Genomic DNA, 230,686 nt, shown 5'->3' with positions numbered 1-230,686 from the left:
ATTTCCATAACGGAGCTTTCAACACGCTGGAAGAAGTAATGGATTTTTACAATGAAGGTGGAGGAGAAGGTCTGGGGCTAAAGATGAAAAACCAAACCTTGCCACCGGACAAACTGGAATTGACAAAAACGGAGATCAAACAGGTTATCGCATTCCTGAATTCACTGACGGACATTAGCAAAGCGAAGTAAGAAGCGTTAAAGGTTTAGAGTTTTTGAATGTAAAAATAGTCTTTAAGATGACAAGTTCAAGGCAATGTTTTGCTGAAAAGATGAATCGTATAGTACGATCGATCTATCTATCTATCTATCTATCACTGATCGTATCATTCATCATTTAACAATTATTTAATTCCCTTAACATTAGGTTTCAGATTAATTAATATTCCCGGATCTATATTTAAAGTCCTATTAACAGAGGTTCAGCACCAAAAAAATAGTTTTGCAGGGTCTAATAAATCAATAAAAAATGAAGAAAAAATTACTTACAATTGCGGCGCTGGCAATGGCCGCTGGGTTTAGTGTGAAAGCGCAGACCTTTTTATTCAACAAAAACTCGTCGTGGAGATATAAAGACAACAATCAGGCCCTGGCAGATCCATGGAAAGGTCAGACATTTGATATTTCAACATGGGCAGTTGGAAACGGGCCTCTGGGATATGGAGACCCTGTCACCACTACCATCAGCTCAGGTCTTACCGCAGCATATTTTGCTAAAGATTTTACGGTAGACTTATCAACCCTTTCAGATAATATGGAACTGGGAGTGATGAGAGATGACGGAATTGTTGTTTACCTTAACGGAATTGAGGTGGTGAGAGATAATATGCCTGCGGGAACTATTGCTTTCAATACACCTTCCAGTACAACAATTGATGGTGCTGCGGAAAGTGTTTATAATATTTTCTCTATTCCCAAGTCTCAATTTGTAAACGGAACGAACAGGCTTTCTGTGGAACTTCACAACAGAACCGGAACCAGCTCAGACCTCAGAATCGATGCATATTTAAAGACAACAACTACTGTTACGCCTCCTGCAGCATGTACAGGAACGCACATCAGTTGTTTTACTTCCATTGTTCCTACTGCCCAAACCAATAAACTGATCATTCCGGCAGAGCATAAATATCAGCTTATTTTAAAAGAAGGCGACAACTATACCGAAGGAGGTGGAATGGTAGGAGGTCAGAATGATTTTACAGCCTATGTTCCCAAAACAGGTAGCAGTACCAACGGATATCTTTCGGTAAACCATGAAACCAATCCCGGAGGTGTTACAATGGCTGAGGTTACTTACAATTCTTCTACAAAACTATGGCAGCTGACAAGATCAAGAGCAGTAAGTTTCTCAGATCCAAGTTTGGTTCAGACGATCAGAAACTGTTCAGGTGGAGTTACGCCTTGGGGAACTGTTGTGACAGCGGAAGAATCTGTTACCTCCAATGATGTCAACAGTGATGGTTATAAAGATTACGGATGGCTGGTAGAGATTGATCCAGCGACTGCGCAGGTCGTTTCCAAAAATACAGACGGATCCAAAGGAAAGCTTTGGCAGATGGGAATCATGAATCACGAAAATGTGGTGGTAAATAATGCAGGAACCACAGCCTATTACGGAGAAGATGGTGGAACTCACATGGTATATAAATATGTAATGGATACACCGAACAACTTGGCTTCAGGAAATCTTTATGTGCTAAAACTTGATCAGGGATTAAGTACTTCCGGGGATCCTGTAGGAACCACCGCAACCTGGATTCAGGTTCCGAACAAAGTAAAGGCAGACCAGAATAATACAACCGCTCTTGCCCAGTCATTAGGAGGAACAAGATTTAATGGAGTAGAAGACGTAGACATCAGTCCTTTGGACGGAAAGATCTACTTTACCGCAAAAGGATTAGACAAAGTATACCGTCTTCAGGATAACGGAACAACAGCTTCTCAGGTAGAAACTTTTGTAGGAGGGGCTTCTACTTCTTATTCTTTCAATACCCCACAAGGAATGAAAACTGAAGCTTGGGGTGATGGAAATGACAACCTTACGTTTGATGAACTTGGAAACCTTTGGGTTCTTCAGGATGGTGGAAAAAATTACATCTGGGTAATTGCTCCGGATCATACGCAGGCTAATCCTAAAGTGAGACTTTTCGCTTCTATGCCGGCAGGATCAGAACCTACTGGATTGACATTTACTCCAGATCACAAATTTGGTTTCTTCTCTATTCAGCATCCTGATTCTACGATTTCTACGGATATTGATGCTACAGGAAACACAATCGACTACAGAGGAAAATCAGCCACGATTGTTATTGCTTTAAAGCAAAACTTAGGAACAGCCGGAGCCTTGGGAACTGTTGACAGCCACAATGCAGAAAATACCGTTGAGGTCGCTCCGAATCCTACTTCAGGAATGGTTAAAATCAATTCGCCAAAAGGATTGAAAGATATTTCAGTAACCGCCTACAGCATGGATGGAAAGATTGTTTATACGAAAAGATTCAGCGGTGTGAACAGATCATTGGATCTTGATTTCACTCACCAGCTGGAAACATCGCGTATTCTGGTTCTGAATATCGAAGCAGAAGGTGGTTTCCAGAAGACTGTGAAATTATTAAAAAAGTAAATTATTAATATCCAATTTCGGGCGGCGGCAAAGCCGCCGCCCGAAATTTATCACTATGAAAAAACTTGTCCTATTGATTTCTATTTTGTCGATCTGTCACGCGAAAGCACAGATCGATCCCGTAAAATATCCTACGTTTACCAATATAGACGAAGCATTGAGCAGTAAGAAGACTGTTTACAGCATGAGTTTCAGGGAAAAAGGGCTTTTTAATCTGCCACCACAAATCTCGAAACTGAATGCTCTGTTTTTTCTGAACATTATGGGAAATAAACTTGAAAAAATGGACCAGGAGATTTTTACCCTTACTGAACTGGAGATTTTAAATGTTAATGAAAACAGTATAAAATACATTCCTGATGAAATAGGAAATCTGAAAAAGCTGCACACATTTTCAATAAACCTTAACGGACTCACGAGCATCAATCCGAATGTTGCTCTGCTTCAACACTTAAAAGCAGTTCATTTGGATGCCAACAACCTGAATGTGTTTCCGGAAGCATTAATGGAAATTCCTGCTTTGGAAGAAATTAACCTTCAGGGAAACCAGATCAGCATCATTGCGGACCGGTTAGACAGAATCAAAAATTTAAAATTCCTCAATTTATCTGAAAATCAGATCAATGATCTGGGAAATCTATCTTTTCCTAAACAATTGAAATATCTGGAATTGCAGCAGAATGCTATTGTAAAACTTCCTGAAAACTTGTTTAAAGCTAAAAATCTTGAATTTTTAAACGCAAGCGACAATCACATTACAGAAATATCGTCCGGAATAAAAGGGCTCAAAAATATCGTCAGTATGAATCTTGCGAACAATGACCTAAAAGATCTTCCTGCAGAAATAGCACAGCTTAAAAACCTGAAAACCCTTATTCTTACAGGAAATCCAATTGAAAAAACTAAGATTGAACGATTAAAAAACCTGATGCCGGACACCCAGATCTATTTCTAGATTTATCCGCCGACTCTTTTGGTTTTATATCCCATTTCTTTAAGGATATTCATTATTTTATCACGATTATCGCCCTGAATAATGATCGTTCCATCTTTCTCTGAACCGCCTATTCCTAAGGTGGTTTTTATTTTTTTTGAAATTTTCTTTAAATCATCTTCACTTCCTTCCCAGCCTTCCACAATCGTTACAGGCTTTCCGTTTCTGCCCTTCTTTTCAAATTTGCACACCAATGGTTCCTGCTGCTTAAATTCTTCCTTAGGCATTTCAAAATCCTTTTCCTCATGTTCAGGAAAAAGGTTCTTTAACTGATCTCGTAAATCCATAAAGCAAAATTAAATGTTTAAACACAAATATCACAAATAATTTTTCACAAATAGCACCAATCATTCACATCAACAATCTAAATCATCCGTGAAAATCTCTGCAATCTGTGGCAAAAAAAACAAAACTTAGTTACAGCGTACAAATAATTTCCACCAATAACCAGAATCATTCGAACCGAATAAAATTTAAAAATCTGCCCCATCAGCGAAATCCGCGCGAGAACAGAAAAGCAAATCATTCGTAGATTCTATACTAATAATATGTACTATTTTTACCAGAATGTTTTTAAAATAAACCTTTCAAATTCTTCTATTCATCGGAAATTAGGTAAATTTGTGTAACAAAAAGTTATAGAAATGTCAAAAAAAGCAATATTAGCAATCCTTGACGGATGGGGACTGGGAACAAATCCAGAGGTATCTGCCCTGGAAAAAGCAAACACTCCATTTATAGACAGCTGTTATCAAAAATTTCCACATACAACACTTGAAGCCAGTGGTCTGGCTGTAGGACTTCCTGTAGGACAAATGGGGAATTCTGAAGTTGGACACATGAATTTAGGCGCAGGAAGAGTGGTCTATCAGAATCTTGTGAAACTGAATATGGCCGTTGAGAACGGAACTTTGGGACAGCAGCAGATCATCCAGGATGCCTTCGATTATGCTAAAAGAGAAAATAAAAAACTACACTTCATCGGATTGGTTTCCAATGGAGGAGTACACTCACATATCAATCATTTAAAAGGTTTATTAACTGCCGCTCAGGAGTTCGGACTTCATGAAAATGTTTTTGTTCATGCCTTTACAGACGGAAGAGACTGTGATCCGCATTCAGGACTTGGATTTATAGAAGAACTTCAGGGTCACATGGAAACTACAGTAGGTAAGCTTGCAACGGTAATTGGAAGATATTATGCAATGGACCGTGACAAAAGATGGGAGCGTGTAAAACTGGCATACGATGCCATGGTAGAAGGAGTAGGTCTGCAGACAACAGATGCTCTGGATGCTATTAAATCTTCCTATGATAATAACGTAACCGATGAGTTCTTAAAGCCCGTTATTCTGGTGAAGACCACTGAAACAGGAAATGTAGTACCGGTAGCCAAAATTATAGACGGTGATGTGGTCATTTGTTTCAACTTCCGTACCGACAGAGGACGTGAGATCACAGAAGTTCTTACCCAGAAAGATTTTCCTGAGTTCTTTATGCGTAAACTTAACCTTCACTACATCACGTTAACCAATTATGATAAGACCTATCAGAATGTACAGGTTGTATTTGATGAAGAAGTACTGAAGGAAACCATGGGAGAAATTCTTGAAAGAAATGGTAAGACGCAGATAAGAATTGCTGAAACAGAAAAATACCCTCACGTCACTTTCTTCTTTTCCGGAGGTAGAGAAGAGGAGTTCAATGGTGAACGAAGACTTCTTTGTCCAAGTCCGAAAGATGTTCCTACTTATGATCTTAAGCCCGAAATGTCTGCCTATGACATCACGAATGTCATCGTACCGGAACTGGAAAACGGAACGGCTGATTTTGTCTGTCTGAACTTTGCCAATACAGATATGGTAGGCCATACCGGCGTTTTTGAAGCCGCTGTAAAAGCCGCTGAAACAGTAGATCAGTGCATTGAAAAAGTTGCCACTGCCGCTTATGAGAACGGATATGCCGTATTCATTCTGGCAGACCATGGAAACTCAGATGTCATGATCAATCCGGATGGTACCCCAAATACACAGCATTCTACGAACCTTGTGCCATTTATTGTAATGGATAAGGACCATACATGGAATCTGAAACCTGGAAAACTGGGAGATGTAGCCCCAACTATTTTAAAAGTAATGGGAGTGGAAATTCCGGAAATAATGACAGGAGATATTTTAGTTAGCTAAAATTCAATAATAATGTCATAAAAATGCCGTTATAGTATAGATGGCGGCATTTTTGTATGATTTATGTCAGTCATGGTATGGGTTGCATATGTTATTATGCGACAAATAATAAATAAATCATATCTTTGTAAATTAAATCCATATAAGAAAATGTATCAAAAGCTTGTTAGAAAAGAAGTAATGGGAATATTGGAAAAGGAGGTAGGTTCTTTTCTGGATAAATTTTTAACGCCAATTGAAAAGATTTGGCAGCCTTCTGATTATCTTCCGGATCCATCAAGCTCTGATTTTAAATATGATCTTGAAGAAATTCAGACTTTTGCCCGTGAAATGCCTTATGACCTTTTTGTAACGCTGATCGGAGACTGTATCACAGAAGAAGCTCTCCCTTCATATGAGTCATGGTTGATGGGAGTAGACGGAATTGATCAGGAGAAGAATGAAGTGGGCTGGGCCAACTGGATAAGAGCATGGACCGGTGAAGAAAACAGACATGGAGATCTTTTAAGCAAATATCTTTATTTGTGTGGAAGAGTGAACATGAGAGAGCTGGAAGTTACCACTCAATATTTAATTAATGACGGTTTTGATCTGGGTACAAGTATGGATCCTTACAGAAACTTTATTTATACGAGTTTCCAGGAAACGGCTACCAACATTTCTCACCGTAGAGTAGGAACATTGGCAAAACAGTCCGGAAACGGAAAGCTGGCTAAAATGTGTGGGGTTATTGCCGCAGACGAAGCCAGACATGCCAAAGCTTATAAGCATTTCGTTGCTAAAATTTTAGAAATAGATCCATCAGAAATGATCCTTGCTTTTGAGGATATGATGCGTAAGAAGATCGTAATGCCTGCTCACATGATGAGACAGTCTGGTCAGAAGGCAGGTGAACTTTGGGGACATTTCTCAGATGCAGCCCAGAGATGTATGGTGTATACAGGAAATGATTATATCAATATTTTATCAGACCTGTTGGATGAATGGAAGATTGAACATGTAAAAGGACTTACTGAGAAAGCTGAAAAAGCGCAGGAATATTTAATGAAACTTCCTTCGAGACTTCAGAAAATTACAGACCGGATTTCTACACCGGATCTTCAGTTCGAGTTTAAATGGGTGAAGAGTTAATAACAGATTATCATTAAATTATAAAAACTTAAGAGTGCCATCGTTTTAGGCACTCTTTTTATTTCTTATCTTTGCAAAGCTAAAAAATGGTACACAATGTTAAATAATAAAAAAATTGCTGTGGATTTCGACGGAACGATCGTTGATGATGCCTATCCTGCAATTGGAAAAGCGAAAATTTTTGCTTTCGAAACATTAAGAAGACTTCAGGCAGAAGGGTACAGGTTGATCCTATGGACGTACAGACATGGAAAGACTTTAGATGAAGCAGTGGAATTCTGCAAGAAAAACGGCATTGAATTTTACGCCATCAATTCCAGCTTTGAAGGAGAAGTTTTCGATTCTGAAAATCAATCCAGAAAACTGGATGCAGACTGGTTCATCGATGACAGAAATTTAGGGGGATTTCCTGGATGGGGCGAAATTTACAATATTATCCAGGACAGAATAGAATTCCGTGTAGAAGGAAAAGAAGTTCTTGCCTACTCAAAACTTAAAAAAGAAAAGAAAAAAGGACTTTTCTGGTAAAATATATAATACAACAATTTAATAGTATAACAATGTAGCAATAAACCGTTAGTGAAATTGTTACACTGGTACATTAATACATTGGTAAATTAATACAATGATTCAATTAAAAACAATAGAGGAACTCCGCCTCATGAAGGAGAGTGCACATCTGGTGTCTAAAACACTGGGAATGCTTGCTAAAGAAATAAAACCGGGAATTAATACTTTATATCTTGATCAACTGGCCCATGATTTTATTAAAGATCACGGGGCTGAACCAGCTTTCTTAGGATATGGCGGTTTTCCGAATTCTTTATGTATTTCTCCAAATGATCAGGTAGTTCACGGTTTTCCCAATAATGATATTATACAGGAAGGAGACGTTCTGTCGGTAGACTGTGGCGTTATTCTGAACGGTTTTGTAGGAGATCATGCCTATACATTTGAGATCGGTGAAGTAAAACCTGAGGTTAAAAAACTGTTGCAGGTTACCAAAGAATCACTTTACAAGGGAATTGCACAGTGTATAAGAGGAAAAAGGATAGGGGATATTTCTCATGCCATCCAGACCCATTGTGAAAAAGAAGGATATGGCGTAGTAAAAGAGCTTGTGGGACACGGTCTTGGAAGAAAAATGCATGAAGATCCACAGGTTCCGAATTACGGAAAACAGGGAAGCGGAAAGGTCATCAAAGACGGTCTGGCGATCGCTATTGAACCAATGGTTAATATGGGGACTGAAAAAGTAAAATTCCATAATGACGGCTGGACAGTTACCACCCTTGATAATCTGCCTTCTGCTCACTTTGAGCATGATGTAGCCGTTATTAATGGTAAACCGGTATTGCTTTCCACCTTCAAATACGTTTACGAAGCTTTAGGCATTGTAAGCGATGAAGAGAAGCCATTCCAATTGGATTTTTAATGAAAAAAATAGCTAAACTTTTACTCAATACATTACCACGTCCGATGCTTATTAAAATGAGTATCTGGGCGAGACCACTGATTTACCAGTTATTCAAGGGAGACCAGTTTTATGACCCTATCGACGGAAAATCCTACCGGAAATTTCTTCCTTACGGGTATGGAAAGCAGCGTGAAAATGCTCTTTCTCCGGGAACATTGAGTTTGGAGAGACACCGCCAGATGTGGTTGTATCTTCAAAATGAAACCGATTTTTTCATTAAAAATGCTAAAGTCCTTCATATCGCTCCTGAACAGGAATTTCTGAGAAAGTTTAAAATGATGAAAAATCTGGATTATATTTCCGCAGATCTTTTTTCTCCCATCGTGGATGTGAAAGCGGATATTCTGGATTTACCTTTTGCGGATGAAAGTTTTGATATTGTTTTTTGTAACCATGTTCTGGAACATATAGAAGATGATGCAAAAGCCATAAGCGAACTTTACAGAGTCATGAGACCCGGAGGCTGGGGGATTTTTCAGGTTCCGATGAGAAATGCGCTGGAGAAAACGTATGAAGATTTTTCCATCAAAGATCCAAAAGAACGCCAGAAACACTTCGGCCAGTATGACCACGTTCGCTGGTACGGAATGGATTATTTTGACCGACTAAGGAAAGCTGGTTTTGAAACAGAACCTAACTTCTATTCCCAGAATTTTTCAGAAGAAGAAATCAGAAAATACGGTTTGAGACAAAATGAGATCTTGCCTGTAGTTTTCAAAAAATAAAAGCAACAACAAACCCGTCTGCAGATTCGAAGACGGGTTTGTTTTACTATAGATAGAAATTGTTGTTGATCTTAGTGAGAAACAGATTTCAGCCCAACTACTGAACCAATCAAAGTGGAGATGAAAAATATTCTCCAGAAGCTTACAGGATCTTTAAAAAAGAACATTCCCATCAGAGCAGTCCCTACAGCTCCTATTCCTGTCCATACTGCATAAGCCGTTCCGATAGGTAGGGTTTGCGTAGCTTTGATCAGCAGCAGCATACTGATCGTCATGGTCACCAGAAAGCCGGCATACCAGTAATACATCTCAGAACCGGACGTTTCTTTGGCTTTTCCTAAACACGAGGCAAAAGCCACCTCAAATAATCCGGCGATGATTAAAATAATCCAATTCATTTTTAATAATTTTCTCTTTTGCAAATTTCAGGATTTGAAAGGAGAAACGATTTTACATTTGTTAAAAAATGAATATTTATAAGGTTGGGAAATTTAAAGATTGGAAAGATAAATTACAGGGAACCACAAGCACAATGACAGTCAAAAATTATTTATTTAAAGAAACTATTAAAGTGAATGACCATTAGAAGCTTCCAGCCTTCTTATTTTATCTCTGCCCTGATCCTGCTCAAACTTACCTGTGTAATGCCCAGATAAGAAGCAATATGACCCAGCTGAACCCTTTTTAGCAGATCCGATTTATTGGTCATCAGATCTTTATATCGTTCCAAAGATGTTTTAAACTGCCTTGAAATAATAAGCTCTTCTGTTTTTACCAGTTCTTTTTCTGCAAATTTTCTTCCCCAGTTCGCGATGTGGATGTCCTCATTGAAGAGTTTTCTGAGACTTTCCGTTTCCAGAATGTAAAGATCACAGTCTTCCAGAAGTTCTATGCTTTCATAGCCTGGCCGATCTTCTACGTAACTCTTCATGGAAACAATAGTTTCCCCTTCGCTCCCGAACCAGAACGTAATATCATTATCGGCGGTAGAAGCATAAGCCCGTACAATCCCTTTTTTTATAAAATAAATATGGGGAATGATCTTATCCGATTCCATAAGACAGAAGTATTTGGGGTGGGATACTTCCGTGATATGTTTTTTCAATGAAGCTTTAGAGGCATCAGGAAGTACATCTATACGGTCAAGGATCTGATCTATATCCATAAGGTCAATTAATAAGGTCAAAAGTATTGGTTTTATGGGATGCAATACAACTGTATTTCGTTTAATTTTCAAAAGTAAGAAGATAAATAGACAGATCAATGATTGAATTAAAGAGGAGCATTCTATTTTTTTAAAGCAATTAAGCTTTTTTATTTTCTAAAAGTAGACTTAAACCTTGAAGACCAGTTTTGTTTTACTAACTTTGCAGTTCGTAATACTATTTATATGCATAAAGCTGGATTTGTAAACATAGTCGGAAAGCCCAATGCTGGAAAATCTACCTTATTAAATCAATTAATGGGAGAAAAACTAGCTATTGTAACGCAGAAGGCACAGACAACCCGCCACAGAATTTTTGGAATTTATAATGAGGAAGACCTACAGATCGTATTTTCAGATACTCCCGGAGTATTGGATGCGAAATATGGCCTTCAGGAGAAAATGATGGATTTTGTAAAGGATTCTTTACAGGATGCCGATGTATTTTTATTCATCGTAGACGTCACGGATAAAGCTGAACCTTCAGAATTTTTAATAGATAAACTGAACAAGATTCCGGTTCCGGTTTTACTTTTACTGAATAAAGTAGACCAGACCACTCAGGAAGGACTTGAAAAACAGGTAGAAGAATGGCACAACAGGATTCCAAAAGCGGAGATCCTTCCTATTTCTGCCTTGAATGCTTTCAATACAGATATCATTCTGCCCAAATTAAGATCTCTGTTGCCGGAGAGTCCTGCTTATTATGATAAGGAGCAGTACACAGATAAGCCTGAAAGATTTTTCGTGAACGAAGCGATCCGTGAAAAGATCCTCTTAAACTATGAGAAAGAAATTCCTTATTCCGTAGAGGTCGTTACCGAGCAGTTTAAAGAAAAAGAAGGGATCATTTTCATCGATTCTATTATTTATGTGGAAAGAGATACCCAGAAAGGAATTATCATTGGTCATAAAGGAGATGCCATCAAAAAAGTAGGAACAGAAGCCAGGATCGATCTGGAAAAATTCTTTTCCAAGAAAATTCATTTGAATCTTTTTGTGAAAGTGAAAAAAGACTGGCGTAAAAACGACAGAGATTTGAAAAATTTCGGGTACAGATAGACTAAAAACGCTCGTGATTCCGTTCTATTAAAAGATTTTTATTACCTTTAATTTAAATTTTTAGTAAATGAACTATTTCAATTCAAATTCAAGCTCAGTACCTAAAGATATTATTTTATTCGTTGTGAGAGTATTTATAGGTTTTGCTATGCTCTCTCACGGTTTTCCAAAACTTCAGATGCTTTTGGAGGGCGGTAAAATTGAGTTTTTTGACTTTATAGGATTAGGGCCTTTAGTATCTCTTGTTCTTACTGTTATTGCTGAATTTGTATGTTCAATACTTCTTATTTTAGGATTGTTTACCAGGATTTCGTTAGGTTTTCTGATCTTTACCATGATCATCGCTGCTTTTGTAGTTCACGGAGCAGATCCGTTTGAGAAAAGAGAAATGAGTCTCATCTATCTTTCAGTATATCTTCTCCTGATGGCTTTTGGCGCAGGTAAAGTATCTGTAGATCATATGATAGAAAAGCGAAAAAGAGCTTCAGACTGGTAAATCAGTCAAGAAAATATAAAAAAAGAGCATTAGACAACTAATGCTCTTTTTTGTTTTTTATTAAGGTTTACAAGGCAGCGAAGACCAAACACAGGTCCATGTAATGATATCGTTTTCATCTACTCCGGCCACGCATGGCTTGTATCCTGTAGGACATGAAGGTACCTGCCCTCCAATGATCGTTTTAAGATCTCTCTTGGATAATTTCTTTAAATTTTTCATAATGAATATTGAATTAATTTGATCTATACGAATATAGAATTTTTAATTTATATCACAGTAACGGGTATTAAAATTAACTGTTTTAGTTATATCACAAAAATCACTACTTTCGTAGAAAATGAATTTATATGAAGATAAAACTGACCATTTGCCTTTTGGCATTTCTCAATTTCTATGATGCACAGGAGAATATTACTTATCAGAAGCCATCTGCAGAAATCCTAAAACTGGCAGATTATGAAAGACCTCCAAGCGTTCTGATGAACAGCAAAAAAGACTGGGTGGTTTTTACTTACCGTCCTACATATAAAACACTGGAAGATCTTAATCAGCAGGAAATGAAACTGGCAGGATTAAGAATCAATCCGGTTACTAATATTTCAAGCAGCGTCACTTATTCCAATAATCTGAAGATCAGAAAGATCAATGATAAAAATGAGATACAGGTTAAAAATCTGCCTGCGAATGCTAAAATTACCTACATTTCATTTTCACCGGACGAAAAGAAACTGGTATTTACCAATACAACCAGCAAGGGAGTAGAACTTTGGTTGGTGGATATGGAAACGGCAACCGCCAAAAAAATTACTGAAGATAACCTGAATGCGAACCTGGGAACACCTTACGTATGGTACAACGATTCACAAAGCTTGTTGATCAGAAAACTTCCTCAGAACAGACCTGCGCTGATTGACGCCAGCAAAGACCTTCCAACGGGTCCTATTGTTTCTACAGCTGACGGTAAAGTTTCTCAAAACAGAACTTACCAGGATCTTTTAAAAAATCCTCAGGATGAAAAGAACTTTGAGGTTCTTACCGCTTCTGAAATTTATAATGTAGACCTGAACGGAACTCTTAAAAAAGTAAAAGATCAGGATATGTATTCCGGTCTTAGCTTTTCTCCGGACGGAAATTATTTAATGACTACAGTGATCAGGAAACCGTTCTCATATATCGTTCCGTTAAGCAGATTCCCGCTGACAGCTACTGTTTATGATATGAAAGGAAATGCGGTAAAAGTAGTGAACGATGTTCCTTTGAATGAAATCATGCCGAAAGGATTTTCATCGGTAAGAGAAGGAAAAAGAAGTATGGGCTGGAGAAGTGATGCACCGGCAACTTTGTTGTTTGCTGAAGCATTGGATGGAGGAGATCAGTCTAAAACCGCAGAATACAGAGATGAGATCTTTACGTGGGAAGCTCCTTTTACGGCCGCTCCAAAGTCATTCTTTAAAACAAAACAGAGATATGAAGGTGTAAGCTGGACCAATGATCATTATGCTGTAGTTTCTGAAGGTTGGTACGACACAAGGAATACAAAATCATATTTGGTGGATCTTAATAATGGGGATTCAAAAGTGATTGATGACAGAAATTATCAGGATGTATACAGTGATCCGGGGAATTTCAATACTGCTAAAAACCAGTATGGAAGATATGTTATCGATATGAAAGGAGGGAAGACTTACCTGATCGGAGACGGATTTACAAAAGATGGACAGCATCCTTTCATCGACGAAATGGATGTAAAGTCACTTAAAAAGAAAAGACTATACACTTCCAACGTTAAGAATGGTAAAGAAGAGATTATTGATATCTTAAATGCTTCGAAAGGTGAAATCTTAACGACTCAACAGTCTCCAAGCCTTTATCCGAACTATTTTAAAAAGAATATTAAATCTAATAAAGCAGAAGCCGTAACCCAATTTGCGAACCCTTTTGAAAGCATTAAAGATGTTTACAAAGAAGTAATTACGTATAAAAGAAATGACGGAGTTACTTTAACAGGAACGCTTTATCTGCCTGCCAACTACGACAGGAAAGCTAAAAAAGAAAAACTTCCTTTACTGATCTGGGCGTACCCTACAGAATATAAGGATAAAAATACAGCAGGACAAAATACTCAGAACCCGAATGACTTTACGTTCCCATACTACGGATCTTTCGTATACTGGACAACAAAAGGATATGCGGTACTGGATGACGCTGCATTCCCGATCATTGGAGAAGGAAAAACAGAGCCGAACGATACTTTTATTCCACAGTTGGTAGCAAATGCTGAAGCGGCGATCAATGCAGTTGACCAGTTAGGATATATTGACAAGAAGAAAGTAGCTGTAGGAGGACATTCTTACGGTGCTTTTATGACCGCTAATCTATTGACCCATTCTAATCTTTTCGCATGTGGTATCGCAAGAAGTGGGGCATACAACAGAACGCTGACTCCATTTGGGTTCCAGAGCGAGCAGAGAAATTACTGGGATATTCCGGAAATCTATAACAAGATGTCTCCATTTATGAATGCGGACAAAATGAAAACGCCAATGCTTTTGGTTCATGGTGATGCCGATAACAACCCGGGAACCTTCACTTTGCAGACCGAAAGATATTTCCAGGCTCTGAAAAACCTGGGAGCTCCTGTGAAAATGGTTCTTCTACCGAAAGAAGCGCATGGTTATGTCGCTAAAGAAAATATCTTACACCTTTTATGGGAACAGGATCAGTTCCTTGAGAAGTGTCTGAAGAAATAAAATAATTTGAGAGAAAGCCCGTTCATGATTGGAACGGGCTTTTTAATTCCTTTTCTATAATAACCATGATGAAAATAACCGGTCTATTATTTTTTATTCCTGCTTTTTGTTTTGGGCAATTATCTCCTGAAATCAACAAATTGTATGACGAATTATCAAAAAGTAAGCGGGTTGAATCGGCTGCCATTGGGTATGGAGGATCTGAAAGCGAAGTCTATAAATTGTTTGTTGAGATTGATAAAAAGGCCTCAGATAAAGAAGTGGAATATATTGCTTTTAATGGAAATCCTGTAGCTAAGACTTATGGTTCATATTCTGTTTTTAATAGAAAGCTTAAAATATTGGATCAACTGTTTGACTCTTATCTGAAAAATAATGAACCCATTAGTATCATTCAAGGTTGTGTAAGATCAAATTCACATTTAGCAGATGAACTTTATAAGATGGTTTTTTGGGAAAAAGATAATATAAAAGCGACAGAGGTTTACAGGAAGCATAAAGCCAGTATTAAAACTGAGCATGAGCTTTCAAATTTCATCCAGCTATTTGGTGCTAAGGAATCAAAATGGACGATGAAGGAAATTGATTCAGTTTTAATAAAATTTGACAGGATAGTACTTGATAATCCGTCTTCACCACAGAATTTGGTAGAACTGATTACTGAGTCATATTTTTTCATAAAAAGAAAACATCCGGAATATCATGATAAACTGGCTTACTTCGAAAAAAAGTATAATTCTGAAGAGATAAAGAAATACTTGAAGTTTAGCGGTCAATAGTCTGATGAAAATAATGCTATAATTTTTTAATTTCCCGCCAATAATTTTTATCATGCCAATAGTTAGACGTTTTGAACAAAAAAAGTTAACACTGGAAGAGTTTTACAAAGAACTTATCCCAAAACCTGAAGATCAAATAGGAGATGGCGGAACTCCAATGCTGGAAGTTCTGGAATCCATCAATACCATGTTTAAGGAAACTGTTTTATACGGGTTAACTTCTCATGCATCATTGCTTTTATTTAATAACGATCATGAGGATTCAGATTATTATATAGTTATCAATGCCTTTAAGGCTAGCTATTATGTGTGATTCCGGACAACGAGATTCCGTGGAAAGGAGCAACGGTAAATGGCGGTTCGCGAACATTAGCTGAATTTGAAAAAATGATTATTATCTCAATGTATAAATCCGGAGGATGGAAAAATAATATTGAAGTAGAAAACCTATACCAAAGAGTAAAACAAAACCCGCTCATTTGAGCAGGCATTTTTACAAGTACTTCAACACTTCATCAATACTCTTCAGTTCCATAAAATTTTCATGCTCCAAATTAGACTCATGCTGTTCATGGCTCCACGTCACATGGTAAGGAATATGTGCCGCAAAACCTCCGATTTCCAGTACAGGCAGAATATCTGATTTGATAGAATTTCCAAGCATCAGGAAGTGTTCAGGTCGACAATCCAGATGTTTCAACAGCTTTTGATAATCGTTTTCTTTCTTATCACTCATAATTTCTATATGGTGAAAATATTCCTGCAATCCTGAGTTTTTAAGCTTACGTTCCTGATCCAGCAGATCTCCTTTTGTGGCAACTACCAGTCGGTATTTTCCTTTTAAAGCATCCAGGGTTTCGGTAACTCCATCAAGCAATTCTATCGGTTTCTGAAGAAGTTCCTGGCCGATTTCAATAGTCCGGTTGATCAGCTGCATCGATGCTGTACCGCCTGAAACCCTGCTCACCGTTTCGATCATACATAGCATAAACCCTTTTACACCGTAACCGTACAGATGTAGGTTCTGCATTTCGGTTTTAAATAATTCCTGAGATACAGAATGCTGTGGCAGATAATCTTCCAGAAGCACACAGAATTCTTTCTCCGCTTCCTGAAAATAGGGCTCGTTGATCCAAAGCGTATCATCTGCATCAAAGGCGATCGTCGTTATGTGATTATTCATTTTACTTTTGTATTTTTCTCCCGACAAAATTCAGTATAAAAATTCAATCACCAAAGGACATTTGTCCCGGATAAGATATGTTACGGACCAATCAGTTGTTTTTAAACTATTTAGAAGATCTTTACGAAAAGAAGGAACGTAAAGAAGATATCATCATAAGATCATTTTCCAAAGGAGAAAGAATATTAACCCAGAATGCCACCCCATCTAAAGTAATGTTGATTAAAGAAGGCATTACCAAATGTTTTTTTGTTGAAGAAAATGATAAAGAATACATTGTTGAGTTTCTGGGGAAAGGGGAAATCATCGGAGAAATAGAACTGATCCGGAATATTTCCTGTCTTTGCAGTATTGAGGCAGTAACGGAAGTCACGGTTTATGCTGTGGCTATACCGTATTTCAAATCATTGATCAAAAATGATCTTTCATTGAATAATCATCTGCTGGAGGTCTTTGCTGAACGTATTGTCAATACCTCCAGAAGAGCCTCTTATCAGCAGTTGTATGCCGCAGAACATACTTTGACACAGCTTCTTGAACTGCAGGTACAGCAGGATATTCAGATGTCAAAAGAAGATATGGCGGCTTACCTGGGAATTACGGTGAGAAGTCTGAACAGAACACTGAAGAATCTGGGTAAATAAAGTAGGGAAGTTGGAGGATGGAAGAGGGGAGTCATTGAATGTGAAAAGATAGCTGCTACATTTTCAAACAAAAACAGTTGGACTACTTCTTTTTACCGTAAAAATTTCGAGTAATAGCCTTGTCAAGGTTCAAAACCTTGACAAGGCTATATAAAACCCGAATAGTAACTTCCATCCTCCCTCTTCCAGCTTCCATCCCGACAATAATTGCAATTATTGATTAAATCTCTATACTTAAAAGTTTTTTACTTCTTATTTTTGCAGAGAAATAAAACGAAATCTAAAAGATGGAAGAGCTGCAATTCAGGAATGCCGACCTGGAAGATTTAGAGAAAATAGTGGAGATTTATAATTCTACCATCCCATCAAGAATGGTAACAGCAGATACAGAAAATGTTTCTGTAGAAAGCAGAAAAGAATGGTTTGAAGATCATCATCCTGAAACCAGGCCTCTCTGGATCATTGAAAATAATGACCATGAAACGCTGGGATGGGTCAGTTTTTCTTCGTTTTATGGAAGACCAGCCTACAATGGAACTGTCGAAATGAGTATTTATATGGATGAATCCTGCAGAGGAAAAGGATATGGGAAGAAAGTAATGGAATACTGTATCGATCGTGCATCCGGCTTAGGAATTAAAACGCTTCTCGGATTTATCTTTTCTCATAATGAAGCCAGCTTAAAACTTTTCAGGAATTTCGGATTTGAAGAATGGGGGATGTTTCCTAATGTAGCGGTTCTGGATGGGATAGAAAGGAGCTTGACGATTTTAGGGAAAAGGGTTGGGTAGTTTTAATACGATGAAAAAATTATTTACAATTTTATCCATTATAATTTTTTCGGTTAAAGGAAATGCCCAAACAGAAAATATTTACAGCGGAAAATATCACCCTGTAAAAGAACATTTTGAGACTCAATATAAGAAACAGGAATATCCCAAATATTCAAAATTTCAGACTAAACTGGAAAAGGATAGAGTAGTTATTGATGTGGTTAAGGTTATCGAGTTTCCAAAATATTTGGATGAAAAATTTAAATTGATTTTTGAAAATGGATTATTGGATCCAATGAGAATTAATGGAAATCCGGTTTTAAAAATTGCAAGCATGGATGAATTACCTTTATTAAATATAAATCCCAAAACCAAGAGATTTATATTTTGGATTTTCCCTAAAAATAACAACGGTGAAAAGGATCGTGTAGAATATGTTCTTAGAGGTAAGGTGAATCCTGATGAATATTATTTTGAACTTCAAAATGAAAATGCAGATGAACATACAAGTTTTAAAGAATTTGTAGAAGGAGCAAAGCTTACTTATCTGGCGTATGGAGGAATTATAATTTAATTTACATTTAACATTAGATCGCTCGAATAGGAAGGTTCGCAACTACTTTTATCCTTGTCAAGATTTTAAATCTTGACAAGGATATTTCCCGGATACTTTGCCTCGGGGTAGTTTATTAGGGGAGCGAAAAATTAATAAAAACTGTCCTGCAGTTCTGCTTTCGGTATTAATTACTTTTAAAAGAAGGCTCCTTATCCTTTTCGATGTAGATATAACGGCTTTTTATCCCGTTCTGAAGCATTGATTTCTTTTTATTAAGCTCTTCAATAGTTTCTATACTTTCGTTCTTAAAAGATGTTTTCTGGCCGTTTTTTATACTTTCCGCCAACGTCCTTGTCGGGTTTTCGTAAAATTCTTCTATATACTTGTTGAATTTCTCATTGGAAATAGGAATAGCAGATTTTCCATAATGAGTTTCTACAAAATCTTTGGTGTCATATTCTGTGTCCAGCTTTTTATTATTGACCAGTTTATAGATGAAATTTTTATCCGTGTCTTCCAGAATAAAGATAAGGCCGGGAAGCCCTCTGAATTTATATGGACCTTCTTTAATATTTACGTCATTAGAAAACCATGCATTCCATGTTCTGCCCCCGAAATCGGTAGTCGCCTTCTGAAGCTTATAACCGTTGTATTGCTGCGTTTCCTGAAGTAGTTTCCATGTCATTTCGTCATTGGTATTCACTACAAAATACTCAAAAAAATCTCTGTACCATTTATTTTTAAATGAATTGGGTGCTCTTTCAATAACTTGATCTGTTTTTGTACTGTATCTGGAAACAGATCTGTTTGCGCTTTTATTGATAGAATCATATTCCGCAAATTTTCTATCATAAAACTTTATAGATTTTGGGCTGATGTCAAGATTCATAAGATCTTTTCTGTATTCATCCGACGCATCTTTCCGGTACTGAAGTTCATAGACAAATTGGTTGGTCTGAGATTGATAAAATGAACCTGCATACAAAGCGAGCAGGCATATAATTTTTTTCATGATTTTTTTTGTTCTGTTTAATAGCGGGACCAAAAATAAAAAAAAACTGCGCGAAGTCGAAGACTTCGCGCAGTTTTTTGCCAAATTTTTATTATTTAATTAAGGTTTCTGCGTAATTCTTTTCGCAGACATATTTAAAAACCGCTTCACCAGGAAAACAGCAGAGATGGTAAGTCCCAATCCCAGAGCAATCCACATTCCGAAAGCGCCCATTTCCATAGTGACACACAGGAAATACCCTAAAGGAATGGTAATCACCCAATAAGCGATAAAGGTATAGATCGATGGAATTTTTACATCCTGAAGACCTCTCAGCATTCCTAAAGCCGTTACCTGAACCCCATCTGAAAGCTGGAATAGAGCAGCAATGATCATTAATTTTGAAGCCAGCATAATCACTTCAACTTCCTCTTTTTTAGTAAAGAAAGTCGGGAGTATATTTCTTCCCAGAATAAAGACCAATCCACAGATACACATGAAAATAAAAGCTATTTTCAGATTATTGATTCCCACTTTTCTTAGTTCAACAAAGTTCTGTTCACCAAGCTTTCTTCCGATCATCACCGTTGAAGCCACACTGAATCCTACACACAGGTTGAAGGTAAACGAAGCCATGCTCAGGGCAATCTGGTGAGACGCAATATCATGAGCAGAGATCAGACCACAAATAAATGCTGCTCCAGCGAAAGCCGTTACTTCAAAGAACATCTGTAAAGCGGTAGGCAGTCCGAGTTTCACCATTTTATCGAACATATTTCTGGAGAATACCTGGATTTTTAAAGAAAAGTCTTTAATATAACGTCTTGTTTTTTTCTCTTTTACCAGTACCACATAAAGGAAGACCACCATGAATATTCTGGAGATCAGGGTTGCTAAAGCAGATCCTTTTACGCCCATCTCAGGGAAAATCCAAAGTCCTTTGATGAAAACGTAGTTCAGAACAATATTGATGATATTCGCAATGATTGTAGCTTTGGTAACGCCTATGGTATAGGAAAGACCTTCAGAAACCTCACGAAGCGTCTGAAAAGCCATAAACGGAATCATACTGATAGCCATAATACCCAGAAAATCTACCGTATTGGGAATGATTTTCGCCGGCTGTCCGGAATGATAGAGCAGAGGCATCCCTAAAAGCAAGAGCGCCATTAAAATAATACCTACAGACATATTGATGACAAATCCATGACTGAAAACAGAATTGATCGTTCCGTGATCCTGCTTGGAGTGAGCTTCAGAAACCAGCGGCGGAATCGCAAATGAAAATCCCAGCGCCAATACAAACACTGAGAAAAATACTGCATTTCCCAATGAGACGGAAGCAAGAGCATCCGCACCTAAAAGTTTTCCGACAATAATATTGTCGAAGAGATTCACCGAGACCTGCCCAACCTGCGTAAGCATTACAGGAAGAGCCAGCGTCAGGCATTCTTTCGTATAGTTTTTGTTTAAAAAGTTCATAATCGTTTATGATTCATATAGAGTTTAATATTTAAAAATAGAGCAAAAAAAAATTTGCAGTAAGGCTACTGCAAATTGTTATCATATATTTAATGTTCAATTAAATTATTTCCTTACAAAACTTGCAACATCCTCCTCGGAAACAGTATTTCCGCCAAGAATAATTAATCTTTCCACCACGTTTCTCAGTTCTCTGATATTTCCAGTCCATGAAAGAACTTTAAGCGCATCAATCGCTTTATCATCAAATTTTTTCACAGCAGTACCGTGCTCATCGGCAATCATACCGGAAAAATGATCCACTAATAATTTGATGTCATCTTTTCTGTCATCCAATGGCGGAACATAGATTTCAATCACAGAAAGCCTGTGGTAAAGGTCTTCCCTGAATTTTCCTTCCTCAATCTCCTTCTGCATGTTTTTATTGGTTGCTGCAATTACTCTTACATCAACTTTTATTTCTTTATCACTTCCCACAGGAGAAACTTTGCTTTCCTGCAACGCTCTCAAGACTTTAGCCTGAGCAATAAGACTCATATCTCCGATCTCATCCAAAAAGATAGTACCTCCGGTAGCCTGCTCAAATTTCCCCTGCTTATCCTTGATCGCTCCGGTGAAAGAACCCTTTACGTGTCCGAAAAGTTCAGATTCAATAAGTTCAGACGGAATAGCCGCACAGTTCACCTCAATCATCGGACCTCTTGCGCGCTCACTTTGGTTGTGAATCGCATGAGCTACCAATTCTTTTCCCGCCCCGTTCGGTCCTGTAATTAAAACCCGGGCGTCGGAAACGGCTACTTTTTCGATCATATCCTGAATTTTTTTCAAAGCAGGAGAATCACCGATCATCTGGTATTTTTTGTTGACCTTTCTTTTTAAGGTCTTATTTTCAGTTTGAAGATTTTTATTTTCCTTTTTCAGACTTTCTTTGGCTAAAGCATTTTTTACACTGGTGATCAGTCTGTTGATGTCGATAGGTTTGGAAATAAAGTCGTATGCACCTTCCTTTAAACAGGAAACAGCAGAATCAATATCCGCGTGACCTGAGATCATAATAAATGTGCTTTCAGGTTTCAACATCATGCTTTGCTTTAAAAGCTCTGTTCCTGAAAGCTTAGGCATCTTGATATCAGAGATCACCAATGCGAAATCTTCTTTTTCTATCTGTTTGTAGCCTTCAAGGCCATCTTCAGCGATAACAAATTCGTATTCGGTAAGTTCATCAGAAAGGATACTGTGTAATACTCCCGAGATTGCTTTTTCGTCTTCTACAATAAGGATTTTTTGCATAGTTGCAAATTTAGATTTTTTGATTCAATTATTAGCAAAAACTATACCTAAATATACTATTTTGAGTAATCTCTTCTGCCGAAAATAGCAGATCCAACCCTTACGGAATTGGCACCACATTCAATGGCAGCGGGGAAATCATCACTCATTCCCATCGATAAAGTTTCCAGTGTTTTTAATTGAGTCAATTCATCAAAAAGCCCTTTCAAAACGGAAAATTCTCCTCTTACCTGCTCTTCATCCTCCGTAAAAGTAGCCATTCCCATCAGTCCGGTAATTTCAATATTCGGAAATCCACCGTCAATGTATTTTTGGAATAACAGTTTTGCCTCATCAATCTCAAGCCCGAATTTACTTTCCTCCGCAGCAATTTTGACCTGAAGCAGTACTTTGATCGTTCTGCTGTTCTTGCCCGCTTCTTTACTGATCTCTGCAAGAAGTTTTTCAGAGTCCACACTTTGGATGGTGTCAATAAACGGCGCGATATATTTAACCTTATTCGTTTGTAAATGCCCGATCAGGTGCCATTCTATATCTTTGGGCAGGAGAGGGTATTTTTCCATAAGCTCCTGAACCTTGTTTTCACCAAAGACTTTTTGCCCCAGATCATAAACTTCCTGGACAGCTTCAACCGGATGTGTTTTTGAAACGGCCACCAGCTGAACGCCTGATGGAAGCTGATTTTTTATCGCTGTATAATTTTCTTTAAGATCCATGAATGCAAATTTCTGAATTATAAAAGGAAAAAACTAATGAATCTGTAAAATTCTTGTTGTGTGTCTGTAATTGCAGGTTGGTTTGTTGCTTGTTGTCAGTTTGCCACCAACGTAATTTATTCTATGCATCATTAAATGGCTACGCTGATAGATTCTTACACTGCTACATTAATCAATTGTTACCTTAATTCAGAATATCATTAATCTTCGGATACTGAGAAATCTTTCTGAACACAAACTTGTTGCTTTTCTGCAGTTTCTCAATAAACATGTCCAGCTCATTGATAGAATCTGCATCTCTCAGATATTGGTCATGGGTAAGGAAAACAAGGTGCCTCGATGTCTTTTCAAGATCATTCAGAAAAATACTGTCTACCTTTTTAATCATGGCTTCGTGGCTGCCTTTCAGGGTCATTTTTTGCGAAGGTCTCCATTCTAGATCCCATCCGATGACTTTGTAGCCTGCTTTTTTAAGACCATTGGCTGCGTCGGTGGAACTTTTAATGTCGGTGACGTTAATATTATTCAGTCTCCAGATATTTCTGCCTGGAGTTCTTGCGATCTTGTCATAAAGTTTAAGGCTGTCTTTGGCAATATCAAAATCACGGACTACGGCATCAGCACTTTTATAGAAATCTGTGTATTTATTATGTGCATGCGTAAAACTATGATTGGCCAGTTCGATCAGTGGGTTGCTTTTTAAAAGTTCCAGATCATCTTTCTGTCTTTTGCTCCCATAGGCGTGTTTTCCTACCAGGAATGCCGTGGCGCAAACGTTTCTTTTGTTTAAAATTTTAAGAAGATTTTCAGTTCCCTGATTAGGGCCGTCGTCAAAAGTAAGATAGATAATTCTTTTATCGGTTTCTACGCTCTCATCATCTATTTTGGGGACCATTTGTGTGGTGGGATGTTCCTGTGAGGTTATTTTTTCAAATTCTTTCACATCGGTTTTGCCATTACAGCTGTTGAATACAATTGAGGCCGCACTCATCAATGCAGTCATCCCAAGAAAAGTCATGTTTCTTGACTTTTCCCCAAATTTTTTTTTCATAAAGATAATGGAGATTTAAAGAGTTAAAAATCGTTAAAATATTGCTAAAATGTTAACAAATTATATGCCATGATTTGTTAAATTTTTACTTTTTAATTTTATTTTAAGGACTTTATTTTAAAGTATATTTTGAATAGAATGAAGGTCTGTAGATTATGTTTTCGTATTCTTTAATTTTAACATTTATTCATGTGGAATCTTTTTACTTTTCTTATTTGTATTGAAATTTCCTTATTCTTCCTATATTCGGGAATTATTTTAATTTGATGAATCTTAAATATCTATTTATTCTTCTCACTGCCGCCAATTTATCAGGACAACAGATTTCCGGAACCATTTTCTCTGAAAAACATCTGCCTGTTGCGGATGCGAGAATTGGAATCGAGAATGAAGACATTGGTAATATAACAGATAAGGAAGGGAAGTATCTCATTGATATTACGGGATTAGATAAAAACAGGATATTGAAAGTAGATGTAAACGGATATGAGTCATTTCAGATGAAGGTTGCAGATTTTGAAGCATTACATCAATATGATATTTCACTCAATAAAAAACTGATTGAAATTCAAAATGTAAATATTATTCCAAAGAAATATGTTTCAAAAAACTTTGGAACCAGAAATTCAAAAAGAGGGTATTGTGGATATGATTCTGAAGATCTGAAGAAAATATTCAGGGAATACGCAATTAAGATTAAAAACAGCAGGAAAGTAAAATTAAAAAAGATCAATCTTAATCTTTCCTTTTTCGCCATTGAGAAGCCTGTTACTCTGATTTTTGATATTCAGCAATCTGCAGGCGATTTTCCGGGAGAATCGGTTGTGAATGAAACCCTGAAACTTACGATAGCAAAAGAACATATCCGGGATAATACGATCTCTCTTGATGTGAATGATAAAAGTATCTGGCTGAATGGGGATTTCTTTGTTTCCGTGAGGGCTTCTGAAGATTTTAAAGGGAAACTTTTTTTAGGAGGAAATATTTTTGCGTTTTCTAAAAACACCTATTACAGAAATTATTTTGGAGAATGGAAAAAGTTCTCGGCAGGAGAACCTTCTATAAATGTGGATGTTTTAGTAGAGAAGTAAATCCTTAATCTAAAATTTTCTTGAGATACAGTGCATTCTCAATCGCCGCATTTCCCCAGGTGTTATTGAAAAATATAAAGGCTTTTCTTTCTGAATGTTTGATTTTTTCCGCTACAGTATCTATAAACTCTGAACTGTACTCAGATTTATAAAGAACAGGTTTTCCGTGGAGCCTGTAGTACAAAATATCAGGATGATTGATGATCACATCCTCAGGAAGATTTCCCGGAAAGCTTACTCCTGAAAACACAATGTTATTTTCTTTTAAAAGACTGAAAACTTCCTCTGTCCACCAGGATTCATGACGAAATTCAATGACGTTGGGATAAATAAAATTGAGGTTGGCCAAAATCAGATCTATATTTTCCTGTGATTTTTTGAAAGATGGTGGAAACTGATACAGGAACCCGGCAAGCTTTTCTTTTAAGTGAGTCTGAATATGCGTACAGAATTCTGAAATGTCTTCTTTAGATTCTTTCAGACGTTTTTCATGGGAAATGGCTTTCGGAATTTTAATAAAGAATTTAAAATCGTCAGGCGTTTCATCATGCCATTTTAAAAGCGTTTTGGCGGTAGGTTTTCTGTAAAAGGTAGAATTGATCTCGACTGTATTGAAAGCTAGGGAATATAAGGCAAGAAAGTCTTTATTTTGGGCATTTTCAGGATATAGTGACCCTTTCCAGTCGTTATTATAAAATCCCGAACATCCAATGTAAAGACTTCCTTTTTTCATGATTTTTATTTTATGTCTGCATCCAGATCTACAGAGTTTAAACGCAGTGAATTCAGAATGACAGACAGTGAACTGACACTCATTGCAGCGGCTGCGATCATGGGTGATAATAATATTCCAAAGAAAGGATACAATAATCCTGCCGCTACCGGAATACCCAAAACATTATAGATAAATGCAAAAAACAGGTTTTCTTTGATGTTCTTAAGCAGTTTTTCGCTCAGCAATTTGGCTTTTGCCACGCCTAAAATATCACCTTTCAATAAAGTAATTTCAGCACTTTCCATCGCGACATCAGTTCCGGTTCCCATTGCAATTCCCACATTAGACTGGGCGAGGGCAGGGGAGTCATTGATGCCGTCTCCCGTCATCGCGACAATCTTTCCTTGTTGCTGAAGTTTTTTAACCTCGTTCAATTTATCTTCAGGAAGACAGCTTGCTTTATAATGTTTGATTCCCAATTCATCAGCAACCGCTTTTGCGGTATGTTCATTGTCTCCGGTCATCATGATCACCTCAATTCCTTCCTTCATCAGACGCTGAACCGCTTTTTTGGAAGTCTCTTTAATTTTATCCGTAAAGCTGATGAAGCCTAATACGGTTTTATCCTGTGCTACATAAGAAATGGTATGGGCCTTGGATTGTACCTCAATAGCTTTATCTTTTAAGGCCTGTGGAACAGATAGGTTGTTCGAGATCAGAAGGCTTTCGTTCCCCAGGTAAACAGTTTTTCCATTGATATTTCCCTGAACTCCTTTTCCAGAAATATTTTCAAATTCATTCACTTTTTCTACCGTTAAATTCTTTTCCTTCGCTTTTTTGATCACCGCATTGGATAGCGGATGTTCCGAGTTTTGATTAAGGGAAAAAGCAAGTTTTAAAATTTTGTTTTTATCTCCGATTCCTGAAGTTTCAATGTATTCTACAGAGGGTTTCCCTTCCGTTAAAGTTCCTGTTTTGTCCGTGATCAGAACGTTCACTTTATGCATTTGTTCCAGTGCTTCTGCATTTTTGATCAGAATACCACTTTTAGCCCCTTTCCCGATTCCTACCATCAGAGACATTGGAGTAGCAAGACCCAATGCACATGGACAGGCAACAATTAAGACGGCAACTGCATTTACGAAAGCAAATAGACTTCTTTTTCCTTCCGGTCCGAAAAATTGCCATAAAACAAAAGTAAGAACAGCAATAAGAATCACCACCGGAACAAATACTTTGGCCACCTTGTCCGTCAGTTTCTGTATTGGTGCTCTGCTTCGGCTGGCTTCATTTACCATTTTAATGATCTGTGAAAGAAGAGTTTCATCACCTACTTTTTCAGCTTTCATGATGAAAACTTTATTCCCGTTGATCGTTCCTGAAGAAACCTTGTCATCAATACTTTTCTCTACTGGTACGGGTTCTCCTGTGATCATACTTTCATCCACCAAAGAAGTTCCTTCGGTGATCTTTCCGTCAACAGGGATTTTTTCGCCTGGTTTTACTTTCAGCAGATCTCCGATTTTCACCTGAGAAAGCAAGACTCTTTTTTCTACTCCATTCACGATAAGATTAGCTTCATCCGGAGAAAGATTCATCAGTTCCTTAATGGCATTTCCTGTTTTTTTATGAGCTGCTGCTTCCATCAGTTGTCCTAAGATGACAAGCGTCAAAATCACACAGACCGCTTCAAAATACAATGGAATCTCGTGATTGTGACCTCTGATTTCGTGAGGAATGATATCTGGAAAAGCCAAAGCTACAATGCTGAAAATAAAAGCAGCTGCAACGCCTAAAGCAATCAGACTGAACATATTTAAATTCCATGTTTTGAACGAAACCCAGCCTCTTTTGAGCAGGAACCACCCGGAATAAAACAGCACCGGAAGAGTAAGTGCGAGTTCAATAAATCCCTGTATTTTGTGAGAAAAAGGGAAATTAATCATCATCCCACCCATTGAAAGAATAAAAACCGGAATCGTGAAGGCAAGGGAAATAAAGAATTTCTTTTTCAGAATGTGATAGGTTTCATCTTCTTCATCCTCGTCACTATCTGGCATTCTTACCAGATCCATTCCGCATATCGGGCAGTCTCCGGGCTCATCACGAATAACTTCCGGATGCATCGGGCAGGTATATTTTGCCGTTTTCTTTTCGGGGTATTTTACCAGATCCATTCCGCATACAGGACATCCTACATTAGAGTCGTAGGTTTTATCTCCTTCGCAGTACATCGGGCAGTAATATTTTCCAGCCATATCATCGGTCACTTTCGGAGCTTCATGATGGCTGTGGTCATGAGTAGGGGAATGAGAATGCTGATGATTGTGAGAAGGTGCATTTTTGGCAAGATCTTCTGTAATTTCTTCCAGGTGCATATGGCAAACAGGGCAGTCACCTTTTTCATCATAGACTTTATCTCCTTCACAGAACATCGGACAGTAGTGTTTTCCTACACTGTCTTTGAAATTTGAAGGAAGATTGGAAGCGGAGTAGGTGGGTTTGTGATTGGGATCTTTAGCATGCTTTTCCTCAATAGGAACAAGATACATATTACAGTCCGGACATCTTTCACCCTGTTTGAAATAGACTTTGTCTCCTTCACATTCCATCGGGCAATAATAGACTGAAGAAGGGGAAACTCTGTCCTGAGGTTTTACAAATGCAGTATCAGGTTTTTTAGGGTCTTCCAGTTTATATTTCTCTCCCAATGCATTATTTAAAACCGAAAGTTCAATTTCCTGATCGGAAGTGATGGTTGCGGTATTGTTTTCCAGATTGACATCGGCTGTAACTCCCTCAACGCTGTTGAGTTTTTCAGAAATTTTCTTCTGACATCCGGAGCAGGTCATTCCGAGTATATTGTATTGTCTTTGCATGATCCTTGAATTTATACTGCAAATGTCCAAAATCAATTGGAAAGGCTGTTATAAATTTAGGGATAATAGTTACAGAATTTGGAATGTAGATGTTAGAGTTTTTTTTGTAGAAGTATGAGAGGATTGGAGAGTTGTAGAGTAGAAGTGGGTATATAAGGTGAAGATTTTAAGAATGGGGATTTTTGATTATCCTATTAACATATTTGAATAGTTTAGCACGCGTTTATACTCAAACTCTCCAACTCATAAGCTATCCAGTGTCTTCCTTTGATGGTCTTTCAGTTTCTTGAATTCTGTGGGGGTAAATCCGGTAATATTCCTGAATTGGGATGAGAGGTGCTGAACGCTTTTATAGCCAAGCTTTCCAGCAATTTCCGTAAGGGTGAATTCATTATAAAGCAGCAGTTCTTTTACCTTTTCAATTTTATGCAGGATAAAAAACTGTTCCAGTGTAATATTTTCGTTTTGAGAAAAGGTTTTGGAAAGAGAACTGTAGTCTTTGTGAATCTCTGAACTTAAAAACTCAGAAAGAAGAAAATTTTCATCAATGTCAAGTTCACTGATCTTAATGATGATCTTATTTTTAATCTTGTCAACAAGCTGATGGGTAGAATCCATAATTCTTTCAAAGCCTGTTTCTCGAAATTTTTTTTCTATCGCCAGCATTTTTTCAGCCGGAACATCAGTTTCAGTTACTACTTCGCCCAAAGAGACAGAATGTATCATTACACCCGCCTCATTGAATATTTTTTCCACTGCGGAAATGCAACGGTTACACACCATGTTTTTTACAAAAATTTTCATGGTTGGTTCAGTCTGTCTTTTACAAATTCAATTTGTGTTTTTCCGTGTGGTGCAGGATTTCCTTCACTGTCCAGATTGACCATTACAATTTTATCAACGGTGATAATGGTCTGGTGAGTCATCTTGTTTCGTACATTGCATTTCAAGGTAATGGATGATGATCCGAAATGTGATGCCTCAATCCCTATTTCTATAATATCACCCTGTTTGGCTGAGCTTACAAAATTAATTTCAGAAATAAATTTCGTCACCACTTTTGTGTTTTCAAGCTGAATGATGGCATAAAGAGCTGCCTCTTCATCGATCCACTGTAAAAGTCTTCCTCCAAAAAGAGAGTGGTTAGGATTCAGATCTTCGGGCTTTACCCATTTTCTCGTATGGTAGTTCATGTTTTAATAATTTGCTTCACAAATTTAGTGTTAAAAACTGGGTTTATCAAGGAAACGGTATTTACTGATCTGAAGGAAATGATTCATTTTCTCAATCACTTTTTCTTGGAGCGCATCGCTTTTACCTTTTTTATCGTGTCATCACTTAAAAAGTTTTGGAATTCTTTGCTGTCAACCGCGAAAATAGCCACTTTTCCTTCCTTATTATGATGGATCCCAAATCCGAGCGTTTGGCTAAAGGAGACGACCGGAGGAAGGGTTATCCTTTAGAAAAAAAACTGTGTTTTTTCCTGCTGCTTTTCACTTTCAGAAATATTATTTTTGATCGCATAACATTCAAATATAATGTCATCGGAAGGATAGCGGTAAGGATTTTTTTTAATCTGCTCATACTGAAGACTTGCCAGTGTTTTTGTTTTCTTTTCAGGTGGCGTCTCTGCATGTGAAATGGTGCAGTCATCGGCAATCTCAATAAAAGTGTTGATGTAATTGGTGGTGTGTATCATATATATATTACGTGAAGAATATTGAACATTTAAAGATAATCAGTGAATTTTTCATGTCTTATGATTCGCGGTACTCCAGAATATCTCCGGGCTGACATTCCAGTGCTTTGCACAGGGCATCAAGCGTACTGAACCGGATCGCTTTTGCTTTCCCCGTTTTCAGGTTGGATACATTGGATAATGTCAAATTTATCTTTTCTGAGAGCTCGTTCAAAGACATTTTCCTTTTGGCCATCATCACGTCAAGGTTTATTATAATAGGCATAGTGTTATAGTTGTCTTTTTGTCGCCTCTGTGCAGGCTTATTTGGGTGATTTTTTATGTTAACTAATTTTAACTTTAAGCGAATTTCAGTAAAAATTTTATAATAAACAATATTTATTTATTGTTAATCGATAATATATGACTCTGACATCTTACGACAGTGATAAATACTTTAAAAAAAGCTTTGATTTAAAATTTTAAATTGTATCTTGCATACGTTTATATTTGGAATCAATATTTGTTCATTAATTTATGTTGCTTTTCTTTTATATACCAAATTTTTATTAATTTTTAATTTTTATTTAAAATGAACATTTTTGTTTCAAACATCAATTACGCAACTAAAGAATATGAGTTGCACGATCTATTCGCAGAATTTGGTGATGTATCATCAGCTAAAATCGTTACAGACAGAGAAACTGGCCGTTCAAGAGGTTTCGGTTTTGTAGAAATGGGAGATGAAGAAGGAAAGCAAGCTATCGAAGCTCTTAATCAGAAAGAATTTAACGGAAAAGAGTTAAACGTATCTGAAGCTAAGCCAAGAGAAGAAAAGCCAAGAAGAAGCTTTGACAACAACAGAGGAGGTGGTTACGGAGGAAACAACAATAGAGGCGGCGGTAGCGGCTATGGTGGTGGAAACAACCGTGGTGGAAACGGCGGCGGAAATCGTTGGTAAAAATATAAGGCGGCTTTTTAGCCGCTTTTTTTATGCACTATATATCCCTTTTTAAACAGACTGAAGGTTTTTCAGTTTTTTAAAAAGGGATATTTTATTATAGAACAGCAGCTTATTACTGGATAAAACTGAGATTTGAGGAAATCAGAATACAATGGATAAGCGGTCAGGTTTACTTGTTAGATGATGTACAGATACTTTGGATAGAAGAGAATGATCCTTTATATATGACTTAATATAATACTCTATAGCTTTCCATCTACTTGAATGGATATGTTTAATCTTTTTTCTTCTTTTTCTTCTTGTCTTTATCTTTTTCCTTATCCTTTTCTTTTGTTTTGACTTTTTTAATTTTCTTAGGATTTAAGACTTCTTCTGCATATTCAAACTTCGGTTCTTCAATTTTCGAAGGAACAGTCTCGATTTTAAGATCAAAATAATTTTTCAGATCATCCTGAGATATTAATTTTTCGTTCAATAAAAAGTCCAGAATTTCCTTCCCTGAATCATTGAAAAAATTATGAGAAAGCTCTTTTAATAAAAATTTTCTGTACTCTTCAGAGGGAACAACTACAGTATATTTAAAGATTCTGCCTTCTTTTTGAGTCGTGATATAGCCTTTTTCCACTAATATTTTTAAATAGGTAGAAACGGTATTCTGATGCGGCTTCGGCTCAGGATGCTGCTCCATGATGTCTTTCAGATAAAAAGATTCAAGCTTCCAGAACAGCTTCATAAAATTTTCCTCAGCAGCGGTAAGATGATTTATTTTCATAGAATTCTTAATGTTGAAATTGTATATTGCAATAAAGATAAATAAAAGATACCATAAATGCTATTCCGGCACCCATAAATACTTCCTTTACCGTATGTCTTTTTAAAATAATTCTTGTAATTCCCACTAAAGCAGCAATTCCCAGCCAGATCAGCCCTGCTTTCCAGTTCAGGGTGAAAAATAAGGCTGCCACAAAAATATTAAAGGCTGTATGCATCGAACTTTTGATGAAAAAATTACTGATCTGCATCGTGAAAACCAAAATCAGAATAAAGAGCATCACCAGATCAATATATCCGTTCCTGACATAATTAAAAATCAGGTAAGTGATCACGCAGGCAGCAATAAAGAGATACAGACTTTTTCTCTGAACACGATCAGAAACATCCATATTGGTATATCTTCCGGTTTTTACATTCCATACCAGCCAGATCACTACCGGAGCAATAATTATCAATAATATAGGGGCAAAGTAAAGGATAGAGTTTTTATATGAGTATTCTCTTATACTCATGTAAACGAAAAAAATAAATAAAGAAACAAGTGGATTGAAAAAATCTGAGATGATTCTTGAAATTTTATGTACCATTGAAGGCTGTTTTTCTTCCATGTTCAAGTTTAAAATTCAAATATAACACTATAAGCAAAAAAACAATTAGTATGTATACGATAAAAACAAAGTTTTTTTTATAATTTTGCTCAAATATTCATCATAAAAAAGCAAGAGCTAGCACATGAAAGAATTTTCTAAAGAGGTATACCTGAAGTGGTATGAAGATATGACAATGTGGAGAAGGTTTGAAGACAAATGCCGTTCTCTTTATCTAAAACAAAAGATCAGAGGTTTTTTACATTTGTATAACGGTCAGGAGGCTATTCCTGCCGGCTTCACGCATGCAATGGATTTAACAAAAGACAGTATGATTACTGCTTACAGATGCCACATCCATCCAATGGCGATGGGAGTAGATCCTAAGAGAATCATGGCTGAACTTTGCGGTAAAGCTACCGGAACTTCCGGAGGTATGGGTGGATCTATGCACATTTTCAGCAAAGAACACCGTTTCTATGGTGGACACGGTATCGTAGGAGGACAGATTCCTTTGGGAGCTGGAATTGCTTTTGCAGATAAGTATTTTGACAGAAAAGCAGTAAACATCTGTTTCTTCGGAGACGGAGCTGCAAGACAGGGATCGCTTCATGAAACATTCAATATGGCGATGAACTGGAAACTTCCTGTCGTATTTGTGGTTGAAAACAACCAGTATGCCATGGGAACTTCTGTGAAAAGAACCGCTAACCACGAAGATATTTACAAATTAGGTTTGGGATATGAAATGCCTTGCCTTGCTGTAGATGCAATGGATCCTGAGAAAGTTGCTGAGGCAGCTTACGAAGCAATTGAAAGAGCAAGAAGAGGAGACGGACCAACCTTCATTGAAGCAAGAACATACCGTTACAGAGGGCACTCTATGTCTGACGCTGAACCTTACAGAAGCAAGGAAGAAGTAGCCATTCATAAGAATGATGACCCAATGGAACTGGTAAAACATAGAATCCTTGAAAACGGATGGGCTACCGAAACTGAATTGGAAGCTATCGACAACAAATCAAGAGATTTTGTAGATGAGTGTATTGAATTCATGGAAAACTCTCCATATCCGGATACAGACAAAATCTATGAATATGTTTATGCTCAGGAAAATTACCCGTTCTTAGATCAATTAGAAAACTAAAATAATTTGCTGATTCGATGATAGATGATGTGTTAACTCAATGTTCACTGTTCTTATCATCACATCATCACATTAACAAATTAATACAATAAATTATGGCAGAAGTAATTACGATGCCCCGCCTTTCCGACACTATGACGGAAGGTAAAGTGGCGAAATGGCATAAAAACGTAGGAGATAAAGTAAAAGAAGGAGATATTTTAGCCGAAATTGAAACAGATAAAGCTGTTCAGGATTTCGAATCTGAAATAAACGGAACTCTTTTATACATTGGTGTAGAAGAAGGATCTGCTGCTGCTGTAGACTCTGTTTTAGCGATTATCGGAAATGAAGGGGAAGATATTTCAGGATTAACCGGTGGGGCTGCTGCTCCTGCTACCGGAGGTTCTGAAGAAAAAAAATCTGAAGAAGAATCGAAAACAGAAAATAACGCTACCAGTGTTGAGCAGACTAGTGCAGAAGTTCCTGCAGGTGTAGAAATTATTACCATGCCAAGACTTTCTGATACAATGACAGAAGGTAAAGTGGCGAAATGGCATAAAAATGTTGGCGATACTGTAAAAGAAGGTGATCTTCTTGCTGAAATCGAAACAGATAAAGCAGTTCAGGATTTCGAATCTGAATTCAATGGAATCCTATTGAAGCAAGGGGTAGAAGAAGGTGGTGCGGCTCCTGTAGATTCAGTGTTGGCGATTATCGGTCCGGAAGGAACAGATGTTTCTGCGGTAGGTGCTCCAAAAGCAGCGGCTCAGTCTACTGAAAAGCCTGCAGAACAGAAAACCGAAGCTAAAGCAGAAGAAAAGGCAGCTCCTGCTGTAAGTTCTTCATCTTCAGACAGAGTAGCTATTTCTCCATTGGCTAAAAAAATGGCTCAGGACAAAGGTGTTGATATCAACAGCGTGAATGGATCAGGAGAAAACGGAAGAATCGTTAAAAAAGATATTGAAAACTATCAACCTTCTCAGGCACAGGCTCAGCCAGCAGCTTCTGCTCCGGCAGCAGCTCAGGTGGCATTGAGTTTTGTTCAGGGTGAAGATACAGAAACACCAAACTCTCAGGTAAGAAATATTATTGCAAAACGTCTTGCTGAAAGTAAATTCTCTGCTCCTCACTATTATCTGATGGTAGAGATCAATATGGATAAAGCGATTGAGGCCAGAAAAGAAATCAATTCTTTACCGGATACTAAAATCTCTTTCAATGATATGATCATTAAGGCGACTGCAGTGGCTTTAAGAAAACATCCACAGGTGAATTCAAGCTGGGCAGGAGATAAGGTGATCCACAGAGGAAATATTAATGTAGGTGTCGCAGTAGCTATTCCTGACGGATTAGTAGTTCCTGTACTTAAAAATACAGATCAGATGAACTACACTCAGATTTCTGCAGCGGTAAAAGATATGGCGACAAGAGCGAAAAATAAAGGTCTTAAAGCCAATGAAATGGAAGGTTCTACATTCTCGGTTTCAAACCTGGGTATGTTCGGAATCGAAACATTTACAAGTATCATCAACCAGCCGAACTCTGCGATCCTTTCAGTAGGAGCAATCATTGAAAAACCGATTGTTAAAGACGGTCAGATCGTAGTAGGAAATATTATGAAGCTTTCATTAGCATGCGACCACAGAGTGGTAGACGGTGCTACCGGAGCTCAGTTCTTACAGACTTTAAAAACATATCTGGAAAGTCCATTAACTTTGTTGCTGTAACAGTCTGGATTATACAAATAGTAAAACCTCTCATTTTGAGAGGTTTTTTTGTGTTGAAAAATATAATGATTATGATGGCTTAATGCCATTCGTCGGTTTCTTTCAATGTCATAATCCCAGGATTTATACATTTTAGGGCTTCCTGCTGAATACAGTTTTTAAATTGATTATTAAATACAGCAATGGCCACCGCAGGATTGCTGGTTATAACACCTAAAACAGCAGCTTCAAGGGCAGCTCTTGTTGCACAGACAGTCATTATTTTTAATAAAACCTGGGTGATATCATCAGGAACCGAATAATAGATGTAAAAAACAATCTGGGCATTTCTGATCCTTAGCACAGGCAGACTTATAATAATATCCGAACATCCGATTCTAATTCTATGGTCGACCATTTCAACTTTAAATTCAGGAAAATTAAAGAGAGTTAATAATTTTATGGTCTTAAAATTCATCACTCCACAATCTGAAGGAATCAGTGAACTTGAAATAGCAGAGAGTACGTCAGTAATTTTTTGCGCTTCAGGAATAGCAGTATTTACAGGGTATTCTTTTATGGCAGGATCTTGCTTAGGTTCAATAATACCTAATATTAATTCTTCATATTTTAATTTTTCAAGCCTTGTTTTAGATTCTTTTTGCCAGTGTGAAAGATCTCCGTCATCGATGATATGAACCTGACTTTTTACAGGTTTCTCCTTTTCAAGATCTTCATCAATGAGATGATATACCCGTAAAAATGCATAGCGCTGATCAGTATTAAACTCTATTCTTTCTCCTGTTTTTGTGATATTTAATGAGGTTTCTATATAGAACATATCCTCTGTTAATAAAATATTTAGCTTCGATTCTATCCATTCTTCAACGTCAATTCCGGTATCAAAACGATATTGACTGATAATGTTTTTGGCATAAGCAATGGATTCATCGCTCATTCCTTCTTTAAAATAGATCAGATATTCAGGATTAATATCTACTTCCTGCTCGTATACAATAGTGATCGGATTATTTTGTACCGATATATTATTTTGTATAACACACCAGAATTCCCGTACAGAATATTTTACTTTCTGTTTATAGGATGCATTAATCGTATGATCATTGGCAACCTTATCATTGGAATAAAAAAATCCGCTTTTAGCAGTTGGACTCATCTGGTAATTCTGTTGGTTTTTGTCAAAAAGAAACTCTTGAATTTTTCTTTCCGTAAAATCAATTTTTGTTTCGAAATTTGTTTTTAGCATTTTATTTTCTGTTTTTTAGTTGGAATGTAAAATTTTGTACTTCCGTTATAACGATATTCAAATCTATCTAAACATTACTCCTATTAAAATAACCCCTTTGTGTAGTTTAATGCTGCTTAAAAATATTGCCAACATATCAGTTTTATGACTGAATTTTAAAATCAAATTACTATTTTTGAATCATGATTAAAGCAAGTAATATCCATAAATCTTATGGAAATTTAGAAGTACTGAAGGGAGTTGATATTCACATTAAAACAGGTGAAGTGGTTTCTATTGTAGGCGAATCCGGAGCAGGAAAGTCTACATTGCTTCAGATTTTAGGAACTTTGGATCATCCAAGCAATTCCAGTAAGTATAATACGGAAATTAGCATTGCAGGAGAATCTTTCATTAATATGAATGATAAGGAGCTCTCAAAATTCAGAAACCACAATATTGGTTTCGTATTTCAGTTTCATCAGCTTCTTCCTGAGTTTACCGCTTTAGAAAATGTATTGCTTCCTACCAAAATAGGAGGAGCGAATGAAAAAGAGGCCTTAGAGAAAGCCTATGCTTTATTTGAAGACCTTAAAATAGAGCAGAGACTGAACCATAAACCCAACCAGTTATCAGGAGGGGAAGCGCAAAGGGTAGCAGTAGCAAGAGCTTTGATCAATTCTCCAAAAATTATTTTTGCGGATGAGCCTACGGGAAACTTAGACTCAAAGAATGCGGATGATCTTCACAGATTATTTTTTGATCTGAGAGATAAATATAACCAGACGTTTGTCATTGTAACACACAACCCGAACCTTGCAGAAATCACGGACAGAAAACTAGTGATGAAAGATGGAATGATCATCGAATAAATCCCTGTTAACCTTAATGAAAAAGTTTATTTTCCTGTTCCTTTTTATTATTTCCTGCTCTAAAGCTGAGTCCCAGGAAAACAGTTTGTCTGAGATTCTTCCGGCCGTAAAAGTTTTGGAACTTAAACATTTTTTAAAAGGTAAAAATTACAATCAGGATATCGCTGTTTTTATTAATTTTAAAATATATTCCGGAAAATACAGATACTTTGTGTATGATCTGAAAAATAATAAACTATTGCAAAAGGCAATTGTTTCTCATGGTTCAGGTTCGGTGATCAAGAATTCAGATGCTCTTCAGTTCAGTAATACAGAAGGTTCCTACCAGTCTTCATTGGGAAAGTATGAAATTCTGAATAGTTATAACGGGAAATTCGGAAAAGCTTACAGGCTCAGGGGGCTGGATACCGGGAACAGTAATGCTATGGAGCGTGCCATCGTGTTGCATTCATTAGGATGTGTTCCGGATCAGGAATCACGAAATCCTGCATGTTTGAGTTTAGGATGTCCTATGCTTTCTCATAATGCACTGATTCAAACGGCTCAATACTTGGACCATTCAAAACAACCTGTTATCATGTATGCATTTTATTAAATTTATCCAAATGATTTAAAATCTATATAATTTATAACTTAATCTCTAATCTCTAATCTCTAATCTCTAATCTCCAAAAGATGACCATAAAATTACTTGCTAAAGACGACAGACCCCGAGAGAAATTTTTACAGAAAGGTAAAAGTTCACTTTCTGATTCTGAACTTCTGGCAATTATTATGGGAAGCGGAAGCAGAGAGGAGAGTGCGTTGGAGCTGGCAAGAAAAATTCTATCATCAGTAAATAACAGTTGGCATCAGCTGAGCCTTCTTTCCAGTAAAGAACTGATGAAATTCAAAGGAATAGGAGAAGTAAAAGCTCTTTCTATTATTGCAGCATTAGAAATAGGAAAAAGGAGAGCTGTTCAGGAAATCCCTGAGAAACCCGTTATTTCCAACAGCAAGGATGTTTATTTTATCCTTAAAAATCAACTTTCAGACTTAAGGACCGAAGAGTTTTGGGCGATGTTTCTGAATCAGAGCAATAAAGTGATTCATGTCTCACAGTTGACACAAGGCGGGATCAGCCAGTCTGTAGTAGATGTGAGAGTTTTATTTAAAACTGCTCTGGATCATTTCTCTACTGGAATTATCATTGCCCACAATCATCCTTCAGGAAGTTTGAAACCCAGCAAAGAAGATATGGGAATTACCCAAAAAATAAAAGAAGCCGGAAAAACATTAAGCATCCAGCTTCTGGATCATGTGATTGTTACGCACGACACCTATTTTAGTTTCTCAGATGAAGGATTATTATGATTAGAAGATTGAAATATAAAGAGATCGATTTTAAGAAATATGCTGACTGTCTCGAAAATTCAGAACAAAGAAAATACTCAGCATCAAAAGATTTCTTAGATGTGACAGCCAATAAACAATGGGATGTTTTAGTATACAACGACTATGAAGCGGTAATGCCTGTTCCTTTTATCTCCAAAAAAAGGATCAAAATAGTCCACAATCCTCTGATGTGCCAGCAACTTGGGGTCTTTTCAGCAAAAGATGATCAGAAGATGAATGAGAGGTTCCTTCACTTTCTTCAAAAAAACTATCTCGTCAAAGTTTACTATTTTAACGAAACCAACAGCTTTGAATCCAAATTAGACACCAAAAAAAATTTTCTTTTATATCCTGGTAGTTATACTGAAGTCTTTGCTAAGTATTCGCCAAAAAGAAAAAGAAAATTACGCTTGGATGATGAAGTACTGGAAAATTCAGCAATAAAAGAGATAAGCTATCCGAAGGCAGAAAAGTTTATAAGGGAAAATGTAGTAGGACTGGATAAGGAACATGATTCAGTCGCTTTACTGAAAACGTTGGAGGCATTCTATTCATTAAAGTATCTGAAATTCTTTGCTTTTTATTATCACAATGAAATTACGAATATGATCGCCACCTATTCAGATTATGATACGATTGCTCTCTTAGGAACATTTAATGATAAAAAATATATTAAGATGGCAGGGGCATCTACACTGATAGACCATGTCATCAAAGAAAATATAGAAAACTATATTTTTGATTTTGAAGGAGGAAATCTTCCAAGTATTGAAGAGTTTTTTAGAGGTTTCAGACCAGAATTGAAGCCCTATGCGGTAATTGATAACTCAAAAAAGGCTCTTGTCAAAAATTTTGCATCACTTATGATGAGAGGAAAGTTTTTTTAGGATTATTATCATATGTAAACCGTTATTTAGAATGGTTTTAATTAAATAATATTTGTTACCTTTATCAAGTATTTAATACTAACATTTCAGCCATGCTAAAGCAGATCCGTCATTATAAACTGCCCTATATCATTTATAATTTTTTTAACAAGAAAAAGTTACAGCATAATATTCCTTTATACAAAAAATATGGAGTCAACAAAAAATACTTTTCCAGTATTTCCAGTTCTGACTTTGCGCATCTTCCGGCTTCCGAAAGAACCATTACTCATGAAAAAATGGTTAATACCGAATTTTTCAAAGGTTTAACTGCTGAAAATAAAGAAAGTGCCTTACACTACAATGATAACGGATATATGATCTTAAGGAATTTTATCAGTACAGATGATGCAGATAAGATCAATAATGAAATTGAAAAGCTTATGCAAAATGGGACGCTGAAATTTATTTATGGCGGAAAACTCATGTTTGCCATCCATCATTCTGAAATTATTAAAAATATAGGAAACAATAAAAACCTGCTGGACTTTCTTTCCGTACTATTGGATGGGCAGGCGAAGCTTTTTCAAAGTATTAATTTTATCAACGGAAGCCAGCAAAAAACACATTCAGACAGTATTCATATGACCACCTATCCGCTTGGCGGACTTCTGGGAGTATGGATTGCTTTGGAAGATGTGGATGAGACCAATGGTGCACTTCACTATATACCAGGAAGTCATAAACTTCCTTATTTTCTGAATTCTGATTATGAGAATGAAGGGGACGCATTGAGGATTGGAAAAAAGAGCTATCGGGCTTATGAAGAATTTTTAGATGGTAAGGTAAAGGAACTGGGTTTAAAAAAAGAAATTTTCAGAGCTAAAAAAGGAGATATGCTCATATGGCACGCCAATATCCTTCACGGTGGCGAGCCTCATACAGATAAAAACAAAACAAGGAAAAGTCTGGTATATCACTTTTTTGATGAAAACAGTGTATGTTATCATGAAGTGACCCAGCGACCTGCATTATTCCAGTTATAATGCCTGTCTTTTTCTCGCAAAATAATAAGTTGAATAATAATAACGGCTGAACAAATAGTTTTTTTACTTTTGCATTCTTACAGAATAAAACAAAAATGCAAATGAAAAACAGAAATATTCTTGTTTTTATTTTTTCAATCTATTTATGTCTGATGTCGTGGTATTTGTATACCCATCAGTATTACAATGTAGATCTTGAGGCTTATGCAGGTCTAATCTATAAAGCAGAATATCCCGATATGAAAATAGAGGATATCCACAAAAAGGTATATAATGAACTGAAAGGAACCAATCCCAAACTTTTCGGCATCACTCCTCAGGATGAAGAAATTGCAAAAGGGGAGAATACCTATTATAAAGTTCTTTCAGAAAATCCAAAAGCTTACGGAGAAGAACTGCAGCTGTTTTCTGTAAAACCTTTTTATAATTTTGTTAATCTGATGTTCTTTAAATTAGGTTTTAAAATTACAACTTCCGTATTTTTAACCTCAATTGTTTCTTATGTTCTGATCCTGATTTTAGTATTCTGTTACCTGATTAAAACGATAAAAAATTATCCTTTAGCGTTCATCATAACGATCTTAATTTCCCTGTTCAAACCTCTTCTGGAAGCCAGCAGGCATGCTTCGGCAGACAGTTTATCCTGTTTATTATTGTTACTAAGCTTATATGTGTTTATGGTCAGGAAGAATCATCTTGCTGCTACGGTTTTTGCCATGCTGTGTATTTTAACAAGACCTGAATATTTCATTTTATACTCATTTTTTTATATCCTGGCTTATTTTTTTAAAAACAGCCTTCAGATTACAACGGTAAAACTATTTCTATCTTATGGTTATGTTTTTCTTTCCTTCTTTCTGATCCAGTATTTCAACCAGATTTCCTGGTCCACTTTATTTATGAATCAGTTTACAAAAGTTCAGATTTATCCAATATCGAATCCCGATCCATTTTATTTTCCGGACTATTTCAATTTTATCAAGAAGACTATAATGCTTGACTTCAATGGTTCCTATTTTCCGTTACTGCTATTATTCATTGTCGTTATTTTAGCTAATAAATTTTCAGTGAGCAGTAAAAAAAGCTGGGCGCAATGTCTGTTTTTCGGTGCCATTTATGCCTCTGTATTTCTAAGATTCCTTGTTTTTCCCAGTTTGGCGAACAGGATGATGATTGGTTTTTATCTCATCATTATACTGTCTCTCATCTACATTCAGAATTCTAAGACCGATATATTTAAAAACTCTTTAGAAGCCGGAAAATAATTAGTAATTTTGCGGTCTAAAATTATGACTAGTTTTTCAGGATATTTACCGTATGCTTTTGCATTGATTATCGCAATACCTTTTCTGGTTTTGCTGAGACAATTTGTACATTCTTACATTACCCTTAAAAATCAGGAGATCAAGCTTCTTTCTGTAAAATCCAATGCTGAAAATAAGGCCCATTCCTATGAAAGGATGACGCTCTTTTTAGAAAGAATAAAACCGTCAAATATTATTCAGAAGTTTGATAAAGATCTTGCAGCTCATGAATTCATCTTTCTGACCGAAAAGACTATCAATGATGAGTTTGAATACAATTCTTCACAACAGCTGTATATTACAAAAACGTCATGGAAAAACATTGTGGATTCTAAGAATGCTTTAATAGACCTACTTCACAAAACTTATGACGGACTGAATGGAAATGCCGATCTTGAAGAATTCAAAACCATTTTCATCATGAATTATATGGAAAGCGATGACTATATTGCTGCCACAATAGAAGACCTTAGAAGAGAAATTTTAATTATAACTTAAAAAATAACAGATAAATAATGATTCCAAATTTTAAAGCACATCCATGGCATGGGGTTTCTGCAGGAGAAGATGCGCCAAATGTTGTCAACGTATTCGTGGAAATCGTTCCTTCAGATACCATTAAATATGAAGTAGATAAAGAAACAGGATTTTTAAAGGTAGACAGACCTCAGAAATTTTCCAATATCATCCCCGCTTTATATGGATTTGTTCCAAGAACCTATTGCCACAATGAAGTAATGAAACTGGCTGTTGAAGCTGGAGCTGATGATGTAACGGAAGGAGATCATGATCCACTTGATATTTGTGTATTAAGCTCTCACAATATCCATTCCGGAGGATTATTAATGGAAGCGATTCCAATCGGTGGATTCAAAATGATTGATGGTGGGGAAGCTGATGATAAAATCGTTGCAGTAATGATCGGTGACCACGCATTCGGACATTTCAGAGATATCGCTGAGCTTCCTGAAGCAGAGGTTAAAAGATTAATGCACTACTTCCTAACTTATAAAAATTTACCGGATGAGCCTGCAAAATGCAGAATTCACGAGGTATACGGAGCTGAGCACGCCAGAAAAGTGATTGTAGCTTCTCAAAAAGATTACGCAGAAAAATTCGGAGGCTAAGAAACAGCATTCCTAAATAATTATAAAAGGCAGATGAATTTTCATCTGCTTTTTTTTATTGGCCAATGATTAAGATATAGACGGTACAACGATCATTTTCAGTTATGAAAGCATAAGAGTCATCCTAAAAACAGAAAATAATTTTATTTCCTTTGATAAACAGAAACTCCTTCTTTGATAGTTTCTAATACCTTGATACTTCGGATTTGTTCCGGATTAATAGTCAGCGGATTTTGATCAAGGATGACAAGATCCGCGAGTTTCCCTGCTTTAATGGAGCCTTTTGTTTCCTCTTCCTGAAGCTGATAAGCTGCATTGATGGTGATTGCTTTTAATGCCTTAAGAGGGGTGATTCTTTCATCTGGTCCCAGAATTCTTCCGGAGCGTGTTCTCCTGTTAACTGCCGAATACATGGCTGTAATCAGATCAGGAGGAGTTACCGGAGCATCATGATGCATCGTGAAAATAATTCCTGCCTTCAATGCAGAATTGGCGGGGCTGATAAATGAAGCCCTTTCCGGTCCGAAAACACTGGAGTAATGCCAGTCACCCCATAAATAAACATGAGTAGAAAAATAAGATGGGATGAGACCGATATCTTTAATCTTTTGAATATGATCCGGACGGCTGTTCTGAACATGAATAAGAGTAGCCCTCAGTTCAGGTTTGTAAATGTTTTCTTCTTTTAGTTTTCCAATCACCCGTAATGCCTGATCAATCGCAGCATCACCATTCACATGAAGCTGTGCCGTAATATGATTCTGAAACAAAGTCTTCAGATCATCATATAAAACCTGATCAGAAAAAATAGGAAAGCCTTTGTAATCTGCAGACTGACCCTCAGGTGGTACAAGATAAGGTTTTGTGAGCCATGCGGTTTTACCCTGAGGAGAGCCGTCATCCGAAAATTTGAAGCCCCCAAGTTTTAGATGATTGTTGTACTTCATATACTTGGGCTTAAAAATATTCAGATCCTTTTTGAAGTATTCATAATCCGGGAAATAGACAATGTCGGCTTTGAAAAGGTGTTCAGAAGCAGCTTTTTCCAGCAGACCTACACTTTCTCCCATTGTCCTACCGTCACAGATTGTAGTCTGGCCGTAACTCAACCATTCGTCCTGAGCTTTCATGAGATTCTTAATGGCTTGATCCTGCGAATTACCTGCCTCTTTACTCATCTTTTCTGTGAGCGCAAGAAGGGCTTTAAAACTGGCATTTTCTTCTAATTTACCATTAAGTTTCCCTGTTTTTTTATCTCTTCCGTAATGTCCGCCTTCAGGATCCTTTGAAGAGTCAGATATTCCCAAAAGCTTTAGCATGGCGGTATTTGCTACACTGGCATGTCCGGAAGTATGAATAACTATAATTGGATTAGTCATACTTATCGCATCCAGCTCATCTTTGGTAGGATGCCGATGTTCCGTCATAATCGCATCATCATAGCCATTCCCTATAATCGGCTGGGTTTTCGGGGTTGAATGATCTTTAATGTATTTTTTAATGGTCATCTGAAGGTCCTGAATGGAATTGACGGTCCCGTAAGGTTCCGGAAACAGGTCTATAGCCTGCATCATTCCTGCTCGTGAAGTCAAGTGTCCATGAACATCAATAAAACCGGGAAGTAAAACTTTACCTTTAAGATCAAAGACCTTTGTTTGATCGCCTTTATAACGATCTGCTTCTGCCTGAGTTCCTGCAAAAAGTATTTTGCCATTTTTTAAAGCAATAGCCTCTACTTCAGGTGTTGCATCTTCCATGGTTAAAATAGTTCCTCCGAAATAAAGAACATCTGCTTTTTCTTTAGGCATTCTGTTTTGACAGTTGACCATAAGAAATGCTGAAAAGACTAAATAAATTAATACTCTCATACTATATTCTGTTTTGTGGTGTTCTTTAAATTTACGAAAAAAGATATTATAACACAAGGCTTAATAAAACCATGGAATTTTTATTATATTTATAAAACTAATTACTATTTATTAATATAAAAATAATAAACTATGGATTTGTTCTATTTAATTCCGGTTTTTGGCGTCATCGCCTTAGTATATACTTTCCTGCAGAGTAACTGGGTAAGTAAGCAGAATGCCGGAAATGAGAAAATGAAAATAATCAGCGGACATATCGCTGACGGTGCCATGGCCTTTCTCAAGGCTGAGTACAAGATTTTAACCTATTTTGTGGTCGTAGTGTCTATCCTGCTTGCAGTGATGGGATCCAGTAATTCCAATTCTCACTGGAGCATCGGTCTTGCTTTTGCCGTGGGAGCCGTATTTTCAGCTCTGGCAGGTTTTATAGGAATGAAAATCGCGACAAAAGCCAATGTGAGAACCGCAGAAGCTGCAAGAACTTCATTGTCCAGGGCTTTGAAAGTTTCCTTTACCGGAGGTTCCGTGATGGGAATGGGGGTTGCCGGACTGGCCGTTCTTGGTTTGGGATCTCTCTTTCTGATCATTAAACAGATCTTTGCTCCCGACGCAACAGTAGATTCCCATGAAATGGAAAAAACGATTGAAATTCTCACCGGGTTCTCTTTGGGTGCCGAATCCATTGCCCTTTTTGCAAGAGTAGGTGGAGGGATCTATACCAAAGCGGCCGATGTTGGCGCTGACCTGGTTGGAAAAGTGGAAGCAGGAATTCCTGAAGATGATCCTAGAAACCCTGCTACAATTGCCGATAACGTAGGCGATAATGTAGGAGATGTGGCAGGTATGGGAGCCGATTTGTTTGGTTCATATGTTGCCACGGTGTTGGCCACAATGGTTTTAGGCAGAGAAACGATGTCTGATGATTCTTTCGGAGGATTTGCTCCTATTCTCCTTCCGATGCTTATCGCCGGGACAGGGATTATTTTCTCTATGATAGGAACTTTATTTGTAAGAATTAATGATAATGAAGGCTCATCTACTTCCAGCGTACAGAACGCCCTGAATCTGGGGAACTGGGGAAGTATCGTGATTACAGCCATATCTTCATATTTCCTGGTCAACTATCTTCTTCCGGAGAAAATGACACTCAGAGGACATGAATTTACTAAAATGGGTGTTTTCGGAGCGATAATGGTAGGATTGGTGGTAGGAACCTTGATGAGCATCATCACGGAATATTATACAGCCATGGGTAAAAGACCTGTTTCCAGCATTGTAAGACAGTCATCTACAGGACATGCAACGAATATTATTGGGGGTCTTGCGGTAGGAATGGAATCTACATTGCTTCCGATCCTCGTATTAGCAGGGGGTATCTATGGATCTTATTTATGTGCCGGACTTTACGGAGTGGCCATTGCCGCAGCCGGAATGATGGCTACCACTGCCATGCAGCTCGCGATTGATGCTTTCGGACCTATTGCAGATAATGCCGGAGGAATTGCTGAAATGAGTGAGCTTCCAAAAGAAGTCCGTGAAAAAACAGATATCCTGGATGCCGTTGGAAATACTACAGCAGCCAGTGGAAAAGGATTTGCCATCGCTTCTGCTGCGTTGACAGCATTGGCTTTATTTGCTGCTTTTGTAGGCATTGCAGGGATTGACGGTATTGATATTTACAGAGCAGATGTTCTGGCAGGATTGTTTGTAGGCGGAATGATTCCATTCATATTCTCGTCACTGGCCATTACAGCAGTAGGACAGGCAGCGATGGCGATGGTAGAAGAAGTAAGAAGGCAGTTCCGCGAAATTCCGGGGATCTTGGAAGGAAAAGCACAGCCTGAATATGAAAAGTGCGTTGCCATATCCACCGATGCTTCCATCAGAAAAATGATGCTTCCCGGAGCGATCACCATTATTTCCCCAATTTTAGTCGGTTTTATTTTTGGACCTGAAGTTTTGGGAGGATTTCTGGCAGGAGCAACCGTATGTGGCGTTCTGATGGGAATGTTTCAGAATAATGCCGGAGGTGCCTGGGATAATGCTAAAAAGTCATTTGAAAAAGGCGTTGACATCAATGGTCAGACGTATTACAAAGGGTCTGAGCCTCATAAAGCTTCCGTAACGGGAGATACAGTGGGAGATCCGTTTAAAGATACTTCAGGACCGTCAATGAATATTTTGATCAAACTAATGTCTATTGTTTCATTAGTCATTGCACCCACATTGGCAGTGATCCATAAAGATAAAATTGAAGCCAATAGAAAGGCTAAACTGGAAAGCCTCACAAAAGCTTATAATGCCAGTTCATCTACAGCGTATGCAGGAGTTCAGGCAACTCCCGTTTCTACAAAAGAGATTAAAGGACAGCTCAATGAAAACGGAGATTTTGTCTATGAGACCGGGGCTATTCAGGAAATAAAACTGAAAGGAGGAAAAACCATCACATTGGGTGAAGGAAGCAGATTGTTTCAATTTTACAATGCGGTGAATCAAAAAGATAAAAGCATAATTGATCCGAATAACTGGTATACGCTGGAAAACCTTTATTTTCAGACAGGATCAAGTGATCTGAAAGCAGGTTCTGAATTACAGCTGAATAATCTTGCCGAAATTTTAAATGCGTATCCTGATTTAAAAATAAAATTAGGTGGTTATACCGATAATACCGGTAATGAAGAAAGCAATCAGAAATTATCAAACCTAAGAGCTCAGACCGCCAAACTGAAACTTCTTGAATTAGGAATTTCATCAGACCGGGTAGAAGCCGAAGGCTACGGCTCGCAGCATCCGGTGTGTGAAGCCAATGATACCGATGAGTGTAAAGCAAAAAACAGAAGAATTGATGTAAGAGTCCTGACTCTTTAAAACCAAATCAGTTTGTAAGATATTCAAAGCACCGCCTCAGGCGGTGCTTTTTTATAAATATCAACTTTTTTCGGTTTAATAAATTAGAATTAATAGGGATTATCTTTAAAATTTGTAGGATGAATAGATTGTTTTTCACGCCTACAGATTTTTTTGCAGATGTTCAAGAGCATGGATGATCAGATCATCTTTTTTAGCAAAGCTGAAACGGATATAATCAGAATTTTGCCGGGAGTTATAGAATGCAGAAAGGGGAAGGCAAGCCGTTTTTTTCTCTACTGTAAGCCATTTTGAAAACTCTACATCGGTCATTGTTTTAGAAACATTTCTGAAATTAACGATTTGAAATACACTTCCTTCTGCTTTTTTTGTTGCTTCCAGTGGCGTGAAGGCAATCATTTCATTAAATAGATCTCTTTTCCGCTCCATGATATCCCTGTTTTCAAAGGGATCAAAAACTTCCAGATATCTGGCCAGAGCATATTGGGCAGGTGCATTCGCACTGTAAGAAATATACTGCTGATGACATCTGAATTTTGCAGTCAGAGTTTCTGAAGCAAGAAGATAGCTGACTTTCCAGCCGGATGTATGGAACATTTTTCCAAAAGAGAAAATACAGAAAGTTCTGTTTTTCAGTTCAGGATGTAGAAAAGAACTGTAATGTTCAAGTCCGTCATAGCAATACGTATCATAGATCTCCTCAGAAATCAGATAAATTTCCTGATGTTGTATCAATTCATACAGCTGTTGCCAGTCACTTCGCGTAAGAATCGTTCCGGTAGGATTTTGGGGTGAATTGACGATAACGGCTTTTGTTTTTTCAGAGATACAATTTTGAAACTTTTCCCAGTTGATGGTGAAATCATGTTCAAGGTCATAATATACAGGAGTGCCCCCATTTAAAACAACAGAAGGCCCATAAGTGTAGTAGGAAGGTTGAATAATAATAACTTCATCTCCTTGATTTAAAATAGATTTAAGGGCCGTATATAAAGCAAAAGTTGCACATGGAATAATGGTGACTTCATTTTCCTGGAGCTTTATACCATTAACTCTTTTGGCATTGTATCCCATGATATTTTTGATCAGCAAAGGATTTCCTGCAAGTGGTTCATATTGATGACATGGATGATCTGCAGCTTCTTTTAAAAATGAAGTAAGACGCCTGTCGATATCAAAATCTGGAAGTCCCAGCGAAAGATCGAAGCTATGATGTTTTGTGGCAAGTTCAGACATTTCCGTGAAAAAGGAATAATGTGTAAATCCGAAAATTTTTTCCATCTATTTTGCAATTATATCAAATATAATAAAATTAGACATTCATTGAATTATTATCTAAAAATATATTATTTCGTTTAACGAATCCTGATTTCAATACGTTTTTACTTTGTTAAATATTGAAATTTTTTATCTTTACCAATGATTTAAATGCTATACAAACGATCATACAAATGAAAAAAAACATTCTTTTATTTTCTTTCGGTTTTTGCACCTTAATAAATGCACAGACTTCCCCTCCAACAATTAAAAATCCGTTAACCACAACCAATGGCTTGAAAATCAATTCAAGAAGAGGAACACTCATTGAAAAGCGAATTTTTGATCTGGCTAAATTCAAAAATTTGAATATTCAAAAAATCGTAACAAAGGATATGTCCGATAGTTCTGCAGAAAGTGTTCTTGGAATAATGTATGAATACGAAACATTTGATACGGTTTCAAAAAAAACATTAACCATCGAAAAGTCTGAATTATCCAAATTAATCCAATCTCTTCAAACTTTAGAACAAAAGGAAAATGAAACTAAATTGGGTCAGGAAACAAAATATAAATTTCTGACAATGAGTAATATTGAGTTTGGAGGTATTTACAGTGAAAAGCAAAAAAGCTGGATCAATTATATAAAAATACCTTCCGCTCCATATAATCAGAGTTTAAATGAATTTAGTAAAGATGAAATGAAAGAACTGATAAAAATTTTGAAAAACGCAGAACAAAATCTTTGAGACAACTTGAAATCAAAACAGTATAATTTAAGCTGATTATTTAAAAGTCTACAATTTTATAATCCTGACTGGATAGAGTTAGGATTTTTTTATTTTCAGACTAGGCTTTGAAAAACCATCAATTGCAATGAGCCAGTGTAATATTGCATGTCGAATTCAATAAAATTTGTTATTTTTAAGCAAATTATTATCATATGAAAAAAATACTGATCCCGTTGTTTGGCCTGACTGTACTGGTCAGTTGCGGAACAGCGAAAACTTCCGAAGGAGCTTCAGCCCAGTCATCATCCGTAGCAAAAGCTGATAAAGCTTTTCTGTCTGCCTATAAGACGATTAAGGCAGATGAGTTAAAGAAAAACTTATATGTCATTGCTGCTGATGATATGGAAGGAAGAGATACAGGAAGCCCGGGACAGAAGAGAGCGGGTGAGTATATGATTAATTATTATAAAAGCCTGGGAATTACTCCACCAAATGCATTAGGATCCTATTACCAGAAGGTTCCCGCTGAATTTATGAAAAAAAGAGGGGGTGGAAACCTTCCTGATTCTGAAAATATACTGGCTTTTATCGAAGGAAGCGAAAAACCTGAAGAAATAGTAGTAGTTTCTGCCCATTACGATCATGTGGGAACCAAAAATGGAGTAGTGTACAATGGAGCTGATGATGATGGAAGTGGAACTGTGGCGGTTATGCAGATCGCAAAAGCTTTTCAGGAAGCTAAAAAGGCAGGAAAAGGACCGAAAAGATCAATTTTATTCCTCCATGTAACAGGAGAAGAACATGGCCTGTTTGGCTCTGAATACTATACCAGTAATCCTGTATTTCCACTTGCGAACACCGTGGTTGATCTGAATATTGACATGATTGGCCGTGATGATGCCGAAAACAGAGGAAAGCAGTACGTCTATGTCATCGGTTCCGAAATGTTGAGCTCACAGCTTAAAGTCATCAATGAGGCAGCCAATAAGAAAACGAACAATCTGGAATTAAACTACAAATATGATGATCCGGCAGATCCCGAGCAGCTTTATTACCGTTCAGATCATTATAATTTTGCGAAAAATAATGTTCCGGTAGCCTTTTTCTTCGATGGGATCCATGAAGATTACCACAAGCCGACAGATGATCCTGAGAAAATAGATTATCCGTTATTAGAGAAAAGGACACAGCTTGTTTTTGCGACGGCATGGGAAATTGCCAACAGAGCAGAGAGAATTGTGGTAGACAAGAAATAATGTATGGTGTTGGTTAATGCAAAGGTGTAGAGAAAATTACTTTAAATAATAAGTTATAATAATTTTAAAATCAATTGATTGTTTTTTTTACTTGATTTTTTTTCAGAGATAAAATCCGTCTTTGCATTCACCAACCTATATATTCAGAATAAACAAACTTTAGCCCATTGTATAAAAAAACAACCAAAAACATACGGTTCTAATCCAAGACATCAATGAAAATTATCATCCGTGAAGCCAGAAAGGAAGATATTCCGCAAATTCAGGTAGTCAGAAATTCCGTGAAAGAAAATACACTTTCTGATCCTGCACTGGTAACTGATGCAGATTGTGAAGAATTCCTTTTTAAAAGAGGAAAAGGGTGGGTATGCGAAATAGAATCACGGATGGTAGGTTTCTCTATTGCAGACCTTAAAGAACATAACATCTGGGCCCTTTTTTTACATCCTGATTTTGAAAAACTCGGAATAGGAAGAAAGCTTCATGATATCATGCTGGATTGGTACTTTGAACAGACTACAGAAAAGGTGTGGCTGGGAACTGCGCCGGGAACAAGAGCCGCAATCTTCTATCAAAAATCCGGCTGGGAGGAAACGGGGAAGCATGGAAAAGAGATCAGGTTTGAAATGACTTTTAATCACTGGAAACATATCAAATCATGCAACAAAACGTAAAATCGATCAGACCGTTTATCGGAGCTGAAAATTTCGGAGTAAGCAGAAGTTTTTACAAAGATTTGGGATTTGAGGAAGTTATTCTTGAACCTAAATTGTCATTATTTAGAAGACAGGAAACAGGGTTTTATCTTCAGGATTACTATGCTAAAGATTGGATTGACAATACGATGATCTTTATGGAAGTAGACAATACGGATGATTTCTGGAACGAACTTCAGACGTTACAGCTTCCTGAAAAATATAAAGGGGTAAGGTTGACCCCTGTAAGGACAATGGAGTGGGGAAAGGAATGTTTTGTCCATGATCCGTCCGGAATTTTATGGCATTTCGGAGAATTTTTTTAATGACAAGTAGAGATGATTTACGCTTTTGACACCTATTATTACGAGGATTATGCGAATACCGCGTGTATCGCATTTCAGGACTGGAGTTCCGAAAAAGAATCTGAAATTTTTATTGAAAAAACAGACATCACCTCTGACTATGAGAGTGGTACATTCTATAAAAGGGAATTACCCTGCATTTTAAGCCTGCTGAAGAAGATCGAACTAAAAGAAGAAGATCTTATTATAGTAGATGGCTATGTTACTCTTGACAACGACGGGAAAATGGGACTTGGAGGCTATTTGTATGAAGCTTTGGATCAGAAATATCCGATAATAGGGATTGCCAAGAACCAATTTGCATCACCGGATTCCCAAAGAAGAAGTATTTTGAGGGGCGAAAGCAAAACACCGCTGTTTCTTACGGCAAAAGGCGCAGAGGTTGATGAAATACTCCCTAAAGTAGAACAAATGGCTGGTTTGTACCGCATACCAAACCTTCTGAAAAAACTCGATCAGCTTTCCAGAGCATAATTTTTTTTATACATCCGGTATAACAATCTCAATACTGTAGGTAATTTCATTTTGATATCGCGGATTTAATTGGCATATTATCAGTAGATTATCCCATATTGATTATTTTATTTTTGTGTTATTCTTCAAAAAGTGACAAATATCATTCGTTTCTTATTTTTATTAATTCTAAATAAATATAAATTTGTCTCAAGAAAATAAGGAATAAATGAAGAAATTATCTACTCTATCTGCTGTTGTATTCTACATGATGATGAATGGGCAGTATTGTACTCCGGCATTTCAATATGGAGCCGACAGCAATATGATCACTAATGTCAGTTTAGGAACGATCAATAATACATCATCTTCTCAGTCCGGAAGCACCCAGATATACGAAAATTTCACGTCGATGTCTACAGATCTTCAGGCTGGTAACAGTTATCAGATTTCTGTAAAAGGTCCATCCAGTACTTTTCCAAGTGATGTTGTTGTTTTTATTGATTTTAATAAAAACGGGAATTTTGATGATGCGGGAGAACGTTTCAATATAGGAAGGCTGGGAGCCGCTAATCCTTTCAATGCAATGACGATTACCGGAATGATAGCAATTCCTGCCAATGCAGCATCCGGTGCCACCAGAATGAGAGTACTCAAAAATACCAATACCGCTGCTTATTCTGATCCAAATGCCGCCAATTCTATCAATACAGCTTGTGATACTGGTTTAAGAGCAGGACAGGCAGAAGATTATACGGTTAATATTACGGGTAATAATGTAGTTTTTCCGTCGCCCTATTGTGGACCTGAAAATGTGACCACCCTTACTGTCAGTGAAATAACAAAGGTAGAGTTTGCAGGAATTTTCAGAGAAAGTGTTATCGACGGAAACTCAGACGCGATCGAGAATTTTACAGGTACTGTTTTCAATGTGAACAGAGGAAATTCTTATCCGATAACTATTACAGGAGGAACTCAGGGGCAAACCACCGTCTCTGCTTATGCTTACATAGATCTTAATCACAATAATGTTTTTGATGCGAATGAAGTATTTAATTTAGGCTATCTGGATAATTCTGACCCTATTCCTGGCAGACAGTCCGGAGTAACGTCCGAAACGATTGAAATTCCTGCCGATGCTATGCTTGGAGAGACCCGCTTCAGAATTGTCAAAGCCTATGAATCCAGTTCATGGATGGGAACTCTCGAAAATCGTCCATGCCCTTCAGGATGGTTCATTGGACAGGTGGAGGATTATACTTTACATGTGAAGGCGTCAAATCTGGCAACATCAGAAGTGGTTAAAAAATCTTTTTCCGGAATATATCCTAATCCTACATCAGGTTCTGTATATGTGAAGACGGAGGCTGGATTGGAAAAATATGAGATTTATAATTTGGCAGGACAAAAACTTGCAGAAGGAACGTCGGATGTTATTAATATGGAAAGTCTGGCGTCCGGAACTTACCTGATTAAGCTTCACACCAGAGATCAAAAAATCACCACCGAAAAGATCATTAAAAAATAAGAACACTTATCTAATCATATCCATATCAATTTTTGTTTTTTTTGACCGGCAGATTCCATCTGTCGGTTTTCTTTTTTTGAAAGGAATAGACTTTTATGATGGTTTGGATTCCAATAAGCCCAGTAAATCATTTTTTGAAAGCTTCTGAATACCTGTTCCGTCGGTCTGGAGCAGATTTTGAGCCAATTCGTTTTTCCTTTTCTGAAGACTTAAAATCTTTTCTTCCACAGTATTCGAACAGATCAGCCGGACAGCAATCACATTTTTAGTTTGTCCGATCCGGTAGCTTCGGTCGATAGCCTGATTTTCGGCAGCAGGATTCCACCATGGATCTACAAGATAAATATAGTCAGCCTGCGTAAGGTTGAGCCCCACACCGCCGGCTTTTAAACTGATCAGAAATACACGGACGTCCTCATTTTCCTGAAAATTTTTGACGGTTCTGCCTCTGTTTTTGGTTTGTCCGGTAAGGTATTCAAAAGGAATCTTTTTACGTTCAAATTCAGCTTTAAGTAAGTCCAGCATCTCTACAAATTGCGAGAAGACCAGGATTTTATGATCTTTAGCTTTACTTTGAATCTGTTCCATCAGTATCTCTATTTTCACGGCATGCTCATTGGAATATCCCTCTTTTAAAAGGACCGGAGAATTGCAGATCTGTCTGAGTCGGGTAAGACCCGTGAGGACGTGCATACTGTTTTTATTCAGGTCATCGTCATCATTGGCGGCTATAAATTCACGGAGTTCCTTTTCATAAGCATCATAAATTTTACGTTGTTCCGCATCCATTTCGCAGTAGATCACCATCTCTGTTTTGTCAGGCAGCTCTTTGGCCACCTGTTTCTTGGTTCTGCGGAGAATAAAAGGCTTTATTTTCTGCTGGAGTTCCTGAGCCCGTTTACCATATTCAAATTTATCAATAGGAACCGCATAAATGTCTTTAAAATACTGTTTGCTCCCCAAAAGCCCGGGACACGCAAAAGAAAGCTGGCTGTAAAGATCAAACGTATTATTTTCAATAGGAGTTCCGGTAAGAACGATCCTGTTTCTCGACTGTAAAAGGCGAGCGGCTTTATACCTTTCCGAATTAGGATTTTTTATTGTTTGCGACTCATCCAGGAAGACATAATTGAAACGGAAGTTTTTTAGAAAACGAATATCCGAAAGAAGCATTCCATAGCTGGTAAGCACCACTTCATACGCAGACATATGCGCTGAATCCTTCAACCGGTCTGCTCCATAATGTGTCATCACCTTTAGAGAAGGCGCAAATTTGGCAATTTCTTCCTGCCAGTTGAAGAGAAGGGAAGTCGGAACTACCACAAGATTGGTCGCAGGTCCCCGTTTTTCCCTTTGAGACAGAATAAAAGCAATAACCTGAAGCGTTTTTCCAAGTCCCATATCATCGGCAAGACATCCCCCGAAATTGAAATCATCTAAAAAGTCAAGCCAGTTCAGTCCGTCATGCTGATAATCCCTCAATACTGCATTTAATCCGGTGGGAATATTGATTTGAGGAATATCTTTAACAGATGAAAACTGAACAGAGTAGGAAGAAAGCTCTTCCTGCATTTCCTCACTTAAAATTTCTTTTTCAAATAAAGTGGAGACTTCAGTAAAATTGATCTTCGGAATTTTAAGATCTTCTGCATCAATTTCGCCGATCCGGAAAAACTCATTCATTCTGTCGATCCATTCTTCCGGAAGAACACCAAGGGTACCATCGTCCAGCTGTACAAATTTACTCCTGTTACGGATAGCCCGGTGAAGCTGTTTCAAAGCAGCATCTTTCTGTCCGAAACTCACCTTCAGTTTAGCATTGAACCAGTCGAGGCCGCTGGTAATCTGTATATTGATCTTAGCCCGGTGCCCATTGAGTTTATTATTTTTAAGTTCATTGAATCCCAGAATGATAACGCCTTCATTTCTCCACATTTCAAAAGCGTGAAGAAACCAGTCTTCGTCCAGAAATTTATCTTTGTGAAGATAAAAATAATCATAGCCGTCCATCTGTGCTTCAAAGTCGGGATGCTGCTTCATTATAAGAGACGTAAAACGCGCTTCCTCAGCATCACTTCTGTCAATTTTAAATACATTTCCATTGTGATCTGTACCAAAAAGCTGCTTTCGGGAATAGACAGGAACCTCCGCCTGCCCATACTTCATAACCGGAGTTACGGCAATATAATTTCCCTGCTGCCGCAGGTAAATGATTCTCTCATTTCTGTGTGTTTCTTCTTCAAGCTGTACTGGAGTTGCATTTTGTATATAGCTGTAATTGATTTGGATATGATGTTCAAGTGAAGTTAAAATATTCTGCATAAATGCTTCATATTTTGAGGAATGCACAAGCAGAATTTCGTTATTGGCTTTGAAAAATTTAATGACCCGCAGCATATCAGGATCATCTGCAAAACTGAAGGTATTCCGGCTGTAGATAAAGTACTCATTCCTGATGACCACATTTTTAAAAGGAACAGATATATCATTGAATTCAAGTTCGCCCGTTATTTCGTAAAATGGATCTTTTTTAAATACAGAAAGCCGTATTTCAGCCTGTAAAATTTCAAGGTTTACGGGGACAAGAGATTTCGCCGAAACGGTTTCTGATAATTCCCGGTCATGGTAGTATGTTTTGAGACCGAGAGGGTTTTGCACAATCAGCTTCATGGCCTCAAGTTCTGCTGTATTGTATTCTTCATTATAATTATTCTGAAAAGCAGAAACGGCCGTGTAGAATTTAATATGCTGTGGTTCTTCCGCTTTCCAGATCAGCTGCATGGCATCAACTGGAGTGACCGGATTCTTGATCTTTCCGGCTTGGGTGGCATCAGCTTCCATCAGCGAAAAGTTCAGGTGACTGTAATACCGGTGCCTTCCGATAACCAGTATTTTTCTTTTTCCGGTTTCCAGTAGCGCCAGTTCTTCAATCACTGAAGAGCGCTGGGGAAGAAGCTGCTGTTTTAAAACTTCCTCATCTATCGGTAGCATTTCCTTGATCTTAGAACGTACTTCAACTTTACCGTCAGCATATTCGAGTTCGAAATACATGTCAAGATCCGGCTCATTTTCTAAGCCATAACTTTTGGCTTTAGCCATCAACAGCTTTTTGCGAAGAAACGGATCAAAAAAAGTCCTGAAATTTTTATTTTCCAGAATACAATGGATAATTTCTGTCTGATGATCACAAAGTTGGTCTTTGGCGCTGTTGCAGCTGCAGGTACTTACTATAGAACTGCCGATCTGGCTTACCGAAACATCTGGAAAATCCTTTAACGGAGAGCTTTTTGTGAAAATCGCATTATTTTTTTCAATGGCAGTAGGATAAATTTCATGAAAATCTCTGATCTCCAGAAATGCACTCCCTGAGGTGTGTTTTAAAAGATCATAAACAGAAAGCGTCGTGATGCTTTTATTTTCAAGAATATATGCTGCCATAAGCAGGCGAATTTACGAAAAACCATGACAAAAATCAAAGGTATTGAGGATGAACTGGAAAACCAATGGTAGAGCTCGTTTCAATAGATGTTAAAGGCTTATTGTATGCTCTGAATACCAATATAAATATTCAATTCTATTTTATCATACGATTAATAGATATTTTATCGTTATTATTGTAGAATATTTGAATTCACGAAAAAATACAAAATGAATTTAAGAAGATTATAATTTTTTTTTAATGACAAGCAAGATTATAGGAGTCGGCAATTATATTCCGCCGGAGACAATTACAAATTTATTTTTTGACCAGCATCATTTTATTAATAAAAACGGAGAGTCATTAAAGGAACCGAATGATATTATTGCCAGAAAGCTCAAAGAAATTACCGGCATCGAAGAAAGAAGGTACGCGTCTGAAAATCAGGTGACTTCAGATCTGGGACTGATTGCAGCACAGAGAGCGATAGAAAATTCTAAAATAGATCCTGAAACACTGGATTATATTATATTTGCCCACAATTTTGGGGACGTACGCTCCGGAACTGTTCAGTCGGACAGCGTTCCAAGTCTTGCCTCAAGGGTAAAACATCTGTTGAAGATCAAAAATAATTTCTGTGTGGCCTATGATGTTCTGTTTGGATGTCCCGGATGGATTGAAGGAGTGATCCAGGCCAATGCATTCATCAGATCAGGTATTGCAAAGCGTTGTCTTGTGATTGGAGCAGAGACACTTTCAAGAGTTGTGGATATCCACGACAGAGACAGTATGATCTATGCCGATGGAGCAGGAGCTGCCATTCTGGAAGCCAGTGATGACGACAGTGGAATACAGTCCCATTTATCAGCCTCTTATACTTTAAACGAAAAAGACTTTCTGTTTTTTGGAAAGTCATACAATAACGAAAGCTGTCCTGATACCAAATACATCAAGATGGATGGCCGTAAGATCTATGAATTTGCGCTGGTGAATGTAGCCGATGCAATGAAGAAATGTATGGATGCGAGCGGATATACTATTGATCAGCTTGACAAAATTATTATCCACCAGGCTAATGAAAAGATGGATGAGGCGATCGTAAAACGTTTTTATCAGCTGTACGATCTTCCAATGCCGGAAAATATTATGCCGATGGTCATTTCTAAATTGGGAAACAGCAGTGTAGCGACAATTCCTACTTTGCTTACGATGATTTTAGATGGCGAACTGCCTTCCCACGAAATAAAAAAAGGAGATGTTGTTTTATTTGCCTCTGTAGGGGCAGGGATGAATATCAATTCATTTGTTTATAAATTTTAACTCATAAATAAGAAACGAGGATGGTGCTCTCAGTGTTCACCTTAACTTCTCTTCTATAGAAAAAGGCTCAGATTGTTATCATCTGAGCCTTTTTTATTTACATATTTATAGATTCAAATCCGTTTTGGCTACACGATAGTCCAATTTGGCAACTCCAGCTTTTTTTCTAATGCTCACCTTTGTCCTGTTAATTTAATACAGAACAAAATGAAAACAATTTTTATAACAGGCGCTTCAACAGGACTAGGAAAAGCGACTGCCCAATTATTTCAAAGCAGAGGATGGAAAGTTATTGCGACCATGAGAAACCCGGAAGCAGATACAGAACTCAACGGTTTAGATAACGTTACCCTTCTTCCATTGGATGTAACCAATCTCGAACAGATCAAATCAACAGTCAGCAAAGCCCTTGAATTAGGGAGTATTGATGTCGTTTTTAATAATGCAGGATACGGTCTTATCGGACCTTTGGAAGCTTTGGCAGATGAGCAGATCCTAAAACAGCTGGATACAAACCTTTTAGGAGTGATTCGGGTCACAAAGGCATTTATCCCGTATTTCAGAGAGCGAAAAAGCGGAATGTTTATTTCTACCACATCCATTGGAGGATTAATTGCATTTCCTTTGGGCTCTACTTACCATGCGACCAAGTGGGCACTGGAAGGCTGGAGTGAAAGCCTGGCTTATGAGTTGAACCCATTCGGAATTGACGTTAAAACAGTGTCTCCGGGAGGCATTAAAACAGATTTTGTAAGCCGTTCCTTAGATGCTGCCACAAGCCCCGCTTATGAAGAAATGACCAATTCTTTGTTCTCCAAAATGGAAGGAATGATGGAAGCAGCTTCAGAACCGGTACAGATTGCTGAAGTAGTCTATGAAGCTGCTACCGATGGTAAAAAGCAATTAAGATATGTAGCGGGAGAAGATGCCAGAGCATTGTATGCACAGCGTCTTGAGTTAGGCGATGAACTTTTCAGAGAACAGTTTGGAAAACAGTTTATCTAAGCTATTGAAATATAAAGGCAGCATAAGTAGATTATATTGGTGCTGTCTTTAATCTAATTATTCAATACATTTATAGTATGGAAAAGAAAGATACCACCCCTATGAAAATTTCGTCCATATCGGAACTTCACAATCTGCTGAAGCTCCCTAAACCGCTTCATCCTCTGGTGAGCCTGGTGGATAATACCAAAATGATTGTTAATAAAGAGCTGCTGAACAGAAGTTTTCATCTCAATTTTTATAAGATCTCCTATAAATTTTCTGAGCATGGAAAAATGGGCTACGGGCAGGGCTATTATGACTTTAATGAAGGTGGAATGATGTTTACCTCTCCGGGGCAGATTCTTTCTACAGACGCGGATGCAGAATACTGCGGATATTCACTGCTGGTACATCCCGATTTTATACGTAGTTATCCTTTAGCAAAAAATATTAAGAAATTTGGGTTCTTTTCCTATGATACCAATGAAGCGCTGCATTTGTCTGATCACGAGAAAACGGTCATCACGGGACTGTTGGACAATATCAAAAATGAACTGAATACAGCCATCGATGAGGTGAGTCAGGATGTTATTGTTTCTTATATCGACGTTTTGCTGAACTATAGCAATCGTTTTTATAAAAGACAGTTTATCACAAGAAAAGCGGTCAACAGTGATCTGCTGTCTAAAATGGATACTGTACTTGAAGACTATTTTAATCAGGAGCAGACTTTAAAAAGTGGTATTCCCACAGTGGAGTTTCTGGCTTCTCAACTTCATCTGTCCCCTCATTATCTAAGTGATATGCTCCGGAATCTTACCGGACAGAATGCACAGCAGCACATTCATGAGAAACTCATTGAAAAGGCTAAAGAATATCTTACGGCTACCAATTTTTCGGTATCAGAAGTGGCTTATGCTTTAGGTTTTGAGCATCCACAGTCTTTTAATAAATTGTTTAAAAAGAAAACGGATGAAACGCCTTTAAGCTACAGACAGTTATTTAATTAATCCTTTGAAAATGAAAGGGTAGTATAATGAGACCATTTTTTTTAAAATTTTAATAATGATCCAAGATCAATTGTGACCTCACCAGGGATCGAACCTGGATCTAAAGTTTAGGAAACTTCTATTCTATCCATTGAACTATGAGGCCTTAAAAGGAATAAAAATACTAATTTATTGAAATAAAAAAAAGACTTTGCTGCTGCAAAGTCTTTTCATTTTATAAACCAATGTGACATTTCCGGTTTAGTCTTTCATTATTTTTACTTTTTCAAAACTGCCATCTTCAAAATGAATTCTTATCACATAAGTTCCTTTGATGTAAGCTGAAAAATCAATGGTTGTATCATAGGTTGACAAATTGGATAAGGTCTGAATTTTTCGGCCGTCAACAGTATAAATTTCAAGTTCTTTAAATTGTTTTCCTGTTTTTAGAAAACCTTGATGCGAAATAGGATTGGGGTAAAACTGAAAACTTTTCACAACATTTTCGGATACGGAAAGCTGGCTGGTATTTACTGTTTTTGTGAAGGTTTCGGAGCAGGAATTCCTGGTTACGGTAAGACTTACGGTGTAAGTTCCTGATGTAGCATAAAAGTGAACAGGATCCACCGAAGTCGAAGTCGTTCCGTCTCCGAATGTCCATAAAACCATATCATAATTTGTTGATAAATTGGAAAAAGAAATGTTCTGGCCGTTCCCTGTTACAGAAAAGCCGGAGTGGATATGAAAAACATTCGAGTTCCACTGTGCGGGATTATTAAAAAAGGTTCCGTCTGCCAGCTGCTGATAATATTCGGCTTTATTCTGTGTCATACCGCTGTAGAATGAAGACGGAAAAATCCTGTCCTGAAAAAGAGCTGCATACACTGAAGCTGCGACAAGATAACTGCCCTGAGGCCCCGGATGAATATCGTTATACGTACTGTGCAAGGCAAGATCCGGTGTTGCTGTATAATGAGCTCTTGCAGATTCTCCCGCTGGAATCATTTCAGTCTGCATCAGAGTTGACATCTTTGTGATAGAATCTTTAATGGTCTTCTGTAAATTGAAATAGGTTGCATACTCATTTTGAGAAGGAACTCCATAGGGAATTTCGTACAGGAAAATCTTTGCGCACGGACTGTATTTTCTGATAGAATCTCTGAGCTTTTTACCTCTTTCAGCGGTTACGGAAACCGGGAATGAGTATCCTGCAGATTCGGCAGTTCCCGGCTGCATTACCACATATTTGTAGTTTTTTGATCTTATGATCTGATAGAGAACATTATCATTGGCATGATTTACAAATCCCGCACCCCCTACAGTGTAGGAAGTCACTTCAACATTCTTTCCTTTGGAAGCGGCCAGGTCCTTAAAAAGAACAGGCATATCATTGAAATAGGTCATGCTGTTACCAATAAACAAAACAGGATCAGACTGTGCGAAAAGCAGAGTAGAAAGGGTAATCAGGATCAGAGTCAGTATACTTTTAATCATAGTATTCATTAAAATTAATTTTTAAATCAGTTAAAAACCATGGACTGCAAAAAAGCAGATCCATGGAACTGTAATAACTAGTATGAATGTTTCGTTTTGGCTATTCCGATTGAGAATACATTTTCATATTCTGAATAAATCAACAGGGCAGATGCCTGTAATAATAAAAGGTAGTTTTTCTCCATAAAAAAATATTTAATTGATAAAATTTATATCTGTGTGGAAAGTTATATAAAAAGTAGTGAAATATTGTTAATATTGCAAAGAATATATTAATGGTGTGATCATGTTGTTTTTTGTAAAGATTTTCGAAATTAGCAATTATTTTGCTTCCGTAACCGATTAAAAATACCGTCAGGCAAAGAGTAGTATCTAATACGTAGCTTTTATTCTGTAGATGTCAAACATAGTAACCCGATCAAGGTTTTAGAATACCCAAAGAATATTATGATTACAAAATTCCTTTCTTGTTTGTTTTTCTTTTCTCTGTTTTTTTATTCATTTTCTCAGCGACCCACAGAGCAAAGCCTTAAAAATATCATTTTTGATATCGGTTTTTCTACAGCCGGCAGCAATGAAATTAAAAAGATAGACCGTATTATTTCCATATGCCATAGAGAAAATTACAAAGATTGTGAAGTATTCGGATATCTTAAAATTGCCAATATTTACAATAAGAACAATGATATAAAAAAAGCTTTTTATTATACTGATCTTGTTGAAAAGAAAAAGCTGATCACTTCAGATACCGATTTTGAAGCTGTTTTTTATTTTCACACCATCCGCTCTCTTTTGCATCAGAAATTGGGAGAGCGAATCAAGGCTCTCAAACTGCTGGATGAAGTTGCGGTCCGGGCCAAAGGTAAGCCCTATTTTGAATATTTGCTTGAATGGCAGTATGCAGGGATTTACAACGAAATGAATGAAAAAGATAAAGCACTAGAGGCCTATAAAAAAGCCTACCTGGAATCAAAAAAATATCGAGAAAATTACCATAGTGAATCTGAAAAGAGCAAAAATAAATTAGCCAACAGTTATAAACCCACAGCTTATCTCTCCGGAATGTATCTGGAAATGGGAAAGATGGATTCTGCCAGGATCTATATAGAAGAGGCGTTGCGCAATGGCAAAAAGATAGACGAAAAAGGAATTCAGTATATTACCTCTATCTATGCGGCCAAATATTATTTCAAAGCCAACGACCTGATAAAAGCACAGCATCACCTGTGGATCTGTAAAAGTATAGCAGTTCATTATTATAAAAGTGAAAATTATCAGAAAGCAGTGATCGGTGACTTGATCAATCTGTATGAGAAAATGGGAGAGAAAGACAGTGCAGACTATTATTCCAGACAGTTACTTACGGTGCAAAGTATCAATGATGCTCAAAATAAAGTTCAGAGAGATCTGTTAGATGAAAAACAGGCGGCGGAAGAACGTGGGAAAACAGAGGAAAAGAATAAGTTGATTTATCTCTGTGTTGCTCTGCTGCTGAGTATGGCTTTCATTGTTCTCTACTTTTTTTATTTCAAGAAAAGAAAATCTATCAATGTTGTACCAACAGAAATTGTTCCCGTACGGAACAACGATCTCTTTGAACAGGTTACTACGCTGGCCAAAGAAAACAGTCCTGAGTTTTTAACCCGTTTTAATGATTATTGTCCAGGTTTCTCAGAAAAACTGGTGAAGGCGGCCGACCTTAAAAATTCGGAAATTGCATTTTGTGCCTTTCTGTATCTTAATTTCTCTACGAAAGATATTGCAGCCTACACCTATACATCGGTACGGACGGTCCAAACCAAAAAGTATCGTCTCCGAAAGAAACTTAACATTCCAAATGAGACCGATACTTATATCTGGTTCCGGGATCTGATGAAGTAGAAGAAACTATTCCTTGATCCATTGGATAGCCGCAGCCAATTCAGCGTCAATACTAGTGTTTTCGGAAGGTGTCACAGAAATATCAGTCTGGATTTTTTCTTTATATTCTTTTCCTGTTCTGTCCATTTCATAAGAAACGGCTAAAAGCAGATTTCTTGCTGAAGGAAGATTATTTTTAGTTTGTTCAAATCAGGATTTTGTAATTAGGCCTGGGTAAAGTTCCGGCTGCCAGAAAGACCGTGCTTACTATAGTTTTTTCTTGGATTAATTTGTGATTAAAATATAGAAGGCAAAGTAAACAGAGAAACAAGATATTGAACTGTGTGGAGTGGTGCATAAAAGAATCCGCTCTTTAGGAGCGGATCCAGTAGATAAAAACATCTCATTTTTTTAATTAGACAACAATAAAAAGCACAGCCGACAATGCTGTGCTTAAATTTTTATTTCAAATTTAATTGCAATTTCAAAGCTGAAAAAAGCAAAAAATGATTTCATTTCAGTTGTATTACATAGTAAATGTAGTACTATTTTTAATACGAAACATGAATTTAATGTTAAAATTCACAAGTTATCCACAATTTAATGTGGATAAGTTTGTAAGCTATTGTTTATCAATGTATTTAAGTATGTAATTTTTCAGAATTTTATGTTCGTCATCATTTCCTTTGTTATCCATATGTCCGTGATTGATAGAAGTAGACTGTACAGTAATATGGTATTTTTTCTGCTCTTCAAACGACGGAAGTACCCCTTCATCAGCCGGATAATCATTGGAACGTAGGGTATATATTTTAGGCATTGAGGTTCTGGAAAGATACATTCTCCGGTTATCCAGGGTAATAATCTTATAGACAAGATCAGGATATTTGGCAGCAAACAAAGCGGTCATATCTCCACCGTTGGAATGTCCGATCAGTGTCAGATGGTTATAGTCTAAATCTGGTCTGCTCTTTTTAAGTTCATTCAAAACAAATAAAATGTTTTCTGTACCCCGTTCCCAGAACGGCATTCTTACAATTTGCGGCTTTCCTTCCATAGGAATCAGTTCATCAGTCGGAAGTTCGTGCTGGATGCTTACGGTGAAATATCCTCTTGAAGCCAGCATTTCGGTGAGATAAGAATACACTAAATAATCACCTCCTTTATTGGCTCCGTAGCCATGACTGAAGATAACGACCTGTTGCCCTGACACTTTTTGATTGGTTTTCGGACTGTAGAAAGCCACCGGAATTTTACGATTTCTACTTTGATCAAACAGGGTAAGAGTATCAAGTTTAACGTCGAATGTTTTTTCTGAACTTGTGATCTTTCTGGATGTGCAGTTACAGAGTAATACAATAGTAAAGGAAGTGAATAGAATTTTACAGTTCATGATTTTAGATGTTAAAAAGATAGAGTGGTACGAAGGTGATGGGAATGATTGTTTTTCGAAGATAAAAAAAAGAGTTTAAAGATGCGGTTGAGTTATCTACTTTTGTTTAAATATATTGATTACCTTTTAAACCTACAGTAAGCAGAGTCCGTTTTTATATAATGCCCGGATTTATTTTTTTTAATAAAAAAACAGAGAGCCATTGGGCTCTCTATTGGTATCTAGTTTTCAAGTTTTTCCTTGATGTATTTTGCGGTATGCGATTTTTTGTTTTTCGCCAGGTCTTCCGGTGTTCCGGCAAAAACCACTTCTCCACCATATTTTCCGGCTTCAGGGCCAATGTCTATAATGTAGTCCGCACTTTTAATAATATCCGGCTGATGTTCAATAACAATTACCGAATGTCCGAGATCAATCAAAGCCTGCAATGATTTCAGTAATTTCTGAATGTCATGGAAATGAAGTCCTGTAGAGGGTTCATCAAAGATAAACAGCGTTTTGTCTGTCGTAACTCCTTTAACAAGGAATGAAGCCAGTTTCACACGCTGTGCCTCACCTCCGGAAAGGGTAGAAGAGCTTTGTCCCAGCTGTAAGTATCCTAGTCCAACCTCCTGAAGCGGTCTGAGTTTGGTAACTATTTTTTCTTCGTTATTGTCTCTAAAGAATTCTAAAGACTCATCAACTGTCATATGAAGGATGTCGGAAATGCTTTTCTCATCGAATTTTACTTCCAGAATCTCACTTTTGAAACGGGTACCTTTGCACACTTCGCATTCCAGCTCGATATCTGCCATAAACTGCATAGAAACATTGATCACTCCTTCACCTTTGCATTCGTCACATCTTCCGCCATCTACGTTGAAAGAAAAATGTTTCGGCTTATAGCCCATCATTTTTGATACTTTCTGTTTGGCAAAAAGATCCCTGATATCATCATATGCTTTCAGATAAGTAACCGGATTGGATCGGGAGGACTTTCCAATCGGATTCTGGTCGATCAGCTCGATATTTTTAATGAGTTTTTTGGGAAATTCTACAGAGTCGTAATCGCCTTTTTTACCACCCATTCCAAGCTGGATCTGGATATCATTGGTTAAAATTTCCTTCATTAGCGTCGACTTTCCGCTTCCGGAAACTCCAGAAATTACCGTCAGGCTTTCCAAAGGTACATCTACGTCTATATTTTTAAGATTATTTTGCCTTGCTCCTTTAATATGGATCCATTCCTTCGCTTTTCTTCGCTTTTTAGGAACTTCAATTTCCATTCTTCCGGTCAAATATTTTGAGGTCAGCGTATCTGCATTTTTAAGATCATGATAATCCCCTGCAAATACCAGTTCACCACCCAGATAACCGGCTTCAGGACCGATATCAATAATATAATCCGCAGCTTTCATCACATCTTCGTCGTGCTCAACGACAATGACTGTATTTCCGAGATCACGGAGATTCTTTAAAACTCCGATCAGGTTTTCCGTATCTCTTGAGTGAAGACCAATAGAAGGTTCATCCAGAATATAAATAGATCCTACCAGTGAACTTCCCAAACTTGTCGCAAGGTTGATTCTCTGACTTTCACCACCTGAAAGGGTGTTGGAGGTTCTGTTGATGGTTAAATAGCCTAAACCTACTTTCAATAAAAATTGAATTCGGGTTTTGATCTCGTATAACAATCTTTTGGCAATATCCTGATCATGTTCAGAAAGTTTCAGTCCCTCTATTAAAGGATATAATTCATCCAGAGGAAGTTCGATCATGGACTGTATATTATGCCCGTCTATCTTTACCCAGGTTGTTTCTTCACGAAGCCTCAGGCCTTCACAGGTGGAACAGAGTGTTTTTCCTCTGTATCTGGAAAGCATAACGCGGTACTGAATTTTGTATAGGTTTTCTTCAAGCATTTTGAAGAAATTATTGATCGAAGGGAAGCTGCTTTTTCCGTCTCCTTTCCAGAGGAAATTTTTCTGTTCTTTGGTCAGCTGATGATAAGGCTTGTGGATAGGGAAGTCTTCTGCTTTTTTGATGAATGATTTTTTCCATTCACTCATGGTTTCTCCTCTCCAGGAAACAATGGCATCTTCGTAAACAGATAAGGTCTTATTGGGAACAACAAGATCTTCATCGATGCCGATTACTTTTCCATAACCTTCACAGGCAGGACATGCTCCATAAGGATTGTTGAAGCTGAAAAAATGAACATTCGGTTCAAGAAACTCCATGCCGTCCAGTTCAAATTTATTGGAGAATTCTTTTACTTTTCCGGTATCCGCATTCTTCAAGGCACAGTATCCGTGACCTTCATAAAATGCCATCTGAATAGAGTCTGCCAATCTCTGAAGGAAACTTTCATCTTCTTCATAAGAGAAACGGTCGATGACAAGATTGATGATCATTCCTTTTTCAGGAGTAAAACCGAAGCTTTCCAGGTCTTCAATGCCTGCTACATTACTGTTTATTTCAAGTCTCGTGAAACCAGCCAGTTTTAAAACGTTCAGTGCTTCCTTGAAATTATCTGCATCATATTCCAGTGGAGCCGTCAGTAAAAATGAAGTATCCTTTTTGGAAGCTTTGATAAAATCAATTACATCGGAAACAGAATCTTTCTTCACTTCTTCGCCAGAAACCGGAGAATAGGTTTTCCCGATTCTTGCAAAAAGAAGTTTCATATAATCATAGATCTCTGTAGAAGTTCCTACAGTAGAACGTGGATTGGAAGAAATTACTTTCTGCTGAATAGCAATAGAGGGTGCAAGTCCTTTGATATCGTCTACCTTTGGTTTTTCTAATTTACCCAAAAACTGACGGGCATAGGAACTCAAACTCTCTACATATCTTCGCTGTCCTTCTGCATAAATAGTATCGAATGCCAGAGAAGATTTTCCGCTTCCGGAAACTCCCGTGATCACGATTAGTTTATTTTTTGGGATCAGAACGTCTATATGCTTCAGATTGTTAAGATGTGCATTCTTAACGAAGATCTGTTTTTTTATATCTATTTCTATTGTTTTAGCCATGTTTTATCTTTGAAAAAGATTGTTCGCATCTTAAAAAATTAAGACCCACAAAATTACGAATTTTTGGTGAAAATAATGCGTTTAATATATTTACTCACGACAAATATATTCTCACGGATCACACTCAAAAAAGAAGACTTATAGATCTGAACTCAGTCATCAATGGGAAGTAGATGATTGCTAACTATAAGATTATATTAGTGTGAGATCAGTATTGTTTTTTTAATCAATTTATGATTTTTATTATATTTTTAATTTTTCCACTTGTTTTGTATTTTAAAATTATTTAAAATTGTATTCATAAATAGGTAATAAAGAAATGAGAAAGTTATTCAGAGATCTTGTTACACATTTAATGAGAAAAAGATAAAAGGTTACTTCCCATGAGAGATGCAGTATAGTTCAATACTGCATCTTTTTTTTATGATAACTATCATTTGCCTGTGTTCAGGAACTCCCTTACTTTTGGGTCCATTATTAAAGAAACTGATTTAGAACAAAACTCGGACTACTATGATCAAGAAGATTGGAAGCATATTTTTATTGGGATCCATGCTCTGCGCCTATGCCCAGGAAAAGACAACGGATATTGAAAGTATTGAATTTCAGGGTAAATTTATCTCCACGCCTTATAAAAATGCCAATCAGAATATTACAGTGATTACCAAGGAAGATATTGCCCATTCTCCTGCAAAAAGCATTGATGAGGTTCTTCAGCAGGTTCCCGGGATGGATATCAGAAGGAGAGGAGCCAATGGGGTGCAGAGTGATATCGGTTTCAGAGGAAGTTCTTTTGAACAGGTATTGTTGCTGCTGAACGGAATCAGAATGAATGATTCGCAAACAGGACACAATTCTATGAATATACCTGTAGATATGGATGATGTGGAAAGGATCGAGATCATCAAAGGTCCTGCTGCCAGAAGGTTTGGGCAGAATGCCTATGCCGGGGTCATTAATATTATTACAAAAACAACACCAGGAAAACGGGTAAAAATAAGTGCCGACGGCGGAGATTTTGAAACCTACGGATTCGGTTTCAATGCGCAGCTGGGAAATGAAAAATTCTCTAATGCTCTTCAGGCTAATTCTGCTTCGTCACAAGGGTATATGTACAATACAGACTATGAGATCCGAAATGTTTTCTACCAGAGCAAACTGAATATTAAAAACGGGGATCTTAAACTGCAGGCCGGTTTTTCTGAAAAGAAATTCGGAGCCAACGGTTTTTATGCTTCTAAAAGTGCAACAGAACAGTATGAGGAAACGCAGGCTTCTATTGTAAGTTTAGCACATCAGCAGACCTTCGGGGCTCTAAAACTGAGTTCTAATGTATACTGGAGAAGAGGACAGGATATGTATCTGTATGACAGAAACAAACCTGATGTTTACAGAAATATGCATATCGGAAACAATGTGGGCGGTGAAGTGAATTCCAGCTATCAATGGGGATTGGGAACCACGGGTATTGGAGTGGAGCTGAGAAAAGAGTTTCTGGCGAGTAATAATTTAGGAGAGCGAAACCGTTTTGTTTCGCAGGTTTTCTTTGAACATCATTTTTCATTACTGGATAAAAAACTGAACATCAGTCCGGGCATTTCATGGGCCAATTATTCCAAGGAGGGGAACTTTTTCTATCCGGGTCTAGATGTTGGATATAATTTCAATCAGAATAATAAGATCTACGGAAATATTGCCAGAGTTCACAGGGTTCCGACATTTACAGATCTTTATTATGTAAGCAAAACGGAACAGGGAAATCCGGATCTGCTTCCTGAAAATGCAGTTTCTTCAGAAGTGGGTTATCAGTACCAGAACAGCAGAATTCTGGCAAAAGTGAGTGGGTTTATGAGAAATTCAAAAAATTCTATAGACTGGGTTAAAAAAAGCCTGACTGATCCGGTGTGGTATGCCCAGAATGTAGGTAAAATCGACACAAAAGGAATTGAAGTAGAGCTGAGCCACAGAGTCTTTGACTGGCTGAAATATACCGCAGGATACACGTATCTGGACAGTAAAATAAAAGAATCTGATGATTTTGTTTCAAGGTATATCCTGGACAATCTGAAGCATCAGGTTGTGGCCAAACTTGAAACCAGATTCCTGAAATATTTCACGAATGAATTGGTATACAGGTATAATGAAAGGATGAATCTGGGGACGTATAATTTACTGGATGAGAAACTGAGTTTTGCCAAAAAAGATTTCTCTGTATATGTCCTGATTAACAATGTGACCAATACAAAATATACCGAAGCTTTTGGGGTTGAAATGCCTCAGCGATGGTTCCATTTAGGCTTCTCGTATACGATCAATATTAAGTAAATGTTAATTCGAAATGAATGAAAGTTAATATTAACAAATTGTTAAATAATTTATTTTTGCAAAAATTTTTTATGAAACTTTTTTTAAGTCTGAGTTTACTTTTGAGTATAACCTTTTTAAAAGCACAGGAACACATTTCCAGCTTCAATGCAGTGACTCTAACCTATAAGTTTCATCCGAAATTTTTTCTTTATGCTGAAGGACAGCTCAGAGGTAACGAAGATTATACTTACCCTGATTATTACGAGATCAAAGGAGGAGTAGGTTACAATCTGACCAAAAATCACAAACCTTTCGTGGGTCTAGGAAGGTATGTGAACTATAAAGAACACAGCCTGAGCAGAGAAGAATTCAGGGTGTGGCTACAGGACGTGATCGATCTGAAAAAAGGAATCGTGAAGTTTGAAAACCGTTTCCGTGCAGAGAAAAGCTGGTTCTATGAACCTGCAACCGATAAAGCTTCCCAGAGAATGCGTTACAGATACCGTCTGAACATCAGCGTTCCCCTGAATGCAAAAACAGTCAAAAAAGGAACGGTCTTCGCCAATGCTTATGACGAGATCTTTTTGGTAAGTCCGATGAAGCCTACTTTCGCAAGAAACAGGGTATACGGAGGTTTCGGATATCAGATCGATGACCATTTCGGAATCCTGACGGGTTATCTGTGGCAGCGTGAATTTGAAGCTAAAGGAAATAAAAACCTTCACTTCATTTATCTGGCCCTGAACATCAATATCGACGGTACGGACCATCCTACAAAAACCTATGATTTCCCGGGAGCGGATTAAGATGCTTTGTCTAAGTCTGCCTGAAAACCTAATACATCCTTTTTTAGTTCAAGATAATATTCATTGAGGGTTCTCTGAAATTGATTGACCATTGCGAATACAGATTCAACTTCATTCTCGAGGTATTTGTCATGATTAAAGTAAATGTACGAAGCGTCTGCATATGATTTCAGGATAGATCTGCTTTCTTCTGTCAATGATTCTTTATAACTTGAGTTTTCTATAAAATCATTCAGATTTTTTTTGAAAGTGGCTTCCGCTTTTAAAAGTTTGGCTCTGTGCTTACGGATTTCTTCAAAAGGCAAAGTAACAGTCATAAACTGAAGGTATCCAACAAACTCAGTAAGTGCTTCCTGAAATCTGTCGAACTCTTTGTCTATAACTCCAAATTTTTTATATTTCCCCAATAAGATCGATTGATTGTATTGATCAGCCTTGCTGAAATAATAGCGGAAGATGTCTTCATCATTTTTCATAAGCTCTGTTTTTACTTTTAAAAGCTCACTTTCAAGCTCAGGAATCAGTTTGGTGGCATCTTTAGCCTTGTACAGATTTTCTCCGTACCTGAATGTTTTAATTTCTTTAGGGTTAGCTTTTAAATAAGCAAGGGTTTGCAGATCACTTTCAATTCCTGCTTTTTCATAAATTAAAGAAACTTTGGTGTCACTGAACAGATCTTCATCGTCTATAACGGTATCGGAACCTGCTATAATAGTTTCGATATTCTCTAATAATGGATTGTGAGCTTCATAGTATCCGTTAAAATTTGAACTTAAATACTGATAGGGATATTTTTCGATATAAAGTTCGATGAATTTTTCATCGTCTATAACTTCACCCACATTTTTTACCTGATGCAGAGTCAGATATTTTCGGGTCATCACCTCACAGATCTCATCATATCCTCTGATGATATTTTTTGCCAGTTCGTGATTTTCCGGAATGTTTCTGGTCTGGTTATTTCTGATTCTTTCAATTCTTTTTGCCGTGTCAGGATGAGAAGCCCACTGGTCCTAGATTTCAATTTTTGTTTTATTATAACGGGTCAGATCCCCTTCATCTACTTTTGGAAGACCATTACTATAAAGATGGTTATTTCTTTCGCTGAAAATTTTCAGTAAGGAGGTCTGATTTTTATAAATATTCTTTGGAAGGTATTTCTGCTCACTTTGGGTATAAAAATTAAAGGAATAATAAAAAGCTGAATCACTTAATTCTATCCTTAACAAGGAAGAGATCTGCTCCTGAGGATTGGTGAGAAAAGTCGAAACAGCATCAGCATGGTATTCCATCTCACGGCTCAGGGAAGCATGTTTTTGGAACAGGAAAGAAGAGACTTTTTTCAGTATAAATTGAAATATATTGATAAAGCCTACTGAAATCGCTCCAAATAAAGTAAGAAATGAATTTCCCGAAAAATTCAGGATCATATCTTCATATTCCTTGTTATTGTAAACCGTTTCGTAAACAATTTTTTGTGCATGGTGTACGTATCCGCCCACTTTCATACTTCTTTGGGAAAAATGCCCGAATTCATGAGCGAGAATGGTTTTTAATTCGCCGATACTGGTGGAATTGATTAATCCTAATCCTATGGTGAGATTTTTTCTCACCGGAAAAAACATACTCCAGAAAACAGAATTATAACTTACACTGGCATTAACATCAGGAGAAAGGAATACCTTTTTAGGAGCTTTTACCTGAGTGTCTGTGACAATTTCATCGATGATGCTAAAAAGTTCGGGCTGCTGGGATCTTGTAATTTCTACCAGATGCCGGGTAGTAGAGGTACTTCTTTTAAAAATGAATTTGATCATAAAATAAAAGACAAAAATACCTATGCTGGCAAGCCCTGCGGCAGCTATCAGGGTATAATAGCTTACTTTGAATGCAAGAATAGAATAGGCTCCATATCCTAAGAGTACAATCAGAAAGAGGGAAATGGCGATGAGGATAAGATATACCGTAAAAAATATTGAAATGGATACAATAGCAGAAGTCAGCTTAGACCTGTAAGCTGGTGAAATTTTAGGAAGGTTATTCATTTTTGTGTTTTTATGCTTTTAATATTTCTCGATCAGATAACGGTACGCTTTCAGATATTTGTTAAACCGTTTAATATCTTTAGGTGTCAGTTCTCTGTTCACTCTCCGAAGATCCATATTATCCCGCAGGTCATTCAGCTTTACGGCTACTGAAAGAGGTGATCTTTCAGTTCTCTTGATAAACTCATCATAATCTTCTTCAGGATCGTATTTGGTAAGGCAGCTTACGGCAAAAATTATATATTCTGGGAAACCTTCAGCTCTTAAATACTCGAGACTGAATTCTGCCGGATGATCTTCCACCACGTCGTGCAGTACACCTACGATCTTTTCATCCAGTGTTTTTCCATATTCCATCACTCTCAAAACGTGAGCAATGTAGGGTGCATGGTATTTGTCGGTTTGTCCTTTGTGTGCCTTATCGGCTATTTTTATGGCTCTGTTGAGCATTTCTTCTTTTGTCATTTCAAATAGAAAATAGAATACAAAAATAAAAAATGCCTTAAAAAATAAGACATTTTTATTGAGTTTATTTTAGATATTGTTAAAGAATGGTTTCATCCTCTACAGAGGAACCTGGTGCATTGTTTTTTACGGACTCTATCCCGTTTTCCATTCCGTTTTCAGACTCATACATCTGGCTGGTTCCTATAACCTGACCATTTCCTGCTTTTAAATTGAAATAGCAGCGCCCGTCTTTTGCTCCGTTTCTTTCAAATTTCGAATCGTCTTGCGAGTGGGTGCGTACAGATTCTATTCCGTTTTCGCATGATGATTTTGAGCCATATCCCTGACTTTTTAAGATCACTTGACCGTTTCCTGCTTTCAGATTGAATTTAAAGTCACCGTCTGTTCTCTTCGAGATAATAAATTTTCCCATAGTAATTGGTTTTTGTGGTTTGATTAGTTTGTTTTTAATTATTTTGAAGGTGTTTCTTTTTTGGCAGGATCTGTTGCTGTTTTTTCAGGAACCGTAGTGTTGAGTATCCTGTATTTTGAATAATCTTTTTTTGCCTCTTTTAAAGCCATGTAAGCGGAGGTGTCCTTGGGCTTTACGGTAAGCATTTTATAGAGTTCCTTATGATCTGTATTACGGTCTGCCGGCATTCCTTTTTTACGATCTTTAAAGTAACTCACCTTTGCGGTGTCCGTTTTTGGCAGAACCTTTACTGTATCTTCCTTCTGCTGTGCGAAAATGGTTGTACAAAATACTATCAATGTACACGATAATAATGATTTCATTCCTTTACGTTTTTTAATAATGGTTATGATGGAGTAAAATTCCATTCTGGATTTTTAAACACTTTGTATTTTTTGGTTATTTCCTTCTTTTTATCTGGCCATAAAAATTGGATCAGAACATCTTCTGTATCTTCATTTTTTTTATTAATGGTAATGGAAACAGAGACCGGAATTTTTTTCTTTTTTAGTTTCCAGTTTTTATATTTAATTTCATTTTTCCTGATCTCAACAGGATCGTCGTTCAGACTTACAGGGTCGTTCTGGATCCATAGGATATTGGAGTCACCTAATGTTAAGATTTCACTTTCTATGCTTTTCAATTCTTTTATAACAAAAGGGTATTTTTTGAGAATAGATTCAGCATTCATGCATGAAATTTCCTCTGCGTACTCCATTGCTGCGGTACCGCATCCAAAATTAATCTTGGGTTCTTTAGGTCGGTTTATTCTGTTGCTGAAAGCATATTCTATCTTACTCAACGTAATGTCTTGTAATATACCATTGCATTTTGGTCTTATACTGTCTCGAAGGGCATATTGGGAAAAAGAGAGACAGAATACAAATACGGTAATAAAAGCGGATAATTTTTTTATCATAGTGTGAAAAAATGATTGCTGATCATATTTATTAATTAAAAATAGAAAAAAAATAGAAAGACAACAAAAAAAAGCATGGCAAACTCAAAAATGTTGGGATATTTATAAAAAAGTTCAAGCTTTAAAAATAATAAACATTTGAGTTTCTTTAGAAATAAAGTACTTTTATAGCGCCTGTTTGATCAGGTTTTACAAATGATTTTTATAATTTTTTTAACTGAAAATAGAGGTTGCCGAATATGAAAATTAAAAATTTAGAAGGGATAACGACAGAAGAGCTTGTTGATGTTTTTAATCTGTCATTCTCCGATTATATTGTGCCTTTTCAATTGACTATGGAACAATTGGAATCTAAAATTGAGGCCGAGGATATCAGACTTGATTTATCTTTGGGTGTTTTTGATTCCGATAGGATAGTAGGATTTATGCTTCATGGCTTAAGAATGGAGGAATCAGAATTGGCTGTATACAATGCCGGTACCGGAGTAATACCGGACTACAGAGGAAAAGGTCTGGTCGGGAAAATGTACGAAGAACTGATTCCTCAATTAAAAGCACTCAATGTAAAGAAAATGGTTCTTGAAGTCATCCAGGAGAACTGGCCCGCCATTAGAGCCTATGAGAAAATGGGATATGTTGTTTCCAGAAAACTGGACTGTTTCTCAGGTAAATTGGATATTTTAAATTACAATAAAGAGGTTACGATCCTGGAGGTTTCGGAATTTAAATGGAATGAATTTGTTTCTTTGTGGGAAATAAAACCTACCTGGCAAAATGCCGTTCATACATTAGAAAAAATCAAAGAACTTTGCCACATTGGTATGGCTTACAAGGACAATGTATTCGTGGGATATGTGATATTCAATGCAATGTCAGGAAAGATCCATCAGTTTGCCGTGTCTCCTGATTACCAAGGTATGGAAATTGGCAGCAGTTTATTTTCTTACGTTAATGAGGCGGTTAAAGGGCATGATGTGTATGTTTATAATGTGGATGATAGCTCAGCCTCTGCTTCCTGTTTTCTGAAAAAAATCGGGCTTTCAAAAAAGGTTGCCCAATTTGAAATGATAAGAGAAGTTTAATATTGACCGAACATTGTAATAATTATATCAAAAAAAGCGTCTCAAAATTGAGACGCTTTACAATCAAATTTATTTATAAAAAAGACTAATAAGCTCCTTTAGCAATATAATGAGCAGCTACTTTTTCAGTTAAGGCTACTACATTTGGATGGTTCGTATATTTCGTGAACCTTCTTAATCCTGAAAGCATCATTCTCTGCTCATCCCCTTCAGCGAAAGAAATAATACCTTCTTTAGCTGCTACGATGATTTTTTCAACAGCTTTGTAAAGGTTAAGCTGTGCCATCGCTGCTTCTACAGACTCAGGAGAGAAGTGTTTCTCTGCTCTCAAAATAGCAGATTCAGCCATATAGATCTGGTTAAGGATTTCAGAAGCATTCAATAATAAGTGCTGCTGTTTTTCAATATCCATCATGTATTTTTGAAGGGCAGCTCCTGAAACCATTAAGAATACTTTCTTAAGGTTGGCAATGATCGCTTTTTCTTCAGCCATGAATGCCGAGTAATCAGGAACGTCAAATGAAGAAATTCCCATTAGTTCTTTGCTGATTGCCATGGCAGGAGAAAGCAGATCCAGTTCTCCTTTCATTGCTTTTTTAATCAACATTCCAACCGCTAAAAGACGGTTAATCTCGTTGGTTCCTTCATAGATTCTTGCAATTCTTGAATCTCTCCATGCTGCTTCCATAGGCATATCTTCAGAGAAGCCCATACCACCGTACACCTGAATTCCTTCATCAGCCGTATGTTGAGTCAAATCTGAAACGAAAACCTTCAAAATAGAAGCTTCCACCGCAAATTCTTCAACCCCTTTTAACTCAGCTTGCTGGTGATTCATTCCACCGGCAACCAATTCGTTGATTTTATCTTCAACATCTTTTGCTGCTCTGTAAGAACCTGCTTCAGCAACGAAAATTCCGGTTGCCATTTCTGCCAGTTTCTTTCTGATCGCTCCAAAAGTTGAAATAGAAACGCCAAACTGCTTTCTTTCATTAGAATATTGAAGAGAATGGTTGAGGATTCTTCTTTGTCCGTCAAGGTTGGCTGCTGCCAATTTGATTCTTCCAACGTTCAAAGCATTCAAAGCGATTTTGAAACCGTTGTTTCTCTCCCCTAAAAGATTTTCAGCAGGAACTTTCATGTCATTAAAGAAAACCTGTCTTGTAGAAGACGAACGGATTCCTAATTTATGTTCTTCCTCACCGAAAGTAAGACCTTCAGTTCCTTCTTTTTCTACGATGAAACCTGTAATGTTTTTATCATCATCAATTTTGGCGAACACGATGAAGATTTCTGCAAAACCTGCATTGGAAATCCACATTTTTTGTCCGTTGATGATATAATGTTTTCCGTCTTCGGAAAGTTTTGCTCTTGTTTTTCCAGAGTTTGCATCAGAACCAGCATCCGGCTCTGTCAGACAATAAGCTCCGAATTTTGTACCCGTTGCCAAATCCGGAAGATATTTTTTCTTTTGTTCCTCTGTACCATATAATAGAATAGGAAGGGTCCCGATTCCGGTATGAGCTCCATAAGCCGTTGCCAGAGAACCATTGGCTCCTGAACAGTAATCACACGCTAACATGGTATTCACAAAGCCCATTCCAAGGCCGCCGTACTCCTCAGGAACAGCAACACCCAAAAGACCCATTTCACCCAACTGACGCATTTTTTCTTCAGTTAATGCATAGTCTTTTTTCTCAAATCTTTCTTTTTGAGGAATGACTTCTCTGTCGATAAATTCTTTTGCAGAATCACGAAGCATTTTTTGCTCTTCACTCAGTTCTTCAAGAGTGAAAATATCATTTGCAGGAATTTCCTTGATGAGGAATTCACCTCCCTTAACTATATTACTCATTTGTTATGATTTTAAATTTTAGATTTTTTTTAAGATTATTAGATGATAGACTGATAGATAATAGATTGTATTACTGATTTAAAGTATTTTGAAAGACCATTGTTGCTTTTTGAAATTCCTCAATTTTAATCTCAAAAGCTTCACTTTTTTCATCAGATAAATATTTTCTGTTATTTGCCAATACAATTTGAGTTTGTAATTCAAATGAAGAACCTAAGGAAATGTCTAAAAAGTGACTGAAAGACTTATTTGTTCTGCTTGAACCTTCGGCTATATTAGAAGGAATGGAGATTGCACATCTATCCATCTGGCTTTTCAGACCATATTTTTCATATGCTGGAAAAGTATCAGTTAGGTCTAAAGTAAATTTTGCTAATTCTAAACCCATCTGCCAAATTTTAAGTTTTTTAAAATTATGCCTTTTAAAATTGCTCATAATTTTTTTTGTGCTTGTAAAGTCTATTATCTATTGGTCCATTATCTCATTATCTATAATAATTCAAAGATTGAAGCCGCTCCCTGTCCGGTACCCACACACATGGAGACCATTCCGTACTTGTTGCCGCGTCTTCTCATTTCGTCAAGAAGCTGAACAGTCAATTTTGTTCCGGTACATCCAAGCGGGTGACCAAGAGCGATCGCACCTCCATTGACATTAAGAATATCAGGATTTAGACCTAATTCTTTTTTGATCGCAACAGACTGTGATGCAAATGCTTCATTCAGCTCGATAAGTTCAATATCTTTTAATTCAAGACCTGCTTGTTTTAGAGCTTTTGGAATAGCATAAATAGGACCCATTCCCATAATTCTCGGTTCAAGACCTGCTGCAGCATACGCTACTAATCTTGCTTCTGGCTCAAGCCCTAACTCTTTCACCATTTCTTCGCTCATCACCATGACGAAAGCGGCTCCGTCACTCATCTGAGAAGAGTTTCCGGCCGTTACGCTTCCTCCGTTAGCAAATACAGGTCTCAATTTAGCCAGACCTTCCAAAGAAGTATCTTTTCTGGGACCTTCATCTACAGAAAAATCAAACTTTTTAGTCTGCATTTTTTGATTTTCGTCCAGGAAATTATATTCCACAGGAATTGAAACGATCTGGCTGGCAAATTTACCTTCAGCATTAGCTTTTAAAGCTTTCATGTGAGATTCAAAAGCGAACTGATCCTGTTCTTCTCTTGTAATATTATATTGTTTGGCCACTTCTTCAGCGGTGTAACCCATTCCCCAATAATAATCAGGGTTTGTTTTTGCGATATCTGTTTCCGGAACCGGCTTGTAACCACCCATTGGGATATAAGACATAGATTCTGTACCTCCTGCGATGATACAATCTGCCATTCCGGCCTGGATTTTTGCTGAAGCAATAGCAATCGCTTCACTTCCTGATGCACAATACCTGTTGACAGTTACTCCGGGAACTTTATCTGTATTCAGTCCCATCAGAGAAATCAAACGGGCTACGTTTAAGCCTTGTTCAGCTTCCGGCATTGCATTCCCTACAATAAGGTCATCAATTCTGTTTTTGTCTAATTGTGGAAGCTCAGCCATCAATTTTTCAATCACGGTAGCTGCCATTACATCAGGTCTTGTAAATCTTAAACTTCCCTTTGGAGCTTTTCCAACGGCAGTTCTAAAACCCTTTACTATATATGCTTGTTTCATTAGATTAGAGATTTTGAGACAAGAGATTTGAGACTCTTGTCACTTAAATTATTCTTTTATTAATATTTTCTTTAAAAACATAAATCATTTTTTGAACATCATTAAGCTTATCTAGCAATGGTTTATTTACCTCTGAAGAGATAAATTCTAGCTTTTCGCATAAAATAAGTTGAGTTTGAAGTTCATAAGAAGAGCCATATGCAATATTTAAAAAACAGTAAAATTCTTTTTCTCTTTCTCTTCCAGCACCTTCTGCTATATTGGAAGAAATTGAAACAGAAGATCTTTTAATTTGTGAAGAAAGTCCATACTTTTCATCATTTGGCATATTTGCTAATGCTTTATAGACGTCAACACATAAATCAATTGAAACATTCCAGATTTTCAATTTTTTTATATTATGCATAATTTTACCCTTAATTTAGTTCTTTACTAGTCTCTTAGTCTCGAGTCTTTATATCTCAAGTCTAATTCCTAAGTGGTTTTCCGTTCTGCAACATGTATTGAATTCTCTCTAAGGTCTTTCTTTCGCCGCAAAGCTGAAGGAAAGTTTCTCTTTCAAGATTCAGTAAGTATTGTTCGGTAACGACTGTTGGTTCAGAAAGATTTCCTCCCACCATTACGTTGGCTAGTTTGTCTGCAATTTTCTTGTCGTGTGCAGAAATGAAATTTCCGGTCAGCATCTGGTCTGTTCCTACGTAGAACATCCCTAGTGCATCTTTACCCAAAACTTTCACCTTCTGCTCGATAGGCTGAGTATAACCGTGTTCTGCTAAACTTTTTGCCAGCATTTTTGCCGTCATGATCTGTGTTCTTTTATCAACGGCAACGATATCTTTTCCTTTTTCAAGAATTCCCATATCGTACGCTTCATAAGCGGAAGTGGCGACTTTACCCATGGCAATGTTCATGAAGGCTTCGCGAAGTCTGTTATTTTTAACATCATCACTGTGGAATTCTCTTGAAGTTCTCAAGGTTAATTCTTTCGTTCCACCACCACCAGGAATAACTCCAACTCCTGTTTCTACCAATCCGATATACGTTTCTGCTGCTGCCACCACCCGGTCTGCGTGCATGGTCATTTCGCAACCACCGCCAAGGGTCATTCCGTGAGGAGCAACGACCACAGGAATAGAAGAGTAACGAACTCTCATCATGGATTTTTGGAAATAGGCAATGGCCATATTTAAATCATCCCAGTCCTGTTCGATAGCCATCATCAGGATCATCGCAAGGTTGGCTCCTACAGAGAAATTCGTTCCCTGGTTTCCAACGACTAATCCGTCATATTCTTTTTCAGCTAAATCAATGGCTCTGTTTAATCCATCAAGAACTTCGCCTCCAAGAGAGTTCATTTTAGAACGGATCTCGAAGTTGATAATTCCGTCACCCAGATATTCAATAGCAGACCCTGAATTGCTCCAAAGTGTTTTATTTTTTCTGATATTATCTAAAATAATAAAGGCATCCTGACCCGGAATTTTGTTGTATTCTCCTGAATTTTTATCAACGAAAATATTCTGACCTTCTTCATTTACTTTATAGAACGTTTCTACATTTTTAACCCAGTCAGAAACTTCATAACCAGCATCTTTAGCTAATTCAATACCTTTTTGAACGCCTACTGCATCCCAAATTTCAAACGGACCGTTTTCCCACCCGAAACCTGCTCTCATAGCGTCGTCTATTTTATAAACTTCGTCAGAGATTTCAGGAACTTTATGAGAAACATAAGCGAATAACGCCCCTAAGGATTTTCTGTATAATTCTCCTGCTTTATCTTTTCCACCAATTAACACTTTGAATCTGTCAATTGGTTTGTCAATGGTTTTAGTTAATTCTAGGGTAGGGAATGAAGATTTTCCCTGAAGCTCGTATTCTAAGGTATCGAGATTTAAAGCGTGAATTTCAGATTTTCCTTCTGCATTTTTCACTTTTTTATAGAACCCTTGTTCTGTTTTAGAACCCAGCCACTTATTATCCATCATTGTCTGGATATAATTGGGAAGAGCAAAAACATCATTGAAATTATTGGCTTCAGCACCACTTTGACGAACGCCATTGGCAACCATTACCAAAGTATCTAAACCTACAACATCAGCAGTTCTGAAAGTTGCGGATTTTGGACGTCCGATGACAGGACCGGTTAATTTATCAACTTCAGAAACAGTTAACCCTAATTTCTGTACGTTATGAAGCAAATCCATCATGGAGAATACTCCGATTCTGTTGGCAATAAATGCCGGAGTATCTTTGGCTAAAACGGTGGTTTTTCCCAGGAATTTAGCTCCATAGCTCATATAGAAGTCAACCACTTCCGGAAGAGTATCCGGGGTAGGGATAATCTCTAAAAGAGGAAGATATCTTACCGGATTGAAGAAGTGCGTTCCCGCAAAGTATTGTTTGAAATCATCGCTTCTTCCTTCAATTAGAAAATGAATAGGAATTCCTGATGTATTAGAAGAAATTAATGTTCCCGGCTTTCTGAACTGTTCAATTTTTTCATAAACAGATTTCTTAATGTCAAGTTTTTCAACAACAACCTCAATGATCCAGTCTGTGTTTTTGATCTTTTGAAGATCATCATCAAAGTTTCCTACTTTAATTCTATCTGCAAATTTTGGAGAATAGAGAAGGGCAGGACTTGCTTTTTTCAGTTTTTCAAAGTTTTCAGAAGCAATTCTGTTTCTTACTGCTTTGTCATCTTTGGTCAAACCTTTTTTCTGTTCAGCTTCCGTCAGTTCAAAAGGAACGATATCCAACAGAGACACTTCCACACCAATGTTGGCGAAATGTGCCGCTATACCGCTACCCATAATTCCTGAACCAAGAACCGTTACATGTTTGATTCTTCTTTTCATATGTAAATTTTTATTATTTCTAAAATCATATGCAACCCTGAGGTTTCATTATCATTTATTTTCTGTTATTAAGTAATTCGTTTGCGATTTTCATGATTTCAGACATCACTTCCTTGAAGGTTTCAATTTTTTCAGGAGCAATCTTTTCCATCACCTTTTTATTGAAATTCACAACCACTTCTTTTGACATATTCCTTGAATTAAGGCCTTTATCAGTAAGTTTGATGATCACTTCCCTTTTGTCGGCGGTGGTCTTTTCCTTATAGATATATCCATTGTCCTCCAGAAGCTTGATGATTCTGGTCAATGAGGTCGGTTCAATCGCCATTTTAGGGCCTAAGTTTGTACTTCGAGTACCTTCTTTGGGATCAATTTTAAGGAGAGTGAGGGCTTGTACAGCGGTTGAATCATGCTCTTGCGCAAGTTCTGTGTACATTTTTGAGACAGCCAACCAGGTCTGTTTCAAAACTAAATCTACGTTTTCTATTTTTTCTCTATTATTATCCATCATTTTTGTACGAATGGTGTTACCCAAATTTAGTAAATATTATGCATGCATAGTATTTATTAACGTTAAATTTTGTTAATAACCTGAAATATAGTGGGTTAAATTGTATGATTAGCATAATACTATGCATGCATAGTATGTGAATTATTTAATAAAAAAGCTGTATTAATGAATGTTTTTAACGAAATTAACTATTTTTTCGAAAGATTCATATTGTTGCCTGGAAGTGTTAGTAAGGATTTCCCAAAAACCATCTTTATACTCAAAATGAAGTGATGAAAGGTCTTTTTCGGAGTTTTTCTGTAACAGGGAATACAGCATTTCTTTATGAACCTGGGGTGCGGTAATGGAAGGGGGAACGAAGTTTTCATTCACCTGAAATAACGATGCATTCGTCAGCTCATCATGCTGAAGAAGGAGGTCTTCTACCAGCCCTGAGAAAAGCTGATTGTCTTTTACATACCATATTTTATCTGCAAACTCTTTGGCAAGTCTCCAGTCGTGGGACGAGAATAATATGATCTTATGCTGTTCTTTAGCCAGTCTGCGAAGTGTTTTTAAGATGATAAGCTTGTTTTTTTCATCCAGATGCGTTGTTGGTTCATCAAGAATTATAACAGGAGAATTTTGGGTAATGGCCCGTCCAATGAATGCTTTCTGCAGATTTCCGTCCGAAAGGTTTTTAAGAAGCGTGTGGCGGTATTGTCCCAATTCCAGTTCGTCTATAATATATGAAACTTCTTCTCGGTCCTGTTTTTTCAGTTCAAAATAAAAAGGGTAGTAGATGTATTTTCCCAAAGAAATAAGATCTTCAACCGTATAATGCTGCGGAATACTGGATTTTGAAAAAACGATCGCTATATTTTCTGCAATTTCTTTAACAGAAAGGGTTTTTATGTTTTTTTGATTAATTAAAATTTCTCCGCTCAGCAGGGAAAGCTGGTGTAAAATAGACTTAATGAGTGTTGTTTTTCCTACACCGTTATTTCCAATCAGAAGGCATACGTCGCCCAGTTTCAGATCTGCATTAGCATTTGAAATTAAGGTAGTGTCGTAGCCTACGTGGGCTTGTTTGATTTCCAGGTGCATATTAAGTTGCGAAAAAAATAATTATTAAAAATAGTAATAAAGGAAAAAGGCTGAAAAATAAATAGAGAATTTTATTTCTCTTAACTTTCCAGATCGTGTAACCTCCTAAAATTAGAGATTCCCAAAAAAAGAAAGGTAAAGCCGACATCAGATACCAGGAATGTCCAAATGAGTAAATCCAGTGGAGATCCTTATTCATCCGGAATATGTTGGAAAATCTCATGAATAATAAACCTAATACAAACTGAAGTGTATTTGCAATAATTAATTGTTTCTGTGTTATTGTAATATTCATCAGATTCATTCAATCACAAATTTATAGCGTTCATTTGATCAAATATATAAATTATAAATTTCCTCAACAGAATTCATCAGGAAAATAAGCGATCAAATAAAAAAATGAGTTCACCCAGGTTTCTCAGATTATACGGAGCATATTTTACGGGTTAAAAAATTCACCATTCACAGTTCACTTATTTACCCTTAAACCTTATTTTGTTTCAAAAGCATCAATAAAATCACCGGTATTCCAAATACTGAACTGATCACATTCAGAGGAATCTGTGTTTTTTCTGCTATTACGGAGAAAAGCATCATCATCAGCATGCCAAGAAACATATTAAGAATCCACTGTTGCCACAATTTGGAAGGATTATAGATCAGTCTGCAGAAATGCGGAACAATGATTCCAATAAACAAGATAGGACCCAAAAATGCAGTAATAGATGCTGAAAGTAGAGACGAAGCCGCAATGATAAGGATCTTTAGCTGATGGAGATTAACTCCTAAACTCTGTGCGTAAGAAGTTCCCAATGAATTCCCAATCAACGGTTTTATCGTTTTAAAACAGAAAAACAGGCCAGTGAAAACTAGAACAGCCAATACGTAGATCTGGTTTCTGGTCACCATATTATTAGCCCCGAAAGACCATAAAATATAGTTTTTCAGACTCTGATCTTCTGCATAGAACTGCAGTAGCGAGACCACAGCACCCGCAAAAGCAGAAACAAGGAATCCAAATATGATAAGATAAGATTTATCCTGAAATTTATTCGATATGGAAAGCAAAATCAGCATTAATACAAGACTTCCTGCGATCGCTGAAAGGCTGAGAAAACTGTTTTGCAGAAATTCCGGAATCAGAAAATCGTGGGAAAAGAAAATATAAAAGGCAACAGATAAGCTGGCTACAGATGTTATTCCCAATATATCAGGACCTGCCAGTGGATTCTGAAAGTATTCCTGCATCAAAAATCCTGACGTGGGAATGGAAATGCCTGCCAAAAGCATCACAAAGACCCGGTTGATACGGATTTCAGCAATCTGACTTTGGGCAGAATCCTGGAAAAAGTCCTGTAGGTTCAAACTTAAAAATCCTGTGTTCAGGTTGATCATCGCAGTAAACATAATGGCGATGATCAGCAGTAAACACAGGATCTTGAATTTTTTTGACATTATTCAGAAAGAATCTGGATCGTTTATTTTAAAAGAGCTTCAACTTTAGAATTCAATGTTTCTTCGGTCATCATACCCAAATATTCATCGGTTTTATCCCCTTTTCTTAAATAAGTAAAAGGAATTGAGCCACCGTCCCACTGCTTGAAATTAGCTTTAAAAAAAGTTGGATCTAATTTCTGTCCGTCTAAAAGAATAATATTGGAGGCAAGATTGTTTTCGTCTGCAAATTTTTTCACAGAACGGTTCCATTCAGATTTATCGTCAAGGTTGATAAACGTAAATTTCACCGGTTTACCCTTCAGTTCTTCCATTTTTTTCTTAAAATGAGGGATCTCTCTCATACAAGGTCCACACCAGGTCGCGAAAAAATTGGTTACATATAAAGTGTCATTTTTTTGTGCTAAATATTTCCCAAGGTCTTCAGGAGAAAATTCTTTTGAAATAGAAGTGCTTTTTGCAGAAACTGTATTTTTCGTTACTGAAGCCGAGTCTGCCACAGAAGTATTTTCCACTTTCTGGCCTTCTTTTTTACAACTGTAAAGAGCGGTAAGAATAAGGGTTGATAAAATTATCTTCTTCATAAATTATTTTTTGACTATTTTTGAATTGAAGTATGGAACAACAAATCTATAAAGGGAAACTGATACAGTTTCATCCGTTAAAAGTAACGAAAAAGGAACAACTGACCAAAAATACTTTTTCTCTGGAATTCGATATTCCCGGGAATTTGCAGGAGAATTTCAAGTTTGAAGCAGGGCAGTACGTAAGTATAAAATTTATCGCCAACGGACAGGAAGTCATTAATGATTATTCAATGACATCTGCGCCGTATGAAAAGAAGATAAGCCTTGGAATTAAGGTCAACTCATCCAAAGGAGCTACCTCAGAATTGTTCAGGAATTACAATGTTGGAGACGAGCTGATGGTTGGAGAGCCTTCCGGAAGATTTACCCTGGTTTCCAAACCCAGCGAGTTCAGAACCATCGTTGCTTTTGCGGCAGGAATAGGAATTACGCCGATCTTAAGTCATTTCAAAAATATTCTTCATACAGAACCCCGCACCAGACTTTTTTTATTCTTTGGAAATAAAAGTTCTGAGGAGCTTATCTATAGACAACAATTAGATCATCTTGCTAAAATCTGGGGCGAAAGGCTGCAAATCTTTTACTTTTTTTCACAGGAAAAAACAAAGGACCAGTTTTTTTTCGGAAGGCTGGATGAAAAGAAACTCAATCTGATCATCAATCAAATTCTGCATCTGGATGATACTGACGAGGAATCTACCATCTGGGATGCCGTAGATGAAGTGCTGATCTGTGGGAAGGGAGAAATGATAAAATCGCTGGCCAATGCGTGCTATCACCATGGAATTCCGAAAAAGAATATCCATTTTGAGCTTTTTGAAGAATATAATGACGATATTTATCCTGTAGAAAAAGAATTTCCCCTGATTGAGAATGTAGAAGTCGTGTTTAAGATGCTTGGTAAAGCATATGAAACCCATCTTCCCGATAATAAAGAGAAAATCCTGCAACAGCTTTTGATTCAGAAATTTCCGGTTCCTTATTCATGTAAATCCGGAATCTGTGGAAGCTGCGAATGTTATCTTGAAGAAGGAGAAGTAGAACTTCTGGAAAATGAATATCTGACGGAAAAGGAAGAGGCACAGGGAAAAATATTAGCGTGTATGTCCATTGTAAAAAGTAAGAAAATAAAACTTAACTTTGACCTTAGTTGAGAATTATCAGGAACATATTTAACTTAACTTTTATATCAGCAGAAATAGGAATTCTGGTGATATGTTTGTGTAATGCCTGGGTTTTCGGGCTTACAAACGGACGTACCTATACCAAGATCTCAAAAATCCCTCCGCGTGAAGTAGCACTGGTTCTGGGAACTTCTCCCAAGATGAGATCGGGCTTATCCAATCCCTATTTTACCAAGAGAATGGATGCTGCCGCCCTTTTGTATCATCATGGAAAAATTAAAAAAATCATTGTAAGCGGAGAGAAAAGTCAGGGATATAATGAGCCTGCTGCGATGAAAAATTACCTTGTGAATCAGGAAGGGGTTCCCGGTGACATCATTGTAGAAGATCCTAAAGGATTTAACACCTATAAAAGTATTCTCCGCTGTAAAGATATCTATAAAAAGAAGGATGTGATCATTGTTTCACAGGGCTTTCACAATCTCCGGGCGCTGTTTTTTGCAAGAAACAACAATATGAATGCCCTTGGATTTGACGCTCAGGATGTCACAAAACCTGAAAGCTACTACAGGAATCAAGCCAGAGAAGTGCTCGCCAGAGTGATTGCTGTAGTCTATTTCATATTGGGAATTTCTCCGGATTAGAAAGGATATCCGAATGCGATATTCAGAGTGGGTTTGAAGGGCTGGAAATTCTTAAATCTCCATCGGTCTCCATCAGGTTTATTTGGATCATATATCTTATACGCTAAGTCAAGTCTGAAGGTAATATAAGCCACATTGACTCTTAATCCGAATCCACTTCCGATTCCCATCTGTCCCAAGAATTTATTGAATTTAAATTCATCTCCATAGCTGCCGCCATCGCCAGCTTTTCTAATGCTCCAGGTGTTTCCGATATCGGTAAATAGGGCACCTTCATACATTTCATTAAATGGAATTCTGTATTCTATATTGGTCGTTAGTTTTACGTTGTTTGTCATATAGGTACGAACTCTTTCATCGACCTGAGAGTCTGAAGGACCAAGTCCGCCAAATGCTACCCATGCTCTGATGTCATTGGATCCACCGTTGAAATAAGACTTGATAACAGGCATATCTTGAGAATTCCCGTAAGGAATACCCACTCCAATGAACTGACGCAAAACTAATGTCTGATTGCCATTAAATTTAAAATATTTTCGGGTATCAATATCAAACTTTACAAACTGGGCATAAGGGATTCCGAAGATCGTCCTTTGTGGGCTTGCTACAACACCTCCGGCATCTCTTTTTTGATTGAATATGCTTAAAATATTCCCTGCAAGCTCTACTTTTCCATTAAAATAGAAAGCGTTCGGATAATCTTTTTTACCAATCTCGTTATAAACGAAATTATAGATCATTGAAGAGATAATAATATCCTGGGTTTGTCTGTCTTTGTTTACCAGTGATCCCATAAATGCTAAAATAAGATCCTGCCCTTTCTTATCCAGTGTAGTGATGTAGTTGAGGTCTTTCAGAATCATCTCGGAAACAGCATCAATAGAAAGCTGTCCGGACGTAAACTGTTGTTCAAGCTCTGGTGGTTTAGTGGCGAAGTAGCTGGCAAACATATCTCTTCTGATAAGCTCATCATTGGCAAAATAGTCGTAATAGGCATCTTTATTTTTCGTAAGACTGATCTGGGTATTGAAAAGGGTAAGCCTGTGCGATACCTGATCATTAACATTGGCCTGGTAATTCAATCCAGTATTAAAGTTAATTCTTCCCAAACCGATGTTATTCTGTAATGATGCTCCCAAAAGAATGGATGAAGTGGGAGTGTACCTTTTCGGAAGTAATTTATAGTAATCAAATGGAAGTAATAGTCTAGGGAAATTAAGGGATGCCTGAGCTGAAATTTCGTAGGCTACTTCTCTTTTATCTATATTTTTTGTACTTCTGATGGATCCGAATGTTCCTGAAAGACTTGTAGAAAGGTTTTCTGCTCCTTTAAAAAGGTTTCTTGTGGTAAGATCTACAGAAGGGGATACTCCAAGATTCAGAAGCTGGGAATAATTGATATCTGTTCCAAGTTTAAGCTCGTATTTTGGAAGAGGTTTCAATACATAAAGAATATCAACGATGCTGTCATTAGGTGCAGTCATCCCGCCTCTTCTCAGAGAGTCTCTTGCTTTCAGGATACTGAAATTATTCATCGCGATGAAATTCCTCTTGGTAAGATCCAGATTCTTTTGATCGTATACTTTTTTACTGTCCACAATTACAGCTCTCCATAAAGAAGAAGTTTTGTAACTGTTGTCCATTTTGTGGAATCTTATTCTTCTTAAGCTGTCTTTGATGGTGTTTTTAGGAAAATCGCCAGCCTCGTTGACGATGGCCACATCTATATTGCCTATAGTGGCTACTTTATAAGGGTGGTCTGCAGAATCTTTATGGATCTCCAGGGTAAGGGGAACCTTTTTTTTACTTTTCAGAGAATCTGCTACGAAATAAATCTCTTCATTGGAACTGTTAAATCTATAGTATCCGTTTTCACGCATCAAATCGGTAATCCTCATGACTTCTTTTTCAAGAACGGTCTGATCAAGCCTTTGTCCGGATCTTATAAGACTTTTGTCGAGTTTCTGCCAGTAAAGACCTTTGATCGTAGGGTCTGTAATATTATAGTAATAATCTTTTATATAAGTGGGATCATTATGCTTAATGATATAATCAACAGTGGCCTTCTTGGATGCAGAATCAAGATCATGTTTTACTTTTACATCGGCATCCCAAAAACCTCTGTAAATAAGTCTTTTTTCAATAGATTCCGTGCTTTTTTCACTTCTGGTCTGGTCCAGAATTACGGGCGGAGTTCCCCAACTGTGAAGTAAACGGTCTAAAAACAATGTTTTTCCGACACTGTTTTTCATATTGTATTTAAGGAAAAGTGAATCTCGCAGCTTCTGATTTCTCATTTCGCTGGGGTAGGTCATGTACTCATTGAGTAAAGTATCATATTTAGGATTGGCCATATTGTAAAATCCTAAACTTAGTGGGGCGAACAGAAGTTGCTTTTTATTAGGTTTTTGCTGAACGTAATCTTTCAGTTCTTCATCAACAGATTCTTTCCTGTCTTCAAACTCAAAGTTGTTCTTAGTAAGCAGATATTCACCGTCCGGAACTTTTTTTGTTGTACTGCAGGCATAAAGGAGACCAACAAATGTTGCAAATGAGATAATTTTATAATATTTTTGAGGAGAATTCATATAATGCTTACAGCTCATACAATAAAAATTTTACAGTCTTTAGATAAAAAGAAGTTCAGACAAAAATACAATTTGTTTTTGGTTGAAGGTAATAAAATCATCAGTGAACTTCCTCAATCTAATTTTAAAGTTAAAGAAATATTTTCTACCGATCCGCAAAAACTGGACCGTACCAATATTCCTGTTATTGGGATTACTGAAAATGAACTGAAAAAAATCAGCTTTCTTAAAACACCTAAAGATTCAGTGGCAGTATGTTATCTTCCGAAAGAAGCCAGAAATGATGATAAAGATGTACAGCTTGTTTTAGATGGCCTTCAGGATCCAGGAAATCTGGGAACGATTATCCGTTTGGCAGACTGGTTCGGAATAGAACAGATTATTTGCAGTGAGGATACGGTAGACGTTTATAATCCTAAAGTAATTCAGGCTACGATGGGCTCTTTCACCCGGGTTAATGTGGTGTATACTAATCTGGTTGACTATCTTTCAAAAACAGAGAATATCAATGTAGGAACAGATATGGAAGGGGAAAATATTTATACTTTTGAAAGACCTGAAAAAATAAATCTGATTCTCGGTAATGAAGGAAATGGTATGCGGCCTGAAACGGAGAAGCTTCTTCAAAAGTGCATTACTATTCCGAGATTTGGAAAATCCCAGTCGACAGAAAGCCTGAATGTTTCTATGGCAGCGGGTATTATTTTGGGTCAGTTATTTTCCAGATGTAAATAGGAATTAGAGATGAGAAGCTAGAGTTTAAAGGTTTTTATTGAATAAAAACATTCTCATTATTGAAATTAGATTACTCTTAAAAACCAATAATGGCAATTCGACTTTCATCAACTAATTTCTAACCTCTAGCTTCTAATTTCTATATTAACTGTTCCAGACTCGAAACACTTTTATTCTTCTGATAAACTTCCAGTTTCTTTCTCACATATTTCAATGCAATAGGAGCGAGGTAGATCATGGCTACCCCCAGAAGTTTTTTCTTCCAATTTGAGCTTTTCATATTGTTTTTGGCATAATTGCCAACTACAGCGGTGATGCCCAGTTTGATCAGGCTGTCCGCCACATTACCTCCCAATGCGGTACTTGCAATTCCTACAGCAGTTTGTTTATTGATGAACATATCCTTTACTTCAGAAGTAAGATGTCGGGCAATAACATCCTTACGCAGAACTACTTTTTCATCGCCGTCATCATCTACTTTTTCCTGCAGATACTGGTCTGTAAGGCCATTGGTGAATGCACTAAGACTCTCTTTTGTGTTTTTAAAGGTCAATAAGTTTTCAAGATCGTTGATCTCTCCTTGAAGCAGTTTTTTCTTTCTTCTCAGTTCTTCGATGCTTTCGTATTTTCTGCCCATAGCTTAATGATTTAAAAATTTAATAACCTGATCTGCTACCATATTGACAAGTTTATTTTTAAAAGCAACAATCAGCGCCATGATGATAACGTAAAATCCGGCGACAATAAGAAACCCGTAAGAAGTATTATCAAGGGCCTTGCCGATAAGAAATGCGATTCCAAAATTAAAAAGGATAATAAAAAAAGTAAAAGCAACTAGCAGCACTACAAAGTAGGTAATGAGCCCCGCAGAAAGAGAGGATTTTTCAGTAGCTTCGATTTTCAGAAGATCTATTCTCTTTGATGCATATTCTTTAATAGTCTCTATCATTGTTTTTTTTTAAAGTTACAAAAAAAGGAACTTTCGTGCAAAAAGTTCCTTCCCATAATTTACTCAAAAAATAAACTATTTATTTTTTAAGATCATTCAGTTCCGCTTCTACATCCTTTACTACGTCTGCAGTTTTAGAAACGATCTGATCTTTGTATTTATCATATCCATCTTTTACCGTATGGGCTACACTATTGGCTGTTTCTTTGAAAGTAGAAGAGATGTTGCCATACTGATCTTTTACTTTTTCAGAAACTTCGCCATACTTGTTTTTAGCCTGATCCTTTAGGTCTCCTGCTTTATCTTTGATTTTCTTTCTTGTTTCTTTACCTTCTTCCGGCGCATAAAGCATTCCTAAGATTACACCTGCTGCAGCACCTGCAAGAAGTCCTGCCAATATACCTGCTGTATTTTTTCCGTTTTTAGACATTTTTAGCTTTTTTAATAGTTAATAAATATTAGTTTTTTACTACGGTTAAATGTACAATTTGTATACCAAAGGAGGTGATACACCTATTAAAAAGTGTTAAATCTTTTTAATGTGAGATAGAATCAGATCTATGGTTTCCTCTTTTGTAAGGGATGTATTGTCAATAACAGTCGCATCTTCCGCCTGCTTCAAAGGAGCGATTTCCCTTTCACTGTCGATCTTGTCGCGACCGATAAGATTTTGTTTTACCTGTTCTCTGTCTGTATGGATTCCCAGGCTTGCCAATTCAAAATACCTTCTGTTGGTTCGTTCGTCAATACTGGCAGTCAGAAAGAACTTATAGTCCGCATTTGGCAGAACTACTGTCCCTATGTCACGTCCGTCCATAATAATGCCACCTTTCTCTGCCAGAGAACGCTGTGAGGTGAGAAGAAAATCTCTTACCTCTTTCTGCTTGGCTACAAGGCTTACATTATCGGAAACCTCCGGGGTGCGGATCTGTTTTGAAATATCAATATGATTCAGGTAAAGAATCAGCTCGCCGTCATTATTTCTGAATTCAAGTTCAATCTGGTCTAATGAAGCGAATAACTCCTTTAGATTGATGGAATCATTGGCATCCATACAGTTTTGTAGTGCAAACCATGTAATTCCCCTGTAAAGCGCCCCGGTGTCCAGATGTATAAGACCCAGTTTATCGGCAATAATTTTAGAAATTGAACTTTTTCCGGTAGACGAGTACCCATCGATAGCTATTACAGGTTTTTTCATACCGCAAATTTCAAGAATTTTTTTAAAAAATCAAGACAACGCAGAAAAAAATATTGATTATAACAAAGATTATGGATTCAGAATTATTCTCCTGCGTGGCTGCTAAGGTCCATAGAGACTCCTATCTGGTTCACATTGGAAGAGTTATGGTAACGAACATGAGCATAATCTATTCGGAATCTTCGTAGTTTAATTCCAAACCCTCCTGAAAGTCCCGAGAAGTTTCTCTGGTCTGCTACCGCAAGTTCATTTCCTCTTTTTGCATTATATCCCAGTCTGATATTAAAAGCTTTTTCCGGGAAAAGTTCTGCCCCGATAGAAAAGTGGTCTGCCAGTTTTCTTCCGAAGCCCACTTCCTGTCCGTTAATATTAAATTCCGAAGAAATATCAAACTGCTGCAAATCATGAGCTGTAATGGTAATGGCCAGTGGAATCGCTTTAAGGGTTCTGGTATATCCCATATCTATTCTGAAAGGAAGATTTTCTCTGGTTCCGTTAAAAGATTTCAGCTGAAAACCGAAATTTCTCATGACAAGGGAAAGGACTTCTTTGTTCTTTCTATTATGGTAGGTAACTCCCGCAGTCCCCGAAACGGCAGAAGAAGTATAGTTGTCAATTTTTGAAGTGATAAAATTAATGCCCCCACCAATGGTCCAGTCTTCTTCAAACTGGTAAGCATATCCGGCTCCAATGGCTACGTCTGAAGCTTTGAATTCTCCATTTTCGTAACCGCTTTCATCGGTTCTGGGAATACTTCCGTAAGTCATGTATCTGGCATTAATCGTCGCCATATGTCCGTTATCGAAATCTCTGGCATACGATACCGTACCATATTTAGAGTCGGCAAGATACGCTGCGGCATTCACAGAAAGCTGTTGGTCTGAATCTTTATTTAAAAGGGCCGGGTTTGCAATAGCAAAGGAAACATCATGGTCTCTGATGGAAATTGCATCACCGCCCAGGGCAGCCTGTCGGGCAGATACAGGGATGTTTAAGAAAGGATAAACATTTGTTCCTGTTTGTGCAAAAGAAACAATTCCTGACAGAATTAATGATAAAATGACAATTTTCTTCAATTCAATTTATAATTAATGCAAAAATAATCCTTTTTCGTACTTATCAAAATATTTCTGACATTATTTCTACGTAAATATTTTTCTTTTTTCAATATTTTTAATGATTATATTTGCAAAATCAAATTTCGGAGAAAATTACTCCGGTAAAGTTTATTAAAAATTAAAGATGAAATATAAAAGAATCCTTCTGAAACTGAGTGGCGAGGCCTTAATGGGGAACAGACAATATGGTATAGACAATGAAAGACTGCAGGAATATGCTGCTGAGATCAAAACAGTAGTAGAAAAAGGCTGCGAAGTTGCGATCGTCATTGGAGGAGGAAATATTTTCCGTGGAGTAGCAGGAGCGGCAAAAGGAATGGACAGAGTGCAGGGTGACTATATGGGAATGCTGGCTACGGTGATCAACGGGATGGCTCTTCAGGGCGCCCTTGAGGATGCAGGAATCAAAACAAGACTTCAGTCTGCCATTGAAATGGATAAAGTGGCTGAGCCTTTCATCAAAAGAAGAGCAGTAAGACACCTTGAAAAAGGAAGAGTCGTGATCTTCGGAGCAGGAACAGGAAACCCTTATTTTACTACCGATACAGCTGCTACACTCAGAGCGATTGAAATTGGTGCTGATGTGATCCTAAAAGGAACAAGAGTAGACGGAATCTATGACATGGACCCTGAAAAGAATGCAGATGCTGTGAAATACAACTCATTATCATTTGACGAAGTGTATGCTAAAAACCTTAAAGTAATGGATATGACCGCCTTCACTTTAAGCCACGAAAATAAATTGCCGATCATCGTATTCGATATGAATAAGGACGGGAATTTAGAAAAGATCGTTGATGGAGAAAATGTAGGAACTTTAGTTGATTTGTAGGTAGAAGGTAGCAGATAATAGGTTGCAGGTAATTTAAAGATTTAGAAATTACGGATCTCTTATTATTCGTTACGGATTATTTACATTTATCAATTATCATTTATAAAAATGTGTAATTTATCAAATTTTAACTATATAATGGAAGAATTAGATCTTATATTAGAATCTGTAAAGCACGACATGGAGGGGGCTGTGAAGCACCTGGATCATGCATTTCAAAGAATTAGAGCAGGACGTGCTTCTACCTCAATGGTTCAGGATGTCATGGTAGAATATTACGGAGCTCCCACTCCTATTAACCAGGTTGCTAACGTTTCTGTACCGGATGCAATGACTATTTCTATTCAGCCTTGGGACAGAACGGCTATCGGTGCTATTGAAAAAGCGATTATCAATTCAAATTTAGGTTTTGCACCTTCTAATAATGGGGAAAATATTATCCTTAACGTTCCACCTTTAACTGAAGAAAGAAGAAGAGAACTGGCAAAACAGGCTAAAGTAGAAACAGAAAATACAAAAATAACGGTAAGAAATGCAAGACAGGATGGTTTGAAAGAACTTAAAAAACTGGAAGGTGTTTCTGAAGATGTTGTAAAAGGTGTGGAAGATGAAATCCAGGGGTTCACGGATAAGTATGTGAAACTTTGTGATGAGCATCTGAAGATCAAAGAAGCTGAAATTATGAAAGTGTAATTTTCAAGTTTAAAAAATATATAAAAGACTGTTTTTTGAGACAGTCTTTTGTTTTACCCTTTAAAATTTCCCGATAAAATTTGTTAAGAGACTGGTCGTGTTGTCAATGATTTAAAGAATATATTTAAGCACGAATACTGATAATTTGTAAGCACTAATTTTCATAGATTCTCTCGATGCACTGTTGATTTTGGTGAAAAATCAGGTTGTTACTGTTTTTCTTTAGTTTTATTAAAAAGAGACTTTCAATTGAAAGCCTCCTTGTTTATTTTATTTACAGTTTTCGTTGTAATCTGTAATCACTTCATCTACAATTTCCGGTACATTAGACATCACATCATCGATCTGGCTTTTGATCAGTCTTCCAAGTCCTGATCTTTTCTTTTCATCATTTTTAAGAGATGCATAGGAACCGCTGGTCAATTTTCCTTTGGCATAGCTGCAGTCTGCAATGATTATTTTAGCTTTGGCTAAAGTGAGTTCTTCAATTTTACCACCCTTTTTAGAATAAATGTAAGATGGGGAATTTCTCATTTTTTCGGTTTCCTTTTCAGCGACTGCAATCTGTCCTCCGGCAGAAAATGTAGTAGGGTAGCCGTAGAGTTTGTATACTTTGATTTTACCATCCTGTACCACTTCTGCAAACTGGTTACTTTTTGTAAGGTTGTTGAAAGCTTTGATGTTTCCGCTTAAACCTCCGGTTGCTGTATTGAAGCCCTCTTTGGTATTGGTATATTTGATCATTTCAAAATGCCTTTCATTATTGTTTTCGTCAAAGGCAACATATTCCTTAATATCATCCGGATCAAGTGTCTTGAACTTCTGCTTCTTTTTAGATTTGTCGATGTCAGATACCGCAACGAATTTTACTTTTTTCTGATTGCTCCATGGGTTCATGGCATCTCCGTTCAGTCTTACGATTCCTTCAATTTTTTTTCCTCCTTTATCAATGATATACCCGTACTTTTCATCGTTTCTCAGATCATAATCGGTGTTGTCTTCCTGAGCATAAGCGTTGAAAGATCCCAATGTAAGCAGGCTAAATAGTAATACTTTCTTCATGTAATTATTGTTTTTAATATTTTTTTGTAAATATAGCTTTTTATCGTTTAGTTCAAAATGGAATAAGATACCACGTCGCAAATAAAAAGACCCGGAAAAAATCCGGGCCTGTTATAATCTTTAAATTATTAAATTTTCAATCTTTTAACAAGAATTACTGATATCTCTTATGTTCTTTATTCTTGACAAACCTCTTCGTGATGGGTTTAAACAAAGCCTTGTACTTTTCAGCATCAAACAGCTGTGAGTCTGTAAGCGCTTTATAGGTCATCCAGATTCCGAAAGGAAGAAGAATCAGATTGGGTAACCATGCTGCCAGATAAGGGCTCATTCCTCCTCCCCATGAAATATTCTCGATACCAAGATTCATCACGTAGAAAATAATGAAGATGATGATCGCAATAATTACGGGAAGTCCCATTCCTCCCTTTCTGATGATCGATCCTAGACTGGCACCGATCAGGAAGAAGATGATACAGGTTACAGAATAGGAAATGATTCTCTGCTGGTAGATAACTACTTTACTGAAGTATTTGATATTGGAGCTGAACTCATTCTTTTTACTGGCTGCCGTTGTTTTTAGGTTTTCCAGTCTTGTATATGAATTATAGATGATTTCAAGCTTTTTTTCTCCCTTTACGGTATCCAGTTTGATCTGAGGTTTTGCCACTGCTTTGGATTTATTTTTATCCATATAGGTGATTACAGAATTGGTCTGGCTAAGAACATCGGAACTTACATTCGAAAAGAAAGTCAGGTTCTCTTTTTTGCTTTTAGCAACGGTTTCATTAAGCTGACCGTATGTTTGAAAACGGTAGTCATCTGTAATTTGCTCCTTTTCGATGGCTTTGTTAATGATTTCACCAATATCAAAATGCGAAACCAGAGTGTCAAATTTAATTGCCTGATCCGGTTGTTTCTGTCTTACGTTTTCACTTTTACCGGCGAAATTATCTTCAAATATATAGCCGTTGTAAAGTTCCAGCTTCAGGAAGTTTTTGTTCGCTGCAGGAACGAATTTTCCTCTTTCTGCCACAATAGACTGCTGATTTTCATAAGTACTGGCCTTTCTGTGTACAAAAACCCCTTCGATGCTTTCTTCATTCTCACCATAGATCTTATCAAATTTTACCATGTAGCCCGGAATCTGGTCGATGAACTGTCCCGGAGTAAAATTAAGGGCAGGCTTTGTCTGCGCAATATTGAAAAGCATATTCTTGGCCTTTTTCTGAAAATCCGGAATGATATTATTGGAGAAAAAGAAAAGCATGACTGCAAGCACGACTGCAACACCCATGAGGGGCGCCATTACCCGCGTCAGGGAAATTCCTGCCGCTTTCATGGCCGCAAGCTCGTACCGTTCTCCAAATTCACCGAAAGACATAATACTTGCCAGCAAAATAGTAAGTGGAAGTACCATACTGATAACGCTGATCCCCAGGTAAAAAAGAAGTTTCAGGATCTGCCAGTAGCTTAACCCTTTTCCCATGAACTGCCCCAGCTGAACCCAGATAATGTTTACAATAAAGATGAAAAACAAAACGCTGAATATAAAGAAAAACGGTCCAAAGAAGGTTTTTATGATATATCGGTCTAGTATTTTTAACATGCGCCAAAATTAATCAAAAAGCCACAAAGTTTACTTGTGGCTTCTATAATTTTTAATACTTTTTATTTTTAAAGTTCAGTGATGATGTAATTTTTAAACTTATTCTTGTCAAAAACAAACATATTAGGGTCCAGAGTCTGGTTTTCCTTATATTCTTTAATAGCAATTACGGCTACGTCTTTATTGTTTCCGTGTTGTTCAAGTTTTACAATCTGTTTTTTCACAGAATCTACAAAAATGTAAACATACTGTATCCCATTGGATTTTACTGGCGTCAGTTTAATGAAGTCAGCATTCACACCGTTGACGTTCTTTTTACCGTTATACGTTACATTATAATCATTTCTGTAGGTCGTAAGATAATTGATAGGGGAGAACATGCTGCTGCTTCCATTAGGCTTGGCAACCGTTACCTCCATATCATCTGCATTGATATTGTAGATTTTGTTCCCGTCAAAAATCTGTTCAGTATCCATGATTTTCAACTTATACTTATCACCTGCAGAATAATAAATTCCTGGTTCTGTCTTGTTCACCTGTCCATTCAGTCCTGTTCCAAAAGAAAACTTGAAGTAAGAGTTCTTTTTAGAATTGTAGTTGGCGGTGATGTCATCCAGAATCTTTTTAGCTTTCGCATCGATTTTCTGTGCCTGAACAAATCCTACAGTTCCTACCACTAAACTTCCGACTATAACTTTTGAAATAATATTTCTCATTTTTCTATTTAATAAACTTTAAACATTCTAATGCTAAGGTCAGCTTATCAAAGCATTTTTCCCTTTAACTACGCAAATCTTCCAAAAACTGTTCCAAAGAATGAAGATCACTGATAATGACTTCTCTTGCTTTGGCTCCGTTAAACCCACCTACAATACCTGTTGCTTCAAGCTGATCCATAATTCTTCCTGCTCTGTTATAGCCTAATTTAAGCTGTCGCTGTAACATGGAAGTAGATCCCTGTTGCGTAGAGACAATAATTCTTGCGGCTTCCTCAAACAGGGCATCCTTTTCGTTGGGATCAAAGGCACCTACGGTACTGGTAGAATCTTCAGAAACAAATTCAGGAAGTAAAAATGCTGATGAATATCCTTTCTGCTCTCCGATGTACTCTGCCAGTCTTTCCACTTCCGGAGTATCTACGAAAGCACACTGAAGTCTTAAAATTTCGTTTCCGTTGAAATAAAGCATATCTCCCTTACCAATCAATTGATCTGCACCCGGAGAATCCAGAATCGTTCTTGAATCCACACTTGAGATTACCCTGAAGGCTGCTCTTGCAGGGAAGTTAGCTTTGATCATCCCTGTAATTACGTTGACAGAAGGTCTCTGCGTAGCAACAATCAGGTGGATTCCTACCGCTCTTGCAAGCTGAGCAAGTCTGGCAATTGGTAGTTCAACCTCTTTTCCTGCGGTCATGATAAGGTCAGCAAATTCGTCTACAACCAAAACAATATACGGTAGAAAACGGTGTCCGTTCTCAGGATTTAATTTTCGCTCTGTAAACTTTTTGTTGTATTCTTTTAAGTTCTTGCAGAATGCATTTTTAAGCAGATCATATCTTGTGTCCATCTCGATACAGAGAGAATTCAGTGTATTGATTACTTTATTCGTATCTGTAATGATGGCTTCTTCAGCATCCGGAAGTTTGGCCAGATAATGTCTTTCAATTTTTGAATAGAGTGAAAGTTCCACCTTCTTTGGATCCACCATCACGAATTTCAGTTCGCTTGGATGCTTTTTGTAAAGGAGGGAAGTAAGAATGGCATTGATCCCTACTGATTTACCCTGTCCAGTAGCACCTGCCATCAATAAGTGGGGCATTTTGGCAAGGTCAGCCATAAAGACCTCGTTGGAAATCGTTTTTCCGAAAACTACCGGAAGATCCATATCCGTATTCTGGAATTTGTGTGAAGCAATCACAGAACGCATCGAAACCATCGTAGGGTTTTTTCTCGGAACTTCAATTCCGATGGTTCCTTTTCCTGGCATTGGAGCAATGATTCTGATTCCTAACGCAGAAAGATTCAGAGCAATATCATCCTGAAGTTTTTTAATGGCAGATACTCTGATTCCTGCTTCCGGAACAATTTCATATAAAGTAACGGTAGGTCCGATCGTTGCTTTGATCTCAGAAATACCCACATTGAAGTTCTTTAAAAGTCCTACAATTTTATTTTTATTTTCCTCTAATTCTTCCTGGTTGATAGAGATTTCTTCGTTCCCGTAATCTTTCAGCAATTCTACCGTTGGCATCTGGAAACCTGCCAGATCAAGTTTATGGTCATACAATCCATGCTTTTCTACAAGTTCCTGTGATTTTCTGTCTGATTCGTCCAGTACATCAATAACAGGGGCTACTTCTACATTGAATTTGATGTTGTCCTGAGGTGGTTTAGAAACAGGTGGAACCGGAGTGATAGCCGGACTTACAGGTGTCATATCAAAAGCCTGTTCCGGAGTCGAAGTAGGAACAGCTGGTTTTGTATTCAGATTTAAGCTGATGGGTTTTTCCTCTCCTTCAAAAGAAGTATGATTGGGTGTTACGATCGTTTCTATATCTGTGGTAGGCTGAACTTCAGGAAATCCTTTAGGAACATTAACCGGAATCTGTTCCTTAGCTTTTGTTTTATTATTCGGGACATCTGTAACGGTCACGTTTGGTGCTGATGTCTCAACTTCCTCTTCAAGTTCTTCATCTGCTTCAAAGTTCTCCTCTGAACTCGGCATCATCGATTTAACCTTACCGATTGTATTGTCATTAATCTTACCCAGTTTAGCTTTAATAGAGCTTGGACGAAGATTGAATTCCAGAATGAAATACAAAAGAATACTCGCCGCCAATACCATCCAAAGACCAACCGAACCGATAATAGCATTAAGATAATCCATGATCTGGTATCCGTAAACACCTCCCAAAACACCCTGTCCCTTAGTGACAGCCCCCATGAAAATAGGAAGCCAACAGATAAAAAACAAAGAATGGCCTATGGTTTTCCATGGTTTAAATGTTCTTTTTTTTAGGATAAGGGTTCCCACAACCAGAAATAAGAAAGCAATAATAAATGAAGCAATCCCTATACTTTCGAATATAAAAATATTCCCCAGCCAGTCACCGACCTTTCCAAAAATATTGGAGGATTTGATCGTCTTGTCGGTCATGGTTCCTGCCTGGCTCTGGTCTGCTTTCCAGTTCATCAAATAAGAGACGAACGAAAATGCCAGAACAACAGAAAAAAGGATGAAGGTAAGCCCGAAAAATATACGTGGCTTAGATAATATTTTGCCTTTATCAGGCGATTCCGTCTGTTTTGTCTGTGTTTTTTTATCCATAATATCAATGTGGGCAAATTTAATGTTTTTTCAACATTAATAGAATCTTTTTTTCTTCAAAAGATAGCGTAATTTAGGTTTATTTTTTAAAATTACACAGGGTTTTTCCGATATTTTTTTGATTAAAATCTAATACGACAGGTGTTTTTTGAACTAGTTCAAATGTCAGTTACGAGAGCTCCACTAATTTTGTTCCAGAAAGCTTAAAAACGGAAAAAAATATGAAAAATCTGTTCAAAAATATTCTGGTTTTATGCCTGACTATAACTTTACTGGTAACAATTAATGCGCAGCAAAAAAGAAACATGGAAAGCACAGTATGATGACAGACGTTTGCTTGAATTCTACCACCAGAGCAGCTTTTGATTTCGGATTTAAAAATGCCATTATCGGAGATCCGACGCCAAAAAGATACAGAAGACTGAGCGTGCAGGTAAAAGCAGCAGATATACAGAGATTTTTTCTGGCAGGAATATCTGCGTTGGGAAATTTATACACAGCGATTATGAATACTGCGGATTTCTGAAAGAAAATAATTTAGTAATTATAGCAGTGAATATCCTTCAATTTACATAGACGACTAAGTGATCTCAACCTAAATTCCCCTTCCAAGAACGGGTGGATTTTTGCAAAGTAAAAAGACGGGGTAGTTAAAAACGTTATAAATTTCATCACAGAATTCTTTCAATTCTATACCTCGAATCTCATACAAAAAAACTCACCAAAATTCAAAACTTATTCATATCTTTATGATATCATAATAATATCAAATTAAAAATTGCAATCATGGAAAAAGTTTTAAAGCCTATGTCGGGCTATCTTGCATTAGTATTCTGTCTGGTTCTGTTTATCGGAGCTGTTTATTTTTTTATTTCCGGAGTTGAGCAGAGCATCACGTTGGTGATTATTGCGATGCTTTGCTTTCTGTTGTTCTGCTTCTTTCTGAAGGGACTGATGATTATTCAACCCAATCATTCAAGGGTACTGAACTTCTTCGGAAAGTATGTGGGAACAGTAAAAGATAACGGATTGTTTTTTATCAATCCTCTGTATTCATCACAGAAAATGTCATTACGTTCAGAAAACCTTCAGGGACAGACGTTGAAAGTAAACGACAAAATGGGGAATCCTATTGAAATCGCGGTAGTAATGGTATGGAAAGTAGGAGATACTTATAAAGCGGCTTTTGATGTTGAACGTTATTCAGACTTTGTAAGAATGCAGAGTGAAGCAGCGGTCCGTCATTTGGCGATGAGTTTTCCTTACGATAACTTAGAAGATGATCATGCTCCGATTACTTTAAGAGAAGGAGGGGATAAGATCAATTCTATTTTAGAGCAGGAGCTTACCGACCGACTTTCAAAGGCTGGAATTGTGATTCAGGAAGCGAGAATTTCTCATCTGGCGTATGCCTCAGAAATTGCAGGAGCGATGCTTCAAAGACAACAGGCAACAGCCATTGTAGCGGCAAGAACGAAAATCGTGGAAGGGGCCGTTGGAATGGTAGACCTTGCATTGAAAAAACTTTCAGCAGAAAATATTGTTGAGCTTGATGACGAAAGAAAAGCAGCTATGGTAAGCAATTTAATGGTCGTGCTTTGCGGTGAAAAAGCAGCGCAGCCCATTTTGAATGCAGGAACTCTTTACTAAAATCAAGAGTATACAGTAAAGATCAAAAATGAATACGTAGATTTCATACCCAACTCAGCCGAGTGAAGTGCTTTTGCGAATGGGTATAAGTTGATTGAAACGAAATCTTTGCGTCTTTTGCGTTATTAAAAAGTAGTATTAAACTGGCAAAGAGAAAAGAATGAAACCGGAAAAAACTTCAAAACCCTCCGAAAACAAAGGCAGGAAATCCTTTGTCATCAGGATCGATGAATCTACCTACAAACAGGTCGAGAAGTGGGCCAATGACGAGTTCAGGAGCGTCAACGGACAGATCGAGTATCTGTTGCATCAAAGCCTGGTCAATTCGGGGAGAAAAAAGAAAGACGAATAAGGATAAAATAGCATTGTAAAGCTGAAAATTTTAAATGGTCTTTATCCCCAATTCATAGCGAACCATAGCCGTTCCAATAAGTTCCTAAAAAAGAAAAGCAGAGAAAATATCTCTGCTTTTCTTTATCAATATATCCAATATTTATTCAAATAAGGTGGTAAAGTAATTACTGATGATGGTCCAGAAATTTTTACCGAGAAAATACATAAGAGTAGAGGTAATTATTCCTTTTACGGTGAAGAATATGATTCCACCAATACCAAACTTCTTAACCAGGCTTTTCCATTTGGAAGGCTTCTTTTCTTCTGCTGTATGATTATCCTCTATGGTATTATTATTTTCCATTCCTGAAATTCAAAAGATTACAAGACAAAGATAAGCATGTTTATAATTAGTCCAAATAAAAAGCGTCTTAAAAATTAAAATTTTGAGGTTCGCATAATATTTCTATCTTTAGAGGAAACGAAAAGTAACATTTTATGTCTAAAAAAGTAAAGGATTTCGGAATCGAAAAAACACTCAAAAACCTTGGTATCAAAGAAGAAAATAAGGGGACTTCAGTGGGCGGAAAATATTTTGCTTCGGGGAAAACAATAGAGAGTTTTTCTCCCGTAGATGGCAGACTCATCGCTAAAGTTAAGACTTCCGGAGAAAGTGATTATGACAAGGTAATAGAGACGGCTCAGAAGGCGTTTCAGGAGTTTAGATCTATCCCTGCTCCTAAAAGAGGTGAGATCGTTAGGCAGTTAGGCCAAAAATTAAGAACATATAAAGACGACCTTGGAAAACTGGTTTCTTATGAAATGGGTAAATCCCTTCAGGAAGGTCTGGGAGAAGTTCAGGAAATGATTGATATCTGCGATTTCGCAGTAGGAGTTTCAAGACAGCTTCACGGCTACACCATGCATTCAGAAAGACCTGGTCACAGAATGTATGAGCAGTACCATCCGCTTGGGGTTGTTGGTATTATTACCGCGTTCAACTTCCCGGTTGCCGTATGGGCATGGAATACAGCTTTAGCATGGATTTGCGGAAACGTTACGATCTGGAAGCCATCAGAAAAAACACCATTATGTGCTATCGCATGTCAGAACATTATGGCTGAAGTCGTGAAGGAAAACAATCTTCCTGAAGGTATTTCAAGCGTATTGGTTGCTGACCATGAGATCGGGCAGAAATTGGTTGATGATAAAAGAGTTTCATTAGTATCTTTCACAGGTTCTACAAGAGTAGGAAGAATGGTTTCTTCTAAAGTAGCAGAAAGATTCGGAAAATCTATCCTTGAATTAGGAGGAAACAACGCAATTATCATCTCTAAAGACGCAGATATAGACATGTCTATCATCGGAGCTGTTTTCGGAGCTGTAGGTACGGCAGGACAGAGATGTACTTCTACAAGAAGGCTGATCATCCATGAAAGCGTTTACAACGAAGTAAAAACAAGATTGGTCAAAGCTTACGGACAGTTGAAAATAGGAAATCCGTTGGACGAAAATAACCACGTAGGCCCGCTTATCGATGTAGATGCAGTCAATCAATATGAAGCGGCGATTAAGAAATGTAAGAAAGAAGGTGGGAAATTCGCTGTGGAAGGAGGTGTTTTAAGTGGAAAGGAATACGAATCAGGATGTTATGTTAAGCCATGCATCGCAGAGGTTAAAAACTCTTATGAGATCGTTCAGCACGAAACTTTCGCGCCGATCCTGTATCTGATCAAATATAAAACATTGGAAGAGGCTATTGCGATCCAGAATGATGTTCCTCAGGGATTGTCATCTGCGATCATGACCCAAAATCTTAGAGAAGCAGAATTATTCCTATCTCATGCAGGTTCAGACTGTGGTATTGCGAACGTAAACATCGGAACTTCAGGTGCTGAAATCGGAGGTGCTTTCGGAGGTGAAAAAGAAACAGGAGGCGGAAGAGAATCCGGTTCAGATGTTTGGAAATACTATATGAGAAGACAAACCAATACAATAAATTATACAGCTCAGCTTCCTTTGGCACAAGGAATTAAATTCGACCTGTAGAAATTCTAACTTAAATCATTTACCGATTTAAAAATTTAAAAATTAATAACCTGGAATGTTTAAATCTTTTTAAGCATTCAATTTTTAAATCAAACACAGTTAATTATGGAACAAACAATTGATATAAAAGCAAATAAAGTAAAAGAAACAGTAGGAAGACACGTTTTGGCAGACGGCTTTGATTTTGTGATGGATATTGAAAGATCCCACGGCTCATGGCTTTATGACAAACTTACAGACAAAGAATATCTGGATATGTTCTCGATGTTCGCATCAGCTTCTGTAGGCTACAACCATCCTTATCTTGTAGAAAGATCTGAATGGCTGGGAAGAATGGCGGTGAACAAGCCAACTTTGGCAGACGTGTATTCAGAGGAATATGCTCACTTTCTTGAAGTTTTTGAAAGGGTAGTTATTCCTGAAGAACTGCAGTATGCTTTCTTTATTGAAGGTGGAAGTTTAGGGGTAGAAAATGCAATGAAGGCGTGCTTCGACTGGAAAACGCGTAAGAATTTTGAAAAAGGACTTCAGACGGAAGCCGGAATCTGTATCCATTTCAGACAGGCATTCCACGGAAGAAGTGGCTATACATTAAGCTTAACCAATACTTCTGACCCAAGAAAATATCAGTATTTCCCGATGTTTGACTGGCCTAGAATCTTAAATCCTAAATTATCTTTCCCGATCACGGAAGAGAATTTGGAAGAAACCATTAAGAACGAAAGATTGGCCCTTCTTCAGATCGAAGAAGCCATTTTAATGAACCCGAATAAAGTAGCATGTATCATCATTGAGCCTATCCAGGCTGAAGGTGGTGACAATCACTTTAGAGACGAGTTTTTAATGGGATTGAGAAAACTGTGTGATTTGAATGAAATCTTACTGATCTTTGATGAAGTGCAGACAGGTATTGCCATTACAGGAAAAATGTGGGCGTTCCAGCATTTTACAGCAAAGCCGGATATTATTTCTTTTGGAAAAAAAGCTCAGGTTTGTGGGGTTTTAGCCAATAAAGAAAAATTTGATCAGATCCCGAACAACGTGTTTAGAGAAAGCTCAAGAATCAATTCTACGTTTGGAGGAAACTTTATCGACATGCTTCGTTTCCAGTTGGTGATGGAAGTCATCGAAAAAGAAAATCTGGTTGAAAATGCAAAAGTGGTTGGTGAATATCTTTTGGAAAGATTAAAAGAACTGGCTCAAAAATATCCTGAGAAAATTTCAAATGCAAGAGGACGAGGTCTGATGTGTGCTATAGATTTGCCCTCAGCAGAAGACAGAAACCACTTGATGAGCGAGCTTTTCAAAGACGGATTGATCATTCTTCCGTGTGGAGATCAGTCTCTTCGTTTCAGACCCCATCTGAATGTTACTCAGGAAGAAATTCAGTTGGCGTTAGATAAAATTGAGAACAATCTTAATAAAATTTAAAACCAAAGATTTGTAATTTTAAAAAAAACATTGTACATTTAGATACTCAAACGATATAGAAATATGGAAAGAAGTACGAGAGTATCGGTTTTTGAAAGTGATAAGCCTTCAGAAATCCAGTTAATAAAGTCTAAATTGGATGATGCACAAATTACAAACAGCGTCGAAAACAGTTATCTTACCTTTACGACAACGCCTACCGCCACGTCGTTAAAAATCATGGTAGATCTGAAAGACGAGAAGAATGCATTCCAGGTAATAGATGCTTATCTTCAGCAAAGTGAAAATCAATAAAACAATTTCATAATTTTAAATTTTACTACTTCGAACCGAAAATTAATTTTAATTAGTTTTCGGTTTTTTGATTCAAATAATAAGCATTCAAAGAGTTAAAAGTTAAATGATTTAAAGATAGAACGATTGGGAATTTTGGAGATATCAGTTTTGAAATTTTTAGCAACCAATTTTAATCAATAGAGATAGGGGGGCGTTTTCCTTTTGAGATCAGACTACCAGATTGGGATTTAACCAAAAATTAAAAACACGGCTATTTACATCTCCGAATCTATTTATCTTTTAATTAAAAATCCTACAATAATGAATTTAGAAACAAAGCTGAGAAAAGCTGAGATGGAAGACAGAAATGAGATTTGGGACATTATTCAACAGTCCATTGAAAGAAGAAAACAGGATGGAAGTACGCAATGGCAGAATGGCTATCCTAATATGGGGACGGTAGAAAGCGACATTGCAAAAGGTTTCGGCTATGTTCTTACAATAGACGGAGAAATTGCCGTTTATGCAGCCCTGATATTAAATGACGAACCTGCCTACAGTACGATTGAAGGAGCCTGGCTAAGTGACGGCGAATTCTTAGTGGTCCATAGAGTTGCCGTTGATGCGAAATTTGCAGGAAGGGGAATGGTGAAAAAATTGTTTGACCATATTGAAGAGGTTACAAAATCACACGGAATACAAAGTATAAAAGTAGATACCAATTATGATAATATGGCCATGCTGAAAATCCTTGAAAGCAAAGGATATTCCTATTGTGGGGAAGTTCTTCTGGCAGATGGAATGAGGAAGGCGTATGAGAAGATTATAATTTAAGTAAAAGGTTAAATCAACTTTCATTGAATTTTTAAAAGAGTCTGTATTTATAAACTCTATCATGTTTGTTCGTTTAGTTCTGAACTAATTTCTACTTTTGTTAAAATTTTTATATTATGCACCAAAGTATAGAAGTTGATGAAAAAATTTTTCAAGATGCTGTAAAATTTTATGGCACTGTTTTCAACCTACCCCCTTTAGCCTCAAAGATTTATTCCTACCTTCTCTTCGATTATGAGAAAGTAGGAATCACTTTTGACGAATTTGTCGAGGTGCTTTCTGCAAGCAAAAGCTCTGTTTCTACCAGTATTTCATTACTGCTGAATGCAGAGCTGATCATCGACCATAATAAAATGGATGAGCGAAAACGGTATTTTTTTATCAATGATGAATACAAGAAGATCAGATTTGAAAAAATTGTTCAGAAAATGGAGGACGAGCTCAAACTGCTGGATGACCTGAACAACTTTAAAAAAAATCATGACAATCAATACAACGAACGAATAGAAGCTTACAAAGCACTCTTATATAAAAATATAGAAAATATTCAGGAATCTCTTAATAAACTTTAAAATGAATAATAAGCTAGTTATACTTTCTATTGCAGCGTTTTCACTGACAGCCTGCAAAAAAGAAGCTCCAAAACAGGATGGCGCAAAACCATATCCTGTCATCAACGTGGAGGCAAAAAATATCGTAGGTTATCAGACATTTCCAGCTACCATACAAGGAAGAGTCAACAATGATGTACGTGCGAAAATACAGGGATATATCACTCAGGTTTTAGTAGATGAAGGGCAATATGTGACTAAAGGACAGCCTTTATTCCGTCTTGAAACCAATATTCTTACTGAAAATGCAGCAGCAGCAAAAGCAGGAATCGGTGCCGCTGAATCAACGATTGCAGCTTCGCAGGCAGCGGTAAATGCCGCGCAGGTGGAAGTCAATAAGCTAAAGCCTTTGGTGGCTAAAAATATCATCAGCGATGTTCAGTTGCAGACTGCACAGGCAAATTTATCCCAGGCTAAAGCTCAGTTGCAGCAGTCAATTGCTGCAAAACAGCAAGCTTCTGCAAACTATAAAGGAGTAGCCGCAAACATTGAATATTCTATTATTCGTGCGCCTATTTCCGGAGTGATTGGGAAGCTTCCTTTAAAAGTGGGGAGTTTGGTGGGACCAACAGATCAGACGGCGCTGACTACGATTTCAGATACTTCTGAATTGTTTGCCTATTTTTCTATGAATGAAAAAGAATACTTTGATTTTCTTGAAAAATCTCCGGGAGCTACCATGTCTGAGAAGATCAAAAATCTTCCGATGGTTGAGCTACAATTGGCCAATGGAAGTATTTATTCTGAAAAAGGAAGAATTGAAGCCATTACAGGACAGATTGATGCGACAACAGGTACCATTCAGTTCAGAGTTGCTTTCACAAATCCACAGAAATTGTTAAGCAACGGGAACAGCGGATCTATCAGACTTCCAAAAACGTATGATAATGTATTGGTCGTTCCTGAAAGTGCAACTTACGAACAGCAGGGCATCGTTTATGTTTACAAAGTGGAAAAAGATACTGCTAAAAATGTGGTAATTAATGTGATCGACAGAATTGACAATATGGCTTTAATAAAATCCGGAGTTAATAAAGGTGAAATGATCGTTGCTGCAGGAATCGGAGGCTTGAAACCGGGAACTGCCGTAAAGCCTAAACCTGTAAAAATGGATAGCCTTGTACAATCTATAAAACCGAAATTCTAAAATGATTAAAAATTTTATAAACCGACCGGTTTTATCCACCGTAATCTCAATTTTGATTGTGATTCTCGGTGTTTTGGGATTAATTTCCCTGCCAGTCACACAGTATCCCGATATTGCTCCTCCCACCGTAAGCGTTTCAGCAAACTATACCGGAGCCAATGCGGAAACTGTTATGAAAAGTGTGGTAGTCCCTTTGGAAGAACAGATCAATGGGGTGGAAGGAATGGACTACATTACTTCCAGTGCAGGAAATGATGGTTCGGCACAGATTCAGGTCTTCTTTAAACAAGGGATTGATCCGGATATTGCTGCGGTAAACGTACAGAACCGTGTTACAAGAGCAACACCGTTACTTCCTAGTGAGGTAACCCGTTCTGGAGTTGTTACCCAGAAACAGCAGACGAGTGCCCTGATGTATATGTCTTTCTATTCTGAAAATAAGGATTTAGATGATGTGTATCTTCAGAACTTCTTGAATATCAACGTTATTCCAAACCTGAAAAGGATTAATGGAGTAGGTGATGCCAACGTTTTCGGGGGTAAAAACTATTCCATGAGAGTTTGGCTGGATCCTTCTAAAATGGCAGCTTACGGATTAACTCCGGATGATGTTACCGCTGCGATCAATGAGCAGAGTAGAGAAGCAGCCGCTGGTTCTATAGGACAAAACAGTGGAAGTTCTTTTGAATATATCATTAAATATGTCGGAAAATTCAACGAAAAAGATCAGTATGACAATATTATCATTAAAGCGCTTCCTGACGGACAGAACTTAATGCTGAAAGATGTGGCTAAAGTTGAATTGGCAGGACAGTCTTATACAGGAGTTGGGGAAAACGGAAACAACCCTTCCATCAGTATGGGGATCTTCCAGACTCCGGGTTCCAATGCTCAGGATATTATTAAAAATATCAAATCTTACCTGAAATCAGCGGAAGGAAGTTTTCCTGAAGGTGTAAAATATACGTTTAACTTTGATACCAACGAATTCCTTGATGCATCGATTGAAAAGGTAGTTCATACCTTGATTGAAGCTTTTATCCTGGTATTTATTGTGGTGTATATCTTCTTACAGGATTTCAGATCCACGTTGATTCCGGCGATTGCAGTTCCGGTATCTATTGTAGGAGCATTCTTCTTCCTGAATTTATTTGGATATTCATTAAACCTTCTTACTCTATTTGCATTAGTTCTTGCGATCGGTATTGTGGTGGATGACGCGATTGTCGTCGTCGAGGCCGTTCATGCGAAAATGGAACACGGTATTTCCGATGCAAAAAAAGCGACGGTAGAAGCAATGGACGAGATTACAGGAGCTATTATCTCCATTACCCTGGTGATGGCAGCGGTATTCGTTCCCGTAACCTTTATTACAGGTCCAACAGGGGTTTTCTACCAGCAGTTTGGGATTACGCTGATTATTGCGATTATCATTTCTGCGATTAATGCCTTAACGCTGAGTCCGGTTTTATGTTCATTATTCCTGAAACCTCACGATGCTCATCATGCAGAATATAAAAACTTAAACTTTTTACAGAAGTTTTTCTATAAATTTAATATTGCTTTCAAAACGACTACAGATCGTTACGGAAGAGGATTTGTGTTCTTATTAAGACATAAATGGGTTACTTTGATCATTTTTGCCGTGACGGGAGGAATTTTATTCTGGGCGAGTTCAACCATGAAAAAAGGTTTCGTTCCTACGGAAGACAGAGGGATTATCTTTACAGATGTGCAGCTTCCTCCGGGCGCTTCAATGGAAAGAACGTATAACGTTTTGAAAACACTTCAGGCGAATGCAATGAAGGTTCCTGGTGTACAAAACGTTACCATTTCTACTGGTAGAGGTTTCTTATCAGGAAACGGAAGTAATAATGGTCTTGCTTTTATTAAGTTAAAACCATTTGACGAAAGGAAAAAAGACAATCAGACTTCTGAAGATATTACTAAAAAACTATTCGGGATCTCAGGAAAAGTTCCGGATGCAAAAGTCGTATTCTTCCAACCGCCGAGTGTACCAGGTTTTGGTAACAGTGCAGGTTTTGAAATGGTATTACTGGACAAGTCAGGTGGTGATTATGCTGATCTTGATGATAAAACCAACGAGTTCATCGGGAAACTGATGCAGAGACCTGAAATTGAATTTGCCCAGTCATCATTTAACACAAAATATCCTCAGTACCAGATGGACATCAATGTTCCTTTGGCTAAACAAATGGGAGTTTCTGTTAGTACGATTCTTAGTACGATGCAGGGATACATCGGGGGAGTTTATACGGCCGACTTTACGAAATACGGGAAACAGTTCAGAGTAATGGTTCAGGCGCTTCCTGAAAACAGACAGAACATCAATAATTTAAATGAATTGTATGTAAGAACCGCATCCGGAGTAATGTCGCCGATCTCTCAGTTTGTAACGCTGAAAAAAGCATACGGTCCGCAATCAGTAAGTAGATATAACCTGTTTACTTCCGTAAAGATTACAGGAGCCAACTCTGCAGGATTCAGTTCCGGGGATGCAATTACGGCAGTTCAGGACGTAGCGAAAGAAACTTTAAATCAAAATTATGATGTTGAGTTTACGGGGTTAACAAGAGAAGAATTAAATTCAGGATCTCAAACTCTTTTGATCTTTGGATTAAGTTTAATTTTCGTTTACTTCATTCTTTCTGCCCAGTATGAAAGTTATATTCTTCCTTTGGTGGTGGTTATTTCTCTTCCTCTTGGGGTAATGGGAGCCTATTTTGGACAAAAAATAATGGGCTTGGAAAACAACATTTATTTCCAGATTGCCTTGATTATGTTGGTTGGATTGCTCGCGAAAAATGCCATTTTGATTATCGAATTTGCGGTCCAGAGAAGGCATCATGGGGAAACCATTGTCATGTCTGCCATCAATGCGGCAAAAGCCAGATTGAGACCGATCCTGATGACCTCATTTGCTTTCATCTTCGGTTTATTACCATTGGTTCTGGCAAGCGGAATTGGCGCGGTAGGTAACAGATCTATTGCTACAGGTGCCGCGATTGGATTATTAATAGGTACTATTTTAGGACTTTTCGTAATTCCTGTTTTGTATGTAATTTTCCAGACTTTACAAGAAAAAGTGAAACCGCTTAAAAAAGAAGAAATCAATTTAGCAGAATAAAATTAAAGTTCAAGAAATTAGAAGTTAGAATTTAGAGATGAGTCTAAAACTAACTTCTAACTTCTAAACTCTAACTTCTAATTAACAAAAATGAAGAGTTTATTAAACATTATAAAAGGAATAACTTTTTCAGTCGCAATTCTTGCTGCCGTTTCATCCTGTATGGCCAGAAAAGAATATGAAAGGCCGAAAAATGTTGTAGATGAAAAGCTTTTCCGCACAGATATGCTTCCTGCAGACAGTGCCAATATCGCGAATATTTCCTGGAAAGAAATTTTCACAGATCCGATACTTCAGGGACATATTTCAAAAGCTTTAGAAAATAATTTAGATATAAGAATTGCCTTACAGAGTATTACTTCTGCAGAAGCTTACTTAAAGCAGAGTAAAGCGGCGTATGAACCCACATTAACTGTAGGACCTGGATATACTTTCCAGACCCAGTCTTTAAATACCCAAACCGGGCGACTATTCGGTGATAGAAGATACATCAATCAGCTTGATATTACAGCAAGCCTTGGTTGGGAAGCTGATATCTGGGGTAAATTAAAAGCTCAGGAAAAAGCTCAGCTTGCTACTTATTTAGGAACAGTCGCAGCCCATAAAGCCGTAAAAAGTGATTTGATCGCATCGGTCGCTTCTTCGTACTATCAGTTGTTAACATATGATTCCCAGAAAAAGATCATTACGGAAACCATTGCTGTTCGTGAGAAAAATTTAGAAACAACCAGAGCATTAAAGATATCAGGAACTGTGACAGAAGTTGCCGTTCAGCAAAGTGAAGCATTGGTTTTCAATGCAAAATCTTTATTGATTGATATTGATACACAGATCCAGTTATTGGAAAACACCATGAGTTTACTGATGGGAGAGCCTTCTCACGCTATTGAAAGATCTACACTGGAAACACAAAAAATACCCATCGATCTGAAATTGGGATATCCGGCTCAATTGCTGGCCAACCGTCCGGATGTGATGAGAGCAGAGTATAATCTGATGAATGCTTTTGAATTGACCAATGCTGCAAAAGCTCAGTTTTATCCTACTTTAAAGATTACGGGAAGCGGAGGGATCCAGTCTCTTGATATCGACCACTTATTCAGTGTGAATTCCTTATTTGCAAGTGTTGTGGGAGGTTTGGCTCAACCTATTTTAAATAAAAGGGCCATCAGAACGAACTACGACGTAAGTTTAGCAAATCAGGAAACTGCGTATTTAAACTTCAGAAAAACAGTTCTTACAGCTGGAAAAGAGGTTTCTGATGCGATAAGAGTGTTCTCTGTTCAGGATTCTTTTATAGAATTGAAAGAAAAGGAATTGGAAGCTTACAAAAAATCGGTTGACTATTCTCAGGAACTTGTCAATTATGGGATGGCCAACTACCTTGAAGTATTGAATGCAAGTGTAAATTCATTGAACGCTGAATTGAATATCTCCAATGCAGAATACAGTAAAATGAAAGCTGCTGTAGACCTTTATCAGGCTCTTGGCGGTGGATGGAAATAATAATTTTCAATCTATATCATAAAAACGTATGTCAGTAATGGCATACGTTTTTTTATTTGGCTGATGTATCTTTTTCAAATGAATAGGGATGTTAAAATAGCATAAAATAACGATTTCATTTATAGGTGGTAGGCGACATCGTTTTATGCTATTAATTTTAAACGAAATGAAGATCAATACCCAGCAGAGAATTGAACGTACCGATAACGATAGAAGAACAGCCGGACCTGAAGCACATTGTAAGTTTTTATATGAAATCCGGTGAGAATTTTTGGTGAACTTTTATAGATGGAGAACCGGTAGGCTCGATAGCATTGATTAAATTTGATGAAAAGGCGGGAGCCATGAGAAAAATGTTTGTTAAAAAAGAGTTCAGAGGAAAGGAACGGAATCATTTTGTACAAGTTGAAAAAAAGAATCTTCCTGCTTTTTTCTATTGACGAGTGCAGATAATACTGTAATTTTAAAAATATGAAAAATAGCAAAACCTGAAAAGAAGCTAAAACGCTTACTTCAAGAGAATCAATTTTATTGATTTCATATTTAGAAGTACTTTTGTTAAGAAAAAATGCCCCTAAAAAGTGTCTGACTTTTTGGGGGCAGTCCATTTGTAAGTAACGGATTCTTTTTTGAAGCTTTAAAATTTATTTTTTTATAACCTTTACTATTTTAGTTTTACCATTCTGAAAATTCACTTTTGCTAGGTAGTTGCCTTTTAGAAGAGCTGAAACATCTGTAGAATTACTCTCCAATATTTTCACGAGTGTTCCTGTGATAGAATATATTTCTATATTTTTTATTTTCTCTTTGGTTGTGAAAACCAATTGGTCTTTTACAGGATTTTCAAATTGTATTTCTGTATTATTAATATTTTCAGTTGTAGATAGGGTGGCATTATTTTTCAAATACTTCACTATTTTATATTCATCTGCTACGATAAAACTGTTATTGTTCACAATCATATTACTAATAGCATATAGATTAAAAGCGGCGGGGTCAGTTTCCACAAAACTTCCAAAAGTAGGGTCTACAGAACCGTTTTGAGTAAGTCGGGATATAAAATAAGACATTCCTCCATTGGTTAGCTCTCCCATTCCACAGACATAATAAAATCCATCTTTTTCATACAAATTGTTAACCAATCTACTAATTCCGTTGGGGAAATAATCGTAATTAAATGTGGAGTCTAGAGTTCCATCAGGGTTTATTCTTTTTATCTCTTCACTGGATGATTCTAAGTAAAGAATTCTGTTACTGCTGTCTAAAATTGCTCTACGAAAAATAAAAGGAACAGAATTAGAAATAGGAAAATTTAAAGTTTGTACCCCATTATTACCATAGCTTGTAAGAGGTTGACCGTTTGGATTATATTTTTTAATGTCTAAATCCGAAAAAGTTACAATGTTTGATAGATTATCAATGAAAGGTTTCATAAAACGGGTAGTGGTAATTTTACCATTAGTTCCGAAAGAGCTGTCAATACTTCCATTTGAATTTAACCGATATATAAGATAATCAGTTTGATATAAATTGGGTGAGGTGCTGTAATTTCCATAAACGATAAGTTTATTATTCTGTAAAAGAAGGCCATGTACTGCACTTCCATAATCTGTTGTACCGTAAAATAAATTAGGAATTAAAGCTATACCATTGTTACCAAAGGTATTATCTAACTGTCCGTTTTGAAGAACTCTGATAACATCTGTATAGCTATTGTTGGCATCAGAATGAGTACAGACTAATACTATTTTATTATCGGACTGTATGGTTAATGATGTATTATTGTAAGTCGAATAATTCAAAACAAGTTCACCATTATTTCCAAAGGTATTATCTAATGTTCCGTTGCTGGTAAGTTTTGTAAGTACTGTTGTAGTGGAAGTAGGAGAATAAGTGAAATAAATGCTTCCATCTGCGCTTTGGGCATAACCGCTAAAAAAATTAAACGGACCTGAGGGAAAGGGAGCTGTATAAATTCCGTTTGTGGCAAATGACAGGTCTTTAGTAAGAATTTGTGCAAACGAAGAAGGTGCTAAAGCCATAATAGCCAGCATAAATAATTTTAATTTCATTGTGTTGTTTTTCTGATGGTAAAAATAGGAAAAAAATTCTGTAACCGTAAAATTGAACATATCTACAGAGTAAAAACTGGAATATTATCTGGTTTATCATTTATAACGAGTAAAAAAACTGTTTAACCTTTTATTTTTCTGAGGAACAAAGCAGATCACCATAAAATTCTTCACATTTCCTGGCAATGATTTTATCTTTGATAAAATATTGATTTTCAACGTTTACATTGATCCTTGCTGAAAATCTTGATTTTCTAATGCCTTAAAAATATTTCAGTTATGGAATTCCTGTGCGTTTTTCCAACAGGTGTATTTTATGGTTAGTATCAAATTTTTTATTTTGAGCGTCATTTTCTAAAAGAATAATAATGTTAAAATAAGGCAAAAAACATATTTTACTTGTATATATGTAGCAGACTACGTAGTTTTGTACTGTTAATTTTAAACCAAATGAAGATAAATATCCAGCAGCTAGACAATAGTTATTCTGATGAGTTGATTGATCTGATCCTAACCATCCAGCAGAAAGAATTTAATGTTCCGATTACGATAGAAGATCAGCCGGACCTTAAACAGATTGAAAGTTTTTACAGGGAACCTGGTGGAAATTTTTGGGGCGCTTTTATTGAAGGGGAATTGGTAGGTTCAATAGCATTGGTTAAATTTGATGAAAGGGCAGGAGCGGTAAGAAAAATGTTTGTCAAAAAAGAGTTTAGAGGAAAGGAACTGAATATTGCGCAGGAATTGCTGGGCGTTTTAGTTTCATTCTGTCGTGAAAATGGAATACATTCCATCTATTTAGGGACTGTTACTATACTTAAAGCAGCCCTGCGTTTTTATGAACGGAATCATTTCGTAGAGGTTGAAAAAGAAAACCTTCCGACTCGTTTTCCCTTGATGAATGCCGATAATGTTTTTTATTCTTTACATTTAAAAGAAAACCAAACTGTATGAACATCATAGATGAATCAGGGATTCTGGCCATATCTACGAGGTTGCAACGTCTCAGTGAGCAACTCCGGAAAGATGGTGCTTTGATCTATAAATCTTTTGATATTGATTTTGAGCCGAAATATTTTCCGGTGATTTTTACCCTGCATCATAAAAAAATGTTGAGTGTTGTAGAGATCGCCAACGAAATAGGATACACTCATCCATCAACCATAAGTCTGCTTAAAGAGTTGGAAAAGCAAAAGCTCATTCAGTCTAAAAAGGATAAATACGATGAACGAAGAAGACTTATCGTATTGTCTCCAAAGGGGATTGAGCTCATAGAGAAAATGAAACCTGTTTGGGATCTGGTGTCAAAAGTATTGGGTGATATCGGCGACAATAAGAATAATCTTCTGGCGGCGATCAATGAAGCAGAGGAGAAGATGGCAGAGCAGTCTTTTTATCAGCGGGCACTCCAGTTAAAAAAAGAAATGTAAACCTGCTGATTGTGAGATGCTTGTTCACTATTGTATTCGGAATTTTTTAAAGAACTCAGTTGAAATACTGAACAGCAAAGGAAATTCTACTGTAAATTATTAGAAAAAAGAGGATAAAATATTTGGATATGTAGTTTAAATACCTATTTTTGTACCGCTTTAAGAAAGTAGGGGGATTGGCGCAGTTGGCTAGCGCGTTTGACTGGCAGTCAAAAGGTCACGGGTTCGAATCCCGTATTCTCCACAATTATTTATAACTAGCTTATTTTCATGTAATTATAAAAATAAGCTGTTGTAAATAGTAAATTTGGATTCATGTCCTCAACGCCTGCAAGCAATAAATGAGACATGGAAAGCAAAGATTTAGATGCAGCAATTAGCATCCCCAAAAAACAAGATGGATTATTTTATGTGTATCTATACAATAAAGTATCCCAAGAAGTAATCAAAAAGTATTACAAAGGAATCAATATTGATCCTGATCCTAAAGAGAGATTGACGGCTGCTGAAGTTTACCAGAAGGTACTCCGAAGTAAACTTAAAACTGGCTGGCTTCCTAAAACTAAATTATCTTCTCTACCTATTTTTGTTCCCGTAAATATTTTGATCAATGATGCACTTGATGTTGCAATTGAGAGCATGCGAAAGCGTTTGGAACGTAAAACTATTCAATGCTATTCTAGTACGGTTCGTTTTTTCCAGGAAATGACCCTTATTTTCAAATGGGACAAAACATATTTGGATGAATTCAAAATTGAGCATGTCGAACAGATTATGAAATCAATCGCTTCTGCGCGAAAATGGAGTAATAATGAGTACAACAAGAACATTACTTACATCAAAGCTGTTTTCACCGAATTAGTTAATGAGAGGTATATTAAAGCAAATCCAGCTCACGGAATAGTTTCTCGTAAAAAACAAAAGAGAAAGGGCTATGAAACACTTACTGAAAAGGAGCAAACCAAGGTCATAAAACACTTTAAGAAGATGCATCCAAATTTCGGAATCTGGATAAAAACACTATACCATACAGGCATGAGACCTGAAGAGCTGCGGAATGTTAAGTGCTACATGGTAAATCTAGAACATGAATATATTCAACTTAACGAGATGATCACCGGAAAATCTTAATACCAAAAGATCTTAAGAATGACTTATCAAAATTTGATTTATCGAATCCAGATGCATATCTGTTTGGAAAATTTGGGGTAAGATATACAAATAGCGAAAAAGACTTTCAGCCCTCTATAAACCAGCTTGGAATTAATCGAGCAAATAAATTTTGGAAAGAAGAAGTAATTGATTTTCTAAAAATAGATAAAAAAATGTACTCCAATAAGCATCAAAAAGCCAATCATACAATTTTAGATGGAGGAAGCATAGAAGCTGTACAAAGAGCATTTGGACACTCAAGTAAAATAACTACAGAAATGTATGCTAAAATACTTCAAGTTATTCAACTGGAAGAGTTCAAAGATAAAGCAAGGGAGTACAAATAGGTTCGTCAATTTAGGTATTGTAATAATCAATACTATCTTTATATTTGCATTGTAATAATTGTTCTCAACGCCTGCAAGCTTAAAAAATCAATTATTATGATTAATCAAATTAATTCTGCTGAAAGTAACAGCAATGAACTGATTAGAATTTCTGAGCAAAATGGAAAACAAGCAGTTTCCGCACGTGAGCTACATTCTTTTTTAGAAAGTAAGCAAGATTTTTCTACCTGGATAAAAGCAAGGATTGAAAAATATGGATTTGTCGAAAATGTTGATTTCGAGGTTTTCCACAATGTTATGGAAAACCCAAATGGAGGAAGGCCATTAACCGAATACGCTCTTACAATTGATTGTGCAAAAGAGATTGGAATGGTTGAGGGAAATGAAAAAGGGAAACAAGCAAGACGTTATTTTATTGATTGTGAAAAGAAATTGAAATCAATTGCTCCGGCAGTTGATTTTAGTAATCCAGACACTGTTTTAATGTTGGCTCAGAATTGGAAAGAAGAGCAAACGAAAAGAATTGAAGCGGAAAGAATCAATGAAGAAAATAAGCCTAAGGTTTTGTTTACTGACGCTGTAGTAGGTTCAACTTCCTCCTGCTTAATCGGTGAACTTGCGAAAGTGATTTCCCAAAACGGCTTTACTATTGGCCAGAATCGTCTTTTCGATTGGCTACGTGAAAATGGTTATCTCGGTAAAATCGGAGAAAGACGTAATATCCCAATCAGATTCTTATAGCATGTCAGGTGTGCGTCACATTTTTGGGAAAAAGAAAAAGTAAAATTTTAGAAGTATGAAGAACAATAATATTATCATGAAAAGGATATTGTATATGTTTATTTGTTTAGGAGTTGTGTCATGCACTCAAACAAATAAAAATGAAACAATAAAGCAGCCAAAGAGAAAAACGGACAGCCTAATTATTACAATGGAAAATAAATTTCCAAATTATAAAGACAATTCATTGGTCAGAGAAGAAATGGAGAAATACTTAAGTAACAAAGCGGATAGTATCTTTGTTTTTAAAGAATTTGACGATATTCCCATGAGTGTATTCAAATTATCAAAAAACCCTTATGGCAAAGGTATGCTTGTACAACTTTATGCTGATAATAAATATGAGAAAAATGAAAACAAATCTAACTATCTGACTTTTGATATAATAGGCTTTATTAGCGATGAGGAAGCGAAAAAAATCAATGAAAAGTCAAAGTATTACGTTATTGGTAAAAATGTAAATCGAATAAACTCGAATCAGTTATCTGTCCTTGTGCCTATGTCATATTATTCTCCGGAGACAAAAATTGATCAAGATTCATTTGGTGATACCTATTTGTTCAATCTTGGAATCGCAGCGATGGAAGTAGATTCTTTAAAATTAATTAATGAGACATTATAATGAAAAACATAATTACAATCTTATCACTATTTCTTTCTACATTCCTATTCTCACAAGATTTTCAATTTGAGGAAGTTGTAAAAGTAGATTCAACAATTACAAAAGATGAACTATTTAACCGTGCAAGAACATGGACCTCCCAAGCATTCAGTTCTAAAAACAACATGATCACAACAGAGGATAAGCAAGCTGGAGAGATAAGTGGGGTCGGCCACTATGACTATAGGGCTGATAAAAAATATAAAGGCTCATCATGTGTTGAAGGACCTATCACATACAAGTTTAGTATCTTCGTGAAAGATGGAAGGTATAAGTACGTTTTTAACTCATTTGATCATAAGGGATCACGTGGCAATATTTGCAATCGAATAGATTACGGAAGACTCACGCTGGCTGAAGAAGCTCCGGAAAAGGGTAGAGGCATAGCATATAATTATGCCTGAGAAGACGTGAAATTTAAAAGCGGAATCAAAGTGCAGTCCCTTGTTTCCGCTTTAAAAGAAGCAATGAACAAAAAACACGAAGGGAGTAATGACTGGTAGTAATTCAAAATTTACTACATTTGAAAATAGTAAAAAATAGTAAAAAACAGGTCAAAAAGACAGAATTCATAAAGTGTAACTATTTGATAATCATATATGATGGTGGCGAGTTTAGAATCCGTATTCTCCACTGAGCAGACGTTAAAAACATTGTCAAAAATGCTTAAAAAGCTTATTAATCCTGCAATTATATAAAATTGCAGGATTTTTATTTTAAAGATGGTCGTCATTTTCTTGCAATTTCTTCCTAATCAAAATTAGATGTATAATATTTTTCGTTTTCTTGTAGTTGCAGAAAAAAACTGAAGAATTTTAAGATGATGAATTGAATTCGGGTTTGTTTTTCCCACAAAAAAAGCCTCACAATCTGTTTTATTTATCCCATTTTGGAGATTTATATTGGTGTATAGCTTTATTATGGGTTGTTAAGTTGATGATTGTTAGTGTTTTGTGATTAGAGGCTTTATTGGGGGCTTGTTTTTTTTAAAAATTTCAGCTTTATTCCTTAATTTGTATACTTGATAATAATTTGCTGATTATTTTGGATAAACACAACTAATTTTAAAAACAAAGGCCATGAAAAATTATTATTTTCACTTATTTTTTTGGGGACTTCCTTTTTTTATGATCCCGCAGGTAGGAATCAATACACCTTCTCCCTCTGCAACGTTGGATATTGTGAGCAAGGGAAACAATAGTACTACAAAAGCTTTGAAAATTAATAACTCCGGTGCTTTAGAGATGGTAACGGTTTTAGATAATGGAAGAATTGGGATAGGTACTTCAACTCCTAATACTTCTTCTATTTTGGATATTACATCTACATCAGCTGGGATTTTGATGCCACGTATGACTTCTGTTCAGATGAATGCTACTGCAACACCTGCTGCCGGTCTTCAGGTATATAATACTAATGAGAACTGTACATTTTTGTATAATGGAAGTAACTGGAGAAGTTTGTGTGCAAAAACTTTTCAGCAGAATGCAGGAGGACCGATACAGGTCACTATTGGAAATTCAGTTGACCTTAGCCAGACCATTAGTTTGGCTGGAACGCAGAATGTAACAGTACAAGTAAGTTTTAATTCAAATGCAATTAATGCTAATGCAGAAGGAACATATCAGATACTTATAAATGGTACTTCGGTAGCAGGGAGTATGAGATATTCCACTCAAAATGCAGGAGACTATTTATAAAGGTATAGAAGTATTGGAAACTGGACAACTACATTCTTTTTATCTATTAATATTCATTATTTTAATCTAAAGAATTCCTCGGGGCTCTGTCTCGGGATTAAAAAGGAAAAGTTTGAAAAACGGATATTTTTTCAAAAAATAAAAAGATGAAGCTTTGATTTATGGATGATCATATTTTGAAAAGACATAATAAAACTTTACTTCTTTACCGTATTATTTTTCCTATGAAATAAAGGAATTAGGTTATTAGCGAAGAAGTTTGAACAGGCTTGCAAGAAATATGTATTGAATTGTCTCAGCGCTATGAAATTCATTTCTTAGAAATTGTTTACGAATGTTACCATGTTCATTTTCGTTTTCTTGAGGTTGTGGGATCAGCTCACGAAAAGAAAAAAAAAGAGGTTAAAGATAAAATCTATCAACCTTAATAAATTTTTTAGATAAAAAGTTAAATCTTATGTTGTAAAAATAATGTCCAGATAAAAGTTATAGCTCTTTTAAAAACTCTTTTTATATATAAAATAACATCACATGAAAAAATTACTATTGTATTTCTTTATTTTATGGGGATCGCTTGTATTTTCACAGCTTTATCAGGTTCCTATCTATTCAGTTTCATCTCTGCAGCCGGGGCAGCCGGGGAGTGAAGTTGCAAAGTTGCTCGACGGTGATAATACCACGATTTATCATTCGAAATGGTCACAGAATGGTATTCCGGATGAGCTTAAATTTTATTTTACCTCAAATGTCACCAGCATTAAAAAACTGGTTTACACTCCCAGACAATCCGGGACAAACGGTATGTGGACCAATATAAGTATTTCCTACAGTACACAGGGGGCTCCGAATACTTTCATCTCGGTAAGCAATAATTTAATTTGGGCATCCAATGCTCAGGATAAAGAAGTTGTTTTTCCAACAGCTATCCTGAACCCTTACGTGATTAAAATTTCAGTAAACGCTGGTATTGGAAACTATTCGAGCGGAGCGGAGATAAAATTCTTTTCTGAAACACAACCTGCGATTACTGACGGTACAGACTGTACCATCAATACATCAGAATTAAGTATAAATGGCGCCAACGATGTGAAGGCTGCTATCATCCCTTCAGGAACAACCGCATCATCTTACCAGTCGGGAGAAAATATCGATAAATCTTATGATAATAATGTAAATACGCTGTATCACTCTTCATACAGCAATACTACTTTTCCGGTGGTGTTAAATTACAGATTAAACGGGTCCACTCCTATTGATTATCTGAAATATACACCTAGACCCAGCGGGGACAATGGCCGGTTCGGAAGTGTGAACATCAGTTACAATACTAGTGCAAACAGTACGTTTGTTAACCTGATGTCATTTGATTTTCAACATTCTTCTTATCCTGTGAATGTCTACTTTCCAAACCAGATAACTCCTTTAAATGTAAGAATTACCGTAAACAATGGCCAGGGAAATTTTGCTAGTTGTGCCGAAATGGGCTTTTATACAGCAGGCTCTTCAGGAGCTGTAAATCCTTATAATAATATTTTTGCCAACACACTTTACTCAGCATTAAAGCCTTCTGTTAGTCAGGCGGATATTGATGGGATGGCATCGCCGTTCTATAAAGGGCTGGCACAGTGCCTGTTCAATGGAACTTATGTAAATAAATACAGGGTTCAGGATTATAAGGTTTACCCTCCTATTTCTATTACCACAGGTAATTTAAAGGTGGGAAGCGGTTACGACAGTTTTGAAAACCCTACAGGTATTGTCTTTGCACAGGCAGATAAAGTGGCCTTGTTTGCGCAGAATATCCCTCCCGGCGCCAGCATCTCGTTGCAGGTAAAGGATTTTTCTACCGTTCTTGGCGGTACTACCTCCTATTATGAACTTCATAATGGTTTGAATGTATTTCAGCTGATCAACAGTGGTTTAGGATACATCAGTTATTATAATGCCAATGAAGCTTTGCCTGATGTCAAAATCAATATTGTTTCCGGTAAGGTCAATGGACTATATCATTATCAGACCTCTACGCAAAGTGACTGGCAGGCCAATCTTACAAATTCAGCATATCATATGATTGACGTTGTGGGACAGCATTCTCATTTGGTTTACAAAAAAAGTATGCTGAAAAATTATGCTACTTTTAATCCCGCAGAGCTTGTTTCAAAATATGACCTTATTGTAAAAAATGAATGGCTTTTGATGGGGCTGTATAAATATAATTTAGTTCCCAAAAACCGTATGTTCAGCTATAGTAATAATGGCGGAGGCTGGTATGCTGGCGGACTAGGTATAAATATGGATTCTGACTGGGGCGAAGAGACTCTGGCTGATGTCAATCAATTGTCTTTATGGGGAATTGCACATGAATTCGGGCATATCAATCAGATAAGACCGGACCTTAAATGGATTGGCACTACAGAGGTTACTAATAATATGCACAGTACATGGGTAGATTATCATATGAATCCACAAAATGATGGAATGTCCCGGCTGGAAAGAGAATCTGTAGAACCGACAACAGGAATGGCGAGCATTGAAGGAGGAAGAATAAACGGAGCCATTTTGAATACAGCCGTCAATCAGGAAGCTCTACAAGGGAATAGCAATACAGATGTTTTTAAAGTGCTGGTACCTTTCTGGCAGCTTGAGCTGTATTATCAGCTGGCGGGAGCTTCAAGAAATGCCCCGGTTCTTTCCCTTAATTATCCAACTAACTATACAGGAGTAGATTATGCACACTGGTTTGGGACGGTTGCAAACGTGGCAAGAAGTTATAATGCTTCTGGGATTTCAAATGGTGAACTGCTTCTGAATTTTGTGAAAAATACCTGCGATGCGGTACAAGAAGACTTAACCGGATTCTTTATTAAAACCGGATTTTTAAAACCTATAAACAAATCTATTGATGATTACGGTATCGGGCAGCTTACCATTACACAAGCTCAAATCGATGCTACCATTGCATCCATACAAGCTCAGAACTATCAGACACCTGTTTCGCCGGTGATACATTATATTTCATCCCGAAGTATTAAAGCTTTCCGTAACAAGCTTCCGCTTAGCGGACAAACAGGTCAGGGAGTTAATTTAAGCAATAATTATCTTACTGTACAGCACAGTGTTTGGAAAAATGCAGTTGCCTATGAAACATTCAATGCCAATAATCAATTGATTTATGTATCTGTTATGGGAACGGGTGATACTAGCAATCAAACGACCAAAGTATACTACCCTTCTAACGCTACAGCTGTTTATGCAGTGGGGTATGATGGACGGAAAATTTTGGTGTATCCAGTTTCAACACTTTCTGTAGCCGAAGTGAAAAATAGTAATTCAGAATTGATTGTCTATCCTAATCCTGTGGAGCAAAATGGATCAATTCATATTAAATTGAAAAATGCATCAGGAAATTACAATATCAATATTTTGGGGACAGATGGAAAAATAATTTTCAGTTCAAAAGGAAATCTTGATGCTATTGAAAAGGAGATAAATACGGAGATTCTTAAATATCCTTCAGGAATTTATTTACTTTCTTTGAAAGATGCAAAAGGTAAGACCTTTAAAACCGTTAAGGTTATTAAAAGATAATTTTAAATATTTTGCAATACACTAACGAAACATGCCGTAAAGTGTGTAAGTTAAAAAGTCAGGGCTTAGATTTATAATCTGAGCCTTTTTTCAAAAATAAGCATAAATTGGTTTAAAATCAATCCCCAATTTTGGATGGGCATGGTCCATTTTTAAGTAGCGCTTCTATTTCACTTCTGCATTCATCGAGTTTACTTTTTTCTGGCCTTTTGGTCTTCCTAATTTTATTCCACTAGCTTTCTTTGTTTGCAAAGCCTCTTTTGTTCTTTTAGAAATCAAATCTCTTTCAATCTCTGATACCATAGAAAATACATTGCCATCACTTTATTCTGTATGATATTGTCTAACTGTCAGTTTCCCTTTAAAAGAACATTATACGCATACTTCAGGGTTTACCGACCATGTGTTTGCTTTGATGCAGGTATTGGGATTTAAATTTGCCCCAAGAATCAGAGATTGGAACGGTAAGAAGCTATTTATTCCTGAAGTATCTACTGGCTATTCTGCGTTATCAGAACATACAGGAGGAACAATCAACAGTAAAAAGATTATTAAAAACTGAAACGAAATATTAAGGCTTGCAGCTTCTATAAAAGAGAGCGTTTTGATCGCTAAGAAAAGCGTAATCATTTACTCAATCTGTTAAAAAAATGCCTTTTAGTACATTTTATCCTTAACCCTGTTTTTTTACTTTTCTTCAACTGATCCCAAGTTGCAGAAAAAATTGCAGAATTTTGAAGATGAATTGAATTCAAGTTTGCTTTTTTCCACAAAAGATAAATCCAGTAATCTGTATTATTTCTCCCATTTTGGAGATTTATACAAGCATGCAACTTTAATAATGTCTTTTAATTGCTTGATTATCATGTTATTGAAATTAGAGGCTTTCTTGGGGGTTTATTTTTTTTTAAAACTTCAGCTTTATTCCTTCATTTGTACCACAAAAATAAAAATTATGAAAAAAACATTTTTATTTGGTCTGGTGTTTATTGCCTTGTCGAGTTGCTCAAATCAGGCAGATGATCTGAATGTGAAAAATACGCAGATGTCTGAAGAAAATCAGATCAGTTCTTACATGAATACAGAAGGGCAAAAAATAAATAATCTTTCTGTAAGATTTCCTGGCTATAATAACTAAGCTTTCGTCTTGTCCGCAGGACACGAGATGAAAGCCCGTTGAACGGAAGCTCCGGGAGCTTTTTTGGCCGTCTATGGAGTTTTCGATTTTAGGATTTAGGGTAACAAAGCAGTTTTTTGGAATGACTGCTTTTTTTGTGGCATTTGGTAGCCTTTATGAGTGGTTTTCTGCAGGTTTTTCTTCGCTGCAGCATATAAATTCCCTTACCCGCAAAGGTTATTTTGCAGACAATGGTTGGATAACGAAAAGAAATTCCGGTGGCGGACCGCGCTGCCCGAAAACAGCTATAGTGACTAAGTTTCCTTCCTTGCAACTTCGACATTTCCGGAGCAAAGTTTTCGGTTTTGCTGCAGTAACTCTGATTTTCAAATCGGATTGCAGTGCCTGCAGTTTCCCACGCTTCCAGCTGCTGCTCAGGATGCCGTAATGCCGGATCCTTACAAATCTTTTCGGTAAAATATGCATCGAAAACCTCCGGACAAACTCCGTGTTTGCAAGAGTCATTTCCTTTTTTTCGCCGCCTTTGCGGTAATCTTTGTACTCAAAACGGACCTGCTGATCCGTCACTTCTTTTATGCGGTGATTGCTGATGGCGACTTTGTGAGTGTATCTCCCCAAGTACTCGATCACCTGTTTCGGGCCGCCAAAAGGCCGCTTGGCATATACGACCCAGTTCTTGGTGAAGAGTTTCTCCATTAAATCCCGGTCAGTAATTCCACAGGCTCTTAAGGAAGTCACAAACTTTGCCCGAAAGACTTTGCTCAGCGCTTTTACTGGAAACAGAAACTTATCCGTCCTTACTTTCTTTCTCCATTTTCCCTGCATCGTGAGACCACCTCCCGGCACAATGCAGTGCAGATGCGGATGAAGGCTCAGATTTTGTCCCCATGTGTGAAGTATGGCAATCATTCCCAACTGAAGGCCTTCGGTTTTGCCGAACTGGTTTAAAGTAGCCCAGGCGGCCTCAAATAAGGCTTTGTAAATGAGTTGGGGCTGGGATATTGCTAGCCCATTCAACTCCTCCGGCAGGGTAAAAACCACATGGTAATAGCTGCAGGGCAAGAGGTCCTGTTCGCGCTTTTGGATCCATTCTTCCTTTTTGTGTCCCTGACACTGCGGACAGTGCCGGTTACGGCAGGAGTTGTAGCTGATGGAAAGATTTCCGCAACCATCACACGTATCAATATGACCACCCAAGGCAGAAGTCCGGCAGTTGGACAATGCCCTAAGCGTCTTTTCCTGATGAACGCTGAAGTTTTGGGATGATAAATTGATTTTGCGAAGAACTTCTGCTACACTCGCACCTTTACTTCGGGCCTGCATTCCTGCTGCATAAAGTAAATACCGTATCCAAAGGACTGTGCGGTTTTTGGTCCGAGAGCTGGCACACATGAAGATATTCCATTGTACTTTCAATACGCTCATGACCCAGAAGTTTCTGTACCATGATGATCGGAACGCCGTCTTCCAAAAGGTGTGTGGCATAAGAATGCCGCAACGTGTGGGTGTGAACGTCTTTGGTGATGCCGGCTTTTTTAGAAATGGTTTTTATTACCCACTGCACACCGCGCTGGCTGTAGCGGGAATCGAAATCTTTGCTGGCAGACCGTGAAGCCCCTGTGCTGAGCGCATCAATCTCTTCAATATTCCTGTTATGGTTTCCATTGAATAAATACTGAACCGGATTCTCAATACTGATGAAGGTTTTCAGTCCCCGGATCAAATGTTCCGACAAGGGAACGTAACGGTCTTTGCTCCCTTTACCCTGAACAACATGCAACATCTTCCGGTCAAAATCCAGATGCTGAAGTTCGATATTCCTTACTTCCATGCAGCGCAGTCCACAGCCGTATATCAGACCGATGAGCAGTTTATGTTTCAGGAGTTCGGCACTCTGAAGCATACGCCAGATCTCTTCCCGGCTCAGGATCACAGGCAGTTTGTTTACTTTTGGAATGGCGGGAAGATGCAGAAAACTATAAGGCAGGCCTTCAGTTTTCAATAAAAAGCGAAGTCCATAAACGGTATGTTTAAAGTAAGTTTGGGAAGGAGTTTTCGAGCGTTGCTGCAGTTCAAAAAGATAATCTTTGACCTGTTCGGGATCCAACTCGGTAGGCAGGGTTTTAAAATGCAGCGCCAGGGCCGCCACATGACGGGAATAATTATCAAAGGTTCTGGGGCTCCTGCCCAGGATAGAAATATTCCGCTCAAAGCGTTGCAGCAGTTCAGCAAAACCACTAACTTCGCTCGAGGCGCGGTTCAGAATTTTGTTTACCCTTAACTCCTCCGGAGATTTTTTTTTGTAGCCATTTTAAAGATTTTTTGTTGTTTTACCAAAGTTAATAAAACAGCGAAGGGAAAAGCTACCGGAGGTTTAGTTCAACGAAGTGCATGTAAAACCCAGCCAGGCGGATCCTTCGGTATATCAGTGGGATCATGACCATATTGTGTATTACGACGGAGCGATTAAAAATAACAAAGTATTGTTATGGCTCACCGGTACCGGCGGAACGACCAGGAATGTTCCCGCTGAATTTTTTAAAACAGCACTAAATCAGGGCTACAGGATTGTCGCGCTTTCTTTCATTACTGATCCTGGTGTATCCCAAATATGCATAGGGCCAAAGTTAGATGTTGATGTCAATTGTGCAGCTAAATTCCGTCGTCAGCGGATCTACGGAGATACTTCCTTTCCAGATATTCCAGATCAATATCAGGATGCTATTATCCCACGTCTGATCAAACTTTTTAAATATTTGTCAATCAATGATCCAGGGGGGCAATGGTCACAATACCTGAATCAAAGTACAGGCAGGCCCGCATGGAGCAAGATTGCTGTAGGAGGCCAGTCACAGGGTGGCGGTATGGCCGAATTTATAGCCAAAAATGCATCAGTTGCGAGGGTGATTAGCTTTTCCGGAGGATGGGATTACAGCAATTCAAGAACAAAGCAAATAGCCGGATGGTATTCTCAACAATTTGTTACACCGCTTTCAAATATCTATGCCGCTTACCATGTAAAGGAAATCGCATCTCAACAGTTAGCGGCAAAATGCAAGGCAATGCGTATACCAAGTGGTAATCTATTTGTAGGAAATCAAAATGTTTCCAGCACTAATATAAACTATAGCAATCCCTACCATGTAGAATCGCTTAGTAACCCTGTTTATAAGGCATCTTGGATAAAAATGCTTGGTTCAGGACGATAATGCCAGTGTGTAATTCCCTGTTATTACCTATAATTTTACCATAAAAAGAGTTGTTTAAATTGATTTTGGTATTTTTTTCCAGACAAAATAGCAACCGCTCTAAATAAACGAATCCCCACTTATGAGGTGGGGATTTCTTTCATATATCTTAATTGAAGGATATCGTGTCAAATTACAGAAAAAGCGCCACCACATTGGATCAGCTCCCGGCCTTTCGTCTTCAATATTACAACTCCTCTGATCTGTCCACTGCATACCTCCATTAATAGTTTTCATCTTTTCTCTTGAGAATTTAGTTGCCATTCTTTTTAGGCTTTCAAAATTTTTCATAAATAGTATTTAATAATTCGTGGTATACAAATCTGATTTGTATGGATTATCCTTGCTTATAATTCAAAAGAGCAGAGTATTTATCACTGCATGCTGTATGTTTTGTGTCAGTAAATTTCTGATTAATAATGGATAAAGGGAATTTAGATTTATTTTATTTTCAAAGTAGCTAGCTAACTGATTGGTTTTTGAAAATTGCAATTCTCATGGGCTAAATCTTAACTGCCTTTCAATAAAGAGGAAATTAAATGTAAAACCCATTAATATAAGCATTTTCATTACTATTGTTAAGTAATAGATTTTATTTGTTGTATAAAATGAAACAGGATAGCCCAATTTTTGCAATAGTTCAATTCTGTGTTATGTTAGCAGTAATTCTTACTATAAAACGGAATGAACTGATCATAAAATACATTAAATCCACTAGCTAAAAATAAATATGAAAAAAATTTTTATCCTGCTGTTATCATTTGGGTATCTCAGCATTTTTTCACAGTCAAAAGTCATTGTAAGAAATTCCGGAGATCAGTCTCCAATTTCTAATGCAACAGTGTCTTGTAACAGCAAAATAATAGGAAAAACAGATGGATCAGGGATATCTGTTTTTAAAACAAAATGTAAAAAAGTGGAAATTTCTGCAAGAGGATTCCAGAATGATGATGTTGTCGTTGATAAGGTGATGGAGGTCTTTTTAATGAAGGCCGACCCCAACGTTGAAAATATTCAGGCTATCGTTTTGGAGGATAAAAGTGATCCCAGAGCATTGGAAATTCTCAGGAAAGTCAACGAAAATTACAACGAAAATTCTCCTAAGAGTTTAGAATCTTACGCATTTAAATCCTATGAGAAAATTTCTCTGGATTTTGACGAAGACAGTATCAAAGCTTATAACGCTTATATTGCCAACCGTATAGATTCACTTAAAAAGATCCCTCAACTTCCCATGAAAGCAACAAAGAAAAAAGATTCTTTGGAGTCTGTCAATCTGATGAAGCTTGTAGGGGGAAGCAAAATCTTTTTATGGGAAAGAGCTTCTCAAAATCTGTATTCAAAAAAATATGGTGAGAAAATCAACATTCTGGATAATAAAGTTGCCGGTCTGAAAGAGCCTATCTATGAGCTGATGGCTTTCCGCTCCAACAGAAATCAGATTCCCAAGGAGGTACGTGAGGAAAATAGGAATCTTTATCGTTTCTTTTTAACAGATTCTATTGAAATAGAAGGACGAGAGAATTATGTGATCCGTTTTCGCCAGGTTGATTATAAGCAATCTCCCAAACAAAAAAAATTCAATGGCTATCTTTATGTAGACAAAGCGAGCTACGCTCTGAAAAAAATAGAAAGTAATAGTAAAATTAAAAGTGAAGGAAGTATTACGAGCATTTGGAAACCTATTGAAAATAAATGGTTTCTTGTCAAAGAAAATTATAAACTGAAAATGGGGTCTGCCTCTTTTGATACTGATGATAAAAAGGATAAAAAAAGAACGAAAGAAGAAAAAGATTCCGAAAAAAAACACATAAAAAAGTTTGGCAGTTATGCTTTTGTCACTGCGGATTATTTTGATTTCAAAACTTCTATTGAAGAAAAACCTGAAGATTTTAAAGGCTATACGATCAGCGTTAAAAATTCTGACGGAAATGAGATTGATCAGTACCGTACTGAAAATCTGACGGACCGAGAACAAGCTACCTATACAAAAATCGACAGCTTAAGCGCCAAATATAAGCTCAGTCAGAAAGCAAAAGCATTAACCGGTTTGCTCAAAGGTAAGGTAAGGCTGGGAATGCTGGATTTTGACCTGTCTAAAGTCATTGGGTACAACAAATATGAACATATCCGACTGGGGGCTGGTGTCAAACTGAATGAAAAGTTCAACAGGTATATTTCTCCGGATGCTTATTTTGCTTATGGTATTTATGATAAGGATTTTAAATACGGAGTGGGGGTTGATGTCCGTACAACATTGGAGAAAAATTCATTTTTCCGGGCTGAATATTTTGATGATGTCATGGCAGCCGGACGCTTTTCAGAAAACTTATGGAATTTCAGAATGAAAATAATGAACTCCGGAGTTGCGCTTAATAATAACGTTTTTTTTGGTTATAAAGGTTTTAAAGTGAGTTATGAAAATGACTTTACCAATGCATTAACGATTAACATTGCCACTAAAAGAACGCAGGAAGAATCTAAATTTAACTACAATTTTAAAGAGCTTGGAAGTCGCTTCGATATCGCATCATCCACCATCACCCTAAAATATTCACCCAATTCTAAAAATATTATGACCCCTACCGGAAAATATACCTACGAACAGAATCTTCCGGAATTCTATCTTAATTATGAGCAAGGGTACAAGGCTCTGGGAGGTGATTTGCAATTCAGTAGGTTTGATGCCTTATTTGTTCAGAATTTTAAAACTAAGCTTGGTTTAACCGGAGTGAGATTGTATGGAGGATTAGTGACAGGTGATGCTCCGATCTGGAAAAATTTTACACTCAACGGGCTGGGGAATGGAAATGGTGGGTTGAATTTCAATCTTACGTCCTATCTGGGTTTTGCAACAATGGAAGGTGGAAAATATTATAACGACAAATTTTTGGGAGCTTATCTCACGCATAGGCTGCCTTGGTATTTTAAAAGTTTCGGGAAGAATGTTTCAAGTTTCGATGTGATCTATAGAGGGACCATCGGAGATATGAAAAATCCGGAATTTCATCAATTTGATTTTAAAAAATTAGATCATTTATATAATGAGCTGGGTCTGGAATGGAATAATTTTTTATCCTCCCAATTTAATTTGGGCTTTTTCTATAGAGTAGGGTATTACAATACACCTAAATTTAAAGATAATTTTGCCATTCAGTTTAAGCTTAAACTCCTGGGCTTCTAAATATGATCTGAAATTTAACTTAAAATGACTCTTCAAAAGAAGAGTCATTTTTTATACTATCGGGATTCTAACCATACAATTCTTATGGAATGAGAGGAATTTACATTTATTTTAAGCTTAAGAATCAAAGGTACACTTCTCCAGTATCTAAAATAGGATTTACATGTGACGATAACGATATATTTATACGATCTTTTTTATTAACCTTTTGTCACAGCCTACTGGTGACGATCCACTAAAAAAGTGAGAATATTAAAGCAATATCAGACTTTTAGTAGAGCTCCATATTCCTGCATTCTTATTCAGTTTCTAAATATTCGTTCCACAATGTATTCATTGCGGGTATTTTGCATTCTTACCAGATCACAATTGTTCGGTAATGGTTGATTCAATCATTTGAAAATGTGTGATATATGTAATCAAGTTTTATTGTTGTGTAAAGAGATGAGCAAAAGATAGGCGTAAATTTAATCTATCGAAATAAATCAGTTTCAATGAAATTCATGACAAATGAAAACAAATTCAGAATTACAAAAAGATGTCCAGGACGCCATCAAATGGGAGCCGCTCTTACATTCAGCTGAGATTGGGGTTACTGCAAAAGATGGGGTGGTTTCTTTAACGGGCGTAGTGGACAGTTTTGCAAAAAAAGCAGGAGCAGAAAAAGCTGCCATAAAAATTAAAGGGGTAAAAGCATTGGTAGAAAATATTGAAGTGAATTTTCCAAATTCATGGACTAAAAGTGATGCAGATGTTGCCAATGAGGTATTGGCAGCATTAAAATCGAATGATACAGTTCCTGATGAAAAAGTCAGTGTGAAGGTAGAAGACGGATGGGTAACTTTAGGAGGGGAACTCAACTGGAATTACGAGCGGGATGCTGCAAAAAAGGCCATTAACTTTCTTCCCGGTATTAAGGCAATCACTAACAATATTAAAATAAAGTCAAAAGTTCATGATGAAATTGAAAAGAAAGATATTGAAAATGCTTTGAGAAGAAGCGTAATTGAGGATAATGATATCAGGGTATCTGTGTTTGGAAATACAGTCACCTTAGAGGGAACAGTCAATTCTTTGTATGCAAAAGAAGAAGCCGGTCATATTGCCTGGAAAGCTCCGGGAATTTGGGAGGTGAAAAATAAGCTTACAGTAGATTATAAATATGCTTTTTAATAAATCATGGCGATGAGGTGACGGGCACTTTCTTCGGTATCTTTAAATAATTGCTTTCGTTTGATCTGATTATTATTAAAATAAAATAATGAAACATTCACACAATTATTCTTCAACAAAATAAAGATCGTATGAAAAATAGAATTTTTAGGGTATTTGCTATGGGGATCATCTTTATTGCATTTACAACCTTTGTATTTGCTCAGAATACTGAAAATAAGGCCAATAAAACAACTGATATAGAGCCTGTCCGAATGGCAAAGGAACAGGTTCCTGATATTGTGATTGAAAATTTTTTTAAAGATCATTCATCTGTAAAATATGAGTTGTGGAAGGGTTATCCTAAAGAAGATTTTATAAACGTTTGGTATGATTATAATCCTTATTTAAATTCTTCAGCAGCTTCCGGATATTTTGTAGTCGAATTTTGGGAGGATGGAGAACATCAGGAAGCAATGTATTCCAATGAAGGAAAGAAGATTGCTGTCCATAAAAAATTGAGTTCTCAGCTTCCTAAACCTATTTTGGAGGCTATAAGTAGAGGGTTATAAAGGGATTGGGAAATTGCCAAAGAAAATGAAGAAATATTCAGAGATAATTCTTTAGATCAAGCTAAAGTATATAAAATTGAGGTTCAATATGGATCTTCAAAACATTTTTTATTCTATTCTCCTGATGGAGCCCTGTTAAAGAATAAGATCATTCAATAATACCAGCATTGAGCTCGGCTTGCTCAAATAAATCCAGAAAATAAATCCAGAAATCATGGAAAAAAAAATAGTAAAACATACAATAGGTATAAAACCACTAAAGGAAAAACTTCTGGCAGCGGTAAACAGAGTGCTGACAAGTAATAACTCAGAGTTGACCCGTACAATGGAAAAGATCGTAAAAAAATCTCTTAAGCCCATTTCAAAAAAGGCAAAAAAACAGATTAAGAGAGCGAACAAGCGAACAAGCGCATGAAAATACAAATAGGAATAGCAGATGGCCATCGCCAGGCAGTAGCTGATGAACTGATGAAAATATTAGCTGATGAAAACATTTTGTATGCTAAAACCAAAAATGCCCACTGGAATATAGAGGGTGCGGATTTTTATGAAAAGCATCTGTTTTTTAAACATCAGTCCGGACAATTGGATGAAGCAATAGATCGTGTTGCTGAAAGAATACGTTCGATAGGGCATTATGCACCTGCAACATTAAAATCATATCTCAGCTTAACGCATCTCACAGAGCAGACAAAAGAAAGAAATGATAGTCAGGGATTTATTAAAGAACTGCTGCAAGACCATGAAAGTATCATCATCATCCTTAGAGAACACATTAAAATTTTTGCAGATGCTTTTCATGATATGGGAACCAGTGATTGTATGACAGAGCTTATGAAAACGCACGAGAAAATGGCATGGCTCTTACGCTCCCACTTGAAAATGTAAAAATGAGGTGAAAGACATCCGCCTTTTATGTAGAAGCTGAAGTTCTTAGTTATTGGTCTGTTGATGAGATCATGAGAGTGGTGTCATAATATAAACAAAGAAATAGTAATGTTGATACACTTGGATAAAAACCGGCAATCATTGAGTTTACCGGTGCGATCATCATTTTAGTTTTCCGAATGTTCACTATGGGAAGATACTTTCTTACAATCTGTCTTAATACCATAAATCATTATACAATGCAAATATTCAGTAGAACTTATGAAATTATACATCAAATATATGGTAAGTCTGCGCTGCAAAATGGTTGTTCAGGATGCATTAGATAGTTTAAATATAAATTATGTAGGGATAGAATTGGGATTGGTGGAAACCCTAGAAAAAACCAGTGATGATAAGAGGGCAAAACTTGCAGAGATTTTAATAAAATCTGGATTGCAGCTTCTGGATGACAAAAAAAGTATTTTGATCGAGAAAATCAAAAGTGTCATCATAGATATGGTCCATTACTCAGATGAGCTGCCAAAACAAAACTTCTCAGATTATCTCAGTGAAAAACTTGGGTATGACTACACCTATCTGGCCAATACATTTTCTGAAGTGAAAGGGATTACGATTCAGCATTATATTATTAATCATAAAATAGAGAAAGCCAAAGAATTACTTCTTTATGATGAACTTAATCTCACGCAAATCGCTTATAAAGTCAATTATAGCAGTGTTGCCCACTTATCCAATCAGTTTAAAAAGGTAACAGGACTTAGCCCTTCTTTCTATAAACAGTTAGGACAAAAAAGAAAGCAAAATCTCGAAGATCTTTAATCATCAATCTTCCGGCATTAGGCTGCAGAAAGAATTAAAACATCTATTTTTTTAACATTAGCCCAAATCTATTATGGATAATAACGAACTCGAAAAATCAACCGCTTATATCACGGTTGAAATTATAGAATACATTCCCAATTCTGTGGTCATCAAAACCATTTTGAAAAAATCAACCGGTAATATCAGTGTAATGTCTTTCGACAGTGGAGAAGGGCTTACTGAAAAAATATCCCCATTTGACACCTTTGCTCAGATTATAGAAGGAAAAGCGGAAATTGTGATTGACGGTCAATCTTTCCTTTTAGATACGGGACAATCCATTATTATTCCTGCTCATAAGCCTAATGTTATCAAAGCCAACGAGCGTTTTAAAATGATATTAACGATTATAAAAAGCGGCTATGAATTATAGGGATACAACCAAATATCTTATAAAAGAAATTTCTGATGTCAAGTTCGGGATACAGTCAGGATTTCCGGAATTATATATTCTTTTATATGAAAAACCTCGGTTTCATTCCGGGATGAAAAATCAATTGTTTATTAATGATTTAAAATATTATTTACAGTCTGCGACCAAACAGTTAAAGGAAATTCAGGAACCTATCTGCAGAATGCTGCCTAAAAATGGATCTCAGTTTAGATTTTCATTTTTTATTTAAAAAAACATTCTGGAATTCAATCACTGCAGATTAATAAAAGTAAAAGCTCAAAATGGAAACCAGTAAGATCAGTCATCAGGAAATTCGGGAAGGAGAAGAAGTGAAAGGAGAAGATCTTCGCGAGGGCATCTTTAACCTTATTAGGAAGAAAAATGCTCTCTTTAGCAAAGATGATTTTATCTCTATTTCGGAACTGAATCAATACCGAAGATTATACCTGACATCCTTAATTGTGGAAGAGAGGGGAGAACTTGAAAGCATAGATCTGGATGTAATGGAGGCTATTAAAAACAATTCCATTCTCTCGGAAAATATTCAGGATGAAATAGAAGCTGATCTTACGCCGGGAGAAAGGCTTGCTGATAAAGTTGCTTCTTTTGGTGGAAGCTGGACCTTCATTGTTGTATTTTTCTCATTTATTTTGATTTGGATATTGATTAATATTTGGTTCTTATCAGCAAAGTCCTTTGATCCCTATCCTTTTATATTGCTGAATTTGCTTCTTTCCTGTCTGGCAGCCATTCAGGCACCCATTATTATGATGAGCCAAAACCGGCAGGAACAAAAAGATAGAGTAAGAAGTGAACATGATTACAAGATTAATCTAAAAGCTGAATTGGAAATCAAACTCCTCAGTGAAAAAATAGACCATTTGCTTGTGAATCAAAATAAAAAATTACTGGAGATTCAGGAAGTACAGACTGATTATCTCGAAGATCTGATGAATGTTCTTCAAAAGAAATGAACGATTATATTGAACTAAATTTTAAAAAAGTGGAAAAAATTCTTGTTACTACAGATTTTTCGGATCATTCAAAATCCGGATTACGGTTTGCTGTTCAATTAGCTGCCCAGAATACATATAGCCTGACTTTTCTCAATGTCCATCATTTGCAGACACCTTCCGCATGGGATGCTGTAAGAATGGACGAATATGAGGAGGAGCAAAAAGAATTGATACACTCCAGACTGGTTCTTTTTGTGGAGGAAATATATGCTGCCATGCACATGGAGCCCAGAACTATTCAGTATGCTGTGGAATTGTCTGTCTTACCAGAATCCAGAATCGTGGAATATGCAGAGGAAAATAGCTTTGATTATATTTGTATTAGCACAAGAGGGGCCGGTGTGTTAAAAAAATTCTTAGGAACGATCACTTCTACTCTTATCAATCAATCTAAAGTTCCGGTAATTGTAGTGCCTCATGATTATAAAATAGGTACAATCAAAAGTATTCTGTACGCCTCAGATCTTGATGATTCTGAAAATGAGCTGATCAGGGTCGTATCATTTGCAAAACCACTTCAGGCATCTGTTGAATTGCTGAATTTTACATCAGAACCATGGAAAGAAGAAAACAGGAAGATCTTTGAAAGCAGGATAGACAAGATAGCGAATTATCCTGTAAGTATAAATATCACTGAGAAAAAGCAGGATGATCATCTGCTTGAAGGCATAGAGTTGGCTGTCAAAAAATCCGAACCTTCTCTGTTGATAATGTTCACACATCAAAGTAGAAATTGGTTTCAGAACGTTTTCTATGCAGGCAATTCTGCTGAATATTCATTTCATACCAAAGTTCCTTTGTTAGTCTTTAGAAAAGCATAGATAATTTTTTACCAAATGCTTCTAAGATGACAATACTTATTTCAATACTCATCATTACAATCCTATTATTTGTATTATTATTTGGTAAAATCATGATGCAATTTACATTTAATAGACAGTTGGCCCTCTTGTATGAAAACACCAAAAACAGATCAGGTCAACTCTATGACAGTATCATATTAAACGATTTGCCAGAACCTGTTCAACGGTATTTTAAATTAGTTTTGAAACATGGACAGCCCTATATAAGTTCAGTCCGGCTGGAGCATAACGGAATATTTAAGACTGATCTAAAGAAAGGCTATATAAACATAGCGGGTGAACAGCACTTCTCCGTAAGACAGCCACAATTTATCTGGAAAGGAACAACAACGATGTTTACAGCTATTGATAGTTATATTGCCAATACAGGAAGTTTAAAAGTTTTCTTATTGAATATCTTTAAGGTAGCAGAAAATAAAGGTGTCACATCAGATGAAGGTGAACTGCAACGCTGGGTGGCAGAAAGCGTTTGGTTTCCTACCAATCTGTTGCCATCGGAAATGGTAAAATGGACAGCAATTGATGCAAATTCAGCAAAATTATCATTCAGATATAAAGAAATTTTATTTCATTTTACGGTCTCTTTTAATGCCTTTGGTGACATTATAACCATGCAGACACAACGTTTCATGACAGGTAAAAAAAGAGAAACCTGGCTTTGCAAAATGTCGGGTTATAAGGAGGTTAATGGCTTTCGAATTCCTTTTTCGGCGGAAGTACTATGGAGATTATCTTCAGGAGATTGCAGTTATGCGAAGTTTGAAATTCAAAAGATAGAATACAATAAACATTACTACGGAAAGTAAAGATCAAATTCTAATCATTAATCGATTGTCTTAAAAACATTTACAATGCCTATTCACCATTTCAACATACAGGGTTTATCCGATAATGAAGTCATTCAGTCAAGGGAAAAGAATGGGAAAAATAATTTAAACTACAAAAAAGGAAACACTTTCTTTGAAACGGTCATCCGTATTGCCAAAGATCCCATGCTTATATTATTATTCGTAGCGGCTTTTATTTATTTTATCAGTGGCAAAAACGGAGATGGTATTTTTCTGACTGTGGCCATCATATTTCAAACCTCCATTTCTTTGTATCAATATTCCAGAAGCAAAAATGCTTTGGAGAAACTGAAAGACCTTTCTCAACCGAACTGCAAGGTAATCCGTAATGGCAAAATCATAGAAATTAAAAGTGAAGATTTAGTGGTTGGCGACAGCATGATGGTGGAAGAAGGGACTCTGATCACAGCAGACGGAAGTATCATTCATTCTAATGATTTTTCGGTCAACGAATCTATCCTAACCGGAGAATCACTTTCTGTCTTCAAAGAAAAAACAATCGTAGACCATTTTATTTACAGCGGCACCACCGTGGCCAGTGGATTGGCAGTGGCCACCATTACTGCTATTGGCAATGCTACCAGATTGGGGAAGATCGGAAGCAGTTTGGAAAGTATTACTGAAGAAAAAACACCTTTGGAAAAACAAATTGCTAATTTTGTAAAAAAAATGGCCATTACGGGTACCGTGGTTTTTATGATCGTCTGGATCATTAATTACTGGCATTCTCAAGAGGTATTGAACAGCTTACTACAGTCGCTTACTTTGGCTATGAGCATTTTACCAGAAGAAATTCCTGTGGCATTCACTACATTTATGGCGTTGGGAGCCTGGAGATTAATGAAGCTGGGGATTGTGGTGAAACAAATGAAAACCGTTGAAACGCTGGGAAGTGCTACGGTGATCTGCACGGATAAAACAGGAACATTGACAGAGAATAAAATGAGTGTTGCAAAACTGTTTTTACTCTCTTCAAACAAAATATTTCTACCTGCCGATACCTCCTCGGATGATGAAAAAGAACTCATCACCTCAGCAATGTGGGCTAGTGAACCTATTGCTTTTGACCCGATGGAAATCGCATTACACCAAACTTATGAGAACATTTCAAAAAATGACGAACGTCCTCATTACCATCTCATTCATGAATATCCATTAGGTGGAAAACCGCCGATGATGACCCATATCTTTTCAAATCGCTCAGGAAAACGTATTATTGCCGCCAAAGGTGCACCAGAAGCATTGATGGCTGTTTCGGATCTTGCCTCCAATGAAAAGCAATATATTAATAAAGCAATACAACTCTTGGCAAAGGATGGGTTTCGGGTCCTGGGAGTTGGCACATCTGATTTTACCGGAACTGAATACCCCAAAAAACAACAGGATTTATTGTTTCAATTCAAAGGCATCATTGCTTTTTATGACCCTCCAAAAAAGAATATCCAAAAGGTACTGGAGAACTTTTATAATGCAGGCATTGCCGTGAAAATAATCACCGGAGATAATTCTGCCACTACTGAAGCTATCGCCAGACAAATTGGATTCAAAGGATGCAAAAACAGTATTACAGGGGATGAACTGATGAGATTGGAGGATGACCAACTAAAAGAAAGTGTAATGACTAACAGCATTTTTACGAGAATGTTTCCTGAAGCAAAACTAAAAATCATCAATGCACTAAAATCAAACCATCAGATTGTAGCCATGACAGGAGATGGAGTGAATGACGGGCCGGCCCTGAAAGCCGCACATATAGGAATAGCAATGGGTAGAAAGGGAACAGAAATAGCCAAACAGGCAGCATCATTGATTTTATTAGAAGATGATCTGTCTAAAATGGTGGATGCCATTGCGATGGGCAGAAAAATTTACACCAATCTCAAAAAAGCTATCCAATTTATCATTTCAATACACATTCCTATCATTTTGACCGTTTTTATTCCATTGGCGCTGGGCTGGATTTATCCCAATATTTTTTCTCCGATTCATATTATATTTTTGGAACTGATTATGGGGCCGACATGTTCTATTGTTTATGAAAATGAGCCCATGGAAAAAAATACAATGACAAGGAAACCCAAACCTTTTACCTCCACTTTTTTCAATTGGAAAGAACTTTCAACCAGTATTATTCAAGGATTGGTCATAACTGTCGGAACGCTATGGGTATATCTATTTTCTGTTGACCAGGGATTCAATGAACAAATTACAAGGACAATGGTTTTTTTGACTTTAGTCACTTCCAACGTGTTTTTAACCTTAGAAAACCGTTCCTTTTACTATTCTGTAATCACCACTTTACGATATAAAAATAATCTGGTTTTAATCATTGTAGGCATTACAGTAGGCATTACAGGTCTTTTGTTGTATGTCAAGCCTTTAACCCGCTTTTTTGCTTTTGAAGAGTTGAATCTAATACAGTTTTTGATTGCCGCAGGAACAGGGTGTGTTTCAGTATTATGGTATGAATTGGTTAAATTTTGGAAACGGCATTATCAAATCATGTAAAATGATGATGACCTGCTTGATATTTCCATTAAAGAAATATTGATCAGTCGGTATTTCAAATATAAATTTCCAAATTATACCGATGGATGATAAAACAATTTTTTTCAACCCATTTATTCTGATCGTAATTGCTTTCTGTAAGTAATGCTTAATTTAAGTTCTATCTTGCTAACACGTTTCTAATAGTAAGAGTTTCTATTGATCGAAATTCGTATTAATTTATAACCATTCTAAGATTAAAATCATCTAATTTTGTTATGTGAAAAAGTGGATTTCCATAGTATTACTTTCCCTTTATTTGTTTTCAACAACTGAACTATACCAGCTGCTGAAAATCCCCGTTCTTATAGAACATTTTATAGAACACAAGGAACAGAATCCGGAAATAACGCTTAGAGCTTTCATTAAGATGCATTATGACCATCCGGTTAAAGATGCAGACTATCAGACAGACCAGAAACTTCCTTTTGTGGTTCACTCATCTCCATTGGTTCTGATTTTTACTGTACCGGATTGTAGGATTGAGGTTATAAAAACGATCATAAAAGAAGGTCATAAAGAAATGTATTCCTACAATTATCTCTTTTACGATAAAGGAGCCTTAAATTCCATTTGGCAGCCTCCTAAACACTGTTAATTTTTTCCGTTTGTTTTTACGGTTCAACACGTAGGTGTTGGTCTCTTATCCCGTTTTGATCTGGCTGGACTCTATTCCCTGTATTTTAAATTCTTTGATGAGAATAAGAGTTACAGGCGTTCTCGGCGTGGAGAGGAGCAAAGACTATTTATTTCAATTAAGATTTAACAGAATTATATATGCTTACAAAAATCATTGAGTTTTCTGTGAAGAATAAACTCATTATAGCATTGCTGGTATTTGGACTTATAGGCGTTGGAGCTTATCAGGTGACCCAATTACCAATCGATGCAGTGCCTGATATTACCAATAATCAGGTTCAGGTAATAACCACTGCTCCCTCATTCGGAGCTACCGATATCGAAAGATTAGTTACTTTCCCTATAGAACAAGCCAACAGTAATATTTCGGGTTTAAAAGAAATCCGGAGTTTCTCAAGGTTTGGTCTTTCATTAGTTACCATTGTTTTTGATGACAATGTTGATATTTACTGGGCAAGACAACAGGTTGCAGAGAGGTTGCAGCAGGTGCAGAATCAAATACCACCGGATATAGGAATACCTACATTGGGACCTATTTCAACGGGATTGGGTGAAATTTATCAATATGTTGTCCGTTCCAAAAAAGGGTACGAAAGCAAGTATGATATTACAGAACTGAGAACCCTTCAGGATTGGATCGTTAGGAGACAATTGCTTGGGGTAAAAGGGGTCGCGGAAGTCAGCAGCTTTGGCGGCCAGCTGAAACAATATGAAATCTCTGTAAATCCGGATAAATTAAATGCTTACGGAATTACCATTACCGATATTTTCGATGCATTAAAAGCCAATAACCAAAATACAGGAGGATCTTATATCGAAAAAGGACCTACCATTTTATATATACGAAGCGAAGGATTAGTGGGAAATCTGGATGATATTAAGAATATATCAATCTCCACAAAAAACAATGATGTTCCCTTATTTATCAGAGATGTTGCAGATGTACGCTATGGTTATGCTACAAGATTCGGTGCAATGACCTACAATGACAGTGGTGAAGTTTCCGGTGCTATTGTGATGATGCTAAAGGGTGAAAACAGCAGCGAGGTCATCAAAAATGTAAAGAGTAAAATAGAGCAAATCCAGAAAACTTTGCCGGAAGGTGTTGTGATTGAGCCATTCTTAGACCGAACCAAAATGGTAAACAATGCTATAGGTACTGTAGAAAAGAATCTGATGGAAGGTGCCTTGATTGTTGTCTTTGTGCTGGTCTTATTCCTGGGAAATTTCCGTGCAGGTTTACTGGTCGCTTCAGTGATTCCTCTGGCGATGCTTTTTGCCATTTGTATGATGAATCTTTTTGGCGTCAGCGGTAATTTAATGAGCCTGGGAGCACTTGATTTTGGGCTTATCATAGATGGCGCTGTCATTATTGTAGAATCCGTCATGCATCAGTTTACCCATAACTCAAAATTCAGGAAAGCAGTATCGGTTTCAAAACAGGAAATGGATACGATTGTCATAGATTCTGCAGGAAAGATGATGAACAGTGCTGTTTTCGGGCAGATCATTATCCTTATTGTGTATCTGCCTATTTTAACATTACAAGGGATTGAAGGTAAAATGTTCAAACCTATGGCACAGACCGTAGCATTCGCCTTGTTGGGAGCATTTTTGCTTTCACTTACCTATATTCCGATGATGAGTTCTATTATTTTAAGCAAAAAAATAAACCATAAAATGAACTTCTCAGATCGGTTAATGGAAAAAACTGAAAGGATGTATCGGAAGACATTGTTGAAAGTCTTGAGATTGCCGAAAACCATTTTCAGTATTGTCATTGTTCTTTTTTTAATTTCCGTTGTGGTTTTAAGCAGAATGGGAGGTGAGTTTATTCCATCATTGGAAGAAGGAGATTTTGCTGTTGATACAAGAGTTTTACCCGGCAGTAGTCTTAAAACAACGATTGAAAGCACGCAAAAAGCAGCCCATATTCTGAAAACAAGATTTCCCGAAGTTCAGAAAGTCGTCACCAAAATAGGAAGCGGAGAAGTTCCCACAGATCCAATGCCGATGGATGCTTCAGACATGATGGTGATTTTAAAGGATAAGAGGGAATGGACTTCTGCCAAAACCTTTCCTGAGCTTTCTGATAAAATGAGCAAAGCTTTAGAAGATGTTCCGGGAATTACAGTTGGTTTTCAGTATCCTGTGCAGATGCGTTTTAATGAATTGATGACGGGTGCCAGACAGGATGTTGTCCTGAAAATATTCGGTGAAAATTTGGAAACTTTAGTTAAAAATGCCAATCAGATTGGCAAAATAATAGGGACGGTAAGGGGAGCTCAAAACCTGTATATTGAACCTGTTTCAGGCCTTCCGCAGGTCATTATCAAGTATAACAGACCCGTTATAGCACAGTATCATTTGTCCATTGGAGACATCAACAGGGTGATCAATACCGCTTTTGCAGGACAAAGTACAGGTTTGGTTTTTGAGGGAGAAAAACGCTTTGATATGGTGGTCAGATTAAACAGTAATGACCGCAAAAATCTGGATGATGTCAAGAATTTGTTGGTTCCTACACAGTCAGGGAATCAGATTCCACTTTCGCAGCTTGCCTATATCGATATTAAAAATGGTCCGAATCAGATCCAGCGTGAGAATGGACAGCGGAGAATTGTGGTAGGCTTTAATGTCAAAAACCGTGATGTTCAGGGGATTGTAGAAGAACTTCAGGCTAAAGTAGATCAACAGCTGAAACTTCCTCCGGGATATTATGTCACCTATGGAGGTTCTTTTGAAAACCTGAAAAATGCCAAAAACAGACTGATGATTGCAGTACCGATTGCTTTGGTTTTGATTTTTGTGCTCTTGTTTCTGGCTTTTAAGTCGGTGAAAGAAAGTCTTTTAATCTATACGGCGATTCCGCTTTCCATCATTGGAGGGGTATTCTTACTGGCTGCAAGAGGAATGCCTTTCAGTATCAGTGCAGGAGTAGGATTTATCGCCCTTTTCGGAGTGGCAGTTCTCAACGGTATTGTTCTTATTTCAGAATTCAACAGACTGTATCAAAGCGGAACTAAAAATATTGTAAGAATAGTTGTAGATGGAGGAGAAGCGAGATTGAGGCCGGTGCTGATGACTGCTTTTGTGGCTTCACTGGGCTTTATTCCGATGGCTCTCAGTAACGGTGCCGGAGCTGAAGTTCAGAGACCGCTTGCAACCGTAGTGATAGGAGGTCTTCTGATGGCGACTTTGCTCACGCTTTTTGTGCTTCCGCTGCTTTATGTAACCATTGAAAAAGGATTTAAAATGAAAAATATAAGAAAAAACTCAATAATTCCTATTCTCATTCTATTGTTCGTTTTATCAGGAAATGTGATGAAATCTCAAACTAAGATCAGTCTTGATGAAGCAATTACCCTCGCTTTGAAAAATAACAGGGGTCTGAAAAATGAGAAATTAAAATCAGAATATGCAAAACAAATAATAAAGACCTCTTCGGACATTCCTCAAACAGGAATTTCTGTCGATTACGGACAAATCAACAGTGTTTACCGTGATGTGAAATTCGGGGTTTCCCAGAGCATTGCATTTCCTACAGTGTACAAAAGACAGAAAAGCCTGTACACAGAAGAATGGAAAAAGAGTGAGCTCAATATTTCATTAAAAGAATATCAGTTGAAAAAAGGAGTAACGCTAACATTTTACAACATTCTATACTGGCAGGAAAAAGAAAAACTTCTGAATAAATCATTGGTTTTATATTCTCAATTTCTGGATAAGGCCAATTTAAGATTAAAAAGCGGAGAGAGCAATATGTTGGAAAAAGTGACTGCAGCCAATCAAAAATCGATGGTGGAAATACAGATAAAGCAGGTAGAGCAGGAACTTAAAACCCTGCAGTTGCAATTACAATGGCTTCTTAATTCAGAAACAGAATGGCTTCCGGACGGAGACCGTCTGTTTTCTCCTTCCGGGCTGGAAAGTGATATTTCCGGAAATCCTTCTTTAAAGATATTGGAACAGCAAAAAAATGTAACAGCCCAACAGACGGCTTTAGAGAAATCTAAATTATTGCCAGGTCTGCAACTTGCTTATAATCTCAACAGCTTCCGCGGAATGGGTGCAGATGACAACGTATATAATGCCTCCCCACAGTTTCATTCTGTTCAGGTCGGTGTTTCTGTTCCCATCTTTTCTGGTGGACAAAAAGCAAGAATTCAAGCGTCCAAAATTGCAGAATCTGTAAGTGAAAATGATTTACAGAATGCTCAGTTTACCATAAAAAACCAATATAAAAAGCTTTCAGAAATTCAGCAGAAAAATAGGGAGATTGTTTCTCAGTACGAGAAATATGAACTGGAAAATGCTGACACTATTCTTGAAACTGCTCAAAAGCAATTCATCAACGGAGCGATTAATTATCTGGAATTTGTGATGCTTGTCAATCAGGCAATCAGCATCAAAAACAATTATACAGATGCCGTTTGGAATCTTAATGAAAGCATTGTTGAACTTGAATATATCAACTTAAATCAATAAATTATGCCAAAATCAATTCAAAATACATATTCTGTTTTATTCATTCTTACCCTCTTTTTTGTGGTCCAGTGTAATAAAAAAGAAGAAGCAATGGTAAAAGCAGTACCTGCTAAAGATGAAAGTATCGTTGTGCTTACTGATGCTCAACTCAGAAATACACCTATAGAAACGATGTCACTTTCTGTGAGAAATATTTCGACAGTCCTTAAAATTAATGGAAGAATAGATGTTCCTCCTCAAAATTTAGTGTCGGTAAGCGTTCCTCTGGGCGGTTATCTGAAAAATACCAACCTGCTTCCAGGGATGCGGGTAAATAAAGGACAGGTCATTGCCATTATAGAAAATCCCCAGTTTATACAACTTCAGCAGGACTATCTGATGGCAAAATCAAAACTTCACTTCGCAGAATTGGACTATAACCGGCAGAAACAACTCAACCAAAGCCAGGCAAGCAGTGATAAGGTAATGCAGCAGGCACAGTCTGAGATGAACAGCCAGAGAATTATGATGAATACTTTGGCAGAACAACTTCAACTGGTCCATATCAATCCGGGAAGTTTAACTTCTGGGAATATCCGGAAAAGTGTTCCGGTGTACAGTACGATCAACGGCTTTGTGAGCAAGGTGAATGTGAATATAGGAAAATTTGTAAATCCGTCTGATGTTCTATTTGAACTCATCAATCCCAACGATATTCACCTTAATCTTAAAGTGTATGAAAAAGATCTTCAAATGCTCAAAATCGGACAACGATTTAAAGCTTATACCAATACGCAGCCTGATAAAAAATATGATGGAGAGATTATTCTGATCAGCAAAGATATCAATGCAGACGGAACAGCCGATGTGCATTGTCATTTTCAGCAGTATGATCAGGACCTGACTCCCGGAATGTATATGAATGCTGATATCGAGACCGAAACATCATTTTCCAATGCACTTCCTGAAGAAAGTATCGTCAATTTTGAAGGCCAGGATTATGTTTTTGTGTATGAAAAAAAACAAACCTACAAGCTCACTCCTGTAACACTGGGAGCGTCTGAGAATAAGTTCATTCAAGTCAAAAATTTTAAGGATTTTAAGAACAGTAAAATCGTTACTAAAAATGCATATACTCTTTTGATGAAGCTTAAAAATACGGCAAGTGAAGAGGAATAATCCCGCTTAAATAATAAAATAAAAATAATCGAAAATTTAAAAATAATGAATAAGTCATTTTTCAGCGTAAAAAATATTTTAACCGGGCTGTTGTTAATGTTTATCAGTATTCAAACTATAAAGTGAGATGATTACAGAAATTATTAAATGGAAAATTAATATTGGAAAATGTACGTTGGAGCAGATCAAGATGGTCAACTTCTTTTGCGAGGTTTGGTTCTACCCCTTTGTCGATATAAAAACCGCTCTCGACAAGTTGCAGAGGCAATGATTTAAAGATTTAAAATTCTGCCTCCAATTCTTGATGTAGCAGCTACAGCTCCCAATTTTACAGACAAAGTAAAATTTCTAGATTGATCAATTCTGGCTTAGTATTTGTAAAAAATATTTTAAACAGACAATTAACTTTTTTACATTATGAAAATTACCACTGACATAAAGGATAGCGTTTTAACTCTTACCAAACTTATTGACAATATTGAGATTATTTATGGAAAGAAAAAAATACATCATGGAGCGTTATCATCAGTAACACATGAGCCGTTTGAAGTAAAGATACTGGATGATGAGTGTAAGGAAGATCCAGAACATGTAATAGATTTTGACCTTGCACAGCAAATGACAATCAAATTTTTTGACGGAACAGTAAAAACATACCAGGATGAAGTTGAATAACTATTATTTATTGTTCATACCCTGATTGAATGATAACAATCTGTTACCATTAAAGTCTGCTTAAATAGAAGCAGACTTTTTCTGTTTAATGTAGGGAGAATTAACTTCAGTAGCTTCATCACAAAATAAGTGGGTGAAATATGATTTGTGATCTGTCTTTGGATCGATGAATATTTCTGATTCAAGACGTGTTTTAAATTCCCACGTATCCCATTTACGAATTCCTTTTTGATAGGGATCAAATGTACAGTGCAATTCATAATGTCTTTTATTTTCATCACTGTGAAATTCTACAATGATACTTTGATCACCTGGAAGAATTTCCTCCCGTACTATAGCCATAAGTTTCATAATACATATTTTTTCAAAGCTATATTCATCATGCGACAAAACATGTCGTGTAATAAAGAATTTTACATTAGTCAGAATGCATAGTTAATTCCAAGCCTTGAAAGCTTTACCAATTTTTTTATTTCACTTGTGTAATCTTCATTTAAACATCCTTTTTTAGCCATAAGAAATTCTGTCAATACCAATTTTTAACGTGAAAATATAAAATGGTCTTCAGCACTTGAAAGGTTTTTAAGAATATTTTTTATGAAAAAGGAAAAGAAAAGTGTACGATCATTCCTTTTTCAGTTTGGGTTTTATTTTCAAAAGTAATACAGCCTCCCAAATTCTCAATTCGGTTAATCATATTACGAACACCATTTTTTAAAATAGTTTCATTATTGATTCCAACTCCAGTGTCAGAATAGTGAATTTTAACTTTTTCAAAAGTCCTTTCAAATTTCAAAGTAACACGATCTGCATGACTGTGTTTTTTCATATTGATAAGCAACTCCCGCAGAACCTGATATACTTCAGCTTTACAAGAATGAGATATGTTTTCCCAAACCTCTACATCATTGCCTATTAAAATTGTATCTATATGATCACTCGTAAAGTAGCCCATCAATTTTCTTATCTTTTCACTGAAAATTTCTGATTCGTCATTAATTTCAATATTCTCATAAGATAGGTTTCTTGATCTGTTATAAATGTATTCCAGATCATCCAAAGTTTCATTTCTGCTGATATCCAGATGATTTTCCAGCTTGGTCATCACCTGATAAATTCCATTGGCTACGACGTCATGTACTTTTTTAGAATATTTTAATTCTGTATTTTTTACTTCGAGTTCTTTTTCTTTTTGAAGTCTTTTTTTTCTTTTCGTATACCATATAACACCTATAATAAGTGTTAACAATAGACTAGCTACGATCATATTTCTATATAACAATTTATTTTCAGCTTCCAGGTTTTTAGCCTGCAGTTCAATGTTTTTTGACTCTGTTTTATCAATATCTGATTTGATAAGGGCAAACTGATTCTTTGCTTTTCCCCGTGCTATTATAACACTGTCGTTTATATTTTGAAACGTATTAAAATATTTTAAATAATTATTTTTATCAAGATTTATTAGCTTTTGTAATGCTTGCAGTTGGTCTTCTGGGTTTTTAATTTGTTTGGAGGTGCTGTACATTTTTTCTGCATATAGTTTTGCAGAATCAATATCTTTATCTGAATAATAATCTGAAAGAGTAGCATAGCTTGAATTCATTTCAGTGATATTTTTAGATCGGTATCTGATATCTAATGCTCTTAAATAATCTTTTAAAGGGTCATCATTTTTATCTGATAAATATTTAGCCGCTGACAAATTACTAAGCGCACGGGCATAATCCATAGTGTTTGATGTGGTATTGAGAGATAATTCTAAGTAATACTTTGCTTTAGTATACTCTTTCATATTTGTCAGGACCTTGCCTATGTTGTTATAATAGACCGCTCTGTCATTTTTATCTTTTGTATATTTTAGAGTATTTTGGTAGAATTTTATGGCATCATTGTAATTATAAAGAAAGGAAGATGCAATGGCCATATTATTGAAATTTCTGGCAAGATTTGCCTTGACGTTAATGTCATTGTCATTTCTAAGATATTTTTCTGCTTCCAGCGAAGTTTCTATACCGCCATAAAAATCCCCTCTGTTTGTTTGGATGATTCCCATGTTAATTAGGGATTGTGCTATTCCTAATGAATCGCCCATCTTTTTATAATCATCTTTTGCAAGATTGTAAAAATAATAAGCAGAATCTATTTTCATTGAATCCCGGAGCTTTCTAGCTTTGGCATAATTAAAATTATCCTGTCCATTTGTATAATCAGTTTGTATTTTTTTTTTACAGCTGGTAGTAATGGTTAACGTTAAGAAGAATAGAAATAACTTTTTCAAGATTAATTAGTTTGACTGCAAATTATAAAAAAAAGACAGATTTAAGCAATCTGTCTTCTAATAATTAAGGTCTTGGGCTCGGTGGTGGAGTCTGACCTGTACTACCACTGGTGTTTCCGCCTCCTCCAGGTCCGCCACTACCGTCATCTCCTCCAGTCTCTGTTTCCGGATTTAATCTTTCTCCGGATTGTATTTCGATGCTTTTTGTGCCATTATTATTGTACGATGGGTTTCCGTTATGGTTTCCGAATGCTAATCCAAATAGCATTAATAAGAATTGTATCACTGTTTTAAAATTTAAAAATTGACATTGGTGTTCTTCCCCGCAAAACTGATTGCAGGTGGTGTTACACGTTTTTGAAAAAAGAAGCGCTTCTTAAATTTTGGGAAGTGAAACCCTTGAAAACGGAAGAGAAACCCCTGCTTCCCAACCCGGAGATCAATCCTCCGTTTTCTCAGATATTCCGAAATCAGGTTGTTGAAGAGTATTTAGTTTCTCACTGATTTCTATGGCAAAGTAACAGCAATAGAGAAAGTAACGGTTAGCAGAAATTTGGAAAATATTTGGAAATTTTTCGAATGCCATTGAGGATAGCCGTAAAATTATTTGCTGGAGAAGTTTTAATTTTCGAAAAAATCTGATAACGATGAATCAAGAATTACTACCTGAAAAAAAATTACTGGAAGATGTGTATCTAAAAGCGAAAAATTTAGATCGTGCGACCTCAGATAGTGGCGTATTTAAGGATGTAAGTACCGACCTGATCAATACCCATAAGATCAACCTAAGCTATAAGACAATGCTTGGATATTATGAAAGTTTAGTATTGGAAAAAAAGGAATATAAGAGCATAAAGAAATCAAGTCTGGATGCATTGAGCAAGTACCTTGGTTATCAAGATTATGTACATTACAAAGAGAAAAATGGATTTTTCAGTGAACAATCCTCAAATAATGACATCAGCGTAAGGATTGGTAACGGGATTGATGCATTCACTGAATCGATTAACAGCATTATAATTAAAATTACGCATGCTCCTACATTTAAATTTTCTGAGATGCTTAATAAAAATAATGCAATGGGATTTGGTGTCTTTGGGTTATTTTTAACTGCTGGTTCATTCGCTCATTTTAATGGGTACCTTCAAAAAAAGGATCATATGTATTGGAATGGAGTAGAGTATAGATTAACTTTTAAGACTGATCTTAATCCCAAACATACTGTTATTCCGCTTGACACTGTGAAGTTTAAATATTTTAGAAAAATTACCCGCCCGGACACTTTAGATATCGTTAACGGATTGAATAATGTTTGGTACTCGAAACATCAGAATAAAGTAGAGTTTTTTACCATGGATGGAGTAAATCCGGATAATCATAAAGCCCTCAAACCCGTAACGGAAAGGATTATTCAAATTCATGCAAACTAAAAATAAATGATGAACAGTGTAGTAGATCCTTTAGATACAATGCAATACAATTTTGGGAGATTGTCATTCAACAAAAAAGGAAGCTTAATTTCAGCTGCCCTTAATTATTCAGCAGGGTATTATTGTTGGCTCAGTTCTAAAAACATTGAAAAAGAATCAGATTGGAAATAACAATTAGTCTTTTCTGAGAGGAAATGGTTTTAATATCGGGTACAACGATATCAAAATTAAAATTGCGATGGTAATCATAGATCTGTAGGGCACTATATATAATCTGATGATACATAGATCTATATGAAGTATATGGAAAATCCTATCGTTGAACTGCAGGGTGGTATTGTGTATTAATCTTAATGATCAGTAATGCACTGAAAAGTAAAGTTGTCATAGAAGAACAAAAAAATAGCAGAGAACATGTAAGTCCTCTGCTAATATTTGTATGGAGAAAAAGCTGTATAAGCTTTTATCTTAATCTATGCTACTTTTACGTTAACCGCGTTAACGCCTTTGTTGCCGTTTTGAAGATCGAATGTAACGATATCATTTTCACGAATAGTATCTACTAAACCTGACATATGTACGAAAACATCCTGACCACCGTTTGAAGGTGAGATAAAACCAAATCCTTTGGCATCGTTAAAGAATTTTACTGTTCCTTGTTGCATTGTATTGTATTATAAAATTGTTGTATTGACTTATAAATTGTATTGGCTGTTGCCATCACTGTGATGATAGTATCAAAACAGGTTTTTAATTTAGGCTACTTTTACGTTAACCGCGTTAACGCCTTTGTTGCCGTTTTGAAGATCAAATGTTACGACATCATTTTCACGGATAGTATCTACTAAACCTGACATATGTACGAAAATATCCTGACCACCGTTTGAAGGTGAGATAAAACCAAATCCTTTGGCATCGTTAAAGAATTTTACTGTTCCTTGTTGCATTGTATTGTATTATAAAATTGTTGTATTGAATGATAAATTGTATTGGCTGTTGCCATCACTGTGATGATAATATCAAAACAGGTTTTTAATTTAGGCTACTTTTACGTTAACCGCGTTAACGCCTTTGTTGCCATTTTGAAGATCGAATGTAACGACATCATTTTCACGAATAGTATCTACTAGACCTGACATGTGTACGAAAACATCCTGACCACCATTTGAAGGTGAGATAAAACCAAATCCTTTGGCATCGTTAAAGAATTTTACTGTTCCTTGTTGCATTGTATTGTATTATAAAATTGTTGTATTGACTTATAAATTGTATTGGCTGTTGCCATCACTGTGATGATAACATCAGACAGTTTTTTAAATTTAGGCTATTTTTACGTTAACCGCGTTAACGCCTTTGTTGCCATTTTGAAGATCGAATGTAACGACATCATTTTCACGAATAGTATCTACTAAACCTGACATGTGTACGAAAACATCCTGACCACCATTTGAAGGTGAGATAAAACCAAATCCTTTGGCATCGTTAAAGAATTTTACTGTTCCTTGTTGCATTGTATTGTATTATAAAATTATTGTATTAACTGATAAACTGTTTTTTGATGGTACTATCAAAGCATTGATAATGACATCAAAACAGTAATAAATCGATTTGAAAACAAGAAAGGATGTTGGTATTTTTAGAATCTTGAAATATTCAAGCTGAAAAAAGGGACTTCATCTGATAAATTGATGACAAAAATTAGCGGCTGAAAAAGCGAAGACTGATGGGGAATTGTAAATTCAAGAATTTCAGAAGAAGCGTCGGCAGGGGCCTGATTATTTTACAAATGTACACATAATTTATTGAAAACCAATATTTTTATTTGTTTTTTATTTCTGATGGTAGTATTTAATAAAATAGTGATACATAAAATGAGAGTAGTTAAGCTGTGTTATGGATGGCCCAATGGCCTAAGAATGAGATTTCCATACAGAAGAACTTTATCATATTATTTAGAGGCTGGCTATCTTAATCGTTAAAAATAGGTCAGTGGTAAAATAGGTCATTTTTAGTTCCCCATAAAAAATAAGCTGCCTCAAAAGTGAAGCAGCTTAATAATTGATTGATTAATAATGATAAGTTTATTGTTTCCAAAAGGTCCAGAATTTACCGTTAAAAACAGCCAGTTGCTTATTAAATGTATCATACACCATCATTCCCGGGGCAGGGTTGATGATGTTAAGATGCGGACTGGCAACTTTTGGCAGTATCATTGCTTTAGTGGTATCCTCCAGGACCAAAATACCCGGAGTAGAAGTTGGAGTTCCTATTGATGTCTTTGCGGATGTCTTTTCTGTCGCTGTATTTTGGATCAACACACCATCCACCCCCGTCAACGGGTCAACCGTTGTTCCGGATGTTTCTAACGAAAGGTCTTTCCATCCCGAAGCATACTTAATCTTAACTTTTTTATCGCTAAGATCATAAATCATGGTTCCATTGACAACCCCTGTCACCGCTGCTGTCGATGTTACCCACGGCAGTATGATTCCCCTGTTAGCCGTTCCAAATTCCAGAGAAACAGACCCGGAAGAAACAGAGCTTTTTCCTATGGCAACTTGTGAAAAAAGAGATCCAAAGGACAAAGTCAATATGATTACAAAGATATTTTTCATCTTGAATAGATTTAAAGGTTAATTAGTTGGGCAAGTTTGAGTATTGAAGCAGGTCCATCCGGCCGCAGTTCCGTTGATATTGACCTGTAAACAATCCAGCGTAATATTATAGACCATCATACCCTCTACAAGATTAGCCGTAGGGATCGCAGTAATCTGTGCTGAGGTAAGTCTATTGGGAACAAAGCCTTTCGTTTTGGCTTCCAAGACAGTCCACGCACCAGTTCTTACCATTGGCCAGTTATTTCCGTCCGTAGAAGTTCCTGCTCTGCCCAGGGAAGTAACCCCCGAAGGAGTATTTAAAACGGTTCCTGCCGTCACTGCAGGTTTGTAGCAGACAGCCTGAGTATCTGTATCTGTGGCCGTATTATTAGTATTGTTCACTTCTGTTACATTAGACGGAGGAGTAATCGTTACGGTATTAACCAGATTTCCCGTATAGGCAAAAGGTATACTTACCACTATTGTGTAGGTTACAGTACCCCCAACCGGAAGTCCCACCAAATCATTAATTGCTCCGGATTGTGTTCCGGATACAGAAGTAGTCGCTCCACCAGCTGCAACTGCAGTGTAGCTCACATTGGCCGGTGGAATTCCAGCAGGAACAGGATCTGAAACCGTAGCATTTAAAACGCCAAACGGACCGCTATTACTTACAACTACCGTGTAAGTGGTAGTGGTGCCTGGTGAGTAAGTAGAAACTCCATCAGTTTTGGTTACAGAAAGATCAGCACTGAAAGCTATTGGGGAAGTAACACAGTGTGCGCCATCATTTCCTGAACTTGGAGGTGCATCAGAAATCATAACCCGTTGTCCCGTTGATAAATTAAACTGATAAAAGCCTCCTACATTATCAACACCGTACATTTCACCCGAACTGGAACCAAACATGGCCCCGAAATTTACTCCTCCCGGTGTAATTCCTATCGGAACCACAACCCCTGTAGCTGGATTAATGGACACGAGTTGTCCGTTCGTTGAGTTAACTCCATATAAAAGTCCCGTGCTCAGGTTATAAGCTATATCAGGAAGATTTGTACTTATTGAAAGGGTAATCAGGGTAGCTGTTAATGTAGTCAGATTTATTTTGTAAAGCTGATTATTATTGGTGTTCTGCTTCACATAATAGTTGCCTGCATTATCTATTTCTCCCGAATTATAGATGACCGCACCAGGCAGACCAGTTACCGACCCGAGCGTATTATAGGTTCCATTGGCATTGATACGGATAATTGTATTGGAATTGGAAAGCATTCCATACATAAAACCGTCCAGAGGATTAATACCGATGGCATTATAATTGGTAGCGGCCGGTGTTCCGATTTGGGTATAGGTAAAAGGATTAGTTGATGTCCCTACGTTATACAAAGTATTTAGTTGAGATAGATACATATTATTGGTACATCCGAATCCCGTTAAGCATTGGGTGTCCTGGATAGCTGCATTAGCTGAAGTTCCAACACCTTGACCTTGGTCTGCTCCTATATCAGCAGCCCCCCCAGAGTTAACTATTACCGGGACCCCTTGTGCGTCAACACTGCCTGCAATACTTCCGTTTGGATTCAATTGGGAAGTAAGCACATTTTCATCTCCTTCAAGTGCATCATAACATCCGTCTCCATCAGAATCCAGATCCAGATAATCCGGTATTCCGTCTCCGTCAGTATCTCTATGGTTACAAAAAGTAATTGTATTCTGAGAAATAGTTATGAGTCCTCTGTTTCCTCCGTTGGTTGCACCGGATCCAGCCGTACTGGTGAATGCGGTATAATCCCACGTATAGGTATTGCCATAATTTACTGTAAAAGGCAAGGTTGCAGCTACCGCGGCTGGATTAGTAGTATTCTGAAATTGCATCCTTGAGTAATATCCGCTACCAAGTACCGTTGCGGCATTGGCGGCGTTAAAAGATGAATATAAAGTGAGCGCGGTATTACTGCTGTAGGAAGAAGTTCCTGTTACCGTTGGTAAACTTCCTATAGTTGTCGTATAATTTCCCAATTGGGTGATCCTATTGGTGCTTAGCAGATATCGGAACCAGGAATCTGGTGTATTGGGTGATGCGCCACTCTGGTCTTCATTGGTTGTATTGTTTGTTGGCAGACCTGTATATAAAGAAGTTGTGTTAGGAAGTAGCCTGAATTCTGTTGCAGAAGTGTTGAAAATGCTCCAGGTATGGTTTTGTGCATTCACTGTATTATTAAGATCAGAATACGTAAAGGGAACATTAAAGCTGCTACCCAATGATGCTACTGCCGGACCGGAAGTAAGGGCATATACCAGATTAAAGTTTCCGCCATTGACCCCAATTGTAGCGCCTGCCAAGGTGCTGGCTATATCCAGCGTATATACACTTTGAGATGTACAATAGCCTTCAGCTGTATCTAAAATACCATCATTATCATCATCCAGATCAACCGTATTATCAATTCCATCACCGTCTGTATCCGTAATAACCGGAGTTGGTGTAACACTGGAAGTATTATTGGTTAGATCAGGATCCGATAAATCTCCTGAAATCGTTGCGGTGTTCAGATAGCTACCTGTGCTTTTTACAATCGCATTTACTTCTAAAGTAGCACTTGCACCGGCATTTAAATTTCCGATATTCCAGACTCCTGTGCCATTATTATAGGTACCTGTGGAGGTTGTAGAATTAACATAAGTATATCCGGAAGGAAGAAGGTCGTTGACGATCACATTGGTGTCGTTGGAAGCTCCCAGGTTACTGGCGGTAATGGTAAAACTGGCTGTATTTCCTGCAGGAGGAGTTAAGTTATTGACCGTTTTTGTAACGCTTAAGTTCGATTCTGAAGCAGTTACGCCAAGCATATAGCCATCTCCGGCTGTATTTGTTGTGCCATGCCAGTTAGTACCCGTATTGGCAGCTGCTCCCCGTGTATATATTCTCAACGTTATTGTTGTAATCCCTGTTCCCGATACCAATACAGTTCCCCTTGAAGAATTGGCCGCTGCACCATCAGGAGTTACGGCCGAATTTAATATCTGAGTAGATGTAACATTCAGGAGTGCAGTACCAGAAACTTTTGAAAAAGACACCGGAACATTAGAAGACACATAATCAAATTCTGCAGTATAAGACTGCCCGTTGGATGTTCCTCCCAGGGCATTAATCTGTAAATAGGGATTATTAACGGGTCTGCTGAAGGTAAGAGTTAAATCTGCCATTTGCCAGCGTTGGTTTGTTGCTCTTCCGGCAGTGGTTAATGGCTGTACATTAGTCGAGAAATTGATGGCCCTGTTTGTCGTAATGTCAATACCAGTCCCTACTGGTGCGCTGGTGCTCGTAAAAGGAGTATTAACAGTTGTACTTCCGAAAGCATTCATTAACGTCAGAATAGGTTCTCCCGGATATCCCATAAATACAACTCCGTTGTAGCCAGTAAAATTCGTTTGTGTATACTGATCATTGCTTATTGTATAAGTAACATTCAGAGCAGTGGGGTTTGCATAAGTTGCATACGTACTACCGGTAGGGTTATCCGTATTGTTTCGCAGTCTGATAACAGTACTATTTACAACATTGGTTACATTCGCTGTCGGGTTACCATCACCGGCAGTCATCTCTAGGGAAGGAGATTGGGCTTTTGAAACAAGTGAGGATAGTATCATCATCCCCAACAAAAGTTTGTTTCTAAAACCTTTCCCATCATAGTTTAATTTTGGAAATAAGTTTTTTATCATGGTTTATATTTTTGTGGTACTAAAATAGCATTTATTTATTAATCACCATGTTGTGTTTTTAATGGATTGCTGTTTTTTTTACATAAACTAAATAGAAATAAAGAATTTTTTTTTGAAATCATGATTTTTTTGTCATGATAAGTTGAATGAAAATATTCATTCGGCCCATCACGAAACACCCGTTTTCTGGACCTAAAGTATATTAAATTAGTTCAATGATATTTCTTGTATTTTTCTATTGAAAAGATGCATGGAAAGAAAGCGGTAAGAGTGACCCAATCTCCCAAGGTCATAGAAGATGATGAGGCAGACTATATAATAATTTAATAAGATCAATAATTATAAATATGGAATCATTAAATTTCATCTACTATCAAGATTATTAAAAAATTTACCTGCTCAAACAAGAGGATTTATTACTTTGGATTTCAGCATTAGTGAAGAACATTCTAAATTTTAACTGTATAATGTAATACTTTAAAATTCAAATAAATAAGAATTCATCTCACTTTCAACGCTGCAAAAGCCGTGAACAATAGGGTTAATGATTTTAAAATGACCATCTGTGGCATAACTTATGATATAGAAAAGAAACACTAAAATCATATCATATGTCGGTAAAAGTAAAGGTAGCATATTGCACCCAATGTAATGGATATTATTCGTCAACCCCAGCAGAAATAGGACATTCTAACCATCCTGATATTATAGATCATTTTTTTTATCACGGTGAACCCTGGTTTACTTTAGATCATCAGACTTTTTCAAAATATAAAAGTTATGAGAATATTGAGATAAGAGTTGTAAAGCTGGCTGATCATGTAAAAAATGATCATGTCTATTGCAGATGCAGCAAGAAAAAATCGGTACAAAGAATAGCTTACCAACAGGAATCAAAAGAAATGAAAATCAACATAGAATCAGTAGAAAAATATCAAATTGATACAGATATCTATTTTAGAGACTTATACTATACTTCAAAGAACTTTCATGGAAAAACGTATCATGGAATAAAAGGTAATGAAACAAGAATGAGTATTTGAGAAAAAAAGATAGGCTAAAATAGCATTTAATTCTATCATATAAAGGATATGCATGTTTTTTATCAATAGAGGTTTAACAAAGAGTTGAGCCTCTATTATTGTAAAGTAACCAACTAAAATGTCAGGATCTTTCCTTTTATCCGAAGATAGAATCCCTGTTTTTTCGCATACCTTAATATACAAAAAAGAAAAGTAATAAAAGTGATGATGAAGTTGGAGTTATTTTAATTTTGTTCATATAATTAAATTTCTTACCAGTGTTTTTCTGTACAATAAATTATAAAGTCCTAATCTTGTAATATTTAGTTATGTTAAATCTAATTATTACATCGCCACGATTAAAAGATTGGAAAAAAATGGCAAATTACGTTGTATATTTGTTAATTGATATTGTTTCAATCCAGCCAGACTTTTGCTCAAACAATTTTTGATTGAATATACATCAACTTAAAAATAGCTTTTTGACCGCACAATAAAATTTTTATACTTCAAATGAATTCTCCAGATTATATCCAATCCGAAAAATTGTTGTCGATACTTTTTTATTCTCCCAATGCTACTGCTATTTATAGTGGATCGGACATTACAATTGTTAGTGTCAATGAGGCAATGCTGAAGTTCTGGGGCAAAAATAGGGAAGTTGTAGGACAGACCTTCGACCAGGCCCTTCCGGAGCTTCATGATCAGCCATTTTCCGGTCTATTGAAAGAAGTCTGGAACACCGGACAAACATATAATGGCAGAGATTATCCTGCCATTCTCAAGGTAGACGGGATCATGCAAAAGTTTTATTTTGACTTTGAATACAAGCCCTTTTTAGATGATCAGGGCAATACCGAATTTATTTTGCATACCGCATTTGAAGTGACGGAAAGAAAAGAATCACAAAATAAACTGGAAGAAAAATTCAAGTCGGAACAGCAGCTCATCGATGATCTCTCTGCATTGAATGAAGAATATCTCACAACCAATGAAGATCTCATATCCAAACATGATGAGCTTTATGCTGCAAACAATGACTTACTGTTAGCAAGAAAACAATTGCTGACAGCCAATCACAGTCTTGCTGAAAATGAAAAACGTTTTAAAACCTTAGTCGAAAAATCTCCTGTTGCCATGGCCTCTCTGAAAGGAGAAAATTTTGAGATTGATATCGTAAATGAGATGGTTTTAAAAATATGGAATAAAGATAAGTCTGTTATTGGTCTTCCCTTAATACAGGCGCTTCCTGAATTGGAGGGGCAGCCTTTTATTGAAATTTTAACCGAAGTTTATCATACAGGAGAACCCTATCACGGACAGGAAATTAAAGCCCTTATAACAGAAAATGAAAATCTGGTTGAACGGTATCTCAATTTTGTCTACCAACCAATATTTGATGAGAATAACAAAAGTACTTCCATATTGATTGTTGCCAATGATGTCACAGATCAGGTCATAGCGAGGAATTCCGTCACTGAAATGAACAACCGTTTAGAAATTGCGTTAGATGCAAGCCGTTTAGGTTCAACCGAAGTCGATCTTAAGACCGGGATCATGCAGAGTACCCACCAGTTTAAATATAACTTTGGATACTTACCTGAAGAAGAATTTAATTATTCGGATCTTTTTGATGCCATTTTTCCGGAATATCGCGACAAGATAAGAGCTTTGGTACAGGAAGCCATACAAACCAACGGAATTTATAAAGCCGAATACCCTATAAAATGGAGAGATGGAAGCATTCACTGGATACAGGCCCATGGCCGCCCAAGATATGATGAAAACGGTATTGCCAACAGAATGATTGGAATGACGGCTGACATCACGGATAAAAAACTTATTGAACAGCGCAAAGATGACTTTCTCAGTGTGGCAAGCCATGAGCTGAAAACACCTCTTACCGCTGTGAAAGCTTCCATACAATTGTTGAACCGTATTAAAGAACGTCCCTATTCCGATATTCATGTGAAACTTATTGAGCAGTCCAATAAAGGAATTGATAAGATGAGCGTGCTTATTGACGACCTCCTTAATATGAGTAAAATGGGGCAGGATCAGTTGCATTTGGAATGCAATACTTTTAATCTGCATGATATGTTGCATAAAAGCTGCAGCCACGTTCGTTTAGAGAATGAATATCAGATCATTGTCAATAGTGACAGTAGTCTGCATATTTATGCTGACGAACACAGGATCGAGCAGGTGGTTGTTAATTTCGTAAATAATGCCATCAAATATGCAAAGAATTCTAAAGAGATCCATATTTCTACCGAAGTAATCAACGATCATATTAAAATTTCTGTCAGGGACTTTGGACCGGGGATACAGCAATCGGAAATACCCCATATTTTTGACCGGTATTACCGTTCCAGTCATTTAGGGAAATCCTATTCAGGAATTGGGTTGGGACTCTATATCTGTTCTGAAATTATTAAAAAACATTCAGGTAAAATTGGCGTCGACAGTACCAAAGGAGAAGGAAGTACATTCTGGTTTACCTTACCTCAAAATGTAAAAATTGGACAAAACTAATCATGAAGCTTTGAAATAACGACAAGGTTTTTTCTTGATTAGTGTATTTCTTTAACGCAGATATAAAATATAAAAATGGAGAATAGAAAAAAGAAAATTTTGGTTTTTGATGATGAAAAAACAATTTTAGATGTTTTTACAATCATTTTTGCTGAAAATGGGTATGAAGTTGAAATCTCTGAAACTTCACATGACATACTCGAAAGAGTAGAAAGCTTCCAGCCGGATTTAATTTTAATGGATAACTGGATTCCCAATATAGGAGGAATTCAGGCCCTTAAACTCCTTAGAAAAAAAGAAGAATATAAAAATATTCCTGTGATCTATATCAGCGCCAATAGTGACATCAGCGCACTGGCAAAAAAAGCAGAAGCCGATGATTTCATCGCTAAGCCTTTTGATCTGGTGGCTCTCGAAAATCTGGTAGGAAAATTTCTATGTAAAAATTAATGATGAGTTACAAAATTACCGCTTACAAATAATGTAAGCGGTGTTGCTTTTTTTTCAATGTTTAGAATATTGGAACACTACACGATAGACCTCCTTAATTAATGAGTCAGATCTTTAATTTTTACAAGGACATCATCGATATCAAAAGGTTTAGCAATGAAATTGTCAGCATGGCATGATTTGATGATATGATCAGCTTTTGCATGAGCACTGATAATCATCACTGGGATATGGGAGGTAGCCGGTTCTTTCTTCAGTTCATTGCATACTTCAGTTCCTGATCCGTCAGGAAGCATCACATCCAGAATAAAAATATCAGGGTTTACAGATAAATCGCGGTTCTTGAATGCCTCTACAGTAGAGAAAGAACGTACATCATAGTTTTCAAATGACAGGAGCAACTGCAATGCATCTCTGATGCCTGTCTCATCTTCTAAAATATAAATTGTTTTCATACCCTTGTTTGGCAAAAACAAAGCCAATGATAAAAGAATTAAATTTTTTTTACATAAAAATTGAGAGCAATGAAAATGAAACAAAAGAAATAAATAGGGTGGAAGAATGCCCCTCATCTGAAAAAAGAAACCTTAAATCTAAAAAATCCTTCCTTCCGTTAATAGAGAAGTATTCAGTGTAATTACAATATACAATTGAACAGGTCAAAAAGAAAGATCATCTTATAAAGAAAAAGTATAATTTTTGCTTTACCTGATACAATGAAAAAAATATACCTTTTCCTTCCTCTATTGTATGCTCCGTTTGTATGGTCTCAAAAAAGAGATTCGGCAACATTGATATCACAGGTTACAATCGATGCGTACAAAAAACCGGCAAGCTTTATCTCTTCCACAAAGTCTGTTTCCGTAGTTTCTGAAAATGTACTCAGTCAAAATACCCCCGAACGAATGCTGGAATCTATCAATCAGATGGCAGGCGCAAGAATGGAGGAACGCTCACCGGGAAGCTACCGAATCTCTCTTCGGGGAAGTACTTTGAGATCCCCTTTTGGCGTCCGGAATGTAAAAGTTTATCTCGATGATTTTATTTTGTCCGATGCCTCAGGAAATACCTATTTCAATGTAATTTCTCCCGAACTTATCGACAGGATGGAAATCTACAAAGGTCCGGAAAGTGGAGATTACGGAGCGGTTACAGGCGGCACTGTTCTTCTTAAAACCAAAGATTCCGAAAACCTTTCCGCCAATATATCGATGGGAAGTTATGGAACTTTTAATCAGAGTTTTGATTGGTCAGAACAGATCGGAAAACATTTTGCAGAGATTTTTCAGAATTATTATCAAACAGATTCCTACAGGCAACAGTCCAGAGTACAGCGGAAGCAGATTTTCATCAAAGATCGTTTTCAGTATTCAGAAAAGGGATCACTCAAAGCGATGCTTATGTATACGGATCTTGAGTACCAGATCCCCGGCGGATTGACTTTGGAGCAAATGCAGATTGACAGAAAACAGGCAAGACCGGGAACTCCCGCGCTTCCCGGTGCTGTGGTGCAAAACACAGGGATTCGCAATAAAATGATGTTAGCCGGAATTTCAAACGAATATAATTTCAGTCGGAATTTTTCCCACTTTATTTTAATTCAGGGTTCCTATGTTGATTTTGAAAATCCCTTCATTACCAATCTTGAGAACCGTTTTGAAAAGAATTTTGCGCTACGGACACACCTGAATTACGAGAAAAACTGGAACAACATTTCATTAGCCTACAGATTCGGATTCGAAGGCGGGATTAACGATATTTTAGTTAAAAACTATGATAATAATAAAGGATATGAAGGCAGCCCGCAAAATTTTGACAGGATCAAAAATACTTCAGGCTTTTATTTTCTGTCACAGAAATTCAATGTTAATTCAAAACTATTTACTGATATTTCGGTCAGCCTCAATTCCAATGCCTATCAGTGGGAACGGCTTTATCCGCAGTCAGAAAATAACAGAGCAGTATTTAAGAATCAATGGCTTCCGAATGTTGGAATCACCTATATGCTGGGAAAAGGCTTTTCAATACGAGGAAAGATGGGGAAAGGAAATTCGGCACCCACCAATGAAGAAATACGTTCCTCCACTCAGGAATTTAATATCAATCTGAATCCTGAATTCGGTTGGAATAAAGAATTCGGCATCAGAAAGCAGTTTGGGAATTCTATTTTTGTGGAAGGAAGTTATTTTGACTTCCGGATGAAAGATGCCATTGTAAGAAGGCAAAATGAAGCCGGACAGGAATACTTTGTCAATGCAGGGCAAACAGTTCAGAAAGGCCTGGAGGTTCTGCTTGAATCAAAGAACTTTGATTTGAAAAATGATGTTCTCAGTAAGATCAAATTTAGGTTTTCGGGTGCATTTTACCGCTTTACATTTCAAAACTACCGTCAAAACGAAAGAGATTTTTCAGGGAATGATCTGACAGGAGTGCCAAGAACAACCGTCAACAGCTTAATGAATTTTACCTTTTTTAAAAAACTTTCTGTTGATTACTCCCATTTCTATACCTCAAAAATGCCTTTAAATGATGCCAATTCTGTTTGGTCTGATCCAGGCTTGATCGGAAATATTCAATTCCGGGTTCCGGTAGATCTTCATACAGCAAGACTGAATGTGTACCTGCAAATTCAGAATCTTTATAATAATGAGTATGTCTCAGGTTTTGACATCAATGCTTTTGGAAACCGGTATTATAATCCGGCCTCTAAAAGAAATTTTGTATTGGGTGTTAAAGCACAATTTTAATAGGTAAAGACTTCAATAATGTTTTATCAGGTCTGATATTTGTATTGATAGTAATTTTAAACATCACATCTCAAAAAATTATGAAAAATTATCTTTTACCAGCAGCAGTGCTGCTTATGGTCGGCTGCAAAGAAAAAAATAAATCTGAAAAAGGGGCAGACGGTGCTGAAGTTCTCACACAGACCGATACCTTAAAACTGCCTCCGCCTGACGAAAAAAATTCCAAAAACAAATTCAGTAACGTTATAGGATGGCCCAAAGACAAAGCTCCGACCGCTCCTGAAGGTTTTACTGTAACCCGTTTTGCTGAAAACATTAAAAGCCCCAGAAATATGATCCAGGGCGAAAATGGAGACATTTTCGTGGTGCTTTCCAATTCAGAGCGTTCCGCCACAGAAAAAATAAAAAATGACGTGAGTGGAAAAAGTGGCGCTGAAGTTGATGGGAAATCTGCCAACAGGATCATCCTCTACAGAGATGCCAACAAAGATGGAGTGGCAGAATCGTCGTCTGTATTTTTAGATAACTTAAACCAGCCTTATGGAATGCTCATTATCAAAGATCAGTTTTACGTAGCCAATACAGACGGTCTGTGGGTATATCCGTACAAAGCCGGAGAAACAAAATTAACAAAACCTGGAAAGAAGATCGTTAATCTGCCTGCAGGAGGTTACAACAACCACTGGACCAGAAATCTTATTACCAATAAAGACCAGTCTAAAATTTATATTACGGTTGGCTCCGGAAGTAATGTGGGCGAGAACGGAATGGAAAATGAAGTGAGAAGAGCGAATATTCTGGAAGTAAACCCTGACGGAAGCGGCGAAAAAATATATGCAGCAGGACTCAGAAATCCGGTGGGAATGAGCTGGAATCCTGTAACCGGAGAATTGTGGACCGTAGTGAATGAAAGAGACGAATTAGGCGATGAACTGGTTCCCGACTATCTTACCAGTGTGAAACAAAATGCATTTTATGGCTGGCCGTATGCATATTTCGGGAAAAATGAAGATCCCAGAAGAAAGGGCGAAAAGCCTGATCTGGTGGCCAAAACAATTGTTCCGGATGTTCCTTTGGGAAGCCACACCGCCTCTTTAGGGTTAACATTTTATACCGGAGGTCAGTTTCCTGAAAAATATAAAAACGGAGCCTTCATCGGGCAGCACGGTTCATGGAACCGTTCATCGCTGGTGGGCTATCAGGTCGCATTTGTCCCTTTTAAGAACGGAAAAGCGGCAGGTTCTTATCAACCTTTCCTCACTGGTTTTATCGCCAATGAAGCTAAAGGCGATGTCTATGGGAGACCTGTAGGGGTACTTCAGATTGCGGACGGATCCTTATTGGTGGCTGATGATGTAAGTGGCATTGTATGGAGAGTTTCTTATCTTAAAAAATAATCTGAACAATAAAAGCAACTGACAACAGTTGCTTTACTTTTTTTAAAAAATTCATAATGAGTTAAGCGCTGAGCCAGGGATTAATAGAAAGTAAAATAGAATCTTTCGATTGGCAATAAAAAACTGAAAGTTAGATCTTAAAATGGTCACAGTTTTGATGTAGAATCCAGAGTAGTACATTACTTATTTTATTTTTTTATTTAATTCAGATAGATAAAAAATAAAATAGTATAGGCAGCATTCGTTAGTATAAAATTAACCAATCATGATACACAAAACTGTTGGGGTCAGATTTTTTAAATCATCAGCTTCAACGTGCATTGACAAGATTTATTTTGATGTTTACCCCTATCTTTTTGCCCGTATAAATTCGAAATAAGTGAGGAACTTTTATCGAATCGTCTTTTAATGATGTCAATGACAACAGACGCTTTATTCAATTGTAATCTTCGTAAAAGCGGAAAATAAGTAAAAAAAGAAATATAAAAATGGAGAATAAAAATTTAATTCAGAAAAGTATTGATACCGTAAGAGTTTTGGCAGCCGATGCCGTACAAAAAGCAAATTCCGGACATCCCGGAACGCCCATGGCCTTAGCCCCATTAGGTCATATATTATGGTCCGAGTTCATGCATTATAATCCTCAAAATCCAGAATGGGCAAACCGTGACAGATTTATTCTTTCCTGTGGTCATGCATGTATGTTGCAGTATAGTTATCTGCACTTGACCGGTTACAATATTACCCTGAAAGACATTGAAAATTTCAGACAATTACACAGCATTACCGCAGGTCATCCCGAATACGGACTTACTCCCGGAATTGAAGTAACAACAGGTCCCCTTGGACAGGGATTTGCCAATGGAGTAGGAATGGCCATTGCCCAGCAATACATGGCTGAACGTTATAATCAACCGGATTTCAATATTTTCGATTATAAAATTTATGCAATTTGCAGTGACGGTGATCTTATGGAAGGCGTTTCAGCCGAAGCTGCATCATTAGCAGGCCATTTAAGGTTGGGAAATATGATTTATTTCTATGACAGCAATCATATTACGATAGAAGGTGATACTGATCTAGCGTTTGATGAAGACGTATCTAAAAGATTTGAAGCCTACGGATGGCATGTGCAGGATCTGCCGGACATCAATGATCTGGAAGCTTTGTCCAATGCGATAAAGAACGCACAGAATGAAACCGGACGTCCGTCACTGATAAAAGTCCGCAGCCATATCGGGTACGGAAGTCCCAATAAACAGAATTCTGCTGCTGCACATGGGTCACCCTTGGGGAAAGATGAGGTTCGTCTGGTGAAAGAACATTTCGGTTTTGATCCTGATCAGAATTTTGTGGTTCCTGATGACGTTTCAGCCTTTTATCATGAAGCAGGAAAAAAATCTGCTGAAAATGAAGATAATTGGAATAAACTCTATGAAAATTATAAGAAAAGACATCCTGAGCTTGCCAAAGAATATGAATCTATCGCTTCTGGAAAATTACCCGAAGGATGGGAAGAAAAGCTTCCCGTATTTGAACCCGGTGAGGAAATAGCCACCCGTAAAGCTTCAGGAAAAACACTGAATGCGATTGCAGAATATTTACCACAGTTGATCGGAGGTTCCGCGGATTTATCCCCTTCCACCGATACCGTTCTTGAGGCTTACCAATCCTTTTCAGCGAAAGATCGTGACGGACGTAATTTTCATTTTGGAATCCGTGAACACGCAATGGGATCAATCCTAAACGGAATGGCTCTCAGCAATTACTTAATTCCGTATGGAGCCACATTTTTAATATTTTCAGATTATATGCGTCCACCGCTTAGGTTGGCTGCCATCATGAAAATACGTCATATTATGGTGTTTACCCACGATAGTATTGCTCTTGGCGAAGACGGAACGACCCATCAGCCCGTAGAACAATTGATTGGATTACGAACGGTTCCCAATATGACTGTTATCCGACCGGCGGATGCCAACGAAACGGCACAGGCCTGGCGCGTAGCCATTGAACATCAAGATGGACCAGTCGCTATTGCATTAACCCGCCAGGGAATTCCGGTGATCAATCAAAACAAATATGCAAGCGCGAAAAACCTCGAGAAAGGGGCTTATATTCTTTCAGATTCAGAGGGAGAACCGGATATGATTCTTATTGCCACCGGATCAGAAGTTCATTTGATCCTTGAAGCACAGGAGGAATTAAAGAAAAGTAACATTAAGGCAAGAGTGGTAAGTATGCCATGCTGGAATTTATTTGATCAGCAGACTGATGCTTATAAGGAACAGGTTTTACCAAAGAAAAACAGAAAAAGACTGGCGGTAGAAGCAGGGTCTCCGGTGGGCTGGATGAAATATACGACCGACGATGGTGATGTGATCGGAATAGACAAGTTTGGAGAATCTGCACCGGCAGAAGAAGTGATGAAAGAATATGGATTCACCGTAGAAAATGTAGTAAAAAAAGCGAAAGATTTGTTTTTGAAGAAGGAATAAATTTTTTCACGAACTTAGTATAGATCCTTTTCTGTTAAAAAATCATTTCAGAACTCAATAAAAAAAGAAAAATGTCAAAAGTACTGAGAAAAATAGGTATTTGCGCGGATCACGGCGGTTTTGAACTCAAAGAAAGAATGAAGTCTTTTTTAGTTGAAAATCAATTTGAACCGATAGATTATGGCGCAATGAAACTCGATAATACAGATGACTTTCCGGATTATGTGATTCCACTTGCAAAAGCGGTAGCTGCCGGAGAAGTGTTCCGCGGCATTGCTATTTGTGGAAGTGGAGTCGGTGCCTGTGTTGCTACCAATAAAGTTTCCGGTGTCAGAGCGGCTTTAATTACGGATTATTTCTCGGCGCACCAGGGGGTAGAAGATGATGATATGAATTTAATCTGTCTTGGTGGTCGTGTGACGGGCTATTCAAGTGCAGAAGAGTTGGTTCTGGCGTTTCTCAATGCCCGGTTTATCGGAGCAGAAAGACATCTTCGCCGATTGAAAAAAATTCAGGATTTGGAAAATAATGATCTGCGCAGACTTTAATAATGGATGGAAATTGCAAACCATTAAAAAAAGTTGAGCAGTTAAGGGAAATGAAGAAGAGATCCACGGATTTCTTTAAGCTGTTCATCCTAAAGCAAAATTCAAACAAAGTATGCTGAAAATCTTAAGAAGAATCTTAGTGGATGAAATCTAAGGTTTACTAAATAAGCTATCAGTAGCGGTTCCGGGTAGTAATAACATAAAAAATAAACAATGACTGAGTTTAACGTATCGAAAATAAAAGTGATCTTTATGGATATTGGTGGGGTATTGCTTACCAATGGCTGGGATTACAATTCGCGGGAAAAGGCTGCGGAAATTTTTAATTTTGATTTTAAAGAAATGAATATTCTGCACAATTTCATCTACAATGTTTTTGAGATAGGAAGCGTTTCATTCGATCAATATTTAAATACTGTTTTATTTCATAAACCTCGTGATTTTACGAAAGAGGAGTTTAAAGAATTTATTTTTTCCCAATCTACAGAATTGCCAGACCTCCTGGAATGGCTGAAAAAATGGAAAAAACAAACCGACTTGCCCTTATTTGCCCTCAGTAATGAAAATGCAGATCTTAACGAATATCGGATTCAGACTTTTAAATTACATGAAGTCTTTGACGGCTTTTTCTCATCCTGTTATGTTAGGGTAAGAAAACCGGATCCGCGAATTTTTAAAATGGCAATGGATATCGCTCAGGTTAAACCCGATGAATGTATTTATTTTGACGATAGACCAATGCTGGCAGATGCTGCTAAAAATATGGGAATTAATAGTATCCTGCACAAAGACTTTGAAACGACGAAAACAATTCTCGAAAATTTTACTCGAAAATAATAATATGATGGAACACGAAAATAAAAATCAAAACGCATTCGGAATGATAGGTTTGGGGACAATGGGCTCCAACCTTTTACAGAATATTGCCGACCATGGTTACCCTTGTGCCGGATACGATAACAGTGTGGATAAAGTAAATGCCCTTAATCATTTAAACAATCAAAATATCCATGGATATTCAGATCTGAAGGAATTTACCGACAGTCTTAAAAGTCCGAAGACGGTGATGTTGCTGGTTCCTGCCGGTGAAATCGTCGACAGTGTTATTAAAGAATTGCTGGCTGTTTTGGATCAAGGAGATATCATTATAGATGGCGGGAATTCACATTATACCGATACCGAACGAAGATATAAAGAATTGGAAGATAAGGGTCTTCATTTTGTAGGAATGGGTGTTTCGGGAGGTGAAGAAGGAGCTAGGAGAGGTCCAAGCATGATGCCCGGCGGTGATAAGGAAGCTTACGAAATCATAAAACCCATTCTGGAAAAAATTGCCGCTCACGTCAATGGTGAACCTACCGTTGGTTTTATGGGAGATCGTTCCGCGGGTCATTTTGTAAAAATGGTACACAATGGAATTGAGTATGCGATCATGCAGCTCATCTCTGAGTCCTATGAAATCATGAAGAAAGGTCTTCAAATGGACAACAGCCAGATTCATGAAGTCTATAAAAAATGGAATGAAGGTCACTTAAAATCTTATTTGTTAGAAATTACCACTGATATTTTTACGTACAAAAATGAGGGGGAAAACCATCTTTTGCTGGATAGTATCAGAGATGAAGCTAAAGCCAAAGGAACAGGTAAATGGACCTCCCAGGCGGCCATGGATTTGCATCTTCCCACTCCGATCATAGACATTGCCGTTTCGATGCGTGATCTTTCCAGTTTAAAAGAGCTGCGGGTGCAGGCTTCGAAAATATATCCGGATGTAACCGAAATGCAGTATCAGGAAAATAAGAGTGACTATCTGGATAAACTGGAGGATGCTTTTTATTTTGCTATGGTTTCCGCTTACGCTCAGGGAATGCATTTGCTCTACCAGGGGAACGAAGAATTTAAGTATAACCTGAATTTAGATCTGATCGCAAAAATCTGGCGTGGGGGCTGTATTATCCGCTCCGAATTTTTAGAAGATATATATGCCGCTTTCAACAAGAATCCTAAACTGCAACATTTACTTTTGGATGAAACCGTTGCAGAAAGTCTTACTAAAAGCATTCCGGGCATTCGCACTGTCGTTTCTGATGCGGTGACCCACGGTATTTCTATACCGGCGTTTTCTGCGGCATTAAGTTATTTCGATGATTTCCGCAGTGAAAATATGCCGACCAACCTCATCCAGGCACAACGTGATTATTTCGGCTCACATACTTATGAACTGAAAGGAAAAGAAGGCGTTTTTCATACCGAATGGATGGACAACAGCAAAAATTAAATTGTTTTTTAATCAGAATTTTTATAAAAATTAAATAATGGCAAACCCATCAAATATAAAAGTAAATCCCACTGTTATCATTATTTTCGGAGGTAACGGAGATTTAACCAAACGAAAAATTATTCCGGCTTTATACAATCTTTTTCTTGAAAACCGGCTTCCTGAACAATTTGCTATAATCGGGACTTCAAGGACCGATTTTACCGATCAAAAATATCGCGATTCTTTATTAGCGGGAATTAATGAATTCTCCAGGACAGGGAAAGCTAAAAAAGAACAATGGGCTAAATTTTCTTCAAATATTTCTTATCAGGCATCGGATATCAAGGATGTCGCTTCTTACAATGAGTTTGATTCAAAAATCAATACCTTGAAAGAAGAGTGGAAGCAAGACCCTTCAATATTATATTACTGTGCGGTTTCGCCGGATTTATTTTGCACCATCGCAGAGAACATTTCAAAAAGTAAACTGGACAATAATAAGGAAACCACACGCATCATTATTGAAAAACCATTTGGAAGGGATCTCGAATCTGCAAAGGCTTTAAATACAAAGTTGCTGACGATTTTTGATGAAAAACAAATTTACAGAATCGACCATTATTTAGGAAAAGAGGTCGTTCAGAATGTAATGGCTTTCCGCTTTGCCAATACGATCATGGAACCGCTTTGGAACCGTACGCATATTGAACATGTGCAGATTTCTGTTACCGAACAGATTGGGGTAGAAGACAGAGGCGGATATTTTGACCATTCCGGAATTTTGAGAGATATGATTCAAAATCATTTGCTGCAATTACTGTGCATCATCGCCATGGAACCGCCTGTCAACTTTGATGCCGATCTTGTGCGTGACCGGAAAGTAGATGTTTTGAAAGCGATACGAAAAATTGTACCGGGAACAATTGATACAATGGCGGTGAGAGGACAATATGGTCCGGGTTGGGTACAAGGAAAAGAAGTTTCCGGGTATCGTGAAGAAGTGGATGTAGCCCCGGATTCTAACACCGAAACCTACGCCGCGATGAGATTTAATATCGATAACTGGCGCTGGCAAGGCGTTCCTTTTTATCTGCGAACCGGGAAAAGACTTTTTAAATCAGCTTCGCATATTATCATACAGTTTCGGGAAGTTCCTCACAATATGTTCAATAACGGAGAGCAAAATGTTCTAAAACAGAACCGATTGATCATCAGTATACAACCCGATATGGCGATCAGGTTTCAACTCGAAAGCAAAATACCAGGTCTTGAAATGAATTTAAATACGGTAGATATGGTATTTGATTATTCAGTGAAAACAAAAACAGATGCTCCGGAGGCCTATGAAACCCTCTTGCTGGATGTTATTTCAGGAGATCAGACTTTATTTATGCGCGCAGATCAGGTAGAAGCAGCCTGGGAAGTGGTCATGCCGGTTCTTGATTATTGGGAAAACAATACAATGAACAACTTCCCGAATTATCCTGCCAACTCCTGGGGCCCTGAAAATGCAGACGCTCTGATCGCAAAAGATGGCTTCCACTGGATCAATCTGCCTGACAAAAAATAAGAATACAGAGTGGCTGTTTACATTCTATTCAATAATTGATAAACATCCAAACCCTTAAGAACATTGAAGAATATAAGCTTAAGTAAGAAAAATTCAAATAGATTTTTAAATACTTCTTAAAGCGAAGCTAAACTTAATATTCTTCACTTCTTAATAAGATCTTAATGGTAAAAATTTATAGATAATGACAATGAAAGTGACCGATTATTTATAAATGGTGAAAAATTTTAAAATGTAAACATGCTTTTAATTTTTAGATTCTTCCTTAATCTTAGCAAAGCTTCTTAGAAAGTAAAATATTAATATTAAAAAAATAAAAAATGTTTCCTACAATAAATCCCACAGAAACAGCAGCTTGGAAAGCATTACTGGCACACCATACCGAAATAAAAACCGTTCAGATAAAAGACCTTTTTACAAAAGATTCCAAAAGGTTTGAGAAAATGTCGATTACATTCAATGAGATCCTTTTTGATTATTCTAAAAATATCATCACTGATGAAACTCTTGAAAAACTGCTGCAGCTGGCGGACGATTGTAAGGTGAAAAATGCGATGGATGCCATTTTTGCAGGTGAAAAAATCAATGGAACAGAAAACCGCGCCGTGATGCATACCGCCCTGCGAAATTTTTCAGACCAGTCTATGAGTATCGATGGAGAAGATATTATGCCGGAAGTTCGCGAAACCCGTGAGAAGATGAAGGCTTTTTGTGAAAAAATTCATAGCGGAGAATGGAAAGGATATTCCGGGAAAAAAATTAAAAATATTGTCAATATCGGGATAGGAGGAAGTGATCTGGGACCTGTAATGGTTACCGAAGCGTTAAAACCTTATTGGATAGAGGGAATTCATGCCTATTTTGTTTCCAATGTGGATGGAACTCAAATTGTGGAAACTTTAAAAAACTTAGATCCTGAAGAAACACTTTTTACGGTTGCCTCCAAAACGTTCACCACACAGGAAACAATGACCAATGCACAAACAGCCCGTGACTGGTTCCTAAAATCGGCTATAGATGAAAAATTTGTCGCTAAACATTTTGTCGCTCTTTCCACTAACAAGGAAGGCGTGGAAAAATTTGGAATTGATCCCGAAAATATGTTTGTTTTCTGGGATTGGGTAGGCGGTCGTTACAGTCTGTGGAGCAGTATCGGACTTTCCATTGCGCTCACCATAGGATATGATCATTTTGAAGAATTACTTAAAGGCGCTGAGTCAACTGACCAGCATTTCAGAACGGCAGATTTTAAAGAAAACATTCCTTTGATCATGGCTTTAATAGGGTTGTGGTATACCAATTTTTTTGGTTCGGAAACAGAAGCCATATTTCCTTATGATCAGTATATGCACCGTTTTCCGGCCTATTTTCAGCAGGGAAATATGGAGAGCAACGGAAAACATACCGACCGGAATGGAAATGATGTCACCTACAGCACCGGACCTATTGTTTGGGGGGAGCCCGGAACCAATGGACAGCATGCGTTCTATCAATTGGTTCATCAGGGAACTCATTTGATTCCCTGTGATTTTATTGTACCGGCAATCAGTCATAACCCTGTTGGAGAGCATCACAAAATATTGGTTTCAAACTTTATCGCCCAAACTGAAGCTTTGATGAACGGGAAAACCGCAGAGCAGGTTGCCGCCGAATTAAAAGATGCAGGAATGGAAGAATCAGAGATGGAAAAATTAATTCCGTTTAAAGTTTTCACCGGGAACAAGCCTACCAATTCCTTCTTGCTTAAAGAGATTACCCCTTTTTCGTTAGGCGCACTGACGGCACTGTATGAACACAAGATTTTTGTGCAGGGAGTGATCTGGAATATTTTCAGCTTTGACCAATGGGGCGTGGAACTGGGTAAACAGTTAGCTACCAATGTACTTCCACAACTGGATAATAACGATGAAATAGATTCCCACGATTCTTCTACTAACGGATTAATCAATGCGTATAAAAGGTGGCAAAATAAATAGTTGTTATCATTTCAAAATTCCCATTGCCGCATAGTAAGCCGCTCCCATTAAAGCTGTTTTATCATTAAGCACGACTTTAATGGGAATGGTTTTTAGCAGATGTTCCATTCGTCCGACGTTGATGAAATTTTTATAAAATTCTTTTTTATCAATCAGACTGAGAATTTTTGGAGGAATTCCGCCACCGATATAAATTGCGCTGGTCGCTTTTGCTTTTAAAGCCAGTTGGCTGGATTCTACAGCCAGGTATTTTAAGAACAGCTGCATGGTTTCAACACATACGGAATCCTTTTTTTCTATGGCTGCTGAAGATATGACTTTGGAGGGGCTGTCACCCTTTAACTGTTCCGTGAGCCAGCCGGGTTCTTTTTCACCCCTGTAATTTCTTAAAAAATCATATATATTGTTGATGCCCTGTCCGGAAATCACTCTTTCCCAGCTTACGTGGTTAAATTTATGATGTAAAAATTTCCATAATTCCAGATCCAGTTCATTGCCTGGGGCGAAATTAGAATGTCCTCCTTCTGTGGCATAGGGATGATAATAGGCCCCGTCCCAATACATTCCCGCTTCACCAAGACCTGTTCCCGGTGAAATAACGACCGCATTCCCTTCGCTTTTTTCTCCTTTGGAAATTGTTTCAAAGTCGGAAGCTTTAAGGGCAGACAGGCCGTAAGCATTGGCCTGAAGATCGTTGATTAACAATACCTTCTTTATTTCCAAATCAGCTTCTAATTTTTTGGCGTCGATTTCCCAGGCGAAGTTAACGCCCCGGACTTTATCACCATCTACGGGACCGGCTACTCCTAAACAAGCGCAGTCAATAACAGAAGTTTTATCTTCGTGAAAATGCTGGATTGCCTTTACGAATGAATTGTGATCTGTGGTGGCGTATCGTTCACTTTTGATGGCAACCAGTTTCTTTTTTTTTATCTGGAAAAGCGCCAGTTCTGTTTTGGTTCCACCCACATCTGCTGCTAAGACAATTCCTGATTCAGGTAATGTCTTTTGTCCGGAAGGATAGGCCATTGATAAAGTCGTATGTGACAAATCAGGTAAGCTTATTTCTTTAAAATTCTTCATAGGGGTGGCGCATTGGTAATCAACAGGTTAATTTAGCGAGATTTTTTGACATTTAATTGTTTAAATACGTTATAAAAAATATAATAATTTCGCAGTGAGTCTTTTTTATATTCAAAATAATTTCATCATTTTAAAACGTATTCGTATTTTTAGTTATATACTTAAAACGTAAACATTAGCTCCTTGTCATTCCTATTACAAAAACTGGATAATCACCATCATGACCTATTTATAAATTATAAAGGCCTGAGTCTGGAGGAGATTTCCCAAAAATCAGAGGACTTAAAAAAGGCAGATAAAAATCGTATAAAAAGTAAGTGAGGGCATTGTATCAATTACAAATTTAGCATAAAAACGAAATGAATAGTAAAAATAAAGTACTCATCTCCGGGGCAAGCATTGCAGGTCCAACCTTAGGGTTTTGGCTGGCTAAATATGGCTTTGAGGTAACCATAGTGGAGCGTTCCCAATCGTTGAGATTAGGCGGTCAGAATCTGGATATCAGGGGAGCCGGGCGCGCCATCGTAAGAATGATGGGCATTGAGAAAGAAATACTTGCCGCCAATACCGGAGAGATAGGATTACAGTTCATCAACTGTGATAATGAGGTGGAAGCTGAATTTCCAGCAGAAGGCAGTGGCAGTTTTACGAGTGAAGCCGAAATACTCAGAGGTGATTTGGTGAATATCTTATATGAACACACTAAGAATGATGTGCACTATGTTTTTGGGAAATACATTACAGCCATACATCAGGGACCCGATAAAGTTGAGGTTACATTCAGTGATAACGAAAGTGGATCGTTCCACTTATTGATTGCTGCTGATGGAGTTCGGTCTGCCACGAGAAAATTAATTTTTGGGGATGAGCCGGAATTAAAATTTTTAGGGCTTTATAATGCATGGTATACGATACCCAGACTGGAAAGCGATACGCAATGGGCACGCTGGTATACAGCACCTGGATCGCGGGTAATGCTTCTGCGTCCCGACAATCATGGTACGATAAGGGCTTCCTTCAGCTTTCTATCGGATGATAAAGGATATCTCAGTCAATCGGATCGTGAACAAAAAAAAGTGCTGAAGGAGAAACTTTCGGGTGCCGGATGGGAAGCGGAACGATTGATGAAAGAAATCGATAATAACAGCGAAGTGTATTTTGATGGCATCAGTCAGGTGAAAGCACCCCGATGGTTCGATGGCCGGGCGGGCATGATTGGTGACGCTGCTTATTGCCCGACCCCTTTAACAGGGATGGGAACTACATTAGCTATGGTGGGGGCTTATTTATTGGCGGGTGAACTTTCACGTCATGACCACCACGAAGATGCATTTGCAGCGTATGAAAAAAGGATGCGTCCATTTGTAGAAAAAGTTCAGAAGTTACCTCCTGGAGTTCCCTGGTTGGCACATCCTAAATCAAAACTTGGCGTTACCGTAGTGAATAAGGCAGCGGCCCTTTTAGCCAGTCGTCCTGTCAAGATGGTGAGCAAACTGTTGAGGAGTAAAGAAAAAGAGGTGACTAAAGATGACATTGAGCTTCCTGTATTTGAATAGAATTTATTTACAGAAGTAATGAAGAATAAAAATCTCCAAAGCTGTGAGACTTCGGAGAGTAAAGGTGCCATCGAAATGTTTTATTCTGGATTAATAAGACTTCTAAAATATTCACTCTAAGCGTTTATTTTTTTTGTTTAAGGGAAAAATTATCCACATACACTGCCTGATGAACTCCATTCAACAAAACTTTCAGACCCAAACTTGAATCTTTTTTTAAGTAGATATCAAATGTTTTTTTATCTCCCGTTATTTTTGAGGGATTAGCGATTGAAACATATGATTTTGAATCCGATGGGTTGTTGATGGAGAACATTTCAAGCGTAGTTTCTCCTCCGTTGTCGGATATATCAAAAGAAAGCGTATAGGTTCCAGCTTTGATTTTTGGAGTAATGAGATACATGTTTTCTCCCGGGCTGCTCATCGAATAAAATATAATTCTTTTATCATTGGCATACAGCATGGCTTTTCCCTGTTGAGCAGTCCAGCATTTGCTGATATCCTTCCAGCTATCAAAATTTTCTGTAATTGTAGTTACACTGGTACACTGTGCACTTGCAGTTACAAATCCTCCTAAAGTCAAAATTCCTGCAAGTAAGATTTTTCTCATAGATCATCTATATAATGTGAGGTAAAAATACTTAAAAAAGCTTGTATAGAAAAGACATTGTTTAATATTCTTAGACAATATTAGTGCAGGATAGGAGAGTAATAACGGTTCAGTATGGCGGTTATGAAAGATCGCACTTTTCATAAAGACAAAATTAAATGTTCAAAGAAAATAAGCGTTGCATGTACGGCTCAAAAAAAATGTTTGTACGGCTCACGATCCATTAAGATGGTATTGTCATTGATACTAATCAATGGGTGAAAATTATACACTGTTAAGGATCAATTTAAATGTTAATAAAGTTAATCTCTTTAAGTGGATCGGCTTAAAGATGAGAAGCCATGATGGTGGGGAAGATCTCAAGAGTGGACGTTGTTACGTTCTTATTTGCTAAAACAGAAAAACCAAAAATGCTTTATCAGTCATATTGTTGTGGGATCTGCCTGTCAATTTTACTTTTTTAACATCAGTTTGTAGGTTAATCCGGTTATTTTTATTATATTAATCATTACTTCCGGCAAAGAAAAATTTATGTTATGATTTTTGAACATCTCAAACTCAATATAGAAGTTAAAGACAGTACTTTTAATGAACTTTATCCAAATCATATAAGAGAATTGGCGAGTCAACACTGGACCCCTGTAGATGTTGCCAAAATGGCGGCTGATTATCTCGCTGAAAAGCCTGATAGCAAAATATTGGATATCGGTGCCGGTGTCGGAAAATTTTGTCTGGTTGGAGCGGCTTCCACAAAAGGAATGTTTTTTGGGGTTGAGCAAAGAGCTTCTCTTACTAAAATATCAAAAAAAATAGCTGACCGTTATAAAATTACCAATGTAGAATTTATACACTCCAATATCAATGAAATTTCCTTTTTTGATTATGATGCTTTCTACTTTTTTAATTCTTTCTACGAAAATATGGACACGATTGGTTCAATTGACGATAAGATAATGCCGGATAAAGATTTATATTATTCTTATTCACAATACGTCAAAGAGCAGCTTGATACAACTCCTGTTGGAACACGCTTGGTTACATATTGGAGCAAATGGGATGAAATTCCTGGTAGTTTTGATTTGACAGGGACTGCATTTAATGGATTATTGAATTTTTGGAAAAAAATTATATAGGTAAGAATCGTGGGGTTCTGATTTTCAGAAACTACGCGACTTTTTTCCAGTCCTGTTGTTTTTTTAGCTTAAAAAACAAATATTTCCTGCTATCTCTCTGGTAATAAGCCGCATGTAAAATAAAGAGATATAATAGGAACTACAGATTGATAAGTAAAATAATTATTATTCTGACTTAAATCAACTTTCAGAGTATTTGATACATTATTTTTTTGAATACACTTGCATAACAACTAATTTTGCAAAAATTTGAATCCAATAAGGTAATGAAAAGGAAAATAATACAAAGACACCACTATTTCAGATTAGTGCTGGTTTCCATTTTAATCAGTATCTGTGCATCCTTTTTGGGATATTCATTGAAGTTGATCACAGAGCATTTTCAAAAAAACATATTTCATTTTGCCGAAAATACCAATTCTATATTCTTTATTTTTCTTCCTACAATAGGAATTACGGCTATTTATTTTTTACGAAAATACCTTTTCAGGAACAGAAAGAATAAAGGGATTACTGAAATTTACAAAACCGTGGATCAGAGAAAAGATCATTTGCCATTGTTTAAAATTCCATCTCATTATTTTAATGGATTTTTGACGGTGATCTTCGGTGGTTCCACCGGAATTGAGGTTTCTACGGTTGTTGCCACGGCGACTCTCGGAAATGCAGTCTATGAAAGACAGTTTTCTGCTAATATTTATAAATTGGAGCTGATCTGCGCGGGTGTTGTGGCCGGGGTCTCTATTTTGTTTGGAAGTCCATTTGTGGGATGGCTATTTGCCATGGAAGTGATTGCCAGAAAATTCAATAAAACCCTTTTTATCAGTTGTACGACATCAGCTCTTATTTCAGGCATTTTTCTTTATTTCCTTAAAAGCGAACCTTTGCTTTCCTTTGAGATTACAGATTGGAAATGGATGGCGGTTCCGTTTTTTGTAATCCTGAGTGCATTGGGAGGTATTTTGTCAGTTTATTTTACCATATTGGTTATTAAAATTAAAGACTTTTTTCAGGAATCCCGAATAATTTTTTAAGAGTGAATCTTGGTGCTTTGCTTGTGGGAACTATGATTTTTTGTTTTCCATTTTTATACGGAGACAGCTATCATTCTCTTTCTGAAATTCTGACTCATCCCCAAAGCTATTCTTTTGTATTTCTGATTTTGCTGATCTTTTTAAAGCCTTTGGCTTCTTCATTAACCCTCGGAGCTGGGGGAGACGGGGGCGTTTTTGCGCCTAGTATTGTAGCTGGTGCTTTTCTGGGATTTACATTTGCTCTTTTCTGTAATACGTTCTTCGGAACCTCCCTTATTTATTTAAATTTTGTCTTGGTAGGAGCGGCGGCTACCTTATCAGCCTCCATTGATGCTCCTTTTACAGCACTTTTCCTGGTTTGTAATCTCGTTCCGAATGGCTACGCTTTGTTTTTTCCTATTTTAATCGGTTGTATTATTTCAAAAAACTTAGCTAAAAGAATATTGCCGTATAATGTATATACGTACCATTTGAAAAGTCAGGTAAAAGCATCATAAATAAAAAAAGCCCCAAGATTTTATATCACTTTATATAGATTAGAAACATGGGGCTCAATCGGTAGTCTTTACCATCATAAATACTTCCTTTTCCGAAAAAACATTAGTACAGTCTCTGGATGGATAAATAAACTTCTCTGGTGTAGCCTGCTGGTGCGGTTTGGTTTTTATTATCTATGACCAAAAAGTAGTAGCATCTGTACCATTTGCCGTTTAAGATGACGTCCAATACCACTACTTCATTACTGTTGTTATTGGGTGTTCCTCCAGTCAGGCCATAAGGTACACTGGCTGAAGTCATATTATCTCCATAATTAAGATAAATACCATTATCGATATTGATCCAGCCGCCACTGGCTCCCAAAATAACATTTCCAAAGTTAAAGCGGTCTACGCTCGAGATTTCCGCAACCCATATTTTTTGATTGGTACTGGAGACATTCACGAGCCTGGGGTTAAATGATACCGTACCAGGACCTGCTACCGAACTGGCTTGGAAAATTCCGTCCAGTCTCAAAATTCCATCCAATACAGGTAGATCAGATAAATAAGAGTTCATCCAGTTATTGTTGGAGGTCGCGTTCGTGATTGTACCATGATAATATACGAGCTGGCCCGGGGAAATCGTTCCTGTGCTGCTGCCCCCGAATGCATATCCCCACTTGGTCCCGTCAAACATATAATAGCCGGGTTGTGTTACAGCCGCCGTTTTTACAGTAGGTGCTGTTACGGCTGCTGTAGCGTAAATCAGGGTGCCTGTCTGAGCAGCTCCGTAAGCGTTGTCTTTTGCAGCAAGTTGATCACCTGTAAGCCTCGGAGCGATCACACCGTCTGGTGTAGTCGTGATATTGGGTACTCCTGTGACGTCAAGAGTTGCATTAGGAACAGAGGTGTTTATCCCTACCTGAGCTATAGCTAAAATGGACCAGAAAACAATTGGTAATAACATGATTTTTTTCATAAGTATAAAAATTTAATTAATTGAACTGATTATCTGTATATTATATTTTCATCTGAATAAAAGAGGTGGAGCCCTGATTGCTGACAGCCAAAAGGAATGTAGTAAAGAGTGTATTTTTATATTGAAACAATTTTCAGACATGAGGTTACGAAAAAGAGTTTTGCTTTTGGTATCATTTAATGTTGTATTAAAATAATGAGAGATGAGTTTTTTACAGGAATAAAAAGGAATGTCCTGTTCTGCACACCTGGGTGCTACAGGTTGAATATTTTTACTTCTATTTTCATACTGATATTCATAAGTAAAATGTATCTGCCTGCTAAAATGTAAAACCATAAGAAATATTTTTTTCATGACGATGTCGTTTTACGGTTCAATTTGCATCTTTAAAGTTAATTAAATTATCTGTATGTATTTAGATAATTCTAATGTTTTTTTTTAAATATAAATATTGATTATTGTTAAAGTATTAAAGATAAGTGGAATATTGTAATTTTTACTTGCAATAATGGTTGTGTTGCTCAGAGAGGAGATTTCTTTTGAAGATAAATTCATTCTGAAATAGATACCGCGTTTTAATTCTTTTTTGGTGAGAAAAGGAAATTGGGTGGAAAGCTTTTGGATGAACTGATCATTTCCACCATAGCTTTCGGTCATCAGATCATAATTTTTTTGTCAATTTCCATCAGATTGCTGATTTTGATATTTAATAATTTTCCAATAATAAGGACTGTATATTTATTATCTGGCTCTTTTATCAATTTGTTAAATTATTTTTATTATAAGAGAAATATAAAGAAGTCTTTATCACTTTGGAATTTTATCAAATGAATGAAATAATATTAAGCATTAGTATGATTTCCACTGTTTGCTGATAGCAGAGCATACAATGTGAGCTTTTATTGCGGATGTGTATTTTAAGTACTGTTTAAATGAGTTATAGGCAGTATTTTCTTAATTAGAGGGCTTCTTGAGGTGTCGTTTTTTGGGAGTGTTTGAGATTTTTATTTTTATTTGCATTAGGTCTTTACTTTGAAAAAGGATATGCCTTTTTTGAATTCTTAATAAAAAAGATACAATGGGTTTTACCAATTAAAAGAGTCTGTTTAAAAGTGTATTAATAGTATAAAAATTCGGTGATGAGCAATCATTTTAAAGATATTCATATTGGTTTATTGATTAAAGAAAGAGTCAATGAACTGGAAATTGACACCCTTCGCATATGCAATTTTATAAAATGCACAGAATCTGAGATAGAAGCGATGTTTTTGCAAAAAGATTTGCCAACAGATGTTGTATTGAGATGGAGCAAACTGTTGAAATTTGATTTTTTCAGAGTTTATTCTCAACATCTTATTTTGTATTCTCCTCCAGTCTCTTCTCATGAAATAAAAAAGTTAAACCATACGTCGGTAAAACCAATGTTCCGGAAAAATATTTATACAAGAGAAATGATAGATTTTATTTTGGATCTCATTTATACCGGACAAAAAACAAGAGCCCAGATCATTGCCGACTACAGAATTCCTAAAACGACTCTTTATAAATGGATAAGTAAATATTCTAATGAATAGACTGACTACTATAAAGTAAATACAAACACAAAATCGATACTCCTTTCCATCATTAAATAATGAAGGAATAATTTGATGAATTTTAAATTAAAAAAACATGATGATTTCAAAAAAATCTTTTTTAGCCGTTTCACTTTTGGTGAGCGTTCATTTTCTTGCCCAGGTAAATAATGTGGGTATTAACACAGCAAACCCCACACAATCTCTTGATGTAAACGGGAATATCCGTCTGAGGGCTGTTCCTCAGTATGGATCTTTACTTTCCACAGATCTCGTTTTGGTATTGGACGCCAGTGGAGTTGGGAAAAGGCTTCCGGTCTCTGCTTTACAGCCACCTGGAAAATATGCTTTAGATGATATTTATTCTTTAGTTGCTACGAATCCTTATAATATTGATATAACCGGAACCTGGGCAACGGGTAGCTCAGTTAATAATATTGATATTGGGATGGGACTGAACATTGTAATTCCCGCCAATAAAGATGTGCAGGTCGTTATTAATTATTCTATTCCTTTAGGGCTGGCAGTAGAATCAGGCAATCTAAACTGTGCTGATGGAGTGATGCTTTATTATGGAATCCGTTTTGTTAAGAATGGTATTGAAATGCCTGCGGGATCAAGAAAGTTTTCTTATCCAAGGGGGTCCAATGGTGTCAAAATGTCAACAGTAAGTGCCTCATATGTTGAACGGATCATAAATAATACAAGCAGTGATATAACTGTCGCTTACACATTAAACGGCTATTTGGAGCTGCAGGGCTCCACGACAGCTTCTCCATGTATAATCCGTTATAATATGAACAGTGCAAGTGGACTCAATTATAATTGGGGGAAAGGAACGATGACTGCACAGCTTTACAAGAAAGATATTTAATATTTGAATATGGGGTATTTTAAATATGCCGATTTGATGAATGAAACAATGAATTTTAAAAATACATTATTCTTACTCTGTATCTTATCTTTTTCACTATATAAAGCGCAAAACTATACCCGTTTGCAAATAGATCGTTTGCAAAGCATTGGTTATGGAAGATTACGTAATGTAGGCAACTATAAAGGAATTGTTTTGCAGGAAATGAAGCTTGTCAAAAGAGCCAAAACGCTCCGTTATGATAAAGGGGAAATCACGGGATATCTTAACATAGCTACTGCATTAAGTGGAATGAATGATAACAAGAACAGTTTTCTCTTTCTTGAAATTGCAGAAAATAAGTTGAAAAAATGTCAGGATGATGAATTGAAATCGCGCCTTTCCTATGTATATGGAATCAATTACTATTCGCTCGGACTCCATCGGTACGCCATCCAAAGTTTTGATGAGTCCCTCCTTATTGCTAATAAGATCAGAGACCGAAAAAGGAAGGAAAAAAGAATATATGATATCTATGAATGGAAACGCTTCTCTTTCGGGAATTTAAACATGATGGATTCTGTATACTATTACGAACGAAAGTGTATGAGGTCTCCAAGACCCATGCTATTTATTACAATAGCTAAAAGGCATTTAAAAAGAGATGATATAGATTCTGCAGATTACTACATCCGCAAAGCAGATGACCTCCTTCTTACCAGAAAGGTCCCTATTGAAGGAAAGGCAAATGTATTGCGTGCATTTGGTGAATTATCTATTGCGAAAAAACAGTATAAAAAAGCTCTGATCTACCTTAATGAGTCTCTTGAAATCACTCAGAAAATGGGCTTTAAGAAAAGAAATGTGGAAACCTATAAACTGCTGTCAGTTGCCTACAGGAATCTTCATCTTACGGAAAAAGAAAATGAATACCTTTTAAAGTATACTGAATTGAATGATAGTGTCACGCTGGCTGAAAGAAATGTTTTAGATATTCCTATATCCAGGTTTCTTGATGATCAGGTGGAAGATGAAAGGAAGCGTAGGGAAGAGCTCTATTACATTATTGTATTTATAGGGGTGAGTGCATTATTTTCAGTTCTTTATTTATATAAAAAAGCAAAAACTATAAAAAAACAGACGGCAGCTAGACTGTTCCTGAAAAAAAAACATGCCGGGGATCTTCAGAAAAAGATTAACGAATCATTTTCTGAAGTATTAAAAATGGCTAAAGAAGGAAGTCCACATTTCTGGACCCGTTTTCAGGAAGTGTATCCCTTTTTTTTAGGCAAGATGCTTGAAGTGAATCCCAATCTGAAAGTATCAGAACTCACTTATTGTGCCTATATCTATCTGGGATTTTCTACAAAAGAAATTGCTGAGTTCACCTTTAAAGCGGTCAAGACTGTTGAAAATAACAGGTATAATCTTAGAAAAAAACTGAAATTATCTCCTGATCAGGATCTTTCGATATGGATGCTTAGCTTTATGGGGGATGTGTAAGGTGTTGATTATTAGTTTATTTTTTATTAGAGGGCCTGTTGGGGCCCTCTTTTTTTTGTAAATTTTATATTTTTCAGTTGATTTGCTTATGTACAAGTAATTTCAAAATACACAAGTAGTTTAATCTAAATTTTAACCATGAAAAATATTTATTCCCTCGACTTCAAAGACCTTAAAAAAATTATTGGGAAAAGGCTGGTATTATTAGCGCTATTATTATTCGCTGTTTTTTCAAAAGCTCAGGCTTTTGGATGTAACAGCAATAAGCTCTATCTTTCACAGGCTAATATTTTGTATGATGTTGGAATATCAACCAATCCTTTTACCTATACTACAGTCGGAACTGCCTCTGGTAATTATAATGCTATCGGTATTAATCCTGTTAATGGCGTCATGTATGGTATGGCCACTGGTTCTGCCTCTAATACTGTTTTAAGGATCAATTCCAACGGAACTTCTTCTGTTCATGGGTCAATAACAGGCCTTCCACTTGCAATTTATAATGCCGGAGAAATAGATAATGTGGGTAATTTTTATGTGAAACAGAATACCAGCAACAATCAGATTTTCAAAATAAATCTCACAACATTAACTTTTACAACCATAACTCTGTCAGCAAATACTAATCTGCCTGATTTGGCATATAACCCGGTTACTGGACTTCTATATGGGGTTGAATTAACAAATGGACAATTAATATCAATCAATCCAAATACGGGACTTGTGACTCAAATAGGGGGAAGCTATTTTGATGGACCTTATGGGGCGATGTTCGGCTCCAATTCAGGCGAAATGTTTGGGGTAAGTAATGCTGGAGGGTTTTATCAGTTTAATCTGTCGACAGGAGGAAGGGTTTTACTTTCTGATGCTCCGGCAAGTTCGGCCAATGATGGTGCGCATTGTGTTACGTCACCTATCACATTAAATACTGATCTTACTGTCACTAAGACTGATGGGTCTATTACCTATACGCCAGGGACCACCACCACTTATACCATAGTGGCTCGTAATAATGGGCCATTTGGGGTATTGAACGCAAGGGTTATAGATAATGTTCCATCTGGAATTCCGGCTTCAAACATGAGTTATACCGCAGTGGCATCCAGTGGTTCCACCACCTCTGTTTCCGGTACACAGACCGGTGCTATCAATGATTTGGTGGGCTTACCTAACGGAGGTACGGTAACCTATACCGTTGTAATAAACGTACCTCTTTCTTATACTGGAAATCTTGTCAATACTGTAACCATCAGCGCTCCATCTAATGTAACAGATTCCAACACAGGTAACAATAGCGCTACAGATACAGATACTCAGCTCAATTTGATTGCAGATCTTGCGGTTACAAAGACCGATGGAGTTTCTAGCTATGCGTCCGGAACTACGACCACCTACACTGTGGTCGCCCGTAATAATGGTCCTTCCGCTGTTCTCAATGCCGTGGTTTCAGATCCTGTTCCTGCTGGAATTCCATCAGCCAATGTAAGTTACACCGCAGTTGCAGCTGGTGGAGCGGCTACTTCTGTATCCGGAACACAATCCGGAGCAATTAATGATGTGGTAAGTCTGCCGAATGGAAGTACGGTAACCTATACTGTAGCAGTGAATATACCTTTTTCTTATACCGGAAATCTGGTTAATACCGCAACGATTACTCCTCCGTCTAATGTAACAGATGGCAACAATACTAATAATACGGCCACAGATACAGATACTCAGGCTGTGTGTTACAGGCCCGCAGTGACTGCCGGTACTCGTCTGACTTCTCCTTCTGGAATTACATCCCTCGGACGAGCCGGAGCTTCTTCGGGAGGAGCCAACTGGCCACTGGTAAGAAACGGTGCCTGGACTGTCTTGGAAGCCAAAACGAAAGGCTTTGTTCCCAATAGACTTACCTCAGCACAGATTGCTGCAATTCCTACAGCTAATCTTGTAGAGGGTATGATGGTCTATAATATTACGCTGGATTGTTTACAGGTCAACATCAACGGAACTGCGGCCGGATGGACCTGCTTCAATACTCAAACCTGCCCAACTAATTAACCTTTAAATCTATTCAAGATGAAAAATATCTTTGTAATCATATTGACTTTGTCCTTTGGATCTCTTTTTTCACAAGTTGCCATAGGAAAAAGCTCTGTTTCTTCCGGGTCTGTTTCTCTGGAATTTGGAACGGCTAACAGGGGAATCATACTGCCGTGGGTAACATCGACAGCAGCGGTGACAGGGGCTGTCAATGGAACCATGATTTATGATCTTAGCGATAAAAAAGTTAAGATTAAGTATGCTTCGGGATGGAAAGACCTTTCGTTAGAAACATCCGGAACAACGGTTGACCCGTTGACGGGGGTGGATGGTGTGTTGATCCAAAATACAGCGACAGAAAAGACATCCGCAAAGACATCAATAGGAACTCCAACTTCTACTCCGGGCATTTTGGTCCTGGAGGACACCACTAAAGCAATGATACTGCCAAAAGTGGCCAGTCCGCATCTTAACATCATCAACCCTGCCCCGGGAATGATGGTATATGATACGTTTAATAAGCAACTGGCTGTTTTTAACGGTAGGGTTTGGAGTTTCTGGAAACAATAAATCCTAATACAGTAAATAATAATAAGCTGCTTCACTTATGAGGCAGCTTATTTTGTTTTATCTGTCTGGCTTCTTTAGGGTTATTGAAATCATTTTTCATAAAGACCCTATAGCTCAATAGTATTTTAAAATCCCGGTATTTATCTCTTATGTTGATGCATTGATACTTTCAGGTTTAGGAAATTGTTGATGACGCTTCAAAAATAAAAGTGCAGACTTCCATGACATAGAATATGTTGTGGATGCTATCTTATAAGGTAGTGTGTAATTCGTTATCAATCAGTTTTTTTAAAATTAGGGGGCTTATTGAGGGCCTTTGCTTTTTGTGATAGTTAGCTTTTTTATTTTATTTGCAATCGAATTTAATAGGTAAAAGATAGTTGTCTTTTTCAAATTCGTAATTTAATAAAAACACATATATTTTAAAAAAAATGATGAAAAATTTCAACAGTATACATGTACCATGTATTTCCAGCTTTCTGTGCAGTCCATGATATGCCACCTCTTGGTAAAATAATCCGAAAATAATGTTTGAGGTAATAGTTAGATCTATCTCATACCGGGGTAATAGTTTTTGTTTAACACAATGCTGTTAGGTTTTTTGGTGATAATAATCAACTCATTTTGATAAATTTCAACAAATATTTCAGTAATAAATCCATAATTAAATAAAAATCGTAAATCAGAATAAGACGTTTAAAAATTAAAGAGTTTTACATTTTATCTCTAATTAGAGAATTATTTTAGAAATAATTATAAGGCAAAATTACTTATAGCGGCAAAAGATAAAATTAAATAAATCTTTTTAATGTGATTTTATCAAATTAAATCACAAAAAAAAGAATAAATTAAGTTAAAAATAGCTAAAATGATGTAGTATATTTTAAATTTTATGAATTATTTTTTAAAATTATCAATTTTTGTTATATATTAGTCATAGTTAAACATTTACAATATTCAGATTCTAAAAACACATCTTAAACAATACTGCATGACCTTGTCCCGTAATGTAGTATTGTTTCTAAAAGCTACAATTTGTTACATACTAAATAATATCAACAATTTAAATACTAACAGAAATGAAAAAAGTTACTTTGTTAATTCCCTTGATTATTTCAGGGTTTTGTCTAGGTCAGGTGGGAATAAATACCAATAACCCTACTGCGATGCTGGATGTTAATGGTGAAGCCAGAATTCGCACTTTGCCTGTTGCTCCTGATACTTCACAGCTACTCGCTGTAGACAGTAACGGATTTTTACTAAAAATAAGTTCCGTCAATATAAGAAAAGATGTTGTTGGAGATATTAAATACAGCCGAGACACCAGCGATAGTGGAGGGTGGTATTTACTTAACGGGAGAAGTATTGCCTCATTACCTGCAGCTGCACAGGCCAACTCTTCCGCATTAGGCTTTGTTACCAATATTCCGAACTTTATTAATAGATCGGAGAGAGCTAAGAGCGGAGCCGAACAGTTGGGAACAGTAGGTGGCGCAGCTAATCTTATTCTCACAAGAAATAATCTGCCAAATTTTGCTATTAATGGTACAACAGCAATTGCCGGAAGTCATGTACACACTTTGACACAAATCCAAAACAGTGGTAGTGGAGGAACTGGTAGGGCATTTTCTGCTAATAATAACGGTCCTAGATTTTCTACACAAGGATCTACCAAGGTCTTAACAAGTAGTGGTTTACATACCCATGCTAGCGTAACGTTGAACAGTAATGGAGGAAATCAGGCATTTAACTTAACGCCTGCATATTTGGTGTTAAATGCATTTGTATACTTAGGATCTTAAAAAATAAAGCAATGAAAAAAAGCATCATTTATATTCTTCTACATATATTCTCAATTTATTATGTAGAGGCTCAGGTTGGCATTAATACTAATGCTCCCACTAAAACTCTTGACATTAATGGAGATTTGAGAATCAGAAATGTTCAGGAAGGGAGTGTTACCGATCAGATTGTGACTTCTGACAGCCAGGGTAATGTAGGTAAACTAGCAGGTACCCAGTCACAGGGCTATGTATTTGGCGACATAAAGACAGGATTTCAGGCAGCTGATCATCAGGGTTGGTATTTGCTCGATGGAAGAGCGGTATCGACTTTATCAGCAAACGCACAAAGCCAAGCTATAAGTTTGGGTTTTACAACTAACATACCTGATGCAACAGGGCGGTTTTTAAAGGCTTCGTCAGTATCTAACCAAGTAGCTCAGTTAGGTGGTTTTAATAGTGTTTCCTTAGTTCAAGCGAATCTTCCCAGCTATAATTATACTGGAAATACGACTTCTGATAATGCTTCCCATAATCACTTGATGTCTCCAGATCTATATTATTTTTCTAGTACGACATCAGGATCGGTGCTGGTTACTATGGGAAATGTTAATAATCCGCTAGGTGCTAACAATAGACTTGAGCACTCAGAAACTTCGGTTACCTCAGCATCAGGAGATCATTCACATGCATTTTCTATTGCAAATGCAGGAGGCTCGGGTGAAGCAATTAATATATTACCTCAATATATAGGCACCAATACTTTTATATATCTCGGTCAATAACAAATACAAAATAAGATGAAAACTACAATAAAATTATTTACAATAGTCTTAGGATCTTTTTTTTCCTGTACGACTGCTCAAGTGGGAATTAATACCGCATCGCCTACAAAAACTTTAGATGTAAATGGTAATATGCGTATAAGAAATGTGAATCCAATGGCTGGATCTAGCGTACTTACTCTGGATAGTAATGGCAATATTTATAAAGCAGATGGAGTGAAGCTATCTCCGGCTTTAGGAGAGATAAAATACGGAATGCAAAAAACAGATCATGCAGGCTGGTATTTATTAGATGGAAGGGCTACGGCTACTATTAGTTCTGTAATCGCCCGAAATAATGCTATAACATTATATGGCTCAGTATTACACGATTCAAGAAACAGGTATCTAAAATATACTGGTGGGTCTGTAGGAACCGTTGGTGGTAATAATACCTATAATTTAACACAATCAAACATGCCTAGTTATAGTGTAATAAGCGGAATAACAGGTAGTGCTGGAAATCATGATCATACAGCAGACGATCAGTATCTTGATTTTCCTGGTACCACCAATTCTTTTAGTGGTACAAGTACTCTATCAGGTGGTTTTGCTAATTTTTATTTTACCCTTACCTCTACAAGTTCTAGTACCTCTACAAATATATGGAATCATAGTCATACAGCAAGTGGCAGCACTGGGGGTTCCGGTCAGGCATTTTCAGTTGAGCCTGCCTATATTACTGCCAATGTTTTTGTATATCTAGGTCAATAGCAATCAGATATTCTGCAACATTCATGTGATTTAAAAAATCAATACTTATCAAAACAATACTATACGGCTGGAAATTGATCGGGTATAGTATTGTTTTAATCCAATTGCTGAATCAAAAAATAGAACATTGTAGTAAGAACATAAAAAAATAAGGGAATGAATACTCATTTTAAGGATATTAATATTGGACTATTAATTAAACAAAGAGTCAATGAGCTGGAAATAGAGCCGCAACGTATTTGTAATTTTCTTCAGTGTAATGAGTCTGAGGTGGAAGCTATGTTTTTGCAAAAAGATTTGCCGACTGATATTGTTTTAAGATGGAGCAAGCTATTGAAATTTGATTTTTTTAGAATTTATTCACAACATCTTATTCTATATTCTCCACCTGCTAAAGCTGTGGAAGTTCAATCATTTAGTCAAAGTATCAAATCACCCGGTCTTCCTGAGTTTAGAAAAAATATATACACTGTTGAAGTGATAGAATTTATTCTGGAACTTATAAGAACAGGTGAAAAGACAAGGCATGACATCATCAATGATTACCATATCCCTAAAACGACTCTGTACAGGTGGCTAAACAAATATGCAGATAAATAGATTTGTCGTTTAATTTCAACCAAAAATTGAAATTATATGACTACGAGAGCATAAAGGATATCCCGGATTATCATAGGAAACATCACCTTAATAACACTCCGTTGGCGAAGTATTTTAAATTAAGCCGTAATACGGTGGCCAGATGGAGAGAGGATGTTTTTTCAAGACTCGGGTAAAAACATAAAACTCAATACATGTATTTTTTTTGATGACTATCATCGTACTGTAAGAGGTTCAATAACAATCAGCAGACATCTTTAATTGAAATCTTAAAATTAGAATTATGAAAAAAGCTTTAACATTATTGTTTGTTTTTTTATTAGGAATTGGCAACACGATTGATGCTCAAAACGCAGCAATTAATACAATCGGAGATCAATACAGGAATTGGCTTGTTGGTGAAAATGCAGATTACAGTAACAGTTTGGTAAATACCCGATATAACAGTTTCAAAAATTCAGGAATACAAGCACTTAATTTGTCCCAGTATGATTTTGATCATCCAGGAAATATCTGGGACTTTTCTGTAGATGCCGATAAAGATGAGTTTTTCAATAGTACCGAAAAATCCCTTATCCGTCTTGTTTATCTGTATAAGATTCAGGGCTCTGCCGCCTCACCCAATCTTTATTATAATAGTGCTGCTGTCAAAGAAGATATTCTGAAAATCTTTAAATATATTGAAGACAAAGGCGTCTCCGCATCGACCAACTTTGAATATGAACTGTTGGCAGACAATGAAGAGGTCGTGACAAGCCATTACGGTATTGCGCTGAGATCTTCTGCCTATGCTACAGCAATCCTGCTTATGAAAAATGAACTCAAAGCTGCGGGAAAGTTCAGCCATCATATGGGTGCTCTCAATGGGATTACCACTTTTTTATCTCCTGAATTTCCTTATTTTAATTTTACCTATCCCGGCTATAACAGTGATGTCATACGAGCATCGGTCCAGCAAAGGTTTTGCTATGTATTAGCTCAGGAAGATACAGAGTCCTCCAGGGTAAACAACATGAATCATCTGAAAAATTTCATCAATAATGCTCTCCTTATTGCCAATGGCTGGGCAGATGCTATAAAGCCGGATTATATTACTTTTCACCACAGAGGAGCTTATTCCAACTCCTATGGAATAGATGCTCTACACCAGGCCTCCATTCTTAATATGATGTTGAAAGGCTCACCTTATGAGCTGAACAGTATAGCCCGGCAAAACCTTAAAAAAGCCATCCTTAATTACAGAACCTTCAGTAAAGATTTTACAATGCCTCAGGGACTCGCAGGACGTTTTCCCTTTACAACAGCGTCATATAATATTTTGAGACCCGCTTTGGCTTATCTTTATATTTCGAGCCCTGTAGAAAATGCAGATGCTGGAAAAGAATTCATGCGGCTCTGGAATATTTCCGGTGATGCCAACAACAGACTGGTAAGAGAAAATAGTGTAAGCATCAATCTTATACATTCCTTAGGTGGGATACAAAATATCTCTGATGTCGTGAATGCAGGTTTATCTCCCTTACCTGAACTCACCTCAGGGACATTTGGTTTTCCGTATGCAGGACTGAGTGTTCATAAATTCAATGGCTGGCAGATCAGTGTCAAAGGAACCAGCAAAAACATATGGCACTTCGAAAACGGACCTTCAGAAAACCGCTTCGGAGCTTATACTTCCGCGGGTGCTACGGAAATTCTTACTCAGGGAAACCCTTTTTTAGTCAATGACGTTGCCCTACGGTATAACGGCTGGGATTGGAGTCATATTCCGGGAACAACAGTTGCCAGTGTTCCGTTTGATATTCTGGCAGACTATACCATGAGACAGATGAATGGGAAAAACTTTCTGGCTCATGCCCATATGGCTCATAACAATGGCGTTTTTGCTATAGATTATAAAGATGCCAATTCACTGACGGGAATGACAGCGCTTAAAAGTTATTTTTTCTTTGGAGATAAAATCCTGTGTTTGGGCTCTGATATTAAAGATAATGCAGGCAGTTATCCAATTCATACCACCTTATTTCAAACGTTGATTGTAAATCCAGCGGATACTAATTGGGTAAACGGGAGCACAGCCTCAGGTACTGATTATAATTTTAATACAACCGGAGGCGGACTATGGGCCACTGATTCGTACGGAAACGGCTATGTCATACCCAATACCACCTACAACAATAATTCAGTTACTGTAAAACGAAGCATTCAAAACTCTCCTAATCAGGCCAACACCGGAAGTACAACAGGCAGCTTTGTAAAGGCATTCATTGATCATGGTATCGCTCCGCAAGCCTCAACCTATCAATATGCTATTCAACTGCAGGGTGGGGCTGCAACCGGAAATTTTCTGAGCAATTTTAATGCTATTTTCTCTGTTCTGAAGCAGGATACACAGGCCCACATCGCATTATATATTCCGGAATCAATCTATAACTATGTGATATGGGATGCTACAACAACATTTAATTATGATGTGCTGGAAAAATCAGATAAACCAGCTGTCATTATGACTCAAAAAACGGATAACAATACAAAATTAAAGATGAGCCTTACCAATCCGGGATTAGGTCTGCTTGCCCCTAACGAATCCTATACTTTTGGGCAGATCAGCAATACGGCTTCCAGGCTGCACAGAGTCCCCCAAAGTGAAACAGTTACTGTGAAATTGGCGGGTCTTTGGGAAATAGACATTCTGAATCCTAATGTAAGCCTTCAGACTGCCGGAGGATCTACCAATGTTTCATTTGTTACCAAAAACGGTTTTACAGAGCAGGTTTCTTTGAAGCAGATTCAGACTTTATCGGTTTCATCAGTTGGAAAGAAAAGTCGCTACAGAGTTTTTCCTAATCCTGTAACAGATTGGGTATACATCATCACTAAAGATAAAATGCCGATTTCCGGTAGAATGAACATGTATGACAGCATTGGTAATAAGATGGAACAGAACGTTATGGTAGAAATTTCAGAGAATAAAGCTGCGTTTGGTCTTAAAAACTTACCGACAGGTATCTATTTTATACAGATAGGAGATGAGTCCTTTAAAGTGTTAAAAAAATAAAGAGTGTGGTGTAGAATAAAAAAGCAAAAAAATGAATTGTAAAATGATCCTATTACTGATCTGTCTCTTATCTGTTTCACTTGTTAAGGCGCAGAATTATACCATTTTTCAAATAGACAGCATACAAGTCGATGGATACAGCAGATTGATCAGATTGGGGAGCTACAGGCAGATTATTTTGCAGGAACTGGACCTCATTAAAAGAGCAAAGGAAATTCATTACGATAAGGGTGAAATCACGGCATATCTTAATTTAGCCATAGCGCTACGTATAACAAATGACAGTAAGAACAGTTTTCGTTTTCTTGAAATTGCGGAAAAAAAGCTACAGAATTTTGAAGATGACGAATTGAATTCACGTCTTGCTTTTTTTTATGGAACCAATTACCATTCATTAGGTCTTTACAGGCAGGCAATTCAAAGTTTTGACACATCAATTAAGGTAGCTCATAAAATTAAAGACCAAAAGATAAGGGAAAAGAGAATATATGATAACTATGACTGGAAGCTCTCTTCATTTAGTAATTTACATATGATGGATTCTGTATATGTTTATGAAAGAAAGTGTATGAGATTTCCCAAACCTATGTTGTTTATTACAATAGCGAAAAGACATTTAAAAAATGGCAATATAGATTCTGCATATTACTACGTCCATAAGGCAAATGATCTTCTCCTGACAAAAAAGGTTTCTATTGAAGGAAAGGCAAATGTTTTGCGTGCATTTGGGGAATTATCTATTGCGAAAAAAGAATATAAACAAGCGGTGGCCTACCTTGATGCCTCTCTTGAAATAACCCAAAAAATAGGACTGAAAAAAAGAAATCTCGAATCCTATAAATTGATGTCAGATGCTTACAGGCATCTTGATAATACAGAGAAAGAAAATGAATATCTGTTAAAATATACGCAATTGAAAGACAGTCTCACACAGGAAGAAAGAAATATTTTAGATATTCCTATATCCAAGTTTCTTGATGATCAGGAGGAAAAGGACCGGAAGGACCGGGTTGTCCTATATTGTATAATTATCTTGATCTCTGTAAGTATATGTATTGTCATTTTTGTCTTTTATAAAAAATCATCCACCATAAAAACACAGGCGGAAGCCAAACTTCTTTTAGAAAAAAATCAGAATGAAAGCCTTCAGCAGAAGATCAATGAATCATTTACTGAACTCTTAAAAATGGCAAAAGATAACAATCCTCAATTCTGGACCCGCTTTCAGGAAGTATATCCTGATTTTTTGGGCAAAATGCTTGAAGTTAATACGAATTTGAAAATTTCAGAACTCACCTATTGTTCTTATATCTATCTTGGTTTTTCAACCAAAGAAATAGCGGAGTATACCTTCAAAGCGGTAAAAACCATTGAGAATAACAGATATAATCTTCGGAAAAAACTGAATTTATCTCCTGATCAGGATCTTGCCATCTGGATGCGAAGTTTTATTAATGGTTTGTAATCGGTTGGTTGTTAGTGTTTTTCTTATTAGAGGGCCTCTTGGGGCCCCGTTTTTTTTAAAAATACTGACCTTATTACTTTATTTGTAATTCAATTCTAATTGGTAGATCCATTATGTATTTCGAATGTGAAATGATAAAGCATAGGATGATAGCAATGAAATAAACAAATGAAAAAATGAAAAAAAAATTATCAATGCTCTGTCTATTGGCGGGAGCATCAGTTTACTCGCAAATTGGCATAGGGACTTCTTCTCCCAAAGCAACGCTACACATAGAGCCAAGCAGTATTACAAATCCTACAGGACAGGACGGTATTTTGATTCCCAGAATGAACAAGTTTCCAAATTCTGCAGTCGCAAAAGGACAGCTTATCTACATGTTTAACAATACAAATACGACTATTCTTGATGGTCTTTATATCTGGAACGGGGTATTATGGGATTATCTGGTAAGAGCGCCCTACATCATTACACAAGATGATAGTTTATACAACGCACAGGGGGAAGGATTCAGTTTGGGATCTACCAATTCGAACAGTGAACAGTCTGTCCTGTTCAGCAGCATTGTTCCACTGAACCGGGACGGGTTTTCATTGTCCACTAATAAGCTGCGGATTGGCAAGAAAGGATCCTACTACATCAGCTTTTCTTCTGGATTGAAGACAACTTCTCCCGCACCTACCAGAGCTACTTTTTACTTTCAGTTAAAAAGAAATGGAAGCACCGTGATCTCCACAAGCAGTTCAATTCCTGTAGAAAGAATAAGCGGCAGTAATATTGTCATGGCTGATATAGTAAGTCTTTCTGCAGGTGATGAAATCACCGTAACCGTTACAAAACCAAGTGAAGCTTCAACATCCAATATCACGTATTCAGGTTTTGGAAACAATGCCCTTACATTAACCTATTTACACGAATAAAATCATGAAAATTACTTTTATCCTGATATCTTTCCTATATTCATCATTTCTGTTTTCACAGGCAGGAAATATAGGCATTAATACTCCTTTACCTAAAGCGAGGTTGGATATTTCAGCAAAATCAACAATAAATCCTGAAAATTCTGCAGGAATGTTATTTCCGACTGTAACAAAATTTCCGACTGTTGATCCCGGAACGGACCAAAATGGGATGCTGGTCTATCTGGACAGTGCTTTAACACCGAATCTCGGGGCTTCCGGACTGTATTTCTGGGATCACAGCAACAATAGATGGCAGTTTATCTATCAAACTAAAGTATTGACCAATAATTTGTTTAAAGTAGTCTATTCAGCCTCCCCGGCTTTTAGTTCGATTCAGCAACCTAATGTCTGGTATAAAACAAGTTTTAATAGTATTGACACGCCTGATCCTAATTTCAAAATCAATACCAACGGAGATATTGTAATAGGATCAACAGGGACCTATTCCATAATTTTTACCGGAGGTATTAAGACAGAGGCCTCATCAACCTTTGGTGTCAGAGCAGAAATCGGTATTTTTAAAAATACCGATACCAGTCCTACATTTTCTACCCAGGTTGTATTAACTGTTCCGGATAATTTGTATCGATCAACTAATACGATTATTACAGGGGTTATTTCACTTATCAAAGGTGACATTATTACAATTAAGACAAGACAAACAAATTTTGTTGGTAGTAACCCAACCGTTCCGGCTACAAATTACTCTCTTATATTATCAAATTTAAATTAAGATTATGAATAAGCTGACTTTTATCTTCGCAATATTTTTACTCATTGTTTTAAATGGTAAATGCTTTTCGCAGATTGGCATCAATACGGGAAGTCCCAGATCAACTCTTGATGTAAAATCTTCGAATCCTTCGAATCCTAAAAATAATGAAGGAGTTATCATCCCCAGAGTTACCTCACTCAATACTTCCGGAATTAAAGAAAAAGGAATTCTGGTATTTTTAGATGCCGAAAATCTCGCTACCCAGGCTATTGAAAAGGGGTTTTATTTTTGGGATGGCGTAAAATGGGTTGCGCTGTTTGCAATGAATCAGGAAATTTCCAATAGAACCATTGTTTTTGCCAACTTAAAAAATAATTTTGATGAAGGCGCTTATACCTTGTCTACGTCAGAGTCAGATACCAGAAATTTAGGCTTTTTAGCCGGAAGTGTAAAACCATCTTCTGCCGCTTCGGTCTACACCGTGAATAGTAACGGAGAGCTGATCATAGGAAAAAAAGGCTATTATGATATTTCCGGTATAATCACCATGCGGGCTGCCGGCACAGATGTATTTAGAAGGGATACTTATGAATTTTCACTTTTTAAGAATGGAGGGGCTACCAATATTAAAACAGTAAATGGTTTTCCGGCATTAACACTTGGTGCTGGAACTCAAAGCTCTGATACGACCGTTGGAAGTATTATGGCAGGCGTTTTATATTTAAATCAAAATGACCGCCTTAAAATACAGATCTTCAGATCTAATGAAGGCGTAACTGGTGGGTCAGGAACCACTCAAACAACAAGTCCAATCCAGGAGAGCTCTACTGTAACGCTTCGTTATATGGGAGATTTTTAATTGCGTGTAACCCTTTTTTCTAGACAGGAATATATATATCCAGACTTTTATTGGTAAATGAAATTTAGATCCCATTGTTTTATCAGGAATTCAAATTCAAAAAATTAAAACACAATGTTCACTATACCAACAGTCTAAAATAATGGTGTGCATATTCAATTGAAAGATTTTAATATGGGTTACTGTCTCGAAGAAGATTTGCTTAACAAGAAATAAAGCTAATTAGTGTTTGTGTTTTTTTTACTGCGGGGAATGTAAAATTGAAAAGTTTTTTTCAGATAATATTCTCACTATCTTATTTTATATTCTCCGCATGTTAAATAGAGTGTCAATCCTTTATCTGATTAAAGTAACAAAATATCCGGTTTTCCGGATGCTGTAAACCCATCTGCAGGAGAAAAAAAGTTTAAAAAAAAATCGACAATGAAAAACCATACGAAAACAAATAAAAGCCCGGATTACAAAAAAATTTATAGTGATATTCTGCAGATTTTACATCCTGAAAGAAAGGAAGATTGTAAATCATTGATGTCCAAAGCTATTTTTTCAGTGCAGGATGTTATTAAGATTAATGCCATTATTTTTGGAAAAAGAGGAAATACTAATTTCTCTCAAAATCAAAAACACCGGTCGTATGATCGGTCAACAATTTTAGAAATTCTTGAATATCAGAAAAAAAATAAATTAAGCAATATACAGCTGGCTAACCATTTTAGTCTTAGCCGGAATACAGTCAGCAGATGGAGAAAAATATTTAATGGGTGATTGCGTATTAGCCGGCATTACAGCTTATCTTTTACGAAAGAATGAGATCATTTGAGAAACCAAACTTAATACATATATAGCGTATAATCCGTTTTCTCAACGCCTTTTCTCAAAACTCTCATGATTTATTCAGAATCTAAAATCATATCAATAAGGCAGAGTTATACCAAATTTTGGTAAAAATATACCATTACAGGCCTTTTATTCTTTATAAATTTATTCACTGATATATCTTGAATTGCATATTTTTATTTCATGCCTGATCCACCAGTGAAAAAAGGCATAATGAGATGTTGATAACCTTGAATTGATGTATATACGATAGCTTCTCTACATATAGTATTTGATAATTAACACACAGAACTTTAAAATAAATGATTAATCTAATTTTTAAATTGTATTTTATTCTCGCATTGTTACTTGTGGCAATGCCAGGAAAATTAAAAGCACAAAATTCTGATAAGGACAAAGAATTTAACCGTATTCTCAATCTGGGAGAAGTTCAGATAGAAAAAGATGAAACTCTTCCAATAGAGATCATCGATGACATGATTGTTATTAAAATCAAAGTGAACGGAGTAGAAGAATCTTTTCTCTGGGATAATGGTTTCTCTACATCAGCCCTGGACCTAAGCATTCAAGATAAAGTCAAACTTACTAGTGTACCTTCATTGAAAGATTTTGATGCCAGGGATGGTAATGCTGTATTTGTCAAAATGAACATAAAATTAGCAGACAAAGTTGAGTTGGGTAATGTAACAATCACGAATACACCCTTTACAGATGTGGATTTTTCTAAAATGATTGGCAAAGTGAAAATTAAAGGAATTCTGGGTTCATCCATTATCAGAAAACTGAATTGGAGGTTTGATTTTGATCATAAAAAAGTAACTGTTTCCAGGAACACTTTTGCTGTACAGGGGACTGTCCTTCCTTTCGAAATAGATCCCTACAATAATTATAAAATTCTTTTCGGGGTTAATTTTCGTATGGGGGTAGCACAGATTGACTTTGGTTATAATGGAGATACTATAGAAATGCCAATGCAGGCTTTGCCGATTTTTGGAAAAACTAAAAAATCTGTCACAATCGGGAGTCTCACCTCTTCAGTAAGTGGTATTTCGAAGGTTGATACTACATATACTATTAAAGAATTTGATTATAGAATAGGAGATAGTATCACCAAATTAAAAGATCCTGTAAAAATATTGCTGACAAATAAGGGCAGACCGGTAATCGGAAACCGTTTTTTCCGCCATTATAATATCTGCTTAAACAATTCAGCAGGAAGCATGATATTAACGCCCAGAACAACTTCTATTAACAATTATCCGGAGAAGACATATGGTTTTTCTATTGCCATTCAAAATAATAAGTTTGTAGTAGTTGCTATCACAGATAATCCTAATGTTATACGATATCCAGAGCTCAGGTTAAACGATGAATTTGTATCGATTAATGGCAAATCAGTTGACGACTTTATCTATGTATCTGATTTTAGGTTACTATTGATAGAATCTTTGTTAGCCAATAAATCCATTAAAGTGGTCAGGAAGGATGGTAAGGAATTTTTGCTTTCACCAGAGGAAGATATTTATAGATAAGGTTGTACAAACAGACAATAATCATTTTTTATGTCGGGAGAATATTAACAGATCAATTGTACTTGCTCAAGTTATACGGAATAATCAGATTTATTTTTCTGCATTTAAATTAAGCGGTATAGCAATATATAAAAACACAAAAATTTAACAGTATACGATGATGAAAGAAAAGAATATTTTAAAAATAATTAATATAATCTTTCTGTTTTTAAGTTTTTTTTATAGCATTTACGATCAGCATTTAAATCCTAAGATTGTTGAATTTATTACCGGGACTTTAGGTTGGTAAAAAGTAGATTTTATAATGCCTCCAAAATATATTACGCAGTCATATAGATATTACAATAATGATGTAAATTAATTGTTGAAAGATATAAAAGAAAGATGCTCAAAAGATTGTTAAAACAAGCAATTTTTAATCTAATATCAATTTATTTTTTTCATTTTCCAGTAAGGATAAGAATGATCGAAAACCTTTTCAGGTAAGCTTTTAAATAAAGAAAGATCTTTTGATACAATTATAATAGAGAGTGCATGTCTTTTTTTTTAAAATCACTTATCTCTATATATAAAATGCTGAAAAACAAACAACTTACAGTACAAAAATATTAATAATGCAACTTGAAATTAAAATACTCACCAAGATGTTTGGTAAAGGAATGGTAGGACTTTCAGACTTTTCCATCATCATTGAAAAAGGAGTGTTAGGACTTCTTGGACCTAACGGAGCAGGTAAATCAACTTTAATGAAAATTATTGCTACCATAAGCAAACCCACTTACGGGAGTGTATTACTGGACGGTGAAGACATCGTTAAAAATCCGGATCTGATCCGAAAAATCTTAGGATATCTTCCGCAGGATTTTGGGGTATATCCGAATCTCAATGCTTATGAGTTTCTGAAATATATAGCGGCAATGAAAGGAGTTGGCGGGGCAGGTCTGAATAAACGTATTGATATGCTTTTGGAAGGTGTAAATCTTATTGCAGATGCAAAACGACCTATTGGTACCTATTCCGGGGGAATGAAGCAGAGAATAGGGATTGCCCAGGCGTTACTTAATGATCCCAAAATACTTATTTTCGATGAGCCAACAGTAGGTCTTGATCCTGAAGAAAGGGTGCGTTTCCGTCAGTTAATTTCAGAAATGGCCGGTGATGCTATTGTCATCCTCTCCTCACACATTGTTTCTGATATAGAAACAGTAGCCGATGAGGTCGCTATCATCAAAAGCGGAATGCTGATCGAAAAAAATACAGCTCCGGAAATGATCAGTAAAGTAGAAAATAAAATTTTTGAAATTGCCCTTTCCCAATCAGAGGTTGAGAGGTTTAAATCACAATATCTGGTGGTGAATACCACCAGACAATCGGACAAAATGTTGCTAAGGTATATTTCAGGTACCCATCAGCCGGCAGCAAATTCCAGACCTGTTAATGCAACGCTGGAAGATGCCTACCTGTTTTTAACAAAAACTCAACCGTACATACGATGAGAAATTTATACAATATCATCATGGGAGACTATCTGCAGCGCAGCCGTAGTTATGCCTTTCTCATCACGCTAGCTGTGACAATCTATGCGGCGCATTCTTTTGTGCCGTTGCCTGAGGCAGGCTATACAACGTTGACGATCCCAGGATATAGAGGGGTTTACAATTCAGCCTGGGCCGGACATATTTCGGCATTAATGAGTACGGTTATTTTATCCCTTTTTGGATTTTACCTGATCAACGGGGCTATCAAAAAGGATATTGATACAAAAGTGGGGTTAATTATTGCCTCTACTTCCGTTACCAATTTCGGCTATATTTTTGTGAAATTTCTTGGTAACCTGATGGTGTTGCTTACCATTTCCATGATAGCTCTTCTCGTAGGCATTCTTATGTTTCTTATTCAAAACTCAGGATATCCTTTCCATATAGGAGATTTCTTGCGGCCGTACTTTTACATGGTGGTGCCTTCCTTAATTATAGTTTCAGGATTGGCAATATTAGCGGAGGTTTTTTTAAGCCGGAAAACAATTCTTCAAAATGTACTGTACTTTTTTATCTTCACTTTTATGCTATCTGGGATGATGGAAAAGAATGATCAGCATGGTTCCAGTATACGGGACGGTTTTGGGATGGGAATTGTGACGAATAGTATTAAGGATCAGGTAAATGAACAGTTTAATGAAAATATCGATGGAGTATCTCTTGGCTATACAATCAATAAAAAAGAAAGTTTCAGGACTTTTGAGTGGAAAGGGGTTTCATGGAATACGTCGTATGTACTCAGCAGAGCAGTATGGATAGGATTTACTTTACTATTAGTGTATATTTCATCTTTTTTCTTTCACCGCTTCGATTTTAAACAAGCAATGAAAAGCAGTCCGGTTCTGAAGATTCCACAAGAAAGATCAGCCGCGATTTCTTATGCAGGGTTTCAAAGATCTGCACTACCACCTGTAACGCCGGATTACGGTATTTATTTATTTTTAAAAACAGAATTATTACTGATGGTAAGGAAAGATTCCAAATGGCTCTGGCTCTTGAATATTGGTTTATGGGTGGCTATGTTATTTGCTCCATTGGCGATTGCCTATGTTTTTTTGCTTCCTGCTCTGCTTTTTCTGCAGGTGAACAGAATATCAGATCTGACCACTAAAGAAGTCACAAACAGACTGTATTACTTTACGTTTGCCTCATATAAACCACTACAAAGAATGCTTCCAGCTCAGATTCTTGCCGTACTAGGTCTGCTCACCATATTGGCATTACCCTTGATCTTACGTTTATTACTAAACGTTAATTTTATATCGGTCATACAGGTTTTAAATGGAGTGGTATTTATTATAGCTTTAAGTGTGTTTTTGGGGATTCTAAGTGGTGGGAAGAAGCTATTTGAAATCCTGTTTTTTCTACTGACTTATGCTGCTTTTCAGGCTCCTCAGATAAATTATCTGGGAACAATCGGAGAAACCAATTATGCAATACTTCCAATTCTGTTGGGAACCAGTATTTTGTTATTGATTTTTAGTTTCATGATAAGAAAAAGTCAGATAAGAAATGTATAAATTAAAATTTGAAATAAGAAAGGACCGAAGTAATTTCAGTCCTTTAATTTATTTTAAAATTTTTATTATTTATCCACCTGAGCCGGGTCCAGAGGAGCATCAATTTTGGTATAAGTACCCGCTATACTGGCTCCGCCTGAACAGTAAAAATGTAAACCATCTTTATCCTGAGGATTTTCAGTATCGATAGTTACTGAGGTTTCATTAAAAGTAAAAATTACATTTTTTCCATTAAGCATTGCATGATATACGCCTTCCTTTGTTTTTGTTGCTTCTGCATCAAGCGTACAGCTTGGCTTTTTCTTGTCCGCACGGGATCTTATCTTAACAGATATTTTGTTGTCATCCATATTTTGAATGATAACTCCTACCCAGTCATAACCTTCTTTTCTTTTTTCGTAGTCCGCAGTGGCATAACTTCCATCAACCATCATTTTAGGGGTTGCGGTTTGTTCAACAGGCACCGGGGTTTCATTTTTAACAGGTTCTTTTGTACAGCTGTTGAAAGCTAACATGATACTTCCGGATACTACTAATGTTTTTAGGATACTCATATATTTTAATTTACTTATATCGCATCAAAAGGCTTACCAATACTGCTCATCCCATTGTTTTTTTATCCATACAATCTTTATAAAACGAAAAGGGAAGTGGTCGTCTAATAAAAAAGAACACCTTATCTCTATTGCAAATTTTTAAATTAATTTGTAGTAAAATCAAAAAAATACTTGTTTTCAATAAATTAATTGTATATTTGTAAAATAATCAGGCTCCTGCCGACGCTTATTCTGAAACTTTTGAGTTCATCTCATTGATCAGTCTTCGCTTTTTCAGCCGCTAAGTTTGTTACCAATATAACGGGTGAAGTACCTTTTTTCCACTTGAATATCAATCAGGTCTCTAAAAATATCAACATCATTTCTTGTTCACAAATCGATTTATTATTGTTTTGATGGAAACATTATCTCAATAATGGCTACGGCCAGAAACATTTTATCAACGAATACAATAATTTTATAATACAATACAATGCAACAAGGAACAGTAAAATTCTTTAATGATGCCAAAGGTTTTGGTTTTATTACACCTTCAAATGGCGGTCAGGATATCTTCGTACATTCATCTGGTTTAAAAGATGATATACGTGAAAATGACACTGTAACATTCGATTTAGAAAACGGTAAAAAAGGCGTTAACGCAGTTAACGTACGCGTAGCATAAATTAAGAAGGAAAGTTAAAATCTTTCTCTCTATTAAAAGCAGCAGATAACATTAAGTTGATCTGCTGCTTTTTTTATATACCTGTATAAGCAAAACATTTAGTCTGATTATTCATCCAATGGCAACCGATAGAACCACTATAAAATGAGAAAAATTATAATATCAATGGCCATCGTCCTGTAGGGTTCCTGCAGATGTCAGCAAAAGCAGAATAATTTAAGATGGTTCTCTATGGAGGAGGAAGAGTCGTCGCATTACAGCCAACGGACGAAAGATATAAAGCTTATCTTTCATCGATTCATGCCCGGACATATTCAGGTTTCATTTCTTCTGCATAAAAAAGAATGCAGCAATGAACTCACCCCATACGATAATGGTTAGTAAAACAAAATAGCTGCATTTTTGATGCAGCTATTTTTATTTCTTTAAAAAAGAATCTGTTTCTAGTTACTTTTTGAGCGGGATACAGATAAAAGATAGACCATATGGGCAAACATACTTCTTTTCACTGATTCTATTTTAATATCACCAGTGGCCTGATTAATAGTAGTCACAAGATCTGCATTACATTGACCCGAAAAACTACCAGTTCCCAAATAGTTAGCGGAATTGGCAGTAGGATAGGAGATTCTGGGATAGTCGGGTGCTACCTGCTCAGCAGCTGTTGTTCCTCCCACATAGCCTTTATTATCGATAAAACGGGAAGCCCAGGTTCCTAAAAACTGTCCGTTAATCGTGTTGATGGTTTGTCCCACTATAATCTGAGTATCTATAGCGCGGGTAAAACCTGCGCAGGTACTGTAATGATTTACCGTAATCGCACAGGAAGATGCATTATCTGTCGGCTGAAAACATTGTCCTTCATAAACGGTCAGTCTTTGCTCATCAGCAGAAGTGGAAGTATTCAATAATGCTTTTGGAGAAAAAATTTCTTCCGGTGCGATCAAAGTTAAAACTCCCTGTGGATCTGCTGCAACAATTTTTCTGTCAGCATTGGCTAAACCTCGTACTCTAACCAGTCCGTTGACATCTAAAGTGTGAGAAGGTGCAGTAGTGTTAATCCCTACCTGTGACTTGATGCTACTGAAAAAGGCGACAGCAATAAAAAAAATAAGTCTTGTTTTCATATGATTATTGGGTTTTAGTGACTTTTATATTTTTCACTAAATTAAGAAATATTTGCGATTGTGAAAGTAAATTTCGTTTAAATTACAAATGATAGAATAAAAATAATTTATATTGAAATAATTGAGTGAAATAAACACATTATTGTAATAGTATGCCAATCGTGTGGTGTGTTGTTGTTTTTTGACAGCTTGCACGTCCATTCATTGGTTGTATTTGGGAAATAATTGTATTTTAGCCAAAATATGCTATTAATTCATAAAAATATAAACAGCTGATTAAAATTCAGATAATCTGAATGAAAAAATTAGTAGATTTGCACGGAACAAGCCCGAAAACAATAAACATTAATTCATTATTCTATTCAAAAGTGGGAAATGAATAGCTAACAATAAAATTTGATTTGGTTATAAAACTATTAGAAACTATGAAGAAACTTTTTTTACTTCTTTTCACAGCTTTTTTATTTATCGGATGTAGTTCTGATGATGACACTATTTATGATTATATAGGAACATGGTCAGGAAAGTATACGGGAAGCGATGACGGAACCTGGAACCTTGTAGTAGCCAGCGACGGAAAAGTAACCGGAACGATGCACTCTACCGTTAATGACGAAAATTATAATATTTCCGGAAATTTAACGGATACCGGTGATCTTACTGCTGTAATCGGGCTTCCTGACGATGGAGAATTCAAAGGAACCCTTTCAAGAGAGAAAAAAGGAAACGGAAACTGGTCAAACGCTGTTCCCACCCCTGCAAGATATGGGACCTGGACAGGAGACAAGAAATAAAACAGAAAGCCTGCAGATTCATCCCTGCAGGCTTTTTTTATTTAGATAAATCCCATATGGGTAATTTCTTCCTTATACTTAATGACTAAAAAGTAGAGCAGAAGCCTGTCATCTGAAAAATGCTTTTTAAAAGGAATGAGTGTTTCCTTTTCAGCAGAAAGTCTTTCTTCAAAATACTCCCCCGAATATACTTCAAGATCAGGCTGAATGGTGATGATTGCCATGTTATCAGCCGGAATTGGGTGACCTAAATTCAAAATCCGGTTTTCTTTATCCTCCGAAACGAAAATGTCCGGAGAGATATTTTCCTTTTTTCCAAATCTGAATGCTCTAAGCAGCTTTAATCCTTCCGGCGATATAAGACCGTTTTGCACCGTTCTTTTTCCCCTGGCCGAAACCACATCAAGATCCTTAATAACGGTCATCAGCTTTGCAAATTTCTGATAGAGGAGGGGATCACCCGATTCCTTACTATAATTTTCAATACAACTCCGTATTGTTTTTCCTGATTTGGAACAATGTCCGAATTCCGAACTGTTCTGCCTTACTTTCTCATAAGAAGGACTCTTTTTGAACGCCGTTTTATTAAATCCGCTTTTTTTCCGCACCACATTTTTCCCGTTCAGGCTGTAAAAAACCAGATCGCCTACACTTCCGTTTATTTTTATTAAACTTTCATAGGTTGCCATATTGTGAAATTGAATTCAAATATACTAATAAATAAAGAAAATCAATATTTTAACATACATTTATCATATAGTTCTAGTATACTTGTTATATAATTTAAATATAAAATGTATATTTGTTTATAATTAGTTACTTCATTTAAAATCAGATGACTATGAGACCGGGATTATTTGAAAAAAACTTAAGAATAAAGCAGTTTTCAGTTCTGCTGATTGCCTCTGCGATCGCCGTTTCCTGCGGATCATCTAAAAGTGTATCCTCTAAAAAAAATACAGGAAGTAAAACAGTGGTAAAAGCTGAAAACCTCCGAAAACTGGATTCTAAATTTGATGGCAAAATTTCAAGATCCGTCAGTGATATTCTGAAAGATGCTGAAAAGTATATCGGAGCACCTTATAAATTCGGTGGGAATACCTCTTCTGGTTTCGACTGTTCCGGATTTACTGTGAAAGTTTTTGAAGAAAATGATTTCTCACTGCCCCGCAGGTCTTCCGATCAGGCCGATGCCGGTCAGAAAATTGATATTAAAGAAGTGAAACCCGGCGACCTTTTATTTTTCGCTACCGCAGGAGGAAGCAGAGTTTCTCACGTAGGTATTGTTCATGATATAGGAGCTGACGGAGAAGTGAAATTTATCCATGCTTCCACTTCAAAAGGAGTGATAATATCTTCGCTAAATGAAAAATACTGGAATAAAGCTTATCTCCACGCTCAAAGAGTTTTATAAAGTATTATTTAAACTGATCATTGAATGGAAAACCGAACCTTTGCCTTTATTAAAACAGATAAAAAACTGGTAAAACTTTTCTTTAAAGACATTACCATTATCAAAGGTTTGGGGAATTATGTGGAAATTAATACCACATTCAATAAAAAATACATCTACTACAAAGCCCTTAAAGATTTAATCGAAAGTCTTCCCGATGAATTCATGAGGGTCCACAATTCTTACATTGTCAATTTAACCAATATTGAATATTTTGAAGACAACCAGCTGGTATGCCAGGATCAGAAAATTGCCGTGGCGAAAAGTTATAAGGATTGTCTGATTACAACGCTCCATAAAATGATGCTCTGAAAAAAATAAGCAGCGGGAATCTACTATTCCATATAACCTGTAATTAAAGCCATGTCAAGGTTTTAAACCTTGACATGGCTTTTTGATGTTTAACGAATATTGAATATTTCAAGATAATCAGCTTGTATTTCAGAATTAAAAAATTGCAATAGTCAAAAGCTATAAAGAATGTCTGATTACAACACTCAACAAAATGATGCTCTGAAAAGGAAACACCAGAAAATCGCCAATCCAAATAATATTTACTTTAAGCTGAATAATAAATTGGGCAGGAATTTTTATTCATTTTAGATTCGTAAAAAAAGACAATGAACAAAGACTTAGCATTGGATTACATCAACCGCCATAATATTATTGAAATAAAGGCAGGACAACACCGAACTACCTTCCTCGAGATCTGGATGGTTATCGTAAACGACAGAATTTTTGCAAGATCCTGGGGACTGGCAGAAAAAAGCTGGTATCATACTTTTTTACAAGATCCCATAGGACAGATTAAATGTGGAAAAGAAATATTCAATATAAAAGCTGTTGTCCCGGATGATATTACAGATCTTACTCCGGAAATTAATACCGCTTATTTAACAAAATATAATACTGGTTCAAATCTTCGGTATTCACAGGGAATTATTCAGCAAAAACACGTTGAAAAGACCATGGAATTCATTATTTGGGAATAATATTCGAAAATCAGAAAGGAAATAATTCGCATGGAGTGCGCTCGGCAGAACTTGTATACTAAAACAATCTTTTGTACTTTTGACCTTCAAAACTGCGGGAAGCTGCAGCGATTATTTATACTAAAATCAAACAAGAAACATGTCGTTACAACAAACTATTGAAAACATTTGGGATAATAGAGATTTATTACAGAACGAAGACAGCAAGAAGGCGATAAGAGAAGTTATTTCTTTATTGGATTCAGGAGAACTTCGTGTAGCTGAACCTACAGAAAACGGATGGCAGGTAAATGAATGGGTAAAGAAAGCCGTAGTAATGTATTTCCCGATCCAGAAAATGGAAACTATTGAAGTAGGTCCGTTTGAATTTCATGACAAAATTCCTTTGAAGAGAAATTATGCTGAAAAAGGAGTAAGAGTTGTACCGCATGCCATCGCAAGAGAAGGATCTTTCGTAGCTTCAGGTGTTATTTTGATGCCTTCTTACGTCAATATCGGTGCTTATGTAGATTCAGGAACGATGGTAGATACCTGGGCGACTGTAGGAAGTTGTGCACAGATCGGTAAAAACGTTCACCTGAGTGGTGGTGTTGGTATCGGTGGGGTATTAGAGCCGTTACAGGCAGCTCCTGTGATCATTGAGGACGACTGTTTCATCGGTTCAAGATGTATCGTTGTAGAAGGGGTTCATGTAGAAAGAGAAGCGGTATTGGGAGCTAATGTCGTATTGACTGCTTCCACAAAAATTATTGATGTGACAGGTGATGAGCCTGTTGAGATCAAAGGAAGAGTTCCTGCGCGTTCAGTAGTAATTCCCGGAAGTTACACCAAACAATACCCGGCTGGTGAATACCAGGTTCCGTGTGCATTGATCATCGGTCAGAGAAAAGAATCAACAGATAAAAAAACATCTCTTAATGATGCTTTAAGAGAGAATAATGTAGCGGTATAAGCTGTGTTTTCTCTAAATTTTAAAGATTGATTTTTAAAATTTATAAAATAAACCCTGAATAGTCATTTAGGGTTTATTTTATTGATACCTTTAAACCGTTAAAAAAGCTTATTAAAACATGGATATGAAGATTGCCTTCGACGCAAAACGTTTTTTTCATAATACGTCCGGACTGGGCAATTATTCAAGAGATCTCGTCAGGATCCTTTCTCACTACTATCCTGAAAATGAATATCTACTACTGAACAAAAACAGTTCAGAACGGGGAAAAGAGATTCTTGAAAAACCCAATGTCCGATTTGTGGAAACTTCAAGAGGAAAATTTTCCCGACAGTTTAAAATGGGTAAAGACGCCCAAAAAGAAGGCGCTGAAATATTCCATGGCCTGTCTGGTGAACTGCCGTTGAAATGGGGCAAAGAACCCATTAAAAAAATAGTGACGATACACGATCTGATCTTCATGAGATATCCACAGTACTATTCCTATTTTGACCGTAAAATACACCTGTGGAAATTTAAAAAAGCAGCCATTTCAGCAGATAAAATCATTGCCATTTCAGAACAGACCAAAAGAGATATTATCACCTATCTGAAAGTTCCCGAATCGAAAATTGAGGTGATTTATCAGGGCTGTCATAAAGCTTTTAAAGAACAGCAGTCGGAGGAATGTATTCAGGCCGTAAAAGAAAAATTCAACCTTCCGGAACGCTATATTCTGAATGTAGGAACTATCGAAGACCGAAAGAATCTTTTAAGTATCGTTAAAGGAATCAATGAAACAGAAATTCCATTAGTTGTAGTCGGTAAAAAGACCAGTTACTATAAAAAAGTAGAAGCTTTCATCAGAAAAAACAAAATGGAAAAACAGGTGATTTTCCTGGAAGGTGTTTCTATGGATGAGCTGGCAGTGATCTATAAACTGGCCGATATTTTTGTCTATCCCAGCTTTTTCGAAGGCTTTGGAATCCCTGTCATAGAAGCGCTTTTCTCAAAGACGGTGACGATTACCAGTAATACAAGCTGCCTGCCGGAAGCGGGAGGGGACAACTCCGTTTACATCAACCCCGGAAATGATCTTGACCTGGGCGCCAAGATAAAATTTCTTTGGGATAATGAATCCGAGAGGAAACGCCGTGCAGAAAAGAGTTTCACGTTTGTTCAGAAATTTAATGATGAGCCTATAGCCGCTCAGTTGATGCAACTCTACAAAAAAAATCTGTAAAAAAACTTTGCAGTTTAAAAATAAGTCCTACATTTGTAGCATAATTCAAAACAATGAAACCGAATTTTTTAACACTTCATCATTATCATCATCATCTCTGCTAAGACGGAATTGATTGATATAAACATGTGTTAAAATCAAAAATAATTAAAACCGTCTGAGTAAACAGACGGTTTTTTTGTTTCCCGAATTCTTCCCGGAAATAGCCAACAGATCAGTTTTATTTACTCAGACTTCAAAACAATACAATGAGTAAATTAAAAATTGCAATCCAGAAAAGCGGCAGGCTTTACGAAGAATCTTTACAACTCCTCAAAGACTGCGGTATTTTCGTCAACAACGGAAAAGACCAGCTCAAGGTTTCCGTAGACAATTTTCCCATGGAGATCATGTATCTCAGAAATTCAGACATTCCACAATACCTTGAAGACGGCGTGGTAGATATCGCTATTGTCGGTGAAAATCTGCTGGCTGAAAAGCAGAAAAATATCCAGATTGTTGAGAAGCTGGGCTTTTCAAAATGCAGGGTGTCTTTAGCCGTTCCCAAAGAAGTGGAAACTGATGATCTATCCTATTTTCAGGGCAGAAAAATTGCCACTTCCTATCCCAATACTCTTAAAAATTTCCTCGATAAAAGTGGAATCCAATCCGACATTCACATCATTTCCGGCTCCGTTGAAATAGCTCCTAATATCGGGCTGGCAGATGGTATTTGTGATATTGTAAGTTCCGGCAGTACCCTATTTAAAAATGGATTGAGGGAAACCATCACCATTATGAAATCAGAAGCCGTTTTAGCAAAAACTTCGGTGCTTACTCCTGAAAAAGAAGCCATTCTCAATAAATTTCTGTTTCGTATCCAATCGGTTTTAAGAGCAAAAAATTCAAAATATATCCTGATGAATGTTCCCGATGAAAAGATCAAAGACATCGCCTCTGTTCTTCCTGTTCTAAAAAGTCCAACGGTTATTCCATTGGCAGAAAAAGGCTGGAGCAGCATTCATTCTGTGATTGATGAAGAAAGATTTTGGGACGTCATTGATGAACTGAAAGCATACGGAGCTCAGGACATACTCATTATTCCAATCGATAAAATGGTTATTTAATTATGAAGACATACAGATTTCCAGCAAAAAAAACTTGGCCAGAGTTGGTAAAACGACCGGTTTTCGAACGTAAAGAAATATCAGGACTGATTACGGAAATATTTGAAGCCGTAGAAAAAGACGGGGACAATGCGCTTATTAATTTTAATAAAAAATTTGACAAAGCCATCACGCCACACATTGCAGTTTCAGAAGCAGAGATTAATAATTCTGAAAATGAAATCTCTGATGACTTAAAAAGAGCCATCAGACAGGCAAAAGAGAATATCTTAAAATTTCATGCTTCTCAAATAACGAAAACAGAGAAAATTGAAACTGCAAAAGAGGTAATCTGCTGGCGTGAAAATAGAGCAATAGAAAAAGTAGGGATCTATATTCCTGGCGGAACTGCCCCTTTGTTTTCAACCGTTCTTATGCTTGCCGTACCAGCGAATCTGGCTGGATGTAAAGAAATTATTCTTTGTACACCACCTGACCGTAACGGTAATATCAATCCTGCCATTCTGTTCACAGCCAAACTATGCGGGATTACCAAAATATTCAAAACAGGGGGAGCACAGGCTATTGCAGCAATGACTTTAGGAACAACAAGCATTCCGAAGGTTTATAAAATTTTTGGTCCTGGAAACCAGTTTGTTGTGGCAGCTAAAGAATATGCACAACGTTACGGTGTAGCGATAGACATGCCTGCAGGCCCCAGCGAAGTTCTTGTGATTGCAGACCGTCAGGCTATTCCCGATTTTTGCGCCGCAGATCTGCTTTCACAGGCAGAACACGGAAGCGACAGTCAGGTAGTTTTCATCACGACAGATCTCAAAATTTTTACCGAAACCATAGAAGCTGTAGAAAAACAACTGGGTAATCTTCCAAGAAATGAAATGGCCCGTCAGGCATTGGATCACAGTATTTTTATACTGATCGATTCTATTGAAGAAGCTTTGGAGTTCAGTAATCTTTATGCTCCCGAACACCTGATTCTGGCTTTGGAAGATTTTGAAAAGTTTATTCCGATGATTGACAATGCAGGATCTGTCTTCCTTGGAAATTATTCCTGTGAAAGTGCGGGAGATTATGCCAGCGGAACCAATCATACATTGCCTACCAATGCCTATGCCAGGAACTACAGCGGCGTTTCTCTGGACAGTTTTGTCAAGAAAATAACTTTCCAGCATCTTTCAAAAGAAGGCCTTGAAAATATAGGGAAAACAATAGAAATCATGGCAGAGGCCGAAGGTCTTATCGCCCACAAAAATGCAGTATCGATCAGATTAAAATAATACAATGAAAGAATTCAATATCAATAGTTTAGTAAGAGAGAATATCGTAAAATTACAACCTTATATAAGTTTCAGGGATCACAATGAGTTTAATGCTCCTGTATTGCTGGATGCTAATGAATGTCCGTTCGGGGAATTCAACAGATATCCGGATTCGTCTCAGAAAAAGCTTAAAAATAAATTGGCAGGTCTTAAAGGTCTTTCTCCGGAACAGATTGCAATAGGGAACGGAAGTGATGAATTGATCGATTTAATTATTAAAATCTTCTGTGAACCTAAAAAAGATGCCATTCTGATGATGAATCCCTCTTTTGCGATGTACGGTTTTTATGCCGCCGTGAATGAAAATGAAGTGGTAAAATTAGATCTGGATGACAATTTTGAAATGGTAAAAGATGATTTTATAAAGATTACTCAGAAACGTGATATCAAAGTGTTTTTTCTCTGTTCTCCCAACAACCCAACCGGAAACAGTGTAAAGGATCTTGAATTTTTCATTCAGAATTTTGATGGTATTGTTGTCATTGATGAAGCATATATCGAATTTTCAGAAAACAGATCAGGAATTGAGGTACTGGATCAGTATCCTAACGTCATTGTCCTTCAGACCTTTTCAAAAGCCTGGGGAACCGCGGGAGCAAGAGTGGGAACAGCGTATGCTTCCAAAGAGATTATCCGTTTTATCAATACGGTAAAAGCTCCTTATAATGTCAACGCTCTGAGCCAGGAACTGATCATAAGCCTGTTGGATGATAAAAATAAACTTAAAGACAATGTGGCTAAAGTCTTAAACGAAAGAGAATGGCTGAAAGAAGAGTTTAAAAGTATCGACTGTATTGAAAAGGTATTTCCTACAGATACCAATTTCTTCCTGATTAAAATGAAGGACGGTACAAAAGTGTATCAAACCATGCTTGATGAAGAAATTTTAACAAGCCAGAGAGCACCTGCGATACAGAATTGTATCAGGATCAATGTAGGAACCCGTGAAGAAAATGAAAAATTGATCAATATATTAAAAACTGTAAAATGATGAAAAAAGTATTATTCATAGACCGTGACGGAACACTTATCGTAGAGCCACCTGCGGACTTTCAGGTAGATTCATTGGAAAAACTGGAATTTTATCCCGGAGTTTTTCAGAACCTTTCCAAAATTGTCAGAGAAATGGATTACGAACTGGTGATGGTGACCAATCAGGACGGTTTGGGAACGGAAAGTTTTCCCTTTGAAGATTTCATCAAACCTCAGGAAAAAATGGTGAAGACCTTCGAAAATGAAGGCATTATTTTCAGCGATATTCTGATCGATAGAAGCTTTGAACATGAAAACCTTCCTACCAGAAAACCGGGAATCGGGATGCTTTCAAAATACATCCACGGCAACTATGATCTTGAAAACTCCTATGTAATTGGTGATCGAAGTACGGATATTCAACTAGCTAAAAACATGGGAACTCAGTCTATTTTCCTCAATGAAAACTTTAATAAGGATGCGACCCTGAGTACCACCACTTGGAACGGAATTTATTCATTTTTAAAACAGGAATCCAGAAAGGCTAAAGTCTACAGAAAAACCAATGAAACCGAAATCGATATTGAAATAGATCTTAACGGAAACGGAACTTCTAAAATTTCAACGGGTCTTCATTTTTTTGATCATATGTTGGAACAGATCTCGAAGCACGGAAATTTAGACTTAAAAATCAAGGTTAACGGAGATCTTCAGGTCGATGAGCACCACACCATTGAGGATACGGGAATTGCTTTGGGAGAAGCTTTCTTAAAAGCTTTAGGAAACAAAAAAGGGATTGAAAGATATGGTTTCCTGCTTCCGATGGACGACTGTCTGGCCCAGGCGGCGATCGACTTCGGAGGAAGACCCTGGCTGGTCTGGGATGTGGAATTTAAAAGGGAAAAGATAGGAGATGTTCCTACGGAAATGTTTATTCATTTTTTCAAATCATTCACAGACTCTTCAAAATCCAATCTGAATATCAAAGCAGAAGGAAGTAATGAACACCACAAAATAGAAGCGGTTTTCAAAGCATTTGCAAAAGCTGTAAAAATAGCAGTAAACCAGTCAGATAGCAATTATAATTTACCATCAACCAAAGGAAGTTTATAGATGATCGCATTAATAAAATATAACGGAGGAAATGTAAGCTCAGTTCAGAATGCACTGGCAAGATTGAATATTGAATCGGTAGTTACTGATGATCCCGAACTGATTCTGAAAGCAGATAAAGTTATTTTTCCCGGGGTGGGAGAAGCTTCTTCAACGATGAAGGTTTTGAAAGAGAAGGGCCTTGATCTGCTGATTCCTGCTTTGAAGCAACCTGTTTTGGGAATTTGTCTCGGCATGCAGCTGATGTGCGGGGATAATGAAGAAGGAGGGACAAGAGGAATGGGAATTTTTGATGTTGATGTTAAAATATTTCCGCCTGAAGATCTGGTTCCCCACATGGGCTGGAATACGATTTCAGATCTTAAGAGTCCCCTTTTTTCAGGAATTGAGGAAAATAGTGATGTCTATTTTATCCACAGCTACTATTGCGCGCTTGCAGATTCTACCATTGGGGGATGTGATTATATTCTGCCCTTCAGTGCTTCGCTTCATAGAGATAATTTCTTTGCCGTACAGTTTCACCCGGAAAAATCCGGGGCAACGGGCAGTAGAATATTAAGCAACTTTATTAAATTATAAATGATGAAAATTATTCCAGCTATTGATATTATTGACGGAAAATGTGTCCGTCTTTCAAAAGGAGATTATTCCACAAAAAAAATATACAGTGAGAATCCGGTAGATATTGCCAGGGAATTTGAAAGCTATGGGATTCAGTTTCTCCATCTTGTTGATCTTGACGGCGCGCGTTCTAAGCATATTGTGAACCAGAAAGTACTCGAGAATATTTCCAGGGAAACATCACTTCATATTGATTTTGGAGGTGGTTTAAAAACAGGGAATGATATAGAAATTGCCTTTAACTCCGGGGCAAAACAAATTACGCTTGGTAGTATTGCTGTTCAGGATCCGGAATTCTGCTTAGAAATGATCCGGAAATATGGCAGCGAAAAGATTATTCTGGGAGCAGACTGCGAAAACAGAAAAATAAAAACTTCTGGTTGGCAGGAAGAAAGCAGCTTGGATATTATTGATTTTCTTTTGGATTATCAGAACAAAGGAATCATTCAGACGATATGCACGGATATTTCAAAAGATGGAATGCTGGAAGGTCCTTCTACAGATCTGTACAGAGAAATTCTGGATAAAACATCGTTAAGGCTTACCGCCAGCGGTGGTATCTCATGTATCGAAGATGTTGAGCGGATGAAAGAGATCGGATGTTCAGGAACGATCATAGGAAAGGCGATTTACGAGGGAAAAATACAATTACAACAACTTCAGAAATTGATTGAAAATGCTTAAAAAAAGAATTATTCCCTGTCTGGATATCAAAGACGGGACAACAGTAAAAGGCGTTAATTTTGAAGGTTTACGGAATGCCGGAGATCCAATAGAGCTTGCGGTAAAATATGAGCAGGAAGGGGCTGATGAATTGGTTTTTCTGGATATTACAGCCACATTGGAAGACCGGAAAACATTTGTCGGGTTGGTAAAAGATATTGCAAGAAACCTGAGTATTCCTTTTACGGTAGGCGGAGGAATTTCGTCTTCTGAAGATGTGAGAAAACTTTTGGATGCCGGCGCGGATAAAATCAGCATCAATTCTTCTGCGGTTAAAAATCCACAGTTGATCTCTGAACTTTCGAAAGAGTTTGGAAGCCAGTGTATCGTTGTAGCGATAGATACGCGATTGACCGATGGAGCAGATCTGGTGTATGTGAGAGGAGGAAAACTTGCTACGAGCTTAAATACCGTAGAGTGGGCGAAAGAAGTGGTATCTTTAGGTGCCGGTGAAATTCTTCTTACCTCTATGGATGGAGACGGAACAAAAAATGGATTTGATATCCGAATGACGAAACTTGTTTCAGAGGCAGTCAGTATTCCCGTCATTGCTTCCGGAGGAGCAGGCAGTGCAGATGACTTTGTTCAAGTGTTGAATGAAACCAAAGCTACCGGCGCCTTGGCAGCCAGCATTTTCCACTTTAATGAAGTGCCGATTCAAGAATTAAAGCAACAACTAAGAACTCAAAAAATACCCGTACGATGAAAATAGATTTTGAAAAAAACAATGGCCTGGTTCCGGTCATCATTCAGGACAGCAGAACACAGCAAGTGCTGATGTTAGGCTATATGAATGAAGAGGCATTAGAAAAAACAGAAAAAGAAGGGATTGTCACCTTTTTCAGCCGTTCCAAAAACAGACTCTGGACCAAAGGAGAAGAATCCGGCAATTTCCTAACAGTAAAAAAAATAAGCATAGATTGTGATCAGGATACCTTATTAATTCAGGCAGTACCTAAAAATACGGTTTGTCACACCGGAAGTTTCAGCTGTTTTGGTGAAAAAGATAATAAAGGCTTCCTGTATGAGCTGGAAGCTAAAATAGCTGATAGAATTGATAGCGAGACAGAAGGTTCTTATACGTACTCCCTTTATCAGAGAGGAATCAATAAAATGGCGCAGAAAGTAGGCGAGGAGGCTGTAGAACTGGTCATTGAAGCGAAAGACAGCAACGACGATCTATTCAAAAACGAAGCAGCGGATTTGTTGTATCACTTTTTGATATTGCTTAAAGCGAAAGGATTTTCGATGCAAGATATAGAGGGGATCCTTCGGAGTAGAGATCAATAAAAAAGATTATTATCTATCGAAATCAGTAATAAAAAAGCAGGAAAAATTACTTCCTGCTTTATGTTATAATGTAAATAGTAACACTATCTTTCAATCAAAATTTTTCGTACAGCCGTTTGCCCATCAGCTTTGATAACACCAATATAAGCTCCTTCAGGAAGTCCTGAAACATTAATTTTGGTTTCGTTGTTCTTTCTTAAAAGTACTTTTCCGGAAAGCTCTGTAATTTCAAAACTGAAATCCTTGATATGGGTACCGGGAAGTTCGATATTTACAGTATCTTTAGATGGGTTAGGGTAAACAGATACAGCCTCAAGGGAATCATTGGAAACCGTTTCCTTAGTTTTCATTACCAATGAACTGGCAGAAGTAGCAACGGCAAAATGCTGCAAAGCTCCAACAGTCGCTTTTCCTATTTTAAAGATATAAACAGGATCTGTATTGGCAAAGGTATCATTGGATGTATGCGGATACGTACTTCTTATTCTTTCAAAAAAACCGGTGATGATCTCCCCTTTTCTTTCAAACGGAATATAGTCTGTATCTTCTGCCGGATCTACCGCTGTCTGAAGAGGCGAATACAAGGCCGTACAGTTTCTAAGTTGTTGGGTGACTGCCGCAGCTGCTGCATTATTACTGGTGGGTCCCGCCTGATCCTGGTCACAGTACACCGTATTATTGTTATTCCCCATAACACCGCCTACCTGGTCAAGATTAAATACAAGTTTAATATCCAATACTCTTACTCCGTTCTGATACGCCACATTATTGACATAATGGGTACTTCCTCGCAATCCCTGTTCCTCACCGGAGAAATGGATGAATTTAATGGAATATTCGGTAGGAACATTTCTTAAAATCCTTGCCGCTTCTAAAATGATAGACGTTCCGCTGCCGTTATCGTTCACTCCGGGACCATTAATGCTATCAAAATGCCCGCAGATGATCACGTACTTATTAGGATAAACAGTTCCTGTTTTGGTAATCACGAGGTTTTTAGAACTTGTACTGCCAAATGTGAAAGGATCTTCTGCGATCTGGCTGGCAGAATACCCGTAGGAAATATATTTATTTTTGATCCACGTTAATGCATTGGCGTTATTGGTGGAACCGGTGGTCTTGATACCAAGATTGGAGAACTGTTGTAAGTTTGTGGTAATATTGGTTTGTGAAACCATATTCGCCCTGTCCTGGTACGCCTGAATAAAACTCTGAGCCTTACTGACTGATACTGCCAGAAGAACTGAAAGAATAGTGATTGTTTTTTTCATGTTAATTATATTTTATGATGTAGTGGTTGGTCATCTGTATGAATAATAAAAGTCCTGGATTTTAATCCTGGACTTAATGAGTGATCGTTATTTTTCAATAATGATCTTTCTTGTAACGCTGGAACCTTCATTCTTTACAGTACATAAATAAATTCCATTTTCCAGACTTGAAATATTAAGCTGAGATTTATTTTCGTCTTTTAACATCGAAAGACCTGCAAGGTTAGTAATTTCAACGGTGAAGCTTCTTGTTCCTGAATCCGGCAATTCAATGTTTAAAATATTTTTAGCGGGATTTGGGTACATTTTTACTGATTCCAGTGTCGTTAACGGCTTTTCTTTAGATGCTGAAACAGCCGAAACCGTAGAAGATGCCGTTGCAAAGTGCTGCATTGCGCCTACAGCAGCTTTGGCTACTTTAAATACATAAACAGGATCTACATTGGCAAAGGTATCATTGACAGTATGCTCATTGTAACTTCTGGTATATTCATAAAAACCGGTGATCACATCTCCTTTTTTTTCAAAAGGCATATAATCGGATGAATAAGCATTGGAAATACTGGTCTGAAGAGGAGAGTACAGGGTCGTACATGTTGCCAGCTGTTGCGTCACTGTGTTTGAAGCTGCATTATTTCCTGATTGTCCCGAGGTATCGCGTTCACAGATGATCTTATTGTTCACATTGCCTATCTTACCGCCTACCTGGTCAAGGTTGAACACCAACTTGATATCCAGCTTTCGTACCCCGCTCTGAAACTCGACATTATTAGCATAATGAGCACTTCCGTATAAGCCTTGTTCCTCACCGGAGAAATGAATGAATTTAATTGAATATTCTGTAGGAACATCTTTTAAAATTCTGGCCACCTCTAAAATAACAGACGTTCCGCTGCCGTTATCACTGGTGCCGGGACCTGTAATGGTGTCAAAATGCCCGCAGATAATAACATATTTATTAGGATAGAGAGTACCTGTTTTGGTAATCACAAGATTCTTTGAACTGGTACTGCCAAACGTAAAAGGATCTTCTGCGATCTGGCTGGATGAATATCCGAAAGAAGTGTATTTGTTTTTAATCCAGGTTAACGTATTGGCATTATTGACAGATCCGGTGGTTTTGATTCCCAGATTGGAAAATTGCTGCAGATTGGTGGTAATGTTGGTCTGTGAGACCAGATCTGCCCTGTTTTTATACGCCTGAATCAGAGTCTGGGCACTGACGCTTCCAACCGCTAATGCAGTGTACACAAATGTGGTAAGTTTTTTCATATAAAATATTTTGTAATTGGGTGTGATTGGGGGGTGATTATTTTTCTATAATAATTTTTCTGGTTATGCTATTTTTATCTGATTTTACGGTCACCATGTAGGCTCCGCTAGTCAATCCTGATGTATTTATTTTATTTTCGTTTTCAGCATTGAGCAGCAATCTTCCATTCATATCACTGATCTTAACTTTAAAGGTTTTATGATCCGTAGGCAATTCTATAGTAATCACATCATGAGCCGGATTAGGATAGATTTTAATGATTTCTGATGAATGATCTACAGCTGCTTCATCAGTTGCTAAAGTAATAGTAGAAGCCCCGGCAAAGTGCTGCAATGCACCTAGCGCGGCTTTTCCAACATTAAATACGTAGACAGGATCTACATTGGCAAAAGTATCATTGATGGTATGCTCATTATTACTTCTTGCCGTTTCGTAAAAGCCTGTAATAATATCGCCTTTGTTCTCGAATGGAATGTAATCTGAATTGTAAGCATTAGATAGGGTAGGCTGCAGGGGAGAATAAAGGGTGGTACAGGTAGCCAGCTGTTGGGTCATCGCCAGTGAAGCTGCATTGTTTCCGCTTTGTCCGCTCTGATCACTTTCACAGTTGATATTGCTGTTTATATTTCCAATTTTTCCGCCTACCTGATCGATATTGAAGACAACTTTCAGACTGAGCTGACGTGCGCTGTTCTGAAAAACAACATTGTTGACATAATGAGAACTTCCCACATATCCCTGTTCTTCACCTGAAAAATGAATGAATTTCACAGAATAATCTGTAGGCACATCTTTTAAAATTCTGGCAGCTTCAAGCAGGATAGAGGTTCCGCTACCGTTATCACTTACTCCCGGACCTGTTACAGTATCGTAATGACCGCAAATAATTACGTAGATATTAGGGTAAAGGGTTCCGGTTTTGGTTATAATTAAATTTTTTGAAGTGTTTCCGTTATAGGTAAAACTGTCTTCTGTGATCTGGCTCGCAGTGTATCCGTAAGACTGATATTTTGTTTTAAGCCAATTCAGTGCATTGGTATTTTCTACAGAGCCGGTAGTTTTTACTCCCAGATTCCCAAATCCCTGAAGATTTGCCGTAATATTGGCCTGGGATACTTTATTGACTCTGGTTTGATAAGCCTGTATAAAATTCTGGCCATGAAGGCTATAAGCTGACAAAGAAACGAGTAAAAGAGTCGTTATTTTTTTCACTTTTAACTAAAGTTTTATAGATTTAATAATTCAACAAATGTAGATAATAAAAATCAATATTATTTTATGGAAAAAGGAAAAATTCTATACTATGGCTACATTTTTTTTAATCAATACAAAAAAGTGAAATTTAATCTATATTTTTTCATTTTTAGTTAAAAATAGCCATGAGGCAAAGGTTTGTAAAAAAAAATCCCGAGCAAAGCCCGGGATTATATTGATAACAAAAAATTCTACATTATTTTACTTGATCTACAACTGCTTTGAAAGCTTCAGGGTGATTCATTGCTAAATCAGCTAAAACTTTTCTGTTAAGCTCAACGTTGTTCTTTTTAAGAGCTCCCATAAATTGAGAGTAAGACATTCCATGCTCTCTGGCACCCGCGTTGATACGAGTAATCCAAAGTGATCTGAAATTTCTCTTTTTCTCTTTTCTTCCACGGTAAGCATATTGCATTGCTTTTTCTACCGCGTTTTTAGCTACTGTCCAAACGTTCTTTCTTCTACCGAAAAAACCTTTAGCTTGCTTAATAATTTTCTTTCTGCGAGCTCTTGAAGCTACTGCATTTACTGATCTTGGCATAATTTAAATTGTTTTTTTGAAAAGGGCGGCAGTGAACTGCTCTTAGTGGCACCGTTTCAGGGTTAAATTGTTGAATTTGTTTGAATTCTTATAAACCGAATATAGATTTATAAAAACTACTTAATGGCTAATTGACGTAGAACGCTTTTTGTATCCACAGCAGCTACGTAAGAAGTTTGCGTAAGATTTCTCTTTTGCTTCGTTTCTTTCTTAGTTAAGATGTGGCTTTTGAAAGCATTTTTTCTTTTAATCTTCCCAGTTCCGGTAAGTTTAAAACGCTTTTTAGCACCTGATTTCGTTTTTAATTTTGGCATTGTTCTGCTTTTTTATTGTTTTGTTATCAATATCTTGTCCGTTATTCCAGGTAATACCCAGGAATTATAGTTGGCAAAGATACAAAAAAAACATCAATCTTTTCCCGGTATCATAGATTTTATAATAATTTCTTTAACAGTGGGAGATTCGATATTTTCATAGAATAGAATAGAATAGAATAGAATAGAATAGAATAGAATAGAATAGGGTAGAGAATTTATAAAAATCGAACTGCAGATATCTATACCTGCAGTCCGGTTTTTATGTTCTGTGAAATTTAAGTTGATGATTTGAAGAACTCCAGAAGATCTTTATTGATCGTTGCAGCTTCTGTCGTTGGCATTCCATGAGGGAATCCGGGATAAGTAATTAATTTTCCGTTTTTAACTAATTTTGCAGCGACCACCCCTGTGATTTCGTAAGGAACAATCTGATCATCTTCACCATGCAATACCAAAACGGGTACCTCTGTGCTTTTAAGATCTTCAGTAAAATCGGTTTCAGAGAAAGCTTTGATGCAGTCATAATGCGCTTTAATAGATCCCATCATTCCCTGTCTCCACCAGTTTCTGCGGATTCCTTCAGATTCTTTAGCGCCTTCTCTGTTATAACCGTAGAATGCTAATGAAAAATCTACAAAATATTGTTGTCTCTGAGTAGCTGTATTTTGACGGATCTCATCAAAAACAGACATCGGAACACCGTTTGGATTACTATCACTTTTAACCATAATTGGGGTTACTGCACTTATTAAAACAGCTTTTGAAGCCCTTCCTTTGCTATATTGAGCGACGTATCGGATCACTTCTCCGCCACCTGTAGAATGTCCCACATGAATGACGTCTTTAAGATCTAAGGCTTCAACAATTTCGGCAACGTCAGAAGCATAAGTATCCATATTATGTCCTTCTGCAGTCTGTTCAGATCTTCCGTGTCCTCTTCTGTCATGGGCAATTACTCTGTAGCCCTGCTCCAGGAAGAACAACATCTGCGCATCCCAGTCGTCGCTGGATAATGGCCATCCGTGGTGAAAAAATACAGGTTGTCCTTTTCCCCAGTCTTTGTAATAAATCTCCGTTCCGTCTTTTAATGTAAGTGTGCTCATTATTTTTTTATTTTTAAGTTATTAATAATACAACAAAGAGTATTGTTTCTTGTTTACAATACAAAAGTATGCCAATATGTTTCATTGGATGTTGATCTAAGATAATATTTAATAATAACTTAATAAATTTTGAATATAAAAAAGCCTCAAAGTATTTTGAGGCTTTTTTATATGATAGGAAATAGACCTTACGGCTATTAAAACTATTTAGCTGGTTTTTTAGGACTCATCATCATGATCATTCTTTTTCCTTCAAGCTTAGGCAGCTGATCTACTTTTCCAACGTGCTCAAGTTCCTGAGCCAGTTTTAGAAGCAAGATTTCTCCCTGATCTTTAAAGATAATTGAACGTCCCTTAAAAAATACGTAGGTTTTCAATTTTGAACCTTCTTCAAGGAATTTCTCAGCATGTTTCTTCTTAAATTCATAATCATGGTCATCGGTCTGAGGTCCGAAACGGATCTCCTTTACCACCACTTTTACCTGCTTAGCTTTTAGTTCCTTCTGCTTTTTCTTCTGCTCGTATAAAAACTTTTTATAGTCTAATATCCTTGCAATGAAAGGTTCAGCCTTATCCGAAATTACCACTAAATCCAATTCCTGTTCCGTAGCAAGTTGTCTTGCTTTATCGATTGGAAAAATTCCCGGCTCTACGTTATCGCCCACTAAACGAAGCTCTCTCACACGAATTTTATCGTTGATCAAGTGTAAGTCCTCCTGTACAGGACGTCTCTGTGGGCCCCTGTTGTTAAATCTTTGTGCTATTGTATTAAATTTTATTGGTTAACTTTCTATTTAGCAATATTATATTGCTGCTTCTTTCTTAAAATAATTGACGAAATCTTCCATATTCATCACTCCAAGATCTCCTTCTCCACGTCTTCTTACAGAAATCGTGCCGTCATTCTCTTCATTTTCACCTACAACCAGCATGAATGGGATCTTCTTCAATTCTGCATCACGGATTTTTTTACCCGTTTTCTCATTTCTGTCGTCAATCAGACCGCTAATATCGTGATTTTCCAAAAATTGTGAAACTTTTTTTGCATAATCTACGTATTTTTCACTGATCGGTAAAATAATGAACTGATCAGGGCTTAACCATAATGGGAAATCTCCTGCCGTATTTTCTAATAAAATGGCGATAAAACGCTCCATAGAACCGAATGGGGCTCTGTGGATCATCACCGGTCTGTGTTTCTCATTATCGTTTCCGATATAATGAAGATCAAATCTTTCAGGTAAGTTATAGTCAACCTGGATGGTTCCAAGCTGCCATTTTCTTCCTAAGGCATCTTTCACCATGAAATCAAGTTTCGGACCATAGAATGCAGCTTCACCGTATTCTACAATTGTTTTCAACCCTTTTTTCTCAGCTGCGTTGATGATCGCGTTTTCGGCTTTTTCCCAATTTTCATCAGAACCGATATATTTTTCTTTGTTATCAGGATCTCTTAACGAAACCTGAGTTACAAAATCTTCAAAACCTAATGATTTAAAAACATAAAGCGTTAAATCAATTACTTTTTCAAATTCCTCTGAAAGCTGATCCGGAGTACAGAAAAGGTGAGCATCATCCTGAGTAAATCCGCGAACTCTTGTCAACCCGTGAAGTTCTCCACTTTGCTCATATCTGTAAACCGTCCCGAATTCTGCATATCTCTTTGGTAGATCCCTGTAGCTCCATTGTGATGTTTTGTAGATTTCACAGTGGTGAGGGCAGTTCATGGGCTTCAGCATGAATTCTTCACCTTCATTTGGAGTTTTGATAGGCTGGAAGCTGTCTGCGCCATATTTATCCCAGTGTCCTGAGGTTACATACAATTCTTTTGAACCGATGTGTGGTG

General features: G+C 37.0%; 214 protein-coding genes, 2 tRNA genes and 2 pseudogenes (2 of these 218 running past the window's edge). 137 read left to right on the top strand and 81 right to left on the bottom strand.

Going from position 1 to position 230,686, the window contains the following annotated elements; all coding sequences use genetic code 11:
* The 3 genes from EG346_RS20405 to EG346_RS20395 form a co-directional block, all read left to right on the top strand.
* Nucleotides 1–191, top strand: partial view of a cytochrome-c peroxidase gene (locus EG346_RS20405; RefSeq protein WP_123881168.1) — the end only. It extends 1,639 nt beyond the left edge of the window; the window shows 191 of its 1,830 coding nt (coding positions 1,640–1,830); its start codon lies beyond the left edge, outside the window; the stop codon is at nucleotides 189–191.
* A gap of 277 nt (nucleotides 192–468) precedes the next feature.
* The gene (locus EG346_RS20400; RefSeq protein WP_123881166.1) at nucleotides 469–2,622 is read left to right on the top strand and encodes an alkaline phosphatase PhoX; all 2,154 of its coding nucleotides are present in this window, start codon (nucleotides 469–471) and stop codon (nucleotides 2,620–2,622) included.
* Between the two features lie 55 nt (nucleotides 2,623–2,677).
* A complete protein-coding gene (locus EG346_RS20395; RefSeq protein WP_123881164.1) occupies nucleotides 2,678–3,577 on the top strand; it encodes a leucine-rich repeat domain-containing protein in 900 nt (299 codons plus the stop codon).
* A gap of 2 nt (nucleotides 3,578–3,579) precedes the next feature.
* Here the strand turns inward: EG346_RS20395 and EG346_RS20390 are convergent, their stop codons facing one another.
* The gene (locus EG346_RS20390; RefSeq protein WP_073331421.1) at nucleotides 3,580–3,903 is read right to left on the bottom strand and encodes a translation initiation factor; all 324 of its coding nucleotides are present in this window, start codon (nucleotides 3,901–3,903) and stop codon (nucleotides 3,580–3,582) included.
* A gap of 357 nt (nucleotides 3,904–4,260) precedes the next feature.
* Here EG346_RS20390 and gpmI point away from each other — a divergent pair, with 357 nt between their 5' ends.
* The 5 genes from gpmI (at nucleotide 4,261) to EG346_RS20365 (ending at nucleotide 9,135) form a co-directional block, all read left to right on the top strand.
* Entirely contained in the window at nucleotides 4,261–5,802 is a 1,542-nt protein-coding gene (gene gpmI, locus EG346_RS20385) for a 2,3-bisphosphoglycerate-independent phosphoglycerate mutase (protein WP_123881162.1), read from the top strand.
* A gap of 150 nt (nucleotides 5,803–5,952) precedes the next feature.
* Complete coding sequence (locus EG346_RS20380; RefSeq protein WP_073331414.1) at nucleotides 5,953–6,933, top strand: acyl-ACP desaturase; 981 nt, start codon at nucleotides 5,953–5,955, stop codon at nucleotides 6,931–6,933.
* A 96-nt stretch (nucleotides 6,934–7,029) separates the two neighbouring features.
* Nucleotides 7,030–7,461 carry a BT0820 family HAD-type phosphatase gene (locus tag EG346_RS20375; protein ID WP_073331411.1) on the top strand — a complete coding sequence of 144 codons (432 nt, stop codon included), beginning with the start codon at nucleotides 7,030–7,032 and terminating at the stop codon, nucleotides 7,459–7,461.
* A gap of 97 nt (nucleotides 7,462–7,558) precedes the next feature.
* The gene (gene map / locus EG346_RS20370) at nucleotides 7,559–8,368 is read left to right on the top strand and encodes a type I methionyl aminopeptidase (protein WP_073331408.1); all 810 of its coding nucleotides are present in this window, start codon (nucleotides 7,559–7,561) and stop codon (nucleotides 8,366–8,368) included.
* Nucleotides 8,368–9,135 carry a class I SAM-dependent methyltransferase gene (locus tag EG346_RS20365; protein ID WP_123881160.1) on the top strand — a complete coding sequence of 256 codons (768 nt, stop codon included), beginning with the start codon at nucleotides 8,368–8,370 and terminating at the stop codon, nucleotides 9,133–9,135. The genes map and EG346_RS20365 overlap by 1 nt, the downstream gene beginning before the upstream one ends.
* A gap of 71 nt (nucleotides 9,136–9,206) precedes the next feature.
* Here the strand turns inward: EG346_RS20365 and EG346_RS20360 are convergent, their stop codons facing one another.
* Together EG346_RS20360 and EG346_RS20355 are read right to left on the bottom strand one after the other, a co-directional pair.
* On the bottom strand, nucleotides 9,207–9,533 hold the full coding sequence (locus EG346_RS20360) for a DMT family transporter (protein WP_073331400.1): 327 nt from the start codon (nucleotides 9,531–9,533) through the stop codon (nucleotides 9,207–9,209).
* A 203-nt stretch (nucleotides 9,534–9,736) separates the two neighbouring features.
* Complete coding sequence (locus EG346_RS20355) at nucleotides 9,737–10,300, bottom strand: Crp/Fnr family transcriptional regulator (RefSeq protein ID WP_123882823.1); 564 nt, start codon at nucleotides 10,298–10,300, stop codon at nucleotides 9,737–9,739.
* A 225-nt stretch (nucleotides 10,301–10,525) separates the two neighbouring features.
* On the opposite strand from EG346_RS20355, the gene era reads away from it, so the two are divergent.
* Both era and EG346_RS20345 read left to right on the top strand, forming a co-directional pair.
* The gene (era, locus tag EG346_RS20350; RefSeq protein ID WP_123881158.1) at nucleotides 10,526–11,401 is read left to right on the top strand and encodes a GTPase Era; all 876 of its coding nucleotides are present in this window, start codon (nucleotides 10,526–10,528) and stop codon (nucleotides 11,399–11,401) included.
* Between the two features lie 67 nt (nucleotides 11,402–11,468).
* A complete protein-coding gene (locus EG346_RS20345) occupies nucleotides 11,469–11,897 on the top strand; it encodes a DoxX family protein (protein ID WP_073331391.1) in 429 nt (142 codons plus the stop codon).
* Nucleotides 11,898–11,957: 60 nt separating this feature from the next.
* Here the strand turns inward: EG346_RS20345 and EG346_RS24925 are convergent, their stop codons facing one another.
* Nucleotides 11,958–12,119: a bacteriocin-like protein gene (locus EG346_RS24925; RefSeq protein WP_164466248.1), complete on the bottom strand. Its 162-nt coding sequence runs from the start codon at nucleotides 12,117–12,119 to the stop codon at nucleotides 11,958–11,960.
* Between the two features lie 128 nt (nucleotides 12,120–12,247).
* On the opposite strand from EG346_RS24925, the gene EG346_RS20340 reads away from it, so the two are divergent.
* From EG346_RS20340 to EG346_RS20330, 3 genes are all read left to right on the top strand, one after another.
* Complete coding sequence (locus tag EG346_RS20340) at nucleotides 12,248–14,650, top strand: alpha/beta hydrolase family protein (RefSeq protein ID WP_073331388.1); 2,403 nt, start codon at nucleotides 12,248–12,250, stop codon at nucleotides 14,648–14,650.
* A gap of 65 nt (nucleotides 14,651–14,715) precedes the next feature.
* Nucleotides 14,716–15,429, top strand: coding sequence for a hypothetical protein (locus EG346_RS20335; protein WP_123881156.1), 714 nt, complete (start codon nucleotides 14,716–14,718; stop codon nucleotides 15,427–15,429).
* Nucleotides 15,430–15,481: 52 nt separating this feature from the next.
* Nucleotides 15,482–15,742 (top strand): hypothetical protein, encoded by a 261-nt coding sequence (locus tag EG346_RS20330; RefSeq protein ID WP_123881154.1) that lies wholly within the window; start codon nucleotides 15,482–15,484, stop codon nucleotides 15,740–15,742.
* A gap of 180 nt (nucleotides 15,743–15,922) precedes the next feature.
* Here EG346_RS20330 and EG346_RS20325 read toward each other — a convergent pair whose 3' ends face one another.
* A complete protein-coding gene (locus EG346_RS20325; protein ID WP_073331379.1) occupies nucleotides 15,923–16,612 on the bottom strand; it encodes an HAD family hydrolase in 690 nt (229 codons plus the stop codon).
* A 77-nt stretch (nucleotides 16,613–16,689) separates the two neighbouring features.
* Here EG346_RS20325 and EG346_RS20320 point away from each other — a divergent pair, with 77 nt between their 5' ends.
* The 3 genes from EG346_RS20320 (at nucleotide 16,690) to EG346_RS20310 (ending at nucleotide 18,603) form a co-directional block, all read left to right on the top strand.
* Nucleotides 16,690–17,256: a Crp/Fnr family transcriptional regulator gene (locus tag EG346_RS20320; RefSeq protein WP_123881152.1), complete on the top strand. Its 567-nt coding sequence runs from the start codon at nucleotides 16,690–16,692 to the stop codon at nucleotides 17,254–17,256.
* A 287-nt stretch (nucleotides 17,257–17,543) separates the two neighbouring features.
* On the top strand, nucleotides 17,544–18,047 hold the full coding sequence (locus tag EG346_RS20315; protein ID WP_123881150.1) for a GNAT family N-acetyltransferase: 504 nt from the start codon (nucleotides 17,544–17,546) through the stop codon (nucleotides 18,045–18,047).
* Nucleotides 18,048–18,057: 10 nt separating this feature from the next.
* Nucleotides 18,058–18,603 (top strand): hypothetical protein, encoded by a 546-nt coding sequence (locus EG346_RS20310; RefSeq protein ID WP_123881148.1) that lies wholly within the window; start codon nucleotides 18,058–18,060, stop codon nucleotides 18,601–18,603.
* Nucleotides 18,604–18,769: 166 nt separating this feature from the next.
* Here the strand turns inward: EG346_RS20310 and EG346_RS20305 are convergent, their stop codons facing one another.
* From EG346_RS20305 to EG346_RS20285, 5 genes are all read right to left on the bottom strand, one after another.
* Complete coding sequence (locus EG346_RS20305) at nucleotides 18,770–19,597, bottom strand: GLPGLI family protein (RefSeq protein ID WP_123881146.1); 828 nt, start codon at nucleotides 19,595–19,597, stop codon at nucleotides 18,770–18,772.
* A 99-nt stretch (nucleotides 19,598–19,696) separates the two neighbouring features.
* Nucleotides 19,697–21,058 (bottom strand): MATE family efflux transporter, encoded by a 1,362-nt coding sequence (locus tag EG346_RS20300; RefSeq protein ID WP_123881144.1) that lies wholly within the window; start codon nucleotides 21,056–21,058, stop codon nucleotides 19,697–19,699.
* Nucleotides 21,059–21,163: 105 nt separating this feature from the next.
* A complete protein-coding gene (locus tag EG346_RS20295; RefSeq protein WP_073331363.1) occupies nucleotides 21,164–22,348 on the bottom strand; it encodes a sigma-54-dependent transcriptional regulator in 1,185 nt (394 codons plus the stop codon).
* Nucleotides 22,349–22,404: 56 nt separating this feature from the next.
* Nucleotides 22,405–23,064, bottom strand: coding sequence for a YggS family pyridoxal phosphate-dependent enzyme (locus EG346_RS20290; RefSeq protein ID WP_123881142.1), 660 nt, complete (start codon nucleotides 23,062–23,064; stop codon nucleotides 22,405–22,407).
* Nucleotides 23,065–23,248: 184 nt separating this feature from the next.
* Nucleotides 23,249–24,115 (bottom strand): polysaccharide deacetylase family protein, encoded by an 867-nt coding sequence (locus EG346_RS20285; RefSeq protein WP_123881140.1) that lies wholly within the window; start codon nucleotides 24,113–24,115, stop codon nucleotides 23,249–23,251.
* A 266-nt stretch (nucleotides 24,116–24,381) separates the two neighbouring features.
* On the opposite strand from EG346_RS20285, the gene EG346_RS20280 reads away from it, so the two are divergent.
* Complete coding sequence (locus tag EG346_RS20280) at nucleotides 24,382–25,206, top strand: hypothetical protein (protein WP_123881138.1); 825 nt, start codon at nucleotides 24,382–24,384, stop codon at nucleotides 25,204–25,206.
* 4 nt (nucleotides 25,207–25,210) lie between these two features.
* Here EG346_RS20280 and EG346_RS20275 read toward each other — a convergent pair whose 3' ends face one another.
* From EG346_RS20275 to EG346_RS20250, 6 genes and pseudogenes are all read right to left on the bottom strand, one after another.
* Nucleotides 25,211–25,939, bottom strand: a complete 729-nt coding sequence (locus EG346_RS20275; RefSeq protein ID WP_123881136.1) for a DUF72 domain-containing protein — start codon at nucleotides 25,937–25,939, stop codon at nucleotides 25,211–25,213.
* Nucleotides 25,940–25,944: 5 nt separating this feature from the next.
* Complete coding sequence (locus EG346_RS20270) at nucleotides 25,945–28,800, bottom strand: heavy metal translocating P-type ATPase (protein ID WP_123881134.1); 2,856 nt, start codon at nucleotides 28,798–28,800, stop codon at nucleotides 25,945–25,947.
* 243 nt (nucleotides 28,801–29,043) lie between these two features.
* Nucleotides 29,044–29,604, bottom strand: a complete 561-nt coding sequence (locus tag EG346_RS20265) for a helix-turn-helix domain-containing protein (RefSeq protein ID WP_123881132.1) — start codon at nucleotides 29,602–29,604, stop codon at nucleotides 29,044–29,046.
* Nucleotides 29,601–29,993: an acyl-CoA thioesterase gene (locus EG346_RS20260; RefSeq protein WP_073331345.1), complete on the bottom strand. Its 393-nt coding sequence runs from the start codon at nucleotides 29,991–29,993 to the stop codon at nucleotides 29,601–29,603. The genes EG346_RS20265 and EG346_RS20260 overlap by 4 nt, the downstream gene beginning before the upstream one ends.
* Nucleotides 29,994–30,088: 95 nt before the next feature.
* Nucleotides 30,089–30,499 (bottom strand): annotated as a pseudogene (locus EG346_RS20255) (DUF6157 family protein).
* A 58-nt stretch (nucleotides 30,500–30,557) separates the two neighbouring features.
* Complete coding sequence (locus EG346_RS20250) at nucleotides 30,558–30,764, bottom strand: helix-turn-helix domain-containing protein (RefSeq protein WP_073331339.1); 207 nt, start codon at nucleotides 30,762–30,764, stop codon at nucleotides 30,558–30,560.
* A gap of 306 nt (nucleotides 30,765–31,070) precedes the next feature.
* Here EG346_RS20250 and EG346_RS20245 point away from each other — a divergent pair, with 306 nt between their 5' ends.
* Nucleotides 31,071–31,439, top strand: a complete 369-nt coding sequence (locus EG346_RS20245) for an RNA-binding regulator (protein ID WP_034727704.1) — start codon at nucleotides 31,071–31,073, stop codon at nucleotides 31,437–31,439.
* A gap of 277 nt (nucleotides 31,440–31,716) precedes the next feature.
* Here EG346_RS20245 and EG346_RS20240 read toward each other — a convergent pair whose 3' ends face one another.
* Both EG346_RS20240 and EG346_RS20235 read right to left on the bottom strand, forming a co-directional pair.
* Entirely contained in the window at nucleotides 31,717–32,214 is a 498-nt protein-coding gene (locus EG346_RS20240; protein WP_073331335.1) for a BlaI/MecI/CopY family transcriptional regulator, read from the bottom strand.
* A 7-nt stretch (nucleotides 32,215–32,221) separates the two neighbouring features.
* Nucleotides 32,222–32,824 (bottom strand): phosphatase PAP2 family protein, encoded by a 603-nt coding sequence (locus tag EG346_RS20235; protein WP_123881130.1) that lies wholly within the window; start codon nucleotides 32,822–32,824, stop codon nucleotides 32,222–32,224.
* A 124-nt stretch (nucleotides 32,825–32,948) separates the two neighbouring features.
* Here EG346_RS20235 and pdhA point away from each other — a divergent pair, with 124 nt between their 5' ends.
* Nucleotides 32,949–33,950, top strand: coding sequence for a pyruvate dehydrogenase (acetyl-transferring) E1 component subunit alpha (gene pdhA / locus EG346_RS20230; protein ID WP_073331332.1), 1,002 nt, complete (start codon nucleotides 32,949–32,951; stop codon nucleotides 33,948–33,950).
* A gap of 95 nt (nucleotides 33,951–34,045) precedes the next feature.
* Entirely contained in the window at nucleotides 34,046–35,659 is a 1,614-nt protein-coding gene (locus EG346_RS20225; protein WP_073331329.1) for a dihydrolipoyl dehydrogenase family protein, read from the top strand.
* Nucleotides 35,660–35,738: 79 nt separating this feature from the next.
* On the opposite strand, the gene EG346_RS20220 is transcribed toward EG346_RS20225, so the two are convergent.
* Entirely contained in the window at nucleotides 35,739–36,905 is a 1,167-nt protein-coding gene (locus EG346_RS20220) for a hypothetical protein (protein ID WP_123881128.1), read from the bottom strand.
* A 182-nt stretch (nucleotides 36,906–37,087) separates the two neighbouring features.
* On the opposite strand from EG346_RS20220, the gene EG346_RS20215 reads away from it, so the two are divergent.
* The 8 genes from EG346_RS20215 (at nucleotide 37,088) to EG346_RS20180 (ending at nucleotide 43,473) form a co-directional block, all read left to right on the top strand.
* Entirely contained in the window at nucleotides 37,088–37,756 is a 669-nt protein-coding gene (locus tag EG346_RS20215; protein ID WP_073331323.1) for an ABC transporter ATP-binding protein, read from the top strand.
* Nucleotides 37,757–37,772: 16 nt separating this feature from the next.
* On the top strand, nucleotides 37,773–38,351 hold the full coding sequence (locus EG346_RS20210; protein ID WP_073331320.1) for a murein L,D-transpeptidase catalytic domain-containing protein: 579 nt from the start codon (nucleotides 37,773–37,775) through the stop codon (nucleotides 38,349–38,351).
* Between the two features lie 80 nt (nucleotides 38,352–38,431).
* Nucleotides 38,432–39,109 (top strand): RadC family protein, encoded by a 678-nt coding sequence (radC, locus tag EG346_RS20205; RefSeq protein WP_123881126.1) that lies wholly within the window; start codon nucleotides 38,432–38,434, stop codon nucleotides 39,107–39,109.
* Nucleotides 39,106–40,017 carry a hypothetical protein gene (locus EG346_RS20200; protein WP_123881124.1) on the top strand — a complete coding sequence of 304 codons (912 nt, stop codon included), beginning with the start codon at nucleotides 39,106–39,108 and terminating at the stop codon, nucleotides 40,015–40,017. The genes radC and EG346_RS20200 overlap by 4 nt, the downstream gene beginning before the upstream one ends.
* A 92-nt stretch (nucleotides 40,018–40,109) precedes the next feature.
* Nucleotides 40,110–41,042 (top strand): phytanoyl-CoA dioxygenase family protein, encoded by a 933-nt coding sequence (locus EG346_RS20195; RefSeq protein WP_123881122.1) that lies wholly within the window; start codon nucleotides 40,110–40,112, stop codon nucleotides 41,040–41,042.
* Between the two features lie 101 nt (nucleotides 41,043–41,143).
* Nucleotides 41,144–42,307, top strand: a complete 1,164-nt coding sequence (locus EG346_RS20190; protein WP_123881120.1) for a hypothetical protein — start codon at nucleotides 41,144–41,146, stop codon at nucleotides 42,305–42,307.
* A 24-nt stretch (nucleotides 42,308–42,331) separates the two neighbouring features.
* Nucleotides 42,332–42,844, top strand: a complete 513-nt coding sequence (locus EG346_RS20185) for a DUF7935 family protein (RefSeq protein ID WP_123881118.1) — start codon at nucleotides 42,332–42,334, stop codon at nucleotides 42,842–42,844.
* A gap of 17 nt (nucleotides 42,845–42,861) precedes the next feature.
* On the top strand, nucleotides 42,862–43,473 hold the full coding sequence (locus EG346_RS20180) for an inorganic pyrophosphatase (RefSeq protein WP_073331303.1): 612 nt from the start codon (nucleotides 42,862–42,864) through the stop codon (nucleotides 43,471–43,473).
* Between the two features lie 143 nt (nucleotides 43,474–43,616).
* Here EG346_RS20180 and EG346_RS20175 read toward each other — a convergent pair whose 3' ends face one another.
* Nucleotides 43,617–45,341, bottom strand: a complete 1,725-nt coding sequence (locus EG346_RS20175; RefSeq protein ID WP_228426182.1) for an amidohydrolase — start codon at nucleotides 45,339–45,341, stop codon at nucleotides 43,617–43,619.
* A 132-nt stretch (nucleotides 45,342–45,473) separates the two neighbouring features.
* Here EG346_RS20175 and EG346_RS20170 point away from each other — a divergent pair, with 132 nt between their 5' ends.
* A complete protein-coding gene (locus EG346_RS20170) occupies nucleotides 45,474–48,209 on the top strand; it encodes a sodium-translocating pyrophosphatase (RefSeq protein ID WP_123881116.1) in 2,736 nt (911 codons plus the stop codon).
* 141 nt (nucleotides 48,210–48,350) lie between these two features.
* Here the strand turns inward: EG346_RS20170 and EG346_RS20165 are convergent, their stop codons facing one another.
* The gene (locus EG346_RS20165; RefSeq protein WP_123881114.1) at nucleotides 48,351–49,490 is read right to left on the bottom strand and encodes an aminotransferase class I/II-fold pyridoxal phosphate-dependent enzyme; all 1,140 of its coding nucleotides are present in this window, start codon (nucleotides 49,488–49,490) and stop codon (nucleotides 48,351–48,353) included.
* 170 nt (nucleotides 49,491–49,660) lie between these two features.
* Between EG346_RS20165 and EG346_RS20160 the strand changes: the two genes are divergently transcribed.
* The 6 genes from EG346_RS20160 (at nucleotide 49,661) to EG346_RS20135 (ending at nucleotide 54,494) form a co-directional block, all read left to right on the top strand.
* The gene (locus tag EG346_RS20160; protein WP_123881112.1) at nucleotides 49,661–50,215 is read left to right on the top strand and encodes a hypothetical protein; all 555 of its coding nucleotides are present in this window, start codon (nucleotides 49,661–49,663) and stop codon (nucleotides 50,213–50,215) included.
* 194 nt (nucleotides 50,216–50,409) lie between these two features.
* Nucleotides 50,410–51,453, top strand: a complete 1,044-nt coding sequence (locus tag EG346_RS20155; RefSeq protein ID WP_123881110.1) for a M28 family metallopeptidase — start codon at nucleotides 50,410–50,412, stop codon at nucleotides 51,451–51,453.
* 215 nt (nucleotides 51,454–51,668) lie between these two features.
* Nucleotides 51,669–52,127, top strand: a complete 459-nt coding sequence (locus tag EG346_RS20150; protein ID WP_228426180.1) for a GNAT family N-acetyltransferase — start codon at nucleotides 51,669–51,671, stop codon at nucleotides 52,125–52,127.
* Nucleotides 52,112–52,474: a VOC family protein gene (locus tag EG346_RS20145; RefSeq protein WP_123881108.1), complete on the top strand. Its 363-nt coding sequence runs from the start codon at nucleotides 52,112–52,114 to the stop codon at nucleotides 52,472–52,474. The genes EG346_RS20150 and EG346_RS20145 overlap by 16 nt, the downstream gene beginning before the upstream one ends.
* A 12-nt stretch (nucleotides 52,475–52,486) precedes the next feature.
* Entirely contained in the window at nucleotides 52,487–52,987 is a 501-nt protein-coding gene (locus EG346_RS20140) for an endonuclease V (protein ID WP_123881106.1), read from the top strand.
* 208 nt (nucleotides 52,988–53,195) lie between these two features.
* Complete coding sequence (locus tag EG346_RS20135; RefSeq protein WP_123881104.1) at nucleotides 53,196–54,494, top strand: T9SS type A sorting domain-containing protein; 1,299 nt, start codon at nucleotides 53,196–53,198, stop codon at nucleotides 54,492–54,494.
* A gap of 93 nt (nucleotides 54,495–54,587) precedes the next feature.
* Here EG346_RS20135 and EG346_RS20130 read toward each other — a convergent pair whose 3' ends face one another.
* Nucleotides 54,588–57,932: a DEAD/DEAH box helicase gene (locus tag EG346_RS20130; RefSeq protein ID WP_123881102.1), complete on the bottom strand. Its 3,345-nt coding sequence runs from the start codon at nucleotides 57,930–57,932 to the stop codon at nucleotides 54,588–54,590.
* Nucleotides 57,933–58,173: 241 nt separating this feature from the next.
* Here EG346_RS20130 and EG346_RS20125 point away from each other — a divergent pair, with 241 nt between their 5' ends.
* The 3 genes from EG346_RS20125 to EG346_RS20115 all read left to right on the top strand — a co-directional run bounded on the left by EG346_RS20125 (nucleotide 58,174) and on the right by EG346_RS20115 (nucleotide 61,229).
* Nucleotides 58,174–59,232, top strand: a complete 1,059-nt coding sequence (locus tag EG346_RS20125; protein ID WP_123881100.1) for a 3-oxoacyl-ACP synthase III family protein — start codon at nucleotides 58,174–58,176, stop codon at nucleotides 59,230–59,232.
* A 207-nt stretch (nucleotides 59,233–59,439) separates the two neighbouring features.
* Nucleotides 59,440–60,237, top strand: coding sequence for an SDR family oxidoreductase (locus EG346_RS20120; protein WP_123881098.1), 798 nt, complete (start codon nucleotides 59,440–59,442; stop codon nucleotides 60,235–60,237).
* Between the two features lie 77 nt (nucleotides 60,238–60,314).
* Nucleotides 60,315–61,229, top strand: coding sequence for a helix-turn-helix domain-containing protein (locus EG346_RS20115; RefSeq protein ID WP_123881096.1), 915 nt, complete (start codon nucleotides 60,315–60,317; stop codon nucleotides 61,227–61,229).
* Between the two features lie 73 nt (nucleotides 61,230–61,302).
* Here the strand turns inward: EG346_RS20115 and EG346_RS20110 are convergent.
* Together EG346_RS20110 and EG346_RS20105 are read right to left on the bottom strand one after the other, a co-directional pair.
* Nucleotides 61,303–61,374 (bottom strand) — tRNA-Arg (locus EG346_RS20110).
* 95 nt (nucleotides 61,375–61,469) lie between these two features.
* Entirely contained in the window at nucleotides 61,470–62,711 is a 1,242-nt protein-coding gene (locus EG346_RS20105) for a PKD domain-containing protein (protein WP_123881094.1), read from the bottom strand.
* A 438-nt stretch (nucleotides 62,712–63,149) separates the two neighbouring features.
* Here EG346_RS20105 and EG346_RS20100 point away from each other — a divergent pair, with 438 nt between their 5' ends.
* A complete protein-coding gene (locus EG346_RS20100) occupies nucleotides 63,150–64,583 on the top strand; it encodes a tetratricopeptide repeat protein (RefSeq protein ID WP_123881092.1) in 1,434 nt (477 codons plus the stop codon).
* A gap of 601 nt (nucleotides 64,584–65,184) precedes the next feature.
* On the opposite strand, the gene EG346_RS20095 is transcribed toward EG346_RS20100, so the two are convergent.
* Nucleotides 65,185–65,955: an alpha/beta hydrolase family protein gene (locus EG346_RS20095; RefSeq protein ID WP_123881090.1), complete on the bottom strand. Its 771-nt coding sequence runs from the start codon at nucleotides 65,953–65,955 to the stop codon at nucleotides 65,185–65,187.
* A 221-nt stretch (nucleotides 65,956–66,176) separates the two neighbouring features.
* Nucleotides 66,177–68,969, bottom strand: coding sequence for an excinuclease ABC subunit UvrA (gene uvrA, locus EG346_RS20090; RefSeq protein WP_123881089.1), 2,793 nt, complete (start codon nucleotides 68,967–68,969; stop codon nucleotides 66,177–66,179).
* Nucleotides 68,970–69,482: 513 nt separating this feature from the next.
* Between uvrA and EG346_RS20085 the strand changes: the two genes are divergently transcribed.
* A complete protein-coding gene (locus EG346_RS20085) occupies nucleotides 69,483–71,294 on the top strand; it encodes a TonB-dependent receptor plug domain-containing protein (RefSeq protein WP_123881086.1) in 1,812 nt (603 codons plus the stop codon).
* Between the two features lie 71 nt (nucleotides 71,295–71,365).
* On the top strand, nucleotides 71,366–72,082 hold the full coding sequence (locus EG346_RS20080; RefSeq protein WP_073331242.1) for a DUF2490 domain-containing protein: 717 nt from the start codon (nucleotides 71,366–71,368) through the stop codon (nucleotides 72,080–72,082).
* Here EG346_RS20080 and EG346_RS25195 read toward each other — a convergent pair.
* From EG346_RS25195 to EG346_RS20055, 6 genes are all read right to left on the bottom strand, one after another.
* Entirely contained in the window at nucleotides 72,079–72,963 is an 885-nt protein-coding gene (locus EG346_RS25195) for a hypothetical protein (RefSeq protein ID WP_228426174.1), read from the bottom strand. The genes EG346_RS20080 and EG346_RS25195 overlap by 4 nt on opposite strands.
* Nucleotides 72,964–73,095: 132 nt before the next feature.
* The gene (locus EG346_RS25190; protein ID WP_228426171.1) at nucleotides 73,096–74,127 is read right to left on the bottom strand and encodes a M48 family metallopeptidase; all 1,032 of its coding nucleotides are present in this window, start codon (nucleotides 74,125–74,127) and stop codon (nucleotides 73,096–73,098) included.
* Nucleotides 74,128–74,145: 18 nt separating this feature from the next.
* Nucleotides 74,146–74,592 carry a phosphohydrolase gene (locus EG346_RS20070; protein ID WP_083563996.1) on the bottom strand — a complete coding sequence of 149 codons (447 nt, stop codon included), beginning with the start codon at nucleotides 74,590–74,592 and terminating at the stop codon, nucleotides 74,146–74,148.
* A gap of 79 nt (nucleotides 74,593–74,671) precedes the next feature.
* Entirely contained in the window at nucleotides 74,672–75,007 is a 336-nt protein-coding gene (locus EG346_RS20065; protein WP_073331235.1) for a YegP family protein, read from the bottom strand.
* Nucleotides 75,008–75,045: 38 nt separating this feature from the next.
* Nucleotides 75,046–75,369 (bottom strand): hypothetical protein, encoded by a 324-nt coding sequence (locus EG346_RS20060; RefSeq protein ID WP_123881084.1) that lies wholly within the window; start codon nucleotides 75,367–75,369, stop codon nucleotides 75,046–75,048.
* 23 nt (nucleotides 75,370–75,392) lie between these two features.
* Complete coding sequence (locus EG346_RS20055; RefSeq protein ID WP_123897888.1) at nucleotides 75,393–75,848, bottom strand: hypothetical protein; 456 nt, start codon at nucleotides 75,846–75,848, stop codon at nucleotides 75,393–75,395.
* A 356-nt stretch (nucleotides 75,849–76,204) separates the two neighbouring features.
* Here EG346_RS20055 and EG346_RS20050 point away from each other — a divergent pair, with 356 nt between their 5' ends.
* Complete coding sequence (locus tag EG346_RS20050) at nucleotides 76,205–77,047, top strand: GNAT family N-acetyltransferase (protein ID WP_123881081.1); 843 nt, start codon at nucleotides 76,205–76,207, stop codon at nucleotides 77,045–77,047.
* A gap of 85 nt (nucleotides 77,048–77,132) precedes the next feature.
* Here EG346_RS20050 and EG346_RS20045 read toward each other — a convergent pair whose 3' ends face one another.
* From EG346_RS20045 to EG346_RS20005, 9 genes are all read right to left on the bottom strand, one after another.
* Nucleotides 77,133–78,902, bottom strand: coding sequence for an acyl-CoA dehydrogenase FadE (locus EG346_RS20045; RefSeq protein WP_123881079.1), 1,770 nt, complete (start codon nucleotides 78,900–78,902; stop codon nucleotides 77,133–77,135).
* 70 nt (nucleotides 78,903–78,972) lie between these two features.
* Entirely contained in the window at nucleotides 78,973–79,338 is a 366-nt protein-coding gene (locus EG346_RS20040; protein ID WP_123881077.1) for a four helix bundle protein, read from the bottom strand.
* Between the two features lie 53 nt (nucleotides 79,339–79,391).
* A complete protein-coding gene (locus tag EG346_RS20035) occupies nucleotides 79,392–80,570 on the bottom strand; it encodes a thiolase family protein (RefSeq protein ID WP_073331216.1) in 1,179 nt (392 codons plus the stop codon).
* Nucleotides 80,571–80,613: 43 nt separating this feature from the next.
* Complete coding sequence (locus tag EG346_RS20030; protein ID WP_123881075.1) at nucleotides 80,614–80,976, bottom strand: four helix bundle protein; 363 nt, start codon at nucleotides 80,974–80,976, stop codon at nucleotides 80,614–80,616.
* 61 nt (nucleotides 80,977–81,037) lie between these two features.
* Nucleotides 81,038–83,431, bottom strand: a complete 2,394-nt coding sequence (locus tag EG346_RS20025; RefSeq protein WP_123881073.1) for a 3-hydroxyacyl-CoA dehydrogenase/enoyl-CoA hydratase family protein — start codon at nucleotides 83,429–83,431, stop codon at nucleotides 81,038–81,040.
* Nucleotides 83,432–83,486: 55 nt separating this feature from the next.
* Nucleotides 83,487–83,939, bottom strand: a complete 453-nt coding sequence (locus tag EG346_RS20020; RefSeq protein ID WP_034751372.1) for a MarR family winged helix-turn-helix transcriptional regulator — start codon at nucleotides 83,937–83,939, stop codon at nucleotides 83,487–83,489.
* 165 nt (nucleotides 83,940–84,104) lie between these two features.
* The gene (locus tag EG346_RS20015; RefSeq protein ID WP_123881071.1) at nucleotides 84,105–85,028 is read right to left on the bottom strand and encodes an ABC transporter ATP-binding protein; all 924 of its coding nucleotides are present in this window, start codon (nucleotides 85,026–85,028) and stop codon (nucleotides 84,105–84,107) included.
* Nucleotides 85,029–85,511: 483 nt separating this feature from the next.
* Nucleotides 85,512–86,483, bottom strand: coding sequence for an iron chelate uptake ABC transporter family permease subunit (locus EG346_RS20010; protein WP_073331201.1), 972 nt, complete (start codon nucleotides 86,481–86,483; stop codon nucleotides 85,512–85,514).
* A 23-nt stretch (nucleotides 86,484–86,506) separates the two neighbouring features.
* Nucleotides 86,507–87,067, bottom strand: a complete 561-nt coding sequence (locus EG346_RS20005) for a TlpA family protein disulfide reductase (RefSeq protein WP_123881067.1) — start codon at nucleotides 87,065–87,067, stop codon at nucleotides 86,507–86,509.
* 32 nt (nucleotides 87,068–87,099) lie between these two features.
* Between EG346_RS20005 and EG346_RS20000 the strand changes: the two genes are divergently transcribed.
* Complete coding sequence (locus tag EG346_RS20000; protein WP_073331195.1) at nucleotides 87,100–88,224, top strand: ferredoxin--NADP reductase; 1,125 nt, start codon at nucleotides 87,100–87,102, stop codon at nucleotides 88,222–88,224.
* A gap of 56 nt (nucleotides 88,225–88,280) precedes the next feature.
* Nucleotides 88,281–88,838, top strand: a complete 558-nt coding sequence (locus EG346_RS19995; RefSeq protein WP_394343269.1) for a SanA/YdcF family protein — start codon at nucleotides 88,281–88,283, stop codon at nucleotides 88,836–88,838.
* On the opposite strand, the gene tamL is transcribed toward EG346_RS19995, so the two are convergent.
* Nucleotides 88,835–91,444 carry a translocation and assembly module lipoprotein TamL gene (gene tamL / locus EG346_RS19990; RefSeq protein ID WP_123881064.1) on the bottom strand — a complete coding sequence of 870 codons (2,610 nt, stop codon included), beginning with the start codon at nucleotides 91,442–91,444 and terminating at the stop codon, nucleotides 88,835–88,837. The two genes, EG346_RS19995 and tamL, sit on opposite strands and share 4 nt — an antisense overlap.
* On the opposite strand from tamL, the gene EG346_RS19985 reads away from it, so the two are divergent.
* Nucleotides 91,430–92,161 (top strand): TrmH family RNA methyltransferase, encoded by a 732-nt coding sequence (locus tag EG346_RS19985; RefSeq protein ID WP_123881062.1) that lies wholly within the window; start codon nucleotides 91,430–91,432, stop codon nucleotides 92,159–92,161. The genes tamL and EG346_RS19985 overlap by 15 nt on opposite strands.
* Nucleotides 92,162–92,300: 139 nt before the next feature.
* On the opposite strand, the gene EG346_RS19980 is transcribed toward EG346_RS19985, so the two are convergent.
* From EG346_RS19980 to porQ, 5 genes are all read right to left on the bottom strand, one after another.
* The gene (locus EG346_RS19980; protein WP_073331187.1) at nucleotides 92,301–92,798 is read right to left on the bottom strand and encodes a phosphoribosyl-ATP pyrophosphatase; all 498 of its coding nucleotides are present in this window, start codon (nucleotides 92,796–92,798) and stop codon (nucleotides 92,301–92,303) included.
* A 3-nt stretch (nucleotides 92,799–92,801) separates the two neighbouring features.
* Nucleotides 92,802–93,110, bottom strand: coding sequence for a phage holin family protein (locus tag EG346_RS19975; protein ID WP_073331184.1), 309 nt, complete (start codon nucleotides 93,108–93,110; stop codon nucleotides 92,802–92,804).
* Nucleotides 93,111–93,189: 79 nt separating this feature from the next.
* On the bottom strand, nucleotides 93,190–93,540 hold the full coding sequence (locus EG346_RS19970) for a YtxH domain-containing protein (RefSeq protein ID WP_073331180.1): 351 nt from the start codon (nucleotides 93,538–93,540) through the stop codon (nucleotides 93,190–93,192).
* Between the two features lie 96 nt (nucleotides 93,541–93,636).
* On the bottom strand, nucleotides 93,637–94,311 hold the full coding sequence (gene cmk / locus EG346_RS19965) for a (d)CMP kinase (RefSeq protein WP_073331177.1): 675 nt from the start codon (nucleotides 94,309–94,311) through the stop codon (nucleotides 93,637–93,639).
* 83 nt (nucleotides 94,312–94,394) lie between these two features.
* On the bottom strand, nucleotides 94,395–95,387 hold the full coding sequence (porQ, locus tag EG346_RS19960) for a type IX secretion system protein PorQ (RefSeq protein ID WP_123881060.1): 993 nt from the start codon (nucleotides 95,385–95,387) through the stop codon (nucleotides 94,395–94,397).
* 166 nt (nucleotides 95,388–95,553) lie between these two features.
* On the opposite strand from porQ, the gene pyrH reads away from it, so the two are divergent.
* Together pyrH and frr are read left to right on the top strand one after the other, a co-directional pair.
* Complete coding sequence (gene pyrH, locus EG346_RS19955; protein WP_073331171.1) at nucleotides 95,554–96,261, top strand: UMP kinase; 708 nt, start codon at nucleotides 95,554–95,556, stop codon at nucleotides 96,259–96,261.
* Between the two features lie 138 nt (nucleotides 96,262–96,399).
* Entirely contained in the window at nucleotides 96,400–96,954 is a 555-nt protein-coding gene (gene frr, locus EG346_RS19950; RefSeq protein ID WP_073331168.1) for a ribosome recycling factor, read from the top strand.
* A gap of 270 nt (nucleotides 96,955–97,224) precedes the next feature.
* Here frr and EG346_RS19945 read toward each other — a convergent pair whose 3' ends face one another.
* From EG346_RS19945 to EG346_RS19930, 4 genes are all read right to left on the bottom strand, one after another.
* Nucleotides 97,225–98,016, bottom strand: coding sequence for a hypothetical protein (locus tag EG346_RS19945; protein ID WP_123881058.1), 792 nt, complete (start codon nucleotides 98,014–98,016; stop codon nucleotides 97,225–97,227).
* Between the two features lie 154 nt (nucleotides 98,017–98,170).
* On the bottom strand, nucleotides 98,171–99,625 hold the full coding sequence (locus tag EG346_RS19940) for an LptF/LptG family permease (protein WP_073331161.1): 1,455 nt from the start codon (nucleotides 99,623–99,625) through the stop codon (nucleotides 98,171–98,173).
* 68 nt (nucleotides 99,626–99,693) lie between these two features.
* Nucleotides 99,694–100,341 carry an outer membrane lipoprotein periplasmic chaperone LolA1 gene (locus EG346_RS19935; protein ID WP_073331158.1) on the bottom strand — a complete coding sequence of 216 codons (648 nt, stop codon included), beginning with the start codon at nucleotides 100,339–100,341 and terminating at the stop codon, nucleotides 99,694–99,696.
* A gap of 64 nt (nucleotides 100,342–100,405) precedes the next feature.
* Complete coding sequence (locus EG346_RS19930; protein WP_123881056.1) at nucleotides 100,406–102,955, bottom strand: FtsK/SpoIIIE family DNA translocase; 2,550 nt, start codon at nucleotides 102,953–102,955, stop codon at nucleotides 100,406–100,408.
* 319 nt (nucleotides 102,956–103,274) lie between these two features.
* Between EG346_RS19930 and EG346_RS19925 the strand changes: the two genes are divergently transcribed.
* From EG346_RS19925 to EG346_RS19915, 3 genes are all read left to right on the top strand, one after another.
* A complete protein-coding gene (locus EG346_RS19925) occupies nucleotides 103,275–103,481 on the top strand; it encodes a cysteine hydrolase family protein (protein ID WP_123881054.1) in 207 nt (68 codons plus the stop codon).
* Nucleotides 103,482–103,741: 260 nt separating this feature from the next.
* A complete protein-coding gene (locus EG346_RS19920) occupies nucleotides 103,742–104,605 on the top strand; it encodes an SPFH domain-containing protein (protein WP_073331150.1) in 864 nt (287 codons plus the stop codon).
* 160 nt (nucleotides 104,606–104,765) lie between these two features.
* On the top strand, nucleotides 104,766–104,957 hold the full coding sequence (locus EG346_RS19915) for a type II toxin-antitoxin system antitoxin (protein ID WP_123881051.1): 192 nt from the start codon (nucleotides 104,766–104,768) through the stop codon (nucleotides 104,955–104,957).
* A 141-nt stretch (nucleotides 104,958–105,098) separates the two neighbouring features.
* Here the strand turns inward: EG346_RS19915 and EG346_RS19910 are convergent, their stop codons facing one another.
* Nucleotides 105,099–105,302, bottom strand: coding sequence for a hypothetical protein (locus EG346_RS19910; protein WP_073331143.1), 204 nt, complete (start codon nucleotides 105,300–105,302; stop codon nucleotides 105,099–105,101).
* A gap of 134 nt (nucleotides 105,303–105,436) precedes the next feature.
* Here EG346_RS19910 and amaB point away from each other — a divergent pair, with 134 nt between their 5' ends.
* The 8 genes from amaB (at nucleotide 105,437) to EG346_RS19870 (ending at nucleotide 115,940) form a co-directional block, all read left to right on the top strand.
* Nucleotides 105,437–106,987 (top strand): L-piperidine-6-carboxylate dehydrogenase, encoded by a 1,551-nt coding sequence (gene amaB / locus EG346_RS19905; RefSeq protein ID WP_123881049.1) that lies wholly within the window; start codon nucleotides 105,437–105,439, stop codon nucleotides 106,985–106,987.
* Nucleotides 106,988–107,092: 105 nt separating this feature from the next.
* Nucleotides 107,093–108,418 carry an L-lysine 6-transaminase gene (gene lat, locus EG346_RS19900; protein WP_123881047.1) on the top strand — a complete coding sequence of 442 codons (1,326 nt, stop codon included), beginning with the start codon at nucleotides 107,093–107,095 and terminating at the stop codon, nucleotides 108,416–108,418.
* Between the two features lie 63 nt (nucleotides 108,419–108,481).
* Nucleotides 108,482–108,712, top strand: coding sequence for a DUF2007 domain-containing protein (locus EG346_RS19895; RefSeq protein WP_073331134.1), 231 nt, complete (start codon nucleotides 108,482–108,484; stop codon nucleotides 108,710–108,712).
* A gap of 303 nt (nucleotides 108,713–109,015) precedes the next feature.
* Nucleotides 109,016–109,528 carry a GNAT family N-acetyltransferase gene (locus tag EG346_RS19890; RefSeq protein ID WP_073331131.1) on the top strand — a complete coding sequence of 171 codons (513 nt, stop codon included), beginning with the start codon at nucleotides 109,016–109,018 and terminating at the stop codon, nucleotides 109,526–109,528.
* 116 nt (nucleotides 109,529–109,644) lie between these two features.
* Nucleotides 109,645–110,100, top strand: coding sequence for a transcriptional regulator (locus tag EG346_RS19885; RefSeq protein ID WP_073331126.1), 456 nt, complete (start codon nucleotides 109,645–109,647; stop codon nucleotides 110,098–110,100).
* Nucleotide 110,101: 1 nt separating this feature from the next.
* Nucleotides 110,102–111,286, top strand: a complete 1,185-nt coding sequence (locus EG346_RS19880) for an efflux RND transporter periplasmic adaptor subunit (RefSeq protein ID WP_123881045.1) — start codon at nucleotides 110,102–110,104, stop codon at nucleotides 111,284–111,286.
* A 1-nt stretch (nucleotide 111,287) separates the two neighbouring features.
* Complete coding sequence (locus tag EG346_RS19875) at nucleotides 111,288–114,434, top strand: efflux RND transporter permease subunit (RefSeq protein WP_123881043.1); 3,147 nt, start codon at nucleotides 111,288–111,290, stop codon at nucleotides 114,432–114,434.
* Nucleotides 114,435–114,524: 90 nt separating this feature from the next.
* Entirely contained in the window at nucleotides 114,525–115,940 is a 1,416-nt protein-coding gene (locus EG346_RS19870; protein ID WP_123881041.1) for an efflux transporter outer membrane subunit, read from the top strand.
* Nucleotides 115,941–116,584: 644 nt separating this feature from the next.
* On the opposite strand, the gene EG346_RS19865 is transcribed toward EG346_RS19870, so the two are convergent.
* The gene (locus tag EG346_RS19865) at nucleotides 116,585–118,012 is read right to left on the bottom strand and encodes a delta-60 repeat-containing protein (protein ID WP_164466383.1); all 1,428 of its coding nucleotides are present in this window, start codon (nucleotides 118,010–118,012) and stop codon (nucleotides 116,585–116,587) included.
* 450 nt (nucleotides 118,013–118,462) lie between these two features.
* On the opposite strand from EG346_RS19865, the gene EG346_RS19860 reads away from it, so the two are divergent.
* The 12 genes and pseudogenes from EG346_RS19860 (at nucleotide 118,463) to EG346_RS19805 (ending at nucleotide 128,808) form a co-directional block, all read left to right on the top strand.
* Nucleotides 118,463–118,966 (top strand): GNAT family N-acetyltransferase, encoded by a 504-nt coding sequence (locus EG346_RS19860; RefSeq protein ID WP_123881037.1) that lies wholly within the window; start codon nucleotides 118,463–118,465, stop codon nucleotides 118,964–118,966.
* Nucleotides 118,963–119,442, top strand: coding sequence for a MarR family winged helix-turn-helix transcriptional regulator (locus tag EG346_RS19855; protein WP_073331111.1), 480 nt, complete (start codon nucleotides 118,963–118,965; stop codon nucleotides 119,440–119,442). The genes EG346_RS19860 and EG346_RS19855 overlap by 4 nt, the downstream gene beginning before the upstream one ends.
* A gap of 170 nt (nucleotides 119,443–119,612) precedes the next feature.
* Nucleotides 119,613–119,686: transfer RNA gene (locus EG346_RS19850), tRNA-Ala, on the top strand.
* 104 nt (nucleotides 119,687–119,790) lie between these two features.
* Entirely contained in the window at nucleotides 119,791–120,573 is a 783-nt protein-coding gene (locus tag EG346_RS19845; protein ID WP_123881035.1) for a tyrosine-type recombinase/integrase, read from the top strand.
* 194 nt (nucleotides 120,574–120,767) lie between these two features.
* Nucleotides 120,768–120,941: a site-specific integrase gene (locus EG346_RS24920; RefSeq protein WP_164466241.1), complete on the top strand. Its 174-nt coding sequence runs from the start codon at nucleotides 120,768–120,770 to the stop codon at nucleotides 120,939–120,941.
* Nucleotides 120,942–121,037: 96 nt separating this feature from the next.
* The gene (locus tag EG346_RS19840; RefSeq protein ID WP_123881033.1) at nucleotides 121,038–121,682 is read left to right on the top strand and encodes an antA/AntB antirepressor family protein; all 645 of its coding nucleotides are present in this window, start codon (nucleotides 121,038–121,040) and stop codon (nucleotides 121,680–121,682) included.
* A gap of 55 nt (nucleotides 121,683–121,737) precedes the next feature.
* Complete coding sequence (locus EG346_RS19835; protein WP_123881031.1) at nucleotides 121,738–122,343, top strand: hypothetical protein; 606 nt, start codon at nucleotides 121,738–121,740, stop codon at nucleotides 122,341–122,343.
* Nucleotides 122,343–122,786, top strand: coding sequence for a DUF4468 domain-containing protein (locus EG346_RS19830; RefSeq protein ID WP_123881029.1), 444 nt, complete (start codon nucleotides 122,343–122,345; stop codon nucleotides 122,784–122,786). The genes EG346_RS19835 and EG346_RS19830 overlap by 1 nt, the downstream gene beginning before the upstream one ends.
* Nucleotides 122,787–123,461: 675 nt before the next feature.
* A complete protein-coding gene (locus EG346_RS19825) occupies nucleotides 123,462–124,082 on the top strand; it encodes a phage tail-like protein (protein ID WP_123881027.1) in 621 nt (206 codons plus the stop codon).
* 531 nt (nucleotides 124,083–124,613) lie between these two features.
* Nucleotides 124,614–127,670: a M60 family metallopeptidase gene (locus tag EG346_RS19820; RefSeq protein ID WP_123881025.1), complete on the top strand. Its 3,057-nt coding sequence runs from the start codon at nucleotides 124,614–124,616 to the stop codon at nucleotides 127,668–127,670.
* Nucleotides 127,671–128,040: 370 nt separating this feature from the next.
* A pseudogene (locus EG346_RS25500) lies at nucleotides 128,041–128,232 on the top strand (Tn3 family transposase); the annotation flags it as partial.
* Nucleotides 128,233–128,625: 393 nt separating this feature from the next.
* Complete coding sequence (locus EG346_RS19805) at nucleotides 128,626–128,808, top strand: hypothetical protein (protein ID WP_123881021.1); 183 nt, start codon at nucleotides 128,626–128,628, stop codon at nucleotides 128,806–128,808.
* A gap of 216 nt (nucleotides 128,809–129,024) precedes the next feature.
* Here EG346_RS19805 and EG346_RS19800 read toward each other — a convergent pair whose 3' ends face one another.
* Nucleotides 129,025–130,131, bottom strand: coding sequence for an IS91 family transposase (locus EG346_RS19800; RefSeq protein WP_079467321.1), 1,107 nt, complete (start codon nucleotides 130,129–130,131; stop codon nucleotides 129,025–129,027).
* Nucleotides 130,115–130,999 carry a tyrosine-type recombinase/integrase gene (locus EG346_RS19795; protein WP_394343279.1) on the bottom strand — a complete coding sequence of 295 codons (885 nt, stop codon included), beginning with the start codon at nucleotides 130,997–130,999 and terminating at the stop codon, nucleotides 130,115–130,117. Before EG346_RS19795 ends, EG346_RS19800 begins: the two co-directional genes overlap by 17 nt.
* 196 nt (nucleotides 131,000–131,195) lie before the next feature.
* Between EG346_RS19795 and EG346_RS19790 the strand changes: the two genes are divergently transcribed.
* On the top strand, nucleotides 131,196–132,017 hold the full coding sequence (locus tag EG346_RS19790) for a BPSS1187 family protein (protein WP_123881019.1): 822 nt from the start codon (nucleotides 131,196–131,198) through the stop codon (nucleotides 132,015–132,017).
* 99 nt (nucleotides 132,018–132,116) lie between these two features.
* Here EG346_RS19790 and EG346_RS19785 read toward each other — a convergent pair whose 3' ends face one another.
* Nucleotides 132,117–132,347, bottom strand: a complete 231-nt coding sequence (locus EG346_RS19785) for a hypothetical protein (RefSeq protein WP_123881017.1) — start codon at nucleotides 132,345–132,347, stop codon at nucleotides 132,117–132,119.
* A gap of 439 nt (nucleotides 132,348–132,786) precedes the next feature.
* Here EG346_RS19785 and EG346_RS19780 point away from each other — a divergent pair, with 439 nt between their 5' ends.
* The 15 genes from EG346_RS19780 (at nucleotide 132,787) to EG346_RS19710 (ending at nucleotide 151,344) form a co-directional block, all read left to right on the top strand.
* Entirely contained in the window at nucleotides 132,787–135,240 is a 2,454-nt protein-coding gene (locus tag EG346_RS19780) for a hypothetical protein (protein ID WP_123881015.1), read from the top strand.
* 510 nt (nucleotides 135,241–135,750) lie between these two features.
* Entirely contained in the window at nucleotides 135,751–136,413 is a 663-nt protein-coding gene (locus tag EG346_RS19775) for a BON domain-containing protein (RefSeq protein WP_123881013.1), read from the top strand.
* 131 nt (nucleotides 136,414–136,544) lie between these two features.
* Nucleotides 136,545–136,964, top strand: coding sequence for a hypothetical protein (locus tag EG346_RS19770; RefSeq protein ID WP_123881011.1), 420 nt, complete (start codon nucleotides 136,545–136,547; stop codon nucleotides 136,962–136,964).
* Between the two features lie 214 nt (nucleotides 136,965–137,178).
* Entirely contained in the window at nucleotides 137,179–137,379 is a 201-nt protein-coding gene (locus EG346_RS19765) for a hypothetical protein (RefSeq protein ID WP_123881009.1), read from the top strand.
* Nucleotides 137,376–137,852, top strand: coding sequence for a Dps family protein (locus EG346_RS19760; protein WP_123881007.1), 477 nt, complete (start codon nucleotides 137,376–137,378; stop codon nucleotides 137,850–137,852). The genes EG346_RS19765 and EG346_RS19760 overlap by 4 nt, the downstream gene beginning before the upstream one ends.
* Before the next feature lie 261 nt (nucleotides 137,853–138,113).
* Nucleotides 138,114–138,674 carry a helix-turn-helix domain-containing protein gene (locus EG346_RS19755; RefSeq protein ID WP_123881005.1) on the top strand — a complete coding sequence of 187 codons (561 nt, stop codon included), beginning with the start codon at nucleotides 138,114–138,116 and terminating at the stop codon, nucleotides 138,672–138,674.
* Nucleotides 138,675–138,747: 73 nt separating this feature from the next.
* Nucleotides 138,748–139,089 (top strand): cupin domain-containing protein, encoded by a 342-nt coding sequence (locus tag EG346_RS19750; protein WP_073331079.1) that lies wholly within the window; start codon nucleotides 138,748–138,750, stop codon nucleotides 139,087–139,089.
* A gap of 302 nt (nucleotides 139,090–139,391) precedes the next feature.
* Nucleotides 139,392–140,084: a DUF1003 domain-containing protein gene (locus EG346_RS19745; RefSeq protein WP_123881003.1), complete on the top strand. Its 693-nt coding sequence runs from the start codon at nucleotides 139,392–139,394 to the stop codon at nucleotides 140,082–140,084.
* Nucleotides 140,081–140,947: a universal stress protein gene (locus EG346_RS19740; RefSeq protein ID WP_073331070.1), complete on the top strand. Its 867-nt coding sequence runs from the start codon at nucleotides 140,081–140,083 to the stop codon at nucleotides 140,945–140,947. The genes EG346_RS19745 and EG346_RS19740 overlap by 4 nt, the downstream gene beginning before the upstream one ends.
* Before the next feature lie 92 nt (nucleotides 140,948–141,039).
* Nucleotides 141,040–141,795, top strand: a complete 756-nt coding sequence (locus tag EG346_RS19735) for a DUF6544 family protein (protein WP_123881001.1) — start codon at nucleotides 141,040–141,042, stop codon at nucleotides 141,793–141,795.
* A 45-nt stretch (nucleotides 141,796–141,840) separates the two neighbouring features.
* Complete coding sequence (locus EG346_RS19730; RefSeq protein WP_123880999.1) at nucleotides 141,841–144,345, top strand: cation-translocating P-type ATPase; 2,505 nt, start codon at nucleotides 141,841–141,843, stop codon at nucleotides 144,343–144,345.
* A 259-nt stretch (nucleotides 144,346–144,604) separates the two neighbouring features.
* Nucleotides 144,605–144,982 (top strand): hypothetical protein, encoded by a 378-nt coding sequence (locus tag EG346_RS19725; protein WP_073331064.1) that lies wholly within the window; start codon nucleotides 144,605–144,607, stop codon nucleotides 144,980–144,982.
* Between the two features lie 179 nt (nucleotides 144,983–145,161).
* A complete protein-coding gene (locus EG346_RS19720; RefSeq protein WP_123880997.1) occupies nucleotides 145,162–149,511 on the top strand; it encodes a CusA/CzcA family heavy metal efflux RND transporter in 4,350 nt (1,449 codons plus the stop codon).
* A 3-nt stretch (nucleotides 149,512–149,514) separates the two neighbouring features.
* The gene (locus EG346_RS19715; RefSeq protein WP_123880995.1) at nucleotides 149,515–150,669 is read left to right on the top strand and encodes an efflux RND transporter periplasmic adaptor subunit; all 1,155 of its coding nucleotides are present in this window, start codon (nucleotides 149,515–149,517) and stop codon (nucleotides 150,667–150,669) included.
* 417 nt (nucleotides 150,670–151,086) lie between these two features.
* Nucleotides 151,087–151,344, top strand: coding sequence for a hypothetical protein (locus EG346_RS19710; protein ID WP_123880993.1), 258 nt, complete (start codon nucleotides 151,087–151,089; stop codon nucleotides 151,342–151,344).
* A 60-nt stretch (nucleotides 151,345–151,404) separates the two neighbouring features.
* Here EG346_RS19710 and EG346_RS19705 read toward each other — a convergent pair whose 3' ends face one another.
* The 3 genes from EG346_RS19705 to EG346_RS19695 form a co-directional block, all read right to left on the bottom strand.
* Nucleotides 151,405–151,695 carry a hypothetical protein gene (locus EG346_RS19705; RefSeq protein WP_123880991.1) on the bottom strand — a complete coding sequence of 97 codons (291 nt, stop codon included), beginning with the start codon at nucleotides 151,693–151,695 and terminating at the stop codon, nucleotides 151,405–151,407.
* 244 nt (nucleotides 151,696–151,939) lie between these two features.
* Nucleotides 151,940–153,622 (bottom strand): tetratricopeptide repeat-containing sensor histidine kinase, encoded by a 1,683-nt coding sequence (locus EG346_RS19700; protein WP_123880989.1) that lies wholly within the window; start codon nucleotides 153,620–153,622, stop codon nucleotides 151,940–151,942.
* Nucleotides 153,623–153,686: 64 nt separating this feature from the next.
* Entirely contained in the window at nucleotides 153,687–153,890 is a 204-nt protein-coding gene (locus EG346_RS19695) for a hypothetical protein (protein WP_123880987.1), read from the bottom strand.
* A gap of 379 nt (nucleotides 153,891–154,269) precedes the next feature.
* Between EG346_RS19695 and EG346_RS19690 the strand changes: the two genes are divergently transcribed.
* Both EG346_RS19690 and EG346_RS24915 read left to right on the top strand, forming a co-directional pair.
* Nucleotides 154,270–155,052 carry a hypothetical protein gene (locus EG346_RS19690; RefSeq protein ID WP_123880985.1) on the top strand — a complete coding sequence of 261 codons (783 nt, stop codon included), beginning with the start codon at nucleotides 154,270–154,272 and terminating at the stop codon, nucleotides 155,050–155,052.
* A gap of 6 nt (nucleotides 155,053–155,058) precedes the next feature.
* Entirely contained in the window at nucleotides 155,059–155,223 is a 165-nt protein-coding gene (locus EG346_RS24915; RefSeq protein WP_164466237.1) for a hypothetical protein, read from the top strand.
* Nucleotides 155,224–155,525: 302 nt separating this feature from the next.
* On the opposite strand, the gene EG346_RS19685 is transcribed toward EG346_RS24915, so the two are convergent.
* The 6 genes from EG346_RS19685 to EG346_RS19660 all read right to left on the bottom strand — a co-directional run bounded on the left by EG346_RS19685 (nucleotide 155,526) and on the right by EG346_RS19660 (nucleotide 161,372).
* Nucleotides 155,526–155,717: a cold-shock protein gene (locus tag EG346_RS19685; protein ID WP_123880983.1), complete on the bottom strand. Its 192-nt coding sequence runs from the start codon at nucleotides 155,715–155,717 to the stop codon at nucleotides 155,526–155,528.
* Nucleotides 155,718–155,807: 90 nt separating this feature from the next.
* On the bottom strand, nucleotides 155,808–155,999 hold the full coding sequence (locus EG346_RS19680) for a cold-shock protein (protein WP_123880981.1): 192 nt from the start codon (nucleotides 155,997–155,999) through the stop codon (nucleotides 155,808–155,810).
* A 90-nt stretch (nucleotides 156,000–156,089) separates the two neighbouring features.
* Nucleotides 156,090–156,281 (bottom strand): cold-shock protein, encoded by a 192-nt coding sequence (locus EG346_RS19675; protein ID WP_073331040.1) that lies wholly within the window; start codon nucleotides 156,279–156,281, stop codon nucleotides 156,090–156,092.
* Between the two features lie 90 nt (nucleotides 156,282–156,371).
* The gene (locus tag EG346_RS19670) at nucleotides 156,372–156,563 is read right to left on the bottom strand and encodes a cold-shock protein (RefSeq protein WP_073331043.1); all 192 of its coding nucleotides are present in this window, start codon (nucleotides 156,561–156,563) and stop codon (nucleotides 156,372–156,374) included.
* Between the two features lie 570 nt (nucleotides 156,564–157,133).
* Nucleotides 157,134–157,667, bottom strand: a complete 534-nt coding sequence (locus EG346_RS19665; RefSeq protein ID WP_123880978.1) for a phage tail-like protein — start codon at nucleotides 157,665–157,667, stop codon at nucleotides 157,134–157,136.
* A gap of 18 nt (nucleotides 157,668–157,685) precedes the next feature.
* Entirely contained in the window at nucleotides 157,686–161,372 is a 3,687-nt protein-coding gene (locus EG346_RS19660; RefSeq protein ID WP_123880976.1) for a DUF6923 family protein, read from the bottom strand.
* Nucleotides 161,373–161,983: 611 nt separating this feature from the next.
* Between EG346_RS19660 and EG346_RS19655 the strand changes: the two genes are divergently transcribed.
* From EG346_RS19655 to EG346_RS19645, 3 genes are all read left to right on the top strand, one after another.
* Nucleotides 161,984–162,415, top strand: coding sequence for a hypothetical protein (locus EG346_RS19655; RefSeq protein ID WP_123880974.1), 432 nt, complete (start codon nucleotides 161,984–161,986; stop codon nucleotides 162,413–162,415).
* Nucleotides 162,416–162,907: 492 nt separating this feature from the next.
* Nucleotides 162,908–164,929, top strand: coding sequence for an ATP-binding protein (locus EG346_RS19650; RefSeq protein ID WP_123880972.1), 2,022 nt, complete (start codon nucleotides 162,908–162,910; stop codon nucleotides 164,927–164,929).
* A gap of 75 nt (nucleotides 164,930–165,004) precedes the next feature.
* Complete coding sequence (locus tag EG346_RS19645; protein WP_123880970.1) at nucleotides 165,005–165,379, top strand: response regulator; 375 nt, start codon at nucleotides 165,005–165,007, stop codon at nucleotides 165,377–165,379.
* 98 nt (nucleotides 165,380–165,477) lie between these two features.
* Here the strand turns inward: EG346_RS19645 and EG346_RS19640 are convergent, their stop codons facing one another.
* On the bottom strand, nucleotides 165,478–165,834 hold the full coding sequence (locus tag EG346_RS19640) for a response regulator transcription factor (RefSeq protein ID WP_123880968.1): 357 nt from the start codon (nucleotides 165,832–165,834) through the stop codon (nucleotides 165,478–165,480).
* Between the two features lie 26 nt (nucleotides 165,835–165,860).
* Between EG346_RS19640 and EG346_RS24910 the strand changes: the two genes are divergently transcribed.
* From EG346_RS24910 to pgi, 9 genes are all read left to right on the top strand, one after another.
* Nucleotides 165,861–166,016, top strand: coding sequence for a hypothetical protein (locus EG346_RS24910; RefSeq protein WP_164466235.1), 156 nt, complete (start codon nucleotides 165,861–165,863; stop codon nucleotides 166,014–166,016).
* A 79-nt stretch (nucleotides 166,017–166,095) separates the two neighbouring features.
* Entirely contained in the window at nucleotides 166,096–168,126 is a 2,031-nt protein-coding gene (locus EG346_RS19635) for a TonB-dependent receptor (RefSeq protein ID WP_123880966.1), read from the top strand.
* Between the two features lie 80 nt (nucleotides 168,127–168,206).
* A complete protein-coding gene (locus EG346_RS19630) occupies nucleotides 168,207–169,523 on the top strand; it encodes a PQQ-dependent sugar dehydrogenase (RefSeq protein WP_123880964.1) in 1,317 nt (438 codons plus the stop codon).
* A gap of 488 nt (nucleotides 169,524–170,011) precedes the next feature.
* On the top strand, nucleotides 170,012–172,021 hold the full coding sequence (gene tkt / locus EG346_RS19625) for a transketolase (protein ID WP_123880962.1): 2,010 nt from the start codon (nucleotides 170,012–170,014) through the stop codon (nucleotides 172,019–172,021).
* A gap of 71 nt (nucleotides 172,022–172,092) precedes the next feature.
* Nucleotides 172,093–172,569 carry an RpiB/LacA/LacB family sugar-phosphate isomerase gene (locus EG346_RS19620; protein ID WP_123880960.1) on the top strand — a complete coding sequence of 159 codons (477 nt, stop codon included), beginning with the start codon at nucleotides 172,093–172,095 and terminating at the stop codon, nucleotides 172,567–172,569.
* 213 nt (nucleotides 172,570–172,782) lie between these two features.
* Complete coding sequence (locus tag EG346_RS19615) at nucleotides 172,783–173,406, top strand: HAD family hydrolase (protein WP_123880958.1); 624 nt, start codon at nucleotides 172,783–172,785, stop codon at nucleotides 173,404–173,406.
* Between the two features lie 4 nt (nucleotides 173,407–173,410).
* A complete protein-coding gene (gene gndA / locus EG346_RS19610) occupies nucleotides 173,411–174,847 on the top strand; it encodes an NADP-dependent phosphogluconate dehydrogenase (RefSeq protein WP_317048608.1) in 1,437 nt (478 codons plus the stop codon).
* A gap of 37 nt (nucleotides 174,848–174,884) precedes the next feature.
* Complete coding sequence (zwf, locus tag EG346_RS19605; RefSeq protein WP_123880956.1) at nucleotides 174,885–176,399, top strand: glucose-6-phosphate dehydrogenase; 1,515 nt, start codon at nucleotides 174,885–174,887, stop codon at nucleotides 176,397–176,399.
* A 320-nt stretch (nucleotides 176,400–176,719) separates the two neighbouring features.
* Nucleotides 176,720–178,375 carry a glucose-6-phosphate isomerase gene (gene pgi, locus EG346_RS19600; RefSeq protein ID WP_123880954.1) on the top strand — a complete coding sequence of 552 codons (1,656 nt, stop codon included), beginning with the start codon at nucleotides 176,720–176,722 and terminating at the stop codon, nucleotides 178,373–178,375.
* A 6-nt stretch (nucleotides 178,376–178,381) separates the two neighbouring features.
* Here the strand turns inward: pgi and glk are convergent, their stop codons facing one another.
* Entirely contained in the window at nucleotides 178,382–179,458 is a 1,077-nt protein-coding gene (gene glk / locus EG346_RS19595; RefSeq protein ID WP_123880952.1) for a glucokinase, read from the bottom strand.
* A gap of 359 nt (nucleotides 179,459–179,817) precedes the next feature.
* Here glk and EG346_RS19590 point away from each other — a divergent pair, with 359 nt between their 5' ends.
* Entirely contained in the window at nucleotides 179,818–181,014 is a 1,197-nt protein-coding gene (locus EG346_RS19590) for an FAD-dependent monooxygenase (protein ID WP_123880950.1), read from the top strand.
* Nucleotides 181,015–181,138: 124 nt separating this feature from the next.
* Here the strand turns inward: EG346_RS19590 and EG346_RS19585 are convergent, their stop codons facing one another.
* Entirely contained in the window at nucleotides 181,139–181,624 is a 486-nt protein-coding gene (locus EG346_RS19585) for a hypothetical protein (protein WP_123880948.1), read from the bottom strand.
* A 536-nt stretch (nucleotides 181,625–182,160) separates the two neighbouring features.
* Here EG346_RS19585 and EG346_RS19580 point away from each other — a divergent pair.
* From EG346_RS19580 to EG346_RS25435, 3 genes are all read left to right on the top strand, one after another.
* Entirely contained in the window at nucleotides 182,161–182,757 is a 597-nt protein-coding gene (locus EG346_RS19580) for a methyltransferase domain-containing protein (RefSeq protein ID WP_073331000.1), read from the top strand.
* A 266-nt stretch (nucleotides 182,758–183,023) separates the two neighbouring features.
* Nucleotides 183,024–183,791 (top strand): chloride channel protein, encoded by a 768-nt coding sequence (locus EG346_RS25440; protein WP_317048607.1) that lies wholly within the window; start codon nucleotides 183,024–183,026, stop codon nucleotides 183,789–183,791.
* 32 nt (nucleotides 183,792–183,823) lie between these two features.
* Entirely contained in the window at nucleotides 183,824–184,288 is a 465-nt protein-coding gene (locus tag EG346_RS25435) for a chloride channel protein (protein ID WP_317048606.1), read from the top strand.
* 103 nt (nucleotides 184,289–184,391) lie between these two features.
* Here EG346_RS25435 and EG346_RS19570 read toward each other — a convergent pair whose 3' ends face one another.
* Both EG346_RS19570 and EG346_RS19565 read right to left on the bottom strand, forming a co-directional pair.
* Nucleotides 184,392–185,249: a phage tail-like protein gene (locus tag EG346_RS19570; protein ID WP_123880946.1), complete on the bottom strand. Its 858-nt coding sequence runs from the start codon at nucleotides 185,247–185,249 to the stop codon at nucleotides 184,392–184,394.
* Between the two features lie 438 nt (nucleotides 185,250–185,687).
* Nucleotides 185,688–185,906, bottom strand: a complete 219-nt coding sequence (locus tag EG346_RS19565; RefSeq protein ID WP_123880944.1) for a hypothetical protein — start codon at nucleotides 185,904–185,906, stop codon at nucleotides 185,688–185,690.
* 482 nt (nucleotides 185,907–186,388) lie between these two features.
* Between EG346_RS19565 and EG346_RS19560 the strand changes: the two genes are divergently transcribed.
* From EG346_RS19560 to EG346_RS19475, 18 genes are all read left to right on the top strand, one after another.
* Nucleotides 186,389–186,823 (top strand): transposase, encoded by a 435-nt coding sequence (locus EG346_RS19560; RefSeq protein WP_123880942.1) that lies wholly within the window; start codon nucleotides 186,389–186,391, stop codon nucleotides 186,821–186,823.
* 97 nt (nucleotides 186,824–186,920) lie between these two features.
* A complete protein-coding gene (locus EG346_RS19555) occupies nucleotides 186,921–187,697 on the top strand; it encodes a hypothetical protein (protein WP_073330981.1) in 777 nt (258 codons plus the stop codon).
* 9 nt (nucleotides 187,698–187,706) lie between these two features.
* Nucleotides 187,707–189,179, top strand: a complete 1,473-nt coding sequence (locus tag EG346_RS19550) for a helix-turn-helix transcriptional regulator (protein WP_123880940.1) — start codon at nucleotides 187,707–187,709, stop codon at nucleotides 189,177–189,179.
* 138 nt (nucleotides 189,180–189,317) lie between these two features.
* Nucleotides 189,318–191,222, top strand: a complete 1,905-nt coding sequence (locus EG346_RS19545) for a DUF11 domain-containing protein (protein WP_123880938.1) — start codon at nucleotides 189,318–189,320, stop codon at nucleotides 191,220–191,222.
* An 18-nt stretch (nucleotides 191,223–191,240) separates the two neighbouring features.
* Nucleotides 191,241–191,774 carry a phage tail-like protein gene (locus tag EG346_RS19540; protein ID WP_123880936.1) on the top strand — a complete coding sequence of 178 codons (534 nt, stop codon included), beginning with the start codon at nucleotides 191,241–191,243 and terminating at the stop codon, nucleotides 191,772–191,774.
* Between the two features lie 1,079 nt (nucleotides 191,775–192,853).
* Nucleotides 192,854–193,576, top strand: coding sequence for a hypothetical protein (locus tag EG346_RS19535; RefSeq protein ID WP_123880934.1), 723 nt, complete (start codon nucleotides 192,854–192,856; stop codon nucleotides 193,574–193,576).
* An 11-nt stretch (nucleotides 193,577–193,587) separates the two neighbouring features.
* Nucleotides 193,588–194,340 (top strand): hypothetical protein, encoded by a 753-nt coding sequence (locus EG346_RS19530; protein ID WP_123880932.1) that lies wholly within the window; start codon nucleotides 193,588–193,590, stop codon nucleotides 194,338–194,340.
* A gap of 15 nt (nucleotides 194,341–194,355) precedes the next feature.
* On the top strand, nucleotides 194,356–195,093 hold the full coding sequence (locus tag EG346_RS19525; protein ID WP_123880930.1) for a hypothetical protein: 738 nt from the start codon (nucleotides 194,356–194,358) through the stop codon (nucleotides 195,091–195,093).
* Nucleotides 195,094–195,249: 156 nt separating this feature from the next.
* On the top strand, nucleotides 195,250–195,693 hold the full coding sequence (locus EG346_RS19520) for a transposase (RefSeq protein ID WP_123880928.1): 444 nt from the start codon (nucleotides 195,250–195,252) through the stop codon (nucleotides 195,691–195,693).
* A gap of 283 nt (nucleotides 195,694–195,976) precedes the next feature.
* The gene (locus EG346_RS19515; RefSeq protein ID WP_123880927.1) at nucleotides 195,977–198,748 is read left to right on the top strand and encodes a polysaccharide lyase family 8 super-sandwich domain-containing protein; all 2,772 of its coding nucleotides are present in this window, start codon (nucleotides 195,977–195,979) and stop codon (nucleotides 198,746–198,748) included.
* 31 nt (nucleotides 198,749–198,779) lie between these two features.
* Entirely contained in the window at nucleotides 198,780–200,213 is a 1,434-nt protein-coding gene (locus EG346_RS19510; protein ID WP_123880925.1) for a helix-turn-helix transcriptional regulator, read from the top strand.
* A 176-nt stretch (nucleotides 200,214–200,389) separates the two neighbouring features.
* A complete protein-coding gene (locus tag EG346_RS19505; protein WP_123880923.1) occupies nucleotides 200,390–201,133 on the top strand; it encodes a phage tail-like protein in 744 nt (247 codons plus the stop codon).
* Between the two features lie 4 nt (nucleotides 201,134–201,137).
* Entirely contained in the window at nucleotides 201,138–201,908 is a 771-nt protein-coding gene (locus EG346_RS19500; RefSeq protein WP_123880921.1) for a phage tail-like protein, read from the top strand.
* Between the two features lie 4 nt (nucleotides 201,909–201,912).
* Nucleotides 201,913–202,749: a phage tail-like protein gene (locus tag EG346_RS19495; protein WP_123880919.1), complete on the top strand. Its 837-nt coding sequence runs from the start codon at nucleotides 201,913–201,915 to the stop codon at nucleotides 202,747–202,749.
* Nucleotides 202,750–203,172: 423 nt separating this feature from the next.
* On the top strand, nucleotides 203,173–203,514 hold the full coding sequence (locus tag EG346_RS19490) for a helix-turn-helix domain-containing protein (protein ID WP_123880917.1): 342 nt from the start codon (nucleotides 203,173–203,175) through the stop codon (nucleotides 203,512–203,514).
* 374 nt (nucleotides 203,515–203,888) lie between these two features.
* Nucleotides 203,889–205,118, top strand: a complete 1,230-nt coding sequence (locus EG346_RS19485) for an aspartyl protease family protein (protein WP_123880915.1) — start codon at nucleotides 203,889–203,891, stop codon at nucleotides 205,116–205,118.
* A 614-nt stretch (nucleotides 205,119–205,732) separates the two neighbouring features.
* Nucleotides 205,733–206,614 (top strand): ABC transporter ATP-binding protein, encoded by an 882-nt coding sequence (locus EG346_RS19480; RefSeq protein WP_123880913.1) that lies wholly within the window; start codon nucleotides 205,733–205,735, stop codon nucleotides 206,612–206,614.
* The gene (locus EG346_RS19475; RefSeq protein ID WP_123880911.1) at nucleotides 206,611–208,176 is read left to right on the top strand and encodes a hypothetical protein; all 1,566 of its coding nucleotides are present in this window, start codon (nucleotides 206,611–206,613) and stop codon (nucleotides 208,174–208,176) included. The genes EG346_RS19480 and EG346_RS19475 overlap by 4 nt, the downstream gene beginning before the upstream one ends.
* Before the next feature lie 65 nt (nucleotides 208,177–208,241).
* Here EG346_RS19475 and EG346_RS19470 read toward each other — a convergent pair whose 3' ends face one another.
* Nucleotides 208,242–208,730: a hypothetical protein gene (locus EG346_RS19470; protein ID WP_123880909.1), complete on the bottom strand. Its 489-nt coding sequence runs from the start codon at nucleotides 208,728–208,730 to the stop codon at nucleotides 208,242–208,244.
* A gap of 475 nt (nucleotides 208,731–209,205) precedes the next feature.
* On the opposite strand from EG346_RS19470, the gene EG346_RS19465 reads away from it, so the two are divergent.
* Entirely contained in the window at nucleotides 209,206–209,397 is a 192-nt protein-coding gene (locus EG346_RS19465; protein WP_073330934.1) for a cold-shock protein, read from the top strand.
* 443 nt (nucleotides 209,398–209,840) lie between these two features.
* Here the strand turns inward: EG346_RS19465 and EG346_RS19460 are convergent, their stop codons facing one another.
* A complete protein-coding gene (locus EG346_RS19460; RefSeq protein WP_123880908.1) occupies nucleotides 209,841–210,524 on the bottom strand; it encodes a hypothetical protein in 684 nt (227 codons plus the stop codon).
* Between the two features lie 425 nt (nucleotides 210,525–210,949).
* On the opposite strand from EG346_RS19460, the gene EG346_RS19455 reads away from it, so the two are divergent.
* The gene (locus EG346_RS19455; protein ID WP_073330930.1) at nucleotides 210,950–211,318 is read left to right on the top strand and encodes a hypothetical protein; all 369 of its coding nucleotides are present in this window, start codon (nucleotides 210,950–210,952) and stop codon (nucleotides 211,316–211,318) included.
* 41 nt (nucleotides 211,319–211,359) lie between these two features.
* Here EG346_RS19455 and EG346_RS19450 read toward each other — a convergent pair whose 3' ends face one another.
* A complete protein-coding gene (locus EG346_RS19450; RefSeq protein WP_073330927.1) occupies nucleotides 211,360–212,007 on the bottom strand; it encodes a hypothetical protein in 648 nt (215 codons plus the stop codon).
* 152 nt (nucleotides 212,008–212,159) lie between these two features.
* Here EG346_RS19450 and EG346_RS19445 point away from each other — a divergent pair, with 152 nt between their 5' ends.
* The 13 genes from EG346_RS19445 to hisIE all read left to right on the top strand — a co-directional run bounded on the left by EG346_RS19445 (nucleotide 212,160) and on the right by hisIE (nucleotide 223,081).
* Entirely contained in the window at nucleotides 212,160–212,732 is a 573-nt protein-coding gene (locus EG346_RS19445; RefSeq protein ID WP_181876075.1) for a C40 family peptidase, read from the top strand.
* A gap of 24 nt (nucleotides 212,733–212,756) precedes the next feature.
* The gene (locus EG346_RS19440) at nucleotides 212,757–213,083 is read left to right on the top strand and encodes a LytR/AlgR family response regulator transcription factor (RefSeq protein ID WP_073330925.1); all 327 of its coding nucleotides are present in this window, start codon (nucleotides 212,757–212,759) and stop codon (nucleotides 213,081–213,083) included.
* Nucleotides 213,084–213,391: 308 nt separating this feature from the next.
* The gene (locus EG346_RS19435; RefSeq protein WP_123880905.1) at nucleotides 213,392–213,763 is read left to right on the top strand and encodes a DUF2255 family protein; all 372 of its coding nucleotides are present in this window, start codon (nucleotides 213,392–213,394) and stop codon (nucleotides 213,761–213,763) included.
* Nucleotides 213,764–213,902: 139 nt separating this feature from the next.
* The gene (locus EG346_RS19430; protein ID WP_073330919.1) at nucleotides 213,903–214,715 is read left to right on the top strand and encodes a 2,3,4,5-tetrahydropyridine-2,6-dicarboxylate N-succinyltransferase; all 813 of its coding nucleotides are present in this window, start codon (nucleotides 213,903–213,905) and stop codon (nucleotides 214,713–214,715) included.
* Between the two features lie 124 nt (nucleotides 214,716–214,839).
* Nucleotides 214,840–215,937, top strand: coding sequence for a glycosyltransferase family 4 protein (locus tag EG346_RS19425; protein WP_123880903.1), 1,098 nt, complete (start codon nucleotides 214,840–214,842; stop codon nucleotides 215,935–215,937).
* A 248-nt stretch (nucleotides 215,938–216,185) separates the two neighbouring features.
* A complete protein-coding gene (gene hisG, locus EG346_RS19420) occupies nucleotides 216,186–217,043 on the top strand; it encodes an ATP phosphoribosyltransferase (protein ID WP_073330917.1) in 858 nt (285 codons plus the stop codon).
* A gap of 2 nt (nucleotides 217,044–217,045) precedes the next feature.
* Nucleotides 217,046–218,320, top strand: coding sequence for a histidinol dehydrogenase (gene hisD / locus EG346_RS19415; RefSeq protein ID WP_123880901.1), 1,275 nt, complete (start codon nucleotides 217,046–217,048; stop codon nucleotides 218,318–218,320).
* Between the two features lie 4 nt (nucleotides 218,321–218,324).
* Entirely contained in the window at nucleotides 218,325–219,353 is a 1,029-nt protein-coding gene (gene hisC / locus EG346_RS19410; RefSeq protein WP_123880899.1) for a histidinol-phosphate transaminase, read from the top strand.
* Nucleotides 219,353–220,447, top strand: coding sequence for a bifunctional histidinol-phosphatase/imidazoleglycerol-phosphate dehydratase HisB (gene hisB / locus EG346_RS19405; RefSeq protein WP_123882811.1), 1,095 nt, complete (start codon nucleotides 219,353–219,355; stop codon nucleotides 220,445–220,447). The genes hisC and hisB overlap by 1 nt, the downstream gene beginning before the upstream one ends.
* Nucleotides 220,448–221,026: an imidazole glycerol phosphate synthase subunit HisH gene (hisH, locus tag EG346_RS19400; RefSeq protein WP_123880897.1), complete on the top strand. Its 579-nt coding sequence runs from the start codon at nucleotides 220,448–220,450 to the stop codon at nucleotides 221,024–221,026. It abuts the gene before it with no gap.
* A 3-nt stretch (nucleotides 221,027–221,029) separates the two neighbouring features.
* Entirely contained in the window at nucleotides 221,030–221,752 is a 723-nt protein-coding gene (hisA, locus tag EG346_RS19395; protein ID WP_123882808.1) for a 1-(5-phosphoribosyl)-5-[(5-phosphoribosylamino)methylideneamino]imidazole-4-carboxamide isomerase, read from the top strand.
* The gene (gene hisF / locus EG346_RS19390; RefSeq protein ID WP_073330905.1) at nucleotides 221,745–222,497 is read left to right on the top strand and encodes an imidazole glycerol phosphate synthase subunit HisF; all 753 of its coding nucleotides are present in this window, start codon (nucleotides 221,745–221,747) and stop codon (nucleotides 222,495–222,497) included. The genes hisA and hisF overlap by 8 nt, the downstream gene beginning before the upstream one ends.
* On the top strand, nucleotides 222,494–223,081 hold the full coding sequence (gene hisIE / locus EG346_RS19385; RefSeq protein ID WP_073330902.1) for a bifunctional phosphoribosyl-AMP cyclohydrolase/phosphoribosyl-ATP diphosphatase HisIE: 588 nt from the start codon (nucleotides 222,494–222,496) through the stop codon (nucleotides 223,079–223,081). The genes hisF and hisIE overlap by 4 nt, the downstream gene beginning before the upstream one ends.
* Nucleotides 223,082–223,164: 83 nt before the next feature.
* On the opposite strand, the gene EG346_RS19380 is transcribed toward hisIE, so the two are convergent.
* From EG346_RS19380 to thrS, 8 genes are all read right to left on the bottom strand, one after another.
* The gene (locus tag EG346_RS19380) at nucleotides 223,165–224,352 is read right to left on the bottom strand and encodes a M28 family peptidase (protein WP_123880895.1); all 1,188 of its coding nucleotides are present in this window, start codon (nucleotides 224,350–224,352) and stop codon (nucleotides 223,165–223,167) included.
* A gap of 87 nt (nucleotides 224,353–224,439) precedes the next feature.
* Nucleotides 224,440–225,624, bottom strand: coding sequence for a M28 family peptidase (locus EG346_RS19375; RefSeq protein WP_123880894.1), 1,185 nt, complete (start codon nucleotides 225,622–225,624; stop codon nucleotides 224,440–224,442).
* A 37-nt stretch (nucleotides 225,625–225,661) separates the two neighbouring features.
* On the bottom strand, nucleotides 225,662–226,837 hold the full coding sequence (locus EG346_RS19370) for a M28 family peptidase (protein ID WP_123880892.1): 1,176 nt from the start codon (nucleotides 226,835–226,837) through the stop codon (nucleotides 225,662–225,664).
* A gap of 238 nt (nucleotides 226,838–227,075) precedes the next feature.
* Nucleotides 227,076–227,420, bottom strand: a complete 345-nt coding sequence (rplT, locus tag EG346_RS19365; RefSeq protein WP_034705993.1) for a 50S ribosomal protein L20 — start codon at nucleotides 227,418–227,420, stop codon at nucleotides 227,076–227,078.
* Nucleotides 227,421–227,536: 116 nt separating this feature from the next.
* The gene (gene rpmI / locus EG346_RS19360; protein WP_047453167.1) at nucleotides 227,537–227,734 is read right to left on the bottom strand and encodes a 50S ribosomal protein L35; all 198 of its coding nucleotides are present in this window, start codon (nucleotides 227,732–227,734) and stop codon (nucleotides 227,537–227,539) included.
* Between the two features lie 278 nt (nucleotides 227,735–228,012).
* Nucleotides 228,013–228,840, bottom strand: coding sequence for an alpha/beta fold hydrolase (locus EG346_RS19355; RefSeq protein ID WP_123880890.1), 828 nt, complete (start codon nucleotides 228,838–228,840; stop codon nucleotides 228,013–228,015).
* 203 nt (nucleotides 228,841–229,043) lie between these two features.
* Entirely contained in the window at nucleotides 229,044–229,544 is a 501-nt protein-coding gene (infC, locus tag EG346_RS19350; RefSeq protein ID WP_181876074.1) for a translation initiation factor IF-3, read from the bottom strand.
* A 99-nt stretch (nucleotides 229,545–229,643) separates the two neighbouring features.
* Nucleotides 229,644–230,686: the 3' portion of a threonine--tRNA ligase gene (thrS, locus tag EG346_RS19345; RefSeq protein ID WP_123880887.1), read on the bottom strand. Its footprint extends 877 nt past the window's final position; only the last 1,043 of its 1,920 coding nucleotides appear in the window; its start codon lies beyond the right edge, outside the window; its stop codon occupies nucleotides 229,644–229,646.

Source organism: Chryseobacterium carnipullorum (assembly GCF_003815695.1).
Lineage (GTDB): Bacteria > Bacteroidota > Bacteroidia > Flavobacteriales > Weeksellaceae > Chryseobacterium > Chryseobacterium carnipullorum.
Note: the sequence above shows the minus strand (reverse complement) of the source record. Positions and strands in the feature narration are given on the sequence as shown.

Excerpts from the sequence above, each read along its gene's own strand:
- EG346_RS19460 (WP_123880908.1), bottom strand. The coding sequence starts at position 210,524 with ATGAAAACAAGACTTATTTTTTTTATTGCTGTCGCCTTTTTCAGTAGC.
- EG346_RS19735 (WP_123881001.1), top strand. The coding sequence starts at position 141,040 with ATGATGCAATTTACATTTAATAGACAGTTGGCCCTCTTGTATGAAAAC.
- era (WP_123881158.1), top strand. The coding sequence starts at position 10,526 with ATGCATAAAGCTGGATTTGTAAACATAGTCGGAAAGCCCAATGCTGGA.
- EG346_RS19590 (WP_123880950.1), top strand. The coding sequence starts at position 179,818 with ATGAATAGTAAAAATAAAGTACTCATCTCCGGGGCAAGCATTGCAGGT.
- EG346_RS19925 (WP_123881054.1), top strand. The coding sequence starts at position 103,275 with ATGATGACAGACGTTTGCTTGAATTCTACCACCAGAGCAGCTTTTGAT.
- EG346_RS19745 (WP_123881003.1), top strand. The coding sequence starts at position 139,392 with ATGGAAACCAGTAAGATCAGTCATCAGGAAATTCGGGAAGGAGAAGAA.
- EG346_RS20340 (WP_073331388.1), top strand. The coding sequence starts at position 12,248 with ATGAAGATAAAACTGACCATTTGCCTTTTGGCATTTCTCAATTTCTAT.
- EG346_RS19835 (WP_123881031.1), top strand. The coding sequence starts at position 121,738 with ATGAAGAACAATAATATTATCATGAAAAGGATATTGTATATGTTTATT.
- EG346_RS19545 (WP_123880938.1), top strand. The coding sequence starts at position 189,318 with ATGAAAAATATTTATTCCCTCGACTTCAAAGACCTTAAAAAAATTATT.
- EG346_RS19355 (WP_123880890.1), bottom strand. The coding sequence starts at position 228,840 with ATGAGCACACTTACATTAAAAGACGGAACGGAGATTTATTACAAAGAC.
- EG346_RS19665 (WP_123880978.1), bottom strand. The coding sequence starts at position 157,667 with ATGAAAAATATCTTTGTAATCATATTGACTTTGTCCTTTGGATCTCTT.
- EG346_RS19915 (WP_123881051.1), top strand. The coding sequence starts at position 104,766 with ATGAAACCGGAAAAAACTTCAAAACCCTCCGAAAACAAAGGCAGGAAA.
- EG346_RS19855 (WP_073331111.1), top strand. The coding sequence starts at position 118,963 with ATGAACATCATAGATGAATCAGGGATTCTGGCCATATCTACGAGGTTG.
- EG346_RS19490 (WP_123880917.1), top strand. The coding sequence starts at position 203,173 with ATGAAAAACCATACGAAAACAAATAAAAGCCCGGATTACAAAAAAATT.
- EG346_RS19895 (WP_073331134.1), top strand. The coding sequence starts at position 108,482 with ATGGAAAGAAGTACGAGAGTATCGGTTTTTGAAAGTGATAAGCCTTCA.
- EG346_RS19695 (WP_123880987.1), bottom strand. The coding sequence starts at position 153,890 with ATGCTATTTGGATTAGCATTCGGAAACCATAACGGAAACCCATCGTAC.
- EG346_RS19380 (WP_123880895.1), bottom strand. The coding sequence starts at position 224,352 with ATGAAAAAAACAATCACTATTCTTTCAGTTCTTCTGGCAGTATCAGTC.
- EG346_RS19860 (WP_123881037.1), top strand. The coding sequence starts at position 118,463 with ATGAAGATAAATATCCAGCAGCTAGACAATAGTTATTCTGATGAGTTG.
- map (WP_073331408.1), top strand. The coding sequence starts at position 7,559 with ATGATTCAATTAAAAACAATAGAGGAACTCCGCCTCATGAAGGAGAGT.
- lat (WP_123881047.1), top strand. The coding sequence starts at position 107,093 with ATGGAACAAACAATTGATATAAAAGCAAATAAAGTAAAAGAAACAGTA.
- cmk (WP_073331177.1), bottom strand. The coding sequence starts at position 94,311 with ATGAAAAAACCTGTAATAGCTATCGATGGGTACTCGTCTACCGGAAAA.
- EG346_RS20060 (WP_123881084.1), bottom strand. The coding sequence starts at position 75,369 with ATGAAATCATTATTATCGTGTACATTGATAGTATTTTGTACAACCATT.
- EG346_RS19640 (WP_123880968.1), bottom strand. The coding sequence starts at position 165,834 with ATGAAAACAATTTATATTTTAGAAGATGAGACAGGCATCAGAGATGCA.
- EG346_RS20355 (WP_123882823.1), bottom strand. The coding sequence starts at position 10,300 with ATGGATATAGATCAGATCCTTGACCGTATAGATGTACTTCCTGATGCC.
- EG346_RS19480 (WP_123880913.1), top strand. The coding sequence starts at position 205,733 with ATGCAACTTGAAATTAAAATACTCACCAAGATGTTTGGTAAAGGAATG.
- EG346_RS19455 (WP_073330930.1), top strand. The coding sequence starts at position 210,950 with ATGAAGAAACTTTTTTTACTTCTTTTCACAGCTTTTTTATTTATCGGA.
- zwf (WP_123880956.1), top strand. The coding sequence starts at position 174,885 with ATGGCAAACCCATCAAATATAAAAGTAAATCCCACTGTTATCATTATT.
- EG346_RS19825 (WP_123881027.1), top strand. The coding sequence starts at position 123,462 with ATGAAAAATTATTATTTTCACTTATTTTTTTGGGGACTTCCTTTTTTT.
- pgi (WP_123880954.1), top strand. The coding sequence starts at position 176,720 with ATGTTTCCTACAATAAATCCCACAGAAACAGCAGCTTGGAAAGCATTA.
- EG346_RS20140 (WP_123881106.1), top strand. The coding sequence starts at position 52,487 with ATGATTTACGCTTTTGACACCTATTATTACGAGGATTATGCGAATACC.
- EG346_RS19865 (WP_164466383.1), bottom strand. The coding sequence starts at position 118,012 with ATGAAATTAAAATTATTTATGCTGGCTATTATGGCTTTAGCACCTTCT.
- EG346_RS20165 (WP_123881114.1), bottom strand. The coding sequence starts at position 49,490 with ATGGAAAAAATTTTCGGATTTACACATTATTCCTTTTTCACGGAAATG.
- EG346_RS19510 (WP_123880925.1), top strand. The coding sequence starts at position 198,780 with ATGAATTGTAAAATGATCCTATTACTGATCTGTCTCTTATCTGTTTCA.
- EG346_RS20170 (WP_123881116.1), top strand. The coding sequence starts at position 45,474 with ATGGATTTGTTCTATTTAATTCCGGTTTTTGGCGTCATCGCCTTAGTA.
- EG346_RS19805 (WP_123881021.1), top strand. The coding sequence starts at position 128,626 with ATGAAAAAAACATTTTTATTTGGTCTGGTGTTTATTGCCTTGTCGAGT.
- EG346_RS20320 (WP_123881152.1), top strand. The coding sequence starts at position 16,690 with ATGTTACGGACCAATCAGTTGTTTTTAAACTATTTAGAAGATCTTTAC.
- EG346_RS20050 (WP_123881081.1), top strand. The coding sequence starts at position 76,205 with ATGAAAATTAAAAATTTAGAAGGGATAACGACAGAAGAGCTTGTTGAT.
- EG346_RS19920 (WP_073331150.1), top strand. The coding sequence starts at position 103,742 with ATGGAAAAAGTTTTAAAGCCTATGTCGGGCTATCTTGCATTAGTATTC.
- EG346_RS19755 (WP_123881005.1), top strand. The coding sequence starts at position 138,114 with ATGAAATTATACATCAAATATATGGTAAGTCTGCGCTGCAAAATGGTT.
- EG346_RS24910 (WP_164466235.1), top strand. The coding sequence starts at position 165,861 with ATGATAAAAGAATTAAATTTTTTTTACATAAAAATTGAGAGCAATGAA.
- amaB (WP_123881049.1), top strand. The coding sequence starts at position 105,437 with ATGTCTAAAAAAGTAAAGGATTTCGGAATCGAAAAAACACTCAAAAAC.
- EG346_RS24920 (WP_164466241.1), top strand. The coding sequence starts at position 120,768 with ATGTACTCCAATAAGCATCAAAAAGCCAATCATACAATTTTAGATGGA.
- EG346_RS19985 (WP_123881062.1), top strand. The coding sequence starts at position 91,430 with ATGCTTACAGCTCATACAATAAAAATTTTACAGTCTTTAGATAAAAAG.
- EG346_RS19890 (WP_073331131.1), top strand. The coding sequence starts at position 109,016 with ATGAATTTAGAAACAAAGCTGAGAAAAGCTGAGATGGAAGACAGAAAT.
- EG346_RS19520 (WP_123880928.1), top strand. The coding sequence starts at position 195,250 with ATGAATACTCATTTTAAGGATATTAATATTGGACTATTAATTAAACAA.
- EG346_RS20085 (WP_123881086.1), top strand. The coding sequence starts at position 69,483 with ATGATCAAGAAGATTGGAAGCATATTTTTATTGGGATCCATGCTCTGC.
- EG346_RS19750 (WP_073331079.1), top strand. The coding sequence starts at position 138,748 with ATGGATAATAACGAACTCGAAAAATCAACCGCTTATATCACGGTTGAA.
- EG346_RS19710 (WP_123880993.1), top strand. The coding sequence starts at position 151,087 with ATGAAAATTACCACTGACATAAAGGATAGCGTTTTAACTCTTACCAAA.
- EG346_RS19445 (WP_181876075.1), top strand. The coding sequence starts at position 212,160 with ATGAGACCGGGATTATTTGAAAAAAACTTAAGAATAAAGCAGTTTTCA.
- hisH (WP_123880897.1), top strand. The coding sequence starts at position 220,448 with ATGATCGCATTAATAAAATATAACGGAGGAAATGTAAGCTCAGTTCAG.
- EG346_RS19495 (WP_123880919.1), top strand. The coding sequence starts at position 201,913 with ATGAATAAGCTGACTTTTATCTTCGCAATATTTTTACTCATTGTTTTA.
- pyrH (WP_073331171.1), top strand. The coding sequence starts at position 95,554 with ATGAAATATAAAAGAATCCTTCTGAAACTGAGTGGCGAGGCCTTAATG.
- EG346_RS19620 (WP_123880960.1), top strand. The coding sequence starts at position 172,093 with ATGTCAAAAGTACTGAGAAAAATAGGTATTTGCGCGGATCACGGCGGT.
- radC (WP_123881126.1), top strand. The coding sequence starts at position 38,432 with ATGACCATAAAATTACTTGCTAAAGACGACAGACCCCGAGAGAAATTT.
- EG346_RS19720 (WP_123880997.1), top strand. The coding sequence starts at position 145,162 with ATGCTTACAAAAATCATTGAGTTTTCTGTGAAGAATAAACTCATTATA.
- EG346_RS20215 (WP_073331323.1), top strand. The coding sequence starts at position 37,088 with ATGATTAAAGCAAGTAATATCCATAAATCTTATGGAAATTTAGAAGTA.
- gpmI (WP_123881162.1), top strand. The coding sequence starts at position 4,261 with ATGTCAAAAAAAGCAATATTAGCAATCCTTGACGGATGGGGACTGGGA.
- EG346_RS20160 (WP_123881112.1), top strand. The coding sequence starts at position 49,661 with ATGAAAAAAAACATTCTTTTATTTTCTTTCGGTTTTTGCACCTTAATA.
- EG346_RS20000 (WP_073331195.1), top strand. The coding sequence starts at position 87,100 with ATGGAACAACAAATCTATAAAGGGAAACTGATACAGTTTCATCCGTTA.
- EG346_RS19635 (WP_123880966.1), top strand. The coding sequence starts at position 166,096 with ATGAAAAAAATATACCTTTTCCTTCCTCTATTGTATGCTCCGTTTGTA.
- EG346_RS19945 (WP_123881058.1), bottom strand. The coding sequence starts at position 98,016 with ATGAAGAAAGTATTACTATTTAGCCTGCTTACATTGGGATCTTTCAAC.
- EG346_RS20210 (WP_073331320.1), top strand. The coding sequence starts at position 37,773 with ATGAAAAAGTTTATTTTCCTGTTCCTTTTTATTATTTCCTGCTCTAAA.
- EG346_RS19470 (WP_123880909.1), bottom strand. The coding sequence starts at position 208,730 with ATGAGTATCCTAAAAACATTAGTAGTATCCGGAAGTATCATGTTAGCT.
- EG346_RS19535 (WP_123880934.1), top strand. The coding sequence starts at position 192,854 with ATGAAAAAAGTTACTTTGTTAATTCCCTTGATTATTTCAGGGTTTTGT.
- EG346_RS19675 (WP_073331040.1), bottom strand. The coding sequence starts at position 156,281 with ATGCAACAAGGAACAGTAAAATTCTTTAACGATGCCAAAGGATTTGGT.
- EG346_RS20285 (WP_123881140.1), bottom strand. The coding sequence starts at position 24,115 with ATGAAAAAAAAATTTGGGGAAAAGTCAAGAAACATGACTTTTCTTGGG.
- EG346_RS20080 (WP_073331242.1), top strand. The coding sequence starts at position 71,366 with ATGAAACTTTTTTTAAGTCTGAGTTTACTTTTGAGTATAACCTTTTTA.
- EG346_RS19655 (WP_123880974.1), top strand. The coding sequence starts at position 161,984 with ATGTCGGTAAAAGTAAAGGTAGCATATTGCACCCAATGTAATGGATAT.
- hisD (WP_123880901.1), top strand. The coding sequence starts at position 217,046 with ATGAAGACATACAGATTTCCAGCAAAAAAAACTTGGCCAGAGTTGGTA.
- EG346_RS19670 (WP_073331043.1), bottom strand. The coding sequence starts at position 156,563 with ATGCAACAAGGAACAGTAAAATTCTTTAACGATGCCAAAGGATTTGGT.
- EG346_RS20335 (WP_123881156.1), top strand. The coding sequence starts at position 14,716 with ATGATGAAAATAACCGGTCTATTATTTTTTATTCCTGCTTTTTGTTTT.
- EG346_RS19975 (WP_073331184.1), bottom strand. The coding sequence starts at position 93,110 with ATGATAGAGACTATTAAAGAATATGCATCAAAGAGAATAGATCTTCTG.
- EG346_RS19760 (WP_123881007.1), top strand. The coding sequence starts at position 137,376 with ATGAAAATACAAATAGGAATAGCAGATGGCCATCGCCAGGCAGTAGCT.
- EG346_RS20070 (WP_083563996.1), bottom strand. The coding sequence starts at position 74,592 with ATGACAAAAGAAGAAATGCTCAACAGAGCCATAAAAATAGCCGATAAG.
- EG346_RS19820 (WP_123881025.1), top strand. The coding sequence starts at position 124,614 with ATGAAAAAATTACTATTGTATTTCTTTATTTTATGGGGATCGCTTGTA.
- EG346_RS19715 (WP_123880995.1), top strand. The coding sequence starts at position 149,515 with ATGCCAAAATCAATTCAAAATACATATTCTGTTTTATTCATTCTTACC.
- hisG (WP_073330917.1), top strand. The coding sequence starts at position 216,186 with ATGAGTAAATTAAAAATTGCAATCCAGAAAAGCGGCAGGCTTTACGAA.
- EG346_RS19585 (WP_123880948.1), bottom strand. The coding sequence starts at position 181,624 with ATGAGAAAAATCTTACTTGCAGGAATTTTGACTTTAGGAGGATTTGTA.
- EG346_RS20200 (WP_123881124.1), top strand. The coding sequence starts at position 39,106 with ATGATTAGAAGATTGAAATATAAAGAGATCGATTTTAAGAAATATGCT.
- EG346_RS19650 (WP_123880972.1), top strand. The coding sequence starts at position 162,908 with ATGAATTCTCCAGATTATATCCAATCCGAAAAATTGTTGTCGATACTT.
- EG346_RS19770 (WP_123881011.1), top strand. The coding sequence starts at position 136,545 with ATGAAAAATAGAATTTTTAGGGTATTTGCTATGGGGATCATCTTTATT.
- tamL (WP_123881064.1), bottom strand. The coding sequence starts at position 91,444 with ATGAGCTGTAAGCATTATATGAATTCTCCTCAAAAATATTATAAAATT.
- EG346_RS20185 (WP_123881118.1), top strand. The coding sequence starts at position 42,332 with ATGACTAGTTTTTCAGGATATTTACCGTATGCTTTTGCATTGATTATC.
- rplT (WP_034705993.1), bottom strand. The coding sequence starts at position 227,420 with ATGCCAAGATCAGTAAATGCAGTAGCTTCAAGAGCTCGCAGAAAGAAA.
- EG346_RS20235 (WP_123881130.1), bottom strand. The coding sequence starts at position 32,824 with ATGGAAGAAAAACAGCCTTCAATGGTACATAAAATTTCAAGAATCATC.
- EG346_RS25435 (WP_317048606.1), top strand. The coding sequence starts at position 183,824 with ATGATTTTTTGTTTTCCATTTTTATACGGAGACAGCTATCATTCTCTT.
- EG346_RS20315 (WP_123881150.1), top strand. The coding sequence starts at position 17,544 with ATGGAAGAGCTGCAATTCAGGAATGCCGACCTGGAAGATTTAGAGAAA.
- EG346_RS20100 (WP_123881092.1), top strand. The coding sequence starts at position 63,150 with ATGATTACAAAATTCCTTTCTTGTTTGTTTTTCTTTTCTCTGTTTTTT.
- EG346_RS20305 (WP_123881146.1), bottom strand. The coding sequence starts at position 19,597 with ATGAAAAAAATTATATGCCTGCTCGCTTTGTATGCAGGTTCATTTTAT.
- EG346_RS19980 (WP_073331187.1), bottom strand. The coding sequence starts at position 92,798 with ATGGGCAGAAAATACGAAAGCATCGAAGAACTGAGAAGAAAGAAAAAA.
- pdhA (WP_073331332.1), top strand. The coding sequence starts at position 32,949 with ATGAAAGAATTTTCTAAAGAGGTATACCTGAAGTGGTATGAAGATATG.
- EG346_RS20240 (WP_073331335.1), bottom strand. The coding sequence starts at position 32,214 with ATGAAAATAAATCATCTTACCGCTGCTGAGGAAAATTTTATGAAGCTG.
- EG346_RS19765 (WP_123881009.1), top strand. The coding sequence starts at position 137,179 with ATGGAAAAAAAAATAGTAAAACATACAATAGGTATAAAACCACTAAAG.
- EG346_RS19970 (WP_073331180.1), bottom strand. The coding sequence starts at position 93,540 with ATGTCTAAAAACGGAAAAAATACAGCAGGTATATTGGCAGGACTTCTT.
- EG346_RS19430 (WP_073330919.1), top strand. The coding sequence starts at position 213,903 with ATGTCGTTACAACAAACTATTGAAAACATTTGGGATAATAGAGATTTA.
- EG346_RS20310 (WP_123881148.1), top strand. The coding sequence starts at position 18,058 with ATGAAAAAATTATTTACAATTTTATCCATTATAATTTTTTCGGTTAAA.
- hisIE (WP_073330902.1), top strand. The coding sequence starts at position 222,494 with ATGAAAATAGATTTTGAAAAAAACAATGGCCTGGTTCCGGTCATCATT.
- EG346_RS19570 (WP_123880946.1), bottom strand. The coding sequence starts at position 185,249 with ATGAAAAAAATCATGTTATTACCAATTGTTTTCTGGTCCATTTTAGCT.
- EG346_RS20225 (WP_073331329.1), top strand. The coding sequence starts at position 34,046 with ATGGCAGAAGTAATTACGATGCCCCGCCTTTCCGACACTATGACGGAA.
- EG346_RS19530 (WP_123880932.1), top strand. The coding sequence starts at position 193,588 with ATGAAAAAAAGCATCATTTATATTCTTCTACATATATTCTCAATTTAT.
- EG346_RS19680 (WP_123880981.1), bottom strand. The coding sequence starts at position 155,999 with ATGCAACAAGGAACAGTAAAATTCTTTAACGATGCCAAAGGATTTGGT.
- EG346_RS20125 (WP_123881100.1), top strand. The coding sequence starts at position 58,174 with ATGACAAGCAAGATTATAGGAGTCGGCAATTATATTCCGCCGGAGACA.
- EG346_RS20040 (WP_123881077.1), bottom strand. The coding sequence starts at position 79,338 with ATGAGCAATTTTAAAAGGCATAATTTTAAAAAACTTAAAATTTGGCAG.
- EG346_RS20025 (WP_123881073.1), bottom strand. The coding sequence starts at position 83,431 with ATGAAAAGAAGAATCAAACATGTAACGGTTCTTGGTTCAGGAATTATG.
- rpmI (WP_047453167.1), bottom strand. The coding sequence starts at position 227,734 with ATGCCAAAATTAAAAACGAAATCAGGTGCTAAAAAGCGTTTTAAACTT.
- EG346_RS20220 (WP_123881128.1), bottom strand. The coding sequence starts at position 36,905 with ATGCTAAAAACAAATTTCGAAACAAAAATTGATTTTACGGAAAGAAAA.
- EG346_RS20015 (WP_123881071.1), bottom strand. The coding sequence starts at position 85,028 with ATGCACCTGGAAATCAAACAAGCCCACGTAGGCTACGACACTACCTTA.
- EG346_RS19485 (WP_123880915.1), top strand. The coding sequence starts at position 203,889 with ATGATTAATCTAATTTTTAAATTGTATTTTATTCTCGCATTGTTACTT.
- EG346_RS19885 (WP_073331126.1), top strand. The coding sequence starts at position 109,645 with ATGCACCAAAGTATAGAAGTTGATGAAAAAATTTTTCAAGATGCTGTA.
- EG346_RS24915 (WP_164466237.1), top strand. The coding sequence starts at position 155,059 with ATGATGAACAGTGTAGTAGATCCTTTAGATACAATGCAATACAATTTT.
- EG346_RS20360 (WP_073331400.1), bottom strand. The coding sequence starts at position 9,533 with ATGAATTGGATTATTTTAATCATCGCCGGATTATTTGAGGTGGCTTTT.
- EG346_RS20105 (WP_123881094.1), bottom strand. The coding sequence starts at position 62,711 with ATGAATACTATGATTAAAAGTATACTGACTCTGATCCTGATTACCCTT.
- EG346_RS20115 (WP_123881096.1), top strand. The coding sequence starts at position 60,315 with ATGGAAAAGAAAGATACCACCCCTATGAAAATTTCGTCCATATCGGAA.
- EG346_RS20260 (WP_073331345.1), bottom strand. The coding sequence starts at position 29,993 with ATGAACTACCATACGAGAAAATGGGTAAAGCCCGAAGATCTGAATCCT.
- EG346_RS20155 (WP_123881110.1), top strand. The coding sequence starts at position 50,410 with ATGAAAAAAATACTGATCCCGTTGTTTGGCCTGACTGTACTGGTCAGT.
- glk (WP_123880952.1), bottom strand. The coding sequence starts at position 179,458 with ATGAAGAATTTTAAAGAAATAAGCTTACCTGATTTGTCACATACGACT.
- EG346_RS19775 (WP_123881013.1), top strand. The coding sequence starts at position 135,751 with ATGAAAACAAATTCAGAATTACAAAAAGATGTCCAGGACGCCATCAAA.
- frr (WP_073331168.1), top strand. The coding sequence starts at position 96,400 with ATGGAAGAATTAGATCTTATATTAGAATCTGTAAAGCACGACATGGAG.
- EG346_RS20275 (WP_123881136.1), bottom strand. The coding sequence starts at position 25,939 with ATGAAAAAAGGAAGTCTTTACATTGGATGTTCGGGATTTTATAATAAC.
- EG346_RS24925 (WP_164466248.1), bottom strand. The coding sequence starts at position 12,119 with ATGAAAAATTTAAAGAAATTATCCAAGAGAGATCTTAAAACGATCATT.
- EG346_RS25190 (WP_228426171.1), bottom strand. The coding sequence starts at position 74,127 with ATGAATAACCTTCCTAAAATTTCACCAGCTTACAGGTCTAAGCTGACT.
- EG346_RS19935 (WP_073331158.1), bottom strand. The coding sequence starts at position 100,341 with ATGAGAAATATTATTTCAAAAGTTATAGTCGGAAGTTTAGTGGTAGGA.
- EG346_RS20345 (WP_073331391.1), top strand. The coding sequence starts at position 11,469 with ATGAACTATTTCAATTCAAATTCAAGCTCAGTACCTAAAGATATTATT.
- EG346_RS19730 (WP_123880999.1), top strand. The coding sequence starts at position 141,841 with ATGCCTATTCACCATTTCAACATACAGGGTTTATCCGATAATGAAGTC.
- hisA (WP_123882808.1), top strand. The coding sequence starts at position 221,030 with ATGAAAATTATTCCAGCTATTGATATTATTGACGGAAAATGTGTCCGT.
- EG346_RS19550 (WP_123880940.1), top strand. The coding sequence starts at position 187,707 with ATGGGGTATTTTAAATATGCCGATTTGATGAATGAAACAATGAATTTT.
- EG346_RS20045 (WP_123881079.1), bottom strand. The coding sequence starts at position 78,902 with ATGAGTAATATAGTTAAGGGAGGTGAATTCCTCATCAAGGAAATTCCT.
- EG346_RS20270 (WP_123881134.1), bottom strand. The coding sequence starts at position 28,800 with ATGCAAAGACAATACAATATACTCGGAATGACCTGCTCCGGATGTCAG.
- EG346_RS19525 (WP_123880930.1), top strand. The coding sequence starts at position 194,356 with ATGAAAACTACAATAAAATTATTTACAATAGTCTTAGGATCTTTTTTT.
- EG346_RS19630 (WP_123880964.1), top strand. The coding sequence starts at position 168,207 with ATGAAAAATTATCTTTTACCAGCAGCAGTGCTGCTTATGGTCGGCTGC.
- EG346_RS19910 (WP_073331143.1), bottom strand. The coding sequence starts at position 105,302 with ATGGAAAATAATAATACCATAGAGGATAATCATACAGCAGAAGAAAAG.
- tkt (WP_123880962.1), top strand. The coding sequence starts at position 170,012 with ATGGAGAATAAAAATTTAATTCAGAAAAGTATTGATACCGTAAGAGTT.
- EG346_RS20290 (WP_123881142.1), bottom strand. The coding sequence starts at position 23,064 with ATGGATCTTAAAGAAAATTATACAGCGATAAAAAATCAGCTTCCATCA.
- EG346_RS20030 (WP_123881075.1), bottom strand. The coding sequence starts at position 80,976 with ATGCATAATATAAAAAAATTGAAAATCTGGAATGTTTCAATTGATTTA.
- EG346_RS20295 (WP_073331363.1), bottom strand. The coding sequence starts at position 22,348 with ATGCAAAAAATCCTTATTGTAGAAGACGAAAAAGCAATCTCGGGAGTA.
- EG346_RS19565 (WP_123880944.1), bottom strand. The coding sequence starts at position 185,906 with ATGACCGAAAGCTATGGTGGAAATGATCAGTTCATCCAAAAGCTTTCC.
- EG346_RS19450 (WP_073330927.1), bottom strand. The coding sequence starts at position 212,007 with ATGGCAACCTATGAAAGTTTAATAAAAATAAACGGAAGTGTAGGCGAT.
- EG346_RS20400 (WP_123881166.1), top strand. The coding sequence starts at position 469 with ATGAAGAAAAAATTACTTACAATTGCGGCGCTGGCAATGGCCGCTGGG.
- EG346_RS20175 (WP_228426182.1), bottom strand. The coding sequence starts at position 45,341 with ATGAGAGTATTAATTTATTTAGTCTTTTCAGCATTTCTTATGGTCAAC.
- EG346_RS20035 (WP_073331216.1), bottom strand. The coding sequence starts at position 80,570 with ATGAAACAAGCATATATAGTAAAGGGTTTTAGAACTGCCGTTGGAAAA.
- EG346_RS20245 (WP_034727704.1), top strand. The coding sequence starts at position 31,071 with ATGAACATTTTTGTTTCAAACATCAATTACGCAACTAAAGAATATGAG.
- hisB (WP_123882811.1), top strand. The coding sequence starts at position 219,353 with ATGAAAAAAGTATTATTCATAGACCGTGACGGAACACTTATCGTAGAG.
- EG346_RS19845 (WP_123881035.1), top strand. The coding sequence starts at position 119,791 with ATGGAAAGCAAAGATTTAGATGCAGCAATTAGCATCCCCAAAAAACAA.
- EG346_RS20250 (WP_073331339.1), bottom strand. The coding sequence starts at position 30,764 with ATGCCTATTATAATAAACCTTGACGTGATGATGGCCAAAAGGAAAATG.
- EG346_RS19440 (WP_073330925.1), top strand. The coding sequence starts at position 212,757 with ATGGAAAACCGAACCTTTGCCTTTATTAAAACAGATAAAAAACTGGTA.
- EG346_RS19940 (WP_073331161.1), bottom strand. The coding sequence starts at position 99,625 with ATGTTAAAAATACTAGACCGATATATCATAAAAACCTTCTTTGGACCG.
- EG346_RS20095 (WP_123881090.1), bottom strand. The coding sequence starts at position 65,955 with ATGAACTGTAAAATTCTATTCACTTCCTTTACTATTGTATTACTCTGT.
- EG346_RS19500 (WP_123880921.1), top strand. The coding sequence starts at position 201,138 with ATGAAAATTACTTTTATCCTGATATCTTTCCTATATTCATCATTTCTG.
- EG346_RS20190 (WP_123881120.1), top strand. The coding sequence starts at position 41,144 with ATGAAAAACAGAAATATTCTTGTTTTTATTTTTTCAATCTATTTATGT.
- hisC (WP_123880899.1), top strand. The coding sequence starts at position 218,325 with ATGAAAGAATTCAATATCAATAGTTTAGTAAGAGAGAATATCGTAAAA.
- EG346_RS19540 (WP_123880936.1), top strand. The coding sequence starts at position 191,241 with ATGAAAAATATCTTTGTAATCATATTGACTTTGTCCTTTGGATCTCTT.
- EG346_RS20150 (WP_228426180.1), top strand. The coding sequence starts at position 51,669 with ATGAAAATTATCATCCGTGAAGCCAGAAAGGAAGATATTCCGCAAATT.
- EG346_RS20325 (WP_073331379.1), bottom strand. The coding sequence starts at position 16,612 with ATGAATAATCACATAACGACGATCGCCTTTGATGCAGATGATACGCTT.
- EG346_RS19560 (WP_123880942.1), top strand. The coding sequence starts at position 186,389 with ATGAGCAATCATTTTAAAGATATTCATATTGGTTTATTGATTAAAGAA.
- hisF (WP_073330905.1), top strand. The coding sequence starts at position 221,745 with ATGCTTAAAAAAAGAATTATTCCCTGTCTGGATATCAAAGACGGGACA.
- EG346_RS20330 (WP_123881154.1), top strand. The coding sequence starts at position 15,482 with ATGCCAATAGTTAGACGTTTTGAACAAAAAAAGTTAACACTGGAAGAG.
- EG346_RS19870 (WP_123881041.1), top strand. The coding sequence starts at position 114,525 with ATGAAGAGTTTATTAAACATTATAAAAGGAATAACTTTTTCAGTCGCA.
- EG346_RS20020 (WP_034751372.1), bottom strand. The coding sequence starts at position 83,939 with ATGGATAATAATAGAGAAAAAATAGAAAACGTAGATTTAGTTTTGAAA.
- EG346_RS19465 (WP_073330934.1), top strand. The coding sequence starts at position 209,206 with ATGCAACAAGGAACAGTAAAATTCTTTAATGATGCCAAAGGTTTTGGT.
- EG346_RS20280 (WP_123881138.1), top strand. The coding sequence starts at position 24,382 with ATGAATCTTAAATATCTATTTATTCTTCTCACTGCCGCCAATTTATCA.
- EG346_RS19660 (WP_123880976.1), bottom strand. The coding sequence starts at position 161,372 with ATGATAAAAAACTTATTTCCAAAATTAAACTATGATGGGAAAGGTTTT.
- EG346_RS19875 (WP_123881043.1), top strand. The coding sequence starts at position 111,288 with ATGATTAAAAATTTTATAAACCGACCGGTTTTATCCACCGTAATCTCA.
- EG346_RS19375 (WP_123880894.1), bottom strand. The coding sequence starts at position 225,624 with ATGAAAAAACTTACCACATTTGTGTACACTGCATTAGCGGTTGGAAGC.
- EG346_RS25440 (WP_317048607.1), top strand. The coding sequence starts at position 183,024 with ATGAAAAGGAAAATAATACAAAGACACCACTATTTCAGATTAGTGCTG.
- EG346_RS20120 (WP_123881098.1), top strand. The coding sequence starts at position 59,440 with ATGAAAACAATTTTTATAACAGGCGCTTCAACAGGACTAGGAAAAGCG.
- EG346_RS19435 (WP_123880905.1), top strand. The coding sequence starts at position 213,392 with ATGAACAAAGACTTAGCATTGGATTACATCAACCGCCATAATATTATT.
- EG346_RS20390 (WP_073331421.1), bottom strand. The coding sequence starts at position 3,903 with ATGGATTTACGAGATCAGTTAAAGAACCTTTTTCCTGAACATGAGGAA.
- EG346_RS19840 (WP_123881033.1), top strand. The coding sequence starts at position 121,038 with ATGATTAATCAAATTAATTCTGCTGAAAGTAACAGCAATGAACTGATT.
- EG346_RS19685 (WP_123880983.1), bottom strand. The coding sequence starts at position 155,717 with ATGCAACAAGGAACAGTAAAATTCTTTAACGATGCCAAAGGATTTGGT.
- EG346_RS19800 (WP_079467321.1), bottom strand. The coding sequence starts at position 130,131 with ATGCAGGCCCGAAGTAAAGGTGCGAGTGTAGCAGAAGTTCTTCGCAAA.
- EG346_RS20195 (WP_123881122.1), top strand. The coding sequence starts at position 40,110 with ATGCTAAAGCAGATCCGTCATTATAAACTGCCCTATATCATTTATAAT.
- EG346_RS19930 (WP_123881056.1), bottom strand. The coding sequence starts at position 102,955 with ATGGATAAAAAAACACAGACAAAACAGACGGAATCGCCTGATAAAGGC.
- EG346_RS20010 (WP_073331201.1), bottom strand. The coding sequence starts at position 86,483 with ATGTCAAAAAAATTCAAGATCCTGTGTTTACTGCTGATCATCGCCATT.
- EG346_RS20145 (WP_123881108.1), top strand. The coding sequence starts at position 52,112 with ATGCAACAAAACGTAAAATCGATCAGACCGTTTATCGGAGCTGAAAAT.
- EG346_RS19475 (WP_123880911.1), top strand. The coding sequence starts at position 206,611 with ATGAGAAATTTATACAATATCATCATGGGAGACTATCTGCAGCGCAGC.
- EG346_RS19425 (WP_123880903.1), top strand. The coding sequence starts at position 214,840 with ATGAAGATTGCCTTCGACGCAAAACGTTTTTTTCATAATACGTCCGGA.
- uvrA (WP_123881089.1), bottom strand. The coding sequence starts at position 68,969 with ATGGCTAAAACAATAGAAATAGATATAAAAAAACAGATCTTCGTTAAG.
- EG346_RS20380 (WP_073331414.1), top strand. The coding sequence starts at position 5,953 with ATGTATCAAAAGCTTGTTAGAAAAGAAGTAATGGGAATATTGGAAAAG.
- EG346_RS20065 (WP_073331235.1), bottom strand. The coding sequence starts at position 75,007 with ATGGGAAAATTTATTATCTCGAAGAGAACAGACGGTGACTTTAAATTC.
- EG346_RS19615 (WP_123880958.1), top strand. The coding sequence starts at position 172,783 with ATGACTGAGTTTAACGTATCGAAAATAAAAGTGATCTTTATGGATATT.
- EG346_RS20365 (WP_123881160.1), top strand. The coding sequence starts at position 8,368 with ATGAAAAAAATAGCTAAACTTTTACTCAATACATTACCACGTCCGATG.
- EG346_RS20265 (WP_123881132.1), bottom strand. The coding sequence starts at position 29,604 with ATGAAAATTTTTGTAAAAAACATGGTGTGTAACCGTTGCATTTCCGCA.
- EG346_RS19580 (WP_073331000.1), top strand. The coding sequence starts at position 182,161 with ATGATTTTTGAACATCTCAAACTCAATATAGAAGTTAAAGACAGTACT.
- EG346_RS19740 (WP_073331070.1), top strand. The coding sequence starts at position 140,081 with ATGAACGATTATATTGAACTAAATTTTAAAAAAGTGGAAAAAATTCTT.
- EG346_RS19705 (WP_123880991.1), bottom strand. The coding sequence starts at position 151,695 with ATGAAACTTATGGCTATAGTACGGGAGGAAATTCTTCCAGGTGATCAA.
- EG346_RS20005 (WP_123881067.1), bottom strand. The coding sequence starts at position 87,067 with ATGAAGAAGATAATTTTATCAACCCTTATTCTTACCGCTCTTTACAGT.
- EG346_RS25195 (WP_228426174.1), bottom strand. The coding sequence starts at position 72,963 with ATGACCCGAAAATATCTGACTCTGCATCAGGTAAAAAATGTGGGTGAA.
- EG346_RS20395 (WP_123881164.1), top strand. The coding sequence starts at position 2,678 with ATGAAAAAACTTGTCCTATTGATTTCTATTTTGTCGATCTGTCACGCG.
- EG346_RS19880 (WP_123881045.1), top strand. The coding sequence starts at position 110,102 with ATGAATAATAAGCTAGTTATACTTTCTATTGCAGCGTTTTCACTGACA.
- EG346_RS19690 (WP_123880985.1), top strand. The coding sequence starts at position 154,270 with ATGAATCAAGAATTACTACCTGAAAAAAAATTACTGGAAGATGTGTAT.
- EG346_RS19515 (WP_123880927.1), top strand. The coding sequence starts at position 195,977 with ATGAAAAAAGCTTTAACATTATTGTTTGTTTTTTTATTAGGAATTGGC.
- EG346_RS19830 (WP_123881029.1), top strand. The coding sequence starts at position 122,343 with ATGAAAAACATAATTACAATCTTATCACTATTTCTTTCTACATTCCTA.
- gndA (WP_317048608.1), top strand. The coding sequence starts at position 173,411 with ATGATGGAACACGAAAATAAAAATCAAAACGCATTCGGAATGATAGGT.
- EG346_RS20300 (WP_123881144.1), bottom strand. The coding sequence starts at position 21,058 with ATGAACTTTTTAAACAAAAACTATACGAAAGAATGCCTGACGCTGGCT.
- EG346_RS20130 (WP_123881102.1), bottom strand. The coding sequence starts at position 57,932 with ATGGCAGCATATATTCTTGAAAATAAAAGCATCACGACGCTTTCTGTT.
- EG346_RS19505 (WP_123880923.1), top strand. The coding sequence starts at position 200,390 with ATGAAAAAAAAATTATCAATGCTCTGTCTATTGGCGGGAGCATCAGTT.
- EG346_RS19645 (WP_123880970.1), top strand. The coding sequence starts at position 165,005 with ATGGAGAATAGAAAAAAGAAAATTTTGGTTTTTGATGATGAAAAAACA.
- EG346_RS20135 (WP_123881104.1), top strand. The coding sequence starts at position 53,196 with ATGAAGAAATTATCTACTCTATCTGCTGTTGTATTCTACATGATGATG.
- EG346_RS20180 (WP_073331303.1), top strand. The coding sequence starts at position 42,862 with ATGATTCCAAATTTTAAAGCACATCCATGGCATGGGGTTTCTGCAGGA.
- EG346_RS19555 (WP_073330981.1), top strand. The coding sequence starts at position 186,921 with ATGATGATTTCAAAAAAATCTTTTTTAGCCGTTTCACTTTTGGTGAGC.
- EG346_RS20375 (WP_073331411.1), top strand. The coding sequence starts at position 7,030 with ATGTTAAATAATAAAAAAATTGCTGTGGATTTCGACGGAACGATCGTT.
- EG346_RS19780 (WP_123881015.1), top strand. The coding sequence starts at position 132,787 with ATGAAAAAAATTTTTATCCTGCTGTTATCATTTGGGTATCTCAGCATT.
- EG346_RS19785 (WP_123881017.1), bottom strand. The coding sequence starts at position 132,347 with ATGAAAAATTTTGAAAGCCTAAAAAGAATGGCAACTAAATTCTCAAGA.